This window comes from Streptomyces sp. P9-2B-2, from assembly GCF_030406865.1.
GTDB lineage: Bacteria > Actinomycetota > Actinomycetes > Streptomycetales > Streptomycetaceae > Streptomyces > Streptomyces platensis.
In genome coordinates this window covers 7,546,998-7,776,373 of sequence record NZ_CP129126.1, presented here as the reverse complement: position 1 = coordinate 7,776,373, position 229,376 = coordinate 7,546,998, and the positions used below count along the sequence as shown (strand labels likewise).

General features: G+C 71.8%; 198 protein-coding genes, 2 tRNA genes and 4 pseudogenes (2 of these 204 cut by a window edge). 94 read left to right on the top strand and 110 right to left on the bottom strand.

The window, feature by feature from the left end:
• From QT196_RS34200 to QT196_RS34190, 3 genes are all read right to left on the bottom strand, one after another.
• Nucleotides 1-1,170, bottom strand: the 5' portion of a protein-coding gene (locus tag QT196_RS34200) for a LodA/GoxA family CTQ-dependent oxidase (protein ID WP_168482548.1). The gene continues 852 nt to the left of window position 1, outside the view; the window shows 1,170 of its 2,022 coding nt (coding positions 1-1,170); it begins with the start codon at nt 1,168-1,170; the stop codon falls past the left edge of the window.
• Nucleotides 1,171-1,345: 175 nt separating this feature from the next.
• Entirely contained in the window at nt 1,346-1,813 is a 468-nt protein-coding gene (locus QT196_RS34195; protein WP_266732502.1) for an acyl-CoA thioesterase, read from the bottom strand.
• Between the two features lie 180 nt (nt 1,814-1,993).
• On the bottom strand, nt 1,994-3,223 hold the full coding sequence (locus QT196_RS34190) for a S1 family peptidase (protein ID WP_168482546.1): 1,230 nt from the start codon (nt 3,221-3,223) through the stop codon (nt 1,994-1,996).
• A gap of 103 nt (nt 3,224-3,326) precedes the next feature.
• Here QT196_RS34190 and QT196_RS34185 point away from each other — a divergent pair, with 103 nt between their 5' ends.
• Nucleotides 3,327-3,872 carry a cell wall hydrolase gene (locus QT196_RS34185; RefSeq protein WP_266732499.1) on the top strand — a complete coding sequence of 182 codons (546 nt, stop codon included), beginning with the start codon at nt 3,327-3,329 and terminating at the stop codon, nt 3,870-3,872.
• Nucleotides 3,873-3,960: 88 nt separating this feature from the next.
• On the opposite strand, the gene QT196_RS34180 is transcribed toward QT196_RS34185, so the two are convergent.
• Nucleotides 3,961-5,322: a hypothetical protein gene (locus QT196_RS34180; RefSeq protein ID WP_168482544.1), complete on the bottom strand. Its 1,362-nt coding sequence runs from the start codon at nt 5,320-5,322 to the stop codon at nt 3,961-3,963.
• Nucleotides 5,323-5,524: 202 nt separating this feature from the next.
• On the opposite strand from QT196_RS34180, the gene QT196_RS34175 reads away from it, so the two are divergent.
• Nucleotides 5,525-6,067 (top strand): GPI anchored serine-threonine rich family protein, encoded by a 543-nt coding sequence (locus tag QT196_RS34175; protein WP_248001435.1) that lies wholly within the window; start codon nt 5,525-5,527, stop codon nt 6,065-6,067.
• A gap of 24 nt (nt 6,068-6,091) precedes the next feature.
• Here the strand turns inward: QT196_RS34175 and QT196_RS34170 are convergent, their stop codons facing one another.
• The 6 genes from QT196_RS34170 to QT196_RS34145 all read right to left on the bottom strand — a co-directional run bounded on the left by QT196_RS34170 (nt 6,092) and on the right by QT196_RS34145 (nt 11,952).
• Nucleotides 6,092-7,255: an acyl-CoA dehydrogenase family protein gene (locus QT196_RS34170; RefSeq protein ID WP_266732494.1), complete on the bottom strand. Its 1,164-nt coding sequence runs from the start codon at nt 7,253-7,255 to the stop codon at nt 6,092-6,094.
• Nucleotides 7,252-8,481 (bottom strand): acyl-CoA dehydrogenase family protein, encoded by a 1,230-nt coding sequence (locus QT196_RS34165; RefSeq protein ID WP_266732492.1) that lies wholly within the window; start codon nt 8,479-8,481, stop codon nt 7,252-7,254. Before QT196_RS34165 ends, QT196_RS34170 begins: the two co-directional genes overlap by 4 nt.
• Nucleotides 8,478-9,476, bottom strand: a complete 999-nt coding sequence (locus tag QT196_RS34160) for an NADPH:quinone oxidoreductase family protein (protein WP_168482541.1) — start codon at nt 9,474-9,476, stop codon at nt 8,478-8,480. The genes QT196_RS34165 and QT196_RS34160 overlap by 4 nt, the downstream gene beginning before the upstream one ends.
• A 176-nt stretch (nt 9,477-9,652) precedes the next feature.
• Nucleotides 9,653-10,723: a glycosyl hydrolase family 18 protein gene (locus tag QT196_RS34155; protein WP_266732490.1), complete on the bottom strand. Its 1,071-nt coding sequence runs from the start codon at nt 10,721-10,723 to the stop codon at nt 9,653-9,655.
• Nucleotides 10,724-10,798: 75 nt separating this feature from the next.
• The gene (locus QT196_RS34150; protein WP_168482539.1) at nt 10,799-11,281 is read right to left on the bottom strand and encodes a hypothetical protein; all 483 of its coding nucleotides are present in this window, start codon (nt 11,279-11,281) and stop codon (nt 10,799-10,801) included.
• Entirely contained in the window at nt 11,278-11,952 is a 675-nt protein-coding gene (locus QT196_RS34145) for a helix-turn-helix domain-containing protein (protein ID WP_266732487.1), read from the bottom strand. The genes QT196_RS34150 and QT196_RS34145 overlap by 4 nt, the downstream gene beginning before the upstream one ends.
• A gap of 113 nt (nt 11,953-12,065) precedes the next feature.
• On the opposite strand from QT196_RS34145, the gene QT196_RS34140 reads away from it, so the two are divergent.
• The 7 genes from QT196_RS34140 to QT196_RS34110 all read left to right on the top strand — a co-directional run bounded on the left by QT196_RS34140 (nt 12,066) and on the right by QT196_RS34110 (nt 20,448).
• Entirely contained in the window at nt 12,066-13,277 is a 1,212-nt protein-coding gene (locus tag QT196_RS34140) for a pyridoxal phosphate-dependent aminotransferase (RefSeq protein WP_168482537.1), read from the top strand.
• A gap of 331 nt (nt 13,278-13,608) precedes the next feature.
• Complete coding sequence (gene egtA, locus QT196_RS34135) at nt 13,609-14,886, top strand: ergothioneine biosynthesis glutamate--cysteine ligase EgtA (RefSeq protein ID WP_168482536.1); 1,278 nt, start codon at nt 13,609-13,611, stop codon at nt 14,884-14,886.
• On the top strand, nt 14,883-16,205 hold the full coding sequence (egtB, locus tag QT196_RS34130; protein WP_290356321.1) for an ergothioneine biosynthesis protein EgtB: 1,323 nt from the start codon (nt 14,883-14,885) through the stop codon (nt 16,203-16,205). The genes egtA and egtB overlap by 4 nt, the downstream gene beginning before the upstream one ends.
• Before the next feature lie 37 nt (nt 16,206-16,242).
• Nucleotides 16,243-16,998: an ergothioneine biosynthesis protein EgtC gene (gene egtC / locus QT196_RS34125; protein ID WP_290356320.1), complete on the top strand. Its 756-nt coding sequence runs from the start codon at nt 16,243-16,245 to the stop codon at nt 16,996-16,998.
• Complete coding sequence (gene egtD, locus QT196_RS34120) at nt 16,995-17,957, top strand: L-histidine N(alpha)-methyltransferase (RefSeq protein ID WP_266732480.1); 963 nt, start codon at nt 16,995-16,997, stop codon at nt 17,955-17,957. Before egtC ends, egtD begins: the two co-directional genes overlap by 4 nt.
• Before the next feature lie 146 nt (nt 17,958-18,103).
• Nucleotides 18,104-19,033, top strand: a complete 930-nt coding sequence (locus QT196_RS34115; protein ID WP_266732478.1) for a phosphatidylinositol-specific phospholipase C — start codon at nt 18,104-18,106, stop codon at nt 19,031-19,033.
• Between the two features lie 287 nt (nt 19,034-19,320).
• Nucleotides 19,321-20,448, top strand: a complete 1,128-nt coding sequence (locus QT196_RS34110; RefSeq protein ID WP_290356316.1) for a trypsin-like peptidase domain-containing protein — start codon at nt 19,321-19,323, stop codon at nt 20,446-20,448.
• Here the strand turns inward: QT196_RS34110 and QT196_RS34105 are convergent.
• Nucleotides 20,420-21,454, bottom strand: a complete 1,035-nt coding sequence (locus tag QT196_RS34105; RefSeq protein WP_168482534.1) for a phosphatidylinositol-specific phospholipase C domain-containing protein — start codon at nt 21,452-21,454, stop codon at nt 20,420-20,422. The genes QT196_RS34110 and QT196_RS34105 overlap by 29 nt on opposite strands.
• A gap of 174 nt (nt 21,455-21,628) precedes the next feature.
• Here QT196_RS34105 and QT196_RS34100 point away from each other — a divergent pair, with 174 nt between their 5' ends.
• A complete protein-coding gene (locus QT196_RS34100) occupies nt 21,629-22,183 on the top strand; it encodes a DUF2165 domain-containing protein (RefSeq protein WP_290356314.1) in 555 nt (184 codons plus the stop codon).
• Between the two features lie 32 nt (nt 22,184-22,215).
• Here the strand turns inward: QT196_RS34100 and QT196_RS34095 are convergent, their stop codons facing one another.
• The 3 genes from QT196_RS34095 to QT196_RS34085 all read right to left on the bottom strand — a co-directional run bounded on the left by QT196_RS34095 (nt 22,216) and on the right by QT196_RS34085 (nt 26,398).
• The gene (locus tag QT196_RS34095) at nt 22,216-22,356 is read right to left on the bottom strand and encodes a hypothetical protein (protein ID WP_168482532.1); all 141 of its coding nucleotides are present in this window, start codon (nt 22,354-22,356) and stop codon (nt 22,216-22,218) included.
• On the bottom strand, nt 22,353-23,030 hold the full coding sequence (locus QT196_RS34090) for a DUF6232 family protein (protein WP_290356312.1): 678 nt from the start codon (nt 23,028-23,030) through the stop codon (nt 22,353-22,355). The genes QT196_RS34095 and QT196_RS34090 overlap by 4 nt, the downstream gene beginning before the upstream one ends.
• Nucleotides 23,031-23,209: 179 nt before the next feature.
• Complete coding sequence (locus tag QT196_RS34085; RefSeq protein WP_290356310.1) at nt 23,210-26,398, bottom strand: cytochrome P450; 3,189 nt, start codon at nt 26,396-26,398, stop codon at nt 23,210-23,212.
• Nucleotides 26,399-26,503: 105 nt separating this feature from the next.
• Here QT196_RS34085 and QT196_RS34080 point away from each other — a divergent pair, with 105 nt between their 5' ends.
• From QT196_RS34080 to QT196_RS34065, 4 genes are all read left to right on the top strand, one after another.
• Nucleotides 26,504-27,211 (top strand): PAS domain-containing protein, encoded by a 708-nt coding sequence (locus tag QT196_RS34080; protein ID WP_168482530.1) that lies wholly within the window; start codon nt 26,504-26,506, stop codon nt 27,209-27,211.
• 79 nt (nt 27,212-27,290) lie between these two features.
• Complete coding sequence (locus QT196_RS34075) at nt 27,291-27,752, top strand: universal stress protein (RefSeq protein ID WP_290356308.1); 462 nt, start codon at nt 27,291-27,293, stop codon at nt 27,750-27,752.
• A 99-nt stretch (nt 27,753-27,851) separates the two neighbouring features.
• A complete protein-coding gene (locus QT196_RS34070; protein ID WP_168482528.1) occupies nt 27,852-28,067 on the top strand; it encodes a dodecin in 216 nt (71 codons plus the stop codon).
• 119 nt (nt 28,068-28,186) lie between these two features.
• The gene (locus QT196_RS34065; RefSeq protein WP_290356306.1) at nt 28,187-29,644 is read left to right on the top strand and encodes an amino acid permease; all 1,458 of its coding nucleotides are present in this window, start codon (nt 28,187-28,189) and stop codon (nt 29,642-29,644) included.
• Nucleotides 29,645-29,719: 75 nt separating this feature from the next.
• Here the strand turns inward: QT196_RS34065 and QT196_RS34060 are convergent, their stop codons facing one another.
• Nucleotides 29,720-30,196, bottom strand: coding sequence for a hypothetical protein (locus QT196_RS34060; protein ID WP_168482526.1), 477 nt, complete (start codon nt 30,194-30,196; stop codon nt 29,720-29,722).
• Between the two features lie 252 nt (nt 30,197-30,448).
• Nucleotides 30,449-31,453: a helix-turn-helix domain-containing protein gene (locus QT196_RS34055; RefSeq protein ID WP_168482525.1), complete on the bottom strand. Its 1,005-nt coding sequence runs from the start codon at nt 31,451-31,453 to the stop codon at nt 30,449-30,451.
• A gap of 99 nt (nt 31,454-31,552) precedes the next feature.
• On the opposite strand from QT196_RS34055, the gene QT196_RS34050 reads away from it, so the two are divergent.
• A complete protein-coding gene (locus QT196_RS34050; RefSeq protein WP_290356303.1) occupies nt 31,553-32,827 on the top strand; it encodes an MFS transporter in 1,275 nt (424 codons plus the stop codon).
• 148 nt (nt 32,828-32,975) lie between these two features.
• Entirely contained in the window at nt 32,976-33,713 is a 738-nt protein-coding gene (locus tag QT196_RS34045) for a class I SAM-dependent methyltransferase (protein ID WP_290356302.1), read from the top strand.
• A 46-nt stretch (nt 33,714-33,759) separates the two neighbouring features.
• On the opposite strand, the gene QT196_RS34040 is transcribed toward QT196_RS34045, so the two are convergent.
• Complete coding sequence (locus QT196_RS34040; protein ID WP_290356301.1) at nt 33,760-34,701, bottom strand: LysR family transcriptional regulator; 942 nt, start codon at nt 34,699-34,701, stop codon at nt 33,760-33,762.
• A 119-nt stretch (nt 34,702-34,820) separates the two neighbouring features.
• Here QT196_RS34040 and QT196_RS34035 point away from each other — a divergent pair, with 119 nt between their 5' ends.
• Entirely contained in the window at nt 34,821-35,261 is a 441-nt protein-coding gene (locus QT196_RS34035; protein ID WP_290356300.1) for a hypothetical protein, read from the top strand.
• Between the two features lie 243 nt (nt 35,262-35,504).
• Nucleotides 35,505-37,889: a GH92 family glycosyl hydrolase gene (locus QT196_RS34030; RefSeq protein ID WP_290356299.1), complete on the top strand. Its 2,385-nt coding sequence runs from the start codon at nt 35,505-35,507 to the stop codon at nt 37,887-37,889.
• Here the strand turns inward: QT196_RS34030 and QT196_RS34025 are convergent.
• Nucleotides 37,854-38,492 (bottom strand): LysE family transporter, encoded by a 639-nt coding sequence (locus QT196_RS34025; RefSeq protein ID WP_290356298.1) that lies wholly within the window; start codon nt 38,490-38,492, stop codon nt 37,854-37,856. The genes QT196_RS34030 and QT196_RS34025 overlap by 36 nt on opposite strands.
• A gap of 113 nt (nt 38,493-38,605) precedes the next feature.
• Here QT196_RS34025 and QT196_RS34020 point away from each other — a divergent pair, with 113 nt between their 5' ends.
• A complete protein-coding gene (locus QT196_RS34020) occupies nt 38,606-39,565 on the top strand; it encodes a LysR family transcriptional regulator (RefSeq protein ID WP_168482518.1) in 960 nt (319 codons plus the stop codon).
• 9 nt (nt 39,566-39,574) lie between these two features.
• Here QT196_RS34020 and QT196_RS34015 read toward each other — a convergent pair whose 3' ends face one another.
• From QT196_RS34015 to QT196_RS34000, 4 genes are all read right to left on the bottom strand, one after another.
• Complete coding sequence (locus QT196_RS34015) at nt 39,575-39,787, bottom strand: EF-hand domain-containing protein (protein ID WP_042160858.1); 213 nt, start codon at nt 39,785-39,787, stop codon at nt 39,575-39,577.
• Between the two features lie 82 nt (nt 39,788-39,869).
• Nucleotides 39,870-42,314 (bottom strand): excinuclease ABC subunit UvrA, encoded by a 2,445-nt coding sequence (gene uvrA / locus QT196_RS34010; RefSeq protein WP_266732446.1) that lies wholly within the window; start codon nt 42,312-42,314, stop codon nt 39,870-39,872.
• 57 nt (nt 42,315-42,371) lie between these two features.
• Nucleotides 42,372-43,562 (bottom strand): CapA family protein, encoded by a 1,191-nt coding sequence (locus QT196_RS34005; protein ID WP_290356297.1) that lies wholly within the window; start codon nt 43,560-43,562, stop codon nt 42,372-42,374.
• A gap of 186 nt (nt 43,563-43,748) precedes the next feature.
• Complete coding sequence (locus QT196_RS34000; protein WP_290356296.1) at nt 43,749-44,837, bottom strand: tetratricopeptide repeat protein; 1,089 nt, start codon at nt 44,835-44,837, stop codon at nt 43,749-43,751.
• 671 nt (nt 44,838-45,508) lie between these two features.
• Here QT196_RS34000 and QT196_RS33995 point away from each other — a divergent pair.
• A complete protein-coding gene (locus QT196_RS33995; RefSeq protein WP_290356295.1) occupies nt 45,509-46,795 on the top strand; it encodes an MFS transporter in 1,287 nt (428 codons plus the stop codon).
• A 655-nt stretch (nt 46,796-47,450) separates the two neighbouring features.
• Here the strand turns inward: QT196_RS33995 and QT196_RS33990 are convergent.
• Nucleotides 47,451-49,529 carry a restriction endonuclease gene (locus tag QT196_RS33990; RefSeq protein WP_168482513.1) on the bottom strand — a complete coding sequence of 693 codons (2,079 nt, stop codon included), beginning with the start codon at nt 49,527-49,529 and terminating at the stop codon, nt 47,451-47,453.
• A gap of 246 nt (nt 49,530-49,775) precedes the next feature.
• Nucleotides 49,776-49,931: pseudogene (locus QT196_RS33985) on the bottom strand (DUF1330 domain-containing protein); the annotation flags it as partial.
• 172 nt (nt 49,932-50,103) lie between these two features.
• Between QT196_RS33985 and QT196_RS33980 the strand changes: the two are divergent.
• Together QT196_RS33980 and QT196_RS33975 are read left to right on the top strand one after the other, a co-directional pair.
• A complete protein-coding gene (locus tag QT196_RS33980; protein ID WP_290356294.1) occupies nt 50,104-52,212 on the top strand; it encodes an alpha-galactosidase in 2,109 nt (702 codons plus the stop codon).
• A 578-nt stretch (nt 52,213-52,790) separates the two neighbouring features.
• Nucleotides 52,791-53,633, top strand: coding sequence for a nitroreductase/quinone reductase family protein (locus QT196_RS33975; RefSeq protein ID WP_290356293.1), 843 nt, complete (start codon nt 52,791-52,793; stop codon nt 53,631-53,633).
• 30 nt (nt 53,634-53,663) lie between these two features.
• Here QT196_RS33975 and QT196_RS33970 read toward each other — a convergent pair whose 3' ends face one another.
• Nucleotides 53,664-55,226 (bottom strand): AMP-binding protein, encoded by a 1,563-nt coding sequence (locus QT196_RS33970; RefSeq protein WP_168482510.1) that lies wholly within the window; start codon nt 55,224-55,226, stop codon nt 53,664-53,666.
• Nucleotides 55,227-55,534: 308 nt separating this feature from the next.
• Between QT196_RS33970 and QT196_RS33965 the strand changes: the two genes are divergently transcribed.
• Entirely contained in the window at nt 55,535-57,364 is a 1,830-nt protein-coding gene (locus QT196_RS33965; protein WP_290356292.1) for an alpha-L-fucosidase, read from the top strand.
• A gap of 121 nt (nt 57,365-57,485) precedes the next feature.
• Nucleotides 57,486-57,785 (top strand): maleylpyruvate isomerase N-terminal domain-containing protein, encoded by a 300-nt coding sequence (locus QT196_RS33960; RefSeq protein WP_290356291.1) that lies wholly within the window; start codon nt 57,486-57,488, stop codon nt 57,783-57,785.
• A 55-nt stretch (nt 57,786-57,840) separates the two neighbouring features.
• Here QT196_RS33960 and QT196_RS33955 read toward each other — a convergent pair whose 3' ends face one another.
• Nucleotides 57,841-58,011, bottom strand: coding sequence for a hypothetical protein (locus tag QT196_RS33955; RefSeq protein ID WP_158713181.1), 171 nt, complete (start codon nt 58,009-58,011; stop codon nt 57,841-57,843).
• Between the two features lie 392 nt (nt 58,012-58,403).
• Here QT196_RS33955 and QT196_RS33950 point away from each other — a divergent pair, with 392 nt between their 5' ends.
• Nucleotides 58,404-59,828: a lipase maturation factor family protein gene (locus QT196_RS33950; RefSeq protein ID WP_290356289.1), complete on the top strand. Its 1,425-nt coding sequence runs from the start codon at nt 58,404-58,406 to the stop codon at nt 59,826-59,828.
• Here QT196_RS33950 and QT196_RS33945 read toward each other — a convergent pair.
• Nucleotides 59,722-60,810 (bottom strand): tetratricopeptide repeat protein, encoded by a 1,089-nt coding sequence (locus QT196_RS33945; protein ID WP_168484173.1) that lies wholly within the window; start codon nt 60,808-60,810, stop codon nt 59,722-59,724. The genes QT196_RS33950 and QT196_RS33945 overlap by 107 nt on opposite strands.
• Nucleotides 60,811-61,106: 296 nt before the next feature.
• On the opposite strand from QT196_RS33945, the gene QT196_RS33940 reads away from it, so the two are divergent.
• On the top strand, nt 61,107-62,315 hold the full coding sequence (locus QT196_RS33940) for a lactonase family protein (RefSeq protein WP_290356288.1): 1,209 nt from the start codon (nt 61,107-61,109) through the stop codon (nt 62,313-62,315).
• Nucleotides 62,316-62,478: 163 nt separating this feature from the next.
• Here QT196_RS33940 and QT196_RS33935 read toward each other — a convergent pair whose 3' ends face one another.
• The gene (locus QT196_RS33935; protein WP_290356287.1) at nt 62,479-63,747 is read right to left on the bottom strand and encodes an aminotransferase class I/II-fold pyridoxal phosphate-dependent enzyme; all 1,269 of its coding nucleotides are present in this window, start codon (nt 63,745-63,747) and stop codon (nt 62,479-62,481) included.
• 295 nt (nt 63,748-64,042) lie between these two features.
• Entirely contained in the window at nt 64,043-64,711 is a 669-nt protein-coding gene (locus QT196_RS33930) for a hypothetical protein (RefSeq protein ID WP_290356286.1), read from the bottom strand.
• A gap of 327 nt (nt 64,712-65,038) precedes the next feature.
• Here QT196_RS33930 and QT196_RS33925 point away from each other — a divergent pair, with 327 nt between their 5' ends.
• Nucleotides 65,039-66,445, top strand: a complete 1,407-nt coding sequence (locus QT196_RS33925) for an alpha/beta hydrolase (RefSeq protein ID WP_290356285.1) — start codon at nt 65,039-65,041, stop codon at nt 66,443-66,445.
• A gap of 77 nt (nt 66,446-66,522) precedes the next feature.
• Here QT196_RS33925 and QT196_RS33920 read toward each other — a convergent pair whose 3' ends face one another.
• Nucleotides 66,523-67,296, bottom strand: a complete 774-nt coding sequence (locus QT196_RS33920; protein WP_168482503.1) for a PaaX family transcriptional regulator C-terminal domain-containing protein — start codon at nt 67,294-67,296, stop codon at nt 66,523-66,525.
• An 83-nt stretch (nt 67,297-67,379) separates the two neighbouring features.
• Here QT196_RS33920 and QT196_RS33915 point away from each other — a divergent pair, with 83 nt between their 5' ends.
• From QT196_RS33915 to QT196_RS33895, 5 genes are all read left to right on the top strand, one after another.
• Entirely contained in the window at nt 67,380-69,044 is a 1,665-nt protein-coding gene (locus QT196_RS33915) for an acyl-CoA dehydrogenase family protein (RefSeq protein ID WP_168482502.1), read from the top strand.
• The gene (locus QT196_RS33910) at nt 69,044-69,889 is read left to right on the top strand and encodes a crotonase/enoyl-CoA hydratase family protein (protein WP_248001430.1); all 846 of its coding nucleotides are present in this window, start codon (nt 69,044-69,046) and stop codon (nt 69,887-69,889) included. The genes QT196_RS33915 and QT196_RS33910 overlap by 1 nt, the downstream gene beginning before the upstream one ends.
• Before the next feature lie 113 nt (nt 69,890-70,002).
• Nucleotides 70,003-70,512 carry a DUF1990 domain-containing protein gene (locus tag QT196_RS33905; protein ID WP_266732417.1) on the top strand — a complete coding sequence of 170 codons (510 nt, stop codon included), beginning with the start codon at nt 70,003-70,005 and terminating at the stop codon, nt 70,510-70,512.
• A gap of 237 nt (nt 70,513-70,749) precedes the next feature.
• Entirely contained in the window at nt 70,750-71,973 is a 1,224-nt protein-coding gene (locus tag QT196_RS33900; RefSeq protein WP_266732415.1) for a metallophosphoesterase, read from the top strand.
• A 100-nt stretch (nt 71,974-72,073) separates the two neighbouring features.
• The gene (locus QT196_RS33895) at nt 72,074-72,916 is read left to right on the top strand and encodes an SMI1/KNR4 family protein (protein ID WP_168482500.1); all 843 of its coding nucleotides are present in this window, start codon (nt 72,074-72,076) and stop codon (nt 72,914-72,916) included.
• A 56-nt stretch (nt 72,917-72,972) separates the two neighbouring features.
• Here the strand turns inward: QT196_RS33895 and QT196_RS33890 are convergent, their stop codons facing one another.
• Entirely contained in the window at nt 72,973-73,404 is a 432-nt protein-coding gene (locus tag QT196_RS33890; RefSeq protein ID WP_168482499.1) for a DUF2000 domain-containing protein, read from the bottom strand.
• Nucleotides 73,405-73,737: 333 nt separating this feature from the next.
• On the opposite strand from QT196_RS33890, the gene QT196_RS33885 reads away from it, so the two are divergent.
• Nucleotides 73,738-75,882 (top strand): SpoIIE family protein phosphatase, encoded by a 2,145-nt coding sequence (locus QT196_RS33885; protein WP_290356284.1) that lies wholly within the window; start codon nt 73,738-73,740, stop codon nt 75,880-75,882.
• A 287-nt stretch (nt 75,883-76,169) separates the two neighbouring features.
• On the opposite strand, the gene QT196_RS33880 is transcribed toward QT196_RS33885, so the two are convergent.
• Together QT196_RS33880 and QT196_RS33875 are read right to left on the bottom strand one after the other, a co-directional pair.
• Nucleotides 76,170-77,567: an NADP-dependent succinic semialdehyde dehydrogenase gene (locus QT196_RS33880; RefSeq protein ID WP_168482497.1), complete on the bottom strand. Its 1,398-nt coding sequence runs from the start codon at nt 77,565-77,567 to the stop codon at nt 76,170-76,172.
• A gap of 467 nt (nt 77,568-78,034) precedes the next feature.
• Nucleotides 78,035-78,169 (bottom strand): hypothetical protein, encoded by a 135-nt coding sequence (locus tag QT196_RS33875; RefSeq protein WP_266732406.1) that lies wholly within the window; start codon nt 78,167-78,169, stop codon nt 78,035-78,037.
• Here QT196_RS33875 and QT196_RS33870 point away from each other — a divergent pair.
• On the top strand, nt 78,168-78,950 hold the full coding sequence (locus QT196_RS33870) for a L,D-transpeptidase family protein (protein ID WP_266732404.1): 783 nt from the start codon (nt 78,168-78,170) through the stop codon (nt 78,948-78,950). The two genes, QT196_RS33875 and QT196_RS33870, sit on opposite strands and share 2 nt — an antisense overlap.
• 37 nt (nt 78,951-78,987) lie before the next feature.
• Here QT196_RS33870 and QT196_RS33865 read toward each other — a convergent pair whose 3' ends face one another.
• The 3 genes from QT196_RS33865 to QT196_RS33855 all read right to left on the bottom strand — a co-directional run bounded on the left by QT196_RS33865 (nt 78,988) and on the right by QT196_RS33855 (nt 84,010).
• Nucleotides 78,988-80,277 (bottom strand): MFS transporter, encoded by a 1,290-nt coding sequence (locus QT196_RS33865; RefSeq protein ID WP_266732402.1) that lies wholly within the window; start codon nt 80,275-80,277, stop codon nt 78,988-78,990.
• Between the two features lie 184 nt (nt 80,278-80,461).
• Nucleotides 80,462-81,862 carry a glutamine synthetase family protein gene (locus QT196_RS33860; protein WP_168482495.1) on the bottom strand — a complete coding sequence of 467 codons (1,401 nt, stop codon included), beginning with the start codon at nt 81,860-81,862 and terminating at the stop codon, nt 80,462-80,464.
• An 84-nt stretch (nt 81,863-81,946) separates the two neighbouring features.
• Complete coding sequence (locus QT196_RS33855) at nt 81,947-84,010, bottom strand: SpoIIE family protein phosphatase (protein WP_168482494.1); 2,064 nt, start codon at nt 84,008-84,010, stop codon at nt 81,947-81,949.
• Nucleotides 84,011-84,215: 205 nt separating this feature from the next.
• On the opposite strand from QT196_RS33855, the gene QT196_RS33850 reads away from it, so the two are divergent.
• The 6 genes from QT196_RS33850 to QT196_RS33825 all read left to right on the top strand — a co-directional run bounded on the left by QT196_RS33850 (nt 84,216) and on the right by QT196_RS33825 (nt 88,837).
• A complete protein-coding gene (locus QT196_RS33850) occupies nt 84,216-85,085 on the top strand; it encodes a TetR/AcrR family transcriptional regulator (RefSeq protein WP_168482493.1) in 870 nt (289 codons plus the stop codon).
• Nucleotides 85,086-85,138: 53 nt separating this feature from the next.
• Nucleotides 85,139-86,026 carry a 3-keto-5-aminohexanoate cleavage protein gene (locus tag QT196_RS33845; protein WP_168482492.1) on the top strand — a complete coding sequence of 296 codons (888 nt, stop codon included), beginning with the start codon at nt 85,139-85,141 and terminating at the stop codon, nt 86,024-86,026.
• A 53-nt stretch (nt 86,027-86,079) separates the two neighbouring features.
• Nucleotides 86,080-87,051, top strand: coding sequence for a 3-hydroxyacyl-CoA dehydrogenase NAD-binding domain-containing protein (locus tag QT196_RS33840; RefSeq protein ID WP_266732393.1), 972 nt, complete (start codon nt 86,080-86,082; stop codon nt 87,049-87,051).
• Nucleotides 87,048-87,518: a thioesterase family protein gene (locus QT196_RS33835; protein ID WP_168482490.1), complete on the top strand. Its 471-nt coding sequence runs from the start codon at nt 87,048-87,050 to the stop codon at nt 87,516-87,518. The genes QT196_RS33840 and QT196_RS33835 overlap by 4 nt, the downstream gene beginning before the upstream one ends.
• 166 nt (nt 87,519-87,684) lie before the next feature.
• Entirely contained in the window at nt 87,685-88,017 is a 333-nt protein-coding gene (locus QT196_RS33830; RefSeq protein ID WP_290356283.1) for a DUF427 domain-containing protein, read from the top strand.
• A gap of 244 nt (nt 88,018-88,261) precedes the next feature.
• Nucleotides 88,262-88,837, top strand: a complete 576-nt coding sequence (locus QT196_RS33825; RefSeq protein ID WP_168484169.1) for a DUF309 domain-containing protein — start codon at nt 88,262-88,264, stop codon at nt 88,835-88,837.
• 49 nt (nt 88,838-88,886) lie between these two features.
• Here the strand turns inward: QT196_RS33825 and QT196_RS33820 are convergent, their stop codons facing one another.
• From QT196_RS33820 to QT196_RS33795, 6 genes are all read right to left on the bottom strand, one after another.
• A complete protein-coding gene (locus QT196_RS33820) occupies nt 88,887-90,047 on the bottom strand; it encodes a serine hydrolase (protein WP_266732389.1) in 1,161 nt (386 codons plus the stop codon).
• Nucleotides 90,048-90,256: 209 nt separating this feature from the next.
• Nucleotides 90,257-91,480, bottom strand: a complete 1,224-nt coding sequence (locus QT196_RS33815; RefSeq protein ID WP_290356282.1) for a cytochrome P450 — start codon at nt 91,478-91,480, stop codon at nt 90,257-90,259.
• 155 nt (nt 91,481-91,635) lie between these two features.
• A complete protein-coding gene (locus QT196_RS33810; RefSeq protein WP_168482487.1) occupies nt 91,636-92,856 on the bottom strand; it encodes an MAB_1171c family putative transporter in 1,221 nt (406 codons plus the stop codon).
• Nucleotides 92,849-93,457: a hypothetical protein gene (locus tag QT196_RS33805; protein WP_248001695.1), complete on the bottom strand. Its 609-nt coding sequence runs from the start codon at nt 93,455-93,457 to the stop codon at nt 92,849-92,851. The genes QT196_RS33810 and QT196_RS33805 overlap by 8 nt, the downstream gene beginning before the upstream one ends.
• 79 nt (nt 93,458-93,536) lie before the next feature.
• Nucleotides 93,537-94,025: a helix-turn-helix domain-containing protein gene (locus tag QT196_RS33800; protein WP_266732384.1), complete on the bottom strand. Its 489-nt coding sequence runs from the start codon at nt 94,023-94,025 to the stop codon at nt 93,537-93,539.
• 310 nt (nt 94,026-94,335) lie between these two features.
• Nucleotides 94,336-94,409, bottom strand: a tRNA-Pro gene (locus tag QT196_RS33795).
• Between the two features lie 161 nt (nt 94,410-94,570).
• On the opposite strand from QT196_RS33795, the gene QT196_RS33790 reads away from it, so the two are divergent.
• From QT196_RS33790 to QT196_RS33780, 3 genes are all read left to right on the top strand, one after another.
• Nucleotides 94,571-94,864, top strand: coding sequence for a YiaA/YiaB family inner membrane protein (locus QT196_RS33790; protein WP_085922519.1), 294 nt, complete (start codon nt 94,571-94,573; stop codon nt 94,862-94,864).
• Nucleotides 94,865-95,041: 177 nt separating this feature from the next.
• Entirely contained in the window at nt 95,042-95,692 is a 651-nt protein-coding gene (locus QT196_RS33785) for a thiamine pyrophosphate-dependent enzyme (RefSeq protein WP_168484164.1), read from the top strand.
• A gap of 52 nt (nt 95,693-95,744) precedes the next feature.
• Nucleotides 95,745-96,653, top strand: a complete 909-nt coding sequence (locus QT196_RS33780; protein ID WP_290356281.1) for a transketolase — start codon at nt 95,745-95,747, stop codon at nt 96,651-96,653.
• Nucleotides 96,654-96,702: 49 nt separating this feature from the next.
• On the opposite strand, the gene QT196_RS33775 is transcribed toward QT196_RS33780, so the two are convergent.
• Both QT196_RS33775 and QT196_RS33770 read right to left on the bottom strand, forming a co-directional pair.
• Complete coding sequence (locus QT196_RS33775; RefSeq protein ID WP_290356280.1) at nt 96,703-97,626, bottom strand: alpha/beta hydrolase; 924 nt, start codon at nt 97,624-97,626, stop codon at nt 96,703-96,705.
• A gap of 258 nt (nt 97,627-97,884) precedes the next feature.
• Nucleotides 97,885-98,850: a YafY family protein gene (locus QT196_RS33770; protein WP_168482467.1), complete on the bottom strand. Its 966-nt coding sequence runs from the start codon at nt 98,848-98,850 to the stop codon at nt 97,885-97,887.
• A gap of 63 nt (nt 98,851-98,913) precedes the next feature.
• Here QT196_RS33770 and QT196_RS33765 point away from each other — a divergent pair, with 63 nt between their 5' ends.
• Together QT196_RS33765 and QT196_RS33760 are read left to right on the top strand one after the other, a co-directional pair.
• Nucleotides 98,914-99,300 carry a VOC family protein gene (locus QT196_RS33765; protein WP_168482466.1) on the top strand — a complete coding sequence of 129 codons (387 nt, stop codon included), beginning with the start codon at nt 98,914-98,916 and terminating at the stop codon, nt 99,298-99,300.
• A gap of 353 nt (nt 99,301-99,653) precedes the next feature.
• Nucleotides 99,654-100,988 carry an acyl-CoA dehydrogenase family protein gene (locus QT196_RS33760; protein WP_168482465.1) on the top strand — a complete coding sequence of 445 codons (1,335 nt, stop codon included), beginning with the start codon at nt 99,654-99,656 and terminating at the stop codon, nt 100,986-100,988.
• Nucleotides 100,989-101,105: 117 nt separating this feature from the next.
• On the opposite strand, the gene QT196_RS33755 is transcribed toward QT196_RS33760, so the two are convergent.
• The 6 genes from QT196_RS33755 to QT196_RS33730 all read right to left on the bottom strand — a co-directional run bounded on the left by QT196_RS33755 (nt 101,106) and on the right by QT196_RS33730 (nt 106,545).
• Nucleotides 101,106-101,711 carry a GAF domain-containing protein gene (locus tag QT196_RS33755; protein WP_211117486.1) on the bottom strand — a complete coding sequence of 202 codons (606 nt, stop codon included), beginning with the start codon at nt 101,709-101,711 and terminating at the stop codon, nt 101,106-101,108.
• On the bottom strand, nt 101,708-102,328 hold the full coding sequence (locus QT196_RS33750) for an ATP/GTP-binding protein (protein ID WP_168482464.1): 621 nt from the start codon (nt 102,326-102,328) through the stop codon (nt 101,708-101,710). Before QT196_RS33750 ends, QT196_RS33755 begins: the two co-directional genes overlap by 4 nt.
• Nucleotides 102,306-102,704, bottom strand: a complete 399-nt coding sequence (locus QT196_RS33745) for a DUF742 domain-containing protein (RefSeq protein ID WP_085922525.1) — start codon at nt 102,702-102,704, stop codon at nt 102,306-102,308. The genes QT196_RS33750 and QT196_RS33745 overlap by 23 nt, the downstream gene beginning before the upstream one ends.
• A 2-nt stretch (nt 102,705-102,706) precedes the next feature.
• Complete coding sequence (locus QT196_RS33740) at nt 102,707-103,156, bottom strand: roadblock/LC7 domain-containing protein (protein WP_018088399.1); 450 nt, start codon at nt 103,154-103,156, stop codon at nt 102,707-102,709.
• Nucleotides 103,146-105,302 (bottom strand): ATP-binding protein, encoded by a 2,157-nt coding sequence (locus tag QT196_RS33735; RefSeq protein WP_266732372.1) that lies wholly within the window; start codon nt 105,300-105,302, stop codon nt 103,146-103,148. The genes QT196_RS33740 and QT196_RS33735 overlap by 11 nt, the downstream gene beginning before the upstream one ends.
• A 304-nt stretch (nt 105,303-105,606) precedes the next feature.
• Nucleotides 105,607-106,545, bottom strand: coding sequence for a helix-turn-helix domain-containing protein (locus QT196_RS33730; RefSeq protein ID WP_168482463.1), 939 nt, complete (start codon nt 106,543-106,545; stop codon nt 105,607-105,609).
• 219 nt (nt 106,546-106,764) lie between these two features.
• Here QT196_RS33730 and QT196_RS33725 point away from each other — a divergent pair, with 219 nt between their 5' ends.
• From QT196_RS33725 to QT196_RS33715, 3 genes are all read left to right on the top strand, one after another.
• Nucleotides 106,765-107,448 (top strand): DJ-1/PfpI family protein, encoded by a 684-nt coding sequence (locus QT196_RS33725; RefSeq protein WP_290356279.1) that lies wholly within the window; start codon nt 106,765-106,767, stop codon nt 107,446-107,448.
• A gap of 62 nt (nt 107,449-107,510) precedes the next feature.
• Nucleotides 107,511-107,993 carry a DUF2269 family protein gene (locus QT196_RS33720; RefSeq protein ID WP_168482461.1) on the top strand — a complete coding sequence of 161 codons (483 nt, stop codon included), beginning with the start codon at nt 107,511-107,513 and terminating at the stop codon, nt 107,991-107,993.
• 2 nt (nt 107,994-107,995) lie between these two features.
• Nucleotides 107,996-108,283: a DUF3817 domain-containing protein gene (locus QT196_RS33715; protein WP_290356278.1), complete on the top strand. Its 288-nt coding sequence runs from the start codon at nt 107,996-107,998 to the stop codon at nt 108,281-108,283.
• An 11-nt stretch (nt 108,284-108,294) separates the two neighbouring features.
• Here the strand turns inward: QT196_RS33715 and QT196_RS33710 are convergent, their stop codons facing one another.
• Nucleotides 108,295-109,485: an NAD(P)/FAD-dependent oxidoreductase gene (locus QT196_RS33710; protein WP_168482460.1), complete on the bottom strand. Its 1,191-nt coding sequence runs from the start codon at nt 109,483-109,485 to the stop codon at nt 108,295-108,297.
• Nucleotides 109,486-109,718: 233 nt separating this feature from the next.
• Between QT196_RS33710 and QT196_RS33705 the strand changes: the two genes are divergently transcribed.
• Complete coding sequence (locus QT196_RS33705; protein WP_266732362.1) at nt 109,719-110,339, top strand: TetR/AcrR family transcriptional regulator; 621 nt, start codon at nt 109,719-109,721, stop codon at nt 110,337-110,339.
• 3 nt (nt 110,340-110,342) lie between these two features.
• Here the strand turns inward: QT196_RS33705 and QT196_RS33700 are convergent, their stop codons facing one another.
• From QT196_RS33700 to QT196_RS33685, 4 genes and pseudogenes are all read right to left on the bottom strand, one after another.
• Nucleotides 110,343-111,209: an alpha/beta hydrolase gene (locus QT196_RS33700; protein ID WP_168482458.1), complete on the bottom strand. Its 867-nt coding sequence runs from the start codon at nt 111,207-111,209 to the stop codon at nt 110,343-110,345.
• A gap of 247 nt (nt 111,210-111,456) precedes the next feature.
• Complete coding sequence (locus QT196_RS33695; protein WP_290356277.1) at nt 111,457-112,632, bottom strand: MBL fold metallo-hydrolase; 1,176 nt, start codon at nt 112,630-112,632, stop codon at nt 111,457-111,459.
• Nucleotides 112,633-112,986: 354 nt separating this feature from the next.
• A pseudogene (locus tag QT196_RS33690) lies at nt 112,987-113,465 on the bottom strand (GNAT family N-acetyltransferase).
• A 65-nt stretch (nt 113,466-113,530) separates the two neighbouring features.
• Entirely contained in the window at nt 113,531-114,937 is a 1,407-nt protein-coding gene (locus QT196_RS33685; protein WP_290356276.1) for an FAD-dependent monooxygenase, read from the bottom strand.
• A gap of 406 nt (nt 114,938-115,343) precedes the next feature.
• Here QT196_RS33685 and QT196_RS33680 point away from each other — a divergent pair, with 406 nt between their 5' ends.
• Nucleotides 115,344-116,360: a carbohydrate kinase family protein gene (locus QT196_RS33680; protein WP_290356275.1), complete on the top strand. Its 1,017-nt coding sequence runs from the start codon at nt 115,344-115,346 to the stop codon at nt 116,358-116,360.
• 37 nt (nt 116,361-116,397) lie between these two features.
• Here QT196_RS33680 and QT196_RS33675 read toward each other — a convergent pair whose 3' ends face one another.
• Genes QT196_RS33675 through QT196_RS33665 form a run of 3 tightly spaced genes read right to left on the bottom strand, consistent with a single transcriptional unit; the run spans nt 116,398 to nt 118,448 of the window.
• Complete coding sequence (locus tag QT196_RS33675) at nt 116,398-117,303, bottom strand: SAM-dependent methyltransferase (protein WP_248001423.1); 906 nt, start codon at nt 117,301-117,303, stop codon at nt 116,398-116,400.
• Nucleotides 117,300-117,578 (bottom strand): DUF397 domain-containing protein, encoded by a 279-nt coding sequence (locus QT196_RS33670; RefSeq protein WP_168482455.1) that lies wholly within the window; start codon nt 117,576-117,578, stop codon nt 117,300-117,302. The genes QT196_RS33675 and QT196_RS33670 overlap by 4 nt, the downstream gene beginning before the upstream one ends.
• A 3-nt stretch (nt 117,579-117,581) precedes the next feature.
• Nucleotides 117,582-118,448, bottom strand: a complete 867-nt coding sequence (locus QT196_RS33665) for a helix-turn-helix transcriptional regulator (RefSeq protein ID WP_168482454.1) — start codon at nt 118,446-118,448, stop codon at nt 117,582-117,584.
• A gap of 110 nt (nt 118,449-118,558) precedes the next feature.
• Between QT196_RS33665 and QT196_RS33660 the strand changes: the two genes are divergently transcribed.
• Nucleotides 118,559-119,047, top strand: coding sequence for an ATP-binding protein (locus QT196_RS33660; RefSeq protein ID WP_248001422.1), 489 nt, complete (start codon nt 118,559-118,561; stop codon nt 119,045-119,047).
• Between the two features lie 69 nt (nt 119,048-119,116).
• Here QT196_RS33660 and QT196_RS33655 read toward each other — a convergent pair whose 3' ends face one another.
• Entirely contained in the window at nt 119,117-119,917 is an 801-nt protein-coding gene (locus QT196_RS33655) for an SGNH/GDSL hydrolase family protein (RefSeq protein WP_168482453.1), read from the bottom strand.
• A gap of 255 nt (nt 119,918-120,172) precedes the next feature.
• On the opposite strand from QT196_RS33655, the gene QT196_RS33650 reads away from it, so the two are divergent.
• Nucleotides 120,173-120,982 carry a tyrosine-protein phosphatase gene (locus QT196_RS33650; RefSeq protein WP_168482452.1) on the top strand — a complete coding sequence of 270 codons (810 nt, stop codon included), beginning with the start codon at nt 120,173-120,175 and terminating at the stop codon, nt 120,980-120,982.
• Between the two features lie 15 nt (nt 120,983-120,997).
• Here QT196_RS33650 and QT196_RS33645 read toward each other — a convergent pair whose 3' ends face one another.
• The 16 genes from QT196_RS33645 to QT196_RS33570 form a co-directional block, all read right to left on the bottom strand.
• Nucleotides 120,998-121,414: a hypothetical protein gene (locus QT196_RS33645; RefSeq protein ID WP_323139134.1), complete on the bottom strand. Its 417-nt coding sequence runs from the start codon at nt 121,412-121,414 to the stop codon at nt 120,998-121,000.
• A 173-nt stretch (nt 121,415-121,587) separates the two neighbouring features.
• Complete coding sequence (locus QT196_RS33640; RefSeq protein ID WP_290356274.1) at nt 121,588-122,970, bottom strand: aspartate aminotransferase family protein; 1,383 nt, start codon at nt 122,968-122,970, stop codon at nt 121,588-121,590.
• Between the two features lie 110 nt (nt 122,971-123,080).
• Entirely contained in the window at nt 123,081-124,106 is a 1,026-nt protein-coding gene (gene hpnH, locus QT196_RS33635) for an adenosyl-hopene transferase HpnH (RefSeq protein ID WP_168482450.1), read from the bottom strand.
• A gap of 5 nt (nt 124,107-124,111) precedes the next feature.
• Nucleotides 124,112-124,780, bottom strand: coding sequence for a 1-hydroxy-2-methyl-2-butenyl 4-diphosphate reductase (locus QT196_RS33630; RefSeq protein WP_290356273.1), 669 nt, complete (start codon nt 124,778-124,780; stop codon nt 124,112-124,114).
• Complete coding sequence (gene shc, locus QT196_RS33625) at nt 124,780-126,801, bottom strand: squalene--hopene cyclase (RefSeq protein WP_290356272.1); 2,022 nt, start codon at nt 126,799-126,801, stop codon at nt 124,780-124,782. The genes QT196_RS33630 and shc overlap by 1 nt, the downstream gene beginning before the upstream one ends.
• Before the next feature lie 107 nt (nt 126,802-126,908).
• On the bottom strand, nt 126,909-127,973 hold the full coding sequence (locus tag QT196_RS33620; protein WP_211117485.1) for a polyprenyl synthetase family protein: 1,065 nt from the start codon (nt 127,971-127,973) through the stop codon (nt 126,909-126,911).
• Between the two features lie 53 nt (nt 127,974-128,026).
• Nucleotides 128,027-129,484, bottom strand: a complete 1,458-nt coding sequence (gene hpnE, locus QT196_RS33615) for a hydroxysqualene dehydroxylase HpnE (protein WP_168482447.1) — start codon at nt 129,482-129,484, stop codon at nt 128,027-128,029.
• A 100-nt stretch (nt 129,485-129,584) separates the two neighbouring features.
• Nucleotides 129,585-130,526: a presqualene diphosphate synthase HpnD gene (gene hpnD / locus QT196_RS33610; protein ID WP_168482446.1), complete on the bottom strand. Its 942-nt coding sequence runs from the start codon at nt 130,524-130,526 to the stop codon at nt 129,585-129,587.
• Between the two features lie 8 nt (nt 130,527-130,534).
• Nucleotides 130,535-131,437 carry a squalene synthase HpnC gene (gene hpnC, locus QT196_RS33605; RefSeq protein ID WP_168484160.1) on the bottom strand — a complete coding sequence of 301 codons (903 nt, stop codon included), beginning with the start codon at nt 131,435-131,437 and terminating at the stop codon, nt 130,535-130,537.
• 449 nt (nt 131,438-131,886) lie between these two features.
• Complete coding sequence (locus QT196_RS33600) at nt 131,887-132,690, bottom strand: ABC transporter ATP-binding protein (protein ID WP_085922548.1); 804 nt, start codon at nt 132,688-132,690, stop codon at nt 131,887-131,889.
• A complete protein-coding gene (locus tag QT196_RS33595; protein ID WP_168482445.1) occupies nt 132,683-133,612 on the bottom strand; it encodes an ABC transporter permease in 930 nt (309 codons plus the stop codon). The genes QT196_RS33600 and QT196_RS33595 overlap by 8 nt, the downstream gene beginning before the upstream one ends.
• A 78-nt stretch (nt 133,613-133,690) precedes the next feature.
• Entirely contained in the window at nt 133,691-134,563 is an 873-nt protein-coding gene (locus tag QT196_RS33590; RefSeq protein ID WP_168482444.1) for a glycosyltransferase, read from the bottom strand.
• Between the two features lie 14 nt (nt 134,564-134,577).
• Nucleotides 134,578-135,357: a CDP-alcohol phosphatidyltransferase family protein gene (locus QT196_RS33585; protein ID WP_042161007.1), complete on the bottom strand. Its 780-nt coding sequence runs from the start codon at nt 135,355-135,357 to the stop codon at nt 134,578-134,580.
• Nucleotides 135,335-136,396: an iron-containing alcohol dehydrogenase family protein gene (locus QT196_RS33580; protein WP_085922552.1), complete on the bottom strand. Its 1,062-nt coding sequence runs from the start codon at nt 136,394-136,396 to the stop codon at nt 135,335-135,337. Before QT196_RS33580 ends, QT196_RS33585 begins: the two co-directional genes overlap by 23 nt.
• Nucleotides 136,384-137,121 (bottom strand): phosphocholine cytidylyltransferase family protein, encoded by a 738-nt coding sequence (locus QT196_RS33575; protein ID WP_085922553.1) that lies wholly within the window; start codon nt 137,119-137,121, stop codon nt 136,384-136,386. Before QT196_RS33575 ends, QT196_RS33580 begins: the two co-directional genes overlap by 13 nt.
• On the bottom strand, nt 137,118-138,923 hold the full coding sequence (locus tag QT196_RS33570) for a DUF5941 domain-containing protein (protein WP_168484159.1): 1,806 nt from the start codon (nt 138,921-138,923) through the stop codon (nt 137,118-137,120). Before QT196_RS33570 ends, QT196_RS33575 begins: the two co-directional genes overlap by 4 nt.
• Nucleotides 138,924-139,470: 547 nt before the next feature.
• Between QT196_RS33570 and idi the strand changes: the two genes are divergently transcribed.
• Nucleotides 139,471-140,082 (top strand): isopentenyl-diphosphate Delta-isomerase, encoded by a 612-nt coding sequence (gene idi, locus QT196_RS33565; RefSeq protein ID WP_085922555.1) that lies wholly within the window; start codon nt 139,471-139,473, stop codon nt 140,080-140,082.
• Here idi and QT196_RS33560 read toward each other — a convergent pair.
• The 3 genes from QT196_RS33560 to QT196_RS33550 all read right to left on the bottom strand — a co-directional run bounded on the left by QT196_RS33560 (nt 140,057) and on the right by QT196_RS33550 (nt 142,567).
• Entirely contained in the window at nt 140,057-140,548 is a 492-nt protein-coding gene (locus tag QT196_RS33560) for an ATP-binding protein (protein ID WP_168482443.1), read from the bottom strand. The two genes, idi and QT196_RS33560, sit on opposite strands and share 26 nt — an antisense overlap.
• Before the next feature lie 215 nt (nt 140,549-140,763).
• A tRNA-Met gene (locus QT196_RS33555) sits at nt 140,764-140,837 on the bottom strand.
• 86 nt (nt 140,838-140,923) lie between these two features.
• Nucleotides 140,924-142,567 carry an ABC-F family ATP-binding cassette domain-containing protein gene (locus QT196_RS33550; RefSeq protein WP_168482442.1) on the bottom strand — a complete coding sequence of 548 codons (1,644 nt, stop codon included), beginning with the start codon at nt 142,565-142,567 and terminating at the stop codon, nt 140,924-140,926.
• Nucleotides 142,568-142,621: 54 nt separating this feature from the next.
• Here QT196_RS33550 and QT196_RS33545 point away from each other — a divergent pair, with 54 nt between their 5' ends.
• Complete coding sequence (locus QT196_RS33545) at nt 142,622-143,425, top strand: enoyl-CoA hydratase-related protein (RefSeq protein ID WP_266732335.1); 804 nt, start codon at nt 142,622-142,624, stop codon at nt 143,423-143,425.
• On the opposite strand, the gene QT196_RS33540 is transcribed toward QT196_RS33545, so the two are convergent.
• Together QT196_RS33540 and QT196_RS33535 are read right to left on the bottom strand one after the other, a co-directional pair.
• The gene (locus QT196_RS33540; protein WP_168482440.1) at nt 143,409-144,035 is read right to left on the bottom strand and encodes a DJ-1/PfpI family protein; all 627 of its coding nucleotides are present in this window, start codon (nt 144,033-144,035) and stop codon (nt 143,409-143,411) included. The two genes, QT196_RS33545 and QT196_RS33540, sit on opposite strands and share 17 nt — an antisense overlap.
• 110 nt (nt 144,036-144,145) lie before the next feature.
• The gene (locus QT196_RS33535; protein ID WP_168482439.1) at nt 144,146-145,117 is read right to left on the bottom strand and encodes a GlxA family transcriptional regulator; all 972 of its coding nucleotides are present in this window, start codon (nt 145,115-145,117) and stop codon (nt 144,146-144,148) included.
• Between the two features lie 135 nt (nt 145,118-145,252).
• On the opposite strand from QT196_RS33535, the gene QT196_RS33530 reads away from it, so the two are divergent.
• The 5 genes from QT196_RS33530 to QT196_RS33510 all read left to right on the top strand — a co-directional run bounded on the left by QT196_RS33530 (nt 145,253) and on the right by QT196_RS33510 (nt 153,918).
• Nucleotides 145,253-146,122, top strand: a complete 870-nt coding sequence (locus QT196_RS33530) for a hypothetical protein (protein ID WP_266732333.1) — start codon at nt 145,253-145,255, stop codon at nt 146,120-146,122.
• A 242-nt stretch (nt 146,123-146,364) separates the two neighbouring features.
• Nucleotides 146,365-148,812: a Tex family protein gene (locus QT196_RS33525; protein WP_168482437.1), complete on the top strand. Its 2,448-nt coding sequence runs from the start codon at nt 146,365-146,367 to the stop codon at nt 148,810-148,812.
• 144 nt (nt 148,813-148,956) lie between these two features.
• Nucleotides 148,957-150,363, top strand: coding sequence for a hypothetical protein (locus QT196_RS33520; RefSeq protein WP_290356271.1), 1,407 nt, complete (start codon nt 148,957-148,959; stop codon nt 150,361-150,363).
• Nucleotides 150,360-152,258, top strand: a complete 1,899-nt coding sequence (locus tag QT196_RS33515) for an ATP-binding protein (protein ID WP_290356270.1) — start codon at nt 150,360-150,362, stop codon at nt 152,256-152,258. The genes QT196_RS33520 and QT196_RS33515 overlap by 4 nt, the downstream gene beginning before the upstream one ends.
• Nucleotides 152,259-152,664: 406 nt before the next feature.
• The gene (locus QT196_RS33510; protein WP_290356269.1) at nt 152,665-153,918 is read left to right on the top strand and encodes a Cmx/CmrA family chloramphenicol efflux MFS transporter; all 1,254 of its coding nucleotides are present in this window, start codon (nt 152,665-152,667) and stop codon (nt 153,916-153,918) included.
• 99 nt (nt 153,919-154,017) lie between these two features.
• Here QT196_RS33510 and QT196_RS33505 read toward each other — a convergent pair whose 3' ends face one another.
• Together QT196_RS33505 and QT196_RS33500 are read right to left on the bottom strand one after the other, a co-directional pair.
• Nucleotides 154,018-154,407: a DUF2267 domain-containing protein gene (locus QT196_RS33505; RefSeq protein ID WP_168484158.1), complete on the bottom strand. Its 390-nt coding sequence runs from the start codon at nt 154,405-154,407 to the stop codon at nt 154,018-154,020.
• A gap of 213 nt (nt 154,408-154,620) precedes the next feature.
• Nucleotides 154,621-156,630 carry an FUSC family protein gene (locus QT196_RS33500; protein WP_290356268.1) on the bottom strand — a complete coding sequence of 670 codons (2,010 nt, stop codon included), beginning with the start codon at nt 156,628-156,630 and terminating at the stop codon, nt 154,621-154,623.
• Between the two features lie 197 nt (nt 156,631-156,827).
• On the opposite strand from QT196_RS33500, the gene QT196_RS33495 reads away from it, so the two are divergent.
• Nucleotides 156,828-157,835, top strand: a complete 1,008-nt coding sequence (locus QT196_RS33495) for an FAD-dependent oxidoreductase (protein WP_168482433.1) — start codon at nt 156,828-156,830, stop codon at nt 157,833-157,835.
• Nucleotides 157,836-158,001: 166 nt separating this feature from the next.
• Entirely contained in the window at nt 158,002-158,895 is an 894-nt protein-coding gene (locus tag QT196_RS33490) for a D-alanyl-D-alanine carboxypeptidase (protein ID WP_290356267.1), read from the top strand.
• Nucleotides 158,896-159,005: 110 nt separating this feature from the next.
• Here QT196_RS33490 and QT196_RS33485 read toward each other — a convergent pair whose 3' ends face one another.
• The 3 genes from QT196_RS33485 to QT196_RS33475 form a co-directional block, all read right to left on the bottom strand.
• On the bottom strand, nt 159,006-160,718 hold the full coding sequence (locus QT196_RS33485; protein WP_168482431.1) for a BCCT family transporter: 1,713 nt from the start codon (nt 160,716-160,718) through the stop codon (nt 159,006-159,008).
• Nucleotides 160,719-160,796: 78 nt separating this feature from the next.
• On the bottom strand, nt 160,797-162,089 hold the full coding sequence (locus tag QT196_RS33480) for a M14 family metallocarboxypeptidase (protein WP_248001694.1): 1,293 nt from the start codon (nt 162,087-162,089) through the stop codon (nt 160,797-160,799).
• A 125-nt stretch (nt 162,090-162,214) separates the two neighbouring features.
• Nucleotides 162,215-164,131 (bottom strand): Xaa-Pro dipeptidyl-peptidase, encoded by a 1,917-nt coding sequence (locus QT196_RS33475; RefSeq protein WP_290356783.1) that lies wholly within the window; start codon nt 164,129-164,131, stop codon nt 162,215-162,217.
• A 354-nt stretch (nt 164,132-164,485) separates the two neighbouring features.
• Between QT196_RS33475 and QT196_RS33470 the strand changes: the two genes are divergently transcribed.
• Complete coding sequence (locus tag QT196_RS33470; protein WP_168482429.1) at nt 164,486-165,973, top strand: M1 family metallopeptidase; 1,488 nt, start codon at nt 164,486-164,488, stop codon at nt 165,971-165,973.
• An 86-nt stretch (nt 165,974-166,059) separates the two neighbouring features.
• On the opposite strand, the gene QT196_RS33465 is transcribed toward QT196_RS33470, so the two are convergent.
• Complete coding sequence (locus QT196_RS33465; protein WP_211117483.1) at nt 166,060-166,911, bottom strand: oxygenase MpaB family protein; 852 nt, start codon at nt 166,909-166,911, stop codon at nt 166,060-166,062.
• A gap of 524 nt (nt 166,912-167,435) precedes the next feature.
• Between QT196_RS33465 and QT196_RS33460 the strand changes: the two genes are divergently transcribed.
• The 3 genes from QT196_RS33460 to sph all read left to right on the top strand — a co-directional run bounded on the left by QT196_RS33460 (nt 167,436) and on the right by sph (nt 170,494).
• Nucleotides 167,436-167,654 carry a hypothetical protein gene (locus tag QT196_RS33460; RefSeq protein ID WP_085922571.1) on the top strand — a complete coding sequence of 73 codons (219 nt, stop codon included), beginning with the start codon at nt 167,436-167,438 and terminating at the stop codon, nt 167,652-167,654.
• A gap of 34 nt (nt 167,655-167,688) precedes the next feature.
• Nucleotides 167,689-169,380 (top strand): hypothetical protein, encoded by a 1,692-nt coding sequence (locus QT196_RS33455; RefSeq protein WP_290356265.1) that lies wholly within the window; start codon nt 167,689-167,691, stop codon nt 169,378-169,380.
• A 154-nt stretch (nt 169,381-169,534) separates the two neighbouring features.
• Entirely contained in the window at nt 169,535-170,494 is a 960-nt protein-coding gene (gene sph, locus QT196_RS33450) for a sphingomyelin phosphodiesterase (protein ID WP_266733004.1), read from the top strand.
• A 151-nt stretch (nt 170,495-170,645) separates the two neighbouring features.
• On the opposite strand, the pseudogene QT196_RS33445 reads toward sph, so the two are convergent.
• The 3 genes and pseudogenes from QT196_RS33445 to QT196_RS33435 form a co-directional block, all read right to left on the bottom strand.
• Nucleotides 170,646-170,801: pseudogene (locus QT196_RS33445) on the bottom strand (DNA-binding response regulator); the annotation flags it as partial.
• A gap of 4 nt (nt 170,802-170,805) precedes the next feature.
• A pseudogene (locus QT196_RS33440) lies at nt 170,806-171,210 on the bottom strand (Appr-1-p processing protein); the annotation flags it as partial.
• Between the two features lie 161 nt (nt 171,211-171,371).
• Nucleotides 171,372-172,832: an amino acid permease gene (locus tag QT196_RS33435; protein WP_168482428.1), complete on the bottom strand. Its 1,461-nt coding sequence runs from the start codon at nt 172,830-172,832 to the stop codon at nt 171,372-171,374.
• Nucleotides 172,833-173,232: 400 nt separating this feature from the next.
• On the opposite strand from QT196_RS33435, the gene QT196_RS33430 reads away from it, so the two are divergent.
• Nucleotides 173,233-173,991, top strand: a complete 759-nt coding sequence (locus QT196_RS33430; RefSeq protein ID WP_168482427.1) for a MerR family transcriptional regulator — start codon at nt 173,233-173,235, stop codon at nt 173,989-173,991.
• Nucleotides 173,992-174,027: 36 nt separating this feature from the next.
• Here QT196_RS33430 and QT196_RS33425 read toward each other — a convergent pair whose 3' ends face one another.
• From QT196_RS33425 to QT196_RS33400, 6 genes are all read right to left on the bottom strand, one after another.
• Nucleotides 174,028-176,232, bottom strand: a complete 2,205-nt coding sequence (locus QT196_RS33425) for a 3-hydroxyacyl-CoA dehydrogenase NAD-binding domain-containing protein (protein WP_266732315.1) — start codon at nt 176,230-176,232, stop codon at nt 174,028-174,030.
• Between the two features lie 34 nt (nt 176,233-176,266).
• Entirely contained in the window at nt 176,267-177,481 is a 1,215-nt protein-coding gene (locus QT196_RS33420; RefSeq protein WP_168482425.1) for an acetyl-CoA C-acetyltransferase, read from the bottom strand.
• Nucleotides 177,482-177,547: 66 nt separating this feature from the next.
• A complete protein-coding gene (locus QT196_RS33415; protein ID WP_168484154.1) occupies nt 177,548-178,690 on the bottom strand; it encodes an acyl-CoA dehydrogenase family protein in 1,143 nt (380 codons plus the stop codon).
• A 326-nt stretch (nt 178,691-179,016) separates the two neighbouring features.
• The gene (locus tag QT196_RS33410; protein ID WP_168482424.1) at nt 179,017-180,204 is read right to left on the bottom strand and encodes a CaiB/BaiF CoA-transferase family protein; all 1,188 of its coding nucleotides are present in this window, start codon (nt 180,202-180,204) and stop codon (nt 179,017-179,019) included.
• Nucleotides 180,205-180,382: 178 nt separating this feature from the next.
• Complete coding sequence (locus QT196_RS33405) at nt 180,383-180,772, bottom strand: MmcQ/YjbR family DNA-binding protein (protein ID WP_290356264.1); 390 nt, start codon at nt 180,770-180,772, stop codon at nt 180,383-180,385.
• 225 nt (nt 180,773-180,997) lie between these two features.
• Nucleotides 180,998-182,458, bottom strand: a complete 1,461-nt coding sequence (locus tag QT196_RS33400) for a sialate:H+ symport family MFS transporter (RefSeq protein ID WP_266733001.1) — start codon at nt 182,456-182,458, stop codon at nt 180,998-181,000.
• 306 nt (nt 182,459-182,764) lie between these two features.
• Here QT196_RS33400 and QT196_RS33395 point away from each other — a divergent pair, with 306 nt between their 5' ends.
• Nucleotides 182,765-183,952: a saccharopine dehydrogenase NADP-binding domain-containing protein gene (locus QT196_RS33395; protein WP_266732310.1), complete on the top strand. Its 1,188-nt coding sequence runs from the start codon at nt 182,765-182,767 to the stop codon at nt 183,950-183,952.
• A gap of 25 nt (nt 183,953-183,977) precedes the next feature.
• Here the strand turns inward: QT196_RS33395 and QT196_RS33390 are convergent, their stop codons facing one another.
• Nucleotides 183,978-184,682: an endonuclease V gene (locus QT196_RS33390; protein WP_168482422.1), complete on the bottom strand. Its 705-nt coding sequence runs from the start codon at nt 184,680-184,682 to the stop codon at nt 183,978-183,980.
• A 334-nt stretch (nt 184,683-185,016) separates the two neighbouring features.
• Between QT196_RS33390 and QT196_RS33385 the strand changes: the two genes are divergently transcribed.
• Complete coding sequence (locus tag QT196_RS33385; protein WP_290356263.1) at nt 185,017-186,438, top strand: amidase; 1,422 nt, start codon at nt 185,017-185,019, stop codon at nt 186,436-186,438.
• Between the two features lie 177 nt (nt 186,439-186,615).
• Entirely contained in the window at nt 186,616-186,915 is a 300-nt protein-coding gene (locus QT196_RS33380) for a YciI family protein (protein ID WP_168482420.1), read from the top strand.
• Nucleotides 186,916-187,013: 98 nt separating this feature from the next.
• Here the strand turns inward: QT196_RS33380 and QT196_RS33375 are convergent, their stop codons facing one another.
• Nucleotides 187,014-188,480 (bottom strand): sugar porter family MFS transporter, encoded by a 1,467-nt coding sequence (locus QT196_RS33375; protein WP_290356262.1) that lies wholly within the window; start codon nt 188,478-188,480, stop codon nt 187,014-187,016.
• A gap of 326 nt (nt 188,481-188,806) precedes the next feature.
• Here QT196_RS33375 and QT196_RS33370 point away from each other — a divergent pair, with 326 nt between their 5' ends.
• The 3 genes from QT196_RS33370 (at nt 188,807) to QT196_RS33360 (ending at nt 191,712) form a co-directional block, all read left to right on the top strand.
• Nucleotides 188,807-189,712: an SIS domain-containing protein gene (locus QT196_RS33370; RefSeq protein WP_290356261.1), complete on the top strand. Its 906-nt coding sequence runs from the start codon at nt 188,807-188,809 to the stop codon at nt 189,710-189,712.
• 60 nt (nt 189,713-189,772) lie between these two features.
• On the top strand, nt 189,773-190,654 hold the full coding sequence (locus tag QT196_RS33365; RefSeq protein WP_290356260.1) for a class II fructose-bisphosphate aldolase: 882 nt from the start codon (nt 189,773-189,775) through the stop codon (nt 190,652-190,654).
• Nucleotides 190,655-190,908: 254 nt separating this feature from the next.
• On the top strand, nt 190,909-191,712 hold the full coding sequence (locus tag QT196_RS33360; RefSeq protein ID WP_168482416.1) for a DeoR/GlpR family DNA-binding transcription regulator: 804 nt from the start codon (nt 190,909-190,911) through the stop codon (nt 191,710-191,712).
• Nucleotides 191,713-192,018: 306 nt separating this feature from the next.
• On the opposite strand, the gene QT196_RS33355 is transcribed toward QT196_RS33360, so the two are convergent.
• A complete protein-coding gene (locus tag QT196_RS33355; protein ID WP_323139133.1) occupies nt 192,019-192,813 on the bottom strand; it encodes an SDR family oxidoreductase in 795 nt (264 codons plus the stop codon).
• Nucleotides 192,814-193,660: 847 nt separating this feature from the next.
• Between QT196_RS33355 and QT196_RS33350 the strand changes: the two genes are divergently transcribed.
• Nucleotides 193,661-194,236: a TetR/AcrR family transcriptional regulator gene (locus QT196_RS33350; protein ID WP_168482415.1), complete on the top strand. Its 576-nt coding sequence runs from the start codon at nt 193,661-193,663 to the stop codon at nt 194,234-194,236.
• A 170-nt stretch (nt 194,237-194,406) separates the two neighbouring features.
• The gene (locus tag QT196_RS33345) at nt 194,407-194,718 is read left to right on the top strand and encodes a hypothetical protein (protein ID WP_168482414.1); all 312 of its coding nucleotides are present in this window, start codon (nt 194,407-194,409) and stop codon (nt 194,716-194,718) included.
• Between the two features lie 203 nt (nt 194,719-194,921).
• Here the strand turns inward: QT196_RS33345 and QT196_RS33340 are convergent, their stop codons facing one another.
• Complete coding sequence (locus QT196_RS33340) at nt 194,922-195,539, bottom strand: TetR/AcrR family transcriptional regulator (protein WP_266732299.1); 618 nt, start codon at nt 195,537-195,539, stop codon at nt 194,922-194,924.
• Between the two features lie 169 nt (nt 195,540-195,708).
• Here QT196_RS33340 and QT196_RS33335 point away from each other — a divergent pair, with 169 nt between their 5' ends.
• Together QT196_RS33335 and QT196_RS33330 are read left to right on the top strand one after the other, a co-directional pair.
• Entirely contained in the window at nt 195,709-197,514 is a 1,806-nt protein-coding gene (locus tag QT196_RS33335) for an FUSC family protein (RefSeq protein WP_290356259.1), read from the top strand.
• Between the two features lie 87 nt (nt 197,515-197,601).
• Entirely contained in the window at nt 197,602-198,108 is a 507-nt protein-coding gene (locus tag QT196_RS33330; protein ID WP_168482411.1) for a MarR family transcriptional regulator, read from the top strand.
• A gap of 205 nt (nt 198,109-198,313) precedes the next feature.
• On the opposite strand, the gene QT196_RS33325 is transcribed toward QT196_RS33330, so the two are convergent.
• The gene (locus tag QT196_RS33325; protein ID WP_290356258.1) at nt 198,314-199,429 is read right to left on the bottom strand and encodes an oxidoreductase; all 1,116 of its coding nucleotides are present in this window, start codon (nt 199,427-199,429) and stop codon (nt 198,314-198,316) included.
• A gap of 486 nt (nt 199,430-199,915) precedes the next feature.
• Between QT196_RS33325 and QT196_RS33320 the strand changes: the two genes are divergently transcribed.
• Nucleotides 199,916-200,329 carry an SsgA family sporulation/cell division regulator gene (locus QT196_RS33320; protein ID WP_085922593.1) on the top strand — a complete coding sequence of 138 codons (414 nt, stop codon included), beginning with the start codon at nt 199,916-199,918 and terminating at the stop codon, nt 200,327-200,329.
• 141 nt (nt 200,330-200,470) lie between these two features.
• Here the strand turns inward: QT196_RS33320 and QT196_RS33315 are convergent, their stop codons facing one another.
• Nucleotides 200,471-201,127: a TetR family transcriptional regulator C-terminal domain-containing protein gene (locus QT196_RS33315; protein WP_168482409.1), complete on the bottom strand. Its 657-nt coding sequence runs from the start codon at nt 201,125-201,127 to the stop codon at nt 200,471-200,473.
• 137 nt (nt 201,128-201,264) lie between these two features.
• Here QT196_RS33315 and QT196_RS33310 point away from each other — a divergent pair, with 137 nt between their 5' ends.
• The 3 genes from QT196_RS33310 to QT196_RS33300 all read left to right on the top strand — a co-directional run bounded on the left by QT196_RS33310 (nt 201,265) and on the right by QT196_RS33300 (nt 204,107).
• Nucleotides 201,265-201,783: a PH domain-containing protein gene (locus QT196_RS33310; protein ID WP_168482408.1), complete on the top strand. Its 519-nt coding sequence runs from the start codon at nt 201,265-201,267 to the stop codon at nt 201,781-201,783.
• Nucleotides 201,780-203,423 (top strand): PH domain-containing protein, encoded by a 1,644-nt coding sequence (locus QT196_RS33305; RefSeq protein ID WP_290356257.1) that lies wholly within the window; start codon nt 201,780-201,782, stop codon nt 203,421-203,423. The genes QT196_RS33310 and QT196_RS33305 overlap by 4 nt, the downstream gene beginning before the upstream one ends.
• A gap of 270 nt (nt 203,424-203,693) precedes the next feature.
• Nucleotides 203,694-204,107 carry an SsgA family sporulation/cell division regulator gene (locus QT196_RS33300; protein ID WP_168482406.1) on the top strand — a complete coding sequence of 138 codons (414 nt, stop codon included), beginning with the start codon at nt 203,694-203,696 and terminating at the stop codon, nt 204,105-204,107.
• 84 nt (nt 204,108-204,191) lie between these two features.
• Here QT196_RS33300 and QT196_RS33295 read toward each other — a convergent pair whose 3' ends face one another.
• Entirely contained in the window at nt 204,192-204,956 is a 765-nt protein-coding gene (locus QT196_RS33295; protein ID WP_168482405.1) for a polysaccharide deacetylase family protein, read from the bottom strand.
• Nucleotides 204,957-205,102: 146 nt separating this feature from the next.
• Here QT196_RS33295 and QT196_RS33290 point away from each other — a divergent pair, with 146 nt between their 5' ends.
• From QT196_RS33290 to QT196_RS33275, 4 genes are all read left to right on the top strand, one after another.
• Nucleotides 205,103-205,810, top strand: a complete 708-nt coding sequence (locus QT196_RS33290) for a response regulator transcription factor (RefSeq protein WP_168482404.1) — start codon at nt 205,103-205,105, stop codon at nt 205,808-205,810.
• Entirely contained in the window at nt 205,807-207,405 is a 1,599-nt protein-coding gene (locus tag QT196_RS33285) for a HAMP domain-containing sensor histidine kinase (protein ID WP_168482403.1), read from the top strand. Before QT196_RS33290 ends, QT196_RS33285 begins: the two co-directional genes overlap by 4 nt.
• Nucleotides 207,402-208,076 carry a hypothetical protein gene (locus tag QT196_RS33280; protein WP_248001418.1) on the top strand — a complete coding sequence of 225 codons (675 nt, stop codon included), beginning with the start codon at nt 207,402-207,404 and terminating at the stop codon, nt 208,074-208,076. The genes QT196_RS33285 and QT196_RS33280 overlap by 4 nt, the downstream gene beginning before the upstream one ends.
• Before the next feature lie 123 nt (nt 208,077-208,199).
• Nucleotides 208,200-208,601 carry a DUF1992 domain-containing protein gene (locus QT196_RS33275; protein WP_290356256.1) on the top strand — a complete coding sequence of 134 codons (402 nt, stop codon included), beginning with the start codon at nt 208,200-208,202 and terminating at the stop codon, nt 208,599-208,601.
• 39 nt (nt 208,602-208,640) lie between these two features.
• Here the strand turns inward: QT196_RS33275 and QT196_RS33270 are convergent, their stop codons facing one another.
• Entirely contained in the window at nt 208,641-209,915 is a 1,275-nt protein-coding gene (locus tag QT196_RS33270) for a hypothetical protein (RefSeq protein ID WP_266732289.1), read from the bottom strand.
• A 252-nt stretch (nt 209,916-210,167) separates the two neighbouring features.
• Here QT196_RS33270 and QT196_RS33265 point away from each other — a divergent pair, with 252 nt between their 5' ends.
• The 3 genes from QT196_RS33265 to meaB are packed head-to-tail and all read left to right on the top strand — an operon-like array spanning nt 210,168 to nt 215,367.
• Nucleotides 210,168-212,078, top strand: a complete 1,911-nt coding sequence (locus QT196_RS33265; RefSeq protein ID WP_266732288.1) for a methylmalonyl-CoA mutase subunit beta — start codon at nt 210,168-210,170, stop codon at nt 212,076-212,078.
• Nucleotides 212,078-214,348: a methylmalonyl-CoA mutase gene (gene scpA, locus QT196_RS33260; protein WP_290356255.1), complete on the top strand. Its 2,271-nt coding sequence runs from the start codon at nt 212,078-212,080 to the stop codon at nt 214,346-214,348. The genes QT196_RS33265 and scpA overlap by 1 nt, the downstream gene beginning before the upstream one ends.
• An 11-nt stretch (nt 214,349-214,359) precedes the next feature.
• Complete coding sequence (gene meaB, locus QT196_RS33255; protein ID WP_266732287.1) at nt 214,360-215,367, top strand: methylmalonyl Co-A mutase-associated GTPase MeaB; 1,008 nt, start codon at nt 214,360-214,362, stop codon at nt 215,365-215,367.
• A 146-nt stretch (nt 215,368-215,513) separates the two neighbouring features.
• Here meaB and QT196_RS33250 read toward each other — a convergent pair whose 3' ends face one another.
• Nucleotides 215,514-217,037 (bottom strand): MFS transporter, encoded by a 1,524-nt coding sequence (locus tag QT196_RS33250; RefSeq protein WP_168482399.1) that lies wholly within the window; start codon nt 217,035-217,037, stop codon nt 215,514-215,516.
• Nucleotides 217,038-217,123: 86 nt separating this feature from the next.
• Between QT196_RS33250 and QT196_RS33245 the strand changes: the two genes are divergently transcribed.
• Nucleotides 217,124-217,510: a MarR family transcriptional regulator gene (locus tag QT196_RS33245; RefSeq protein ID WP_168482398.1), complete on the top strand. Its 387-nt coding sequence runs from the start codon at nt 217,124-217,126 to the stop codon at nt 217,508-217,510.
• Nucleotides 217,511-217,543: 33 nt separating this feature from the next.
• Here QT196_RS33245 and QT196_RS33240 read toward each other — a convergent pair whose 3' ends face one another.
• Nucleotides 217,544-218,494, bottom strand: coding sequence for a LysR family transcriptional regulator (locus QT196_RS33240; RefSeq protein WP_248001416.1), 951 nt, complete (start codon nt 218,492-218,494; stop codon nt 217,544-217,546).
• Nucleotides 218,495-218,603: 109 nt separating this feature from the next.
• The gene (locus tag QT196_RS33235) at nt 218,604-219,113 is read right to left on the bottom strand and encodes an ATP-binding protein (RefSeq protein ID WP_168482397.1); all 510 of its coding nucleotides are present in this window, start codon (nt 219,111-219,113) and stop codon (nt 218,604-218,606) included.
• Nucleotides 219,114-219,309: 196 nt separating this feature from the next.
• On the opposite strand from QT196_RS33235, the gene QT196_RS33230 reads away from it, so the two are divergent.
• Nucleotides 219,310-219,546, top strand: a complete 237-nt coding sequence (locus QT196_RS33230; protein WP_290356253.1) for a DUF397 domain-containing protein — start codon at nt 219,310-219,312, stop codon at nt 219,544-219,546.
• Between the two features lie 219 nt (nt 219,547-219,765).
• The gene (locus QT196_RS33225; RefSeq protein ID WP_290356252.1) at nt 219,766-220,674 is read left to right on the top strand and encodes a helix-turn-helix transcriptional regulator; all 909 of its coding nucleotides are present in this window, start codon (nt 219,766-219,768) and stop codon (nt 220,672-220,674) included.
• A gap of 78 nt (nt 220,675-220,752) precedes the next feature.
• Here the strand turns inward: QT196_RS33225 and QT196_RS33220 are convergent, their stop codons facing one another.
• Nucleotides 220,753-221,568 (bottom strand): SAM-dependent methyltransferase, encoded by an 816-nt coding sequence (locus QT196_RS33220; RefSeq protein WP_290356251.1) that lies wholly within the window; start codon nt 221,566-221,568, stop codon nt 220,753-220,755.
• A 505-nt stretch (nt 221,569-222,073) separates the two neighbouring features.
• Between QT196_RS33220 and QT196_RS33215 the strand changes: the two genes are divergently transcribed.
• On the top strand, nt 222,074-222,721 hold the full coding sequence (locus QT196_RS33215; protein WP_168482393.1) for a TetR/AcrR family transcriptional regulator: 648 nt from the start codon (nt 222,074-222,076) through the stop codon (nt 222,719-222,721).
• 83 nt (nt 222,722-222,804) lie between these two features.
• On the top strand, nt 222,805-223,674 hold the full coding sequence (locus QT196_RS33210; protein WP_168482392.1) for a class I SAM-dependent methyltransferase: 870 nt from the start codon (nt 222,805-222,807) through the stop codon (nt 223,672-223,674).
• A 93-nt stretch (nt 223,675-223,767) separates the two neighbouring features.
• On the opposite strand, the gene QT196_RS33205 is transcribed toward QT196_RS33210, so the two are convergent.
• Nucleotides 223,768-224,277: a GNAT family N-acetyltransferase gene (locus tag QT196_RS33205; RefSeq protein WP_168482391.1), complete on the bottom strand. Its 510-nt coding sequence runs from the start codon at nt 224,275-224,277 to the stop codon at nt 223,768-223,770.
• Nucleotides 224,278-224,343: 66 nt separating this feature from the next.
• Nucleotides 224,344-225,660, bottom strand: coding sequence for a PucR family transcriptional regulator (locus QT196_RS33200; RefSeq protein ID WP_266732283.1), 1,317 nt, complete (start codon nt 225,658-225,660; stop codon nt 224,344-224,346).
• A 193-nt stretch (nt 225,661-225,853) separates the two neighbouring features.
• Here QT196_RS33200 and QT196_RS33195 point away from each other — a divergent pair, with 193 nt between their 5' ends.
• On the top strand, nt 225,854-227,365 hold the full coding sequence (locus QT196_RS33195; protein ID WP_168482390.1) for a hypothetical protein: 1,512 nt from the start codon (nt 225,854-225,856) through the stop codon (nt 227,363-227,365).
• A gap of 102 nt (nt 227,366-227,467) precedes the next feature.
• Here QT196_RS33195 and QT196_RS33190 read toward each other — a convergent pair whose 3' ends face one another.
• Nucleotides 227,468-227,965 (bottom strand): DUF6314 family protein, encoded by a 498-nt coding sequence (locus QT196_RS33190; protein ID WP_168482389.1) that lies wholly within the window; start codon nt 227,963-227,965, stop codon nt 227,468-227,470.
• A 226-nt stretch (nt 227,966-228,191) separates the two neighbouring features.
• Here QT196_RS33190 and QT196_RS33185 point away from each other — a divergent pair, with 226 nt between their 5' ends.
• Nucleotides 228,192-229,376: the 5' portion of an aldehyde dehydrogenase family protein gene (locus QT196_RS33185; protein ID WP_266732280.1), read on the top strand. Its footprint extends 285 nt past the window's final position; 1,185 of the gene's 1,470 nt are visible here — the first part of the coding sequence; its start codon is at nt 228,192-228,194; its stop codon lies off the right edge, out of view.

The following is a 229,376-nucleotide window of genomic DNA, read 5'->3' as shown; positions in this document are numbered from 1 at the left end:
GGTGTCCACGTCCGGGTGGCCCGTACGGGGCGGGCCGGTGGTGAAGTGGCCGTCGGCCCATTGGGCCAGCATCCGGTCCTGCTCATTGGAGATCTTGATGTGCTGCCGGACGGAGGTGGGCTTGCCGCTGGACATGGCGTCGCCGTAGAGCCAGGGCCAGGGCAGGGGGGAGGTCCCGTCCCGGGAGTAGTCACGCAGCTGGACATAGATCTGCCGGCGGAGTTCCCGGCTGGCCTCGCCCGGGTCGGCGAGCCGCTTGCGCATCGCCGGGTCGCGGAAGTCGTACGGGCCGGACCGGCCGAACTGGGTGGCGAAGCCGTGGTTGACCCACTGGAGCTGGCAGAACCGGTCCAGCATCGGTTCGATGTGGTCCGGGTACGAGATCTGCGGCACGACGGGCAGGGTGTGCTCGGTGACGAACACGTCGTACAGCACGTCGTAGAGGGTGCGGACGGTCTTCACACCGGGCGCGAAGTGCGGCGGGGCGACCACGGCCCAGGCCGGGTTGGCGCTCTTGGTGACGCCCCCGATGGTGACCTCCGCCGTGACCGGGCCGTCGGACACGTCGTCGTACCAGGTGTCGTTGTTGGCGACACCGGAGATCGGCTTTTCGGGAGTGGCGTAGGAGGCCGACTTGCCGACGCCGCCGACGACCAGCAGCCGGCCGTCGGTCTGGGTGGTGATCGATCCCAGGGGGACCGCCCGGTTCATGATCTTCCCGCCGAGGGCGGCGTTCTCGTGCAGAGAGGCGCGGATCTCCTTGCGGCCGGCGTCGATGACGAGCTTCTTCCGGTCGGCTCCCCGGACGTCGAAGTTCCGGCGGCGCAGCTGGGTCTCCTGGAGACCGCCGGCCTCATCGATGTCGAGCGCGAGATGGAACTGGTACCAGGCGGCCTTCTTGTTGGCCAGGTGCACCGACCACTTGATCTCGGTGACCCCCGCCTCGCCCAGTTTGAGTTCCCGGACGGCTTCCCCGGCCTGGTTGTAGCCGTAGACCCGGAACCGGGCGGCCTGCCGGATGACCTTCCCGGCGCTGTCCTTGTACGAGCCGGCCGGCAGCGGCGGCTGGTCCGGGGATTCCGGGCCGATGAAGGGGGGTTTGTCGCTGTTGCCGACCCGGGCTATGCCGATGGCGGGATGGATTTTGACCTGGACTATCTGGGTGTCCATCGAGGAGCCTTTCGTTGGGCGGGTGTGATGCCCCCCGACGGCTCAAACGTGGATCAGTCCGGTGCCCGCCGTGACCTCCAGGCAGCGCAATGGATGAACGGGTTCACCCTTTCGTGTCGGCGGCCCCGCCCGCTGCCGCCGTACGGCACGGGCGCGGCGCCGCCGGCCACGTTCCTCAGGCGTCGCCGAGACCCAGCAGCGCGGGCCGGTCGGCCAGGTCGCGGAAGGCCGCCCGCGGGTCCTGGAGCAGCTTGCGCTCGGTGAGGTCGAGCAGCCCGCAGACGGCGCTCACCTCGGCGGCCACCGTCCCGTCCGTCGTGCGGACGGTCTGCTCGATCCGGAAGGTCTTGCCCTCGCCCCAGACGAACGCGCAGCTGACCCCGACCTCGTCACCGGCCCGCAGCTCCCGCCGGTAGCGGATGGTGGTCTCGACGGTCACCGGGCCGACGCGGCGGTCCACCATGGTGCTCTGGCGGATGCCGCTCGCCTGGAGCAGCGACCAGCGGGCGTGCTCGGCGTACTGGAGATAGACGCTCTGGTTCAGATGGCCCTGGGTGTCCGTCTCGTAGCCGCGCACCGTGATCCCGACGGCGAACGGCCCCGCCGCGTCCGTACCGGCTGCCTGTTCCGCTGCTTCTGCCATGTGCGCTCTCCCGCTCCCCCATAGACGCCGGTCCGCCACATCGACCCCCGGCGCCTCATTGGCCACTGGCTTCACATCGTAGGCGCGGAGATCAAGGGACCGGGGCCCTTTCCCGGGACCGCTCCCCGGCCCGGGTGCGGCGGCCGGGCAGGCGGTGACGGCCGGGGGCGGCGGGGCGCGTCAGGGGCTGCCCGTCTTCAGCCGCAGATTCCACCTGTCCAGGATCTCGCCCACCGGCTGGAAGATGGTGAGGGTGGCACCGCCGAAGTTGCCGCAGCCGGCGGCGCCGCCGCCCGAGTGCACGCCCAGGGCCTTCGGGGCGCTGGGCTGGGTGACATACGAGCCGCCCGAATCACCGGGCGCAGAGCAGGCGTTGGTGAACGACAGGCCCTCGATGACCGTGTTGCCGTAGTCCACGGTCTGGTCGACCCGGGTGATCTCCCCGCAGTGCCAGCCGCTGCTCTGCCCGGAGTGGCACATCGACATCCCGACCAGGCCCTCCTGCGCACCGGTGACGGTGACCGGCGTACCGCCCTGCCCGGCCACGTCCGCGCTGACCGTCCAGTCCGGCCGGTCGACCTCGACCAGCCCGAAGTCCCCCTCGCGGTCGTTGACGCTGTGCTCGCCGCCCTCGTTCGAGGTCCCCATGCGGCTGCCGTCCTTGCCGAACGCGGCCTGATCGGGGGTCAGCGTGCAGTGACCTGCCGTCAGAAAGCCCTGGAAACTGCCCGGCCCGGTCACCGAGAAGCCGATGGAACAGATCCCCTCGCTGCCGGGCATCCAGCGTTCACCGCCCACCACCGTGCCGCCCTGCTGACGCGGTGTCTGGTCGCTGCGCTCGACCGTGACGGGGATCTTCGACCGGGCCCCCAGCGCGCGGACGGACTGCTCGAAGGCGGCGGTCCGGGCGGTGCGCCGGGTGCGGTCCATGCGGACCACCACACCGTTGGCCCGCTCGTCGACACCCCAGCCGGTGACGCCGGGCACCCCGTCGCCCGCCCGGCCGGTGATCTGCCGCATCAGGGCGGTGAGCGCGGCGCGGCCGTGCGGCACCGTCTTGGGGACCGCCCCGGCGGCCCGCACCCGCTGGGCGTCGGCGGCGCCGGTGACCGCGACGACGAGTTTGCCGGTGGTCCGGTCGAACCACATCCCGGCGGGCGGGCTGCTCAGCGTCCGGCGCACGGCCGCCGCGGCACGGTGCGCATCGGTCTCCTGCGCGAGCCGGGTCCGCACCTGCACCGCGTTCAGCCCGAGGTCCCGGCGCATCGCGTCGAGCATGCCGCGCGGCGAGGGCTTGGGCGAGGGATCGGGCCGGGGCACGCCGTGCGCCGGGCTGAACGGGCCGACCGCCGCCACGACGGTGGCGGCGGCCGCGCCCCAGAGGGCTGCCTTGCGAAAGCGGCGTTCCATCGGGGATCTCCTCGCGGTGTCGAGTGCACGTCGGATCCGATGTGGTGAGCGTGCTCGACACCGCGGCGTGCGGCATGAGGGCGGTCCCCGGCATCATGTCCGGGTGTTCCGTGAACCCGGCCGTCAAGTCCCCACCGTCCACGGCACGGTGGCGTTCCGGCAGCTTCCCGAGGCGCTGCGCGATGTGACCTACTCGGGTGCCCGCCATCCGGGAGCGACGACACCTGAATGCCCGTCATACGGGGCGGGCGGGGCGGCCGGTGTTGCCGTCCGTGGCCCCGCCCCGGGCCCCTTCGACGACCTGACCGGGGGCGCGAACTGCCAGCGCTACGCCTACGCCGTGCTGCGCCACTTCGGCCTGCTGATACCGCCGTTGCGCTCGGCGGAACTCTGGGCCGACGAACGGGCGACCCACCGGGTGGAGCGTCCGCGGCCGCTGGATCTGGTGCTGTTCGACGGCGGTCCGGTCGGCGGCCGGCCACCGGGCTACGGCGCGCACGTGGGCGTTCACCTGGGCCCCGACCAGGTCCTGCATCTGTGCCGGGAGGCCGGGCGGCCCGCCGTATGGCGCTATGCGGACTTCGCGGCGCGGCCGCGCTACGGGCGCTTCCTCGGCGTCAAGCGGGCGGGGCGGGCCGAGGGGGGCTGAGTGCTTCGGGGGCGCCGAGGGGGCGTCGAGCACTCCGGGCGGGCCGAGGGGCGCCGGCCGCTCCGGGCGGTCCAGGAGCCCTCAGCGCTCAGAAACCTCCGCCGCCGTCGAAGCCGCCGCCACCGAAGCCGCCACCGTCTCCAAAGCCACCGCCGTCACCGAAGCCGCCGCCGAAGTCGTCGCTGTTGAAGTCGGATCCGGAGTAGTCCCCGCCGTCGGCGCCCGCACCGCCGAAGTCGGCGCCGTAGGCGGCGGACGACATCATCATGTTGCCGAGCAGGGTGCCCACCAGGAGGCCGGGCAGCAGGCCGCCGCCGAAGTAGCCGCCGGCCCAGGGGCCGTAGGCCGGGCCCGCGTCCCAGTAGGGGCGGTCGCCGTTCGCGGTCCTGACCGTACGGGCCAGCGGCTCCCGCCCGTCGTCCATCCGGCTCTTGTCCGCGGCGCAGACCGGCACGGTGCGCTCGGCACCGCCCTCCGGGGCCCACCGGACGTCCACGACGGACGGACCGTGCCGTGGGTCGAAGAAGCAGGGCAGCCGGCGCTCGGGCAGCGGCCGGTCTTCGCGTCGCGCGTCGAGGGTGGCCAGCGAGAACCGGCCGTCCTCCAGCGCCCGGGTCACCGCCTGGACGTCACCGGGGTGCTGGGCCGACGCCATCGCGGACTTGGCGTTCTCGTAGGAGTCCAGTGCATGGGTGTAGTCCGTGCGCATCGCGTCGTCGGCGCCGGGCTCGCCGGGGGTGAAGTCGAGCCGGTCCAGCTCCTCGCCGAAGGCGGTGATGTCCTCGTCGACGACGACCCGCAGATCCTCTAGCGCGGCCCGCTCCGCCTCGATCCGCCTTCTGCGGTTGCGGCGGGCGATCGCGTAGGCGCCGCCGCCTCCGACGGCCACCAGCACCCCGAGCCCGATCGCCGTACCGGTGTCGAAGCCGCTGCCGCCGGAGCCGCCCCAGGAGGCGGGGGCCTGGCCGTGGGCCGACCGTGCGGCCGTGTCGACGAAGCTGTTCAAGCGCTCGTTGACCGTGGGGTAGTCGGAACTCTTGACCGATCCGACGAGGTTCTGCACCGAGTCGCGCGTCATCACCCGCGGGTCGGCGCCGGCGTTGAAGCCGTTGCCGAGCTCGACGGCGTAGACGCCGCTGATGCCGACCTTGGTGCGCAGGTTCTGGAGCAGGGTGCCGGGCTGGTACTCGGCGGCCCGCGGCAGCACGGCGACGAAGATCGGCTTGTCCGCGTCCTTGATTTTCTTGGCCAGCGCGTCCGCCTGGGCACGGGAGAACTGGTCCGCGGCACGGGGATCGACGTAGACCGGGCCCTTTTCGAGGGCCGCCGCGGCCTCGTCCAGCCCCCCGGCGGCGCGGGCACCCGGTGCCATCGCGGCGACCACCGCCAGCAGCGCGGCCACCAGCAGGAGGACTGGTCCGATCAGCGCACGACGCGTTGCGGTCTTCATGTGTTCGACGCTACCCGAACCGCACTTTCAGGACATCACCGGAGCCTGGATCAATTCCGTCCCGAGCGGTGGATTCTCCCTTGCGTCCGGGGGGCTGTCGCGCCGGAACTGTCCATCCAGGTGATCGCTCAGCGCGTCGTTTTTGATGTCCGAGGTGCCGGGGATGTTCGGCTCGCCCCTCCCCCGAGGAAACGAGGAGACGATGTCTAGGGCCACCTCGATGGCCACCAATCTGGCCGTCGCCGTCGCCACCACCGCCGTCGGCTGCATGCTGGTGATCTCGCTGGCGCCGTCGCGCCCGGACACCGGGAAGAGTGGTCCCGCGGCGGGCCGGGCGATGGCCGCCACGGCCGGCCATGCGGGCTCGGCGGCGCGGGCCGCCACCTCCGCCCTCGGTGCCCCCGCCGCCAGTGCCGACCCCGAGGAGTTCGCCTCGCCCCCGACAGGGCGGATCGAGGTGACCGCGCCGGAGCCCGGCGTCGACTACAAGGCGAACGGCAGTTTCGTGGTGACCTGGAACAACAGCACGGGCGAGGAGGTGGACGTCTGGCTGCGGACGGCGACCGGCGGGGGCGAGTCGGAGCGGGTGGCGCTGGTCGCGACCAAGGCCGGTGCCGGGCGGGCCGGCGAGGCGCTGGTGACGCTGCCCCGGGTGCCGCCGGGCAAGCGCTACTTCCTGGAGGTGGCGACCGCCGGCGACGGCGCGGTCCGCGCCTTCAGCCGGACCTTCACCATCACCAACTGACCGGCGGCACCCGGCCCACAGCCTTTACGGCGCGGCGATCCCGACCAGCCCCGCCAGGGCCTCCCGGTGCCGCCCCGGCGACCCGAGGGCGAGCTCATCGCTCTTGGCCCGCTTGAGGTACAGATGCGCCGGGTGCTCCCAGGTCATGCCGATGCCGCCGTGCAGCTGGACGCACTCCTCGGCGGCACGCACCGCCACCGGCGCGCAGTACGCCTGGGCGACGGCCACCGCCACCGGGGCGTCGGGGCTCTCGGTGGCGAGGGCGTCGGCGGCGTTCCGGGCGGCGGCGCGGGCCGAGGCCACATCCAGCCAGAGGGCGGCCATCCGGTGCTTGAGCGCCTGGAACGAGCCGACGGGGCGGCCGAACTGGGTGCGCTCGGCGGTGTGCCGCACGGTTTCGGCCAGACACCATTCGGCGACGCCCAGCTGCTCCGAGGCGAGCAGTCCGGCACCGGTGAGCAGGGCGCGGTCGACGGTGGCACTGGCGCGGTCCCCGGTGGCCAGGAGGCGGCCGGGGGCACCGTCGAAGGTGAGGTGGCCCAGGGGGCGGGTGAGGTCGAGCGGGGTGACGGTGTCGGTACGCACCCCGCCCGCCGACGGGTCCACCGCGTAGAGCGCCGGGCCGTCGGGTCCCTGGGCCGGGACGAGCAGGAGTTCGGCGGCCGCGGCATCGGCGACCGAGGTCACCCGGCCGGTGAGGGCGCCGCCGGCATCGGCCCGTACGGACGCCGGACCGGACAGCCCGCCGGGGGCGGTGGGCAGCGGGACGGCGAGCACACCGACGGTGCGGCCCTCGGCGAGTGCGGCGAGCGACGCGGCGACGTCCGCACGGTCGTGCTCGCAGCCGAGCAGGGCGGTCACCGCGAGGACCGCGCTGGTCAGATAGGGCACGGGGGCGACGGCGCGGCCGATCTCCTCCAGCACCACGGCGGCCTCGCGGGCGGTGGCGCCCGCACCGCCGAGCTTTTCGGGCACCAGCAGGCCCGCGGTGCCGATCTCCGTGGCGAGGGAGTGCCACAGGCCGGTGTCGTAGGCGACGTCCGACTCCAGGCCGGCGAGCACGGTGGCCGGATCGCTGCGATCCGCGAGCAGCGACCGTACGGCGGCGCGCAGCGCGTCCTCGTCCTCGGAGTAGAGGAGGTCGGGGTCGGGCGCCGCGGAGCCGGGCAGGGTGGTCCCGTCGTTCATCGGGGGAGGTCCTTCCACGCGACGTCCTTGTCGGTGCGCGGCTCGGGCGGCAGCCCCAGCACACGTTCGGCGACGATGTTGAGCAGCACTTCCGAGGTGCCCCCTTCGATGGAGTTCCCCTTGGCGCGCAGATAGCGGTAGCCGGCTTCGCGGCCGGTGAAGTCGACGCCGTCGGGCCGGCGCATCGTCCAGTCGTCGTAGGTCAGCCCGTCCTCGGCGAGGAACTCCACCTCCCAGCCGCTGATTTCCTGGGCGAGCCGGGCGAAGGCCAGCTTCATGCCGCTGCCCTCGGGGCCGGGCTGGCCCTTGGTCATCTGCTGGCGCAGCCGCTCGCCGGTGAGCCGGGCGACCTCGGCCTCCACCCACAGCTTCAGCAGCCGCTGGTGCAGGTCGTGGGTGCGCAGTTCGGGGCGGGCGCGCCAGTCTGCGGCGGCGACGCCGATCATGCTCCCCCTGCCTTCGGCGGGGGTGCCCCCACCCTCGCGGGGCATGCGGGCGCCGCCGATGGCGACCCGCTCGTTCATCAGCGTGGTCTGGGCGACCTTCCAGCCCTCGCCGACCGCACCGAGGCGGTGGGCGTCGGGGATCCGGACGCCGGTGAGGAAGACCTCGTTGAACTCGGCCTCGCCGGTGATCTGCCGCAGCGGACGCACCTCGACACCGGGGTCGGTCATATCGCACACGAAGTAGCTGATGCCGCGGTGCTTGGGGACGCCGGGGTCGGTGCGGGCGATCAGGATCGCCCAGCGGGCCAGATGCGCGCTGGACGTCCAGACCTTCTGGCCGTCGACGATCCAGTCGCCCCCGCTTCCGGCTTCTCCCCCGTCCTCCCGGACCGCGCGGGTCGCCAGCGCCGCCAGGTCGGAGCCGGCCCCGGGCTCGCTGAACAGCTGGCACCACACCTCCTCGCCGGTCCACAGGGGGCGCAGGAACCGCTGCTTCTGCTCGTCGGTGCCGAAGCGCAGGATCGTGGGCGCGGCCATGCCGAGGCCGATACCGATGCGGCCGGGGTCGTTGCCGGGGGCCCCGGCGGCCTCCAGTTCCGCGTCGACGACGGCTTGCAGGGAGCGCGGCGCGTCCAGTCCGCCGAGGCCCTTCGGGAAGTGCACCCAGGCGAGCCCGGCGTCGAAGCGGGCGCGCAGGAACTCCAGGCGCCCGGTCGTGGCGGGAGGGTGTGCGGCGAGCAGCTCGGCGGTGCGCCGGCGCAGGTCATCGGCGTCCGTCATCGGGCCTCCTCCGCTCCGGGGACCACCACGAGCCGGCCGACGGAGGTGCCGTCGGCGACCCGCTGGACGGCGTCGGCGGCCCCTTCCAGCGGGACGCGTCCGCCGATCAGCGGCTTGATGACGCCCTGGGCGGCGAGCTTGGTGAGTTCCTCGTGGCAGGCGTCGATGGCGGCCGGGTCCTTGGTGTTGTACAGGCCCCAGTGGAGGCCCAGGATCGCGTAGTTCTTCACCAGCGCGTGGTTGAGCGCCGGGGTGGGGATGGCGCCGCCCGCGAAGCCGACGACGACGATCCGGCCCTCGAAGGCGATGCACTTGACGGACTTGGCGTACGCCTCGCCGCCCACCGGGTCGTAGACGACATCCGCGCCGCGGCCGCCGGTGGCTTCCTTCACGGCGGCGACGAGGTCGTCGGAGCGCCGGTCGAGGACGACATCACAGCCCAGTTCACGGGCGGTCCGGGCCTTGTCGGCGCCGCCCACCACGCCGATGACGGTCGCGCCCGCGGCCTTGCCGAGCTGGACGGCGGCGCTGCCGACACCGCCCGCCGCGGCGTGTACGAGCAGGGTCTCGCCCGCCTGGAGCCGGGCCCGGCGGTGCAGTCCGAACCAGCCGGTCTGGTAGCCGATGTGCAGCGCGGCGGCCTCGGCGTCGTCCAGGGCCTCGGGCGCCGGGCGTACCGTCGCCGCGTCGACGACGGCGAGTTCGGCGAAGCCGCCGTCCGGCAGCGGCGGCTGGGCCAGCACCCGCGCACCGGGCTCAGCGGTCGCGCCCTCCCCCACGGCGAGCACCTCGCCGCAGATCTCCACGCCCGGGGTGAACGGCAGCGGCGGCCGCACCTGGTACTGGCCGCGGCACAGCAGGGCGTCCGGGAAGTTGACGTTGGCGGCCCGCACCCGCAGCAGCAGCTGCCCCGGCCCCGGCTGCGGGTCCGGCACCTCCTCCAGCCGCATCACTTCACGCGGCTCGCCGTTCGCGTGTACGCGCCATGCCTTCACCTGGTGCCTCCACAGACCTTGGATACGCGGTGGGGCGGAGGGCACGCCGGCCCCCTCGCCAGCGACATACTAAGCGGTCGGTATCCCGTAGGGAACAGTCTCCGCCACTCCGTCGCGCCCCTCGCGCAGGCCCCCGAGCACCGCGGCGGGGCCCGTCGTCCACGGCCGCGCCGCGGCTACCCGTCGCGGAGCGCGGACCAGAAGTCCGGGTCCTCGAACCCGAGCGCCCAGAGGCCGGTGCCGCGCACCCCGTACTTCCTCAGCAGCGGCAGCTGCGCGCGGACCCCGCGGCCGTCCTGGTACCAGACCTCGTGCTCCTCACCGTCCTTGCGGTAGGTGAAGTGCGGGGTGCCGGACACCTCGTCGAAGCGGTAGTCCGCGTCCTCCCGCTCACGCAGCGCCTCCGCCTCTTTCCAGGTCACATGGGCCGCATGGCCGGTGACCCCACGGACCCAGTCCCAGCCGTAGCCCGGGAAGGCCACCTCGATCTTGTGCCGGGGGACGGTGTCGGTGGCGTAGCGCAGGAACTCGTCGTACCAGTCCCTCGCGGAGAGCGGGCCCGCGTCGCCGCCCGACCAGTGCAGGTCGTAGCCCATGATGCGGAACCGGTCGGTGTACCGGCCGAGCCGCTCGTAGTCGAAGGCCTGGCCACTGCCGCGGACCCGGGCCAGCACCGTGACCACACACTGCTTGTCCCTCTCGTGCAGCCGTGCGCACAGCTCCTTGACGAGCGCGTTGTAGCCGGTCCGCACCCGGTCGCGGTCCTCCCGGTCACCGCTGAGGGCCATCGCCTCGTAGTCCAGGTCGAGCCCGTCGTAGGAGCGGCTCTCGACCAGGTCCAGCAGCGTGTCGATATGGTCCCGCCGCCGCTCCGGATCGTGCATCAGCGCGGCCATCTTCGCGGCGCCGAGGGTCTCGGTCACGGTGGGCACGACATCGATCCCGGCGTCGTGCAGCCCGTCGATGATGTCGCGCCGCCCGGCGCCGTGATGCCCCTTGATGGTCATATCGGAGGAGGTCTCGTACCAGAAGGGGCTGACGGTGTGCAGTTGGGCGGCGTGCCGCAGCGCGTCGCGGTAGGCGGCGTCGATATCGCCCCAGTAGGGCAGCCAGGCCGAGCCGGTCCGCCCGCCGCTCCTCGGGTCGTGGGCCGCCGCGGCCGCCGGGGTCCAGAGCCCGGTGAGCAACGCCACGGTCAGCAGTAGCGCAAGCCCGGTGCGCGACTGGGTTCCTGATGCTTGATCCATTTCCCGAGCGCTACCCGATGCGGTTGCTGACGTACCGTCAGTTCAGCCGAACGGACGCGCCCGGGGGCGGTGTCCTCAGGTGCGCCCGGCCCGCTGCTGGGCGTCCCGCAGGGCCTCGGACGGGGTGGCCCAGCGGGCCCGGATCACCCGGAAACCGGCCTCCTCGCAGGCGTCGCAGACGAGTTCGTCGTCATCGACGACATGGCGGATCTCCCGGTCGCGGGCGATCCGGCGCAGGATCTCCAGCTTGGTGTGCCGCGCCGGGCGCCGGTCATGGTTCGGCCGCATCCACAACCTGCCCTCGGGCAGGCCGTGTTGGGCGAGCCAGGCCACGGTGTCCCGGCGGCAGCGCTCCGGGCGGCCCGTCAGGTAGACGACCTCGCAGTCCTCGGTGCTGCGCAGCGCCAGGGCCACCCCCTCGGCCAGGGGAGGGTCCGCGGTGGCCGCCGCGAAGAAGGCCCGCCAGTCACGCGGGGTCTGCCGCAGCAGATGCTGGCGGTGGCCGGTGTCCGCGAGCGTGCCGTCCAGGTCGAAGACCGCCAGGGGGCGCGTCGTCATGCCGTTGTCGTCCTCTTCCGCCGCTGCCGTTCACCGGATCCCGCGGGCAAGGTGACCGCGATCCGGCCGGATTCGATCCCCCGTGCGAGGGAGAGGCGATCGTACGCGATATCAGCACAGGTCGCGGCGTCCATCCGCAGCCGGATATCGGGGTGCGCGGCCGGGCCGTCCGCGTATCCGGGCCCGCCCTCAGGGTGGCCGGATTCCGGCCCGTCGCCGCCCAGGACGACATGGAACTCGCCCTCGTCGAGGGCGATATCGATGACGTCGGTGCCGTCGGTGAAGTGCCGGGCCAGCCTCGCCATGAGAGGGACCGCGAACCAGTGGGCCCGTAGCGCGTCGGTCGGGCGCCGCTCGTCGAGGGCGGGCGCGCCCCAGTCGGCGAGGGCGGTGAGCGCGGGCAGCAGTGCGTGCCCGCGGGTGGTGAGTTCGTAGACGAAGGCGGCGCCGGGCGGGGCGAGCCGGCGGCGGGTGACCAGGCCGTCCCGTTCCATGTCCTTGAGCCGGGAGGCGAGTATGTCGGTGCTGACGCCCGGCAGGTCGGCGTGCAGATCGGTGTAGCGCCGGGGGCCGCCCAGCAGTTCCCGGACGATCAGGAGCGTCCAGCGGTCGCCGACGGCGTCCAGGGCCCGGGCGACGGCGCAGTACTGGTCATAGCTTCGGCGCGGCATGGCTCCAGCATAGACAAAGGTTGGACTTTCCAAGTCCCGGCTTGGTAAAACCAAGTACGTTCTGACGAATGCTGCCGCGCCGCGCGGTGAGCGAGGGACCGGGAGGCCACCGCATGCAGTTCAAGCAATCCAGCAAGATGGCCGACGTCTGCTACGAGATCCGCGGGCCGGTGATCGAGCACGCGGACGCGCTGGAGGAGGCGGGCCACAGCGTGCTGAGGCTCAACACCGGCAATCCGGCGCTGTTCGGCTTCGAGTGCCCCGAGGAGATCCTTCAGGACGTGATGCGCAATCTGTCCCGCGCACACGGCTACACGGAGTCCCGCGGCATCCTCTCGGCCCGCCGCGCGGTCGCCCAGCACTACCAGCAGAACGGACTGCCCGACGTCGGCGTCGATGACATCTACCTCGGCAACGGCGTCTCCGAACTCGTCTCGATGGCGGTGCAGGCCCTCCTCGACGACGGTGACGAGGTCCTCATCCCGGCCCCCGACTTCCCGCTCTGGACGGCGGTCACCTCCCTCGCGGGCGGCAAGCCCGTGCACTATCTCTGCGACGAGTCCGCGGACTGGCTGCCGGACCTCGACGACCTCGCCTCGAAGATCACCGACCGGACCCGGGCGATGGTCATCATCAACCCCAACAACCCGACCGGCGCGGTCTATCCGCGCGAACTGCTCGACGGCATGCTCGACCTCGCCCGGCGCCACGGGCTGATGGTCTTCGCCGACGAGATCTACGACCGGATCCTGTACGACGGCGCGGTCCACCACCACGCCGCGGTCCTCGCTCCCGACCTGGTCTGTCTGACGTTCAGCGGGCTGTCCAAGTCCTCCCTGGTGGCCGGATTCCGCTCCGGCTGGCTGGTGGTCTCCGGCCCCAAGCAGCACGCCGCCGACTATCTGGAGGGCCTGGGCACCCTCGCCTCCATGCGGCTGTGCCCGAACGCCCCCGCCCAGTACGCCATCCAGGCCGCGCTCGGCGGCCGGCAGAGCATCCAGGACCTGGTGCTGCCGGGCGGCCGGCTGCACGAGCAGCGCGACCGGGCCTGGGAGCGGCTGAACGAGATCCCGGGCGTCTCCTGCGTCAAGCCCAAGGGCGCGCTCTACGCCTTCCCCCGCCTCGACCCGGCCGTGCACAAGATCCACGACGACGAGAAGTTCGTCCTCGATCTGCTGCTGCGGGAGAAGATCCAGGTCGTCCAGGGCACCGGCTTCAACTGGCCGCGCCCGGACCACTTCCGCATCCTCACCCTCCCGCACGCCGATGACCTGGACGCGGCGATCAGCCGGATCGGACGCTTCCTGGCGGGCTACCGCCAGTAATGCCGGGCGCCCGGCCACACCGGGCCGCCGCCCGGCCAAGGCGGCAAACCGCACCCCGCCCCGCACTCACTCGAACGGCCGTACGCCTTCCCGGGCCCCGTCCGCCGCCCGCCGATACGGTCCCGGGGCCGCGCGGCGGGCAGGAAGGCCGTCCTGGCGCCGAGGAGGCGCCGCGGCACCTCGGGTGGTCTCCGGGCCCCGGCCCTCCCTCTCGCCCGGTGGACGCCCGTTCCGCCGTCCACCGTCCGAACGCGCTCTTGAGCGCATCGCCCGCAGGAGATTAGGTGGAGGGCGGCAATCCTGCCGTCACCCCACAAGGGAGAGGGATTCGATGCCCGTACGACCTGCGGTATCGGAAGCGGAGCTGGAAGCTCACCTGCACGGAATATGCTTCAAGACGGGCCCGCCGCGCCGTATCGGCGTGGAGATCGAATGGCTGGTCCATGATGCGCGCAACCCCCGATGTCCGGTCGAACCCGCCCGGCTGCAGAGCGCCGCCACCGCCCTGCGCGCGCTCCCCCTCACCTCTCGGCTGACCTTCGAACCCGGCGGCCAGCTGGAGCTCAGCTCGCTGCCCGCCACCTCCCTCACCGACTGCATCGAGGCCGTCACCGCCGACCTCGCGCAGGTCCGGCCCGCCATGCTGGCCATGGGCCTGGGCCTGGCCGGCCACGGCCACAATCCGTGGCACCCCCCGCGGCGGGTGCTGACCGACCCCCGCTACAACGCCATGGAGACGTACTTCGACCGCTGGGGCTCCGCCGGGCGGTCCATGATGTGCGCCACCGCGTCCGTGCAGGTGTGTGTGGACGCCGGCCACGAGGAGCCGGGACCGCTCGGATACAGCCGGCGCTGGCTGCTGGCCCATCTGCTGGGCGCCGTACTGGCCGCGGCGTTCGCCAACTCACCCATCAGCGAGTCCTGCCCGACGGGCTACCGCACCACCCGCCAGGTCATCTGGTCGCAGCTCGACCCGGCCCGTACCCTCGCCCCGCCCCCGGGGCCGGATCCGCGCACCGCCTGGGCGCGCTACGTCCTCGACGCACCGGTCATGTGCGTCCGCTCCGAGGACGGCCACTGGGACGCTCCGGAGGGGCTCACCTTCCGCGAGTGGATCCGTACCGGCGTGCCCAGACCCCCCACCCAGGAGGATCTGGACTACCACGTCACCACGCTCTTCCCGCCGGTACGGCCGCGCGGCCATCTGGAGCTGCGCATGATCGACGCGCAGTCGGGTGATGCCGGATGGATCGTGCCGCTGGCCGTCACGGCCGCGCTGTTCGACGACCCGGAGGCCACCGAGCGGGCGTACCGCATCGTCAAACCCCTGGCGGAGACGGCCGGTTCCCGCCCCGCGCCGCGCAACCCGCTGTGGCGGCACGCCGCCCGCGCCGCGCTGACCGACCCGGAGCTGCACTCCGCCGCGGTGGCCTGTTTCGCCGCCGCGCAGGAGGCCCTGCCGCGCCTCGGTGCCTCGCCCGAGGTGCGCGCGGCGGTCGCGGAGTTCACCGAACGCTATGTGGCACGCGGCCGCTGCCCCGCGGACGACCATCTCGACGCCCTGTACGCCGCGGAGGGCGATCTCATCGTTGGGAAGGACAGCCAGTGACCCCCGATCCCGAGCTCCTCCGTGAGCGCGCGGCCTCGGCGCTGCTCGCCGCCCGCGACCGCACCCGCCTGCTGACCACCTGCGTCGAGCATCCCGACCTCGTCGCCCAGCACTCCCCGCTGATGTCCCCGCTCGTCTGGGACCTCGCCCACATAGGCAACCAGGAGGAGCAGTGGCTGCTGCGCACCGTCGGCGGCCGTGACGCGCTGCGCCCCGACATCGACTCCGTCTACGACGCCTTCGAGCACCCCCGGTCCGAACGCCCCTCGCTGCCGCTGCTGGCCCCCGACGAGGCACACGGCTATGTCGCCGAGGTCCGCGGCCGGGTGCTGGACATCCTGGAGAGCGCCCCGCTGCACGGCGGTCCGCTGCTCGACTCCGGTTTCGCCTTCGGCATGATCGCGCAGCATGAGCAGCAGCACGACGAGACCATGCTCATCACGCACCAGCTGCGCACCGGCCCGGCCGTGCTCACCGCGCCCGAGCCGCCGCCCGCCCCCGACGACCTCCTCCCGGCCGAAGTGCTGGTCCCCGGCGGCCCGTTCACCATGGGCACCTCCACCGAGCCCTGGGCACTGGACAACGAACGACCCGCCCACCGGCGGCTGGTGCCCGCCTTCCTGATCGACACCACACCGGTCAGCAACGGCGCCTACCAGCGGTTCATCGAGGCCGGCGGCTACGAGGAGCGACGCTGGTGGGCCGAGGCCGGCTGGGCGATGGTGCAGGAGCACAAGCTGCGCGCCCCGCTCTTCTGGAAGCGGGACGGCGGCCAGTGGCTGCGGCGGCGGTTCGGGGTGACCGAGCCGGTGCCGCCGGACGAGCCGGTGCTGCATGTGAGCTGGTACGAGGCGGACGCCTACGCACGCTGGGCCGGCCGGCGGCTGCCGTCGGAGTCCGAGTGGGAGAAGGCCGCCCGCCATGACCCGGCGAGCGCGCGGTCCCGGCGCCACCCCTGGGGCGACGAGGACCCCACCCCGGCGCACGCCAACCTCGGCCAGCGGCATCTGCGGCCCGCCCCCGTCGGCAGCTACCCGGACGGCCAGTCGCCGCTCGGCATCCGGCAGTTGATCGGCGATGTGTGGGAGTGGACGGCGAGCGACTTCCTGCCGTACCCGGGCTTCGCCGCCTTCCCCTACCGGGAGTACTCCGAGGTGTTCTTCGGTGACGGCCACAAGGTGCTGCGCGGCGGTTCCTTCGGGGTCGACCCGGTCGCCTGCCGGGGCACCTTCCGCAACTGGGACCTGCCGGTCCGCCGGCAGATCTTCTCCGGGTTCCGGACCGCCCGGGACGCCGACCCGGCGGCGGTGGACGCATGAGGGCCGCGGCCCCGTCCCGTGGGGAGGCCGGTGCCTGATGTGCCGTCACCTTGCCTACCTGGGACCGGAGCGGCCCTTCGGTCAGCTCCTGCTCGCCCCGCCGCACGGCCTCTACCGGCAGTCATGGGCACCCCGCCGCCAGCGCCACGGCACGGTCAACGCCGACGGGTTCGGCGTCGGCTGGTACGCGCCCGGCGACCCGGTGCCCGCGCGCTACCGGCGGGCCGGGCCGATCTGGGGCGATGATCTGCTGCCCGACCTGGCGCGGGTGGTGCGCACCGGCGCGCTGCTGGCCGCCGTACGGGACGCCACCGTGGCCGGGGCGGACGCCGAGGCCGCGGCCGCGCCGTATGCCACCGGCCGCTATCTGTTCAGCCACAACGGCGCGGTGGCCGGCTGGCCGGACGCGCTCGCCCCGCTGGCCGCCGAGCTGCCGCCCGAGGAACTGCTGCGGCTGCCGGCCCGCTGCGACGCGGCGTTCCTCTGGGCGCTGGTCCTGCACCGGCTGGCGCGCGGCGACGAGCTCGGCGACGCGCTGGCCGGTACCGTCACGGCGGTCGCCGGGGCCGCGCCCGGGTCCCGGCTCAATCTGCTGCTCACCGACGGCACCACCATCGCCGCCACCACTTGGGGCGACACGCTCTGCCATCTGGCCCTTCCCGAAGGCGGCACGGTCGTCGCCTCCGAACCGTACGACGACTCCCCCCACTGGACCGAGGTCCCCGACCGCACGCTGCTGCGCGCCACCCGGACCGAGGTCCACCTCACCCCGCTCAAGGAGCCCGCGACGTGAGCCCGCTCAGCATCACCCGCACCCTCCCTGCCGACGCCACCGCGGCCGCGCTGCGCGCCGATGTCGCCCAGGGGCTGTCCCGAACCCCCAAGCAGCTGCCACCGAAGTGGTTCTACGACGCCCGCGGCAGCGAGCTGTTCGAGGACATCACCAAGCTGCCCGACTACTACCCGACCCGGGCCGAGCGGGAGATCCTGCTCACCCGCGCCGATCACATCGCCGCGGCCACCCAGGCCCGCACGCTGATCGAGCTGGGGTCCGGCTCCTCCGACAAGACCCGCCATCTCCTCGGCGCGCTGACCGGACTGCACACCTATCTGCCCATCGACGTCAGCGAATCCGCGCTGGCCGCGGCGGGCGAGGCGCTGCTCACCGAGCACTCCGGGCTGACCGTGCACGCGCTGGTCGCCGACTTCCAGCAGGGCATGGAACTCCCCGGGACGCCCGGCCCGCGGCTGCTCGCGTTCCTCGGCGGCACCATCGGCAATCTGCTCCCCGCGGAGCGGTCGGCGTTCCTGCACTCCGTGCACGCCATGCTGTCCCCGGGCGATGCCCTGCTGCTCGGCACCGACCTGGTCAAGGACGAGGCCACCCTCGTCACCGCCTACGACGATCCGCAGGGCGTCACGGCCGCGTTCAACAAGAACGTCCTGGAGGTCATCAACCGTGAGCTGGGCGGCGACTTCGACCCGGCGGACTTCGACCATGTCGCCCTGTGGAACGCCGGACAGGAGTGGGTCGAGATGCGGCTGCGGGCCCGTAAGGACCTGACCGTCAAGATCCCCGGAGTGGACCTGGCGGTGACCTTCGCGGCGGGCGAGGAGGTGCGCACCGAGGTCTCGGCCAAGTTCCGCCAGGAGGGCGTGCGCGCCGAACTGGCCGCCGCCGGGCTGGAGTTGAAGAACTGGTGGACGGACAGCGCGGACCGTTTCGCGCTCTCCCTGTCCTTCCGGGTCTGACGGCTGCCGCTTCCCGGCCGGCGTGCCCGTCGGGGCCGCCGGCCGGGTGCCGTGTTCGCGCGCGATGTGGTTCGATGCCCCGACCGCGTGTTCGCACCGGACGGCCGGTGCGCACGCACGCAGACTCGACGGGCAGGGGAAGCGGCATGGGACCGGTGCTGGATCGACGGGGATTCCTCAGGGGCGCGGCCGGACTGTCGGCCGCCGGGGTGCTGGCCGGCATCGGCAGCGGGCAGTTCACGGCCGGTGCCGCGGAACGCCGGGCGTCCGCGGTGTCCGTGGCGGACTGGATGGCGGCACTCGGCGACGGCACCCCGGTCCAGCGGCTGACGATCCCCGGCACCCATGACTCCGGTGCCCGGCTGGGCGGCCCCTGGGTGGCCTGCCAGAACACCTCCGTCGACGCCCAACTCGCCTCCGGCATCCGCTTCCTGGACGTCCGCTGCCGGGCCATCGACAACGTCTTCGCCATCCATCACGGTGCCTTCTACCAGGAGCTGATGTTCGGCGATGTACTCAACGCCTGCCGGGCGTTCCTCCGGGCGCACCCCTCCGAGACGGTGCTGATGCGCGTCAAGCAGGAGTACTCGGAGGTCTCCGCCGAGGAGTTCCGCCGGATCTTCGGCAGCTATCTGGACGACAAGGGCTACCGGTCGCTGTTCCGGCTCGATGCCGGTCTGCCGACGCTGGGTGAGGCGCGCGGCAAGGTGGTGCTGCTGGCGGACTCCGAGGGGCTGGGCGGCGTCCGTTACGCCGATCCGCAGCTGTTCGACATCCAGGACGACTACATGGCGGAGCCGTTCGGGAAGTACCCGAAGATCGAGGCCCAGTTCCGCAAGGCCGTCACCCAGCCCGGCAAGCTCTTCGTCAACTACGTCAGCACCTCCGCCTGGCTCCCGCCCCGCTCCAACGCGGACCGCCTCAACCCGCAGGTCAAGAAGCTGCTGACGGGCTCGGAAGAGAGCGGCTGGACCGGGCTGGGCATCGTGCCGATGGACTTCCCGAACGAGAACGGCCTGGCCGAGACGCTGATCGCGCACAACCTCGCGGGGCGGCGGCTGCGGCGCGCAGCCTGACGGCGGCCGACGGGCTCGGCAGCGCCCCTCGGTTCACCCGACCGGCCCAGGGAACGGCGGCCTCACCGCACCTGGTGCGAGCAGCCCGCCGGCCCCGCAAATTCCGGGTCTGTCGGGTGCCCCGGTGCGGGTTTTTCCGGTGCTCTTCGCCGCTCGTACGGAATGAGGCGGCCGGGTGACCCAACCACAGCGGCCACCCCTGCATCAGACTGGGTGAAATGTCTGGATCCGGCGTCGCCCCTGCGTCCAAGGGGGCGTCACCGGCTGATGTGGGGAGGCGGCGGCTGGTGGAGACGAGCGAGCGCGGGACCGTGCCGGCGGACAGCGCCGACGGGGCGGCCGGGGACGCCGGAGTGCCGGCGGCCGGGGCCTGCCCGGTTCCCGGCGGGCCGGACTGCACCGGCCGCGGCCGGGACGGCGTTCCGCTGCGGGTGACCCTGGCGCTCGGGCTGCTGACCGTGGCCGTGGGCAGCACGGTCCTGGCGCTGGACTCCCCGTCCCGCGATCCGTTCCTCGCTCCCGGGGACACCGCCACCGGCTCCTACTCGGCGAACCGGACCGATGGCGACCAGGCCGCCGCCGCGGTGCTCACCGGGCCCTACCAGGAGCGGCCCGGCCCGCCGGTGGCCGCGGCACAGCACGACAGCGTGATGGCGTCCCCGCTGTCCCGGTCCCGGCCGCTGCTGGCCGCCCCGGCGGCCCCCTCGCCGGCGATCGGCGCGCTCTTCTCCCCCGACGACGAGGGCAAGCCCGTCCACCACTGCACGGCCAGCGTGGTGCAGTCCCCGGCGGGCGACCTGATCGCCACCGCGGCGCACTGTGTGCACGACGACGGCTTCCGCACCCGGCTGGTGTTCGCGCCCGGCCTGCACGACGGCATAGCGCCGTACGGCCTGTGGGTACCCACCCGGATCCATGTCGACCCGCGCTGGATCCGGGACCGGGATCCGGACCACGATGTGGCGTTCCTGCGGGTACGCCGGGCGGGCCGGACCGGCGGCCGGATAGCGGACGTCACCGGCGCCGAACACATCCGCTTCGACACACCGGCCGGGCGCCCGGCGCAGCTGACCGGCTATCCCGAGGACCGGGACATACCGGTCAGCTGCCGGCACACGGCGGACGCCCAGGGCCCGGCCCAACTCCGCTTCAGCTGCCCGGGGTTCCCGAACGGGACCAGCGGCGGGCCGATGCTCACCGACCTCGATCCGGCCACCGGGACCGGTGCGCTGATCGGTGTGATCGGCGGTCGCGACGAGGGCGGTGACGACCTCGTCTCGTACAGCAGCCGGTTCGGACCGGACGTGGCCGCGCTCTACCGGCGGGCGACCGCGCAGCCCGGACCGCAGCCCTCGCAGGCCGGATCCCGGGCCGTGGCGTCGGGCGTCAGGCCCCGCGCGGCACCACGGTCTTGAGCACGGACGGCAGCGGATACCAGTCCGCGGTGGCGAAGCTCGCGTGGGCGGCGGCGAGTTGGCCGACCCGGGCCAGGGCCTGGGCCTCGGTGGGGCGGGTGCCGTCGATGGCCGGCGGCACATTGTGGGCGTCGGTCATGATCAGCAGGTAGTGCCGGGTGTCGTACCAGGCGGTGTCGATACTGCCGTTCAGATAGGTCGCGGCGTCCCCGTCGAAGACCACGAACCAGGGGCGCAGCGCGGGGTCCGCGTAGCGCTCGCGGGGGTCGCCGGGGGCGGCGCCGTGCACCGCGGGGAAGGCCGTCGACCGGTCCAGCCGCCCTTGTGCCGCGAGGTTCTTGAGGTGGCCGGCGTACTCCACGTCCGTCCACAGCTTGTCGAACGGGTTCTTCTCCTCGACGGTGCCGGGTATCAGCTCGATCAGGAACTTGCCGGCCAGGTCGGCGCGGGAGGGCCAGCCGTCGGCCCGTACGGCCTCGTCGGGTGTGGCGTGGCCGCCGGTGAGATCGCCGGGGCCGTAGACGGCGTCGCCCAGCTTCTCGCGCACCAGCGCGTCGAACTCGGCGGGCCCGCGACCGCCCTTGGCGTTGAAGCCGTCCTTCATCTCTATCTTGAACAGGATCGGACGGTGGCCGGGGTGCGCGTCATGCCAGGCCCGCACATCGGCGAGGCACCCGGCGAAGTCCTGATTGCGGTCCTTGGTGCGCAGCTCCGAGGGGTTCGCGGCGCCCTCGCAGTTGCTGTTGTTGCCCAGTGGATTGCTGTGCGAGACCCGGAAGGACCGGCCCAGCCCGTTGGTCCAGAGGTCGAGTTCGAGCAGTGCGGCGCCGGAGTCCAGGGCATCCGCGAAGTACGGGTACTTCTCCTTCTCATAGGCGTTGTGAACGCCCACGGACGTGCTGGTGCCGTATGTCGTGCCGGCCGGCTCGGCGCCCGCCGGCACGGTCGCCGCGAGCACCGCCGCCGCCGCGACGGCGACCGTTCCCACACACCGCTTTCCGTTCATGTGCCCCGCTTCCCCTAGGTATCCGGCCGTCCGGGCACCCGCCCAACGGCCGATCGACCGGTCGGTCACCCGGTCGATCGGGGAGCAGCGTACGGGAGTTGGGGGCCATGGGGCGCACGGGGTGGTGGGCGGATAAGCAAAGATCGGACGACATCACCGACTCGGGGAGGACCCATGTCCGACAAAAGCTCCACCAACCGGATACCGCACACCGGACTGCCGCTCGCGGCCGCCACCCTCACGGGCATCGTGGCGCTCTACATCGCCCTCGTGGCCTTCGGAAATATCACGGACTTCGGCACCAATCAGGAATTCGTCCGGCATGTCCTGGCCATGGACACCACTTTCAAGGATCCGGATCTGATGGGCCGGGCCATCACCTCACAGACCTGGCAGGACGCCGCGTACCTGGGCATCATCGCCTGGGAAACGCTCGCCGCCCTGGCCCTGATCGCGGCCACCGCCCTGTGGGCCCAGGGCATGCGCCGCCGGGACCGCCTCGCCCGGGCGCGGCTGGTCAGCACCGTCGGCCTGCTGATGCTCCTCCTCCTCTTCGGTGCGGGCTTCCTCGCCATCGGCGGCGAGTGGTTCTCCATGTGGCAGTCCAAGACCTGGAACGGCCTGGAGGCGGCCACCCGCAATGTCACCCTGGCCGGGATCGCCCTGCTGGTCGTCCATCTCCCGGGGGCGGCCGGGCGGGGGAACGCGGAGGGCGCGGAGGGCGCGTGACGCCCCGGGGGCCCCGCTCGTCGTCGCGTCCGCTACTGCGCGCCCAGGAGCCGGAGGATCCCGTTCAGTTCAGGGTCCATGGCGGCCGGCGCCGCGTTCTTCACCATGCCGATGTTCTTCGTGCCGTTGTTCATGGTGACGCCGTCACCGAGGTAGCAGTTGTCGCCGCTCATGACTTCGCCACCCCCACGTTGCCCGATCCGCCGTACATGTTGACGTTGTCGCCGAAGTGGTAGTTCCTGGGATTGATCAGGAGCGTCTCGACCTTCACCTGGAACTCGATCTCGGGGTTCTCGATCCAGTTCACGACCTGGCCGACGAGCTCATTGAGATGCTGGGTGTTTTTGCTGGTCACCAGGGCCGTCGACGCGCCGGACGTCTCGACGGCCAGCACCCAGTGGGAGGCGGCGGTCAGGACCGCCCCCAAATCCCCGGCACAGTAGACCAGCGACACAACGGCGCCGATCCAGACGAGTTGGGTGATCGTTCGCGAGGCATCCTCGTCGCTGGCGAAGCCGGTGATTCCGTTGAGGATCACCAGGGCGAAGGCCACCGACAGGACGATCCCGACGCGCTTGAGGAAGAGCACGGTTGCCTCACCGCGCCGTGGGGTGAGCAGGAACGTATACACCCGCGTAATGTTCTGCTGTGGGTAGGCGGCGCCGCCTACCCACAGCAGCCGTTTGCTGGTCCGCAGGTCGACGCCGCCCGCCAGGTGCGGGGGTAACGACGGCGGGGGTGGAGGAGCGACTCGGTTGTGCCAGGGTCTGTCGCTACTGGACGCCTTGGACCGTAACGTCGGCGGGGGCTGCTGCCGCGCCATCTCCGGGTTCTCGGGTCTGTCCATGCCCTGTCGATACCCCCCTGAGGCGTGTGATGCCCGTCACTGGGGGATGAACTTTAGCGGGGCGGAAGCGAACACCGCCGCTCCTTTCTGGGCAGAGACAGCGCAACGCAGGCGGAGACTGCCCACTTCATGACCCACCGGGCGGCGGAAGCGCCGCCCCGTGGGTCTCGCGGCACCCCTCAGCCCGCCGCGTACACGTCCTCGATGTAGCGGCCGGAGGCGGTCAGTTCGCGTAGCCAGGCCTCGGATTCCTGCGGGGAGGCGCCGGTGTGGGCTCCGTGCAGCTCGCGGAAGGCGGCCCGTACGCCGGGGGCCATCCGGCTGCCGTCCCCGCAGACGTACACCCGTGCACCGGCCTGGAGCAGTTCCCACACCTTGGCGGCCTCGGCGGCGATCCGGTGCTGGACGAAGCGGTGGCCGTTTTCGGGGCGTTCGCTGAAGACGGGGTGTACGGAGATGACGCCGGCGGCTTCGGCGGCGGCGAACTCCGCGGCGTGCAGGAAGTCGGCGGTGGGGTCGTCACAGCCGAAGTAGAGCCGGGCGGGGGACTGCTGGTTCTCGGCGACACGGTCGGCGACGGCGCCGCGGAAGGGCGCGAGGCCGGTGCCCGCCGCGACCAGGATGACGGGGGTGTCATCGGCCGCGTCGAGGCGGAAGGCCTCGCGGCAGGGCTGGACGCGGGCCAGTACGGTGTCGCCGGGCCGCACACCGTGCAGATAGGTCGAGCCGGTGCCGCCGGGCAGCAGCGAGACCATCAGATCGGCGTGCCGGGCGTCGGTGGCGGGCGAGGACGACAGCGAGTAGTGCCGGGTGCGCAGGGGCGGCAGCAGCTCCAGGACCGTCGGCCAGGGCAGCGCGCCGCGCAGCGCCGGGTGGGCCTCGAGCAGGTCGATCAGGGTGCGCGGGTCGTCCTCGGCGAGGGTCTCCAGGGCGTGGCGCTCGGGCGGGCAGGGGTTGTGGGCGGCCAGCACGGCGACCTGGTCGGGCGTCGGCCGCAGGCCCAGTTCCAGGTGGTGGGTGAGCAGTTGGCGCACCGTCAGGGGTCGGTCGACCGGCAGGGTGTCGCGTCCGGCGCGGCGGCCGGAGTGCAGCGCGAGGACGGTGTCCGGGTCGGCGCCGAGGGCGCGGGCGGCCCGCTCGACGGCGGCGGGGGCGTTGGCGGGCAGCACGGCGAGGTGGTCGGCCGTGCGGTAGGTGACGCCGTCCGGCAGGGCGATCCGCAGGAAGCGCTTGGGCCGCGGCCAGCCCTCGGCGGTGAGGTCGTAGGCCTCGGTGACGGTCATCGGGACGAGGTCATGGCGGGCGGCGAGGGCGTCCAGCCGGCCGCCGGTGATCTCGGTGACGGTGTAGCCGGTGTCCTCCGCCGCCGGTTCGCCGGCGCCGATGCTCGTCGGGTCGCCGTACCGCGTGAGCAGCTGGGTGCGCAGCGCCGCGGTGAACTCTTTGACGGTGCTGCTGAGGTCGCCGGAGGCGTCGGCCTCGGCGCGCGGCAGCAGTCGGTGGGCGCCGAGTGCGTCGAGCCGGTCGTCGATGAGGGTGGGTATGTGCTGGTAGGTGGCGGCCCAGTTGCGGTCGCCGACGCCGAGCACGGCGAACGGCAGGCCGGTGGCGGCGCCGTCCTGCGCGGTGTTCAGCCACTGGACGAAGGCGGCCGCGTCGTCGGTGGGCTGCCCGTTGTAGGAGGCGGCGACGATGACGACCGGGCGGTCGGCGGGCAGCGCACCGGCGTAGGCGTCCAGCGGCGCCACATCGGCGGCGAAGCCGAGTCCGGTGGCCTCGTCGGCGAGCCGCTCGGCGAACTCGCGGCAGGTGCCGTAGTTGCTGCCGTGCAACAGCAGCAGTCCGGTGCCCTGGGGCACGCGGGTCGGCAACCCCTCGTCGGTGGCCGCGTCGTTCCCGGCGGTCTCGGCGCTGCCGGGGAGCACGGCCAGCGCGGCGCGGACCGCGGCCCGGTCGGCGGGCGTCCGGGCGGCCAGGGTGAGGGTGAACCCGTCGGGCTTGAGCGTCAGCGTCTCCTTGATCCGCAGCCGGTAGTCGCGGTGGTCGATCAGGCGGTAGCGGTGGGCGAGGAGGGCGAGCAGCATGGTCGCCTCGTGGAGCGCGAACTGCCGCCCGATGCAGGCGCGTTCACCGGTCCCGAAAGGCTTGTACGCATGCGGCGAACGGGCCGCCTCGGCCTCCGGGCTGAAGCGGGACGGGTCGAACAGCTCGGGGTTGTCGCCCCAGACGGGGTCGCGGTGCAGCATCGGGGTGAGCACCATGACCGGTTCCCCGGCCTTCAGCGGATAGCGGCCGCCGAGCAAGGTGTCCTCGCGGGCCTGACGGAAGAAGGCGCCGGCGGTGGGCCACAGCCGCAGCGTCTCGTTGAGGACCTGGCGGGTGAACGGCAGCCGTCCGATGTCCTCGAACGAGGGGTCGGGGTCGGCCTGGTCGCCCCACAGCTCGTCGGCCTCCCGCTGGACCATGCGCAGCGCGAGCGGGTCCTTGAGCAGGTAGTAGAGGGCGAAGGAGAGCGCGCCCGAGGTGGTCTCGTGACCGGCGATCAGGAACGTGATGACCTGGTTGCGGATGTTGGCGAGGTCCAGGGTGGGGCCGTCGCCCGCCGCGCCGTCCTCCTGCCCCCGGGCGCCGAGCATCAGGCCCAGCAGATCGTCGTCGCCGCTCTCGCCGCTCGCCGTGCGGGCGGCGATGACCTCGTCGACGACCGACGCGAGATAGTCGGCGTCGGTCCGGAAGGCCGCGTCCGCCGCGGAGTGGTCGCCGTCGGGGTCACGGGAAATCTTCGTCAGGCTCCATTCGAGGCAGCGCACCATGGCCTCGACGAACGGATGCTCGGTGTCACCGCGGGAGAAGGACTCGAAGTCGAAGCCGAAGCCGGCCAGTCCGATGGTGTCCAGCGTCATCCGGGTCATGTCCTCGGCGACCTGGACGGGCGTGCCGTCGGCCACCCGCCGGTCCCAGGCGGCCATGACCCGGCGCACGGCCTTGAGCATCGCCGGGTGGTAGGTGCGCATCGAGCCGAGCGCGAACGCCGGCATCAGGACCTCATGTGCCTTGGCCCAGTTCGGCTCGTCGTTGTAGGCGGTGAACAGACCGTCACCGGTGAACTCTCTGACGTTCTCCAGGACGACCGACTTGGCCTTGCTGAAGCGGGACTCGTCGGCGAGCTCGGTGACCAGGTCGAGCGAGGCGAGGAACAGCGTCTCGTGGTCGCCGAACTTGCGCTTGAAGACCGGGCCGTGGATCCGGGCCAGGTCCATGAACTGCTGGATGGGCGTGTGGATGGGCCCGGCGTCCGTGAGGTCGGCCACCGGAATGCCGTCATCGGCGGCGCTTTCGTCGCTGTGGAGCGCGATGGTGTCGGTCATGACTCCAGCGTGAGGGCCCCCACGTGCAGGTCACGCCCGGACAACTGCATGATTGTGCAGTGGTTTTTCGCTGCTCGCTCTTGCGCGCGGACCGGAGAAGAGGCAATGGACAACGGGACTGCCGGCGGTGCACCGGGCACCGACGCCGACGGCGCGGGCAATCCGGCCTGTGACAGCGCGGAAATCGACCCGGCCGGGCCGTACGCGGACGGCCCCTGGCGCAACTACTTCCTGATTCTGCTGGACCGTATCCCCACGCCGATCGCGGTGTGCCGGGCCTACGGCGAGGTGATGATCGCCAATCCGGCGATGGCCGCTCAGTGGGGCGCGGCACCGGGACAGCTGCGCGGCCGCAATCTGCTGGATCTCTTCGAGCCCCGGGCGAAGGCGCAGCTCGACCGGCTGACCGAGGCCCTGCGACGGGGGCGCCGGTCGCGCTATCCGGTGGAGGTGCGCTGGCGGGACGGGTCCGACGGCAGTGAGCGGGAAGGGGAGCTGACGATCGATCCGGTGGGCGATCCGTCGGTGCACCCGCCCGCCCTGCTGGCGCTGCTGCGGGTCGGCGACCCCGCTCCGGCGCCGGCGCCGCGCGCCCCGGCGAGCCCGGTGGAGGCCCGCATCCTGGCGCTGGCCGCGGGCGGCGCGACCACGGCGTCGATCGGTACGGCGCTCGGCCTGACGGTCGACGGGGTGAACTACCACCTCACCCGGCTGGCCCGCCGCTGGCGGGTGCAGGGCCGTACGGCGCTGGTGGCCAGGGCGTATGTGCTGGGCGTGCTGGCGGCGGACAGCTGGCCGCCGGCGCCCGCCTGACCGTGCCGGGCCGCGGACCCGGAGGCAGCGGCGCGACCCGGGGGCCCGGCAGCACGCGTGTGCGGATAACCTCCGTGGTGTGGAGGAGAACACAGCCGCGCAGTTCGAGCGCGGAACGGACGGCCCGAAGGTCATCGTCGTCGGTATCGACGGCTCCGACTCGTCGTGGCGCGCCGCCGCCTATGCGGCGGGACTGGCCAGGCGCCAGGCCTCGAAACTCGCCCTGGTCTACGTCCAGCCGGTGCTGCCGGCCGGTGCGGCGATGGGGGCTCCGGTGGTGGATGCCACGAACGAGGTGGCCGAGGACCTGATGGCCGAGATCCGTAGCGCGACCGAGCGGCTCCAGGGGATATACCAGGTGCGCTGGGAGTTCCACACCCTGCGGGGCGACCCGTACAACGGCATGGTGCAGATGGCCGACGAGCTGAAGGCCGATGCGGTGGTGGTCGGCGCCTCGGAGTCCGCCGGGCACCGCATCATGGGCTCGGTCGCGGTGCGGCTGGTCAAGGCCGGCCGCTGGCCGGTCACCGTCGTGCCGTAGGCCCCCGGGCCCGCCCGCCGCTCCGCTGGTGGGGTGCGGCGCCCTGATGCACGGTGGAAAGTGGACGGGCGGAGCGCCGCCCCGGCGAGGGAGACCACCGTGACCGACCGCACCTATCGTGTGACCGAGATCGTCGGAACGTCCCAGCAGAGCATGGACGCCGCGGTCAGGAATGGCATCAAGCGCGCCTCGGAGACCCTGCGCAATCTCGACTGGTTCGAGATCACCCAGGTCCGCGGGCATATCGTCAACGGCGAGATCGACCATTACCAGGTCGGCCTGAAGGTCGGATTCCGGCTGGAGGACGCCGATTGAACACCTCTCCCGTGTACGTCTCCCGGCGAGTCCCGGCAGTACTAGGGAGTCGCCTTCCTTAGTCGCCCCCGAGGGTCCATGATGATCCGCCGTCGGACCACGACGGAGCGTACGGAGGGATGACGATGGGCCTGCGCGCGGGACAGGGCGTATTGCGCCGTAAACCGATCGAACACATTCAAGAGGCGGAAGGCACCGCGAGCGAGCAGCTCACCCGGGCGCTCGGCCTGTGGCAGCTGACCGCCATCGGCGTCGGCGGCATCATCGGCGCGGGAATCTTCACACTGGCCGGCACCGTCGCGAATGAGAAAGCCGGACCGGCGGTGCTGATCTCCTTTCTCATCGCGGGCATCGCGAGCGCCGCGGCGGCGTTTTCCTACGCCGAATTCGCCGGGCTGATCCCGAAGGCGGGCTCGGCCTACACCTACGGCTACGCGGTCCTCGGTGAGGTGGCGGGCTGGTTCATCGGCTGGGATCTGCTGCTGGAGTACACCGCGATCGTGGCGGTGGTCGCGATCGGCATCTCCGGCTATTTCGGCTTCCTGCTCGGCGAAATGGGCGTCGATGTGCCCGCCTGGATGCTGGGCGCGCCGGGAACGGGGCCGGGGCACCGGGTGGACCTTTTCGCCGCGGTGCTCTGTCTGCTGATCGCCTATCTGCTGACGCTGGGCATCAAGAACGCCGCACGGTTCGAGACGATCGTGGTGGGCCTGAAGGTCCTGGTGGTCATCGTCGTGATCGCGGTCGGCTTCTTCCACATCAACACCTCGAACTACCACCCGTTCTTCCCGTTCGGGGTGACCGGCGCCTTCACCGGCGCGGCCACCGTCTTCTTCGCCGTTTTCGGCTATGACGCGATGAGCACCGCGGCCGAGGAATCCAAGGACGCCCAGCGCCATATGCCGAAGGCGATCATGTATTCGCTGGCGATCTCGATGGTGCTGTATGTCCTCGCCTGCCTGGTGCTGACGGGTATGCAGAACTACAAGGACATCGACCCGGAGAGCGGATTCTCGTCGGCGTTCAAATCGGTGGGGCTGAGCAGCCTCGCGGATGTCATCGCGGTCGGCGCGATCATCGGCATTCTCACCGTCATGTTCACCTTCATGCTCGGGGTGACCCGGGTGTGGTTCTCGATGAGCCGCGACGGTCTGCTGCCGAAATGGTTCGCCAAGACCAGCCCCAAGCACCATGTGCCGACCCGGGTGACCTGGATCGTCGGCTTCGCCTCCGCGGCCATCGCGGGTTTCCTGCCGATCGGTGAGGCCGCCGAGCTGACGAACATCGGCATCCTGCTCGCGTTCGTGGTGGTCTGCATCGCGGTGATCGTGCTCCGCTACAAGCGCCCCGACCTGCCGCGGACGTTCCGTACGCCGGGGATGCCCGTGGTGCCGGCGATCGGGGTGTGCTTCTCGATCTGGCTGATCACGTTCCTGGCGTGGCAGACCTGGGTCCGGTTCGCGGTGTGGTTCCTGATCGGCATGGTCGTCTACTTCACCTACTCCTACCGCCGCTCGAACCTGGCGCGGGCGGAACGGGAGGCTTCCGGCACGGGGGGCGGCCCGGGGAAGCTGTGAGCCGCGCCCGTTGACCGGGCGGCGGCCGTGCGGCGGGGACCGGCGGGCGTGGGTCCGCCGGCCCCCGCCCGTCCGTCAGAAGACGAACGGTCCGGGCGACTGCTTGGACGTGGCGTTGCAGGTGGCCGTGATGCCCAGCACCACGACCTTCAGGGACTTGGCCTCCAGGCGGTCACCCGCGGCGACCGTACCTTTCAGCGGTCCGGTGGAGACCGGACTGCCGGCCGGGATCGCCGGGTTGGCCTTGCCGGTGAACTGCGTGGTCCCGGAGCCGTTCTTGGTGAGCGTGAGGGTCGACGCCACCGAGTTCGCGCCGATGGGTATGGGTGAGGTGATCGCCGAGGTGGACAGGCTGATGGTCGCGGCCGTGCCGTTCTGGGTCGCGGTGAGCGTCCCCGTACCGGAACCGTAGAAGCCGCAGTTGAAGGAGAGGGTGGCGGTGCCGGGGGTCACCGCGGGGGCGGCCGGTGCCATCGCGAGGGTGCCCGCGGTGGCGACGGCGACGACAAGTGCCGTACGGAAGCCGAATCTGCCGGGTCTGAGGTGCTTCATAGGGGGGTTACCGCCTTCATGAGGGGGGGGTGCAGGTCCATGGCACCGGCCGTCGAGGGGTGCGGGAGGAACGACAGGCAGCCACCCGGGGGCCGCGGTCGGACCCCGTGCCGACGCACCGTCCAGATCTGACGGTTGGTCAGCGACCTGAATCGCTGCCCATTGAGGCACGCGCCCCTGAAGAGAGCAAGGCAGAACCCCATGATTTTCGGGGCACCCGGCCGACGGGACGACGCGGCAGGAACACCCTGCTCATGCGTCACACTGCGCTGCCACCAGGGCCTCGCCGACCGCCGTCCGGAAGTAGAGCACGGACCGTCCGGCCCGGCGGCGGCCGACCAGCCGGGCCTCGGACAGCACCTTGAGATGCCGGCCGACCGACCCCAGCCCCTGACCGGTCAGCGCCACCAGCTGAGTGGTGCTCTTGGGCGTGCCGAGGAGGACGAGAACGCCTGCCCGCGCGGGCCCCAGCAAGGCACCCAGCGCCTCGGGCGCCGCCACCCGGCCGGTCCCGGCCAGCGCGCCCGAGCAGGGATACACCACGGCGGACCGGTGTCCGCCCGGGCCTGGGCGGACGTCCCACGAGACCCAGCTCTGACGCGGGGTGACCGGGACGAACAGCAGCTGCGCCCCGTCGAGTTCCCGCGGCGGATGGTCGTCGGCCGCCGTGATCTGTAGCCGGTTCGCGCCGAGCCAGCGCATCCCGGGGCGCATCCCGTCCAGCGCCTCGGTCCAGCCGCCCCGGCTCAACTGCGCGCTGCGGGCGAGGACATCGGCCTCCAGGACCCGCCGGCGCCGTGGCCAGTACGGCAGCACCGCTTCCCGCCACACCCACTCCAGCAGAACAGCGGTGCGCTCGGGCAGATCGCCGGCGCGGCGCAGCGGGCCGGGGAGCGGCCGACCGGCCAGGGACACCGCCAGATCGGCGCGGGCGGTATCGGGCGAGGTCGCACGGACGGCCGCCAACTCGTCGGTGAAGGACGGCGGTTCCGCGGTGCGTTCCATGGCCGGGGTGGGGGTCAGGAAGGTCGCGTTCCAGCGGTGCCCGAGAGCGGCTCGGACCAGCGCCGCGGTGACCGGGTCATCGGCCAGCCGCCCGCGATAGGCGGGCCCATGGCGCGCGAGCCAAACACTCTCCCCCGGATGCGCCGCCGAGCCGCGGTGCAGGGTCTTCAGCGCGGCGATGCTCTCGGCCAGCGGGGAGAGTACGAAGCGGCTGCCGGCGAGGGTGTCCGCGCTGACCTCCCACCAGCCCATCTCCTCCGCCCTCTCCTCTGCCCCGCGCGGCTCGCCGTGGTTTCGCCGACCCGCGAAACAGTAACGCCCCGGCCGCGCGGGCCCCGAGACTCCCGAACCGTGCGTACCTACCGACAGCTCTTCCGTACACCGGAGTTCACCCCGTTCTTCCTCACCACATCCCTTCAGGTGGGGGCGCAGACCATGAGTGGCCTGGCCCTGAGCCACCGGGTCTACGCCGCGACCGGCTCGCCGCTGCTCTCCGCCCTCGCCATGTTCGGCCCGGCCCTCGCCCAGGTGCTCGGTGCGGCGACCCTGCTGTCGGCGGCCGACCGGATGCCGCCGCGCGCCGCGCTGACCGGCCTGGCGCTGCTCCTCGGGCTGGGCACCGCCGTCCAGGCCCTCCCCGGGCTGCCCGTGTGGGCGGCCTTCGCCGTCCTCTTGGTGCTGGGCCCGGTCTCGTCGCTGGGCGGCGGAGTGCGCTACGGGCTGCTCCACGAGATCCTCGCGCGCGAGGGCTATCTGCTGGGCCGCTCGGTGCTCAACATGTCCACCGGGCTGCTACAGATCTGCGGGTTCGCGGTCGGCGGGGTGCTGGTGACCTTCCTGTCGGCGCGCGGCACCCTGCTCGCCGGCGCCGCGCTGTACGCCGCCGCCGCGGTCGTCGCCCGGTGCGGTCTCGGCCGACGGCCCCCGCGCGCCGCGGGCCGGCCGTCGGTGGCCGACACCTGGCAGAACAACGCCCGCCTGTGGTCCGACGGCCCCCGCCGCACCGTCTACCTCGCCCTGTGGGTACCCAACGGGCTGATCGTCGGCTGTGAGTCCCTCTATGTGCCCTACGCGCCCCGGCACGCGGGCCTCCTCTTCGCCTGCGGCGCCCTCGGCATGCTGACCGGGGACGTCCTGATCGGCAGATGCGTCCCCCGGCGGTGGCGACCACGGCTCTGCGTTCCGCTATGTCTGCTGCTCGCCGTGCCCTACCTGCTGTTCGCCGTACACCCGCCGCTCCCCCTCGCGGTGGCCGCGGTCCTGCTCGCCACCGTCGGCTACGCGGCGAACCTCCCGCTTCAGGAGCGTCTGCTGTCCCTGACCCCGGACGAACTGAGCGGCCACGCCCTGGGGTTGCACTCCTCCGGCATGCTGACCCTCCAGGGCGTGGGCGCCGCCCTGGCCGGTGCCGTCGCCGAACGCACCTCGCCCGCGACCGCGATGGCGGCGATGGCGGCCATGTCGGTCGTGGTCACACTTGCCCTGGCACCTGGGCTGCGCCCCGTGGTGCCGGAGCGTCACGCGGTGCAGGACGGCGACGGCACCCGGACCGACCGGAGGCCAACCGGAAAACCCGCCCCGGCGCAGCGGGAATTACCCCCTTCACGACCCTCGGCGGGGGCATGAGCGGCGCCCCACCCCAGGCCGTAAGTGGCACCCTTCGCCCCCTCGCCCCAGCCCCGCACACCGCCGGTGACAGCATCCCGACATCCCCTCTGATCTGGGCTTTTGTACCCGCCGACCCTACGATCGCCGCAACGGAAAGGGGGACCGGATGGACCGGAACATCCGCACCATGGACGACGTACTCAGGCTTCTGGACGACCTGTTCGCGCCAGAGGCCGACCGCTGGACGAGCGAAGGGGCCGCGTGGTGGGACGGCTTCTACGCGGACCGCGACAGGGCGGTGCCGTTCTTCGTGGCGAAGCCGGACGAGCACCTGGTCTCGTACCTCGAACGCGGGCTGATCGCCCCGGGCCGGGCCCTCGACCTGGGCTGCGGGCCGGGCCGCAATGCGCTGCACCTCGCCTCCCTGGGCTTCGAGGTGGACGCCGTCGACCTCTCCCCGGCGGCCGTCGCCTGGGCCGAGGAGCGCGCCCGGGAGGCGGGTGCCCAGGTCGCCTTCCACTGCGGCGACGCCTTCGCACCGGCCGGTGACGCACTCAGCGGCCCGTACGACCTCATTCACGATTCCGGCTGCTTTCACCATCTGCCGCCGCATCGCCGCATCAGCTACCTCGCCCTCCTCGACCGGCTGCTCGCTCCCGGCGGCCATCTCTCGCTCACCTGCTTCGCGGCCGGCGGGATGGGGTCCGAACTCCCCGACGTCGAGTTCTACCGCCAGTCCCGCCTGCACGGCGGCCTCGCCTACAGCCCCGAGTCGCTGCGCCGGATCTTCTCAGACCTGACGGAGGTCGAGCTGCGGCGGATGCATGACGAGCCGCCGGAGTCCCCGTACTTCGGCGAGGCCTTCCTCTGGACGGCACTGTTCCGCCGCGACGCCCGGGCATGACCTCCACGGGCCGTGGGGCCCCCACCCCACCGGCGCCCCTGAGTACTCAGCGGCTGCCGCTGGGCAGGGGATGCCCCTCCTCAGGAAGGGCGGCGGCGTGGGCCAGATGACCGGCGGCCGACTCCGCCAGGGTGCGCAGCGCCGGGTGCCAGGGGCGGGCCTGCGGTCCGGTCAGTACGAGGCGGCGCGAGGTCTGCGGCGTCAGCGGGAGCAGGACCAGGTCGGCGGGGATCAGCGAGCGGGAGACCTCGGACAGGACGGTGACGCCGATACCGGCCTGCACCATGCGGATCAGCGTCGCCAGGTCCCGCACCCGGTGCGTGGGGGAGAAACACAGCCCGGCCCGGCGGTGGAGCGTACGGACCCGGGCCTCGCAGCCGTTGGGTGAGATCAGGAACGGGTCGTCCTCCAGGTCGCGGAGGTCGACACCGGGTTCGTCCGCGAGCGGGTGGTCCCGGGGCAGCAGGGCCCGGTACTCGTCCGTGGCGAGCTGGATCCCGGGGTCGGCGTGGGGTCGCCCTTCGGCGGTGGCCTGGGGAGGATCGATCAGGATGGCGGCATCGGCCGTCCCGTCCTCCAGCCAGGCCGCGACCTCACCGCTGTCGCCCTCGAAGACCCGCACGGTGATCCGGGGCTGATCCTCGCGCCAGTGCCGGAGCAGACCGGGGACCAGCCCCTGGCAGACCGTCGGTGTGGCGGCCAGCCGCACGGTGCCGGTCATGGTCCCGCTGGCATCGGCCGCTGTCTCCTCCACGGACCGGACCGCCGACAGCGCCACACGGGCGTGCGGCAGGACCCGTTCACCGAGCGCGGTCGTCCGCACGGGGTGGGCACGGATCAGCAGCGGTGCGGCCAACTCGCGTTCCAGGGAGGCGACGGCGTGTGACACCGCCGACTGGCTCATGCCCAGGTCGGCGGCGGCCGCGCTGAACCCGCCCGCGTCGACGACGGCGAGAAAGGCCCGCAGCTGGGGCAGGTTCAGGGTCATGCGGGGGCCTCATATCCCTATGACGGCTATGCGTTGGATCAATGATGCCCGGGTCGGTGACGCTGGCTCCGTGCCGCCGGTCTTGGCGGCGACACCCTGAGCACATTCCGAGGAGAGCCATGCCGTACTTCCGGGTCACCGTCCCCGACCCCGACCTCCCCACCGACGTCCAGCGCGCCCTCGCCGAGGGGCTGACGCGGCTGGCGGTCACGGTGCTGCGCAAGTCCGGCGCGCGCACCATCGTCCACCTCAACCTGGTGCCGCCCGGCCGCTATTACATCGACAGCGAACCGCTGACCGACGGCCGTGACGCGCATGTGGAGGCGAGTCTCACCGCGGGCACCAACAGCGCCGCGGAGAAGGCCGCCTTCATCGCCGCGGCCGATGAACTGCTGTCGGACCTCCTCGGCCCGCTCCCCCGGTCCGGGGTCGCGCTGCACGAACTGCACCCGGAGAGCTACGGCTACAACGGGGTGACGCAACTCGACTACTACCGGCGAGCTGCCAACGCACCGGCCGCTCCGGAAGCCTCCGCCACACCCGTCGCCGCCGCCCGCTGAGCCTTTCGTCCGGTGGCGTGCCTGCTGTCCGGCGCGCCCCGTTCGCTCCCGGGACGGTGCGCCCCGGCTCCTCGACGGGTGCCGGGTGCACCGGAGTTACTCCCGCGGGACCTCTTGACGCGCACCGGGCCGCCACCAAGAATGAGCGCGCTCTGACAACGTTGTCGGTCGCGCAGGCCGTGTGTGCTCGTCCGCACGGGGCGGCCGGCAGTCCGGTGACCCAACCCCCGGAGGTCCGGATCCATGCCATGGCTCAGTCGTACCCGGCTGCGTACCGCGGGCGCGGTGCTGGCGGCCGCGCTCATCGGGAGTGCGCTCGCGGTCCCCGCCGCACGGGCCGAGCCGCCCGGCGGCCCGCTCACCGACCTGGTCAACCCGTTCATCGGCAGTCAGAAGGACGGCAACACCTACCCGGGCGCCGCCGTACCGTTCGGCATGGTGCAGCTCTCTCCGGACACCGGGCACACCACCGGCTACGGCTACGACGACGACCACATCCGCGGCTTCAGTTCGGTGCACATCTCGGGTGTGGGCTGCGGGCTCGGCGGTGACCTGCCGGTGCTGCCCACCACGGGCGACATCACCGAGACCGACTATGCGAAGTACGCGGCCGGCTACCGCCACGACGACGAGTCGGCCCAGCCCGGCTATTACCGCGTCGGTCTGACGTCCTACGGCGGGATCACCGCCGAGCTCACCGCGACCGCCCGCACCGGGAAGCAGCGCTACACCTTCCCGGCCACCGACAAGGCCAATGTGCTGCTCAATACGGGCCAGTCGCTGCACAAGACGGTCTCGACCCGGGTCGAGGTGCTGGACTCCCGCACCATCCGCACCGCCATCACCGGCCGCGGCTTCTGCCAGGACACCAAGCCGTACACCGTCTACACGATCACCCGCTTCGACCGGCCGTTCACGTCGTACGGGACCTGGGACGGCGACAAGGTGACGGCGGGGTCCAAGGACTCCACCGCCACCGGCCGGCACGGGGCCTACGCCCGCTTCGACACCCGCGCGGACCGCACCGTCGAGGCGACCACGGCCCTCAGCTATGTGGACGCGGCGGGCGCCGCCCGCAATCTGCGGGCCGAGGGCGGCAGTTCCTTCGACCGTACGAAGGCCGCGGCCGACAGCGCCTGGGAACGGCGACTGGGGCTGGTCAAGGCCCAGGGCGGCGACCGGACACTGCGCCGGACCTTCTACTCCTCGCTCTACCGGTCCTTCCTCGCGCCGAACATCGGCAGCGATGTGGACGGCCGCTATACGGGCTGGGACCAGCGGACCCATCACGCCAAGGGCTTCACCTACTACCAGAACTGGTCGTTGTGGGACACCTATCGCACTCAGGCGCAGCTGCTGGCGCTGCTGGCGCCGGGTGAGTCCCGCGATATGGCGCTGTCGGTGCTGCGGATCGCCAAGGAGAGCGGCTGGCTGCCCAAGTGGGGCTACGGAACGGTCGAGACGAACATCATGACCGGCGATCCGGTCACCCCGTTCCTGACCAACGCCTATCAGCAGGGGCTGTTGCGGGGCCATGAGGAGGAGGCGTACGCGGCGCTGAAGAAGAACGCCGACGGAGTGCCGCCGGCGGATTCGCCGGCCGTGGGCCGGGAGGCCAACGCGCCTTATCTGAAGGACGGCTTCGCCCCGTACGTCAAGGGCCGTCCGCACTCCAAGCCCGGCGACTCCGACTTCGACCACGGTGCGTCGGCGACCCTCGAATACGCCCTGTCGGATGCGATGCTGGCCCAGATGGCGCGCGATCTGGGGCACGGCAAGGACGCCGACCGGTATGCGGCCCGCGCCCAGAACTACCGCAAGATCTTCGACGGTTCGACCGGCTTCTTCCGGGCCCGCGATGTGCAGGGCGCGTTCACCGGTCCGGCCGACCCGGCCAAGAGCGAGGGTTTCCACGAGGGCACGTCCTGGCAGTACCAGTGGCTGGTGCCGCAGGATCTGCCGGGGATGCTGCGGCTGATCGGCGGCAGGGAAAAGGCCGATGAGCGCCTGGACGCGTTCTTCGCCTACGAGAAGCTGCTGCAGGACCCGGAGAAGACGGCCCGCGAGGTGTGGGTCAACGGGCCCTATGACTACTACAACGCCGACAAGTACAACCCGCAGAACGAGCCGGATCTGATCGCGCCGTACACCTATCTCTCCACCGGCCGCCCCTGGAAGACGACGGATGTGGTGCATGCGGCGCTGACCCTGTTCACCGACGCGCCGTCCGGGATGACCGGGAACGACGATCTGGGGACGATGTCGGCGTGGATGGTGCTTTCCTCGATCGGGGTGTTCCCGGTGCAGCCGGGCACCGACAGCTGGGGGCTGAGCACTCCGGTCTTCGACCGGGTGGATCTGACGCTGGACCGGCGCTACTTCCCGTCCGGGCACTTCACGGTCACGGCGCCCGGCACCTCCGCCACCGACCGCTATGTGCAGTCGGTCCATCTGGACGGCGCCGGCCGCGACCGGACCTACCTCACCACCGGGGATCTGCGCTCGGGTCGTGAACTGGCCTTCACCGTGGGGCCGAAGCCGTCCGGCTGGGGTACCGGTGACCAGGCCGCGCCGCCGCCGGTGGGCACCGCCTCAGCCGTGCAGCAGCAGTCCGGCCGCAAGGGCTGAGATGACCACGGCGGAGAGCAGCGCGGTGACGACGCGCCCCCGTGGGCCGGTCAGCGTCCTGCCCAGCACCGTTCCGCCCGCGGCCAGGAGCAGTTGCCAGCTCACGGAGGCGGTGAGCACGGCCGCTACGAAGGCGGCGGGGCCGGCGACGCCGTCACCCAGGGCGCCCGCGCCACCGGCCAGCACCAGCGCGGAGAAGTAGAGAATCGCCCAGGGGTTGATCAACGTCAGCCCCAGGAAGGCGAGATAGGCCCGGCCGGGGCGTCCCAGGACGTTCCGTTCCGGGCCTTCTTCCTTGCCGCGGTGGCGCAGGGCCCGTGCGGCGGTCCGGAGTGCCATGGCGAGCAGGATGACGGCGGCGAGCGCGCGCAGCGGGCCCGCGACGGGGGCGAGCGCACGGGAGAGGGCGGCGCCGCCGGCCACCGCGGCCAGCGCGTAGAGGCCGTCGGCGGTCGCCACCCCGAGCGCGGCCGAGGCGCCGACCCGGAACGAGGTCCGGGCGGTGACGCTCACCAGCAGTACGGCCAGCGCGCCGACGGGAACGGCCAGTGCGTAGCCCGCCCACAGGCCCGGCAGAAAGGCATCGGTCAGGATCTCGGTCATGCCGTCCACCTTCGGGCGGGCGCATGTGGTGGGTCCATCGAAAGTTTCCGCAGGGAACCGTGTGGCATCTCCGCACGGTTGAAGCGGGACCCGGGCGTCTACGCTGTCCCGGCATGATCGATCCCCGGTTACAGACCCTGCGCGTCCTGCATCAGCGGGGCACCGTCACCGCGACCGCCGAGGCGCTGCATCTGACCCCGTCGACGGTCTCCCAGCAGCTGCGGCAGCTGTCGGCCCGGCTCGGGCTGGAGCTTCTGGAGCCGGCCGGCCGCAACGTACGCCTGACTCCGGCGGCGTTGGCGCTGGTCGAGCACGCCGATGCGCTGTTCGCGCGCTGGGAGGAGGCCCGTGCGGATCTCGCGGGATACGGGGACGGGGTGGCCGGGCGGCTGCGGATCACGGGGGTGGCGACGGCGATCGCCGGGGTGATCGCACCGGCGGTGGCGCGGCTGCGCGAGGAGCTGCCGCGGCTGGCGGTGGAGATCGGCGAGGACCCGGGCGAGAACCGCTTCGAGCTGCTGCTGGCCGGCCGGGCGGATATCGCCGTGGTGATTCCGGCGCCGGGCGGCCCTCCCCCGGGCTCCCGGCGTCCGGACAGCGAGCTGCCGCCGTCGGACGATGCGCGCTTCACCCAGCGGCCGGTGCTGGAGGAGCCGCAGGATCTGTTGGTGCCGGCCGGGCACGCGTTCGCGGGGCGGGTGGCGCAGGGGGTGACGCTGGCGGAGGCGGCCGGGGAGAGCTGGATCCGCGCCGGGGATCCGGCCGATCAGCATCAGCTGCTGCTGACCGCGTGTGCCACGGCGGGCTTCACCCCGCGGGTCCGCCATGACGCGGTGGACTGGTATGCGGTCGCCGCCCTGGTCGCGCACGGCTTCGGGATCTGTCTGATACCGAGGCTGGCGCCGGTGCCGGAGCGCTGTCCGGTCGTACGGGTGCCGCTGCGCGGTGAGCCGCTGCCGGTACGGCGGTTCCTGGCGGCCGTGCGGCGCGGCAGTGAGCGCCGGCCCCCGGTCGCCCGCGGGCTGGCGGCGCTGCGCGCGGCCGCGGGCGAACGGGAGGCGAAGGGGGTGTGACCAGGCGGGTCAGGCCTGAAGGGCCTGCCAGAACTCGTCGAAGGACATCCGGCCGTCGCTGTCGGTGTCCTTGGCCTTGATGACCGCCTCGGCGACCGGGCCGGTGACGAACGGGTCGCCCATCTCGGCCATCGCGTGCTTGAACTCCTCCGGCGTGACCTGGCCGTCGCCGTCCGCGTCGAACCGGTCGAACGCCGCCCTGGCCTTCTCCATGTCTGCCATGTGAGGTGCCCCCTTCGTGGTGCTGCGCAGTGCTGCGCGGTGGTGATACCTGGTGATCTGACCTGCGTACATTAGCGGACCGTCAACAGGCGTCCGGCCGCGCCCTCCGCCGGGCCAGGTAGGGGGCGGTCCGGCTCCCGGGCGCGGCCGCGACCTCGGCCGGGGTGCCCGCCGCCACGATCCGGCCGCCGTCCGCGCCGCCGCCGGGTCCGAGGTCGATGACATGGTCGGCGCCGGCCACCACCCCCATGTCGTGCTCGACGACCACCACGGTGTGGCCGGCGTCGACCAGGCCGTGGAGCTGGCGCAGCAGCACCTCGGTGTCGGCGGGGTGGAGGCCGGTGGTGGGCTCGTCGAGGAGGTAGAGGGTGTGGCCGCGGCGGGTCCGCTGGAGTTCGGTGGCGAGCTTGATGCGCTGGGCCTCGCCGCCCGACAGCTCGGTGGCGGGCTGGCCGAGCCGCAGATAGCCCAGGCCCACGTCCTGGAGGGTGCGCAGGCTGCGGGTGGCGGCCGGGATGTCGGCGAGGAAGTCCGCGGCCGTGTCCACGGTCATCGCGAGGACCTCGGCGACGGTGCGGTCCCGGTAGGTGATCTCCAGGGTTTCGGGGTTGTAGCGGGCGCCGTGGCAGGCGGTGCAGGGCGCGTACGTACCGGGCAGGAAGAGCAGTTCGACGGCGACGAAGCCCTCGCCCTGGCAGGTCTCGCAGCGGCCGCCGGTGACGTTGAAGGAGAACCGTCCGGCGGTGTAGCCGCGGGCGCGGGCCGCGTCGGTGGCGGCGAAGACCTTGCGTACGGCGTCGAAGAGGCCGGTGTACGTGGCGAGGTTGGAGCGCGGGGTCCGGCCGATCGGCTTCTGGTCGACGCGCACCAGCCGGTCGATCGCCGCCAGGCCCTCGGCGCCGGTGAGTTGCGCGCGGGCCATCGGCCCGGCCTCGGCCGTCTCCTCGGGCGCCCCGTCGCCGAGGTGCTCCCGCACGGCCTCCGCGAGCACCCGGGTGACCAGCGTCGACTTGCCCGACCCCGAGACGCCGGTGACGGCGGTGAAGACGCCGAGCGGGAAGGTGGCGTCCAGGCCGCGCAGATTGTGCAGGGTGACGCCGCGCAGTGTGAGGGTGCCGGCGGGGCGGCGTACCGTGCGCGCGGCGGGTGGTGCGGTGTCGAAGAGGAAGCGGCGGGTGGCGGAGGCGGTGGCGTCCGCGAGCCCGGCGACCGGCCCGCTGTGCAGCACCTGTCCGCCGTGTTCCCCGGCGCGCGGGCCGATGTCCACGATCCAGTCGGCGCGCCGCACCACGTCCATGTCGTGCTCGACGACGAACAGCGAGTTGCCCGCTTCCTTGAGCCGGCCGAGCACCGTGAGCAGGGACTCCGTATCGGCCGGATGCAGACCGGCGGACGGCTCGTCCAGGACGTAGACGACGCCGAAGAGGCCGGAGCGCAGCTGGGTGGCCAGTCGCAGCCGCTGGAGTTCACCGGCGGACAGGGTGGGCGAGGGCCGGTCCATGCTGAGGTAGCCCAGCCCGAGTTCGGTGAGCACCTCGATGCGTGCCACCAGGTCGCGGGCCAGTGTGGGGGCCACCTCGTCGTCCGCCCGTGCGGCGGTGGGGCGCAGCAACTCGGCGAGGGCGCCGAGCGGCGTCCCGGCGAGGGTGGCGATGTCCTGGCCCTCGAACGTCACGGCCAGCGCCTCGGGGCGCAGCCGCCGCCCGGCGCACACCGGGCAGGGCTCGGCGACCATGAACCCCTGGACGCGTTTGCGCAGGGTCTCGCTCTTGGAGTCGGCGAAGGTGTGCAGCACATAGCGCCGGGCGCTCATGTACTGGCCCTTGTAGGGGCGTTGGATGCGGCCCACGTCGCGTACGGGGTGGACGGTGACGACGGGCTGTTCGTCGGTGAACAGGATCCAGTCCCGGTCGGCCTGCGGCAGCTCGCGCCACGGCCGGTCGATGTCATGGCCGAGGGCCGCGAGGATGTCACGGAGGTTCTTGCCCTGCCAGGCGCCGGGCCAGGCGGCGATGGCGCCCTCCCCGATGGAGAGCGCCGGGTCGGGCACGAGGGACTGCTCCGTGACGCGGTGGACGGTGCCCAGGCCGTGGCACTCCGGGCAGGCCCCGACCGCCGTGTTGGGCGAGAAGGCGTCGGAGTCGAGCCGTTCCGCCGTGCCCTCCGGGTAGTCACCGGCGCGGGAGAAGAGCATCCGCAGGGTGTTGGAGAGGGTGGTGACGGTGCCGACCGAGGAGCGGGAGGTGGGCGCGGAGCGCCGCTGTTCCAGGGCGACCGCGGGCGGCAGTCCGGTGATGTCCTCGACCTTGGGCGCGCCGACCTGGTGGATCAGCCGCCGGGCGTAGGGGGCCACCGACTCGAAGTAGCGGCGCTGCGCCTCGGCGTAGAGGGTGCCGAAGGCGAGCGAGGACTTGCCGGATCCGGACACCCCGGTGAACGCGACGAGCGCGTCCCTCGGGATGTCCACATCGATGGTGCGGAGATTGTGCTCACGGGCGCCGCGCACCCGTACGTACGAGTCGGCCATCCCTCCATGATCGGGCACCACCGGCTGTGATCGGTCACCGCACCCGGAGCCGCGCGGTCACCGCCCCATCGTCAGCCCGTCGGCCCCGGCGCCCCGGCTCAGCACCGCCTTGCCGATCTCCTTACGGATCCGGTTGTGCTCCTTGCGGATCCGGTCGTGCCCGCCGGTCCTGGTGAGATCGCGTACCCGGACCCGCGCCCCCAGCTGGGCGAACTGCGGGAGGTACTCGGCCGCGGTGACCCGCCAGCGCTCACCGGGGTGGTGCGGCGGTGCGAACCGGAAGCGGGCGATGCTGCCCCAGTTGCCGCTCGGCTGCTTCATGACGCCGGAGAGCTGGTCACCGAGGCCGTAGACGACCCAGGTGCCGTTGACCTTCTCGTACGGCTGCGGGGTGTGCGCGCGGGTGCCGACGATCAGATCGATATCGGGCCGGCCGCCGGTCTCGGAGGCGGTGAGCAGCCGGGCCAGCCGGATCTGTCGCGCGTCGGGGGCCGTTCGGTACTCCGTCCCCCAGTAGGGGCTGACGACCACGACATCGGCCCCGGCCCGGCGGGCCGCCCGGGCCTCCTTGATGATCCGCTTGGCGTCGAGCAGATTCACCGTCCACGGCGCGTACGCCGGACGCCGCCCGCTCCCGGTGCCGTAGGTGTACGCGAGCTGGGCCACCCGTGCGCCGCCCGGGGCCCGCAGCAGCGCCGGACGGGCGGCCTCGGCGGCGTCCCGGGCCGAGCCGGCATGGCGCAGCCCGACCGTGTCCAGCGCCTCCAGGGTGCGCCGCACACCCGGCACACCGCGGTCGAGGGCATGGTGGGAGGCGGTGGCACAGGAGTCGTAGCCGGTCGCCTTGAGTGCGGTGGCGATCTGCGGGGGCGCCTGTAGGACGGGGTAGCCGGTGAAGGGCCCGGTCAGCGGTCCGAGTGGCGCGTCCAGATGACACAGCGCCAGATCGGCGGCGGAGATGACCGGCCGCACGCCCTTGAGCATCGGCCGGTAGTCGTACCCGTCGTGCGGTGCGTCCCGCCGGGCCGTGGCGAGCACCTCGCGGTCGGAGGGGTGGACGTCCCCGGCGGCGACCAGCGTGAAGGGCTGCCGGCCGGCGGCCCGGGTGACGGGGGCGCCGCCATGGGCCCGCGGGGTGGGTTCCGGGGAGGGCCGCGGGGCGGGCCGTGGGACGGGGTGCGGGCGGGTGCAGCCCACGGCCAGCGCGGCGAGCAGGGCGACGGCTGCATACCGGGTGTACGCGCTCATCCCCGACAGATATCAGCAGGGACATGACCGGAAATGCCGCAAGACGCCGATGTCCGCGGCTCTCCCCCGTACGGACTCACCACTGCCGCCATCGGGCGGCGGACGGCTCACGGGCCATCCGCTTCCGTCTCCCCCCGTCGAGGGCCGCCGCCTCATCCCGTCCCGCCTGTGCCTCGGCCGGACGGCTCACGGGCTTTCCGCTTCCGTCTCCCCGTCGAGGGCCGTCGCCTCGTCCTGCGTCGCCTGCGCCTCGGCCGGGCGGTCCAGTGCCGCCAGCACGTCACCGAGGGTGCGCAGGGCGCCCGCGAGACGGTGGCGGCCGAGGAGGCCGATGCCCGCGCGGTGGAGGTCGACGGATTCCTCGGCGTACGGCAGCGCCTCGGCAGGACGGTCCAGCTTCGCCAGCAGCTCGCCGAGGGTGTGCAGCGAGACGGCGAGACCGGCCCGGTAGCGGCGGTCACCGGCCTCGGACTCCGCCACCCGCCGCCAGAGACGCACCGCTTCCCGGGCGAACGGCAGCGCCTCGGCCGGACGGTCCAGTTGCAGCAGCAGCCGGCAGTGGGCGCGCAGGAACAGGGCCAGCGCGATGCCGCGGCGCGGGTCCGCGTCGGCCGCGGCCAGGTCACGACGGAGCTCGACGGCCTCCGCCACCAGCGGCAGCCCCTCCGCCGGACGGTCCAACTGCCCCAGCAGCTCACCCAGGAAACACAGGGACCTGGCGAGCGCGATACGGCGGAGCGGGTCCGCGTCGGCCTCCGCCAGACCGCGGCGGAGCGCGATGGCTTCCTCGACGAGCGGCACCGCCTCGTCCGGCCGGTCGTGCTGCTTCAGCCAGGAGGCCCGGTAGTGCAGGGCGGCGGCGAGGGCGGGGCGACGGCGGTCGGGGGCGGCCTCGGCCAGCTCGCGGTAGAAGGCGACGATGTCCGCGGGCTCCCTCTCCAGGGCGGCGGCTTCGTCCTTCGCGGCCTGTGCCGCGGCCGGCCGGACCAGCGCCGTCAGCAGTTCGCCGAGAACGCCCAGGCACAGGGCGAGGACGGCGCGATGACGCGCGAGTTCGGTGTCGGCCAGCGGACGGCAGAGGTCGACGGCCTCCTCGACATGCGGCAGCGCCTCCTCCGGCCGGTCCACCTTCGCCAGCAGCTCACCGAGGGCGCACTGGGACCGCGCGAGCGCGAGTCGGTAACGAGGGTCCGCGTCGGCCTCCGCCTGGGCACGGTGGGCGGCAACGGCCTTCCTGGCCGCCCGAAGCTGCCCGCCCCACCGCAGCCTCGCCACTCTCGCGCCCCACCGGCGCCCTTCTTTCCGCACCATCACGTCACCGTTCCCACCACCGTCGGCCCTCCGGCCAGCCTTGATCAGCCCCACGTCCCACAGCGACCGCCATGCGGGTAGTTCCGCGCAGGGGCCTGGTGTGTCATGTCCCGCCCAACCGCCACAGGCTCGGGCATTCCGCCGCAACACGGTGGAGCGGGCCATCGGAAAACGCACGCGGTGAAGACCCGTCGCCGCCCGAGACGACCAGCGAGGGTACGGCTACCTCGGCACCGTCACCGCCGCCGCTGGTCCTTATCCGGATATCCGGCTCCGTTCGCGAGAGGAGCTCGCGAGAGGAGCTCATGAGAGGAGCTCATGAGAGGAGCTCATGAGAGGAAAGCACCACTTCCGATAACCGGCTGCGCCGTGCGCGGATTCCCGTTTTCGCTGTGACATTCCCCCACCACCAGATGCCTTCTCCTCATGGCTCTCACCTCGGCATACTCCACGCTTGCCACTTCCCAAACCTGCCCACTGCGGCGGCAGTTGGGGAAGAGCGCCTGTGATCGCTCGGTCTCTCAGCGAGCGGCTCGCTTCCTTCTGGTCCGCGCAGCGGAGCCATGCGACACACCGGCTTCCCTTGCGCGCCCCCGATTTCGGCACGGCACGATCGACAGATATTGGAGTACAGGGTGAGTCAGGCCTGCACCAGGTCAACCGACAGCACTCCCAGGGAAATCGGCGACGCGAAACGATCCTGGCTTATTCGGCGGGGACTGCTGCTGGAGTCCGGTCCCCAGCGGAAGCTGGCCCTCGCCGGCTTCGTCAACCAGTTCGGCACTGCGGCTTTCCTGGCGACCGTGCCGCTGTACGCCCTTCGGGTGATTCACCTGTCCATCGGGCAGGTCGGCCTCGGCCTCGGTACCGCGGCGGTGGTTGGTCTGATCGCCGGTATCCCGGTGGGGCATCTCGCGGACCGCCGCGGTCCGCGCGAGATCTTTCTGGTCACGCTGCTGGTCCAGGCCCTTTCCATGACATCGCTGCTGTTCGCCCACTCGTTCTGGGCGTTCGTCCTGGCGGTGACCGTGACCGACCTGGCCGGCTCGTCCGGCGGTGCGGCTCGCGGCCCGATGATCCGCCGGTTCGGCGGTGACGAGGTGCCGAAGTTCCGGTCCTACCTGCGGTCAGTGGCCATGCTCGCCGGCACGTTCGGCGCGATGGCGGCCGGTGCGGCGGTGCAGATCGATACCGATACCGCCTACCGCGTCCTCATCCTCGGCAACGCGCTGACGTTCCTCGGCAGTGCCGCCGTCCTGGTCGGACTGCCCAAGCTCGCACCTCTGCCGTCGCCGCGCGAGGAGGGCCGGTGGATCGCGCTCAAGGACAGGCCGTACGTGATGTTCGTCGTACTCGACGGCATCATGTGGATCCAGAGCGAGGTGCTGTCGTACGCCCTGCCGCTCTGGATCGTCCTGCACACGGATGCGCCACGGTGGTTCGTCGGTCTGGCAATCGCCGTCAACACCGTGATGGTGGTCCTCCTGCAAATACGTACGAGTCGCGGCATCAAGGGCGGCACGGTCGCCGGCCGGGCCATCCGCCGCGCCGGGCTCGCGTTCCTGATCGGCATGGCCGTCATCGCGATGGCCTCCGGAGTCCCCGGCTGGGTCGCCGTGACGATCATGATCGTCGGCGTCGCCATCCATACGGTGGGCTCGCTCTGGCATGCGGCCGGATCACTGGAGCTTCGGTTCCGCCTGGCTCCCGCACATGCCCAGGGCCAGTACTCCGGGGTGTTCGGCATGGGTATGGGCTTGTGCTACGTCGTCTCACCGAGTCTGCTCGGCCTGCTCTGCGTGACCTGGGGTACTCCGGGCTGGCTCCTCATGGGCGGCATCTTCGTCGCCTCCGGTGTCGCCATGCCGTACGTGATCCAGTGGGCAGGCCGCAGCCGGGAGCTGGCGGATAGCGCCGGCTGAACTGCCGTCCAGGGCCCGGGCACACCTCGATCCCCTCGACGCCCGCGCGCCGACACCGGCTGCCTCACATCACGAGGGACCAGAAACAGAAAATGACTCTCGACCGGGGAGACCAGCTCTAACCTCGGCCCCATGAATCGCCAACCCCATCGCGACCCTGAGCCGCTTCATGTGACGGTGTGGGACGAGGCCGCGCCCGGTGCGCCGCGGGCGGTGCTGGTGCACGGGACGATGAGCTGGGGCACGGAGTGCTTCGCGGCGCAGCGGTCGCTGGGCGGGCGGTTCCGGCTGGAAGTCGTCGACCGGCGCGGGTTCGGTGACAGCCCGGACATCGAGCGGAGTGACTACGCGGTCGATGCCGTGGATCTCGGTCAACTCCTGTTCCAGGAGGCGCACTTGGTGGGCTTTCTACGGCAGTCCACCGAGCCGTACGGGCTGCCGATGCCGGAGCCGACTCCGCGGCGGCTGCGCCCGTCATGTGCGGGTGTCCCGCGCCGGCCACGCGCCGCACCAGGACCGGCCGGACGTGGTGAACGCCGTTCTCGCCCGGATGTGGGAGAGCTGACCCGGGCGACCGCGATCGGGGCCGGGTCCGAGGCCGGGCGTGCCGGGAGCCGGACCGCCGCGGCCACGGCCACAGCCACGGCCACGGCCGTCAGGCGACGTCGATGCCGTACTCCTGGACGAGCGCCTCCAGGCCGCCGGGGAAACCCTTGCCGCCTCCGACGAAGTCCCAGTCGCCGCCCGCCCGTTGGCGGAAGGAGCCGAGGACGAGGGCGGTCTCGCCGCGGCGTCCCTCGGAGACCTCCAGCTGTCCCAGCTCCTCCCCCGACGCGTCCAGCAGCCGGATCCGGGCGTCGGTGAAGCCGGAGAGGTCGGCGTCGGGGTTGACCTGGGGGTCGATCGCGGCGACCAGGACCAGCCGGTCGGCGTCCGGCGGCAGCGCCTCGAAACGCACCTGTATCGCGGCCCGGTCGGGTGCGAAGCCGGGCAGCATCCGCACCGAACCGTCCGGGTTGCGCGGGTTGTTGTAGAAGACGAAGTGGTCGTCGCTCAGGACACTGGTCCCCTTGCACACCAGGGCGCAGACATCGAGGGCTACCTCGCCGGACCAGTTCATGCCGAGGATGTTGTGGTCCGGCGCCTCATCGGCGTCCGCGGAACCGGCCGGAGCGTCCGTGCCGAGCCGTCCGCGCAGCCCGTACCGGCCGAGCAGATCGACGAGTTCGGAGCCGGCGATCAGGCTGAGGGGTTTGCCGTTGGCGAAGGTGTGGGAGCCGGGGCCGAAGCGGGAGGTCGTCACCAGCACGCCCTTGTTGGCGCCTTCGGCCTGGACCGTGCCGTAGAGGTCCCGCACGGCGGTCGGCGGGACGGTGTGGCGGTAGCGCTTGACCTGCACCACGATCTTGCCGCCGCGGATCGGGTCGGGGTCCAGCGCGTCCACATCGACCCCGCCGTCGCCGGAGCGCTGGGTGGTCACGGCCTGCATGCCCATGGCGCGGAACAGCTCGGCGATCAGGTTCTCGAAGGCGAGCGGGTCCATCTCGTACAGATCCGGTTCGCTGTCGGTGCCGTGGGCGACGACCTCGCCCCCGACCTCGCCCGGCAGGCGTCCGGGGCGTACGGCGGTCCGCTGGTCGGGGCGCGCGGCGAGCTGCCCGCGCAGCCCCTCGGTGAGGCACTCCACGGCGCTGACCTGCGCGAGGTGGAACGCGTCGAAGGCGCCGCGGGCCGCCATGACGGTCGCCAGATACACCTGGGCGGGGCGGCCGGTCACCGGGTCCACATCGTCCACGAACCCGTTGAGGGCCACCGAGTCCAGCGTGCCGTAGGTGTCCGCGGCGAAGAGGTCACGCAGCACCAGCAGCACGCTCTGGGCCAGGACATCGCGGTAGAGCGCCCGGCGCTGCGCGGCCGGCCGGGCGGTCTCCTTCTCCTGGTCGGCGGTGGGCATGTACCGGACGGATTTGGTCTCCGGCACGATGTCGTAGCCGGGGAGCTCCCAGTCGAGGACGAGCTGGCGGGCCGCCGGGTCGTAGGCGGCGGCGACCTGCCGGGGGAAGCCCTCCGGCCAGGCGGTGGAGGAGTACAGCGCGGCGGAGAAGTATTCGACGGCGGCGTCCGGGTCGCCGTCGCGCAGGCCGGACAGCAGCTCCGCCATCCCGGCGTTGTGCTGCCGGATCCCGGCGAGGGTGCCCGTGGCCCACTGGTCGTACTGCTGCCGGTAGGCCGCGAGTTGGGCCTGCCGCCGGCTCTCCGCGGCCTGCGCGGCATACCAGTCCTGCTCGTAGCGAGCGCGGGCCTCGCCCTGGGCGCGGTCCCGGCGGACGCCGACCTGCCAGCCGCCCGGCGGGGCCTGATAGCGCGCCGGATCGGGCATCGGTACCGGGGTGGCGAGGGCGCCGGGCGCGAACTCCTCGATGCGCTCGCGGCGCAGCAGCGCGTCCGGCGAGAACGCGGGGGCGCGGCAGCCCTCGGCGAGCAGACCGGTCAGTGCGGCGACCCGGCTGTCCAGCTCCTCGGTGCGGCGGCGGGCGTCGGCCTCGCGCTGCTGCCGGTAGGCCGTCTGCCGCTCGCGGTGCATCCGCGCCATGGCCCGTTCCGCGTCCCTGGCCTGCCGTTCCTGGTCGCGCTGCTGCTGTGCCCGCGCGCGGCGCTGGGCTTCCTGCTGGCGCTGCTGCTGCCGCTGCGCCTCGGCCCAGATGGCCATTAACCCGTGGGAACGGCGGCTCATGTCGCTCTGTGTCCTCCCCCCGGGGCGGCTGCCCCCGGACCCTGTGGAAGCGGTTTCACCTGCGCTGTTGGTGAGACTTTAGCGGGGGAGGAAGCGGCCGGTCACGGTCGGGTAGGAAGAATCGGCCCCCTTTGCGGAGGCTTTGGGAGGGGCCTTCGGGGGCCTTCGGGGGTGCCTGCGCCGGGTGTGTGTCGGCCGCCGCTACGGGTGTCGCCCGGCCGCCGTTCCGGGCCACCCGGCCGGGCCTCATCCGGCCGCCACCGCCCGCAGCTTCGCCGCCGTGACGGCCGGGTCGTAACCGTCGGGCACGCCCGGCACCAGCACCACATCGCCATCGACATGGCGGGTGCGCAGCGGCAGGATCTCCAGGTACGCAGGCGAGGCGTACCAGTCGCGGGCCTGTGGGCGGCCCGAGGCCCTCTGGTGCGCCGGGCGGTGCGTCCGGTACCTCTCACAGCGGGGCCGCGCCGTTCCGTCCCACCGCCCGCGCCGTTCCGTCCGTCCCACCGCCCGCGCTCCACCCCCCGTCCCCCGGTACGCCCCGCCCTCCCGGCCGTCACGAAGGGATCCCGCCATGGACGACCTCCTGCACTTCCGGGCCGCCGGCACCAGCCTGGTGCTGGATGTGTCCGGTACCGGTCTGCCGCGCGTCGTGCACTGGGGCGCCGACCTCGGTCCGATCGCGCCCGACCGGCTCGCCGGGCTGCGCGCCGCCGACGTCCCCCAGACCGTCCCCAACGCGCTGGACGAGCCGGTCCCGGTGAGCGTGCTGCCCCAGCAGTCCGCGGGCTGGCCCGGCACCCCGGGGCTGAGCGGGCATCGTGCGGGCCGCACCGCCGCGCCCGCCTTCACGGTGCGCGCCAGGTCCGTGGAGAACGAGAACCGGCGGCTGACCGTCGAGGCGGTGGACCCGGACGGCGGTCTGGCGCTCACGCTGGAGCTCGGACTGACCGATGCCGGGCTGGTGCGGCTGCGCGCGGCGGTCACCAACACCGGCGACGGGCCGTACCACATCAACGGGCTGACGCCCGCGCTGCCGGTCCCCGCGCAGGCCACCGAGCTTTTCGATCTCACCGGCCGCCATCTGCGCGAACGCGCCCCGCAGCGGCATGCGTTCACGCTGGGCACGCATCTGCGGGAGGGCCGGCGCGGGCGCACCGGCAGCGATGCGACGCTGCTGCTGACCGCCGGGGAGGCGGGTTTCGGCTTCCGGTCCGGTGAGGTGTGGGGGCTGCATGTGGCCTGGAGCGGCAACCATCGCACGCTCGCCGAACGCACCCCGGCGGGGCAGGCGGTGCTGGCCGGGGGCGAACTGCTGCTACCGGGCGAGCTACGGCTGGCCCCGGGCGCGACGTATCGCTCCCCCTGGCTCCACGCCTCCTACGGACGGCACGGTCTGGACGAGCTGGCCGGGCGCTTCCACCGCGAGCTGCGGGCCCGCGACGGACACCCGGCCTCGCCCCGCCCGGTCACCCTCAACACCTGGGAGGCGGTCTACTTCGACCAGGACCTGGCCACGCTGGAGCGGCTGGCGCGGGCCGCGGCCGAGGTCGGCGCGGAGCGGTTCGTGCTGGATGACGGCTGGTTCCGGGGGCGGCGGGACGATCGCGCCGGGCTCGGCGACTGGTATGTGGACCCCGCGGTCTGGCCGGACGGGCTGCGGCCGCTGATCGACACCGTGCGGGGGCTGGGGATGCAATTCGGGCTGTGGGTCGAGCCGGAGATGATCAACCCGGAATCCGATCTGGCCCGTGCGCATCCGGACTGGATCCTGGCCGACTCCCCCTCGCGGCTGCCACCGGCCTCCCGCCATCAGCAGGTCCTCGATCTGGCGCGCCCCGAGGCGTACGCCTATGTCCGCGAACGGCTGGACACCCTGCTGCGCGCGCACCCCATCGAGTATCTGAAGTGGGACCACAACCGGGACCTCGTGGACGCCGCCGCGCACCACCAGACGACGGCCACCTACCGGCTGATGGACGAACTTCGGGCGCTGCACACGCGGTTGGAGATCGAGTCCTGTGCGTCCGGTGGCGCCCGGGTGGATCTGGGCGTGCTGGAGCGCACCGACCGGGTGTGGACCAGCGACTGCATCGATGCGCTGGAGCGGCAGCACATCCAGCGCTGGACGGGGCTGTTGCTGCCGCCGGAGCTGCTCGGTGCGCATGTGGGGGCGCCGGTCGCGCATACGACGGGGCGGCGGCACACCCTCGATTTCCGGGCGGGGACCGCGCTGTTCTGTCACTTCGGGATCGAGTGGGACCTGACGGCGGCGAGCGCGGCGGAACGGGCGCGGCTGGCCGAGTGGGTGGCGCTGTACCGGGCGCTGCGGCCGTTGCTGCACAGCGGGACGGTGGTGCGCGGCGACCATCCCGACCCGGCGCTCTGGGTGCACGGCGTGGTGGCCGGGGACGCCGGGCGGGCGGTGTTCGCGCTGGTGCAGATGGCCACGAGTGTGCAGGCACCGGCCGGGCGGGTGCGGCTGCCGGGGCTGGAACCGGACGCGGACTACCGGCTGTCGCCGCTGGCGCCGGGGGACCGCCCGGAGGGGCCGGTCACTTCCCCGCTGCCCTGGTGGGAGCGGGGCGTGACACTGCCGGGGCGGGTACTGGCCGAGGTGGGCGTGCAGGCACCGACGCTCTTCCCGGAGCGGCTGGTGCTGCTGGAGGCCGTACGGCAGTGAGCTGCTGACGGGAACGTAATCCGTCGTCCGTGGCGGGGACGCAACCGGCCGTGCGTGGGGGGGGCGCAACCAGCCGTCCGTGGCGGCGAGTTCGACTCCTGGTCGGCGCGCCGCCCGCTCCGGCACCGGGAGCTACGGGCCCCCGGCCCCGATTTCGCCTGCGCGTTGCCTTCTTTCCTTTATGGCATTACCTTTACCTCGTGACTACCGGGTCGGCCATGTGCCATGAGCGAGTGAGGTTCCCGGTCACCACGTGACCGCCAGGCGGGCGCCAAGAGGCCCGCCCCCTCCGCTCTTTCAGCTTTCGCGCGCTGCGCGCTCTCCTTTTCCTGCGGGTTCGGCTCGCGTACGGGTTTCACCCTGCCCGCGCCCCGCTTCCGCACGCATCTTTCGCGTAACCGCGCGCCCTTTTCCTCTTCGCCTTTACGGCGCCCGCACCCCGGACGAACGCTTTTCGCCCGAGGTCAATTCGCCCTGCCCAATGAGCGGTTCTCCGTCTCCTCTGCAGGGTTTCTTCGCCCTGCCCGCATATCTCAGCGGGCTCATCGCGCTCCCTCATCCTGGAGAAAACACCGAATATGCCGATCGATTTCAACCGACAGATCATCGAGGAGTTCCGCGCCAACGGCGGCCGCGTCGGCGGCCCCTTCGAAGGCGGCCGACTGCTGCTGCTGACCACTACGGGGGCGCGGTCCGGCGCCCCGCACACCACCCCGCTCGGCTACCTTCCCGACGGCGACGGACGGGCGCTGGTCATCGCCTCGGCCGCCGGCGCGCCCAAGCATCCGGCCTGGTACCACAACCTGGTGGCCCATCCCCGAGTCACCGTCGAGGCCGGGGTCTTCACCTATGAGGCGCAAGCCGTTGTCCTGGAGGGCGCCGAACGCGACCAGGCCTTCGCCCGTGCGGTCGCGACCGATCCCGGTTGGTCCGACTACCAGGAGAAGACGGAGCGCATCCTTCCGGTGGTGGCCCTGGAGGAAATTCCGGCCGGGCCGCCGCGGATCAACGCGTCCTCGGCGGGCGCGGCACTCAAGGCCGTACACGACGGATTCCGCCAGGAACTCGCCCTGATCCGCAAGGAAATCGCCGCATCGGGTCCCGGCCTCGGCGCCCAGCTCCGGGTGAACTGTCTGACCCTCTGCCAGGGGCTGAACAATCACCACACCGGTGAGGGCGCCGGAATGTTTCCGATGCTCGGCCGGAACCATCCCGAGCTCGCACCGGCACTGGAGCGACTTCAGGAGGAACACCGGAAACTCGCGGTCCTCCTCGCCGCCCTCCAGAAAGTCATTTCCACCCAGGACGCGGATCCGCAGCAAGTGCTCGCCGAAGTCGAACGCCTCACAAAGGAGGTGGAAGACCATCTCACCTATGAGGAGGAGCAGTTGATTCCGGTGCTCGACGGCGGAATGTGCTGAACCGCGGGAACCGCCGGGCGGTCACGACGGTCAGATGACGCCGTCGTGTCCCGCCCAGTACGGGTCCCGCAGCAGCCGCTTGAAGAGTTTTCCCGACTCATCGCGCGGCAGCCGCTCCTCGAAGACCACGGCCCGGGGGACCTTGTACCCGGCGAGCCGCGCCGCGACATGGGCCCGTACCGTCTCGGCGCTCAGCAGCACGCCGGGTTCGGTCTCCAGATGCACGGCGAGGACCTCGCCGAACTCCTCGTCGGGGATACCGAAGACCGCCACGTCCCGGACGCCGTCGAGGGCCAGCAGACAGCCCTCGATCTCCGCGGGGTAGATGTTGACGCCGCCGGAGATGACCATGTCGTTGCGGCGGTCGCTGAGGTAGAGATATCCGTCGGCGTCGAGATGGCCGATGTCGCCGATGGTGACGTATCCGGGCAGGCCCGCCGCTTCCATGGCGGCGCGCTTGTCCGGGTCGCCGAGGTAGGTGAACCGGGGCCAGTCCTCGGCGGGTTTGAGGTAGATGTCGCCGGTGGCGCCGGTCGGCAGTGGCTCCCCGTCGGGGCCGAGGACCGCGACCCCGCAGGTGCCGGTGGCGCGTCCGACGGTGCCGGGGTGGGCCAGCCACTCCGCGCTGTCGCACCAGGTCACGGCGCCGGTCTCACTGCCGCCGTAGTACTCCCGGAGCACCGGTCCCAGCCAGTCGATCATGGCGTGTTTGATATGCGGCGGGCAGGGCGCCGCGGCATGCACGACCGAGGTGAGCGAGGACAGGTCGTAGCGCTCACGGACCTCCTTGGGCAGTCGCAGCAGCCGGACGAACATCGTGGGCACCACCTGCACCTGCTCGATGCGGTGGTGGGCGATCAGCCGGAGGAACTCCTGGGCGTCGAAGCGCGGCATCAGCGTGATGTCCAGACCGGCCGCGAGCGCGAGGACGGCGTGCTGGCTGGGCGACGCGTGGTAGAGCGGGGCGGGGATGAGCGTACGGCCGCCGGGTGCGACGGCGAAGTACTCCAGGAACCGCAGCACCGCCTCCTCCAGCCGGTCCGCGGCGACGGGTTCGCGCAGCACTCCCTTGGGGCGGCCGGTGGTTCCGGAGCTGTAGATGATGGTGGGCGGGCGTTCCGCGGCGGCCTCGGGCAGCGGTGCGCGGTCCTCCAGCCAGTCGTCGAGCAGCGGGTGTGCGCCGGTGGGCGGCGGCAGGGCGATCCCGCAGGCGGCCGCGACACCGGCCGGGACGGCCACCTCGACGATCCGTACGCCGTCGGGCAGCACGGCGGACACCTCGGCGAGCAGATCGGTGTGTACGAAGACGACCTTGCTGCCGCTGTCGGTGAGCACATGCCGCAGCTCGTGGTGCCGGAAGTGCCAGTTGACGGGTACCGCCGAGGCCCCGAGGAGCGCGGCGGCGGCGGTGATCTCCAGATGGGCGGGCTCGTTGCGCAGCACCACGGCGATCCGGTCGCCGGGCTCGACTCCCCACTCCACCAGGCCGTTCGCTATCCGGGCCGCACGGTCGAGGAAGGCCGGATAGTCGCGTTCATGGCCCGCGCAGCGGATGGCCGGGGCCCCGGCGGCTGATCGGACGACGGCTTCCATGGTGCCTCCAGTGAGTGCGACCGGCTCGCTCATTGAACCGGCAAGGGGCGCTACCCGCCAGGGCACTGACCATGCGTCAGCACCGCTTCCGGCCATCGGACGCCCCCTTCTCGGCCACTCCCCCGCACCCCTCTTAGATCCGAGGTCTCCCGGCTCACCAGCGGCCAACTCCCCCAACTCTGCGCCTCTTTCCCCAAGATGCTCCGATGTTTGTGACGCCCGGGGTCTTCCGGTCCGGGTGCGGGAGCTGCACCATGCGGGATGGCACAGGAGGCACGTACGTGACCAACTGACCCGAGGAGCGAGCGATGCACAGCCGCACAAGACGGTTCGGGCTGCTGGGTCTGACGGGGGCGCTGGGCGCCCTGCTGCTGACCGCCGGCGGACCCGGGGCCGCCGCGCAGCCCCCGCCCCGGCCCACCGCCGGCCCCGGCACCAACCACGCCACCGACGATCCCTTCACCTCGGCGCGCACCTCGTGGTGGCGGCAGAGCCGCTTCGGGATGTTCATCCACTTCGGCGCGTACTCGAATCTGGAGGGCGAGTACACCCGGCCCGACGGCACGGTCTGCCGCAACGCGGAGTGGATCAAGCGCGAGTGCCGCATCCCGGACGAGGAGTACGAGCGGCAGGCGGCCACCTTCGATCCGTCCGCCTTCGACGCCCGCGCGATCGTCCGGGCGGCCCAGGACGCCGGTCAGCGATACGTCGTCATCACCGCCAAACACCATGACGGCTATGCGATGTGGCCGACGCGGCAGAACACCTGGAATCTGCGCGACCACTCCGCCTTCGACAAGCGGCGCGACCTCCTCGCCGAACTGAAGAAGGCCGCCGACGCCGCCGGGATCAAGCTCGGCTTCTACTACTCGATCTGGGACTGGCACGACCCGGACTTCGCCGGTCCGGGCACCTTCCCGCGCTACAAGAAGCGGATGTACGCCCAGCTCAAGGAGCTGATCGACAACTATGACCCGGCGCTGCTGTGGTTCGACGGCGAGTGGGACACGGACAACCCCACCAACCCCTGGTCCCGCCGGGACGGTGCGGACCTCCAGGCGTATCTGCACACCCTGAACCCGCGTCTGATCGTCAACAACCGCGTCGGCAAGCGTGAGGTGGTCGACGGCGACTTCGGCACGCCGGAGCAGGAGATCCCGGCGGAACCGGTGGACGGGCAGCTGTGGGAGAGCTGTATGACGCTCAACGACCACTGGGGCTTCGCCAAGTACGACACCCACTGGAAGTCGTCGGAGACCGTGCTGCGCAATCTGCTGGACGTGGCGAGCCGCGGCGGCAACTATCTGCTCAACGTAGGGCCGGACCGGCTCGGGCGCATCCCGCAGCCGTCCGTCGACCGGCTGCGCGAGACCGGCCGCTGGCTGGCCGCGCACGGTCAGGGCGACGCGGTGTACGGGGCCGGGTACACCGGGCTGGTGGCGGACCCGCCCTGGGGCGCGGTCTCCCGCCGGGGCAACGAGCTGTATGCCGCCGTCACCTCCTGGCCGGCCGCCGGCACTCCCCTCCACCTCACGGCCAGGGCGCCGTTCGACCTCACCGCCGCCCGGGTGCTGGGCAGTTCCCAGCAGGTGAAGATCACCCGCTCCGGGGACGGCTTCGACCTCACTCCGTCCGGCGCTGCCACCGATCCGCGGGCAAGCGTCATCCGGCTCACCCTCCGGCCGCCGGCCGCGGCGCCCGCCGGTAAGGGCACCGGGCTGACGGCACAGAGCTGGGCCAATGACTCCTTCTCCGGCCCGCCCGCGGCGACCGCCGTCGACCCGACGGTGAACAAGTCCTACCGCTTCGACGGCTCACCGGCCCCGGAGATCCCCGCCGATCACTTCAGCACCCGCTGGACCGGCAGCATCGAGCCGCGCTACGACGAGACGTACACCTTCACCACGGTCTCGGACGACACCGTGCGGCTGTGGATCGACGGCAAGCCGGTGATCGACAGCACCACCCCGCACGGCCCGAAGGTCGACGAGGGGACGGTCACCCTGAAGGCCGGTCACCGGCACCGTATCCGGATCGACTACACGGAGCAGACCGGCGAGGCCCATATGAAGCTGCTGTGGTCCAGCCCGAGCCAGGACCGGCAGATCGTGCCGCGGGGCCGGCTCTACCCCGACTGAACCGCGGCCGGGGCGGGAAATCGACCGCCCCCGTTGGGCCGTTCGGGTCACCGCGGGCCCTGAGGTGTCCGGCCCCGCGTCGGGGCGCCGTTGTCGGTGCCCGCTCCTATGCTCGGGGAGCATGGACGACGACGAGATCCTGCGAAGCCATGGCGAGGCTCTCGCGCTCTTCGGGACCCGGGTGCAGGCCGTCCGCGACGACCAATGGGACGGGCCCACGCCGTGCACGGACTGGTCGGTGCGCGCACTGGTAGGCGCCGAGGAGCGGCTGCCCGACCGCTTGGCGTCGGCGGCGATGCGCGAGGTGGAGCCGTATGCCCGCGGGCTCTCCGCTTCCGGGCTGTTCGCCGCCGCGGTCGAGCCGCCACCGGACGCCGACGCGCTCACCCGGCTGCTGTGCCTGCTCGGGCGCCGGCCATGACCCGGGAGGAGGAGGCCCACGGGTCAGGGCCGGCGCCACACCTGAGATCAGCCGATCAGTCGATGCCGCGGAAGATATTCGGCTCGGCGGGATCGTCGTCACAGCCGGCCAGGCGCACCGGGGCACAGCGGTCCCAGGCTTCCAGATTGCGGACTTCCTTGATCCGGCCGGGCCGCTCGCCCTGCTTCAAACGGGGCTGCTTGTGTTGAGCCTTGTGCAAAGCCACCACGCACTCCTTCATCGAGGTATTGGTTCCGACGCGGTGGCGCCTCTTTCACAAACCGGGAGGTCAGCCAAGGTTTGTGGCGTTCCCGCGACGGGCCAATGGTGTTGGCGTCTCCCAGAAAGGTCGTCCGTCGCCCCTCAGAGTAACGACGCCGCACGCGGCGCGCTCGACGTTTTCCGTTGCGAAAGTCAAGTCCTCGGAAAGCGCGAATAACGCCCCCCTCAATGACAGGGGAAAAGGGTGAGTTTTGTGATGCACATCACTCACTCCAATGGCCCTGCGGTTGCTGCATTCGCCTCGCTCCTCAACGCTGGGGAAGGAGCGAAGGATCCAGCCACCGAGGCCGCGCGCCATGTCGCAGAGCGCGCGGTCGCGGTGCTACCCATGGGCGGGTGGCATGGTTCTCCGATTCCGGTTACTGGCTCGGGCGGCTGGTCTTCCAGCGCACGCTGGCCGTTCTCTATGTGGTCGCGTTCCTCGCGGCGGTGCGGCAGTTCCGGGCACTGATCGGCGCGCGCGGCATGCTGCCGGTGCCCGCCTACGTGGACATGGTGCCGTTCCGTGCGGCGCCCTCGGTCTTCCACTGGCACTACTCGGACCGCTTCTTCGCCCTGTGGTCGTGGAGCGGGGTGCTGCTCGCCGCGGCGGTGGCGGCGGGGGCCGCGGACGCCGTGCCGCTGTGGGCGTCGATGCTGATGTGGGCCGCGCTGTGGGCGATGTATCTGTCCATCGTGAACGTCGGGCAGACCTGGTACGCCTTCGGCTGGGAGTCGCTGCTGCTGGAGGCGGGCTCGCTGGCGGTGTTCCTCGGCAACGCCGCAACCGCTCCCCCGGTGACGGTCATGTGGCTGCTGCGATGGCTGCTGTTCCGGGTGGAGTTCGGGGCCGGGCTGATCAAGATGCGCGGTGACACCTGCTGGCGGGATCTGACCTGCCTCTACTACCACCATGAGACCCAGCCGATGCCGGGGCCGCTGAGCTGGTTCTTCCACCATCTGCCCAAGCCCCTGCACCGAGTCGAGGTGGCCGCCAACCATGTCGCCCAACTCGCCGTGCCGGTCCTGCTGTTCACCCCGCAGCCGATCGTCGGATGGGCGGCGCTCGTGATGGTGGTCACCCAGCTGTGGCTGGTGCTGTCCGGCAACTTCGCCTGGCTGAACTGGGTGACCATCGTGCTCGCCCTGTCGGCGGCCGCCCCGCTGTGGGCGCAGCCCGCCGCGCCGCTGCCGGCGCCGCCCGTCTGGTTCGAGGTCCTGGTCCTCCTCGCCACCGCCGGGGTCCTCGCGCTCAGCTACCGCCCGGCCCGCAATCTGCTGGCCCGGCAGCAGCTGATGAACACGTCCTACGAGTCGCTGCATCTGGTCAACTCGTACGGGGCGTTCGGCAGTATCACCCGGGTCCGCCGGGAGATCGTGGTCGAGGGGACGGCGGACGCGGTGACCGGGCCGGACACCACCTGGCTCGCGTACGAGTTCCACGGCAAGCCGGGTGCGGTGCGCCGGCTGCCGCGGCAGTTCGCGCCGTATCACCTGCGGCTGGACTGGCTGATGTGGTTCGCCGCGCTGTCACCGGCCTACGCACAGGCGTGGTTCGTGCCGTTCGTGGCCCGGCTGCTGGAGAACGACCGGGATACGCTGCGGCTGCTGCGCGGCAATCCGTTCCCCGATCTGCCGCCGGCCCGGATCCGGGCCCGGGTCTTCCGCTACCGCTTCACGACCTGGCGGGAACTGCGGGATACCGGGGCGTGGTGGCATCGCACCGAGGAGCGGGAATTTCTGCCGCCTCTGGCCCGGTCAGCTCTGCGCGGAAGGCGATGACCATATCGCGGGCATGGCGCAGTCCGATGCGTGTGAAGTCCTTTTCCAGCGCGGCGAGTTCGGCAAGCGTCTCCTGCTCGTCGCGGCCGAGGCGGGCGCGGGACTTGGCGAGGCCGAGCCGGGAGAGCGCCACGCCGCGGGGCTCCTGCATCTCGCTGAACTCCGCCAGCGAGAGGGTGTAGGTCTCCCGCGCGAACTCGTAACGGCCCGCCCGGTAGAAGACGTTGGCGCGCATCTTGTGGTTGTACGCGAGCGCGCTCGCCAGGTCCATCGTGCGGCAGATGGTCTCCGCCTCGGACAGCAGCGCCAGCGCCCGGTCCGTCTCGCCCTGGACGGACAGGACATCGGCGACGCCACGCAGCGACCAGGCGCGGCCGCGGGCGTCATCGGCGTCGGCGGCGATCCGGGCGGACTCCTCGAACAGCTCCAGGGCCTTGTCGTAGCCGCCGGTGTTGCGGTGCATCTGGGCTATGCCGGACATCGCCCAGACCATGTGGCGGGCCTCGCCGTGCGCCCGGCCCTGTTCGAGCAGTTGCTCATGGAGCTCGGCGACCGCGGCGTAGTCGCCCTGTATGCGGCCGGTTTCGGCGAGGCCGGCGAGCGAGTAGCCATGGGCGAGGCGGTCGCCGCTGCCGTCGGCCAGCGCGACGGCGTGAGTGAGCAGCCGGCGGGCGAGCGACAGCCTCCCGCACTGGCGGGCCAGGGTGCCGCCGCTCCACAACGCCCAGGCCATGGCGCCCGGTTCGCCGGCGGTGCGGGCGCTGCGGTAGCTCTCCCGCCAGGCGTCCCCCGCCTCGGTCACCCGGCCGAGCCGGCGGTTGGCCTCGGCGACCGCGAGCGCGGCCCGGGACCGCTCCAGTGGTGTGCCCGCGTCGGCCTGTGCCCGGCTCGCCGTCGCCAACACCTCCTCGTAGGAGGAGTTCACACCCAGGGCCGCGCCCAACTCGCCCTGATATTCAGGGGCGAATGCCTTGCCGTACATAGATCCGTGGCCCTCTCGACTCATCTCCGTGCCTTGATCAACAACCTATGGCCGGTGGAGGGTCCGGCGAATCCGCCCGCGTATGGGTTGTGCCGTACGACTCGAGTGCTACGGATGAGGACCATGGTCATCTTGAGGATGTACGGGTCCGTCAGGGTCATCCCACCTAAGGGAGACCCGCGGGGCCCGGCGCGCCGCGCCCCGCGGGGGGTCTGCTTGCCCGAGCGGGCCGGGACGGGACACCCTGTTGACAACCACCCGATCACGGACCACCGACCGCGAGCACGAGGTGTGGCATGGAAGCAGAAGACACCGGAACACCGGCCGGGACCGGTACCGGGACCGGACGGCGGCGGTTCCTCGGCACCGTCGCGGGGCTCACCGCGGCGGCCGGGACGGGGCTGCTGTCGATCCGGGACCCCGGACCGGCCCGGGCCACCCACCGCCCGGAACCCCGCCCGCCGCGCATCCGTCCGCTCTTCCTCGGGACCTACACCTCGGTCCCGGGCGGCGGCACCGGCGTCGGGTTCGGGACGTACGACACCGTGACCGGGCAGATCACCGCCGGCGGGGTGGTGGCGGGGGTCGCCGATCCCTCATACCTCGCCCTGGCGCCGTCCGGCCGGACGCTCTACGCGGTCAATGAGCGGGAGCAGGGCGGGGTGACCGCCATGGCCCTGCGGCCGGACGGCCCGCCCGCGGTACTGGGCACCCGGTCCACCGGCGGCGCGGGCCCCTGCCATCTGTCGGTGCATCCCGGCGGGCGCTGGCTGCTCAGCGCCAACTACCTCTCCGGCAGCGTTGCCGTGCATCCCGTCGACCTGGCCACCGGCGCCCTGGGCGAGCGCACCGATCTGGTCACCCACTCCAGCCCGCCGCCCGGCCCCGGCCAGGACGGGCCGCACGCCCACCAGATCCTCACCGCCCCGGACGGCCGCCATGTGCTCGCGGTGGACCTCGGCAACGACACCGTCTACACCTACCGGCTCGACACCACGGCCGGAAAGCTGACCCAGGTGTCGTCCGCGTCGCTGCGGCCCGGGGCCGGCCCCCGGCACCTGACCTTCCATCCCTCCGGCGGCTTCGCGTACCTGGCGAACGAGGTCGACAACACGGTCGTGGTCTGCCGCTACGACCGCCGCAGCGGACGGCTCACCCCCGGAGCGCCGCAGTCCACCGGCACCGGTCCGGGCACCAGCTATCCGGCACAGCTCCTGGTCCCCCAGCGCGGCGACTTCGCCTATCTCGCCAATCGCGGCCACAACAGCCTGACCCGCTATGCCGTGGAGGCGGCGGGGGCCCGGCTGCGGCTGCTGGACACCGTGCCCGTGGGCGGGGACTTCCCCCGGCACATCGCCTTCTCGCCGGATCAGCGCTTGCTGTTCGCGGCGAACCAGAAGTCGGGGTCAGTGACGGTGTTCTCGGTAGACGCCGGGACCGGGGAGCTGCGGCGCGCGGGTGCGCCGTTCACGGCTCCGGTACCGGTGTGCGTGCTGCCTCGGTGAGCACGGCACGCGGGTCGCTCCCCCCTGCGACGTCCGCAGACGGGAGCACTGCGGCAACAGCGCCGCAGGACCGGCTCAAGGCGGTCTGCGGCTTCCGGCCGAGCTGCGGCGGCGGAAGGCGCCGGCCGACGCGGTCTGAGCCGCATCGGCCGGCGGAGATTTCCTAGGCGGCCTGCTGCTCGTAGCCCACGAGCCGGACGCAGACGGCGAGGCCCTCGATGGCCTGCTCCAGCTCCGCGAGGCCCGGGTAGCTGGGCGCGATCCGTATGGTGGTGTCGCGCGGGTCGTCGCCGTACGGGTGGGTGGCGCCGGCCGGGGTCAGCACGATGCCCGCCTCGGCGGCCCGGCGTACGACCTCCTTGGCGCAGCCGTCCGGCACTTCGAGGGTGACGAAGTAGCCGCCCTTGGGGTCGGTCCACCGGGCGAGGCCGGTGCCGCCGAGCTCCGTCTCCAGGATCCGGGCCACCATCTCGAACTTCGGCTGGAGCAGGGCGCGCTGGCGCTCCATGTGGGCCCGCACCCCGTCGGCGTCCCGCAGGAACATCGCGTGCCGCAGCTGGTTGACCTTGTCCGGGCCGATCGACCGCTTGGCGTTGTTGCCCAGCAGCCACTGCACATTCGCGGGCGAGGAGCCGAAGAAGGCGACTCCGGCACCCGCCGCGGTGATCTTCGAGGTGGAGCCGAAGACGAACGCGCGGTCCGGGTTCCCGGCCTCCGCGCAGGCGGCGAGCAGGTCGGCTATCTCGGCCGGCTCGTCGGTGAGGTGGTGGGCGGCGTACGCGTTGTCCCAGAAGATCCGGAAATCGGGCGCGGCCGTGCTCATCGCGGCCAGTCGCGCCACCGTCGCGTCGCTGTAGCAGACCCCGTCCGGGTTGCTGTACTTCGGGACGCACCAGATGCCCTTGACGGCCGGGTCCTCGGCGACCAGCCGCTCCACGACCGCCATGTCCGGCCCCTCGGCCGTCATCGGCACCGGGATCATCTCGATCCCGAACCGCTCACAGAGCGCGAAGTGCCGGTCGTAGCCCGGGACGGGGCACAGGAACGCGATCCGCTCCTGGTCCACCCAGCGCGACTCGGCGCCCGGCAGCACGCTCAGCAGGGCGTGCACCAGGCAGTCGTGCATCAGCTCAAGGCTGGAGTTGCCCGCCGCGAGAAGCTGCCCGACCGGGACCTGGAGCACCTCGGCGAAGATCTCCCGGATCTCCGGCAGCCCCTGAAGACCGCCGTAGTTGCGCACGTCCGTGCCGTCGGCGGCGGTGTGCCGCCCGGCCGGCAGGCTCAGCAGATCCTCGGAAAGGTCGAGCTGCTCGGGCGCCGGCTTGCCCCGGGTGAGGTTCAGCGAGAGCCCGCGCCCCGCGAGATCCTGATAGTCCTTGCGGGCCTGCTCAAGGAGCCCGCTCGGGGCGTCGGCGCTCAGCTCGGTGGTCATGGTGTTTCCTCTCAGGCCGGTGGCGCCGCGGGGACGGCGCCCGGGGCTTCGGTACTGCCTGCCGAGGATACAAACCGCCGTTCGAACGCCCCGGCCAGCCCCGGGTGGATCTTGCTCAGGCCCGGCATAACGGGATTCCCGGCCTCTCCGCTGTGCCCGTTCGGGGCTTTACGCCCGCTATGCGCGCCGGTGGGCTCTTTCTGAGGTATGCGCAGATAGTCGCCGATCCCGGCCACGAGGCACCGGCCCGCCGCCGGGCGGCCAGGAGCGGTGACCACAGAACGCGCCGGGCGGGTCAGCCGGAGTGGGTGATCACCCCGGTGGCGACCCACACCGCCCACGCCAGCGGAATGAGCGCCACATAGGCCGGCGGCCGCCGCAGCACGGGCACGCCCTCGTCCATCGGCCGGCGGCCCGGGGCGGGCGTGGACGGGGGCAGCTTGCTGAACTTCAGGTGCGCCACCAGGTTCCAGATCAGGGTGAACGGCGTGAACGCCACGAGGGAGATCGGGCTCCACCAGCCCAGGCAGAGGGTCCTGGTCGTCATCTGCCGCACCACCGAGCGGCCGCAGCTCCGGCAGAACGGGCCGTCCAGCTTCTGGAATCGCATCATGATGAGCAGGCCCTGATGGGCACGGACGGCGAAATTCACGGCGGCCGCTGACCCGCAGCCCCGGCACTGCGTGGGGGCCGGGGGCGCCGGGTATCCGGGCATCGGTCCGTGGCCGGGATGCGCGTAGGCGTGGGGCTGACCTACCGGGTAGCCGGGCGCCGGGGCCTGGCCGGGCTGGGCGTAGGTCTGGGGCTGCCCCGCCGGGTAGCCGGGCGCCGGGGCCTGACCGGGCTGGGCGTAACCCTGCGGCTGCCCCGCCGGGTAGCCCGCCAGGTACCCCGCCACCGGCGCCTGGCCGGGCTGCCCGTAAGCCTGCGGCTGCCCCGCCGGGTACCCCGCAGGCTGCCCCACAGGCCCCGCCGGGTACGTCGGGGCAGGGCCATACGGCTGCCCGTGGGGCGGCGGAGTGGTCATGAGTGGGTCTCCAAGGTGGGCGGTCCGGAGGGACGGAGCGGGGCTGAGGGCCGCCCACACTCCGCTGCCGATGGCGTGCGTCCCGCTGGGCGCCAACTCAGGCCGGTCGGGCCGATGATCGTACGTGACGGGGCTCCAGGGCCGGGCGGGGGCCGGTGCGCCCCGGCCCGGTGGTGACAACCGGGGCCGCGGGGCGTGGCGTTCGGGGGAAGGGCGGGTGTCGCAGAGGGGGGCCGGGGGGCGCGGCTCGTACGTTCGGGCGGCATGACGAACGCATCGGCTGATCGCGCTTCCGGCCCCACCCGCCGCACCACGCTGACCGGGCTCGTCGGCGGCGCCGGGGTCCTCCTGGCCGCCGGGTGCAGCGCGTCGCCCGCGACGGCGCCCACGCCCCGTCGCACGGCCCGGGCCTACGCCTCGGCGAGCGATCCGACGCCCGGCGTGATGACGCTCTTCAAGGATCCCGCCTTCAACTTCAACGGGCTCCTCGCGCTCGGCGGATCCGGGTACGGCTCCGCCGAGGTGGGCGAGGTCCTCACCGCCGTGAACACGATCAACAAGGCCGGGCTGTCCGCGCAGTCGTACACCGAGACCTTCAAGACGCTCGGCGATCAGCTGCGGAAGCCGCCCAGCAGCGGAAAGCCCGACACCCAGACCACCCGTTTCCGTGCCCTGCGGGCCTCGCAGTACTACGCACAGGCGCTGTTCTTTGTCCTCGGCTCCAACACTCCCGGCAGCGAGGAGGCGCTCTACAAGGCGGGACGCGGCGCCTGGGACGCGTTCTGCGAGCGGTGTGACCCGGTTCCGGTGACGGCGCGCGTCCCGTACGGGAAGACCCCGTTGCCGGTGTGGTTCTTCCGGCCGGACAGCTCCGGCGAGCGGCGCCCGACCGTGATCCTCACGAACGGCAGCGACGGGCAGAACGTCGACATGTGGACCTACGGCGTGGCGGCCGCTCTTCAGCGCGGCTGGAACGCCCTGGTCTACGACGGGCCCGGCCAGGGCCAGTTGCTCTTCGTCGACCAGGTGGTCTTCACCCCGCGCTGGGAGAATGTCGTCACCCCGCTCGTCGACTGGCTGTCCGCCCGCCCGGACGTGGACACCGGCAAGATCGCCCTGACCGGGCTGAGCATGGCCGGGGATCTGGCGCCCCGGGCGGCGGCCTTCGAGCACCGGATCGCCGCTCTGGCGGCGATGCCCGGTGTGCTCTCCCCCTGGCTGGGCTTCCCGCCGGAGATCCGGGAGATCCTCATTCCGGGCAACAAGGCGAAGACCAACGCCATCTGGAACAAGGAGGCCGTCCCGGGGCTGTCACCGGCCGAGGCCGCGACGCTGAAGAAGCGCTTCGAGCCCTTCTCGGCGCCCGCGATGCTCGCGGCCCGTGCGGGCAAGATGTTCACCGACTTCTACACCCCGGCCACCCTCATCAAGTCGCTGGACATCACGGACGTCGTGAGCCGCATCAAGATGCCCACGCTGGTGCTCGACTACGAGTTCGAGCAGTTCTATCCGGGGCAGCCGCGCCAGATGTTCGAGAAGCTGACGGCTCCCAAGGACTATGTGAAGCTCACCGCCGCCACCGGCGCACAGCTGCACTGCTCCCCGATGGCTCCGCAGCAGCACTGCGAGGTCGTCTTCGACTGGCTGGACGAGAAGCTGTCCGGCAGCTGAGCGCCGCCGCGGGCTGCGCGCCGGGGGCCTGTCGGTGCCCGGGCGCCGCAGCCCGTAGGGGGCTCCGCACGAGAGCCCTAACCGGCCAGGTACTGCCGTAGCAGATCGCGCAGCTCGGTCTCGAACTCGGCGTAGTCGCGGCGCAGTTGTTCGCCCGGCCAGTTCTCCGGCAGGAGTTCGGCGGGCAGCAGCGGGTCGGCGAGGAGATGGCGGAGGGCGGCCGCCGCGACCGTGAAGCGGTCGGCGTGGGTGCCGGCCCGGTCCAGTGCGGCCGACAGGGCGCGGGCCCGCCCGGCCCAGCCGGTCAGGTCCCACAGCCGGCCGGCGAGGGCGGCCGGGTCGTCGTCCGGAGTGCCGGTGAACCAGGTGCACTGGTCGGTGACGACGGCGGGGCGGGGCCGGTCGAGGTTGGCGGGGCGCAGCCAGCTGCCCTCGCGGAGCTCGGCCAGCCGTAGCGCGGCCATGGCCTGGCGCAGCGCGGTGCGCTCGGCCGCCGGGCGGCGTTCCGGGGTGGCGACGACGGCGATCTCCCAGCCGCCGTTCCAGGGGACGGTCCGCGGGGCGCGGCTCTCGTCCTGCCGGGTCTGGCGGGCCAGCAGCCGGGTGGTGAGGGCGTACGAGCCATCGGTCTGCCGCAGGTCACCGGCGGCCACCATCCGGGAGAGCGCGACCCGGACGGTGCCCTCGGCGATGCCGAAGAGTTCACCGACCCGCACCAGGGCGCGTGCGGGCAGCCGCGGCGGGTGGTGCCCGAGGAGGGTGCTCAGCACGATGGAGCGGGCGGTGAGCGGGCGCAGCGCGAGCGCGGCGGCCCCGGTGTCGTCGATCGTGCGCATGCGGTCGTCGTTCATATGTGCCGGAAATTCTAGCGAGGGCGGCCCCGGTCGTCATTACAGTCTTCCCACGACTGTTCGGTTTCTGTAACGTCAACGGTATGACCGTCACCCATGAAGTCGTGAATCAGGCCCCGCCGCTGACCGGGTTCAGCACGGCGGACGAGCCTGCCCTGCTGGAGGCGCTGCGCCGGGACGGCGCCGAGTGGGGCGTGCGGGAGGTGACCGAGCTCGGCGCCCTGGCCGGTTCCGCTGCGGTGCAGGACCAGGCCCGCTGGGCGGAGGAGCAGCCGCCGCGGCTGCACACCCACGACCGCTTCGGGCACCGGATCGACGAGGTCGCCTTCCATCCGGCCTGGCATCAGCTGATGACCGTCGCGGTGGAGCACGGGCTGCACGCCGCGCCCTGGGCCGACGGCCGCTCCGGGGCGCATCTGGTGCGCGCCGCGAAGTTCTACGTCTGGTCGCAGGCCGAGGCGGGGCACGGGTGCCCGATCTCGATGACGTACGCCGCCGTGCCCGCGCTGCGGTCCGCGCCGGAGCTGGCCGCGCAGTACGAGCCGCTGCTCGCCGCGCGCAGCTACGACTTCGGGCTGCGCGCGCCGCTGACCAAGTCGGGCCTGATCGCCGGGATGTCGATGACGGAGAAGCAGGGCGGCTCCGACGTACGGGCCAACACCACGCGCGCGGTGCCGGCCGGCGACGGCACCTACCGCCTCACCGGCCACAAGTGGTTCACCTCGGCGCCGATGAGCGATGTCTTCCTGGCGCTGGCGCAGACCGAGGAGGGGCTGAGCTGCTTCCTGGTGCCCCGGGTGCTGCCGGACGGCATGCTCAACGGGATGCGGCTGATGCGGCTCAAGGACAAGCTGGGCAACCGCTCCAACGCCTCCTCCGAGATCGAGTACGACGAGGCGGTGGCCTGGCCGGTGGGCGAGCCGGGCCGTGGGGTGCGGACCATCGTCGAGATGGTGAACATGACGCGGCTGGACTGTGTGCTGGGGTCGGCGGCCGGGATGCGGGCCGGGCTGCGGCAGGCGCTGCACCACACCGCGCACCGCCGGGCGTTCGGGCGGGAGCTGGACCGCCAGCCGCTGATGCGTTCGGTGCTGGCCGATCTGGCGGTCGAGTCGGAGGCGGCGACCCTGCTGGGGATGCGGCTGGCGACGGCGGTGGACCGCTCGCAGGCCGGGGACGCCGGGGAGAGCGCGCTGCGGCGGCTGGCGCTGGCGGCCGGCAAGTACTGGGTGTGCAAGCGGGGCAGCACCCATGCGGCGGAGGCGCTGGAGTGCCTGGGCGGCAACGGCTATGTCGAGGATTCCGGTATGCCGCGGCTCTATCGGGAGGCGCCGCTGCTGTCCATCTGGGAGGGCTCGGGGAATGTCGCCGCGCTCGATGTGCTGCGCGCGCTGGGCAAGGAGCCGGCCGCGCTGGACGCGTTCCTCGCCGAGGTGGACACCGCGGCGGGCGCCGACCGGCGGCTGGACGCGGCGGTGGCCGGGGTCCGCAAGATGCTCGGCGGGCTCGCCGATCCGGAGCGGGCGCAGCTGATGGCGCGGTCGCTGGCGGAGCGGATGGCGCTGGTGCTCCAGGGTTCGCTGCTGGTGCGGCACAGCCACCCGGCGGTCGCCGACGCGTTCTGCGCCTCGCGGCTCGGCGGGGAGTGGGGCCATGCCTTCGGCACCCTGCCGCCCGGCGCGGATCTGACCTCGGTCCTGGAGCGGGCCCGGCCGGGTGCGGCGGACGCGGCCGGGAACGCGTCCTGATGGCCGTACGGGTGGAGCGCGCCGGGCCGGTGACGACGGTGGTGCTGTCCCGGCCCGCCGCCCGCAATGCCGTGGACGGTGTGATCGCCCAACAACTCGCCGACGCCTTCCGGGAGTTCGATGCCGATGACGAGGCCCGGGTCGCGGTGTTGTGGGGCGAGGGCGGGACGTTCTGCTCCGGTGCCGATCTGAAGGCGATCGGCACCGAGCGCGGCAACCGCGTGGCCCCGGACGGCGACGGGCCGATGGGCCCGACCCGGATGCGGCTCGGCAAGCCGGTGATCGCGGCGGTCGCGGGGCATGCGGTGGCCGGGGGGCTGGAACTGGCGCTCTGGTGCGACCTCCGGGTGGCGGAGGAGGACGCGGTGTTCGGGGTGTTCTGCCGGCGCTGGGGCGTACCGCTGATCGACGGCGGCACGGTGCGGCTGCCGCGGCTGATCGGCGCGAGCCGGGCGATGGACCTGGTGCTGACGGGGCGACCGGTCCCGGCGGCGGAGGCGCTGGACATCGGGCTGGTCCACCGGGTGGTGCCGGCCGGTTCGGCGCGGGCGGAGGCGGAGTTGCTGGCGGCGGAGCTCGCCCGCTTGCCGCAGGCGTGTCTGCGCAGCGACCGGGCCTCCCTGCTGGACCAGGAGGGCCGGGACGAGGAGTCGGCGATGGCCGCGGAACTCCGTTACGGGCAGTCGGTGCTGTCCGAGGCGGCCCAGGGTGCGGCGCGGTTCGCCGCGGGGGCGGGGCGGCACGGTGCGCCGGACGGCAGCCGGGGTCCGGGCGCCCTCGCACCCATGGAGCAGGCCCGCCCCACGCCCGACTCCTCCCGCTCCGGCCCAGGTCACAGCAGCTGACGGCGGCCGCGGGGCCCGCCACCCCGCGGACGGCCGGTGTCGTTGAACGCCCACGGCTCTCCGCGTACCGTCGCCCTGCCCCGCCGTCGCCGCCCGCCCTCCAGGAGCCCGCCATGCGCGATCTGAACTACCCCGAGGAGGGCGGCACCCGTCGTACCCCGCTGCCGCCCGGCTACCACCACCTCCGCGAGGAGCTGCCGCTGGGCCACGGCCACGCGGTGCTGACCGCGGCGGGCGAGGCGATCACCACCTTCCGGATGCATCGCGCGGCGGGCACCGGAATCCGCGCGGACGCCCCGCGGGCCGCGCCGGGCGTGCACGTCGAGGTGTCGCTGGGGTTCGGCCCGCTGAGGCTGCGGGCGCCGTGCACCGTGGTGTGGACGGTGGCCGAGGAGAACCGCATCGGGTTCGGATACGGGGCCCGGCGCGGGCATCCGGAGTGCGGCGAGGAGGCGTTCGTCGCCGAGCTGCGCGCGGACGGCTCGGTCTGGTTCACGGTGACCGCCTTCAGCCGCCCCGCCCGGACGATCACCCGCCTCGGGGGCCCGCTGGTCCCGGTCTTCCAGCGCCAGTACGTCCGCCATCTCGGCCGGACCCTCCGCCGCCTCGCGAACCGTCGGTGAATTCCGCGTGACGGGAACCGGCCACCGCCGCCCGCCGCGCCGCCCACCGTGGTAGCCCTTCAGCCGGGCCGGCTCCGGAAGCAGCGCGCTCACCACGGCCCCCGATCACACCCTGACAGCGCCCGGAATACGGGTAGTTACCGACGCGTAGCTTTGCGGCTGCCGATCGCCATACGTCCACCTCTGCTTCATCTTTTCGTCACCATCACCTCTGGCGACCATGAAAGAAATCCAGACATGTGTGATGACGAACTGATCCCGCCGCAGGCGGATATGACCGAGCGGGAGTGGCTGCGGGCCGGGTCGGAGGCGACGGCCGGGGGGCCGTCGATGCGGACGACGGGGCGCGTTCCGCAGTGGGTGAACCGGCGGACCCTGCTGGGCGGCGCGATGGCCGGTGCGGCGCTCACGATGCTGCCGTCGCCGGCCCAGTCGCCCGCGTCCGCCGCACCCCGCCTCGGCGGGCCGGGAGCCTTTCCGTTCCCCGAACACCCCAATGGGAAGGGCGAGTTCGCCATCCTGGTGACCGGCGACGCGGGAACGGGGGACGAGGCCCAGTACGCGGTGGCGGCCGCCGCCCGGGACCTCTGCCGGGCCGAGGGGATCGGCCTCGCGGTCGGCCTCGGCGACAACATTTACGAGAACGGGCCGGAGTCCGACGACGACTCGGAGTTCCAGGACAAGTTCGAGAAGCCCAACAGCGGTATCGATGTGCCCTGGCTGATGGTGCTGGGCAACCACGACTGCTCGGGGCTGATCCCCGGCAGCGGCGGCGACCCGTCCCGCGGTGACCGCGAGGTCGCCTATGCCGCCACCTCACGGCGCTGGTACATGCCGAGCCGCTACTACAGCGTGCCGCTGCCCGCCGCCGATCCGCTGGTGGAGTTCTTCGCCATCGACACCATTCCCTGGTCGTCGTATGTGGCCCAGCTCGACCCGCACTACCGCTGGGACGGGCCGTACATGCGCGAGCAGCGGAGCTGGCTGGACGGTGCGCTGCGCGCCTCGCGGGCCCGCTGGAAGGTGGTGATCGGCCACCACCCGTACCTCAACAACGGCAAGCACGGCAGCGCCGGTTCCTACGACGGTTTCGAGATCGGCAACTACACCAGCGGTGTCCACCTCAAGGACATGTACGAGAACGTGGTCTGTGGACGGGCCGATCTGATCCTGTCCGGCCATGACCACACCCTGCAGATCCTGGAGCCGACGGCCCGTACGGGCGGCACCCGGCAGGTGGTGTGCGGCGCCTCGGCCAAGACGGAGGACGGCAAGGCACACTTCACGCACCCGGCGGCCTGGCAGAACTTCTCCGACCACGGGTTCATGCTGCTGAAGGTGTCCGGCGCCCGGCTGACCATCGAGGCGTACACGGTGGACGTGGCAACCCGGAAGGCCACCCTGGCCCACCGCACCCGCCAGACCCGTCCGGTGACGGCCCCCGCCGGGGCACACGCCTGACGACCACAGCCGTCCCGGGGGCGCACTCCCGGGACGGCTGACTCGTACGGCGACCAGGGGCAGTTGCGGCTGTCCCGCCCACCGCTTCTAGGGTGTGCCCATGATCGACTCACCTGATCCGCTCGCCCGCATCAGGGAACGGGTACCGCCGCCGGCCGAAGCGGTGAACGGCTCCGGCGACTGGGGCGCCGCCGAGCGAATGCTGGGGACCCCGCTGCCGGACGACTTCAAGCGGGTGGTGGAGGCGTACGGGCGCGGCGACTTCTGGGGCGCGCTCTGCCTGTGCACGCCGTTCGGTGACGACAATCCCGTACCGCTCACGGCGGATCTCCTGGAGGACTTCGGCCCGTTGCGGGATCACTGGCCCGAGCAGTACCCCTACCCGCTCTTCCCGGAGCCGGGCGGGCTGCTCGCCTGGGCGGTGACCGACATCGGAACGCACCTGTGCTGGCTGACCGTTGGGCCGCCCGCCTCCTGGCCGGTGGTCATCTGGTCCCGCGACGACGACTACGAACGCTTCGACCACGGGGTCGCCGCCTTCCTCGACGAGTGGCTCAGCGGCCGCCTCACCTCGGAACTCCTGCACGCCGACCCGGACATCGCCCCCTGGTTCGACACGGCCGTCGACCGCGACCACATCTACCTCCAGCTCGACGAAGGGCCCCTCCCCTACCCCGAACGGCTGCGGATCCTGCGCGAGGCGCTCGGCCCCACCGCGGACCGCGGCTCGTACGAGCACCAGGGCAGCCGGCAGGACCACTTCGTCGTCACGGGGACCGAATGGCAACTGACCTATGAGACGGCCTACGGGCACCAGCTCCGCGTCGCCTTCCCGCCCGCGGACAGCGCCCGGGCCCGCGACGCGGTGCGCACCGCCCTCGATCGCATGGGATGCGCCGTCCAGTCCGCCTCCACGATCCACGGCACCTCCTCCTGGACCTGAGCCCGCCGGCCACGTGCTGATGGGCGCGGCCGGCGTGCGCAGGCGTCCGGCGGCGCTCAGGGGTGCATACGGGCGCCCTTGAGCGCCTTGTCGACCGCGTTGCGCGGTCCGTACACGGCGAGACCCACCAGGTCCAAGCCGTCCTTCGGCACCGCCCGCACCGCAGCGCGGTTGTCCCGGTCGTTGCCGGTGGCGAAGAGGTCGGAGGTGAACACCGACCGGGGCAGCGCACGGGACAGGGCGCGGCCGTGTGCGGCGGTCAGGGTCTCCTTCGTGCCCTGGAAGACCAGGACGGGCTGGCGGAACATGGGCAGATACGGGGTGCCGTCGGCATCGGCGTACGGGTCCCCGATGACTTCGGGGAGTTCGGAGCCGAGGCCGCTGACCAGGAACGCGGTCACATTCAGCCGCTGCCAGGGCTCCAGGTCCTCGCGCAGCAGCACGGCGATCTTGGTCTCGAAACGTACGGCGGTGTTCTCGTTCGTCATGCCTCCGAGACTGCCGCCCGCCCCGTCCCACCTTCTTGTACGTTCTTGGCATCCTTGCTGGTCAGGGCGAGAGCGGGGCGGGCGGCCCGGTGCCGGTCGGCGCCTCTCACCGGCCCGGCCCTCCCTGCGTACCGGAAATGCGGGGCCTGCGGCCCGCGCCTAGGGTGTTCGCATGGCCGCGTTCCGGTGGATATCGGCCCCGGTCAACGGCCCGCGACCGAGGGCACGAGGGGTGCTCGGCGCGGTGTCGCGGGCGGCCGTACCGATGCGCCGCCGCCCGCGAGAAGCGGGCCCCCACGTCGCGCGCGGCGGGGTCACGAAGCACGGCACACCATGAGCGGCCCGCCCCAGGAACCGTCCGACACGGACTACGACCCCCGGACCGACCGGGCGTGGCGGCATGTCGCGGAGGACGCCCCCGGGGTGTCGCACCGGGAGCCCATCGGGCTGCGCGAGCGGCTCTCCCTCAACCGGATGGGCACCTTCGACTGGGATCTGGACAGCGGCTTCATGGACCTGGACGCCGGTGCCATGGAGGTCTTCGACCTCCGCCCGGAGGAATACGACGGCGCGCCGATGTCCCTGGTCACGCGGGTGCCGCCGGAGGAGGGGCTGCGGCTCGACGAGGCACTCTCCCAGGCCCTCCAGGACAGCCACTCGTCGTACGGCTCCTACTTCCGGCTCCAGTGCCGCGACGGGACCCAGCGCTGGACGCATTCGCAGGGGCGGATTCTGCACGACGCGGATGGGAAGCCGTACCGGATCATCGGCATCGTCCGGGAGGCGACCAGCGAGCTGGCGGACTCCGCGCTGCTGCGTTCGCTCCAGCAGGAGCGGCAGCGGCAGACCCTGATGGTGCAGCAGACCACCGCCGCGCTGGCCCGTGCGCTGTCCGTCAGGGATGTGACCCGAGTGCTCACCGGGGCCGGCGGTGCCCGGCGGTTCGGCGCGGACGGGCTGGTCCTGGGGCTGGTCGAGAACGAGGAGTTCGAGGTCATCGCCACCGCCGGGCTGGAGGGCGAGGTGCCCGACGACATGATGACCTCACGGCTGGACGACACCCTGCCGCTGGCCGACGCGGCACGCTCCCGCCAGTCCATCTTCCTCAGCAGCCGCGGCGAGCTGATCGCCCGCTATCCGCGGCTGCGCCCGTCCACCGAGGTGCTCCCGGCGGGCAGCGCGGCGTTCCTGCCGCTGGTCGCGCAGGACACCGTGATCGGTGCGCTGGGGCTGTTCAACGCCGAACCGGCGGTGCAGTCGCCGGAGGCCAGGAATCTGGCGCTGGCGCTGGCCGGTGTCGTCGCGCAGTCGGTGCAGCGGGCGACCCTCTTCGATCAGGAGCGGGAGTTCGCGACGGGCCTTCAGGCGACGATGCTGCCGCGCCGACTGCCGCCCCTCACGGGCGGTGCGGTCACCGTGCGCTACCACCCGGCGAGCGTCGGGCGGGACATCGGCGGCGACTGGTACGACGTGATCGCGCTGCCCCAGGGGCGGACCGGGCTGGTGGTGGGCGATGTGCAGGGCCACGACACCCACGCGGCCGCCGTGATGGGCCAGCTGCGTATCGCGCTGCGCGCCTACGCCAGCGAGGGGCATTCCCCGGAGACCGTGCTGGTGCGGGCCTCCCGCTTTCTGGCCGAGCTGGACACCGAGCGCTTCGCCACGTGTACGTACATCCAGGCCGATCTGGAATCCGGCGCGCTACACCTCGCGCGGGCCGGCCATCTCGGCCCGCTGATCAGCAACAGCTCCCGGCACATCGACTGGCCCGAGGTCCGCGGCGGGCTGCCGCTGGGCCTGGCCACGCACTTCGGGCACGACCACTTCCCGGAGACCCAGCTGTTCCTGGAGCCGGGGTCGACACTCCTGCTGTGCACCGACGGCCTGGTGGAACAGCCCGGCCGGGACATCTCCGCCGGTATCGACGCGCTGTCCGCGGCGGTCCGCGCCGGGCCCACGGACCTGGAGGCGCTCGCCGACCGGCTCGCGGACCATCTGTGGGCCGATCCCGGCTCGGAGGACGATATGGCCCTCCTGCTGCTGCACCGGCTGCCCGGGCCCGGGGGCGCCACCACCCCGCGGCTGCGGCTGCATGTCCACCAGGCCGATCCGTCGGGCACCGCGGAGGTCCGCTCGGCGCTGCGCCGCACGCTGGACCAGTGGCGGGCGGGCGCCGTGATGCACAACATCGAGGTCGCCGCCTCCGAGCTGATCGCCAACGCGCTGACGCACACCGAGAGCGGCGCCCTGGTCTCCGTGGAGCTGCTGCCCGGCACCCCGCGCCGGATCCGGCTGGAGGTCGAGGACCGCTCCAGCCGGTGGCCACGGCGGCGCAGCCCCGGCGAGACCGCGACCTCCGGCCGGGGCCTGATGCTGGTCGAGGCGCTCGCCGACGAATGGGGCGCGGAGCCGCGGGGCGCGGGCAAGGCCCTGTGGTGCGAGTTCGCGGTGCCGGACACGGCGGATCTGACGCACTGAATCACCGTGCCGGGAAAGGTGATGGGGGGGCGGCCGCGCGCTCTCCCGCGGCTCTGCCGAAGGCCGTCCACCGGCTCTCGGGCCGCCAGCCGACCGGACCGACGCGTCGGGCGACGGCAGCTGCGCCGCGGTCGCTGCGGCCCGCCCCGGACCGCAAGGGGCCGAGCCGACCAACCTGGCCGTTGGCCGACTCGGCCTAACCGGAACGTACCCGCTCACGTCCCCGGCGAAAACTGCTCCGGCAGGCGCACCCGTAGGGGCCAACTCCGGTGCGGCGCCCGGATTTCTCAGTCCTCCGGCCCGTACCACAGCGTCGTCATATTGCAGAACTCCCGCATGCCGTGCCCGGAGAGCTCCCGTCCGTAGCCGGAGCGCTTGGCGCCGCCGAACGGGAGGCCCGGGTGGGAGGCGGTCATCCCGTTGAAGAAGACCCCGCCGGCCTGAAGATCGCGGGCCAGCCGGTCCTGTTCGTCGGGATCCCGGGTCCAGGCATTGGAACTGAGCCCGAACGGTGTGTCGTTGGCGACCCGCACCGCCTCGTCCAGGTCGGCGACGCGGTAGAGCGTGGCGACCGGCCCGAACGCCTCCTCCTGGTCGATGCGCATCTCGGAGGTGATGCCGGACAGCACCGTCGGCTCATAGAACCAGCCCGCGCGGTGCTGCGGTGGCCGCCGTCCGCCGCACAGGGCGGTGGCACCCTTGTGGACCGCGTCATCGACGAGTTCCTCCAGGTCGGAGCGGCCCTGTTCACTGGAGAGCGGCCCGACATCGGTGCTCTCGTCCATCGGGTCGCCGACGGTCAGCGCGGCCATACGGCCGGTGAACCGCTCGGCGAACGCGTCGTAGACGTCCTCGTGCACGATGAACCGCTTGGCCGCGATACACGACTGCCCGTTGTTCTGGACGCGCGCGGTGACGCCGACCCGGGCCGCCTTGTCGAGGTCGGCGGAGGGCAGCACGAGGAACGGGTCGCTGCCGCCGAGTTCGAGGACGGTCTTCTTGACCTCGTCTCCGGAGACGGCTGCCACCGCGCGGCCGGCCGGTTCGCTGCCCGTAAGGGTCGCGGCGGCGACCCGCGGGTCGCGCAGGATGTCCTCGACGGCGCCGGACCCGATCAGCAGGGTCTGGAAACAGCCCTCGGGGTAGCCGGCGCGGCGGAAGAGTTCCTCGAGATAGAGGGCGGTCTGCGGGACGTTCGAGGCGTGCTTGAGCAGCCCGGTGTTGCCCGCCATCAGGGCGGGCGCGGCGAACCGTACGACCTGCCAGAGCGGGAAGTTCCAGGGCATCACCGCGAGCACGGTGCCGAGGGGGCGGTAGCGCACCACGGCACGCCGCGCGCCGGAGTCGCTGACGTCCGCGGGGTCGGGGTGCTCGTCGGCGAGCAGCGCCTCGGCGTGGGTGGCGTACCAGCGCATGGTCTTGGCGCACTTCGCGGCCTCCGCGCGCGCCTGGGCCAGCGGTTTGCCCATCTCCGTGGTCATGGTGCGGGCGATGCCGTCCTGGTCGGCGTCGAGCAGCTCGGCGGCCGCGAGGAGCAGTTCCCTGCGGCGTGCGAAGCTCGTGGTCCGGTGCTCCTGGAAGGCCTGCTCCGCCCGGACCAGATGATCTTCGATCTCGCCCGCGTTGAGCGCGTCGAAGGTCTTCAGGGTCTCGCCGGTGGCCGGGTTGACCGTGGCGATGGCCATGATCAGCACCTCCTTGGTGGTGCGGGGACGTGGTACCCGCGGTATACGGGGCGAAAGTCCGGGCGGCTCCTAGGAGAGCGGCGAAGGAGCCGGGGACGGCTCCGGGACCGGGTCGGGATCGGGTCCGGGCGGACGGGGTATCGGCGACGGTTCCGGCGGGATGGGTTCGGGCGGCGCGGGCGGGACCGGCGGGCCGGGGAGCGGGTCCGGGACGGGGTTCGGCGGTGGTCCCCCCGGATCCGGCGTGGGCTGCGGATCTCTGTCGAGCGTGCGCTCACTGCACGTAAATGGTTGCCGCTGCACTGCGGGCCTCCAGAATGAGACGGCTAGTGGCACATCAACCCCCGTACCCGAGTTTCGCCCGTCCATGGCCCCGGCGCACGGCGGCTTGCCGCGGACGGGTTGCGCACGGGCGGGGCACGGCGTATATGACCCGATCGGGCGTCGCCGGGCACACCGGTCACGCTCTACGGTGCGGTCATGCCCATGACGTGGACCGGGACGCTGCTGAGGATGTGGACGAGGACGAGGGCGAGGACGCGCCTGGCGGGGGCCGGGGGCGAGGTAGTGGCGCTGCGGGCGAGGGGCCGGAGCGGGGGCATGAGTGGGGTCGGGAGCGGGGCGCCGCCGGGGAACGCCCGGCGCAGGCGCGGCGTCGGGATCGTCGCGCTGCTGTCGGCGGCCGGTGTGGCGCTGGGTGCGCCCGCCGCCCCCGGTGTGGCTGCCGCGCGGCCCGCCGTCGCCCCCGGCCCCGGTGTCCCCCTCCCCGCCGCCATGGCCGACACCGGCGGTGGCACCCAGCTCATCACCGCCCGTGCGCGCACCCTCAGCTCCACCACGGGGACCGTGCAATGGTGGCAGCGGCACAACGGCCGCTGGCAGCTGAGGGGTTCGGCACCGGCCCGCTTCGGATCCGGCGGACTGGCCGAGGGCGGCAGCCGCGTGCAGGGCACCTCGACCACCCCGACCGGCCTGTACGACCTGCCGTTCGGCTTCGGGACCGCCCCGGCACCGCCCGGCACCACGGTCCCGTACCGCCGCGTCGGCGCGCACTCCTGGTGGTGCGAGGACAACGCCTCCGCCTCCTACAACCGCTGGGTGGACCCGCTGCCCCCGGACTGCGCGGCCGCCGAGTCCGAGCGGCTGGCCGGCTACCCGACGCAGTACAGCCGGGCCCTGGTCATCGGCTTCAACTACCACCGGCCGGTCCGCGGCCGCGGTGCCGGGATCTTCCTCCACGTCAACGGGAAGGGCGCCACGGCCGGCTGTGTCTCCGTACCGGCCGGGGCGATGGCGCGGATCCTGTCCTGGGTACGGCCGTCCGCGCATCCGCATATGGCCATCGGCACGGCGTCCGGGGCGACGGCGCTGACTCGCTACTGACCGGAGTGCGCCGCAGGTCCACCCCGGCCAAGCCCCGTCACGGCTGTGGGTCGCGGGCGTCGTACCGGGCGAAGGCGCGGCGGCCGAGGCCGAGGGCCGTTACGGTCAGGATGCAGGCCAGGCCGCCGCCGATGATCGCGGTGGCCGGGGAGGTCAGGTCGGCCGCCGAGCCGGCGAGGAAGTCGCCGAGGCGGGGGCCGCCGGCGACCACGACGATGAAGACGCCCTGGAGCCGGCCGCGCATCGCGTCCGGCGTGGCCGCCTGAAGCATGGTGCTGCGGAAGACCATCGAGACGGTGTCCGCGCAGCCGGCCACGGCCAGGAAGAACAGTCCCAGCCACAACTGCCGGGAGAGCCCGAAGCAGGCGATGGCCGCGCCCCAGGAAGCCACCGCGATCAGGATGGCCAGGCCGTGCCGGCGGATCCCGCCGAGCCAGCCGGAGAACAGCCCGCCCAATACGGCGCCCGCCGCGGGCGCCGCGACCAGCAGGCCGACGGTCTTGGCGTCCCCGCCGAACCAGAGCGCCGCGACCGCCGGGAACAGGGCGCGCGGCTGGGCGAGCACCATCGCCGCCAGGTCGGAGAAGAACGTCATCCGCAGATTCGGACGGGTGGCGAGAAAGCGCAGGCCGTCCAGTACGGAGGCCCGGCGCCGCGGCCCCTCCCCCTGGTCGGGGCGCATGGACGGCAGCCGCCACATCGCGTAGAGCGAGCCGCTGAAGGCCACCACGTCGATCAGATACGCGGTCTGATAGCCCCACAGCCCCACGATGGCCCCGCCCAGCATCGGCCCGCCCATCAGACCGAGGTTGCCGGTCAGGGAGTTGAGGGCGTTGGCGGCCGGCAGCTGCTCGGCGGGCAGCAGCCGCGGGATCATCGAGCTGCGGGCCGGTGAGTTCATCGCGAAGCAGACGGCCTGGCAGGCGACGACGGTGTAGAGCAGCCAGACCCGGTGGTATCCGGCCAGCGCGGCGGCGGCCAGGGCCACGGACAGCACCGTCGCGCCCAGGGCGCTGTAGAGGCCCAGTTTGCGGCGGTCGACGGTGTCGGCGATGGCGCCGCCGTACAGCCCGAAGATCACCAGCGGCACCAGGGAGCACAGCCCCACCAGGCCGACCGAGAAGGTGGAGTGGGTGATCGCATAGACCTGGAGGGAGACCGCGAGCGCGGTCATCTGCTGGCCCATCCAGGAGATGGTGTTGCCACACCAGAGACGGCGGTAGTCGGGGGAGGTGCGCAGCGGGGTCAGATCGGCGAATATCCGGGAGCGCAGCGGTATTTCGCTCTTTTCGGAGGTCGTTGTAGGGGGCACGCGGCAGTAAAGCATGTGACGGGGGCGCGGGGGGCTCCGGGGCGGGAAGAGGTGCTCCGGCGGCTTACCCCTTACGTCGGGGTGGGGAGGGCAAGGGGCAGCAGCCCCGGTGAGGCCAGGGCACGGCCCCCGTCCGACGAGAGGGCGGGATCGGTCCGCCCCCCACCAGCGAGCACTCCCCCACCCGCAAGAACTCCCGTCACCACCGCCAGCGAGTAGCCGCGGCGATCTCCTCCGGCTCGCAGTCGGCGAAGCGGGCCTCCTCGGCGCGCCGGACCGCGAGGACGGCGCCGTGCAGGACCTCGCCCATCGCCTCGTACAGCGGGGCGGACTTCTCCAGCCGGTCGGCCGCCTCGGTGAGGGTGGCGGGGAGCCGTACGATGCCGCGCCGGGCGCGTTCGCGGACGCCGAGGGTGCCGGGGTCGCCGACGTGCGGGGCCGGCAGTTGGGCTGCGGTCTCGATGCCGTGCAGTCCCGCGGCGAGCACCGCGCCGACCGCGAGATATGGATTGGCGGCGGCGTCGAAGGTCTTGACCTCGGCATGGCCGCCGTCCGGGTCGTCGGGGGCACCGGTGATCAGGCGCAGCGCCGCCTCCCGGTTCTCCACGCCCCAGCACTGGTAGACACCGGCCCAGTGGGAGGGCTGAAGCCGCAGATAGCTGGCGGGCGAGGGGCAGCCGATGGCGAGCAGGGCGGGCAGCGCGGTCAGGACGCCGCCGAGGAAGGCCACCGCGTCCGGTGCCAGGCCCCATGAGGCGTCCGGCGTGCGGTGCAGGCTGCTGCCGTCGCGGTACAGACCGAGGTGGAGGTGGCAGCCATTGCCGACCTGTCCGGCGACGAACGACGGGGCGAAGGAGGCGCGCAGGCCGTGCCGGACGGAGACGGCGCGGATGGTCTCGCGGACCAGCACCACATCGTCGGCGGCGCGGACGGGGTCGGCCGCGGCGGTGGTGACCTCGAACTGGCCGGGCGCGTACTCGGGGTGGAGCTGGAGGACGTCGAGGCCCTGGACGGCCAGCGCCTCGGTGACATCCCGGAGGTAGTCGGAGAGTTCCACGACCCGGGTCATGCCGTACGCGGGGCCCGCGCAGGGGTAGTCGAAGGTCTCGTCCGGGCCGGCGGCGGCCGGGTGGGTGCCGTCCGGGGCGCGGGTGACGACCCATTCCGTTTCGAAGCCCATCCGCAGCTCCAGCCCGGCCGCGGCGGCCCGTTCCACCATCCGCCGGGCGAACTGCCGCTGGCAGGCGGGGTGCGGCCGGCCGAGCTGGTCGTAGCGGTCCGCCGGCGCCCAGGCCCAGCCGGGCTGTGCGGCGAGTACGGTGACCCGGTCCAGGTCGGGGATGAGCCGCAGGTCGCCGTCCGGCCCGCCGAGGTGCTCGGATTCGGTGATGGCGTCGTCAGAGGTGAAAACGTCGAAGACGGGCGACATCCCGACGCCGCGCGCCGCGGCCGCCGCGAGCCGCTGCGCCGGAATGGTCTTGACGCGGGTGATGCCTGCGTTGTCCACCCAGGTCAGCGCCACGTTCCGGACGCCTTCCGCCTCCAGCCGCGCCGCCAACTGGCGGGCCTCCTCGTGCTGTTCCGCAGCCCGCGTTCCCATAGCGCCGTCCTCACTCGACCGTGCCGAAGCCCCGGCACCCGTGCCCGCTGATCGCCCTGTCCGGTGCGCCTCGACGCCGACCGGTCAGGAGCAGTTGAACTCGCACCATACGCACTTTCCGCTGCCGCGCGGTTCCACACCCCAGACGTCCGCCAGGCGGTCCACAAGGAGCAGACCGCGGCCGGAGACACCGGCCTCGCCCGGCTCGCGGCGGCGCGGCAGGCTGCTGGAGTGGTCCTCGACCTCCAGCCGCAGCAGCCGCCCGACGCTGTGCGGCATACGGATGTTGACCACGGCCTCGCCGTCGGTGTGCAGCAGCGCGTTGGTGATCAGCTCGTCGGCGACCAGCTCGATCTCCTCGGCACGGTCCGCCGCGCCCCAGGCGCGTACCGCGGCCCGGATCATGTGCCGGGCGGCGGAGAGGCCCTCGGGGTCGGCGGGCGCGATGTGCTGGCGGAACCGTCCGACGATGTCGTGCTCCGGGGCGCCCAGCCGGCGTAGCAACAGCAGCGCCATATCGTCCTCTCCGGTCCGGTCGCCCGCCGATTCGCAGAGCCGGTCGGCGAGTTGCTGGACGTCCTGCGGGCCGTCGCGGACCTCGCGGGCCAGCTCCCGCATCCCGATGTCGAGGTCGGTGCCGGGCTGTTCGACTATGCCGTCGGTGCACAGCAGCAGGGTGTCGCCGGGGGCGAGCTGGACGGTGGTGACCGGGTAGTCGAGCCGCCGGAATTCGGAGGAGATCCCGAGCGGCAGCCCGCCGGCCACCGGCAGCCGGCGGCAGATGCCCTCGGCGTGCCGCAGCAGCGGGTCGATATGACCGGCCCGGACGATCCGGGCCGAGCCGGTGCTCAGGTCGGCGTCGACGTAGGTGCAGGTGGCGAAGCGGTCGGTGTCCAGTTCGTTGAGGAAGGCGGAGGCCCGGCCCATGACGGTGGCGGGGGCGTGCCCCTCGGCGGCGTAGGCACGCAGCACGATCCGCAGCTGGCCCATGAGGGCCGCGGCCCGGGTGTCATGGCCCTGGACGTCGCCGATGACGGCGGCGACCCGGCCGTCGGGCAGCGGGATCACGTCGTACCAGTCGCCGCCGATGTCCCGGCCCATCCGGGCGGAGCGATAGCGGACGGCGATCTGCGCGCCGGGGATACCGGGGATCCGGCGCGGCAGCATGGCCTGCTGGAGGCCGGCGGCGAGATCGTGCTCCTGGTCGTAGAGCATGGCGCGGGCCAGACTCTGCGCGATGCTGCTGCCGAGCGCCACCAGGACGTTGCGCTCCTGGTCGCGGAAGTCGCTCTCCCGCTCGAAGAACAGGCCGATCACCCCGATGGGGCGGCCCTGTGCGATCAGCGGCAGATAGGCGGCAGAGTTGACGTTCAGCGGTTCGATGGCCGGCCACAGCCGGGGGTACTTGCGCCGGAATTCCGCCCGGCTGCCCACATAGCGCGGGGTGAGGGTGCGGACGACCTCACTCATCGGGAATTCGTCGCCCACCCGCGTGTATTCGAGGTCGGGTACGAAGCTGCCCGCCTTGCCCTCGGAGATCAGCCGGATGCGTCCCGCCTCGACCAGGCCCAGAATCACGTTCTCCGCGCCCAGCCGGCTCAGCCCCTGCTCATCGGCGAGCACCGCGATCACTTCACCGACCGTCCTGGCGTGGGCCAGGGCGGCGGTGGTGCGCTCGACGACGCTGGTGTGCCGCCTGCGCTCCTCATCTCCGGCGAGCCGCTCCGCCGCGTGGGTGTATTCGTGGCTGGCGTCGCGGACCACCCCGATGATCCGGCGCGGCCGGCCGGTGCTGTCCCGGCGGATGCTGCCCTGGCTGTGCGTCCAGCGCAGCTCGCCGTCGCGCAGCCGGACCCGGAAGTAGGCGCCGTAGGAGTCGCTGCCGTCCTTGAGCGCCCGGGCGACCAAGGCGTCCAGACGGGCCGCCTCATGGGCCGGGACGCGCGTGTTGAGGGTGGCCGGGTGGTCGTCGTACTCCGCCGGAAGCATGTCGAAGACCTCGAGGGCGGGCGGGTCCATATGCATCAGCCCGCTGTCGAGGTCCCAGTCGAAGCCGCCCATGCCGTTGAGGGCCAGGGTCAGGTCCGGGTGGGCGGGCCAGTCGTCCGGCACCGACACGGCGGGCCGCTTCGCTCCCCGGTCAGCCATGTCGTCACTTTGCCACATTCACCCGGATTGCGGCGCTCCAGTCCATTTATCCCCGGCCGCCGTGGCAGCGGTCGCCACCTCACTGACTCCTCTCTCAGGTTGCCCACACCCGCACGCCCTGAACCCAGTAACACCAGGCCCATACGTCCGCACCAGCTCCCCGGACCGTTGCGATGTTCTCAACACGCTGTTACGGTCCCGGACCATGGAGGACACCCCCGGAGACCGGGTCACCGACGAAGGCGGAGAAGTCACGGACCGTGTCCGGCAGGTGATCGGCCGGCTCGGATGCAGCCAGCGCGAGTTCGCCCGCCGGATCGTGATGGACCCCTCGAAACTGTCCAGGTCACTGGGTGGCACCCGGCGTTTCACGCTGGCTGAGATCGTGCGGATCGCGGATATCGGGGCGGTCGACACCGGCTGGCTGCTCGGCGCCCCGGAGCGGCCCGCGGAGCCGGCCGGCCGCGAGCCGGCCGCCGTGCCCGAGGGCGGCCGGCCTCTCCAGCTCGTGCGGGAGACCGTCCGGCTGATCGCCGAGCACGGCTTCCACGGCGTACGGGTCGCCGATATCGCCGCCGCGTGCGGCACCAGCCCGGCCGCCGTCCACTACCACTTCCCCGGCCGCGACGAGCTGCTGGAAGCGGCGGTGCGCTGGTGCATGGACGAGGACACCGCGCGCCGCGCCGCCGAGTCGGCCGCGGCCCCCGACGCCCGTGCCGAGCTGCTTCAGCTGATCGCGCTACAGATCCCGCGCACCGGGCAGCAGCGCCGCCAGTGGCTGGTCTGGCTCGATCTGTGGGCCCAGGCCGCCCGCTCCACCGCCGTGGGGCGGCTGCACGAGCACTACTACCGGCAATGGCGCACCACCGTCGCCGAGGTCGTACGCCGCGGCGTCGACCAAGGCGTCTTCCGCACCGTCGATCCGGAGTTCACCGCGCTCCGGCTGACCGCGCTGATCGACGGCCTGGCCACCCAGGTGCTCGCCACCGCTCCGGACAGCACCGGCCCCGACACCATGCACACCGCGCTGCTGGCCTTCGTGGAGAGCGAACTCACCCCGGCCGCCGCGGTCTGACGCCGCAGTTCCCCGCCGAGCCCGAGGCACCCACCCCCGTAGAAGGGACCCCCGTGAACCACGAGGTCATCATCACCTGCGCGCTCACCGGCGCCGGCGACACCGTCCGCCGCTCCCCGCACGTCCCCGTGACGCCCGAGCAGATCGCCGCGTCGGCCGTCGAGGCGGCGGGCGCGGGCGCCGCGGTGGTGCACATCCATGTCCGTGACCCGGAGACCGGCGAGCCGTCGCGCGACCCCCGCCTGTACGCCGAGGTGGTCGAGCGGATCAAGGAGACCGGCACCGACGTCGTCATCAACCTCACCGCCGGTATGGGCGGCGACCTGGTGATCGACCCCGACCGGCCGCTCCGGCAGCTGCCCGGTACGGACCTGGTGAGCGGCCTGGAGCGGCTGCCGCACGTCGAGGAACTGCTGCCCGACATCTGCACCCTGGACTGCGGCTCGCTCAACTTCGGCGACGGCTCCAACCTCTATGTCTCCACCCCCGACATGCTGCGGGCGGGCGCGAAGCGCATCCAGGAGCTCGGCGTACGGCCCGAGTTGGAGATCTTCGACACCGGTCAGCTCTGGTTCGCCAAGCAGCTGCTCGCCGAGGGGCTGCTGGACGACCCGACCGTCTTCCAGCTGTGCATGGGCATCCCGTGGGGCGCACCGGCCGACCCGGGGGTACTTCAGTCGATGGTGCACATGCTGCCCGAGGGCGCCCGGTGGGCGAGCTTCGCGCTCGGCCGGATGCAGATGCCGTGGGTCGCCCAGTCGATCCTGCTCGGCGGGCATGTGCGGGTGGGTCTGGAGGACAACCTGTACCTCAGCAAGGGCGTCCAGGCCACGAACGGGCAGCTCGTCGAACGCGCCGTCCAGATCACCGAGTTGCTCGGCGCCACGGTCGCCACCCCCGACCGGGCCCGCACCCTCCTGGGCCTGAAGCCCCGCACCTGACCCACGGCCCGGTTTTCCCTCCCTCTCCGCCCACCATCTGGAGCCGCTGCCCCATGCCGGAAACCACCCCTGCCCCTTGCGCCCCCGAGGACGTACGCCGCGTCGCCTGTATCGGCGCCGGAGTGATCGGAGGCGGCTGGGTCGCGTACTTCCTCGCCCGCGGCTACGACGTCACCGCCTGGGACCCGGCCGCGGACGCCGAAGAGCGGCTGCGCCGCCTGGTGGCCGCCGCCTGGCCCGCGCTGCAACAGATAGGCCTGGCCGACGGCGCCGCGCAGGACCGGCTGACGCTCGCCCCCACCCTCGCCGAGGCGGTCGCCGACGCCGACTTCGTCCAGGAAAGCGCCCCCGAGAAGCTGGAGTTGAAGCGCTCCCTGCTCGCCGAACTGGCCGCCGCCACCCGGCCGGGCGTGGTCATCGCCTCCTCCACCTCGGGCTACCCGATGACCGATATGCAGACGGAAGCGGAGAACGCCGGCCGCCTCGTCGTCGGCCACCCCTTCAATCCGCCGTACCTCATCCCGCTGGTGGAGGTCGTCGGTGGCGAGCAGACGGACCCCGGGGCCGTCGACTGGGCCTCCCGCTTCTACGGCGTGGCGGGCAAGTCCGTGATCACCATGGACCGCGAACTGCCCGGCTTCATCGCCAACCGCCTCCAGGAGGCGCTCTGGCGCGAGGCGCTCCACATGGTCGCCAACGGCGAGGCCACGGTCGAGGACATCGACGCCTCGATCACCGAAGGACCCGGCCTGCGCTGGGCGTTCATGGGCCCCTGCCTGACCTTCGCACTGGCCGGCGGCGAGGGCGGGATGGCCCATATGCTCGACCACTTCGGCCCGTCCCTGAAGTCGCCGTGGACCCGTCTGGAGGCGCCCGAGCTGGACCGTGCGCTGCGCGACGCCATGGTCGACGGCTGCCGGGAGGCCGCGGGCGACCGTACGTACGCGGATCTGGTCGCCGCGCGCGACCAGGGCGTCATCGACGTCCTCCGCGCCACGGGCCGGCTGGGGAGCACCCACCGATGACCGACCACACCACGGGCGGCCTGCCCCTCTTCCGCCAAACGGTCCGGGACGAGTGGATCGACTACAACGGCCATCTCAGCGAGGCCTACTACGTCCTGATCTTCGGCTTCGCAACCGACGCCCTGATGGACGCGGCCGGCCTCGACGCCGCCTACCGGGAGCGCACCGGCTGCTCCCTGTACACGGTCGAGGCCCATGTCCGCTATCTCCGCGAGGTCGCGCGCGACAGCCAACTCACCGTCCGTACGACCGTGTTGGGCGTGGACGGCAAGAAGCTCCGCTTCCTCCACGAGATGTTCACCGGGGACCCGTCCGGCGACCCGGTGGCCACGGAGGAACTGTTCACCCTGCACATCGACCAGGCCACCGGCCGCTCGGCCCCGCTGCCCGCTACGGCCGGCGAGCGCCTCGCCGGCCTCATCGCGCCGGGGCCGGAGTGGGCGGGGCGGGGTATTCGCGAGGTGTGAGGCGGCGGAGGCCGCGGAGGGGCGGGCCGGCGCGACGACGCGACACCCCGCCCGTAGCCTCGTGACGCCCCGCTAGCCCCGTGGCGCCCCGCCCGCCCCGCTCCCTCCCGGTGCGATGCTGGACCGGGAGGGAGCCACCTCCCTCGCCCACCGAAGGGACGTGACCATGAGCACCACCCGAGGCCACCGCATCGACGTCGAAGAAGGCACCGACCACGTACGCGTCGAGATCGACGGACAGCTGATCGCCGAGAGCCGCCGCCCGCTGCTGCTCTCCGAGACCGGCTACCCGGTGCGCTATTACCTCCCTCCCGAGGACGTACGCACCGAGCTGCTCACCCCGTCCGGGACGCATACCGTCTGCCCCTTCAAGGGCACCGCCTCCTACTGGTCGCTCACCGACGGCCCGGAGGACATCGTCTGGTCCTACCCCGAGCCGCACCCCGAGGTCGCCCGGATCAAGGACCATTTCTGCTTCTACGCGGCCGAGTTGGCCTGAGTGGCGGCAGCCCCGTGGGGAATAGGAAAGAAACCCAACAATGGCCGGGCGCTCGCCGGTACGGCAACGCGCCCGCCCCCGGCGACGCCGACCCGCCCGCACGGCGCACAATCGAAGCGTGAACGACGCGGACAGCCCGGACGACCGGCCCCTCACGTCCCGCCCATCCGTCCCGCACCGGGCGGTCGACGAGGGCGGCGATCCGGCCTGCTGGCTGGACCAGGTGTGTGACGCCTGCGGCCGGATCAGAGAACGGCCCGGCAGTGCGGTCTGCGAGCACTGTGGCGCCCCGACCCCGCCCCCAACCGGGAATCCCGGCGGCCCCGCCCCCTCCGCACCGCGCCGCCGGGACCGTGACGAGGAAGGGCGGGCCCGTAACGCCCGCCCGCGTGACGGGCTCGGACGGCCGCTGCCGTACGGCTCCCCCGGCGTGGCGCGGCAGCCCGAGGGCGTGCCCCGGACGCCCGCGGAGTCGCTGACCGAGGCGCAGCGGCTGCTCGACGACGGGATGCCGTTCCACGCCCATGAGGTCCTGGAGGACGCCTGGAAGGCGGCGCCGGAGACGGAGCGCGAGCTGTGGCGGGGACTCGCCCAGCTCGCGGTGGGACTCACCCATGCGGCACGCGGCAACACGGCGGGCGGAACGACGCTGCTCGACCGGGGCGCGACGGCCATCGCGCCGTACGCGGAGACCGCCCCCTACGGGATCGACGTCACGGGACTCATGGCCTGGGCCCAGGAACTGACCGGGCGTCTGACCGACGGCGGGACCGTCCCGGCGGCAGAGACCGCGCCCCGCCTGCGGCGACAGGAGACCTGACCGAAAAACGCCCACCGGGGATCAGGGTCGGGCCATGACCCCGATGGGCCTACGCCGCCCCTCCCCGCCGTCCACCGCGGCCGCGGGCCTGTCGCCACCTGGCGAGCAGAGGACCCAGGCCCAGCGCCGCGACACCGGCGACGCCCGCCCCGAGGACGAGGGTGGTGCGCCAGGGGGAGCCGCCGCGCGCTTCCGCCTCGGTGACCTCGGCGGCCACCGGGCGCATCGGGCCGGCGCCGTCATCGGTGGCGCGCACGGCGTGCAGGGTGCCCACCGGCTGGGCCGTGCCGGCGGTGCGGAAGCCCCAGTCCAGCAGGGCAGCGGCTTCCTTGTAGACGCCGTTGTACGCCTGCGACTGGGGATTCAGGACGGTGACCAGGAGGGTGCGGCCGTTGCGGCGCGCGGCGGCGATCAGGGTGTTGCCGGCCTTGCTGGTGTAGCCGTTCTTGACGCCGATGATGCCGGGGTAGCGGGACATCCCGTGCGAGCCCGCCAGCAGGCGGTTGGTGTTCTCGATCTGCGTGGCGCCGCCCGCGCCGGGGAACGTGGCGCGGGTGGTGGCGCAGTAGCGGGCGAAGTCCTCGTTGGCGAGCCCGGCGCGGGCGAAGACGGTCAGGTCGTGGGCGGAGGACACCTGACCGGGCGCGTCATAACCATCCGGGGACTTGACGGTGGTGTCGCGTGCGCCGAGTTTCCGGGCGGTCTCCTGCATCTCCTCCGCCGTGGTCCGCCAGCCACCGTTCATCGCGGCCAGCACATGCACCGCGTCGTTGCCGGAGCGCAGGAAGACCCCGCGCCACAGGTCGCCGACGGAGTAGCGGCGGCCCTGCCGTACGCCGACGACACTGCTGCCGGCCCCGACCCCCGCGAGGTCGGCGGAGCTGACCCGGCGCACCGTGCCGGCCGAGAACTTCGGCAGGACGGTGACCGCGAACAGCGTCTTGAGGGTGCTGGCCGGGGCGAGCTTGCGGTGCGGGCTCTTCGCGGCCAGCACGTTGCCGGTGTCCGCGTCGGCCACCATCCAGGACAGCGCGCTGAGGCCGCTGGGCAGCCTCGCCGTGCCGGGGTCGGTGGGCGCCTGTACTCCGGCGGCGGGCTGACGGGCCGTCGCCCCGTTGGCTGCGGCCGGTATGGACGTCAGCGACACACCGGCAGCAGCGATCAGCGCCACCGCACCGGCCTTCCTGGACACACGCGCGTCAATTGCCATGCCGCCACGCTAAGAAGGGGTGCCGCGGACCGCAGCGTGGTTGAGCCAGACGGCTCAGGGCCGCGCCGGACCACCGGGCGTGTCGCAATTGCAACAGGTGCAAAGAAGGACCCGCCCGGTGCGACGGGGGATGCACACCGGGCGGGTCTCAGGAACCTTTCTACCGCATGAGCGAACGGTTATGCCTCAAAAACTTGTTCGTTTGCCGATTACCAGGCGACGGGCAGCGAAATCAGGCCACGCGCCCGCAGCGCCCGACGATGCCGCAAATCACCACGCGGGACGGCCAGTCGCAGCTCCGGGAAGCGGCCGAGAAGCGCTTCGAGCGCGGTGACGGCCTCCAGCCGGGCCAGCGGGGCGCCGAGGCAGTGATGGATGCCGTGCCCCATCCCGAGGTGCCCGGAGAGGTCCCGGCCGCGGTCCAGCGCGTCCGGTTCGGGGAAGCGCGCGGGGTCGCGGTTCGCGGACGCGATCGACAGCAGCACACTCTCCCCGGCCGGGATCCGTACGCCGCCGATCTCCATGTCCTCCATGGGGAAGCGGCGGATCGCCACCGGATACGGGTTGTCGAAGCGGAGGAACTCCTCGACGGCCGTGGGCAGTTCGGCCGGATTGCGCTGCAACTCCCGCTGCTGGTCCGGGTGGTCGAGCAGGGCGAGCACCGCGTTGCCGATGAGATGGGCCGTGCTCTCGTATCCGGCGAAGAGGATGAGAAAGGCGAGCGAGGTCAGTTCGTCCTCGGTGAGCCGGTCGCCCTCCTCGCCGGGGGCCGCCTCGTCGCGCACCGCGATCAGATCCGAGAGCAGATCGTCGCCCGGCTCGGCGCGCTTGGCGACGATCAGTCCGGTGTAGAACGTCAGCATCGCCCCGATCGCCTCCTTCATCAGCTCCGGCCGGCTCGGGTCCGGGGTGATGAGGGCGTCCGACCAGGCCAGGAAATCGGGGCGGTCACGGTGCGGGATGCCCAGCAGATCGCAGATCACGGCGATCGACAGCGGCGCGGCGTAGTCGGCGATCAGCTCCGCGCGGCCGCGCTCCGCCATCGCGTCCAGCAGCGCGTCGGCGATCCGCCGTGCGGGCGCGCGCAGCGCCTCGACCCGGCCCGTGGTGAAGGCCTTGACCACCAGGCGGCGCACTCTGGTGTGGTCCGGCGGGTCCATGTTCAGCAGATTCGCGTCCAGCGCGGGCGGCAGCGCGAAACCGCGGTAACCATTGGGCGTGGCATGCCGCTTGTCCAGGGAGAGCCGGGGGTCGGCGAGGGCGCCGCGGACGTCGTCGTAGCGGGTCACCAGCCAGGCGGGGTGCCCGTCGGCGCCGGTGATCCGGTGCACCGGCCCGGCGTCCCGCAGCGCGGCGTAGGCGGCGTACGGGTCGTCGAGCAGGGGCGTCATATCGATGGGGGCGTCAGAGCCGGTCTCGGCGGTGTTCTGCATGGGCCCGACCCTAGGGCGTCTCCCTCACCCTGCCGTCCGGCGCGCGCCACACGATGGCCGCCCCGAAGGCGGCACCGGTCTCATGGGCCGGTGCCGCCCGGGTGGTTCGGGCGGCCCGGACCCCCGTGCCGGGCCACCCCGTCTGTGGTGCTTCCTCAGCCGTGCGCCACCGAGCTCCGCTGGCGCAGTTCGGTGAGCACGGTGTCGATCAGCGGCGAGTGGTAGACATCCGCGACCAGCGCCAAGTGCTCGTATTCGGCGGCGAGTTCGGCCGGGTCCGTGCCGTTGGCGACCACCACGCTGTCGGCGCCATGGTCGGGGACATGGCCCACCGCACGGTTCTCCAGGCCACGGCGGAGCGCGGCGGCCTCCGCGACGGCGGCCAGTTGCCGGTCGTCGAGGGCGACCGCGCGGGCCCGCTCACGGGCGATGTCGACGGCGTCGGACTCCACATGGCGGCGGATACCGCGCTGTACGTCCCGGATCTCGGCCATCTGCCGGTTGGCCCGCCACTCCAGGTCGGCGAACGGCCAGCGTATGGACCACGCCGGGGAGCCCATCGTGACCTCGGGGGTCTGTGCGGTGACGGTCCGCCAGAGCGGGGAGAGCCGGCGCAGTCGGCGCCAGGCGGCGACCCGGGGGCCGGCCGCGGGCAGCGCGAATCCGGCGAGGACCATCAGCGCCGCGACGGAGGCGCTCAACGGGGCCACGCCGTTGGAGAGCCACAGCGCCGGGTGGCCCGTCCAGGACAGGGCGAAGCCGATGACCTTGCAGGCGCAGTAGACCAGGCCGAGCCAGCAGCCCGCGGCCAGCACCCGCAGACCGCGCGCCAGGTGGGTGCCGCCGAGTTGCGCGGCGTAGCGGGGGCAGAGGGTTCCCAGGGCCGCCGAGCTCAGTCCGAAAATGGCCAGATATAGCACCAGGAAGAGCATGACTCCCGGGGAGTCGGTGTAGGCGGTGCTGAAGTCGCGCGGATGCTCGACGGCGTCCGGGCGGCCGACCACGAAGCCGGTGATCGCCACGGCCCACAGCGCGGCCACACTCCCGACGGCGACGCGCGCCCTGCGTCGTACCCGGGCCCGCGCGTGCGCGCCCTCGCCCCCCGTCCAGCGCAGCAGCAGCACCAGCGCACCGGCGGCGAACACCACGACGGAGGAGTAGAGGAACACCATGGCGAGGTTGGCCACGCCGGTCAGCCGGTCGAAGGCGCGGTAGACGCTGGGCGCGGAGAGGAGGAAGACCGTCGCCACCCCGCCGGTCATCACACAGGCCAGTCCCAGGTCCGCGTTGCTGCGGTCCCGGAACCACGCGACGGACTTGTACCCGACGATCGCCCAGGCGGCGACGCCGAACGACAGATAGATGACGTCAAACACGCGGGCCCCCGTCCTGCACCGCGCCCGCACCCGCGCCGTCGGCCCGCTCGTCCCCAGCCGGGGTCTCCTGCCGCCGGATGTGCTGGAGCGCGGGCCCGAGCGCCGCGGCCAGCTCGGCCGCCTGGCCCTCCAGGGGCAGGGCACGTTCGGCCGCGGACGGCGCCACCCGCTCCATCAGGAGCGTGCCGAGCACCTCGGTCTCCCGCTCGGCGAGGTTGTCATAGCCGTGATGCCGGGCGAAGCCCATGGTCAGGCCCATCCGCCGCATGGCGGTGGCGACATCGACGGACGGCGTCCACAGCTTCAGCGCGTCCTCGGTGACCGCCGGATCCTGGCCGTGTCCCAACAGGAGGTGGCTCAGCTCATGCAGCACGATGTGCGCCTGGTGCCACGGTGAGGTCTTGAGCTCGTAGAAGACCCAGTAGTCGTCGTCGGTGACGGCCGTCATCCCCGAGACCACCCCGCCCAGGCTCATCGGCACCAGATGGACGGGCCGCGCCACCCGCGCGGCGACGATGTCGCACATCCCGCGCAGATCGGTTGTGGCCGGCAGCGCCAGCTCCTTGATGAGCCGCTTGCACCGCCTGCGCATCTGCCCCACTCGCATGCTCGTCCCGTCCTCGTCTCCGACCCGCTGCCAGGAAGAGAAGATCTGGCCGCGCTCAGCGGTCCCCGTCGGTTCACTCACCGCGTCGGTCACCGCCCTGCTCCGGCGGATCGGCCGGCAGGTTCATCTGCTGCCGGAACTGGGAGATGATCGTCGTCAGACTGTCCTGCACCTCCGGCGGCAGCCCGACGGAGCGCAGCGCGATCGCGCGCACCCGCTGGTCCCGCATCGCGGCCAGGAAACGGACCTCTTCCTCCACCCGCGCGGCCTGCGGCTGCGAGAGGTCCCCCAGGAGATAACCGACCGGCACGGCAAAGAACTTGGCCAGCGCGCGCAGCAGCTCCGGGCTCGGGTTCGTACGCCTGCCGTTGCGCAGCATCGACAGATACTGCTCGGTGACCTTGACCCCGCCGTACTCCTCCGCGCCCTCGCTGATCTCCTCGGCCACAAAGGCGTTGGTGTACGGGGCCCCCGGCGGATGCATGTTGGCGAAGAGATGGTTCAGCCGCTCCGCGAGCACACTGCCCGCCCCCTTGGACCGGCCGTCTCCCCCCACATTCATGTCTACCGTCCCCCGTCGATTGAGCCCAACGAACAGTTAAGGCTCCGTCATCTCCCGCTCATCCTGACACGCCAGGAACGCGGTGCACCAGTCCACTTACGGACAGTAGGGATCGCCGGACTTAACCGGGAGTTGAGCGACGAAGGGCGCAGGTCGTACGGAGCGTCACCGGAGACCTGCCACACGGGGGCTCCACGGAGCGTGGCTGCCCGGCGCCCGGGATTACCCCCGGAAACCGTAAGGAAGTGGCGGCACAGCAAAAGGCCCGCCGACTCGGGATTTCTCCCGGCCGACGGGCCTTTTCGCACCGTCGGGACGACAGGATTTGAACCTGCGACCCCTTGACCCCCAGTCAAGTGCGCTACCAAGCTGCGCCACGTCCCGGTGCCCGATCCGGCCGGGATGTCCCGGCTGACCGCGCACGAGAACAATACCGCATGTCAGAGGGTGGGGGCTGCCACTTTCCCGCCTCGCGGCGGGGCGGCGGGTGCGAGATGAGTAGCTGTACTCATGCGCCGGTGTCACTGTGCCGCCACGCTACGCGCATGACTACTCCATCGATTCAGCGGCCGACGACCACGGCCTTCTTCGTGCAGGCCGCGATCTCCTTCGGGCTGTCGCTGGTGGCGCTGGTGATCGGGATCATCAAGCTGCCGGTGGGGCCGTGGGAGCGCGGTTTTCTCGCCCTCGGCCTGATTTTCGTGGTGTCCTCGGCGTTCACGCTGGCGAAGTGCGTGCGCGACCGCCAGGAGGTCGAGGAGGTGACGAACCGGGTGGACAAGGCCCGGATCGACAAGCTCCTCATCGAGCAGGACGTCTTCAAGCCGGGGCAGGTCTGACCCCGGCGGCCGCGGGCCGTGGATCTCCCGGCCCGCGGCCCCACGCTTGACCTCAAGCGCGCTTGAGGTTGCAGGCTCTGCCGTATGACGCATCTGACGACACCCCCCACGGCGGGCACCCCGGCGGAGCCCGCTCCGCACGGCGACCGCATCGGTTTCGCCGAACTGCCGGACCTGATGAGCCTGATGACGGGCGATGAGAAGCACGGTCCGGCCGCCACCTCCACGCTCGACGCGCTCTGGGTCCTCTACGACCGGGTGCTGCGGGTCTCCCCCGGCACCGTCACGGACCCGGACCGGGACCGTTTTCTGCTCTCCAAGGGCCACGGCCCGATGGCCTACTACGCGGTGCTGACCGCCAAGGGCTTCTTCCCCACCGAGTGGCTGCCGGGCTTCGGCTCGTACGACTCGCCGCTCGGCCACCACCCCGACCGGATGTTGGTGCCCGGTGCCGAGATCGGCAGCGGATCGCTGGGTCACGGGCTGCCGCTGGCCGTCGGCACCGCCCTCGGTCTGCGGGCGCAGGACCGGCCCGGACCGGCCGTATGGGTGCTGATCGGCGACGCCGAACTGGACGAGGGCAGCAATCACGAGGCCCTGGCCTACGCGGCTGCCGCGGGCCTGGACCGGCTGCACACCCTGGTCATCGACAACGCCTCCGCCACTCATGGGTGGCGCGGCGGGATCGCCTCCCGTTTCGAGGCCGCGGGGTGGTCCGCGGCCACCGTGGACGGCCGCGACCACGAGGCGCTGTACGCGGCCTTCAGCGCACCGCATCCGGGCCGTCCGCATGCGGTGATCGCCCGTGTCGAGCCCAAGGGCGCCTGAGCGGCCGCCCCGTCTTCCCGTATACGACCAAGACTTCGAGAGGGTTTCAGTGATGGACACCATGCGTGAGCGCTTCGCCTCGGTCACCTCGCGGATGCTGGCGGAGGACCCGCGGCTGGCACTCGTGCTCGCCGACATCGGGGCGGCCGGCTTCGCCGAGGCGGAACAACGGCATCCGGACCGGGTGGTGAACGTCGGCATCCGGGAGCAGTTGCTGATCGGTGTGGGCGGCGGGATGGCGCTCACCGGGCTCCGCCCGATCATGCACACCTTCGCCAGCTTCCTGGTGGAGCGCCCCTTCGAGCAGCTGAAGCTGGACCTCGGCCACCAGGGCGTGGGCGGCGTGCTGGTGAGCGCCGGGGCCTCCTACGACTGGCCGAGCGGCGGCTTCACCCATATGGCGCCCGGCGATGTGGCGCTGCTGGACACGCTCGACGGCTGGACCGTGCATGTTCCCGGGCACCCCGACGAGGCCGAGACGCTGCTGCGGCACGCCGCGGCGGCCGGTGACGACAAGGTCTATGTCCGGCTGTCCCTGCAGAGCAACGCCGCACCCCGGCCGGTGGACGGGGCCCGCTTCCGGACCGTACGGGAGGGGCGCGGCGGGGTGGTGATCGCCGTCGGTCCGATGCTGGACAGCGTGCTCGCCGCCACCGAGGGGCTGCCGCTGACCGTGCTCTACGCGACGACCGTGCGGCCCTTCGACGCCACCACGCTGCGTGCCGCGGCCGACGCCGCCGGTACCTCGGACGTGGTGATCGTGGAGCCGTATCTCGCGGGGACCTCGACGCGGCCGGCGGCCGAGGCGCTGGAGGACCGGCCGCACCGGCTGCTGGGGCTCGGCGTCGATCGCCAGGAGCTGCGCCGCTACGGGCAGCTCGACGAGCACCTGGCGGCACACGGCCTCGATCCGCGCGGCCTGCGCGAGCGGATCACCGGGTTCCTTACGGGACGTGTCTGACCGGGCCGAGAGGTACCGGGGCGCTGGCCCTGGCGGTGGCCCTACCGGCTCAGATGTGCTTGTCGAGCCAGGCCAGCAGGTCGTCCTGGACCTCCTCGCGGTTGGTCTCGTTGAGGATCTCGTGGCGGGCGTCCGGATAGGCCTTCCACGTCAGATCGCGGGTGCCCACATAGCGGAAGTCCTCCAGGAGTTCATGGACCAGGGTCATCCCCTGGTGGCAGGGGTCCAGCTCACCCACGGCGACATGGACGGGCAGGCCGCGCGGCACCCGGGCGAGGTTCTCCGGGTCGTTGATCTTGCGGATGGCGCCTACCCAGTCGGCGGCGAGACCGGCGGAAAAGGCGAAGCCGCAGTCCTCGTCGGCGACATAGGCGTCCACCTCGGCGGCGTCGCGGGAGAGCCATTCGTAGCCGGTGCGGTGGGTGAAGGCGTCGTTGAAGGAGCTGAACGTGCGCGGGATGAAGGCGGAGAGCGCGCCGCGGCCGCGCTCGGCGATCTCCTCCTCCAACACAGCCACGGCACCGTCGATGTCCAGGCCGGGCAGGGTGCGGAAGGCGCCGGTGAGGATCAGCCCGGCGAGGTCGGCGCCGTACTCCTGGGCGTAGTCGCGGGCCAGCATCGCGCCCATGCTGTGGCCGAGCAGCACCAGCGGGAGGCCGGGGTGGGCGGCGGCCGCGTGATCGCCGATGCCCTTGAGGTCGCTGACGATCGCCCGCCAGGCGTCCTCGCCGACCACCCCGCGGCCGCCGGTGGCGGCGGCGGTGGCGCCGTGGCCGCGGTGGTCGGAGGCGATGACGGCATAGCCGTGGCCGGCCAGAAAACGGGCGAAGCGGTCGTAGCGCCGGCCGTGTTCCGCGGCGCCGTGGGCGATCTGGACGAGGGCACGCGGGTGGCCGGACTCCGGAAGCCAGGTGTAGGTGGCGATCCGGGCGCCGTCCGGAGCCTGGTGGAAGTCCTGCTGCATGGCCTGCATGGCGTCGTCTCCTGACTGCCGGGGCGGTGGCTGACGAGTCGTCGCCGCCCACTCTTCCGCGCCGGGCGGCGGTGCGCCATGGGGCGCGCGTGGCGGAGAAGGCCCCGTCCGCAGGGCACTGGGGCTCGCGAGCGGGGCGCCGGGACGCCGCGCTATTCGGGCCGCCGCTGCCGCAACGACCGCCTCGAACGGCCGCGCCACCGCCTGGCTGGACGCCGCGAGTCGTGCTGCGGGGCGGCGGACTGACGGAGGGCTGCCCTACGGTTCCGCTGGGGCCGCGTTGGTCTGGAAGAGATCCTGGGCACGGCGCACCAGGGCTTGCCGTACAGAATCCGGGGAGAGGACTCGCAGGGGTGTGGCGAGGCCGAGGAGGTACCTGGCGAGCCCGTCCGCGTCGGGACCGCCGATGTCGACGATCGTGACGCCGGGGCCTTCGGGGCGGTGGGCACCGACAGTCGCCGGGATCAGCAGCAGTGCTTGGTCCATGGGCACCGGGAGGCGGATCGTCGCGGAGAGCGGGTAGGGGCCGGTCGCGACGGAGCGGGACACCAGCAGCGCCGGGTCGGGCGGGTCGATGAGTTCCACCGGGTGTCCGGTTGGCCGTAGTCGGTCGACCCTGTCGGCCCGGAAGGTCCGCCATTGGCCCCGCGTCACGTCCCGGGCGACGAAGTACCACCGGCGTCCGGTGTGGACGAGGCGGTACGGATCGACCTCCCGGACCGTGACGCTTCCTTGCCAGTCGCGATACGACAGGCGGGCGCGTTCGCCCCGGCGGCAGGCGGCGGCCAGTTCCAGCAGCATGCCGGGCGTGATCTGCGGTTGGTCGGATCTGGGGGTGTGCACGAAGGCGGCGTCCATCTCGCTCAGCCGGTCCGCGATCCGCTGCGGCAGCACCTGTCGCAGTTTCAGCAGTGCCGACAATGCGGCCTGGTCGCCGCCGAGAGCGCCGCTCAGCGCGGCCTCGCGCAGCCCGACTGCCACGGCGAGGGCTTCTTCGTCGTCAAGGATCAGCGGTGGCACCCGGGATCCGGCACGGAGGCGGTAGCCGCCCCATGGTCCGGGGTCGGATTCGACGGCGTAGCCGAGTTCCCGGAGCTTGGCGATGTCCCGCCGCACCGTGCGCTCGGTGACGTCGATCCGGTCGGCCAGTTCAGCGCAGGTCCACGAGGGCCGGGCGGCCAGCAAGGAGACCAAGCGGAGCAGGCGGGCGGATGCGGTGATCACGTGCTGGAGTGTTCCAGATGACCAGGACCGAAGCTGTCCTGGACCTGCCATATCGTCCTCTCCATGAGCACCGGAAACATCACCAGACCCACGTTCCGCTATGCGGCGGTCACCTTCGACTGCCCGGACCCCGCTGAACTGGCCCGCTTCTACGGCGAGATCCTCGGTCTGCCCGTCGTCTTCTCCACCGACCACTTCGTCCTGCTCGGCCAGGAGGGCTCGGCCGGACTGGGATTCAACAGGCTGGCCGACTACCGCCGTCCCACCTGGCCGGACCCTTGCCAGGAGAAGCAAGCCCATATCGAACTGGGCGTCGATGACTTGGATGCCGCCCAGGCCCGACTGCTCACCCTGGGGGCCGTGAAACCTGAATTCCAGCCGGACCCCGACCGGTGGCGGGTCCTGCTGGACCCCGCAGGCCACCCCTTCTGCATTTCCACCCTGGTCTGAGCGCGCCCGCGGCACCCTGACTCCGGTCGCGCAGCGAGACAGAGTCGGCGAACCAGCGCTCCCCCGCCGCAGCACCTCCGGGGAGGCGTGGGGTGGCGCGGTTCCGGGAGCCTCCGGACCGCGCCACAGTCGTTGTGGCGCGGGGGGTGGTGCGCGTGTGCTTCGTGCTTCAACTCCGTATCCGAACACACCCAGTTGATGTTTCATGCGCCCCGCAGTAGGTATGCCAACGGGTATTGCACGGGGTAAGTGAAGGATCACTTTCCGGAACGTTCGCTGGAGACGACACCGCCGGTGCCGTCCCAAGGCGGGGTGCGACCAGCGCGGGGAAGATCGCGAAGGAGGGACTCGTCTTGCATCGCTATTTCACGGACCAGAGACATGAGGCACTCCGGCACCGGGTGCGGGACTTCGCCGAGAGCGAGGTCCGCCCCCGGATTGCCGAGATGGAGGCGAGCCGTTCCGTCTGCCATGAGTTGTCTCGCCTGATCGCCCGTCAGGGGTGGATAGGCGCGACCGTGCACCGCGCCTACGGAGGGATGGGCGCCGGGCATGTCGCCAAGACTCTGATCATCGAGGAGCTCTCGCGGGTGAGTGCCGCGATGGGCGCCATGGTGCAGGCGTCCCAGCTGGGCGTCGCGAAGATCGTCCATTTCGGCAGCGAGGAGCAGAAGAAGACCTGGCTGCCGGCCATAGCCTCCGGCGACTGCCTGCCGACCATCGCGGTCACCGAACCGCAGTCCGGCGGCCATGTGCTGGGCATGTCCTCCACCGCGGTGCGCGACGGCGACGACTATGTCCTCAACGGCCGGAAGATCTACGTCGGCAACAGCCATGTCGGCGATCTGCACGGCGTCGTGGTCCGCACCGGTGAGGGCTCCAAGGGCCTCTCGGCGTTCCTCGTGGAGTCCGACACCCCCGGCTTCCGGGTCGGGCCGCAGCAGCCCGCGATGGGCCTGCACGGCTTCAGCTTCGGTGAGCTGTTCTTCGACAACTGCCGGGTCCCGGCGGCGAATCTGCTGGGCCGGGAGGGCGACGGGCTGTCGGTCGCCTACTCCTCCAGCGTGCTCTACGGACGCCCCAATCTGACCGCCGTGTCGCTGGGCATCCACCAGGCGGTGCTGGACGAGACGACGAGGTTCTGCACCGAACGGCAGCGCTATGGCAAACCGCTGTCCGACCTGGGCAACATCAAGCTGAAGCTCGGGCGCATCCAGTCCCGGCTGCTGCTGGGCCGGCTGTCCGCGTACCACGCGGTGCATCTGCTGGACCAGGGGCTGCCGTGCGACGCGGAGCTGATGAACGCCAAGCTGGTCAATGTGGAATCGGCGCTGGAGTCGGCGCGCGACGCGATGGACATCCACGCCGCGTGCGGGCTGTTCACCGACCGCCCGGTGGAACGTTTTTTGCGCGACGCCCACCACATCTTCGCGCCGGCGGGCACCTCCGACATCCAGCTGCTGCGCCTGGGCGAACTCGCTCTGGGCCGGACGCAGGGCGACTGGTCCAGCCGGCTCGCGGATCTGCTGCGGCTGGAGCCCTCGGAGTGGCCCGACGAGGACGAGCCCGCCGACGAGGCCCCCGCGGACCCGCCCGTCACGGTGCGGCCCGAGGACCCCACGCCCACGGTGCCGGGCCAGCGCACCGGACCGACGTGCCGGCCCGCCTGGTTCGCCCGGCCGAGGTGAGCGGCCGGCCCTGACCCGAGCCGCGACGCCCGGGTCGGGGCCCATGCCGCGGCCCCGGGCCCGCCGTCCGGCACAAAGGCCGTCCGCCGGGCACCGGGGCCGCGAGTCGGGGCCGCGTCAGGGCGCGTCGCTCTGCTGCTTCTCCATCCGGTGGATCTGCTCGACGAGTTCGGCGGCCATCGCCTTGATGGTCTCCAGCCCCTCCCGCCCCCAGGGCCGCGGTTCGAGGTCCACGACACAGACGGTGCCCAGCGCCGTCCCCGTACGGTCGATCAGCGGCGCGCCGAGGTAGGAGCGGATGCCGATCTCATCGACGACGGGGTTGCCGGCGAACCGCGGATAGTCGCAGACGTCCTCCAGCACCAGGGCCTTGCGGCGGACGATGACATGCGGGCAGTAGCCGTGGTCCCGGTCCATCACCCGGCCCGGCTGGGCGCTGGCGGGCGCCGGGCCCAGCTCGACGGCCTGGTCCTGGGAGGGCGTGTAGAGACCGGCGAAGTACTGCCGCCGCTCGTCGATGAAGTTGACCATCGAATAGGGCGCCCGGGTGGTCCGGGCGAGCTTGCGCGCGAACTCGTCGAACGCGGGCAGCGGGGACTCGCCGATCCCCAGGGCCCGCAGCCGGGCGACGCGCGCCGGGGCCTCGTCGTCCTGCGGGGTGAGCAGCAGATGGCGCGTCGGGTCGTAGGAGATGTACGGGACGCGGGAGGCGGGGTGGTTCATGGCAGCTCCGGGGTCGCGGCGAGGGCGGGGGTGAGCAGATGCTGGACGAGCGAAACCAGGACTTGGGTGGCCGAGCCGCCCCGGCGGGCGTCGCAGAGCACGATGGGAATGTCCGGGGAGACGTCTATGGCACTGCGGACCTCGTCCGGGTCGTAGCGGTAGGAGCCCTCGAACTCGTTGACGGCGACGATGAACTGGATGCCGCGCCGCTCGAAGAAGTCGACGGCGGCGAAGCACTGGTCCAGGCGGCGGGTGTCGGCGAGGATGACCGCGCCGAGCGCGCCGTTGGACAACTCGTCCCACATGAACCAGAAGCGCTGCTGCCCCGGCGTCCCGAAGAGGTAGAGGACATGCGCCGCATCGAGGGTGATCCGGCCGAAGTCCATGGCGACGGTGGTGGTGCTCTTCTCCTCGACGCCGGCCAGATCGTCCGTCCCCACGCTGATCTGAGTGAGGAGTTCCTCCGTACTGAGCGGCTCGATCTCGCTCACCGCTCCGACGAAGGTCGTCTTGCCGACCCCGAAGCCGCCGGCGACCAGGATCTTGAGCGCGGTGGGGAAGAGGTCGGCCGCGGGCTCCCCCTGGGAGCGGGGGTCACAGTCGTTTGCGAAGTCCATTCAGCACCGCCTCCAGCAGGGCTCGGTCGGTACGGGACGCGGGCCCTGCCGAAACGGCTGCGGGGGCCCGCGCAGTGATCGCCCCGCAGTCGACGAGGTCGGCGAGGAGCACTTTGGTGACCACGGCGGGCAGCCGTATATGGGCGGCGATCTCGGCGACCGAGACCGGCCCGCCGCACAGCCCCAGCACCTGGGCGTAGTCGGGGCCCTGGCAGGAGACGGGCGGCCGGCCGGTGGCCATCACCATGGTCAGCAGGTCCAAGTGCGCCGTCGGACGGGTCCGGCCGTTGCTGATGGTGTACGGACGGACCAGCCGGCCGGCCGCGTCGTCGTACCACGGCTCCCCGCCCTGCCGCCGTAGGCGACGCACGGTCATGGTCAACGACCGCCCGCGGGCGCCTGCTGGCGTGCGGGGGTGGACAGATACGGCCGGACGCTCTTGACCAGCATCGACATTTCGTAGCCCAGCACCGCCACATCGGCCTCCCGGCCGGCGAGCACGGCCAGGCAGGCCCCCGATCCGGCGGTGGAGACGAACAGGAAGGTGGACTCCAGCTCGACGACGACCTGGAGGACGTCGTCGCCCTCACCGAAGCGCACACCGGCGCTGCGGGCGAGGGAGTAGAGGCCGGAGGACAGGGCGGCCATGTGGTCGGCGCTGTCCGGGTCGAACCCATGGGCGGCCTTGACCAGGCCGTCCGACGACAACAGGAGCGCGCTCCGGGCGTGCGGCACCCGCTGTACGAGCCCGGTCAACAGCCAGGACAGGTCGGTGTGCTGGCCGCCCTGCGGCTGCAAATGCGCCTGCGCACGCACATCACTCACCATGGTTACGGTCGTCTCCTCGGGGGCGGGCCATCGGGGCGTCGTGGTCACGGTCGTAGAGCAGGTCGTTGCCGGCCGGGCTGCTGGGGTCGCCGCCCTGGGCCGGGATGATGCCGTGGCCGCCTGCGGTGTCCTCGGCGTAGCTGTCATCACCGAGGCTGAAACCGCGTCGGAAGGCGGCCATCAGGCCGGGGTCGTGCTCGGGTTCCGGGCCCGTACGGGGTGTGGCGGACGGCAGGATCGGGTCGCCGCGCAGCTCGGGAACGAGATGCGTCTGCTTGCGCCGCCGGGGCAGCCGCGGACGGGCGGCGTTGTCCACGGCGGGCGGGGCGGGCGGCAGCACGACCGGGCCGGAACGGTCGGCGGGCGCGGGGTCGGGCGTCTCGTGGGGGTGCGCGTCGGGCAGGTGCGCGTCAGGCAGGCGGACCTCGGGAGTGTGGACGCCGGACGCGCGGACCAGTCGGCGCCGGGTGGCGCCGAAGTCGGGATCGGGGTCCGCGGGGGCCGGGTCCGGAGCCGGGCGGCCGTCGTAGCCGCGCGGTGACATGTCGAGCGCGTGGTCGGGAGCCGGCGCGGGGGCGGGAATGGCGAGCGTGCGCGGGACCGCGGGACCGGGGTCATGGCGGTCGTGCCGCTCCTGCCCGGCGTCGGCGGCGACGGCGTGGTCTCCAGGGAATCCACTGTGGTCGCCGGGGTATCCGCTGTGGTCCTCGGAGAATCCGCTGTCGTCGCCGGGGTATCCGCTGTGGTCGCCGGGGAATCCGCTCTCGTACGTCCCCTCGTCAAGTACGTCGTGCGCGGGTGCCGGTCCGGTGTCCGGCGATCCGGTGGGGGCCGGTGCGGCCGCCGCGTTCGCGTCGCCCTTGACCGACTCCGCACCGAGCAGCCCCTGAGGCACGATCAGCACGGCCTGCACACCGCCGTAGATATTGCTCTGGAGCCGGACCACGATGCCGTGCCGCCGGGCGAGCGAGGAGACCACGAAGAGCCCGATCCGGCCGTCGCTCAACAGCTCGGCGACATCGATGTGTTCGGGGTCGGCCAGCAGCCCGTTCATCCGCGACTGCTCTTCCGCTGACATCCCCAGGCCGCGGTCCTCGACCTCGACCGCGAGTCCGGCGGTGACGAGTTGGGCACGCAGCAGGACCGGGGTCTGCGGGGCGGAGTAGATCGTGGCGTTCTCGACGAGTTCGGCGAGCAGGTGGATCACGTCGGCGACGGCATGGCCGCGCAGGGTGCCCTCGATCGGCGGCACCAGCTTGATCCTCGGGTACTGCTCGACCTCGGCGATCGAGGAGCGCAGCACCTCGGTCAGGGACACCGGGCGGCTCCACTGGCGGCGCGAGATGGCGCCGCCGAGGACGGCGAGGTTCTCGGCGTGCCGGCGGATGCGGGTGGCCAGGTGGTCGACGTGGAACAGGCCCTTGAGCAGGTCCGGGTCCTCGACCTGGTTCTCCAGCTCGTCCAGCAGCTCGATCTCGCGGTGCACCAGGGATTGCAGCCGGCGGGCGAGGTTCACGAAGACCTCGACCTTCTGTTCGCTGCCGCTGGCGTTGCTGCGGGCGATGGCGACCGCGTCGATGACGGCGGACTCGGCGGCCCGGCCGGCGGCGGCCACCTCGTGGGCGAGCAGGTCGAGGGTGTCGCCGGTGGGCGCCGGCCCCGGGTCGGGCTCGCGGCGCTGGATCCACTCACCCTGCCGTACGCGGTCCAGGAGGTCGTACAGGTCGGACTGGCTGCGGGCGCAGACCTGGCGCAGCCGGGCGTAGCGGGCGACGGTGGCCCGGGCCTCGGAGCCGGCGGCGGCGCCCGCGGTCAGCACGATGACGCAGACCAGGGCGAGCCCGCCGCACAGCACCACCCACTCGCGGCCGGTGATCCGGGCGCCCCCGGCCTGCACGACGAAGGCGGCGACGGCCGTGCAGAGGACGGCGACCAGCAGACAGGGGACGGCGGCGAGCCTGACCAGACGGGACCGTATCGCCGAGTCGGCGGCCGACTCGGGGAAGGCGGCACGGCCGTGTCGTCCGCCCTCACGCTCCCGCCGCCGGGCGGCGGGTACAGGGGCGGCCCCCGGGGAGCCCTGGGACCCGGGGGATCTCTGAGCCTCCTGGGACAGCTGGGTCCCCTGGGGGATTGCGGTAGGCATCGGCGCCCTCCGGATCGGCCGTGGCAGTTCGCGGAGCACGCACGCTAGTTGTTGCCGGGGTGGGGTCCGGAGCCACTTCGGGGTTTCGCTACCCCTCGCCACCTCCCTGAGTGAGCGCTACACGCACATCAGTGCGACGTGATCCGAACCTCCGTTCCTCCAGGGAGAGTTGAGCCATCCGACGAGGTTCCTTCCGGTGGCTCGTGAACGGCGCTCACCAAACCGACGCGCGCCGGGGAACATCGGTCCGGACACGCTGCGTCAGGGCACCGGAGGCCGCCCGGCGCCGGTCGGTGTCGGGCGCTCAGCGGAAGGTGCGCCGGTAGGTCTGGGGGCTGACGCCGGTGGTGCGTTTGAAGCGGTCGCGGAAGGCCGTCGGTGAACCGAAACCGACTTGCGCGCCGATGCGTTCGACGGAGTGCGTGGTGGTTTCCAGCAGATGCTGGGCCTGGCGCACCCGGGCGCGGTGCAGCCACTGGAGCGGAGTGGTACCGGTCTGTTCGCGGAAGCGGCGTATCAGGGTGCGGGTGCTCATACCGGCCCGGGCGGCGATATCGGCCAGCGCGAGATCGCGGCCCACGTTGTCCTGAAGCCAGCCGAGCAGCGGTTCAAGGGCGGAGCCACGGGGGGTGGACGGATAGGGCTGGACGATGAACTGCGCCTGGCCGCCCTCCCGTTCGAGCGGCATGACGGACATCCGGGCGGCGTCGGCGGCGACCGCGGAGCCGTAGTCGCGGCGGATCAGGTGCAGACACAGGTCCAGTCCGGCGGCGGCTCCGGCGGAGGTGAGGAGCTGCCCGTTGTCGACGTAGAGGACGTCCGGGTCGACCTCGATGGCCGGGTGGGCCGCGGCCAGCTCACCGGCCGCGATCCAGTGGGTGGTGGCGCGCAGCCCGTCGAGCAGGCCGGCGGCGGCCAGCGCGAAAGTGCCCGTACAGATGGAGGCGATGCGGGTGCCGTTGGCGGCTGCCGCGTTCAGCGCGTCGTGGACGGCGGGCGGGAGAGGCGCGGCCGGGTCGGCGGTCCCCGGGACAATGACGGTGTCCGCGTCCGCCAGCCCGTCCAGTCCCCATGGCGCCCGCAGCAGGAACGAGCCGGCGTCGACCTCTGGCCGCTCGGCGCAGACGCGGACCTGATAGCCGGCGCGGCCATCCGGAAGGCGGGTGCGGGTGAAGGCCTCGATCGGCGTGGACAGATCGAACGGGATCACCTTGTCGAGAGCGAGGACGGCGACGGTGTGCATGGCCATAAATTACCTGGCCGTCGCGATCCTGCCAGGGGGCTGAGGGTGGCTATCTCAGACGGACTCCGGACGATTTTGCCTGGTCAGCAGCTCTGGGAGCACTTGGCATTATTCCGTTGGGAGTTGTCGATAGTGCCACTGGGGCAGGAGGGCGCGGCGGGCTAGCTTCGCTGGTGAGCCCGGCACGGGGCCGGGCCGAACCCTCACGAAGGACTGCCCATGCATGCTCAGATCGTCCTGTTCGACGGCTTCGATCTGCTCGATGTCATCGCGCCTTACGAGGTGCTGTACGCCGGAGGTGCCGCCTCGGACGGGGCGGTGGACGTGGAGCTGGTGTCCGCCGAGGGGCGGCGCGAAGTGGTCAGCGGCACCGGCGGCGTGACGCTGCGGGCCACGGCCGCCCTCGACCCGGAACGGGCCGGCCTCGTCGTGGTGCCCGGTGCGGCCGGCCGCGTCGGCACACCCGGTGAAGCGTCTGACGAGTACGCCGGTGCCCGGACGCCGGACGAGTTCATTTCCGTACTACTGGGCCGCGCCGCGCAGACCGGTCTGCCGTCCCTGCTGAAGGCGGCCATGGACCGCCCCGGGCTGACGGTCGCCACGGTGTGCGGCGGCTCGCTCCTCCTCGGCCTCGCCGGTCTGCTGAAGGGACGCCATGCCACGACCCATCACCTGGCGCTGGAGACGCTGGCGGAGACCGGTGCGCAGGTGGTGCCGGCCCGGATGGTCGACGACGGCGACCTGGTCACCGGGGGCGGCGTCACCTCCGGCCTGGACCTGGGGCTGTATCTGCTGGAGCGGGAGGTGGGGCCCAAAATCGCCCGTGCCGTCGAGGAGTTGTTCGCCTACGAGCGGCGGGGCGTCGTCTGGCGCGACCGGGGACCGGCACCGTCGGCTCCGTGAACCACTCCCCCACACCCCACCTCCGCACCCGCCACCGCATTCAACCTTGAGGCCCCACCTCCGTGACCAAGCTCTTTCTCGCCCTGCATGTCCTGGCCGCCATCCTGGCCGTGGGACCGGTGACCGTCGCCGCCGGGATGTTCCCCAGGGCGCTGCGCCGCGCCCAGGCCGATCCGCCGGACCCCGCCGCCCGCGCGTCCCTGCGCACCCTGCACCGCATCTGCCGTGTCTACGCCGCCGTCGGCCTCGCCGTACCCGTCCTGGGGTTCGCCACCGCCGGCAGTCTCGGTGTGCTGGGGAGCGGCTGGCTGATCACGTCGATCGTCCTCACCGCGGGCGCCGCCGCGATCCTGGCGCTGCTGTTGCTGCCCGGTCAGGAGGCCGCGGTCGGCGCGGTCGAGGCGGCGGCGGACGGCCCCCGGGCTCCGGTGCCCGATGACGGGACCGCCCGTCGGCTGACGATGCTCACCGGCCTCTTCAACCTGCTGTGGGCGACCGTCACCGTCCTGATGATCATCAGGCCCGGCTCCACCACAGGAGCCTGACCATGCGCGGAAGGTATCTACGGGTGGCCGCGCACGGGGAACTCGTCTCGCTGATCGTGCTGCTGGTCAACCTCGCCACCGCCCACCTCAAGCCGCTCAGTTCCCTGATGGGCCCCCTCCACGGCTGCGCCTACCTGTTCGTCGTGATCGCGGTGTGGCGGCTGGACCGTGTCGACACGACTGCCAGGGCGATCGCCGTCCTTCCCGGCGTCGGCGGGATCCTCGCCCTGCGCCGGATCGGCCGCCTGGGTGTGCGCGGCCGCCCGGTGCCGCAGGACAGTGGCGGCTGACCCACGCCCGGTCACCGGCTGCGATACGCGGCGGCGCCCTGCCGGTACTGCTCCTTGGCCTCGGCGAAGTCGGGGACATCGGAGCGGTCGCGGTCCCCCGGCCCGAAGACGCCCGCCAGGGCCTCGGCGCCGTCACCGACCGCGGCGGCGCGCGACATCATGGTCCGTTCGTAGACGGTGACGGCCTCGTCATGGGTGGCATGGCGGGCGAGGGCCAGCGCGAGTTCACAGCCGTCGAGCATGGCGAAGTTGGCGCCGTAACCACCCAGGGGAGCCATCAGGTGGGCGGCGTCCCCTAGCAGGGTGACGCCCGGGGTGTGCGGCCAGGTGTGCGGGGCCGGGAGGACGAACAGCGGCCGGTTGACGTACGGGCCGTCGTTGTCGGTGATCAGGACGAGCAGCCGCTCGTCCCAGTCGGCGAAGGCCCGGAGCAGCGCGGCGCGTACGGCGTCGGTGTCATCGAGGTCGATACCGGCGGCGCGGTACCAGTCCGCGTCGTCCGTGAGGGCGATGTAGGCGCGGACGTGCTGGTTGCTGTTGCGCTGGCCGATCAGGCCCTTGTGGTCGCCGGTGGCGAAGACGTTGCCGTCGCCGACGAGTTCGGCGACGGCGGGGTGCGCGGTGTCGACCTCGTCGTAGCGGGCCTCCAGGAAGGTGACGCCGGTGTAGACGGGCCTGGCGTCGCTGACCAGTGGCCGTACCCGGGACCAGGCGCCGTCCGCGCCGATGACGAGGTCGACGTCCCTGGTGACGCCGTGGTCGAAGGTAAGGCGGTGGGTGCCGGCCGGGCCCGGGGCGGCGGAGGTGAGGGTGTGGCCCCACTGGAGGGTGCCGGGTGCGAGGGAGTCCGCCAGCAGGGTGCGGAGTTGCCCGCGGTCGATCTCGGGGGCGGCGTCCTCGTCGCTGGTGGGGCGGTAGTCGACGAGGACCTCGCCATGGCGGGTGAGCATCCGCTGGGCCTGCCCCTCGGGACGGGCCAGGGCGTGGAAGTCGTCGAGAAGTCCGGCTTCCCGCAGGGCGATCTGTCCGGAGTCCGCGTGCAGGTCCAGGGTGCCGCCCTGGTTGCGGGCGTCGGCGGAGGCGTCCCGGTCGTAGACGGTGACGTCGATGCCGTGGCGCTGGAGGACGCGGGCGCAGGTCAGACCGCCGGGGCCGGCGCCGACGACGGCGATCCGCGGGGCGTGGGTGTGGGTGGTGGGCATGGGTGATTCCTCCGCTGGGTGCGGTCGGGTGGGATGAGCGGGTGCAGGCCCGGCCGTCGGACCGGTGTCGGGCGTCAACGGGCCGGTGGCAGCGCTCGGTTCACCGGTGCGGTGACTCCGGAGCCCGGTCGGGACCCGGCCTGCGCTCCCGGCTCACCCAGAAGAGCACACCGATTGAAAAAGTGCAACGAGTCAACTTTTTCACTCGGGCAACCAGAGGGTAGGGTGAAGCCGTGAGTGAGACGACACCGCCCCCCGGCCGCCGCGAGCGCAAGAAGGCCGCCACCCGCCAGGCGCTGGCCGACGCGGCACTGCGGCTGTTCCTCGAACGCGGCTATGACCAGGTCAGCATCAAGGACATCGCCGAAGCCGCCGATGTCTCCACCACGACGCTCTTCAAGCACTTCCCCGGCAAGGAGGCCCTGGTCTTCGACGCGGACAGCGACCACGAGGCCGCCCTGGTCGCCGCCGTCCGCGAACGCCCCGACGGCAGGACCGTTCCCGCCGCGCTGCGGGACCACCTCCTGCGCTGCCATCTCGGGACCGCGACCGACCCCGCGTTCGCCCGGTTCCGACAGCTCGTCACGAGCACCCCGGCACTCCGCGACTACGGCCACCGCATGTGGATGCGGCACGAAACCGCCCTCGCGCAGGCCATCGCCGCCGACGCCGGCGCCCCCACGGACGACCCGGCCTGCGCCGCCCTCGCGCACTTCACCCTCGAAGCGCTCGCCCTCGCCCGCGGCCAGGACGACCCCCGCGCGGCCCTCAACGCCGCCTTCGACCTGCTGGAACGCGGCTGGCAGCCACCCGCCCGGCGCGCCGCCCGCGCCTCGGAGCAGCGCGCCGAATAAGCGTCAGACGGCGAACTCGGCAGGCTCCTGGCCGAGGAATGTCATGACGGTACGGGTGAAGCGGCCGGGATCGTCGAGCCAGGGGTAGTGGCCGGCGCCCGGCTGAACGACCAGTTCGGCCCGGGGGATCAGCTGCGCGATGTCCGCCGCGATACGGGGAAGCGGGCCGCTGTCCACTTCACCGACGAGCAGCAGGACCCGTGCGTCCATGCCCGCGACGGCGGCGCGGGCTTCGTCGGAGGCGGCGAAGGCGCCACCGGACGCGTAGATCTCCGCGGCCTCCTCATGGGTCTGCGCCACATCGGACGCGGCATGCGCCTGCGCGGCCGCGTCCCAACGGCCGTAGAAGAACGGGATGATGGCGTCCCAGTCAGCGTCGGCCACGGAGCCGGCCCAGACCCGTTCATAGGCGTCGTACGCGGCTCCGAACCAGGGCTCGGCGGTACGCAGGGCGGCCGCCTCCCGGCGGTGCGCCTCGGTGAAGTCGACACCGAGGGCGCGGGCGCGCGCGGTGATCAGGGTGAGGGTACGGACGCGCTGCGGATGCCGGGCCGCGTACAGGAGCGCGAGGTCGCCGGCCGCCGAGTGCGCGAGGAGGTCGACCCGGTCCAGCCCGAGATGCACCCGGAGGGCTTCGACATCGGCGACCTGCCGGTCGCAGCGGTAGGTGGCCGGGTCGGCAGGGAGGGCGGAGTCGCCGGTGCCGCGCAGATCGAGCTTGATCAGCCGGCGGCGCTCGGACAGTCCACCGAGATCACCGAGGTAGGCGGAGGCCCGCATGGGCCCACCGGGCAGACAGAGCAGCGGCTCGCCCTCGCCCACTACGTGATAGGCGAGTTGGGTCCCGTCCGAAGCGGCGAAGGCAGGCATGACGTCATCCTCATCGCCGTGTGGGGGGGGCAGGGCAAGGGGGTTGTCTTGGGGCGGGGCAGGGCGAGCGGGTTGCCTCCGGGGCCGTGGACGGCGAGCGGGGTGTTCTGGGGCCGGGCACGGCAAGCGAATTGCCTCCGGGCCGGTCAAGCCCCCCGGGGTCCATGTCCGTGAGGGGGGCCGCTCTCACACCTGCGCCGGGCCACGTGCCCGGAGTTCGCGGTCGCGTCCAACCACAGGTGCGGACTCAACGGTCCGCGGCGAGGCCCACGTCGGTAGGGGACACCGCCGACGGCCAGGCGGGCCAGCCATGGACGGGCGGGACCGCGATCGCCCGCCACCACGGGTAGACGGCCGCCGGGGCGGCGGGCTCGAAGGGCTCGCCGGGTCTGGGGTGGGCCGTGTCGACCCCAGACTTACGGCCGGCGGCCAGTGTGCGTTCGGCAGGCTCCGCCCAGGGGTGCGGGGCGAGGTTGAACGTGCCCCAGTGGATCGGCAGCAGCGCCCCGCGCGGCTCGCCGCCCTGGAGGTCGAGGTGGGCCCGGACGCCCTCTTCGGGGGTCATATGGATGTCCGGCCAGAAGTCGCTGTACGCGCCGATCTGGATCATCGTGGCGTCGAACGGGCCGTGCGCCGCGCTGATCTCCGCGAAGCCGGAGAAGTAGCCGGTGTCGCCACTGTGGAAGATCCGGTGCTCAGGGCCCGCGACCACCCATGAGGCCCACAGGGTGTGCTGCGGTCCGCGCAGCCCGCGGCCGCAGAAGTGCTGGGCGGGGGTGGCCGTGAGGGTCAGGCTGCCGACGCGCGCGGACTCGTGCCAGTCGAGCTCGGTGATCCGCTCCGCCGGCACTCCCCAGAATTCCAGGTCGGCGCCGATGCCGAGCGGTACGACGAAGGCCGCGCCGGTGCCGGCCAGGACCTGGACGGTCGACATGTCGAGATGGTCGTAGTGGTCGTGCGAGATCACCACGGCATCGACCGGGTCCAGCTCGTCCAGTGCGAGGGGCACCGGGTGCAGCCGCTGGGGACCGGCCCAGGTGAACGGCGAACAGCGCTCGCCCCAGACCGGGTCGAAGAGCACCCGCTGCCCGTCTATCTCGGCCAGCACGCTCGAATGGCCCATCCAGGTGAGCCGCAGGCCGGAAGCGGGCGGCAGGCCCCAGTCGGCGGCGGTCGGACGGTACACCGGGATTTGGCCGACCGGCGCCCGGCGCAGCCGCCCCTCCCGGCTCAGCTGGGTACGCGCCATCGGCAGCGCGGAGCCGTGCAGCAGCTGCCTGGTCGGCACGGGGTTGCGGAACTGGCCGTCCACGAACTGGGGCGACCTGCGCATCCTGGCCAGCCGCTCCCCGGTGGGTGCGATTCCGAAGCTCGCGGGCCGCAGCGCGGTAAGTCGACTGCGGCGGGGTCGGGAACCGGTCACGGCACCTCCATGGTCAGGGCGGTCGCGAAGTGAACGGGCCGCATGGGCGGTGGGTTCCGGCACACCGCGCCACTCGGCACCGTCGTACGGTTTCCGCACCACGACGCCCGGACTCAACACCATCACCCGCAGACACAAACCGCGCGACCGGCCGTCGCATTCCTGGCGAACGGTGTGACCTTTCCCGGGCCTGCCGGTGGTGTCTTTCGCCGCGTCCACCGGGAGACGTCCATTGCGGTGACGGGGTGGGGGGCGGGGCGCTGGCCGGCCCACTCCCCACCCCCGAACCCACCCCCGAAGGGGGAGGAGGGGGAGGGCCGGGTGAGAGCCCGCGCCCGAGGTCGGCGCCCCAGGTCAGCGCCCCGTTCCGAACTCCATCACGAGATGGTCCTCGACCGGCCGGTAGCCCAGCCGCTGATAGAGGGCGTTGCTGGTGGGGTTGGTGAGGTCCGTGAAGAGCAGCAGCTCCGGTCCGCCGGAGTCCCGTGCGGCGCGGGAGACCGCGGCGGTCACCGCCCCCGCGTAACCGCGTCCGCGCAGCTCGGGCGGGGTGTAGACGGGGGCGATACCAGCGGGCCCGCGGCCTCGTCCGGCATCGGCGAGAGCAGCACCGGACGCGGCGGCGTCCACACGAACGCGGCGCCGACCGCGGCCCGCCCGTCCGGCCGCCACCATCCGAACAGCGGCGCGTCGTCCCCGTACGCATCGGCGCCGAGCGCCCGCAGGCTGGACGCCACCGACAGCAGCACCGTGTGCGCGGTCGGCCGGCTGCGCAGGAACGCCCCCGCGGCCGCGTCACATACCGCCGGATCCCGGGTTGTTGTCCATGTCATGCCGCAGCACCCTCCTACAGTCCGTCCAGCGGCCGCACCCCGTTTCCCCGGGACCCCGAGGCGAATCAGAGCGCTTCGATGGCCTCGGGTGGGCCGGGCAGCCCGGGGCGGCGGGGCAGGAAGACGGTGCGCAGGAAGATCTGCGGGGCGACCAGACGGGTGGGGGGCGCGGTGAGGCAGAAGACGTCCCGGAAGGCCGCGCCGACGACCGGGTCGATGGCGGCGCGGGCGAACAGCCTGTTGATGTACCAGGTGGACAGCCGCTCCCCGACGCCCGCCTTGACGTCGTCGGGGCTCGCGTACGGACGGTCCGCGCCGACCGCGGCCAGCCAGGCGGGCTCCACGGCGCGGGCCACCGCCCGCTGCGCCTCGGCGGTGCCGCCGGGGCGCAGTCCGCCGCCGTTCGCGAGCGTGCCGCGCACGGCCAGCGCGCCGAGGGCGGCGACCGACATGCCCTGCCCGTACACGGGGTTGAAGGTGCAGGCGGCGTCCCCCAGGACGAGGAGCCCTTCGGGGAGGGCGCCGGGCCGTTCGAAGTGCCGGCGGCGGTTGCAGGTGTCGCGGAAGCCGTGCACCGGCGACAGCGGCTCGGCCTTGGCGAGCAGTTCATGGACGTACGGGTCGCCGATGGTGGCGCTGAAGGCGGTGAACTCCGCCGCGTCCGTGGGCGGGTGGTGCCCGCGCACCCCGGACAGCGTGAGCAGCCATTTGCCGTCCTCGACGGGCACGTACGCCGCGCCCCGCGGGCACTCGGGCCAGCCCGGGACGTTCACGCCCGCGTCCGGTGCCGTGGCCGGGTCCTTGGGGCGGTACATCCGGGTGGCGTAGGCGAGCCCCGCGTCCACGGTCTCCTCCTGCGGCGCGGACCGGCCCAGCTCGGCGAACCACTGCGGGGTACGGGAGCCGCGGCCGGAGGCGTCCACGACGAGCCCGGCCGGCAGCTCCCGCTCGGCGCGCGCGCCCGGTGCCCCGTCCCGGGACCGCACCCGGACCCCGGTCACCCGGCTCGCGTCCCCGGTCAGCCCGGTGGCCTCGGTCGCCTCCAGGACCTCGACCCGGGTGGCCGAGCCGGCCGCCGTCCGCAGCACCCGCTCCCGTACGACCGCGTCCAGCACCGGGCGGGTGACGCTCAGGGTGCGATGCCGGCGTTCGTCGAAGCGGCGCTGCCAGCCGGTGGCGCTACGGGTGAGCAGATCGCGGGGCAGATCCAGGCTGCGGGCGCCCGCTTCACCGAGCGCGGCGACGGTGCCGGGCAGCAGTTCCTCCAGCGCGAGGCTGCCGCCGCTGAGGAGGATGTGCAGATGGCGGGCCTGTGGGACGCCCTTGCGGAAGCCGCGCCCCGCCGGATAGCGGTCGCGCTCGATGACGGTGACCGTCTCGACCTGTCCGAGCAGTGCGGTGACGGCCAGCATCCCGGCGAGCCCGCCGCCGATCACGATCGCGGTGCGCCCGCCATTGGAGTGCTCTGTCACCGTTGCCTCGCTCCCCCGACGGCGTGGTCCGGCCGCCGTACGGACGGCTCGTTCCTGTCCCCGGCCTCATTCGCCTGACCGGCAGCTGCGCACCGTCCGCGGAAACTGATCACCATCTGCCTCACACTTCAGTGCGCTCGGCGGCGGTGTCAACGGCCCTTTCCGCCCGCCGATTCACGGTGTCCCGGCCGCTCCCGCGGTCCTCCGCCGTCGCCCGTTCACCCTTGGCCACAGATCACCGACTCGGCTTCTTGTGCGTCCCGTCCTCCCTCGTGTCACCGGATTCTCTGACATCCCGTCATGGGACGAGCCTGCGTCTAGACTCCCGGCAGCGGATGCACCTCGTCCGCTAAACGGTCTCACCAGCAGGGGATTCGTCTCACCAGCAAGGGATTCAGGGACGCTTGTGACATTCCAGCAGGTTTCTGAGCCGTATGACGCCTATGACGTCCTCGTCGTCGGCGGGTCGGGCGTGGACACCGTCGTGTCGGTCGGCGCGCTGCCGGTGCCGCTCGCCGATTCGTACGCGGTCCCGCCGCTGTACGAAGGGGCGGGGCACACCGGTACCGGTGTCGCGCTCGGCTGCGCGGCGCTCGGGCTCACCACCGCGTTCGTGGACTTCATCGGCGACGACCATCCGGGCACTCTGGTCCGCGAGCGGATGGCCGGCAGCGGCGTCGACTTCCGGCCGCTGATCTCTCCGCACGGCACCCGGCGTGCGGTCAACCTCGTCGCCCCGGACGGCCGTCGGATGTCGTTCTACGACGCCCGGGACCCGGCCGACCTGCGGATGCCGCCGGAGCACTATCTGCCCCCGCTGCGCCGCGCCCGGCACGTCCATCTGTCGATCATGAACTTCGCCCGTTTCCTGTACGACGACATCGAGGCGCTGGGCCTCCCCGTCTCCACGGATCTGCAGGACTGGGACGGGCTGACGGACCATCACCGGGAGTTCGCACTCCGCTCCGACCTGGTGTTCCTCAGTACGGCCGGGGCGAGTGAGCGGATCGCTTCCGTGATGCGGGAGATCCTGCACGAGGGGCGCGCCCAGGCCGTGATCGCCACGGCCGGAGCGGGCGGCGCCTACCTCCTCAGCGCCGACGACCGCACCCCGCGTCTGGTGCCGGCCGTGGTCCCGCCCGGCCCCGTCGTGGACAGCAACGGCGCGGGCGACGCCTTCACCAGCGGCTTCCTCTACGGCAGGCTGGCGGGCCGGGACCTGGAGGAGTGTGCGCGCCTGGGCGCCGTCGCGGGGGCGTATGCCTGTACCTCGCGCGGCACCCACACCGCCCTCGTCGGGCCGGAGGAGCTGCACGCGGCCCTCCGCGCCAAGGCGACGGCCCCGGTCACGGCGCCACCGGGCGGTGACGGGCACCGGATCCCGGGCCCGCCGGATGCCCAGGTGTCCCCGACGGGGGCCTAGGGGCGACGGAACGCTGACCGGCCGGGCGCCCGGCCGGTCAGCTCTTGCGGCCCACGCCGCCGTAGAAAATGGTGTCGTTGAGTTCCTTCGCGCCGGGCACCGGGCCGTCCGGCCGCCACAGCGGCACCCGTACGACACCCGGGTCCAGCAGGGCGAACGGCCCGAAGAGCGGCTCCACCTCGGCCTTCGACCGCAGGTTGAGGGTGGCGGTGGCGCTCTTGTAGACGTTCACCACGCCGTCGCGCGCCCGCTCGTCCGTGCGGCCCGCGGCGTAGTCCTCGTAGGGCTCACCGGTCGCATGGGTCAGGACGAGATGGCTGCCGGCGGGGAGCGCCTCGGCGAGGGTGGCGATGAGCGCGGCGGGGTCCTCGTCGTCGCGGATGAAGTGCAGTACGGCCACCAGCAGCAGCGCCACCGGCCGGTCGAAGTCGATCAGTTCCCGGACGGTGGGGTGGTCCAGCAGCGCCTTGGGGTCGCGGACATCGCCGAGCACGAATCCGGTGCGCTCGGTGTTGGTCAGCCGGGCCCCGGCGTGGGTGGCGACGATGGGGTCGTTGTCGACGTACACGACCCGGGTGTCGGGAGCGGTCTCCCGGGCCACCTCATGGGTGTTGGGCGAGGTGGGGATGCCGGTGCCGATGTCGATGATCTGGCGGATGCCGCCGGCGACCAGCTCGCGCACCGCCCGCCGCAGGAACGCGCGGTTGGCGCGGGCGCTGAGCCGTACCTGGGGGTGGACCTCGATGACCCGCTCGGCGGCCACCCGGTCGACCTCGTAGTTGTCCCAGCCGCCGAGGTAGTAGTCGTACATCCGGGCGGGGTGCGGCCGGCTGGTGTCGATCTCCGCGGCCGAGAAGCCCGAGTGCTCCGGGCCCTGGACGTACGGTCCCATCTCCGGGAGCTCACCGTCCGGTGCCCCCTGAGGTATGCCCTGCTCGGTCATGCCGTCCTCCGTTCGGTGCACCGGCCCGGTGCCGCCGTGAGCAGGAAGTCGGCGTGGCCGGCCTTCGCCCCCTCGATGAAGCTCACCATTTCGTGGTGGGTGTAGATCAGGGCCGGGCCGTCCGGGTCGGTCGACTGCCGCAGCGCTATCCGGCCGTCCCCCAGCCGCATGGCCTCGACGCACTCGCCCCCGTTGCCGCCGCTCCACGGCTTGTGCCAGCCCTCGGTGCCCAGTTCTTTGGCGGGCATGCCGTTGTAGATGCGTATGCGATCCATGGTTCAGATCTCCTTGCGAAAGCCACCCAGAATGGCCTCGGTGGTGTGTGCCGGCGCGGCCTGTGCACACATCCGGTCCAGGGCCTCCAGGAACTGCGAGACGTCGTTGCGCTGGTCGAAGTACACGGCTCCGACGAGGCTTTCCGCGTACGCGATGTCCGGGAGTTCCGGGATCGGGAAGCGGAAGATGTGAAAGGGGCCGTACATGGCGGGGTGCGGGCCCGCGGCGAAGGGCATGAGCTGGAGCCGGACATTCGGCAGCGCGGTGGCTTCCATGAGCCGGGTGACCTGGTCGCGCATCACCTTCGGCCCGCCGATCGGGCGCCGCAGCACGGTCTCGTCCATGACCACCCACAGCATCGGGGCGTTGTCACGGGTCAGCAGGGACTGGCGCTCCATGCGCAGCGCGACGATACGGTCGATATCCATCGCGGAGGCATGCGGCATCCCGGCCTTCAGGACGGCGGCGGCATAGTCCTCGGTCTGCAACAGCCCGGGGACGTAGTGCGGTTGGTAGGCCCGGATGAGGTTGGCTTCGCTCTCCAGACTGACGAAGGCGCTGAACCACTCGGGCAGGACATCGCGGAAACGGTGCCACCAGCCGGGCTTGTTGGCCTCTCGGGCGAGGGAGACAAAGCCCTCGATCTCCTTCTCGTCGGTGACGCCGTAGGTCGCCAGCAGCTTCTCGACGTAGGGGAGTTTGAGTCCGACCTCGGCCTTTTCCATCCGCCGTATGGTGGCGTGGGTCACATCGAGGGCCGCGGCGGCCTGCTCGAAGGAGAGGCCCGCTTTCTCACGCAGGTCCTGTAGCCGCTTGCCGAGCACCACCCGCAGGACGGTGGGTGCCCCTGCCGACCGTGGGTCCGCCACGTTCGATCGCCTCCAACTGACTTCAACGGTCAGCAGTGTGTCATGCCGTCAGCAACAACGAACAGACTGCACTTCCGATTCTGCAAATTACAGACTGATCCTTGCCATTGGTGACCGACATCGCACATAGTTACGACGTGGCTTCCTCCAACAACGCTCCTTCGTTAGGGCGCTGTGGCGGCTTTGTCGCCCAGTACCCGCAGGACGCGTTCCACTTGCCGGCGCGACGCACCTCCGTTCCCGAGGCGCGCAGACGCGTCAGTGCGCTGCTGTGCGAGTGGGGCGCGGATCAACAAGTCCGCGACGACGTGGAGTTGGTGGTCTCCGAACTGTTCACCAACGCGGTACGGCACACCGACAGCGAGAAGGTCGGCTGCGAGCTCGCGCTCTTCGGTGCGCACATACGCATAGAGATCACGGACCAGGGCGGCCCGCAGGACTCGGCGCCGCACATCCAGCCCGGCAGCGTGGACCAGGAGTGCGGACGAGGGCTGTTCCTCGTCGGCGCACTGTCCGAGAGCTGGGGCTCGCGGCCCACCGACAGCGGTCAGGGCCGGGTCGTCTGGGCCGACCTGCCGTACTCCTCCCTCGCCCGCTGAGGCCCCGCTCCGCATCCGCGGAATCGGGGCCTCAGTCATGCCAGGGGCCCTTCCCGGCCCGCGGCCGCCCTACAGCGGCAGCAGATCGGGCCGCTTGGGCTCGACATGATCACCGGAGGACTCCCCGCGCAGCCGGCGTCCGATCCACGGCACGAGATGCTCCCGCGCCCAGTGGATGTTGTCCCGCCGCGCGTCGGCGGCCGAGCGCTCCGCCTCCGGGGGCCAGGGCTGGTCCGGATCGGCCGGCACCCGCAGTCCGAGCACCTGCGCCGCGCGCAGCGCCACCCGGGTGTGCCCGTCGGCGGACAGATGCAGCCGGTCATCGCTCCACGCCCGCCGGTCCTGCACCGACTTGAGCGACCACAGGTCCAGGACCGGGCAGTCGTGCCGGTCCGCGATGGCCCGGACATGCGCCGTATACGTCGCGATCTTGCCGCGCAGATGCTTGAGGACGGGGATTCCGCGGGTGTCGAAGCCGGTGCAGAGCAGGACCGCGCCGACCTCCTTCCGCAGATCGGCGACCGCCGCCTCATAGCGCTCGGCGACCGTGTCCGGGTCCGAGCCCGGCCGCAGGATGTCATTGCCGCCGGCACAGAACGTCACCAGTGCGGGGGCGAGAGCTTTCGCCCGGGGCACCTGCTCCTCCACGATCTGGTCCAGGAGCCGGCCCCTGACCGCGAGATTCGCATAGCGGAAGTCTCCCTCCGCCTGTTGGTCCGAAAGCAGGACCGCGAGCCGGTCCGCCCAACCGATGTACGCCCCGTCAGGGCCGGGATCCCCGACCCCCTCTGTAAAGCTGTCCCCGACGGCTGCGTACGACCCGATGGCGCCGAGGGCGCCGTTGCTGAAGTATTTCGAATCGTCTGCCACGTCAGGACATACTTCACCTCGTGAAGTGACTTACGCCACCGTAACCAGGGGTTGACGAGGGGTGATTAATGCCACCAGGTCAAATTCTGCTCAAGTCGGAATAACGATCGCTCACACCTTGCTCCCCGGGCGCTCCATGGCGCGTCAGAACATCACCGCAATGACCTGATTGCCTATTGCATCAATGTCGTATCGTCGGAGGTGCCCCGCCTCGTCGACGAGCAGCGTCGGCGGCCGAACCCGAGGAGCGCGCCCGTGACGCAGCAGACGCCGCAGGTCCCACAGGCCCAGCCCGAGCTCACGGAGGTCCGCAACTTCCGCGATGTGGGCGGTCTGCCGACCGTGGACGGGCGTCGTGTACGGGAGGGCAGGCTGTTCCGCAGTGGCCACCTCGCCCATGCGACCGACACCGACGCCGCATTTCTGGCCGGGCTCGGGCTGCACACCATCTTCGATTTCCGCAATTCCTCGGACATCAAGATGGAAGGCCCCGATGTCGCGCTGCCCGGCGTGCGCAATGTGAACATTCCGCTCACCGATCCGGCCGACGGCGCGGAATTCTGGGCGATGGTGCGCGACGGTGAAGTGGAGCAGCTGCGCTCCGCACTCGGCGACGGCAAGGCCGCGGCCCGTATGGCGGCGACGTACCGCCACATCATCACCACCCGCACCGAAGACCACAGCAAGGTGCTGCACGCGCTCGCCGAGGACAGCGTTCCGGCGCTGATGCACTGTGCGGCCGGCAAGGACCGGGCGGGGCTGTCCGTCGCCGTGACCCTGCTCGCGGTCGGGGTCGAGCGGGACGCGATCGAGGCGGACTACCTCAAGTCCAACGATCCGCACCGCCGCTACAAGATCCGCCGCTCGGACAACTCCGCGGTCGGGATGTCGCAGGAGGTCATGGAGCTGCTCTCGCCGCTGTTCGGTGCGCACACCGACTACCTCACGGCCGCCTACGACGCGATCCACCAGACCTGGGGCTCGACGGAGAAGTACCTCACCGACGGTCTGAAACTGACGCCCGCCGTCCGCGAGCGGCTGCGCGCCCAGCTCCTGACGGACTGACGGGGCGGGGCCCGCTCACGGCGTGGCCACCCAGCCCGCGGCCAGCACCAGCCCCGAGGCCCGGTGCACCGCGAGGAAGCCGAAGGGCCGGTCGTACAGGGCCGCGATCCGCTGGGCCCGGTACGGCGGGGGCGGTGGCACGGAGCCGGCGGCGTACGGCATGACCGTGACCGCGGCCGCCCGGAAACCCAGCGGGCCGAAGGTCGCGGTCGCCGACTGCCGGGCGGCCGACACCGCGAGCGGCTGGTCGCTGATGCCGGGGAAGTGTCCACGGGAGGTGTCGGCGGCGGTGGCGAGCCCGAAGAGGTCCGCCCGCTCCAGCAGATGGACATCGAGTCCGTTGTCGCCCGCGACCCGCACCTCCGTCAGCGGACCGGCCGGTGTGCCGTGCACCCGTGCCTGCTCCACATCCGGCCCGGAACGGCTGAGCACCCGCACCTCCCGCCCCGCCCACGACCCTTCGGACGGGCCGGGCGGGGCCAGACGCCGGCCGCGGTCAGTGCGGCGTCCCGCTCCCCCACTGCCGCGCGCGCCCAGCGCGCCGTCATGTCGTTGACGGTCCGCGCCGTAGCCTCGGCCACCATGTGCCCGCCCCCTCGGCTTGGTCAGCGGTTGGCCACCGCCTGTTTGACCAGCGTCCGCCCGAAGTCCCACATCAGGCCGCCGCCCCCGTGGGCGTCGTCCATGACGGCCGTGAACGCCTCGACGAAGCGGTCCACTTCCCGCTCGCCGATGATCAGCGGCGGAATCAGCTTAATGACCTCCAGATGGTCCCCGGAGACCTGGGTGAGAATGCGGTGCCGCTGGAGCAGCGGCACCACGACCATCTGCGCGAACAGCCCCTTGCGGGCCGTCTGGAGCATCGTCCAGCGGCTGCGCAGACCGAGGGACTTGGGGCGGCCGAACTCGATGCCGATCATCAGGCCGCGGCCCCGTACGTCGTGCAGCAGCTCGTAGCGGGGGATCAGCTCCGCCAGCCGGGAGCGCAGCAGTTCGCCGGTGCGCCGGGCGCCGGCCACCAGCTGCTCGTCCTCCAGCACCGAGAGCACCGCCAGACCGGCGGCCATCGCCTGGGCGTTGGCGCCGAAGCTGGCGGAGTGCACCAGCACCCGGTCCATGGACGAGTAGACCTTCTTGAAGATCCAGTCCTTGCCGAGCGTCGCCCCGACCGGCACATATCCGCCGGACAGCGCCTTGGCCACACACACCAGATCCGGCTCGACACCGTCCTCGTGCTGATAGGCGAAGAAGTCACCGGTGCGGCCCAGGCCGGTCTGCACCTCATCGGCGATCAGCAGGGCCTTGTGCCGGTGCAGCAGTTCCTGGGCGGCGCGCAGGAAACCCGGCGGGGTCGGGTGGACGCCCTTGCCCTGGATGGGCTCGATCACGAATCCCGCCACGTCGCCGCGCTTCAACTCCCGTTCCAGCGCGGCCAGATCACCCAGCGCGATGGCGGTGTCCGGCAGCAGCGGGGCGAAGCCGTCCCGGAAGCCGTCCTCACCGTTGACGGAGAGCGCGCCGGTGGTCAGGCCGTGAAAGGCATGGGTGCAGTAGAGGACACGGGGGCGGCCGGTGGCGTAGCGGGCGAACTTCAGCGCGGTCTCGACGGCTTCGGTGCCGCTGTTGCCGAAGAAGACCCGGTCGAGATGGGGCGCGTGGGTCAGCAGCTTCTCGGCGAGCAGGCCGGGCAGCGGCTGGCAGTCGAAGCGGGTGAGATCGGCCAGTTGGGCGTCCAGGACGTCGTGCAGCGCCTGCCGGACGACGGGGTGGTGCCGGCCGAGGCCCATCACCCCGAAGCCCGCGAGCATGTCCAGGTAGTCCTGGCCGTCGGCGTCCCAGAAGTAGGCGCCCTCGGCCCGCTCGTAGACCTTGTCGAAGCCGATGGTGTGCAGCATCCGCGGCAGCTGGTGGTTGAGATGGCGGGTGTGCAGGTCGTAGCGCTCGCCGCCGCGCTCGGCGAGCAGCTTGGTCAGGTCGAATCCGGTCACGGCTGCTTCTCCTCACGGGACCGGCCCGGCTCACCCCGCAGGAGGCGGATGAGCCGGGCCGGACCGGTACGCCGGGGAGCCGTGGCGACGGGCTCCCCCCGCTCGACGGGTCAACTGCGGTTTCCCGCGACGGCGTCCCGGGCCGCCCGGAGGGATTCCTTCAGCGAGCCCATGGTGGCGAGGACGGCGGTCGGCTCGTAGCCGCAGTGCGCCATGCAGTTGGCGCAGCGCGGGTCCTTGCCGCGGCCGTACTTGTCCCAGTCGGTCTCGTCGATGAGCTCCCGGTACGTCGGGACGTAGCCGTCGCTCATGAGGTAGCAGGGGCGCTGCCAGCCGAACAGCGAGTAGTTGGGGATCGCCCAGGCCGTGCACGGGAAGTCCGCCTTGCCCTCCAGGAAGTCCAGGAAGAGCGGACTGTGGTTGAGCCGCCAGCGGCGCCGGTTGCCGCCGGCGAAGGCCTTCTTGAACAGCTCCCGGGTCTGTTCGACGCCGAGGAAGTGCTCCTGGTCGGGGGCCTTCTCGTAGGCGTAGGCGGGCGACAGCATCATCTCGTCGACCTGGAGGTCGTCATTGAGAAAGTTGAGGACCTCGATGATGGTCTGCGGGGTGTCGGTGTTGAAGAAGGTGGAGTTGGTGGTGACCCGGAAGCCGCGCCGCTTGGCTTCCTTGATTGCTTCCACCGCCTCGTCGAAAACGCCTTCCTTGGCGACGGATTCATCGTGGCGTTCCCGCATGCCGTCGATGTGCACCGCGAACGCGAAATACGGCGAGGGGGTGAACTTCTCCAGCTTCTTGCGCAACAGCATCGCGTTGGTGCACAGGAACACATATTTCCGCTTGGCCACCAACTGCCGCACGATCTCGTCGATCTGCGGGTGCATCAAGGGCTCGCCACCGGCGATGGAGACCATCGGCGCGCCCGACTCCAGCACCGCCCCGACCGCCTGGGCCACCGGCATCCGCTGCTTGAGCACGCCCGCCGGATGCTGGATCTTCCCGCAGCCCTCGCATTTGAGATTGCAGGCGAAGAGCGGTTCCAGCTCGACAATGAGCGGGAACTTCTCCCGCCGCCGGATCACCTTCTGTTCAAAGAGATAGGTACCGACCCGGATGGACTGACGGAGCGGCATGGCCATCTGGCTCACCTCCAGGGGAGCAGCAAAGAACGGTGCCATTCGTGGAAAACGGGAAGTACGGAGCGCAGCACTCGGAAGGCCGATATTCCACCGCGCACGGTGCCGATTCGTACGAGTTCATGTTCTGGAGCGTCCACGACCACCCGGACGGCCGCAACCGGACGGCGGCCGGCGGCCCGGGCGGCACCGAGGGTCGCGGCGGACTCCATGTCCACCGCGACCGCACCGGCGGCATGCAGCTCGGCCCGCTCCGCGCCCCGTACGACGTGGTCGGAGCCGCACAGCAGCCCGCTGTGCACGGTCAGACCGCGCTCCCGCAGGGCCCGGAGCAGCGGGCCGTTGTCACGGCAGGGCGTCTCCGGAGCGGCGGCGTGGTGCCCGCGGGTGGCCTCGGCGACGACCACGTCCCCGGGGCGCATCCCGGGGGCGAGGCCGGCGCAGAAGCCGCTGGCGATCACGGGGGAACGTTCGGTGACCGAGCCTTTACACAGCGCTTCGGCGAGGGCGCGTTCGGCCGCCTGGGGGCCCATCCCGGTGCGGAGCGTGACCACCCGCGGGCCGGCTTCCCCCGCCGCTCCCCCGCGGCCCCCGCGGCGCAGCGCGAACCGCTCGATGCCGAGCGCACAGGCGATCAGCAGCGGCGGCTCCGCGTCCGTCGGGGGCCGGCCCGTCATCAGGACTCCACCGGTACGCCGCCCGGTCCCCCGCCGAGGTAGCGGCCCAGGGCCGTCAGCGGGAAGACCTGGCGGTACAGGTGATAGTTGATGGAGAAGTCCCAGGGGAAGCCGGTGCCGGTGAAGTGCGGCTCGTCCCAGGACCCGTCCTCGCGCTGGGTCGCGGCCAGCCAGCGCACCCCGCGCCGTACCGGCTGGCTGTCCCGCTCCCCGGCCGCGAGCAGCGCCATCAGCGCCCAGGCGGTCTGCGAGGCGGTCGAGGCACCGCGCCCGGCCCACCGCTCTTTGTCCTGGTAGGAGCGCTGGTCCTCGCCCCAGCCGCCGTCGTCGTTCTGCACCCGCTCCAGCCAGCGCACGGCCCGGCGGACCGCGGGGTGCGAGCCGGGGACGCCGACCGCGGCCAGGGCGGGGAGCACCGATCCGGTGCCGTAGAGGTAGTTGGTGCCCCAGCGGCCGAACCACGAGCCGTCAGGTTCCTGTTCGGCCAGCAGCCAGGCGATCCCGCGGCGGGTGCGCGGGTCGTGGGTACGGCCGACATCGGCGAGCATCTCGACGACATGGGCGGTGACATCGGCCGACGGCGGGTCGATGACCTCCCCGAAGTCGCAGAACGGCAGCCGGTTGGGGAACGGGCTGGTGTTGTCGACGTCGAAGGCGCCCCAGGCCCCGTTCTTCGACTGCATCCCGAGGTTCCAGCGCACCGCGCGCCGGACCGCGGCGTCGACCCGCAGCGGATCGGGGTGCCGGACCCGGCGCAGCGCGAGCACCACCTCCGCGGTGTCGTCGATGTCCGGGTAGTTATCGTTCTCGAACTCGAAACCCCAGCCCCCGGAGGGGAGTTGGGGCCGTTTGACGCTCCAGTCGCCGGGCCGGTCGATCTGCTCGGCGAGCATCCACTCGGCGGCCTTGAGCAGCTGCGGGTGGTCGGCGGGCACTCCGGCGTCGGCCAGCGCGATGGTCGCCAGGCAGGTGTCCCAGACCGGGGACTGGCAGGCCTCGATCATCCGGGTACCGTCCTCGCGCCAGACGGCGAACCGGTCGAGGGAGTCCAGACCGGCGCGCAGCACGGGGTGGTCGAGGTCGTAGCCGCAGAGGTGCAGGGCGATGACGGAGTAGACGGCGGGGGGCTGGATACCGCCCCAGCAGCCGTCGTTCTCCTGCCGTTCGACGATCCAGCGTGCGGCGGAGCGCATCGCGGCCCGGCGCAGACCGGGCAGGGCGACCTTGTGGTAGACGTGCAGCGCCTTGTCGAGGCGCTGGAACACGCCGTCCCAGGTGGTGGCGGGGGCGAGCGGCCGCGGCGGGTTGGGGTGACGCGGATCGGTGTGCAGCTCGTCGAGGGCGAACGGGGCCGGGCGGACCGGGCGCTTGGCCGAGACGATGGTCAGCGGCACGATGGTCTGCCGCGCCCAGCACCCGAAGTCATAGATGTTGAGCGGGAACCACTTGGGGAAGTAGAGGAGTTCCGGCGGCAGTTGGGGCAGGTCGTCCCACTTCCACCAGCCGAAGAGCGCCAGCCAGATGCGGGTGAAGACCCGGGCCGCGGCGATCCCGCCCTCCGCGCGGACCCAGGCGGCGGCCCGGGCCATGTGCGGCGCGTCGGGGGCGTCCCCGGCGAGCCGCAGGGCGACATAGGCCTCGATGGTGGCGGAGAGTTCACCGGGCCCGCCGTAGAAGGTGGCCCAGGTGCCGTCCGCGCCCTGTTGCCCACGGATGTGGCGGGCGGCGGCTTCGGTGAGCTTCGGGTCCTGGATTCCCAGGAACTGACGGAGCAGCAGGTCTTCGGCGTCCATCGTGACGTTGGTCTCGAGGTCGCCCTTCCACCATCCGGCGGGGTCCTGGACGGACAGCAGATAGTCGGTGGCGCGTGCGGTCGCGCGCCGGGCGGCGTCCACCGTGTCCTGCCGTACGGCGGTGCGCGCGGGCGCTGGTGTGGCGGTCTTCTCAGCGGTGGTGGCATCGCTGGCCGAGGGGGCCCGGGGCGGCAGTGCCCCGGTGCTTCCGTCGGTCGTCGCTGTCATGGCTTCCCCTTCGGCAGTGAACTGTGAAAAGCGTGCTCAGGGATTCCGTCGGCCGGCGCCCGGCTGGCACCGGCCGGCGACTGCGAACTATTCGGTGTCGATACTGCTCATCTCTGTCGTACGACGACGAAGTCCGCGAGCGCGACGAGCTGTGCGCGGACCTGCTCCGGCATGGCGATCTCGTCCAGGGCGGCGATGGCGGTGGCGTGCTGGCGGCGGGCCTCCTGGGAGGTCCACTCGCGGCCGCCGGCCTCCTCGATGAGGGCCGCGCGGGAGGCGAACTCTTCCTCGGTGAAGTCGGCAATCTCCGTCTCGCTCTTCTTCGCGTCGGCCGCCAGGATCTCGGCGAGACGCTCGGAGGCCGGGCCACCGGCCGCCAGCGCGGCGACGACCGGCAGCGACTTCTTGCGCTGCCGCAGATCGCTCCAGGTCTTCTTGCCGGTGGCGTCCGGGTCGCCCCAGATACCGAGCAGGTCGTCGATGGCCTGGAAGGCGAGGCCGAGGTGGTAGCCGTACTTCTCCAGGGTGTCGGCGGTGCGGTCGTCGGCGCCGCCCAGGACCGCACCGATGGAGACGGCACAGGCCAGCAGCGCGCCGGTCTTGTTGCCCTCCATCTCCAGGCACTCCTCGACGGTGACCCGCTCGCGGTGCTCGTAGGAGATGTCCTGGGCCTGACCATCGATCAGCTTACGGGTGGCCAGGGTGAGCCGGCGGGTGGCGCGGCCGGCGTCGACCGTGCCGAGCTCCAGCAGTATTTCGTTGGCGAGCGCGAACAGCGCGTCACCGACGAGGATGGCCTGCGCGGGGCCGTGCACCTTCCAGACCGTGTCGCGGTGCCGGCGCTGCTCGTCGCCGTCCATGAGGTCGTCGTGCAGCAGCGAGAAGTTGTGCACCAGCTCGACGGCGACCGCCCCGGGGACACCGACCTCGGGGGCCGCACCGGCGGCCTCGGCCGACAGCAGCGCGAGCGCCGGCCGCACCGCCTTGCCGCTGTCACCCGCGGTGGGGTGGCCCTCGGCGTCGATCCAGCCGAAGTGGTAGGCGGCGACGGTGTCCATGGGAGGAGCGAGCCGGTCCACGGCCGCGCGCAGCACGGGGGTGGCGAGTGTCCGCCCGCGCTCCAGCAGAGCGGTGACGCTCTCGGTGTCGATAGCTGGGGAAGCCGGGTTCACGGTTTCTCCTCTGTTTCCGACGCTCGTGCTCGTGCGAGCGCTCGTACTCGTAGTCATGCCGCCTCCTGAGGCAACTGGCCCTGGGGGAAGCCGAGTTCGTTGAGTGCCTCGCGAGCGGCGGCAGTGCCGCTGCGAACAGCGCTTTCCATGGTCGCGGGCCACCCGGTGGCGGTCCACGCACCGGCCAGGAACAGGCCGGGGGCTTGAGTGCGGGCGGCGGGGCGGAGCCTGCCGACGCCCGGGGCGGGCGCGAAGGTCGCGGTGCGCTCGCGGGTGACGAAGAAGTCGCGGATCCTGGCGCCCCGGGCGGCGGGCAGCAGCCGCTCCAGCTCGGGCAGATAGCGTGCGCGGAGCTTGGCGACCGGCTCGTCGATCTCCTCCTGCGCGGCGGACTGCGAGACCGCCAGATACTGGCAGCGCTCGTTCCCGGCGATCCGCGTCAGCCCCGAGGCGTCGGTGCGGTCGAAGACCCACTGGACCGGGGAGCCGACCGCGGCGAAGAAGGGGCGGCGCAGCACCTTGCGGTCGTAGACGACATGGAGGTTGAGGATCGGGGCGGTGCCGATGTCCAGCAGCCGGTCCTTGCCGTCCAGCGCCCCGTCGGGCAGCAGGCCGTGCGCCTCGCGCTGGGGTACGGCGAGGACGACGGTGTCGGCGGTGAGCTGCTCGGTGCCGTGCGGGCCGTTCTCCACCGACACCTGCCAGCCGCCGTCCCGGCGGGTGACGGCACCGGCGCGGGTGCGCAGGGCGATACGGACACCTGCCTTCTCCAGGGCCGTACGGGCGAGGGTGTCGTGGACGTCGCCGAGCGGGACGCGGGACCAGCCGATGTCGGCGGCGCCGGGGGCGGACAGCAGCCCGGTCTTGAAGACCTTGGCGGCCAGGCCCAGCGAGGCGTCACCGGCCCGGGCGTTGAGGGTCGCGATGCCGACCAGGTCCCACAGCGCCTCGATTGCACGGGCCGACTGGCCGTACCGGCGCAGCCAGCTGCCGAAGTCCAGACCGTCCAGCGCGGGGTCGGCCGGGTCGAGGCCCTTGAGCGCGAGGGTGGCCCGTACGACCCCGGCGCGCTCGGCGGGGGACAGATGCGGGTAGCCGGCGAGGCTTTGGGCGAGGTGCAGCGGGACGGGCAGCGCAGTGCGGCGCAGCCGGCCGAGCCGCATCCGGTCGGCGTCCAGGACCGGGACGTCCATCCGCTCCTGGACGGGCACCAGATGTGCGGCGCCGGTCCGCTCCAGCAGCCGGCTGTAGGCGGTGCAGCAGCGCAGATAGACATGCTGGCCGTTGTCGACGGACAGTTCGCCGGCGGCGGAGTCGCGGCGGAAGGAGAAGACCAGTCCGCCGAGGCGGGGCCGGCCCTCGATCAGGGTGACCCGCAGCCCGGCGTCGGCCAGTGCGAGCGCCGCGGTGGTGCCGGCGAGACCGCCCCCGATGACCACCGCAGCCGCCCCTTCGGGACGGCCGGGCGGCAGCTCACGGTGCCGGTCGGTTCGGGTCGCTCCCGATGTCATGTGATCTCCCCCTGTACTGCTGTCTCGGACGCAGCCGGCCCGGGGAGGGTTGCCTGCCGCGCTGACGCGGGATCACCGCTGTCGTTCGCCGCCCCGCACCTCATCCGCGCCTCCGGACGGCCTGCCGCCGGCCGATCGCCCGTGCGTCGAGCCCGGACAGCCCGCGCACCGCGACGAAGGCCTTCTCCCGGCCGGGCAGGGAGACCCGGCCGCGCAGCACCGCCTCGGGGTCGGCGGCGATCCGCGTCAGCAGACGGTGGTAGATACCGGCCATCGCGGCCACACAGGCGCCGCTGCGCCGGTCGAGCATCGGCAGCAGCCGGAAGCCGTCGGCGAACAGCGCGCGGGCCCGCTTCACCTCGAAGTGCACCAGCCCGGTGAAGTCGGAGCCGGGCGGCGGCACGGAACGGTCGAATCCGGCCGCGCAGCCGAACTTGGCGAGGTCCTCGGCGGGCAGGTAGGTGCGCCCGTTTCCGGCGTCCTCGCGAACATCCCGGAGAATGTTGGTCAGTTGGAGGGCCAGGCCGAGGGTGTCGGCGTACTCGGCGGCGCGCTCGGCGTCCTGCGCGCCCGGCACCGTGCCGAACACGCCCAGCGAGAGCCGGCCGATGGCACCGGCGACGCAGCGGCAGTAGACCTTCAGCTCGTCCCAGGTCTCATAGGTCGCGCCGCGCACATCCATCAGCACGCCGTCGATCAGCTCGTCGAGCCCCTCCAGCGGCAGCGGGAAGCGGCGGGCGGCGTCGGCGAGCGCGACGGCCACCGGATCGGTGTCGTCCTCGTCGATCCGGCCGTCCTTGATACGGGCCAGCAGCGCCCGGGTGTCCTCCAGGCGCCCCTTCTTGGCGGCGGGCTCCAGGGTGCCGTCACCGATGTCGTCGATCCGGCGGGAGAAGGCGTAGAGCGCCGACATGGCCTGCCGCTTGTCGGTCGGCAGCAGCCGGATGCCATAGGCGAAGTTGCGTGCCTGCTGCCCGGTGATGGCCTCGCAGTAGCGATACGCAGCGAGCACCGGCGCGGACGCGTGTGCAGATGCCTCCACGGTCCGACTCACCCCTTCCTTCGCAATGTCGCCCTTACCTCGCGCAGCAGGCTGAGCTTGGTCGGCTTGGGCGGTCCAGGGAGTACGTCGTGATCGGCGGCCGCGACCGCCTGGAGTGCAGCGCGTCCGCCGGCCACGAATCCGGCCAGCAGCAGCTTGAGTCTGCCGTGGACGCTACCCACCAGCGGGGTGCCTTCATTCAGCAGGTCACGGGCGCGTTCCGCCTCGTAGGCGATCAGCGCACGCACCGATGCGCCCCCGCTGGGCGCGGCCAGATCCGCCTCGGTGACACCAAAGCGTTTCATGTCCTCGGCGGGGAGGTAGATACGGTCGCGCCCGAGGTCCTCGGCCACGTCCTGGACGTGTTCGACGATCTGCAGGGCGGTGCAGACCGCGTCCGAGCGGCGGATGCGTTCGGGGCTCGCGGTGCCGGTGATGCCGAGGACGAGGCGGCCGACGGGGTTGGCGGACAGCTCGCAGTAGGCGACGAGGTCGTCATAGGTGCCGTAGCGGCTCACCCGCTGGTCCTGCCGGTTGGCCTCGATCAGCCCGAGGAACGGCTCGGGGGTCAGCGCGCAGCGGCGGACGGTCGGGCCGAGCCGGCGCAGCAGCGGATGCCGGGGGCCGGGGGCCCGGTCGCTGAAGACGCGGTGAAGGTCGGCCTCCAGCGCGTCCAGCAAGGCCAGCCTGTCTCCCCCACTCTCGGCTGCGCTCGAGCGGGAGGTGCCCCCAGCTTGCGCGCGTTCCAGTCCGAGGAGTACGGCATCGCCGCCGCCGGGTGCGAGATCGCCGTCACCGATGTCGTCGACGAGCCGGGCGAAGCCGTAGACGGCCATCAGATCGGTCCGCCAGGCGCGGGGCAGGAAGAACGGTGCGACCGGGAAATTCTCGTGTGCGGCCTGATCGAGCACGGTGCGCGTCTGCTCCCGCCCGTCACCCGCCGCCCCCCTTCGGAGGATGGCGCGACGCGCCTGCTCGTTGTCTCGGCTCACCGGGGGCTGCCCGGCGCATTTCGGTGCCGGAGCGAACCAGTAGCCATTGCCGTCACGTCTCCCGTTCTACACCGCCAAGCTAAAACATCCTATTTCGGACACGCCGCAGCAGGCGACGCGCCTCGATCGAGCCCACATCGCCCGCTTGGGTGAGCATTGCCCGACATATACCACTTGTGCTGTTCGGTACCCGTACAGCTTACGTCGTACGTCTCACCCACGTCCGAGTGGGTCCCGAAGCGTGAGACGAAGATCAAGCCGGCGCCCCTTATGCCCGAACTTCTCCCGAGGCCGCCGGAGTTGACCGGTCCGCACGCTGGAAGGCCCCCGCGAGGCGGACTCGCGGAGGCCTTCGAGTACGGAGCGGACTACTTGCCCGTCTCCTTTTCGTACGCCTTGATGACCTCGTCCGTCGGACCGTCCATCAGCAGCTCGCCGCGCTCCAGCCACAGCACGCGGTCGCAGGTGTCGCGGATGGACTTGTTGTTGTGGCTGACGAGGAAGACCGTGCCGGCCTCCTTGCGCAGCTCGCGGATGCGGGCCTCGGAGCGCTTCTGGAAGCTGCGGTCACCCGTGGCCAGCGCCTCATCGATCATCAGCACATCGTGGTCCTTGGCCGCGGCGATGGAGAACCGCAGCCGGGCCGCCATACCCGACGAGTAGGTGCGCATCGGCAGCGAGATGAAGTCGCCCTTCTCGTTGATCCCGGAGAAGTCGACGATGCCCTCGTAGCGGTCCCGGACCTGCTCGCGGCTCATGCCCATCGCCAGCCCGCCGAGAAGGACGTTCTTCTCGCCGGTCAGATCGTTCATCAGGGCCGCGTTGACGCCCAGCAGCGAGGGCTGGCCGTGCGTGTAGACCTTGCCGCGCTCCGCGGGCAGCAGCCCGGCGACCGCCTTGAGCAGCGTCGACTTGCCCGAGCCGTTGGAACCGATCAGCCCGATCGACTCACCCCGGTACGCGGTGAAGGAGACACCCTTGACCGCGTGCACCTCACGCACACCCGAAGACGGCTTGCGGCGCACGATGCGGTTGAGCGCCGCGGTGGCGCTGCCCCGGCCCGCGCCGGTGCCGTAGACGCGGTAGACGATGTGCAGATCGTCCGCGATCACCGTCGGGATGCGCTCGGCGGCCGCCTCGGTCGGCTGAACGCCGTTCTTCTGCTCAGCCACGTCCGTACCGCTCCTCAGCCTTCCAGAAGTACACAAAGCCCACGACACCCATCACCAGCGCCCAGCCCCCGGCGAACGCCCACACATGCGGCGGCAGCTGACTCGCGTGGAAGCTGTCGATCAGCGCGAACCGCATCAGGTCGATGTAGATCGCGGCCGGGTTGGCGTTGAGGATGACTTCCACAAACGCCGGGACGTGCTTGCCCTTGAGGATCAGGTCGATGCTGAACATCACGCCGGAGGCATACATCCACGTCCGCATGATGAACGGCATCAGCTGCGCCAGGTCCGGGGTCTTGGAACCCAGCCGCGCCATCACCATCGCCAGGCCCGTGTTGAACACGAACTGAAGCGCCAGCGCCGGCACGACCAGCAGCCACGACCACGTCGGCAACTGCCCGAAGCCGAGCAGAATGAGGACCAGCACACCCATGGAGAAGAACAGCTGCTGGAGCTGCATCAGGCAGAACGAGATCGGCAGACAGGCCCGCGGGAAGTGCAGCGCCCGCACCAGACCGAGGTTGCCGGAGATCGCCCGAGTACCGGCCATCACCGAGCTCTGCGTGAAGGTGAAGATGAAGACACCGGTCACCAGGAACGGAACGAAGTCGGGGACGCCCTTCCTCGTACCGATCAGCAGGCCGAAGATCAAGTAGTACACGAGCGCGTTCAGCAGCGGCGTCGCCACCTGCCAGACCTGTCCCAGCTTGGCCTGGCTGTACTGCGCCGTCAGCTTGGCACTGGCGAAGGCGGAGATGAAATGCCGCCGGTCCCACAGCTGCCGGACGTACTCCGGAAGGCCGGGACGGGCCCCGCTCTGCGAGAGCCCGTACTTCTGGGCCCGCTGGGCGGGCGTGAGCCCTTCGTCGGAAGATGGCGGGGCACTCATGGCGACCGCACTGTCGTGCGTGGTCTCGCTCACAGTTGACACTTTCGTCCTCAAGGTGCGCTGCCGGGGCCACGCCCCGGTTCGCGCCTGATGCTCTCAGATACGAGCTTGTCAGATGACGGGAGGGCGGCCCAGTCGGGTCAGTCGCCAAACGGTAGCCCACTTCATGGGGCGCCTGGGACCGCACGGCCTGACGCAGCCCTCCTTGAAGCCGCCCAGCCAGGCCCGCAGCGCCGGTCGCGACGGCCGCCGGGCGAGGGTGAGCAGGAACCAGACACCGAGATAGACCGGAACCAGCAGCGCGGGGAGGTTGCGGCGGGCCAGCCACACACGGTTACGGGCCACCATCCGGTGGTAGACCGCGTGCCGGGCCGGTGCCGTCGTCGGGTGGAAGAGGACCATGTCCGACCGGTAGTCGATCTGCCAGCCGGCGTCCAGCGCCCGCCAGGCCAGATCGGTTTCCTCATGGGCGTAGAAGAAGTCGTCGGGCAGCCCGCCGACCTCCTCGAAGACATGCGTCCGGACCGCGTTCGCACCGCCGAGGAAGGTGGTGACCCGCGACGACCGCATCGGGTCCGAGGCGCGCAGCCGCGGGACGTGCCGGCGCTGGGTCTCGCCGGTGTCCGGGTCGGCGATCCGGAAGCTGATGATGCCGAGCTCCCGGTCGGCGGCGAACGCCTCGCGGCACAGTTCGGCGGTGTCCTCCCTGGCCAGCAGCCCGTCGTCGTCGAGGAAGAGCAGCACATCGACGTCGCCGCCGCCGGGGCCGAAGGCCTCGATGCCGACGTTGCGGCCGGCCGGGATGCCGACGTTCTCCGGCAGCTCGACGGTCCGTACGCCCTCGGGGAGCTCGGGCAGCGGCGAACCGTTGCCCACGACGACGGTCTCGATCGGGTCGCCGTGCTGCTTGGCGACCGAGTCCAGCAGCGCGCGCAGCTCCTCGGGGCGGTTGCCCATCGTCAGGACAACCGCACCGATCCGCATTCGGGACGCCCCCGTCACTTGAGCCTGCTGGAGGCGAGGATGGACACGAGGTGGAGCAGCGTCTGGAGGAGCGCGATGCCGGCGAGCACGGCGACGCCGAGACGGGAGAAGAACAGGTCGCCCCTGATCGAGTCCACGATCGCCAGGACCAGGATCAGCAGGGACGCCTCGATACCGAGGATGAGCCGGTGGAACTTCAGCGCCCCGGCGGCCTTGCGGGCCAGCGCCATACCGGACGAGCGCGGCTCGGAAGCCGCCTCCTTGACCGGCGGCAGCCCGCCCTGGTGCCGGGCGACACCGACGAGGTCGGTCTCGGCCTTGATCAGGATCGCGCCGAGGGCGGCGAGGGTGCCGAGGAAGGCCCACAGCCAGTCGATCCGGCCGGAGCCCCACAGGTCGGCGGCGCGCAGGCCGAAGCCGACCAGGACCGCGGCGTCGCACAGGTAGGCGCCGACCCGGTCCAGGTACACCCCGCCCAGCGAGAACTGCTTCTTCCAGCGGGCGACCTCGCCGTCGACACAGTCGAGCAGCAGGTACAGCTGGACCATCAGCACACCGAGCACGGCGCCCGCGATCCCCGGCACGAGCAGTGCCGGGGCGGCGAGGACGCCGAAAACGGTCATCAGGTAGGTCAGCTGGTTGGGCGTGACCTTCGTGTTCACCAGGTGCCGGTCGATGCGCAAGGAGATCTCACGCATATAGAGGCGACCGCCCCAGTGCTCACCGCTGCGCCGGTCCTTGACACCCTCGGGGTGCACGACCGGGCGGAGTTCAGCTACTGACGGCTTCTGCATAGTCGGCGTATGCGTCCCTGATCTGGTCGGCGGACAGGTCGAGGTGCTCAAGGATGGTGTAGCGCCCGGGGCGGGTCTTGGGCGCGTACGCGACGGCCTCGACGAACTCCTCGTCGGTGAAGCCGATCTCGCCGGGGGTGACCGGCAGACCGTGCCGGCGCAGCACCTCGACCATCAGGTCCCGGGTCTCCTTGTCCCCGCGCAGATGCGTGGCGAAGGCGGCACCGAGGCCGCACTGCTCGCCATGGCTCGCCGCGCGCTTGGGGAAGAGGATGTCCAGGGCGTGGTTGATCTCGTGGCAGGCGCCGGACGCCGGGCGGCTGTCGCCCGCCACCGACATCGAGATGCCGGTGAGGACCAGGCCCTCGGCCAACACCTGGAGGAAGTTGTCGTCGCCGACACCACCGGGGTGGCGCAGCACGGCCTCGCCGGCCTGGCGCGCCATGGCGGCCGCCAGTCCGTCGATGTCCTCACCGGTCTCCCGGTGCGAGAGCTCCCAGTCCGCGACCGCGGAGATGTTGGAGATCGCGTCGCCGATGCCGGAGCGGACGAACCGGACCGGGGCCTCACGGATGATGTCGAGGTCGATCACCACGGCGATCGGGTTCGGCACCCCGTAGGAGCCGCGGCCCGCATCGTTGTCCAGGGTGGCGACCGGCGAGCACAGACCGTCGTGCGACAGGTTCGTCGCGACGGCGACCAGCGGCAGACCGATCCGCGCCGCGGCGAACTTGGCGCAGTCGATGATCTTGCCGCCGCCCAGGCCCACGACGGCGTCGTAGTGCCCCTTCTTCATGGCGTCGGCGAGCTTGATCGCGTCGTCCAGGGTGCCGCCGCCGACCTCGTACCACTCGGCGCCCGGCAGCGCGGGGGACAGCCGCTCGCGCAGCCGCGCACCCGAGCCGCCGCTGATCGCGATGGCGAGCTTGCCGGACGCGGAGATGCGCTGATCGGCCAGCAGGCCCGCCAGGTCGTCCAGGGCGCCGGCGTTGATGTCAACAACGACCGGGGACGGGATGAGGCGGGTCAGTACTGGCATGCGATGTCACGGCCCTTCGCCAGGTCGTCGTGGTTGTCGATCTCGACCCACTTGACGTCGCCGATGGGGGCCACGTCCACCTTGAAGCCGCGGTTGACGAGCTCCTGGTAGCCGTCCTCGTAGTAGAGGTCGGGGTCCCGCTCGAAGGTGGTCTTCAGGGCGTCGGCCAGCTCCTCGGCGGCCTCGCCCTCGATGAGGGTGACACCGATGTACTCACCGGTCGCCTCGGCCGGGTCCATCAGCTTGGTGATCTTCTGGACACCCTTGGCGGGGTCCACGATGACCTTCATCTCCTCGTCGGCCAGCTGCTTGACCGTGTCGAGGGCGAGGATGATCTTCTGGCCGTTGCCGCGGGCGGCGAGCAGGGTCTTCTCGACGGAGACCGGGTGCACGGTGTCGCCGTTGGCGAGGATCACGGTGTGCTTGATGGAGTCACGGCCGCACCACAGGGAGTAGGCGTTGTTCCACTCCTCGGCCTTGTCGTTGTCGATGAGGGTGAGCTTGAGGCCGTACTTCTGCTCCAGGGCCTCCTTGCGCTCGTAGACGGCTTCCTTGCGGTAGCCGACGATGATCGCGACCTCGGTCAGGCCGATCTCGGCGAAGTTCCCGAGGGTCAGGTCGAGGATGGTCGTGTCCCCGTCGACCGGCACCAGAGCCTTGGGCAGGGTGTCGGTGTAGGGGCGCAGACGCCGTCCGGCGCCGGCAGCCAGCACGAGGCCGATCATGCGGGTTCTCCTTCATCGTGTACGGCGGGTGCTTGGGAGGACACCCAGAAACGGATGCTCTCGATGAGCACCAGCAGCGCCAGGGCCACAGCAAGGGCCGTCAGCGCGATTGTGAAACCTGAGGGGGACAGCGCGGCGGCGAGGACGGTGATCACGAGGATCCGTCCCTCATGTCCGCCGGTCGCCCGGACCAGCCACCGCGGCGGGGCTCCGGTGCCACCACGGATGCGGTAGACCGTGTCGTAGTGATGGTAGGCGACCGCCGCGACCAGCCCGTACGCCGCCGGAAGCGCTCCGGGGACGTCCGCCCGGGCGGCCAGCACCAGGATGGTGACGTACTCACCGGCCCGGAAGAAGGGCGGCACGAGCCAGTCGAGGGCACCCTTGAGCGGCCGGGCCACGGCCGCACCGGCCAGCAGCGCGGAGCAGACGGCGACGCCGACGGTCAGCCAGGACGCGGGGTCGTTCTCGAAGATCACCCAGACCAGCAGCACGGCGGCTGAGAGAAATGCCATGACGGGGGCCAGGAAGGAACCGGTCCGGCCGCGGCCCCGGGCGCTGCGGGCGATCAGCTCGGCGAGCGGCCCGGAGTCGGCGAGGTCGGCCAGCGCCTGGGCGGCACGGTCGGTACGCCGGGCCCGGCGGGTCAGCGAGCGCAGCACCCGGCCGGCCGTGGTGTAGCAGGCGGCCAGCGCACAGCCGATGAGCAGGGCGTAGAAGACGATGCGCGGGGTGGTCAGCGCGGTGAGCACCGCGATCATGGCCCAGCGTTCGCCGATCGGCAGCACGATCATCCGGCGCACCCAGACCGTCCAGCCGACGCTGTCGAGCTTGCCGGAGAGGGCGGCGGTGGGGCTGGTGTTGGCGGCGGCGTCGTGGTTCGCCTCGTTGAAGGAGAAGTCGACGACGTGGCGGCAGGTCATCAGGACCATCGCGCCGAGCGCCAGCGCCCAGACATCGTCCCCGCCGCGGGCCGCCCCGAGGGCGAGGCCCGCGTAGTACGCGTACTCCTTGGCCCGGTCGAAGGTGGCGTCCAGCCAGGCGCCCATCGTCGAGTACTGGAGGGAGTAGCGGGCGAGCTGCCCGTCCGTGCAGTCCAGGACGAAGGAGAACAGCAGCAGGAAACCGGCCGCGACGAAGCCGCCACGGGTTCCGGTCGCCGCGCAGCCGGCCGCGATCAGCGCGGTGAGCAGCGAGGCGGTGGTGACCTGGTTGGGGGTGAGCCCGCGCCGCGCGCACCAGCGGGCGAGATAGCGGGAGTACGGGCTGATGCAGTACGTGGTGAAGAACCCGTCGCGGGACTTCACGGCGGTGCGCAGCCGGACGGCCTCGTCGTCGACGGCCGCGACGGCCTCCCGGGCGTCCTCGCGCTGCGCCGGGGTGAGCGCGACGGTGGCGACCAGGCTGCCCAGCTCGACGCGGTGCAGACCGATCTCGTCGCGGTCGAGGGACTCGGTGAGGGTGTCGGTGAGGACATCCGTGAGGTGGGCGGTGCCGGCGCCGACCGGGATCCTGCCGACCGCGCGGGTCAGCGCGGCGCGGGCCGCGGGCTGCGCGGTGAGCGCGCCGGGCACGGCCGCGGCCGGGAAGCGGGGGTCGGTCAGCGCCAGCCGCAGGGCGTGCGGATGGCCCACGAAGCGGGGGTCGACCACGGCGACCCGCTCCTGGGCGGGCACCGCGTTGATCAGCTCGGCGGCGGCCGTGGCATCGTCCGCCGTACGGACGTCAAAGCCCAGCGCGCGCAGGTCGGCTTCGAGCGGCGACCCGGCGACCGGCGGACCGGTGAGGATGGCGGTCGACAGACGAACTCACTCCTTGGATGCTGACAAGGCAGCGCCGGTCGGTCCGCATTCGATACGAACTACCCGGGCAGCGGGCGTGGCACACCTCGCCCCTGGGAGGGCCGGGTGGCACGTCGGCAGAGGCTATCGGATCGCCGGATGCGGCCGTTCACCGCGCATTCACCGCACGATCGAGTGACCGACGGCTGCGCCTGCCGCGATCATCATGGTGGATCGGGTGGCCCATGAACAACTGGCCCGCAGGTCCGGGGCCCGATCCGGTGCCGGTTATGAGAGGGCTGGTCACAGGGCGGGCGGGTTGTGCCGGGGCCGGTGTGGTGAGATCCATCCCAGGTCCGGGGCGCGTGCCGTCCGCCGGTGGCGCCACGGCCGCCGGCCGGTATCCGCCGGGCCGGGGGCGGCGGGCCCGGTGGCGGGTGTGGACCATCTCACGGCAGGCGCGCCGGGTGACCGGTGCGCGGGCTTGTTGCGCCGCGCACCCGCTGTGCCGGTGATGCGGACCCGGCTAGGGCAGACTTGGCGTCGAAGACCGACGACAAGGATGGGCATGCCGATCACACCTGCCAACGGACAGACCGCCGGGGACCCGGCGGTGAGCACACCGGGCGGCACCGCCGAACCGATCATGCTGGAGCTGGTCGACGAGGACGGTACGACGATCGGCACCGCGGAGAAGCTCGCCGCCCACCAGCCCCCCGGGCAACTGCACCGGGCCTTCTCGGTCTTCCTCTTCGACGAGAAGGGCCGGCTGCTGCTCCAGCGCCGGGCGCTGGGGAAGTACCACTCCCCCGGCGTGTGGTCCAACACCTGCTGCGGCCATCCGTACCCGGGCGAGGCGCCGTTCGCGGCCGCCGCCCGCCGGACCGCGGAGGAACTGGGCCTGGCGCCCTCCCTGCTGGCCGAGGCCGGCACGGTCCGTTACAACCATCCCGACCCGGACTCCGGCCTCGTGGAGCAGGAGTACAACCACCTGTTCGTCGGGCTGGTGCGGGCCGAGCCGGCGCCCGACCCCGAGGAGATCGGCGAGATCGCCTTCGTGACGCCGGAGGAGCTGGCCGAGCGGCATGCCGAGGCGCCGTTCTCCGCCTGGTTCATGACCGTGCTGGACGCGGCGAGGCCGGCGGTGCGCGAGCTCACAGGAGGAGCGGCGGGCTGGTAACGGGCGGGGTGAGCGGCAGCTCGGCCCAGATGGCCTTGCCGCCGTTCCTCGTGTGTTCCACACCGCATTTGCCGCCCACCTCCGCGGTGAGCGTCTTGACCAGCCACAATCCGCGGCCGCCGACATCACCCTGATCCGCCTCCAGTGCCTTGGGACGGTAGGGGTGATCGTCCTCGACCGCGACCCGTAGCCAGTTCGCCCCGAGGGTGACCTGTACGGCGATCTGGGGCGAGAGCAGGGCGGCGTGCCGGACGGCGTTGGTGACGAGTTCGGAGACGATGAGCAGCAGGCCGTCCATGATCGCGGCGGCGACGGGTACACACTGTTCGGCGAGCAGATCCCGGACCGCGTGCCGGGCCTGCGGCACCGAGGCCTCCAGTGCCGGGGCGGTGAACCGCCAGACACCTTCGTACGCGAGCGGGGAGGTCAGCTCTTCGGGGGGTTCTGCGGGGGGTCCGGAAGGCATCCTCACAGGAAGAGTGTTGGGAATGCATTGGTCCGGACCGGCCTGCTGACCACAAGTCAGCATCTATCGACGGCTTCTGGCCGATTCCGAGTGGTTGGCCCGGCCCGGGGACCGGACCTGTTCCCTTTGTGCCGCGTTCCCGGACCGCCGCGCCCTGGACCACCAAGAACAGCAGGCCCGGTGCCTGAGCACCGGACCTGCTGTTCTGTCTTCAGTAGCGGGGACAGGATTTGAACCTGCGACCTCTGGGTTATGAGCCCAGCGAGCTACCGAGCTGCTCCACCCCGCGTCGGTGAACACCACAGTACGGGTCGGCGGCCCCAGGGCCAAATCGATAATCACCACGGGTGCCGCGGGCCGCCGCTCCCGGGGTTCTCACACCGTCCGGTCGGTGATCCGTCCCCCGTCGACCTCGATGCGGCGGGTGGTGTGCACCGCTTCGAGCATCCGGCGGTCGTGCGTGACCAGCAGCAGGGTGCCCGGGTAGGAGGCGAGCGCGGACTCCAGCTGTTCGATGGCCGGCAGGTCGAGGTGGTTGGTCGGCTCGTCCAGGACGAGGAGGTTGACCCCGCGGCCCTGGAGGAGGGCCAGCGCGGCCCGGGTCCGCTCCCCCGGCGAGAGGGTGCGCGCCGGGCGCAGCACATGTGCCGCCTTCAGCCCGAACTTCGCGAGCAGGGTGCGCACATCGGCGGGCGACAGATCGGGGACGGAGAGCCGGAAGGCGTCCATCAGCGGATCGTCGCCGAAGAACAGCCCGCGCGCCTGGTCGACCTCGCCGACCACCACGCCGGGTCCGAGCGACGCCTGCCCGGCGTCCAGCGGGAGCCGACCGAGGAGGGCGGCGAGCAGGGTGGACTTGCCGGAGCCGTTGGGGCCGGTGATGGCGACCCGGTCCGCCCAGTCGATCTGGAGGTCCACCGGGCCGAGGCGGAAGTCGCCGCGCCGGGCCGCGGCACCGCGGAGGGTGGCCACGACCGCGCCGGCCCGGGGTGCGGCGGCGATCTCCATCCGCAGCTCCCACTCCTTGCGCGGCTCCTCGACGACGTCGAGCCGCTCGATCAGGCGCTGGGTCTGCTTGGCCTTGGCGGCCTGCTTCTCGGTGGCCTCCACCCGGCCCTTGCGGGCGATCTTGTCGTTGTCGGTGGCCTTGCGGCGGGCGTTCTTGACGCCCTTCTCCATCCAGTTGCGCTGGGTGTGCGCGCGGGTCTCCAGAGCGGCCTTGGTGTCGGCGTACTCGTCGTACTGCTCCCGCGCATGGCGCCGGGCCCGCTCGCGCTCCTCCAGGTAGGAGGTGTAGCCGCCGCCGTAGGTGTTGACCTGCTGCTGGGCCAGGTCGAGTTCGACGACGCGGTTGACCGTACGGGTCAGGAACTCGCGGTCGTGGCTGACCAGGACGGTGCCGGCGCGCAGCCCGGTGACGAAGTCCTCCAGCTGTCCGAGGCCGTCCAGGTCGAGGTCGTTGGTCGGCTCGTCGAGCAGGAAGATGTCGTAGCGGGAGAGCAGCAGGGAGGCGAGCGAGGCGCGGGCGGCCTGGCCGCCGGAGAGCGTGGTCATCGGCTGGTCGAGGCCGATGGTCAGGCCGAGCCGGCCGGCGATCTCCTCGGCGCGCTCGTCGAGGTCGGCGGCGCCCAGGGCCAGCCAGCGCTCCAGCGCGGTGGCGTAGGCGTCGTCCGCGCCGGGGCGTTCCTCGACCAGCGCCTGGGTGGCGGTGTCCAGCGCGAGCTGGGCGCCGGCGACGCCGGTGCGGCGGGTGAGGAAGGCCCGTACGGTCTCTCCCGGGCGGCGGTCGGGCTCCTGCGGGAGGTGGCCGACGGTGGCGGTGGGCGGGCCGAGCGCGAGGGTGCCCTCCTCCGGGGTGTCCAGGCCGGCCAGCAGGCGCAGCAGGGTGGATTTGCCCGCCCCGTTGGCACCGACGAGGCCGATCACATCCCCGGGGGCGACGACCAGATCGAGACCGGAGAACAGGACGCGCTCGCCGTGGCCGGCGGCGAGGTCTTTGGCGACGAGAGTTGCTGACATCAGGCCGCCGATCGTAGCGGGCCGGGAACTGGCCGGCGTTCTAATATCCGGGGCATGGAACCCGGTCTGAAGACGCATGTCAGCGACGGCACCGCGACCGTCACCATCAGCAACACCGGCAAGCGGAATGCGATGACGGTGCAGATGTGGCGGGAGCTGCCGCCGCTGCTGGAGCGGCTGGCGGGTGATCGTGCCGTCCGGTCGCTGGTGCTGACCGGCGAGGGCGGGACGTTCTGCGCGGGGGCGGACATCGGCGCGCTGCGGGACGGGGCGGGTGAGTCGCAGGGCCTGGCGGTGGCGGCCGAGGAGGCGCTGGCGGCGTTTCCCGGGCCGACGCTGGCGGCGATACGTGGCTACTGCGTGGGGGGCGGCGCGCAGTTGGCGGCCGCGTGTGATCTGCGGTTCGCGGAGGAGGGCGCGCTGTTCGGGGTGACGCCGGCCAAGCTCGGGGTGGCCTATCCGGCGTCCGCCACCCGGCGGCTGGTCCGGCTGGTCGGGCTCTCCGCCGCCAAGTACCTGTTGTTCTCCGGGGAGTTGATCGACTGTGCACGGGCGCTGCGTACCGGCCTGGTGGACGAGGCACTGGCCGAGGGTGAGCTGGGCAAGCGGGTGGCGGAGTTCTCGGCCGTCCTCGCGAGCCGGTCGCTGCTGACCCAGACCGCGGCGAAGGAGCTGGCCAACGGGACCTGGGACGTACCGCCCGCCGAGGCCGAGGAGCGCGGCGCGTACTGGGCCGCGCAGGCGCACGCGAGCGGCGACACCGCGGAGGGTGCCGCCGCCTTCCTGGAGCGCCGGGCGCCGCGGTTCGCATGGACCGCCGGCCCCGGCGAGGCGGGCAGCGCTACGCGCCGTTCCTGAACTTGGCGACCAGCTCGGCCGGCGCCTTCTCGGGTGAGCCCGCGTCGTAGGGCGGCTGCGGGTCGTACTCCGTCATCAGCTGGATGCCCTGCGCGTACGTGTCACCGGCGATCCGCCCGGCCAGGGTCAGGCCCATGTCGATGCCGGACGAGACACCGGCGGCGGTGACGTACTTGCCGTCGAAGACGACCCGTTCGCCGGTGGGCTCGGCGCCGAACTCCTTGACCGACTCCAGCGAGAGCCAGTGCGAGGTGGCGCGGCGCCCCGTGAGCAGCCCGGCCGCGGCCAGGATCAGGGAGCCGGTGCACACCGAGGTCGTCCAGGTCGATGTGGCGTCGGCGGCGCGCAGCCAGCCGAGCAGCGCCTCGTTGCGCATCTGCCGCTCGACGCTCTCCGGCGGGCCGCCGGGGACCACGACGAGGTCCGGGCGCGGTACCTCGGTGAGTGCCTTCTTCGCCACGACGGTCAGGGTTCCGCTGTCGTCGTCGACCGGGCCGGGGTTCTCGGCGACGAAGACGGTCTCGGCATCCGGGAGCGGGCTCAGGGTCTGGTAGGGGCCGATGGCGTCGAGGGCGGTGAAGCCTTCGTAGAGGACGATCGCGATCTGCACGGCGGTTCCTGTCGGTAGGGGTTGCTGGACATCGATGGGGCTGAGAGGGCGCAGGGGACTCAAGGGGCGGTCGGGAAGGCCGGGCGGCGGTGGCTGTGGACGCGGGCCGGTCATCCGGCCGGCGGGCAGGACACGGAGGGCTGGAAACGGCGGCGGTATTCGGCCGGTGAGGCGCCCAGGACGCGGAGGAAGGCGCGGCGCATCGCCTCGGGGGTGCCGTAGCCGCAGCGGCGCGCCACCTGCCCGATGCCGTCGGTGGTGTCCTCCAGGCACCGCCGGGCGGCCTCCAGCCGTACCCGGTCGACATAGCGGCCCGGTGTCATGCCGGTCTCCTCGCGGAACGCCCGCGCGAAGTGCCGCGGGGAGAGGCTGGCGCGCTGCGCGAGGGCGTCGACGGAGAGGTCCGCCTCCGGGTTCTCGGTGATCCACTGCTGGACGTCACGCAGTGGCCGGCGCTGTGCGGTCTGGGCGGCGAGCTGGGCGCTGAACTGCGTCTGGTTGCCCGGACGCCGCAGGAAGACGACCAGATGGCGGGCGATGGTCAGCGCGAGGTCCCGGCCCAGGTCCTCCTCGACCAGAGCCAGCGCGAGATCGATACCGGCCGTGACGCCCGCCGAGGTGGCCAGGTCCCCGTCCCGTACGTAGATCGGCTCCGGGGCGACCCGGACGGCGGGATAGCGCTCGGCGAACTCGTCGCACAGCGCCCAGTGGGTCGTCGCCCGGCGGCCGTCCAGCAGCCCGGCCTCGGCCAGCAGGAGCGCGCCGCTGCACACCGAGACCTTCCGGCGGGCGCGCGGGGCGTGCGTCCGCAGCCAGTCGATCAGCCGCGGGTCGGGGTGGCCGGTGCCTTCGCCGCCGGGTACCAGGAGGGTGTGCGGCGGTGCGGTGTCGGCGAGCGCGAGGTCCGGGGTGAGCGTCAGACCGCTGGAGGTACGGACCGGGCCGCCGTCCAGGCTCGCGGTGCGGATCCGGTAGGCGCCCGGGGCGCCGTGGTTCGCACCGTCGAAGACTTCGACCGGTCCGGTCAGATCGAGGCTCTGGAGGCCGTCGAAGAGGACGACCAGCACATCGCGCGGTTCCATGCCGTCCATCCTGGACAGTCGGGCGGATGGCGGCAATGACGGATTTCCCACCTTTACTGCCATCGCGAGCCTCACCCGACCCACCGGAGGCACCCTCCCCCTAGCCTCATACCGAGCGGTCGGTAACCTGCTGGCATGACTGCTACGAGTGCACTGCCCGAGAAGGCCGGCCGCACCTGCCACAACGTCGTCAACCCGTTCCACTCCACGCACTACTTCGCGCCGGAGCTGTCCGAGGAGATGGCGAAGCTCGGCCTCGACAACCGCAGCGCCGCCTACTTCGCCTGTCGTGGCGCGGCCATGGGCGCCGTGGGCCCCGGCACGATCACGGCGACCTTCTACAACTTCAAGCACGAGCTCATCGCCCGGCACGTCCCGCACATCTGGTCCGTCACCACGCCGCAGCAGGTGCTCGACGCCCGGCTGCGCGCCGTGGACGCCACGCTGCGCCGGCTGCTCGGCACCGAGGCCGTCGAGTCGCCGGAGATGGCGGAGGCGGCGAAGCTGGCGCTGCACGCCGCCGAGGCCTGCACCCGCCGGGCCCGGCCGCTGTACGCCGCGCACGCCGATCTGCCGGTGCCCGAGGCCCCGCACCTGGCCTACTGGCACGCCGCGACGCTACTGCGCGAACACCGCGGCGACGGCCACCTGATAGCGCTGCTGGACACCGAACTCGACGGCCTGGAAGCACTGGTCACCCACACGGCCACCGGCCGGGGCATGAGCCACCAGGGCATCATGGCAACTCGTGGCTGGGCTGAGGAGGACTGGCAGGCCGCGCAGGAGCGGCTGCGGTCGCGCGGCCTCCTGGACGGCGGGGACGAGCTGACCGAGGCCGGAGTCGTGCTGCGCAAGGAGCTGGAGCGGACCACCGACCGGCTGGACCGGGCCCCGTACGAGCACCTGGGCGCCGAGGGCGTGGCCCGGCTCACCGAGCTGGCGACCGGCTTCACCACCACGGCCATGAACGCCGGGGCCTTCCCCGCGGTGCTGTTCGGCAAGTGATCCGTAACGTATCGGTGCGTTCCGGTACGTAACGCGCCCTCAGAAGCGGTGCCCCGCGGTCGCCGGGGTGTGCGAGGTCGTCGCGCACCCCGGCGCCGGGGGTATCGGCGCGTCCGTCCCGGTTTCCGGGCGGACGAGGTGAGGTCACGGACACCCCCGGCGGCTGGGCGGCGCGACAGTCCGGCCCGCCACCCGGCACAATGCAGGCTCAAGCAAGCGCTGGAAGGCGGGTCTGGATCAACGTGACGGCATCCACTGAGCCCATCGGGGCCCTCGGGTCCATCGAAGCGAGGATCGCCGGGGAGCTCGGCGTCAAGGAGCGGCAGGTGAAGGCCGCGGTCGAACTGCTCGACGGCGGCTCGACCGTCCCGTTCATCGCGCGCTATCGCAAGGAAGCCACCGAGATGCTCGACGACGCGCAGCTGCGCTCGCTCGAGGAACGGCTGCGCTATCTGCGGGAGCTGGAGGAGCGGCGGACCTCGATCCTGGAGTCCGTACGGTCCCAGGGCAAGCTGGACGCCGCCCTGGAGGCGCAGATCCGCGGCGCCGACTCCAAGGCACGGCTGGAGGACATCTACCTCCCGTTCAAGCCCAAGCGGCGCACCAAGGCACAGATCGCGCGGGAGGCGGGGCTGGAGCCGCTCGCCGACGGGCTGCTGAGCGATCCGTCGGTGGAACCGGCCGCGGCGGCCGCGGCGTTCGTGGACGCCGACAAGGGTGTCGCCGAGCCGGCCGCCGCCCTGGAGGGCGCGCGGGCCATCCTGACCGAGCGGTTCGGCGAGGACGCGGACCTGATCGGTGAGCTGCGCGAACGGATGTGGTCGCGCGGGCGGGTCGCGGCGAAGGTACGCGAGGGCAAGGAGGAGGCCGGCGCGAAGTTCGCCGACTACTTCGACTTCGCCGAGCCGTTCACCGAACTGCCCTCCCACCGGGTGCTGGCGATGTTCCGCGGCGAGAAGGAGGAGATCCTCGATCTCAGCCTGGAGCCGGAGGACCCGTCGGCGGTCACCGAGGGGCCGAGCGCCTACGAGCAGTCCATCGCGCACCGCTTCGGCATCACCGACCGGGGCCGTCCGGGCGACAAGTGGCTCCAGGACACCGTCCGCTGGGCCTGGCGCACCCGGGTGCAGGTGCACCTCGGGATCGATCTGCGGCTGCGCCTGCGGCAGGCGGCCGAGGACGAGGCGGTCCGGGTCTTCGCCTCGAATCTGCGCGATCTGCTGCTGGCGGCGCCCGCCGGTACGCGCGCCACGATGGGCCTGGACCCCGGTTTCCGTACGGGCGTGAAGGTGGCCGTCGTGGACGCGACCGGCAAGGTGGCCGCCACGGAGACCATCTACCCCCATGTACCGCAGCAGAAGTGGGATGCCTCACTGGCCACGCTGGCGAAGCTGGCCCGTGAGCACGACGTCGAGCTGATCGCGATCGGCAACGGCACCGCCTCCCGCGAGACCGACAAGCTGGCGACCGATCTGATCGCCGCGCAGCCGGAACTGAAGCTGACGAAGGTGATGGTGTCCGAGGCCGGTGCCTCGGTGTACTCCGCCTCCGCGTTCGCCTCGCAGGAGCTGCCCGAGCTGGATGTCTCGCTGCGCGGTGCGGTGTCCATCGCCCGGCGCCTCCAGGACCCGCTGGCCGAGCTGGTCAAGATCGACCCGAAGTCGATCGGCGTCGGGCAGTACCAGCACGATCTGTCCGAGGTGAAGCTCTCGCGTTCGCTGGACGCGGTGGTCGAGGACTGCGTGAACGGCGTCGGCGTGGACGTCAACACCGCCTCGGCGCCCCTGCTTTCGCGGGTCTCGGGCATCGGCTCCGGGCTCGCCGAGAACATCGTCACCCACCGGGACAACAACGGCCCCTTCCGCTCCCGCAAGGCGCTCAAGGACGTGGCGCGGCTCGGCCCGAAGGCGTACGAGCAGTGCGCGGGCTTCCTGCGGATCCGGGGCGGCGACGACCCGCTGGACGCCTCCAGCGTGCACCCCGAGGCGTACCCGGTGGTGCGGCGGATGGTGAAGTCGGCCGATACCGCGGTCGGTTCGCTGATCGGCAACACGGCGGTGCTGCGCACCCTGAAGGCCGCGGACTTCGTCGATGACTCCTTCGGGCTGCCGACGGTGAGCGACATCCTCCAGGAGCTGGAGAAGCCGGGCCGCGACCCGCGCCCCGGCTTCAAGACCGCGACCTTCAAGGAAGGCGTGGAGAAGATCGGCGACCTGGAGCCGGGGATGCTCCTGGAAGGCGTGGTGACCAATGTCGCCGCCTTCGGGGCGTTCGTGGACGTGGGCGTCCACCAGGACGGTCTGGTGCATGTCTCGGCGATGTCGAAGACCTTCGTCAAGGACCCGCGGGACGTGGTGAAGCCGGGCGACATCGTGCGGGTGAAGGTGCTCGACGTCGACATTCCGCGGAAGCGGATCTCGCTGACGCTGCGGCTGGACGACGAGCACGGCAAGGGCGCGTCGGCCGGCGGTGGCGGCGGCGAGCGGCGCGGTGGCGGCGAGCGCCGGGGCGGCAACGGCGGCGCAGCGCGCGAGGGCGGCCGGGGCGGTGCGCCGCGGCAGCGGCAGGGCGGCGGCGGACCGCGCGGCGGTGACCGCCGGGGCGGCCGCGACGCCGGACCGGCCAACGACGCGATGGCGGACGCCCTGCGGCGGGCCGGGCTCCTGGGCAAGGACCGCGGCGGCCGCTGAGGCAGCGTCCGGTGTCCGGCGGCAGCGGGCCGGTCCCGCTGCCGCCGGTCCACCGGCTCTCGCTCCCCTCGTGGCACCTCCCGCCGTGCTCCGTTGTCAGTGCCTCCTGATACGAAAGGAGGCAGCTGAGAACGGGGGCGGGGCATGGCGTACGACACGACAACGGTGGGGCACCGGCCGGTGGTTGATCCGACCGACCGGCGGGCCCTGGAGCGCTGGCACCCGGCGGCACCGGACGTCGTCGCGGAGGCGCGGCGGCTGAAGGAAGCCGCGCTGCTGGATTTCGGGCTGACGGAATCCGTGGTGGCGTCCTGGATCTACGCCAAGTGCCACCACCAGATCCCGACGACGGCCGTGCCGACCGCGGCCGTGGTGGCCTCCGGGGACGGCAGCTGTCCGCTGCTCTACAACCCCGACTTCTTCGTCCGGCTGGGCCTGGAGGGCGTGAAGTTCGTCCTCTTCCACGAGGCGCGCCATCTCGTGCACCGCCATCTGTTCGCCGACCCCGAGCTGCGCGCGGACCCGGTCTTCACCCTCGCCGCCGAGGTCGCCATCAACCATGTCGCCCTGGTCCGGCTCGGCCGCAAGGAACTGCCGCAGCTCGACGGCCGGCCCACGGGGGTCGACCCGCGCGAGATCCACCGGGACTACGTCGGCGATCTGGCGGCCCAGGGCCTCGAACCGCTCGGCTACGACGCCTTCGTCGAGACCGACATGACCGTGTTCTCCGAGCTCAAGCGCATGCGGCAGCCGCCCGTCCCCACGGTGTCCTGTGTGCATCTCACGGACCCGGAGTTGGCAGACGGCGATCAGCCGACCCTCGCCGAGACGGTGTCCTCCGCACTGGTCAACGCCCTGCTGGCGGCGCGGCGCGGACACCCGGGCGCGGAGCGGGAACTGCTCGATCTGATGGACCGCACGGACGGCGCCTCGGAGCACGCGACCCGGGTGTGGGGGCGGCTGGGCGCGGGGGCGCTGCGCGGCAGAACCCCGCGGACCGGGAAGGTCGACTGGTGGCAGCGCTGGCTGGTCGATGTCCTCGCGTCCAAGCTGCGGGAGGGCGAGCGGCTGGTCTATCCGAAGAAGCGCGGCGCCCTGCTGGCCGCGCTGGGCCACGATCCGATGCTGTCGCGGCGCGGCCCGGTGCGGGAGAAGAACCTGGTGATCGCGTACGACACCTCGGGGTCGATGCCCGGTGCGGTGGTCGACTGGCTGACGGAGCTGGTGGGCTCGATCGACGGGGTGGCCGCCCACTGGCTGTCGTTCGACGGTGCGGTGATGCCGTTCCGCCCCGGCGAGAAGGTGTACGGCGGCGGGGGCACGAGCTTCCAGGCGGTGGCCGACTACGTCGAGGGCCGCACGACGGTCGACGGCCGCGGCTTCGAGGAGATACCGGACGCCGTGGTGATGCTCACCGACGGCTACGCCCCGCACATCACCCCCGCCGAGCCGGACAAATGGATCTGGCTGATCACGCCGGGCGGCAACGACTGGCCCGACCACCACACCCCGCCGATGGCCTGCCACCGTGTGACGACAGGAGACCGATGAGCACGACCACGCCGACCGCGGCACCTCCGGGGACCGCGGCCACCGCGCAGACCCCGCCGCCCCGGCCCGCGGGATGGCGGCCCAGCGCCACCTATCCCGAGCCCCCGGAGGGCCGGCCGGGGGTGTCCCGGCTGGAGTCGTTCATCGACGCGATGATCGACATGGGTCAGACCGGCCAGATCTTCGGCGAGCACGGCATCGGCAAGACGGCCACCTTCTTCTCCCATCTGCCCGCGGCGTACCCGGATGCCGAGCTGGTCTTCGTGCCGGCCGCCAATCTCACCCCGGACGATCTGCTCGCCAACGCGCCGGTGCGCGACGCCACGACGGGCGAACTGGTGCTGCGGCAGCTGGTGATGAGCCAGCTGCGGCCCGGCAAGCCGTTCGTGCTGCTGATCGATGACTCGCTCCAGGCGGGTGCGACGATCCAGTCACAGCTGATGCAGATCGCCTGCAACTGGACGCTGGGCGAGTACGACCTGCGGGAGCTGGGCTGCATCGGGGTCTTCCTGACGGACAACGAATCGCTGGCGGAGACGGCGGCCCGGCGCAGCGATCTGGCCGTCCTGGACCGCATGGTGACGATCCGGATCACCGCCAACGACACGTCCTGGCGGCAGCAGCTCGCGGCGAAGTACCGCGACTGGAATCTGCGCGAGGTCTTCACCCTCTGGGCCACCCTCGCCCCGGCCCTGCGCGAGCTGCTCTCCCCGCGTACCCTCGACCACATCCTGGCCAACGCCCGGGAGGGCTTCCCGCTGCGCTGGGGGCTGCCGCTGGTCAATGGCGAGCGGCTGCGGCTGGCCGAGCAGAAGGACAACGGCAGGCCGGGCAAGGACCGTACGACCGAGGTACTGGACCGGATCGCGGCGGCGGTGGGCGCCGCCAACCCCGCCGCCCTCCCCGATCCGGTACGGGCCGTGGTGCGCGCGGCGCTGCGCAACCGCTGGTCGGTGCTGTTGCAGGGGCCGCCCGGGTGCGGCAAGACGGAGCTGGTCCGCGAGACGGTCCGGGAGGGCCTCGACGGGCGCGAGCCGCTGTATTTCTCGATGCCGGTGACCAATGTCGAAGACCTCTGCGCACCGATCCCGACCACCGACGGCTCCCTGGACAACCTCCTGGCCGGGTCGTTCCTGGGGCCGGAGCCGAAGGCGATCGTGTGGGACGAGTACAACCGCCCCAAGGACAAGGCGGCGTTCGCCAAGCTGATGGAGATCACTCAGGAGTGGTCCCTGGCGGGGCGCCGGGTCGAGAACCTGCGGGCGCAGATCGCGGTGCAGAACCCTCCGTACCACCTCGGCCGCAAGCTCCTGGTCGCCCGGAACAACATCGCGCAGGCGACCCGTTTCACCGTCTCGCTGACCGTCGAGCCGGGCGACATCCCGGCCAACGAGTGGCTGATCGCGAAGTACGGTGCCGTCGCCGAGACGGTCCTGGAGTGGTGGAAGCACGACATCGACGAGGACGGCCGGGCCTGGATCACCAAGCGCACCCTGGAGCGGCTGATCAAACTCCACCAGCGCGGGCTGCCGTTGGAGATGGGCACGGTCTATCTCGGTGACGGTGAATACGCCCCGGTGTCGCTGACCGCCCTCCTCGACCGGCTCAGCAACCGCCCGGTCACCGGCCTGCGCGAGCTGGCCCAGGACGTCGACGCCTGGGAATCGCGGCTGCGGACGGCGGCTCATGCGTCGAGCGAGGGCTCGAACGACAGCGATCTGGTCCACCAGGTCCTGGCCAACGCCGAGTTGACGCAGCTGAAGCAGCATCAGGCGGCGGTGGCCCGGCTGGTGGCCCTGCTCCCGCCGAAGCTGCGTTCCACCTACCTGGTGGGGGCGTCGAGCGAGGTCCAGCGCTTCTGGATCGAGGTCTTCGCACTGATACCCCGCGGCTGAGCGGCAGGGCGAGGCGGTCGGCGGAGTCGCCGCCGACCGCCGTCGCCCCGACCGCCGCCGAATTGCGTGGACGGGGCCGAACGGCTCGGTTAGTCTGCGCGCATGTCCAGCCCCGAGGCATCAAGACGCTAGCCACCGGCCGTCCGGTGGCTCCTTGCACTGTCTCGCGGTCGCGCCGTTCGGATCCTCGTCGCGCGCACCACCCGGCACGTTTCCCGCCACCGGATCGCCGTAGTACGGGGCTTTCTCACCTGATGCTGCGTCATGTCCCTGACGCCCCAGGTCCTTTCGCGAGGTAGCCACGCGTGCCCTGCGCCGGACGGTTCGTTCCCTTCACCTCCGCACGGGCACCGCTGCGTCTGCCGTCGCGCCGTGTCGATCCACCCTGTGGTTGCGGAGTGTTGCTGTGCCCTTCGTTCTCTTTCTGCTCGGCCTTGCGGTGTTCGCCCAAGGCACCTCCGAGTTCATGCTCTCCGGCCTGCTGCCGGACATCGCCCGTGAGCTGGATATCTCACTCTCCGCCGCCGGAGCGCTGACCTCGGCCTTCGCCGTGGGGATGGTGATCGGCGCGCCCCTGCTGGCGCTGCTGAGCCTGCGTTGGCCGCGGCGTCGCGCACTGCTGGCCTTCCTGGTCACGTTCCTGCTGGTCCATGTCCTCGGAGCGGTCACCACCGGCTACGGAGTCCTGCTGGCCACCCGGTTCGTCGCGGCGCTGGCCAACGCCGGGTTCCTGGCGGTGGCCCTGGCGACCGCGACCTCGATGGTCGCCCCCGACGCCAAGGGCCGCGCCACCTCCGTCCTGCTCGGCGGCACCACCATGGCGTGTGTCGCTGGCGTGCCCGCCGGGGCGCTGCTCGGTGAGCTGTGGGGCTGGCGCTCGGCGTTCTGGGCGGTGGCTCTGGTCTCGGTACCCGCCGTCCTCGCGATCCTGTGGTCGGTACCGGCCGACCCCGCCCCGCGGTCCGTAGCAGACGGCCCCCGCGCCGGCGCCGAACTGCGTGCCCTGCGCAGCCCCCGGCTCGTGGTGCTGCTGCTTCTCGGCGCCCTGGTGAACGGCGCGACCTTCTGCACCTTCACCTATCTCGCGCCGCTGGTCACCGAGGTCACCGGACTCGGCACCGGCTGGGTGCCCGCCGTGCTGGCGCTCTTCGGCCTGGGTTCCTTCGTCGGCGTCAGCATGGCCGGGCGCCTGGCCGACGCCCGTCCCCTCCGTCTCCTGGCGCTCGGCGGACCGGCCCTGCTCGCCGGCTGGCTCGTGACGGCGCTCACCGCCGGGAACCCCGTGGCCGTGCTCGTGCTCCTCTTCGTCCAGGGGGCGCTGTCCTTCGCGGTCGGCTCCACCCTCGTCTCGCAGGCCCTCTACGCGGCGACCGGGGCGCCGACCCTGGGCGGCGGGTTCGCCACGGCGGCGCTCAACGTGGGCGCGGCGCTCGGCCCCTGGTGCGGCGGCACCGCGCTCACCGCTGGGCTCGGCTACCGCTCGCCGCTATGGGTGAGCGCGCTCCTGACGGCACTCGCCCTCGTCGTCGGGGGCTTGGCCCGCGTGACCTGGCGCGGGCCGGCCACCACCCCGCGCCGGGCGGCCCGGCCGTCCCGTACGGATGACTCCGCAGCCACCTCCCCGACGGGCGAACCCGCGGACGGCCGCTGGGTGCGGTGAGCCACCGGCCGCCCCTTCTGTGACAGCGCGGAGCGGAGGGGGCGGCTCATGACACGGGGCCCCCGCCCCGCCAGCGGGGAGGGGGCCCGCACGACGTGGTCATACCAACCGGGGGTGACCGAAGAGGAGGTCGAAGTCCGGCGGCAGTTGCAGCAGGACACGCTGCATGAGGTCCTCGTCGGCGGCATCGGCGACGACGCTGAGCACGGCGCCGACATCCCACTTGGCGGTCTCCTCGGTGGCCCCCTCGATCCAGGCCGCCGTGGCGCGGACGAACCGTGCGGGGTCCAGCGGCTCGGCGGCCCGGAGCGGGTTGAGCAGGATCAGGGCGAAGGTCTCCGGCAGGTCGGCGGCCAGTTCGGCCCGTTCCTCACCGACCAGATGCGCGCCCAGCAGGGCCAGGACGACGCGGGCCGCCCGTTCCGCTTCCTGCGGTGACTCGTACTCGCCGCGCTCCTGGACCTGTGCCAGAAACGCCTCCCATCTCATGGGCGCCACAGCTGCCTCCTTCTCCTCGGAGCGCGGAGGACCGGACCGGACGGAGACTTTCCCGTCCCCGCCGATGCGGGCGCGGTCCCGCTCAGCCACGGCTCTGCTTCTGCCCAGTGTCCCCACCCATAGCGATCTTGCGGAGCCCGGCGCGCTCGGCGATCGGGATCCGCAGGGTCACGTCCCGGCCCCGCACACCCCGCAGCCCCCGCCTCACCCCGTCCCCGCGTACCCCCGGATCCGCTCCAGTTCCACGGCCACATCCGTGAGCGTGGCGCAGTCCGGGACCGGCGGGAGGTCTGGGGCGGACGGGCCGGGCTCGGGCCGGCGCCGTGGGTCCTCCAGGGCGTCGGCCATCGCCGCCAGCGCCTGGCACAGCCCCTCGGCCTCGGCCCGGCTCGGGCGGTGCGCGCCATGGTCGAGGCGTACCGCGCAGGCGGTCGCGGCGTCCACGATGCGTTCGGCCGCGGTGACGACGGTCAGCCAGTCGGGGTTGCGGTCGCGGGCGGCGAGGAGTTCGGCCGCGGCGGTCTCCGCCGCCGCCCTGGCCTCCCCCAGCGCCCGGTAGGCGGCGCGGCGCAGTGCCAGCCGCCGGGTGGGGTCCGCGCCCGGTTCCGCCTCCAGGACGTGCCGCAGGAACTGCTCGGTGCTGCGCAGCGCCGAGGTGACGCGGTGCCCGACCCGGCGCCGCGGGTCGGCGAGCCGGGGCAGATGTCCGACGACGAGCACGATGCCGCAGGCGATGGAGGTGTCCACGATCCGCTCGGCGGCCGCCTGCGGATCGCCGCTGACATACACGAACGACAGCACCATGAGGGTGATCGCGACGGTCTGCAGTGCGAAGTGGCGGGTGGCGAACGGCAGCAGCGCCCCGCCCGCGCCCGCCACCAGCGCGGGCCACCACGTACCGGTCAGCAGCAGGCCCGCCCCGGCGAAGACCAGCACGCCCGCGACGGTCCCGGCGAAGCGGTTGACCGTACGGGAGAAGAGCGGGCCCAGGTCCGGCTTCACCAGGAAGGTGACGGTCGCCGGGAGCCAGTACCAGTGGTCGGCGCGGAGCAGCAGCGCCACGGCGACACTCGCGGCGATGCAGACGGCGACCCGCAGGCCGTAGTCCCGCCCGGCCGGGCCGAACAGGCCGCGCCCGCGCCGCGTCCGTCCGCCGACGGCACCCAGCGCCCCGCGGACCGCGGCCTCGGGCCGGGCCATCCAGGCGGGACGGCCCGACGCGGACGGTGCGGGCTCCGCTCCGGGCCGCGGCTCCGGCTCCCGCCTGGCGAAGGCGACCGCGGCGTCCAGCAGGGCCTGGTCGAAGGCGCCGCGCGCGGCCGTGCTGGTCTCCGGGGCGGACAGCCGGCCCGGCGACCGTCCGGTGCGCAGGGCCTCGGCGAACCTGCGGGGGCTCTCCGCCACCCGGGACGGCAACGGCCGGGCCTCCCACAGCAGCGCCACGCTGGCCTCGCAGAGCGCGGTGGCGGCGGCGAACCGCTCGGTGAGCAGCAGCTCTTCCGTACGGGCGGACCGGCGCAGCAGCCGGCTGGTGAGGAGGCGCAGCCGTACGGCCTCGTCGGCGCGGTCCAGGGCGGCGGTGAGCCGGCGCCTGGCGGGCTCGGCACCGGGCCCGCCGACCGCGCTCAGGGCGTCGGCGAGCGCGTCGAAGACCGTGGCGACCGCGGCCCGTTCGCCGCTGAGCGCGCCGCCCGCGGGACGGGGCGGGCGCAGGACGAGCCGCAGCAGAAGCAGCCACAGACAGCCGGCGAGGACATAGAGGGCCTTCGCCCAGGGCGCGCCGGGCAGCGGCATCCCGGCGCCCAGGACGGTGGTCGCCAGCATCTGCATCCCGGCGTTGGAGCGCACCGGCCCGGCCACGCTGCCCGCACCGGAGACGAAGCCGACGGCGAACAGCGCCGGCAGGAGCCACCAGCCCGCGTCGGCCGCCTGGAGCGAGGCGCCGATCAGCATGCCGAGCGCCGAGGCGAGGGCGGGCAGGCCGATGTGCACGATGCCGGTGCGCCGGGTGCCGGGGCGGTCGTTGACCCCGGCCAGCATCGAGCCGAGGCCGGCCAGGACGCCGGGCGCCGGATGGCCGGTCGCGATGCCCGCGCCCAGCAGCGGCCCCGCACACAGCGCACCGCGGGCAACGGCCGCCCAGGGGACGGGCAGCCGCTGCCAGCGGAAGGGGTGGGCGAGCCAGGCGGGCACGGCGCGCGGCGCGCGGAGCATGGGCCTCCTCAGACGACGGCGGACGGACGGCGGTAAGTGGTTCCGAGGGGCGTCATCGGCCGACGGTGCTGCTACCAGCCTACGGTCCGGGAGGGTCCACTCCGCTGCCGCGGGGTTACCACAAGATCACGAACGAATGGCGGGCAGGACCGCCACCTCCCCTTTTCCCCGCCCGCGCCAGCGGTTAGCGTCCCGGCATGACGAGCAATACGCAGGGCCTGGACATCCGGGTGGTCGGCGGCGGGGTGATCGGACTGACGTCGGCGATCGCGCTGGCCGAGGACGGGCACCGGGTACGGGTACTGAGCCGGGACGCGGCCGGCGGGACGACCTCGGCGGTGGCGGGCGGGCTGTGCTGGCCGTACCGCATCCAGCCGTACGAGCGGGCGGTGGCGTGGTCCGTACGCTCCTTCCAGGTGCTCACGGCGCTCGCCGAACGGCCGGCGGAGACGGGCGCCCGGATGGTGACGGGCACGATGACGGCCACGACGGACCGCGCCGAAGACGGCCTGGCCGCCTGGTACGACGCGGTGCCCGGATTGCGGCGGGCGCGGGCGGAGGAGCTCCCCGAGGGCTGCGCGTCGGGGTGGCGGGCCCGTACTCCCCTGGTGGACATGCCCACCCATCTCCACTACCTGGAACAGCGGTTGGCGGCGGCGGGCGGGACCGTGGAGCGGCGTGAGGTCACCTCGCTGGAGGAGGCCGGAGCGACGGCGGATGTAGTCGTGAACTGCTCGGGGCTCGGCGCCCGCGCTCTCGTACCCGACCCGGACGTCCATCCGGTCCAGGGGCAGTTGGTGGTCGTGGAGAACCCCGGCATCGAGGAGTGGTCCGTCTCGGCCGACGCGGGGGCATCGGACACCACGTATCTGCTGCCCCAGCCGTACGGCCTGGTGCTGGGAGGTACGGCGCGGGAGAACGCCTGGTCCCGGGAGCCCGATCCGGCGGTGGCGGCGGCCATCGTGGCGCGCGCCGCACGGCGCTTCCCGGAGCTGGCGCGGGCCCGGGTCCTGGCCCACAAGGTGGGGTTGCGCCCGGCCCGCCCGGCGGTGCGGCTGACGGCGGAGCGGCTGTCCGGCGGCATGCCGTGCGTGCACAACTACGGGCACGGCGGTGGGGGCGTGACCGTGGCCTGGGGTTGCGCGGACGAGGTGCTGCGGATGGTGCGGGAGGTCCGGGAGGGCCGCGGGCCGGTACGCGGGTAGGTGCGGCGCGGTCTTCCCGGGCCGGAATGCGTCTTTTCGGTCCCGCGGCAGGCGGACGCGCGGAATTCACCGGCCGGAGGGCGCATCCAATCGCCCGTCTCATGCGTCCTATGTGCAAGCGCCATTTCTATATGGCCGCACATCAGGGATATTTGGAGTATCCATTTTGAGAAACGGCATTAAGGGCATTCGTCGCGTATCCGCGGTCGCTGTCACCGCGGGGGCCGTTCTGACGGCCGGGGCGTTCACCGCTCCCGCGCAGGCCGCTGCGCCCAAGACTCCCGCGATCGCCGCCAAGGGCGGCTTCGTGATGAACAACGGCACGGGGAAGACCCTCTTCACCAAGGCCGCGGACACCCGTCGCTCCACCGGCTCCACCACCAAGATCATGACGGCTCGGGTGGTGCTGGCGCAGTCGAACCTCAACCTTGATTCCAAGGTGACGGTCCAGAAGGCGTACAGCGACTACATCGTCGACAACAACTGGGCCTCCTCGGCCAAGCTGATCGTCGGCGACAAGGTCACCGTCCGCCAGCTGCTGTACGGGCTGATGCTCCCGTCCGGCTGCGACGCGGCGTACGCGCTGGCCGACAAGTTCGGCAGCGGCTCCACCCGGGCCGCGCGGGTCACGTCGTTCATCGGCAAGATGAACTCCACGGCCAAGTCGCTCGGCATGACGAACACGCACTTCGACTCGTTCGACGGCATCGGCAGGGGCGCGAACTACTCGACTCCGCGCGACCTGACGAAGCTCGCCTCCAACGCGATGAAGTACTCCACGTTCCGTACGGTCGTGAAGACGAAGTCGACCACGCAGAAGGTCTCGACGAAGAGCGGTGGCTACCGCAACATGTCGTGGACCAACACCAACGCGCTGCTCGGCACCTACTCGGGCACTCTCGGCGTCAAGACGGGCTCCGGCCCGGAGGCCAAGTACTGCCTGGTCTTCGCCGCGACCCGCGGTGGCAAGACGGTCATCGGCGCAGTTCTCGCCTCCTCTTCGGTGACGAACCGCACCGCTGACGCGAAGAAGCTGATGGACTACAGCTTCAAGAAGTAACCCGGCACAGACGTGGGGCCTGCACACGACCGGAAGGTCGTGCGCAGGCCCCTTCGTCATCCGGCCGCCGGCACCACACCGGGGCCGTACGACGCCGCTCAGGAGTCGGCCTAACCGCCGCTCTTCACTTCGACGCCGCTGTCCTCGCCGGTGCCGGTGCCGTCACCCGCGTCGTCCCCGTTTCCGTTGCCGGGTCCGATCTGGATCTCGAAGTCGCCGTCGTACTGCTCATGGCCCGCGATCACGGCCAGTTCGACGACCTCGGCGCCCTTCTGACCGCGCACGATCAGCGGATCGCTGCGCAGATCACGCATCAGCGCCCAGCACATGGCGATCATCACGACCATGAACGGCACCGCGACCAGAATCGTCAGATTCTGGAGGCCGGTCAGGGCATCGCCCGAGCCACCGCCGATCAGCAGCATGACCGCCGCGACCGCACCGGTCACCACTCCCCAGAAGATCACCACGAGCCGGGTCGGCTCGAAGGTCCCCTTCTGCGAGAGGGTGCCCATGACGATGGACGCGGCATCGGCACCGGACACGAAGAAGATGCCGACCAGGATCATGACGAGAATGCTCATGACCGTGGCGAGCGGGTACTGGTGCAGCACATCGAAGAGCTGTCCTTCGGGTGTGCTCGACCCGCTGAGCTGCTTGGACGACTGGAGCTTCATGGCCGAGCCGCCGAACACCGCGAACCACGCCAGGCTGACCACGCTCGGGACGAGGATGACCCCGCCGATGAACTGGCGGATGGTCCGGCCCCGGCTGATCCGGGCGATGAACATGCCCACGAACGGCGTCCAGGAGATCCACCACGCCCAGTAGAAGACGGTCCAGCTGCGCAGCCAGCCGCCCACATCGTCACCGCTGCTGGCCTCCGTACGGCCCGCGAGCTGCGGCAGTTCGCCGATGAACGAGCCGAGAGAGGTCGGCAGCAGGTTGAGGATGAGGATGGTCGGTCCGACCACGAACACGAAGACCGCCAGGATGACCGCCAGCACCATATTGATGTTGGACAGCATCTGGACGCCCTTGGCGATACCGGAGACCGCGGACAGGATGAAGGCGATGGTCAGCACGGTGATGATGCCGACCAGCAGGGTGGTGCTGACGCTGTCCATCCAGCCGAGGACCTTGATGCCGCTGCCGATCTGGAGCGCACCGAGACCCAGCGAGGCCGCCGAACCGAAGAGGGTGGCGAAGATGGCCAGGATGTCGATGACCCGGCCGCCCCAGCCGTTCGCCCGCCGGGTGCCGATCAGTGGGGTGAACACCGCGCTTATCGTCTGCCGCCTCCCCCGCCGGAAGCAGCTGTAAGCGATGGCCAGACCAACGACCGCGTAGATCGCCCAGGGGTGCAGCGTCCAGTGGAACATCGTGGTGGCCATCGCGGTGTCCATCGCCTGGGCGGCGTCCTGCGGATCGGTGCCCGGCGGTGGGGTGCTGAAGTGCCCCAGCGGCTCGCTGACGCCGTAGAACATCAAACCGATGCCCATGCCCGCGCTGAACATCATCGCGATCCAGGACACGGTGCGGAATTCCGGATCCTCGCCCTCCTTGCCGAGCGTGATCCGGCCGTACTTGCTGACCGCCAGCCAAATCGCAAAGATCACAAATCCGGAGGCGGAGAGCACGAAGGCCCAGCCGCCGTTGTCGATCACCCAGTTCAGCATCGAGGTCGATGCGCTCTTGAGGGATTCGGTGGACGACGCTCCCCACGCGATGAAGGCGAGGGTGAGCAACGAGGTCACACCGAAGACCACACGGTCGGTCTGTGGGGGCCCGTGGTGCTGCGGCTCATCGGGGACGTCCGTCACGGATGGCGTGCCACCCCCGTCTCCGGCTTCTCTGACTGTGTCCGACACGTGTCAACCTTTCAATGGGCCATATTTTCCTTACCCGTTACCACCTACCACACGACGGCAGACGTTGAGGGGCGTCGCGACCGTAAGGTGATAACCGGCCCTCCGGTCCAACAGCAGCGGAACGAGCTTCCGCAGCGGTTGGCGCAGCGGCACGACGACGCCGTCACGGTCCCGGCGCCACACCACTCCGTGCCTCACCAATTCTTCCCTGACCTGCGCAAACTGTCCCTCTTCGAGACGATAGGCGCAAGGCGGGTCGGACAGGATCTGCTCTTCGGTAGCCGGTTCGTTATCCGCGCCGCCGAGATACACCGGACCGTGATCGGTATAGCCCGCGAGCCGGGCGGCGGCGGTGGCCGCCTCGATCCGTGACCGGTGCCGGTCGAGGAAGGTGAAGGCACCGTCCAGCGCGGCCAGCTGGGAGTCCACCCGGCGGCGGTTGTTGAGCGCGGGGTCGGCCTTCTCGGCCTCGGTGAGCGCGTCGACCCGGGTCTCGACGAGCAGTCCGACCGAACCCTTCACACCCGCGGTGTTGCGCAGGATCCGCTCCTGCCCGTCGCCCGCGACCTGCTTGACGGGATCACCGGTCTCCGGGTCGGTCCAGATGCCGTAGACGCCGGTGGAGAAGCCCGCCCGGTGGACGGCGGGCCGCACGAAGTCCTGGGAAAGCGCGGCCGCTTCCCGGTGCACCCCGTCCGCGGTGTTGAGGTTGCGCGGCCACAGCGACAGCACGTCCTTCATGTAGTACGGGACCGTGGGGCCGTACTCGTGCAGGTCGTAGATGGTGTCCGGGCGGTAGTCGCGGATGACCTCGGCCATCGCCCGGCCCTCGGCGGTCCGCAGGGCGATGTGATCGCGGTTGATGTCCGTGCCGTCGGCGTTGCCTCGGGTGTCCGCGGCCCGGCCGTCGGGGTTGGCGGTCGGGACGACCAGCACGCTGGTGTGTTGCAGGAAGCGCCGGGTCGCCGGGTCCTTGGCGTAGGCGAGATTGCGGACGGTGGTCAGACAGGCCTCGCGCCCGGAGGGCTCGTCACCGTGCTGGGAGCAGATCAGCAGCACGGAGTTTCCGCGCCGGACCCGCGCCGGGCCCTCGGGGGCGGGGGCGCCGATCCGGACGAGCTGCAGCGGGCGGCCCTGCCCGGTGGTGCCGATCCGGTCGATCCGTACGCGCACCGAGCCCCGGTCGACGGCCTTGAGGAAGTCCTGTTCCTCGGCCTGGCCCGTCCAGCGGGCGCCATGGCTGATCTCGAATCCCGTACGGGGTGCGGGGGTTGCGGTCGCGGCCGGGGCGGGCGGCGGGGTCGCGCCGAGGGTGGCCGTCAGCCCGATGGCCAGCGGCCCGGCGGCGAGGCGGTGGGGGCGGGGTATCACGAGGAGGAGCCTCCCTTGGGTGAGCGGTGGAGAGGGGGACCGGGTGGGGCCGCCCGTAGTGGGGCGGCCCCGGGTGGTCATCCCACGGCCGGCAGCCGGCTGACCGAGCGCGGCGGGGCGATACCGTCCAGCGGTGCCGCGGCGTCCGGATGCCTCGGCGCGCCCGCGGTGGCCCGTGCGAAGGCCGCCGCGCCGCCGGTCAGCGGGAGTTGGGCGGAGGTGCGGGACAGGTCGAGGGTGAGCTTCCCGGTGGCCGCGGGCGGGTCGATCAGACCGGCGTCGGTACCGGCCACGATGAGCGCGAGCCGGTGCCCGGCGGGCACGACGTGATCGCTCGCGGCCAGGTCCAGGGTGAGCTTGTACGGCTTGCCGGGGGTGAGCGGGCGGCCCTTGTGGGCGTCGGCGTAGTTGCCGAGGTCGGCCCAGCCGCGGCTGAAGACGGTGTGGGCGACCTTTTGGGTGTCGGCGGCGGTCTCCTTGAAGCAGCCGGTGTCGCCCGTGGTTCCGGCGCCCCAGCAGGTGCGCCGGTCCAGGGTGGTGATGCCCTCGCCCTCGGCGGCGTAGTTGCGGATGGTGTCCGGGCCGAGGTCGACCAGGACGGCGGAGAGATGGGCGGTCGAGGTGCTCGGAGTGACGGTCACGGTCACCCTGCCGGAGCCGGACAACCGCAGCGGTGTGCGCAGCGGTCCGGTGCGGAACCCGGCCTTGGCGGCGGTCGGGGCATCGATCCGGGCCGCCCAGTCGGCCTCGCTCAGCTTCGGGTCGTCGGTGAAGGTCTCGGTCGCGCCGTGCGGTGCCTTACGGGTTCCCAGCAGGGCCACGCCGGGCGCGGTGCCGCCGCGCGGCCGCAGTGTGGTGGGCGCGGTGCCTGGCGCGGGCCACTGCGGGTCGGTGGACCAGGTGCCGGGCGAGCGCTCGATATCGGCCATCGGGGTGCGCTCGATGCCGTTGTCGTAGCCCAGCAAATAGTGGTCGAACCAGTGGTGCAGGGTCTTGACCCAGGCGCTGCGCCGGTAGTCGAAGGGGTCGACATGCCCGGTCTGGGAGAGCCAGATCTTGCGCTCGACACCGTGCCGGGCGAGCGCGTCCCACCACTGCCCGGCGTGCCGGGTCCGGACGTTGAGGTCCTGCATGCCGTGCACCAGGAGCACGCTGGCCCGGACCCGGTCCGCGTGGCGGACGTAGTCGCGCTCACTCCACAGACCGGTCCAGTCGCCGGTACGGGGCGCCCCGTCGGCGAGCTTCTTCTGCACGGCGGCGCAGTGCTTGCGCGCATCAGGGCTGTCGACCACCTCGGCGAGGGAGTCCGGCCCCGAGTCATAGAGCGGGGCGCCCTTGGCGAAGTAGTAGTCGTACCAGGAGGAGATGCCGGCGATCGGGACGATGGTCTTCAGCCCTTTGACGCCGGTGGCCGCGACGCCGTTGGCGATGGTGGCGTCCCAGCTCTTGCCGATCATTCCGGTGCTGCCGTTGGACCAGCCGGCCGTGACGGGTTTCCCTCCCGTACGGGCGGTGTAGGCACGGCCTCTGCCGCCGAGCCAGTCGACGACGGCCCGGGCGGAACCGATGTCGGAGCGGCCGCCGACGTCGGAGCAGCCGTCCGAGCGGTTGGTGCCCGCGAGGTCGACCAGGACCGTCGCATAGCCGCGCGGCACGAAGTAGTTGTCGTAGAAGAGCGGGAACCCGACCGGCCGGCCCCGGTCGTCATAGGTCTTCTTCTGGCTCTCGTTACCGCGCCCGCAGCAGGAGTAGTACGGACTGGCGTCCATGATCACGGGGATCCGCCGGCCCTGTCGCGCCGGTTCGGCGGGCCGCACGATGTCGACGGCGACGCGGTCGGTTCTCCCGTCCGCGTCGCCGTCCAGCCGTGTGTCCACCCAGACCGATTCGCGTATCGCGCGGTCGTAGGAGTAGACGGGTCTGCTCTCGGCGGGCGCCGCCTGCGCGGCGGCCGGCCCGATCAGGGCGGACAGCAGGGCGGCGACGGCTGCCAGCACGAGCGCTGTGAAGGGGATGCGGGGGATCCGCGCAGGATTCGTCACGGGCGGACGGTAGCGCGGCGCAACTCCCCTGCGTAAGGGCATGTCCGGGCACCGCGGGCGGCCGGCGGCCGAAAACAGGTCCATGGGTAGCTTTTTCGTCCCGCGGACGGTCCGGCATCCCGTGCCGTGACCGCGGCGGCGCCCGCTGCCCACCATGGTGGAGGGGGACGGCGGAGCGTGGCAGACGGGAGGGACGAAAGAGGGTTCATGTCGGTCATGTGTCAGATCAGGCCATGTACATGACGCTGACCGGGCGCAGTACATAGGGTCTGAACAGAGCCATCCCCCCTACGAGTTGGAGGACTCGTGCGTCACAGACTCCTCGTCCCCGGCGCGGTCGCACTCAGCCTGCTGCTGGCCATCCCGGCCTCGGCTGCCGACTTCACACCGGGCGCTCCGGGTGTGGGCGACACCTACTACCCCGAGAGCGGAAACGGCGGATACGACGTTTCCCACTACGACCTGCGGCTCAAGTACCAGCCGAAGACGGATCTGCTGGAGGGCACGGCCACCCTGCTGGCCACCACCACTCAGGATCTCTCCCGCTTCAACCTGGACTTCGGCCTCAAGGTCAGTGAGATCCGGATCAACGGCAAGAAGGCCGCCTTCGCCACCTCCGGCAAGCACGAACTGGAGGTCACTCCGGCCACACCGCTGGAGAAGGGCAAGCAGATCAGCGTCGTGGTGCGCTACGCGGGCAAGCCCTCCGAGCTCAAGATGGACGGCTACAGCGCCTGGGCCCGTACCCCCGACGGCGGGGTGATCGCACAGGAGCCGGACGCTGCCGTGTGGTGGTTCCCGAGCAATGACCACCCCACCGACAAGGCGACGTACGACATCTCGGTGGCGGTCCCGGACGGCACCCAGGCGCTGAGCAACGGCGTACTGGCCTCGCAGTCCTCCAAGCTGGGCTGGACGCGCTACAACTGGCGCTCGGACAAGCCGCAGGCGACGTATCTGACGACGCTGGCCGTCGGCAAGTTCGACATCACCACCGACAAGACCGCGAACGGCCTGCCGGTGGTCAACGCGGTCAGCAAGGACCTCGGCGCGAACGAGGGCTCGGCGAAGGCGAGCATCGAGCGCACCACCGAGATCACCGAGTGGCTGGAGAGCGTCTTCGGCGCCTACCCGTTCAACGCGGTGGGCGGCTATGTGCCGAACGTGCCGGCCGGATACGCGCTGGAGACCCAGACCCGCCCGTTCTACGGGAAGAAGGCCTTCGACCGCGGCACGAACGTCTCCGTCGTGGTGCACGAGCTGGCGCACCAGTGGTACGGCGACAGCGTCTCGCTGAAGGACTGGAAGGACATCTGGATCAACGAGGGCTTCGCCGCCTACAGCCAGTGGCTGTGGTCGGAGAAGGAGGGCGAGGGCACCGCCCAGGAGCTGGCGGACTACGTCTACGCCCAGCACCCGGCCGACGACCCGTTCTGGACGGTCAAGCCGGGCAACCCGGGCGCGGAGAACCAGTTCGACGGCGCGGTCTACGACCGTGGCGCGCTGACCCTCCAGGCGCTCCGCAACAAGGTCGGCGACAAGGCCTTCTTCGGCCTCCTCAAGTCCTGGCCGACGGAGAACCGGTACGGCAACGCCTCGGTCGCCGACTTCGTGAAGTTCGCCGAGAAGAAGACCGGCAAGCAGCTGGCCGGCTTCTTCGACACCTGGCTCTTCCAGCCGACCCGGCCCTCGGTGGGCGCGGCCAAGCAGGCCCTCGGCGCTTCGCAGGGACGAGTCGCCGAGCCCAATTCGTGGAAGCAGATCGCGGCCACGCACGACGTGCACGGGCACTGAGCCGGTGCATGGGCGCTGAGCCAGTGGACGAGCGCTGAACACGTACGGAGCCGGGCCTCCCCCGGCTCCGTACGCGCACCGCGTCGTTACCGGCGCGCCGCCTGCCTGGCCCGGCGCGCGATCGGCATGAACCGCAGGCGCTCCGGAAGCACCGGCACCACGGCGCGCACGACCCGGCCGAGCCGGCGCAGAGTGCGCTCCTGGGCGTCCGTCCACTCCAGCCCGATGGCCTGCCGGGCGTCCGGCGGCATCAGCCCGATCGTGAGAAAGCGCCGGGTGCGGGCGAACCGCGGGCACAGCCAGGGCCAGGTCAGCCGCAGCAGCAGCCGCAGCCAGCGCGGGCCGCGGTCGGGAACCGGCAGTTGCGGATCGGTCGCCAGCAACTCCTTGACCACGGCGGTCTCTTCGAGTTCGTTGTCGAGGACCTTCTGGTAATACGGCCAGAACTCCTCGATCGTCTGCGGCATATCGCGGTCATGGATCCCCAGGATCCGGCCGACCTGGAGCCACTCCGCGTACAGCGCCCGTTCCTGCGCCTCGGTGAAGGGGCGGCCCAGATACTGCTGCGCGTGCCGGAAGACGGGGTAGCCGGTGGCGTGCACCCAGGCGTAGTAGGCGGGGGTGAGCGCGTGGTAGGCGCGGCCGTGTGCGTCGGTCCCCTGGATGGTCTTGTGCAGCGCGCGCAGCCGGCGCCCCTCCGCGGCCGCCTTCTCCCCTCCGTACACCCACAGCTGGAGCGAGGTCAGGGACCGCTCGCCGCGTCCCCAGGGGTCCGTACGGAACACGGAGTGGTCGTCCACCCCGGCGCCCACCGCCGGGTGGGCGACCTGCATGGCCAGCGCGGCCGGCAGCGTCAGCAGCATGCGGATGTCCCCGGCCAGCGACCAGAGCACACCTCCGACCGGCGGGGGATTCGGGCCATTTTTTACCGTAATCATGGTATTAATCATCATACGGTGACGCTCCGCGATCGGCGGACGCGGGGGCCCTTTCCCGCCGCCACACACCCGCGCACCGCCGGAACCGGCCCGCAGCACTCCACCGCGACGACACCGCCCGGCACACCCACCCCGGCACGCCGCCCCCTGCGCACCACCGCGCCCACCCATGGGGCGTGCGACTCGTCAACGGCGCTGCGGCATGACCCCACTCGGACCGGAGAATACCGAAGGCACCTGTGCGGGCACGCGAGTTGGGCACTGACGGGAGCCAATGGCCCCACGCCCCGGGCGAGCGGCGCAGTGTGCAGCGTCACTCACCACCCGGCCGTATGACGCCACCCCACCGAAATCACCTGACCCCACAACGGAGATTCACCTCCAAGAGTGGTTTCGCCGCGAGATAAACCCCTGAACTGGGGCGATCAAATCACCACTTTTCCCACTAGCCGCGGATAGTGACAAGAGGGTTACGGAACGCGACACTCGCCATGTTCATCCGAACCACCCGAAAGGAGCAACTCATGTCCTGTCCTCCACCCTGCCCCCCGCCGGTTGATGCCCGTAAGGCACTCGACTTCCTGCGGACGAGCGGACTCGTCGACCTCACCGTTCCGCTGCAGCGAGTCGTCGACCAGGTCAGCCAACTCGACGATGTGGCCGGCTATGTACTCGCCTGGGAGCGGTACGTCCTCGTAGTCGCCAACCAGGTCGCGGAAGACGACTCGGCTGCGGGCAGCTGAGCCATTGACCACGCCGATCGCCGGGAGGCATTCAGTGAACACGACGCAGCCCGGTGACGGTTCGTCACAAAGGCGCGCGGTGGAGACCCGGGCGGTCGCCTGGCTCGCTGCGCGCCGCACTCTGATCGATCCGGCCGAAGCCCCCACCGACCGGGTGCTGTTCGCCCGTAAGGCGCTCATCGAGACGGCGTTCCTGGTGGGACTGCGGGCCCGCCTCGACCCCGAACCACTCGACGGCGACTACGCGGCCCTCCTCGACCAGGTCGAGCAGATCGCGGCCCGCCCGTCCTACCGGGAACTGATCGCCCGGGACGAAGCCGCGCTCCTGCTCTACGCGGGAACCTATGCGGCCCTCCGGCTCTGCGGTCGCGAGGACCCGGAGTTCCGGCGGCTGATCACTCAGGCCGCGGCCGGCGGATATGCGGCGGTCTTCGAGCGGATCCCCTACCGGCAGCTCGATCTGCTGCACACCCTGGAGCTGTGCGGCGTCCCGCACACGCTGCCCGCCATGGACGAGGTCCTGCCGTTCACCCTGCTCTGCAACGGCCCGAACGTCCTCAAGCTCACCGATCGCGATATCTACGCGATCACCCACACGATCTTCTACGCCACGGACTTCGGCCTCCGCGAGCCCCGCTGGCCGCGGGACTTCGATCCGGCCGCGGCGGTGGAACTGCTCGAAGCGCTCCTCGTCCTCACCCTCGGCCAGGAGAACGCCGACCTGGTGGGTGAGCTTCTGTGCTGCCTCCTCTGCCTCGGGGTCCGGGACTCCGAGGAAGCCCGCCGGGCCTGGGAGTTCCTCACGGCGGTACAAGAGGCCGACGGACGGGTCAACGGGCCGCCGGGGGTGGTCCACCCCGGACTCGCCGACGACGATGAGGCCTACCGCCACTGGGCCACCGGCTACCACACCACCATCGTCGCGGCCCTGGCCGCGCTCCTGGACCGCAGCCCCCGGGTGGCGCGGCGGCCCCGGCCGTCCGTACCGACGCCCGGTTCGACCGTGGAGCAGCCGCTCCGGCGGGCCGTGGTGTGGCTGGCGGACACGGTCCGGCGCCACGACCCGGCCGGCTGCCTGCCCGCCGCCGCGGCCGTCGCGCATGCCGCCGAGGCACTGGACGAACCCGGGCTCGCCCGCCCCCTGCTCCTCGATTTCTCCGCGCGTCTCGCGGACTCGGACGCGGAGGTGTGGCAGCGGCACGGGATGGAGGTCGTCGGTGCGTTCGCGTCCGGTCTTCGGGCGCACGGGATCTCCTGTGCCTCGCTCGACCTGTTCCTCAAGTCCACCGTCGCCGCCGTCGAAGTCCTGGACCGGGTGCCGCCACAGGCGGTGCACAACGTCCGGCGTCTGGTCGGTCTGGGACTGCTCTCCCCGCAGCGCGCGGACGCACTGACCGGCGGGGCCGACGCGCCGCACCCGGCACCGGAGACGACCGTCACCGACTTGCCCGGCGCCTGGAAGGACTATCACCTGGGGCGTATCGCCGGCTTCATCCGGGACTCGGCTCGCACGGGACAGGCGCGGCACCGCATCACCCGCGACGCCGTCTCCTTCCTCCTCGCCCAGCAGAGCTCGTGCGGCGCGTTCGGCCACCCGGCCTGCGACGAACCGTCGAGCCGCGAACGCGCTCTGCTGTCCTGGACGCAGAGCGCCGTCACCGCGCTGGCCGCCGTACACACGACTGTCGGTGGGACGGTGCCCATGAGCCCGCAGCCCTGCCCCTGACCCGGAGGATCGGACTCGTCGGCAAGAGCTTCGGTCTGTCCATCTCGTGCCCGCCAGATGGCTACCTGGAAGTAACCTCAGCTGCTTGGATAAGCGTCGCTGGTTCAAGTCCCCACCCCCACAGGGAGATTCAGTGACGCACTCCGCGCTGCGCATGCCCCGGATCGCCGCCCTCGCCACGGCCCTCGCCGCGGTCACGGTGGCGGCCGCGGCCCCCTCCGCGTCGGCCGCCGCCCCGCCCCGTCTGAAGGTGCTCAGCTACAACGTCTTCCTCATGAGCAAGAACCTCTATCCCAACTGGGGGCAGGACCACCGCGCCCAGGCGATCGCGGCCGCGGACTTCTTCCAGGGCCAGGACGTCGTGGTGCTCCAGGAGGCGTTCGACAACTCCTCGTCCGAGACGCTGAAGTCCCGGGCCGCGGCGCAGTACCCGCACCAGACCCCGGTGGTGGGCCGGAGCCGCAGCGGCTGGGACGCCACCGGCGGTGCCTACTCCGCCGTGACCCCGGAAGACGGCGGGGTGACGCTGCTGAGTAAGTGGCCGATCCTGCGCAAGGAGCAGTACGTCTACAAGGACGCCTGCGGTGCAGACAGCCTCTCCAACAAGGGCTTCGTCTATGCGGTGTTGGACGTCAACGGCACCAGGGTGCATGTGGTCGGCACCCACGCCCAGTCCACCGACTCGGGCTGCAAGGCGGGCGAGGCGGCCGCCGACCGCGCCGAGCAGCTCAAGGAGATGGACGCCTTCCTGGACGCCAAGAACATCCCGGCGGACGAAGAGGTACTGGTCGCGGGCGATCTGAACATCGACTCCCACAGCGCCGAGTACGACGCGCTGCTCGGCAACGCCGACCTGGCGCCCGCCGACAGCCGCACGGGCCACCCCTACTCCTTCGACACCCAGGACAACTCCATCGCGAAGTACCGCTACCCGGACGACCCCCGCGAGGACCTGGACTACGTCCTGTTCCGCAACGGCCACGCCCGTCCCACCGGATGGCGGAACACCGTGGTCAAGGAGGAGTCGGCGCCCTGGACCGTCTCCAGCTGGGGCAAGGACTACACGTACACCAATCTCTCGGATCATTACCCGGTCGTGGGTACCGTCGGCTAGTTGACCTTGCGGCGGCACGGGGCCGGGCGGCGGCCGTGCGTGGTCCGGCGGCGCGTCGAGTCCTTCTGCGGCTCGGCGCGCTGTCCCGTGCAGGTGCCCCGGCGAGGGCTCGCCGCTGACGAGGGCCCGCCGGGCTCCGCGCCGGAGCGGTTCAGCGCTTGAGGTAGGCCAGGACGGCCAGCACCCTGCGATTGTCGTCCGCCGACGGGCCGATCCGGAGCTTGGTGAAAATGCTCGCGGTGTGCTTGGCGACAGCGCTCTCGCTGATGTGCAGGCCCTTGGCGACGGCGGCGTGGGACCTGCCCTCGGTTCCCGCCCGCCAGCCCACAGCCGATACGCGGCATATGAACGGACGCTTCGAGCTCTCGCGCCTTGACCGCGACCCGTTCGAGCCCGGCGTCGATGGCCTCGTGGCGGACCGGGGCGCCCTTGCTGCCCGTCCGCATTCCCCGCTGTCCGACGACATTGGCCACCCACAGCCGGTCGCCGACCTGGACGAACTGGGCGCCACCCAGCCCGAAGTCGTTCCGCGCCCGCTCGCGGTGCCACCGCCGGTAGGCGGCCTCCGGCTCCGGCCAGCGCCGGGAGACCGCGAGCACGAAGCCCTTGCCCCAGCCACCCAGGTCATTACAGATGTGCGCGATCACCTTGACGCCCTTGCCCTGCGGCGCCGTGGCGTCCCCCTTGATGTAGGAGATCCCCGTTTTCTCCGTCATGCGTCCACAGTAGGGGCGCCCACTGACAATCGGCCGCGGCCGTCTGGCCGGGGCCGCCGGGCCGTCGCATCCGCCGGAAGTGAGAGAGCGAAAGGGCGGTCGCGGAAGCCTTCCGGCCTCCGCGACCGCCCTTGCTGACGCAGGCGTCCGCTGGTGCGTGACTACTTCGAGAGTTCGCGCTCCGCGGCGATCCGGCTGACCCGGCCGCGTACCGCGAACCAGCCGCCGACCAGTGCGATGGCGAGGACCGGGATCAGCATCACGGTCTGCCGGCCGACGCCGTCGTCGAACCACATCAGGACGATGACGCCGAGCAGGAAGACGATGGTGGCGATATCGGTGACCGGCGTGCCGGGGAGCCGGAAGCGCGGCCGCTCGACCACGCCCTCCTTGGACCGGCGCACGAACACCATGTGGCAGACCATGATCGTGCACCAGGTGCTGATGATGCCCAGCGCCGCGATGTTCAGCACGATCTCGAACGCCTCGCCCGGCATGACGTAGTTGAGGCCGACACCCAGCACACACACCGCGGAGGTGAGCATGATGCCGCCGTACGGCACCTGGTTGCGGTTCATCAGGCCGGCGAACTTGGGCGCCGAGCCCGCCATCGACATGGAGCGCAGGATGCGGCCGGTCGAGTAGAGCCCGGAGTTCAGGCTGGACATCGCCGCGGTCAGCACCACGAGGTTCATCACATCGCCCGCCGCCGGCACACCGACGTTGGACAGCACCGTCACGAAGGGGCTCTCGCCGCCGACGTACTTGTTCCACGGCAGCAGCATCGCGAGCAGGATCACCGAGCCGACGTAGAAGACGCCCACCCGCCACATGATGGAGTTGACGGCCTTCGGCACGACCTTCTCCGGCTGGTCGGTCTCGCCGGCGGTCACACCGACCAGCTCCACCGCGGAGTAGGCGAAGACCACGCCCTGGAGCACGATCACCACGGGCAGCAGACCGGTCGGGAAGAGCCCACCGTGGTCGGTGAGCAGGTCCAGCCCTGGCGTGTGCCCGCCGACCGGGTGCTGGGTGGCCAGCAGGAAGATGCCGATGAACATGAAGATGACCAGCGCCGCGACCTTGATGATCGCGAACCAGAACTCCAGCTCACCGAAGATCTTCACCGAGATCAGGTTCACCGTCAGCACGACCGCCAGCGCGATCATTGCCATCACCCACTGCGGGATGTCGGTGAACAGGCTCCAGTAGTGGGTATAGAGCGCGATCGCGGTGATGTCGGCGATACCGGTCGTCGACCAGTTGACGACGTACATCCAGCCGGCGACGTAGGCGCCCTTCTCCCCGAGGAACTCACGGGCGTACGAGACGAAGGAGCCGGACGAGGGGCGGTGCAGCACCAGCTCGCCCAGGGCCCGTACGACGAAGAAGGCGAAGAGGCCGCAGACCGCGTAGGCGATGGCCAGCGCCGGGCCGGCGGAATGCAGTCGACCACCGGCGCCCAGGAAGAGGCCGGTACCGATCGCCCCACCGATGGCGATCATGTTCACATGCCGGCCCTTGAGGCCCTTGCTGTAGCCCGCGTCGCCCGCATCCTGCTGCGCGCCGCTCCCCCCGTCAGGTGACCCGTGGGCTGTCTCGGTGACGGTTTCTGTGCTCACTGCTGGTGTATCTCGCTTTCGGGCAGGCGCTGAAGCCATGGCCTAGAAGTCCCGCAGATCGCGTGGACGGCCGACGGCACACCTTCCCTGAAGAGCCCTTCTCCGTCTGTGGGCAAGATCACAGCGTGTATTGGCCATCCAAGATTTGTCCGTATTTGAAGTGAATTTCCCGGCGCATCAATTTCAAGAGGGGCGTCAGTTCACCCGATTCCGGACTCCGCAGCCTGGCCGGTAAGGAGGATTTCTTGACCTGTTCGGCTCAATTGAGACGTGCATTTTGCTTTCGTGACAACTCGCTCCGTCCCGATTCGCCAGCGGGCTGTCCGCGCGGCCCGGCGCGCTCCGGCCCGGTCCGCGCGGCAGGTTTCACAAGAGTGGTGAGACAGCAATACTGTTGAACATGATGGAGCCCGCCACCGACCTGACGGTCGACGAACTGGCCGCCCGCGCCGGCGTCACGGTCCGTACGATCCGCTTCTACAGCACGCGCGGTCTGCTGCCCCCGCCGGAGATCGGCCCCCGCCGGGTCGGCCGCTACGGTCCGGACCACCTCTCGCGGCTCGCCCTCATCGAAGAGCTCCAGCACCAGGGCCTGACGCTGTCCGCGATCGAACGCTATCTGGAGCAGCTGCCGCCCGACCTGAGCGCCCAGGATCTGGCCATCCACCGGGCGCTGGTGGCGAGTTGGATTCCGGACAAGGCCGAGGACGCCACCCGGGAACAGCTGGAGCGGCGGGTCGGCCGGGCGCTGACCGAGGAGGATCTGGACCGGCTGGCAGCCATGAGTGTGCTCGTCCGCACCGATGATCCGCTGGTCTTCCGCGTCGACCCGGGGCTGCTGCACCTGGGCACCCGGCTGCTGGACGTCCCGATCTCCCTGGAGACCATCCTCACGGCGCGCAGTGTGGTCATCGAGCACACCCGCTCGGCGGCCCGGGAGCTCAGCCGGCTCTTCAAGGACGAGGTGTGGGAGCCGAACCGGGGCGGCGGGCCGGACGAGGACGAGATGGCGCGGATGAAATCGCTCTCGGCCCATATGCAGCCGATGGTGGTGCAGGCACTGGTGACCGCCTTCCAGCGGTCGATGAAGCAGGAGCTGCGGGAGTCGTTCGGCATGGAGGGCGACCGGGACCAGGGCGGCCACACCCCCGAGGAATGACGGGGACGGGCCGCCGTGGCCCGCCCCCGTGACCGGTCAGTCGCTGAACTTCTCGCCCTTCTCGGCCTTCTCCACCAGCAGCGCGGACGGCGCGAACCGGTCTCCGTAGGCTTCCTGAAGCTCACGGGCGCGGGCCACGAAGCCGGGCAGACCGACCAGCTCCTCCCGCCCCGGGCCGCCCTGGTAGCCGTTGATGTACTGGATCACACCGCCGGTCCAGCCCGGGAAGCCGATGCCGAGGATGGAGCCGATGTTGGCGTCCGCGACGGAGGTGAGCACGCCCTCCTCGAAGCAGCGGACGGTGTCCAGCGCCTCGGAGAAGAGCATCCGCTCCTGCATGTCGATGAACGGAACCGTGGCGTCCTTCTTGGTGAAGTGCTCGCGCAGCCCCGGCCACAGACCGGTGCGCTTGCCGTCCTCGCCGTACTCGTAGAAGCCCCCGCCACCGCTGCGGCCGGGGCGGCCGAACTCGTCGACCATCCGGTCGATGACCGCGTCGGCCGGGTGCGGCTGCCAGCTGCCGCCGGACTCCACGACCGCCCTCTTGGTCTCTTCGCGGATCTTGCGCGGCAGGGTCAGGGTCAGCTCGTCCATCAGGGACAGCACCTTGGCCGGGTAGCCGGCCTGGGCGGCGGCCTGCTCGACGGAGACCGGGTCGAGGCCCTCGCCGATCATCGCCACGCCTTCGTTGATGAAGTGGCCGATGACGCGGGAGGTGAAGAAGCCGCGCGAGTCATTGACGACGATCGGGGTCTTCTTGATCTGTCGGACCAGGTCGAAGGCGCGGGCCAGCGCCTCGTCGCCGGTCCGCTCGCCCTTGATGATCTCCACCAGCGGCATCTTGTCGACCGGCGAGAAGAAGTGCAGACCGATGAAGTCCTGGTCCCGCTCGACGCCCTCGGCCAGCGACGTGATGGGCAGCGTGGAGGTGTTGGAGCACAGCAGCGCGTCGGGCGCGACGAGGTGCTGGATCTCCTTGAAGACCTTGTGCTTGAGGCCCACGTCCTCGAAGACCGCCTCGATGACGGCGTCGCAGCCCGCCAGATCCGCCGGCTCGGCGGTGGGCGTGATGCGGGCCAGCAGCTCGTCGCGCTTCGCCTCGGTCGTACGGCCCCGGGAGAGCGCCTTGGCGAGCAGCCCTTCCGCATACGCCTTGCCCTTCTGCGCCGCCTCCAGGGAGACGTCCTTGAGGACGACCTGCATCCCGGCCCTGGCGCAGGAGTAGGCGATGCCCGCGCCCATCATGCCGGCGCCGAGCACCGCGACCTTCTCGACCTTGCGGGGCGCGATGTCCTTGGGACGGTTGGCGCCCGAGTTGACGGCCTGGAGGTCGAAGAAGAACGCCTGGATCATGTTCTTGGAGATCTGGCCGGTCACCAGCTCGACGAAGTAGCGCGCCTCGATGGTCTGCGCGGTCTCGAAGTCGACCTGGGAGCCCTCGACGGCCGCGGCGAGGATGTTGCGGGGGGCCGGGTAGGGCGCGCCGCTGAGCTGCTTCTTGAGGTTGGCGGGGAACGCCGGGAGGTTGGCCGCGAACTTCGGCTGGGCCGGGGTGCCGCCGGGGATGCGGTAGCCCTTGACGTCCCAGGGCTGCTGGGACTCCGGATGCTCCTCGATGAAGGCGCGGGCCTTACTGAGCATCTCTTCGGGGGTGGCCGCGACCTCGTGGATCAGCCCGGCCTCCTGGGCGCGGGTGGCGTTGTACTGGGTGCCCTGGAGCAGCACCTTCAGCAGCGCGTCGGCGATGCCGAGCAGCCGCACCGTACGGGTCACCCCGCCGCCGGCCGGCAGCAGGCCGAGGGTGACCTCGGGCAGGCCGATCTTGGTGCCGGGGGTGTCGAGGGCGATGCGGTGGTGGCAGGCCAGCGCGATCTCGTAACCGCCGCCCAGCGCCGCGCCGTTGATCGCGGCGACGACGGGCTTGCCGAGGGTCTCGATACGGCGCAGATCGCGCTTGATGCCGTTACCCGCCGCGAAGGCCTGCTCGGCCTTGTCGGGAGTGACGGCGATCAGGTCGCGCAGGTCGCCGCCGGCGAAGAAGGTCTTCTTGGCGGAAGTGAAGATGATGCCGCGGACGCTGTCCTTCTCGGCCTCCAGGCGGTCGGCGACCGCGGTCAGGGAGGCCTTGAAGGCGTTGTTCATGGTGTTGGCGGACTGGTCGGGGTCGTCCAGCACCAGGGTGACGATGCCGGTCTCGTCCTGTTCCCAGCGGATGGTCGACGACGCAGGGGACTCGCTCACTGTGGCTTCTCCGTAAGGGGGGTGGGACGGGCGGTCAGAGGCGCTCGATGACGGTGGCGATGCCCATACCGCCGCCGACGCAGAGGGTGGCCAGGCCGTAGCGCTTGTCCTGCCGCTCCAGCTCGTCGATCAGGGTGCCGAGGATCATCGCGCCGGTGGCGCCGAGGGGGTGGCCCAGCGCGATGGCGCCGCCGTTGACATTGACCTTGTCCAGGCTCAGGCCCATGTCCTTGACGAAGCGCAGCACGACGGCAGCGAAGGCTTCGTTGATCTCGACGAGGTCGATGTCGTCGATGGTCAGCCCGGCCTTGGCCAGGGCCTTGCGGCTGGCGGGCGCGGGGCCGGTGAGCATGATCGTGGGCTCGGAGCCGGAGACCGCGGCGGAGAGGATGCGGGCCCGCGGGGTCAGCCCATAGCGGTCACCGACCTCCTTGGAGCCGATGGCGACGAGCGCCGCGCCGTCCACGATGCCGGAGGAGTTACCGGCGTGGTGGACGTGGTCGATCTTCTCGACCCAGTGGTACTTCTGGAGGGCGACCGCGTCAAAGCCGCCCGCGTCGCCGATGGTGGCGAAGGACGGCTTCAGGCCGCCCAGGGAGTCGGCGGTGGTGCCGGGGCGCATGTGCTCGTCGTGGTCCAGGACGACGAGGCCGTTGCGGTCGCGTACCGGCACGACGGAGCGGTCGAAGCGGCCGTCCTTCCATGCCTCGGCGGCGCGCTCCTGGGAGAGCGCGGCGAATTCGTCGACATCGCGCCGGGTGTAGCCCTCGATGGTGGCGATCAGGTCGGCGCCGATGCCCTGCGGGACGAAGCCGGTGTCGAAGTTGGTCATCGGATCGGCGAACCAGGCGCCGCCGTCCGAGGCCATCGGAACCCGCGACATGGATTCGACGCCGCCCGCCAGGACCAGGTCCTCCCAGCCCGAACGCACCTTGGCGGCGGCCATGTTGACGGCCTCCAGGCCCGAGGCACAGAAGCGGTTCTCCTGTACGCCGGCGACGGTGTCGGGCAGCCCGGCGGCGATCGCCGCGATCCGGGCGATGTCGGAACCCTGGTCGCCGACCGGTCCGACGACGCCGAGCACGATGTCGTCGACGGCCGCCGGGTCGAGGCCGGGGAATCGGCGGCGCACCTCGTGGATCAGGCCGACGACCAGGTCGATCGGCTTGGTGCCGTGCAGTGCGCCATTGGCCTTGCCGCGGCCGCGCGGGGTGCGGATCGCGTCGTATACGTACGCTTCGGAACTCAAGTCAACAAGCCTTTCGCATGAGGGTGGAGGCGGGAGCAGCGGGTGGGGACCGAGGGCGGTCCGGGGTCAGTCGAGCAGGGAGCGTCCGATGATCTCCTTCATGATCTCGGTGGTCCCTCCGTAGATCGTCTGGATACGGCCATCGGTAAAGGCCCTGGCCACGCGGTATTCCGCCATATAGCCGTAGCCGCCATGGAGTTGCAGACAGCGGTCGGCGACCCGCTTGTGCAGCTCGGTGGCCCACCACTTGGCCATCGAGGCGTGCACCGCGTCCAGTGCACCGGCGGAGTGGTCGGCGATGCAGCGGTCGAGGAAGGCACGGGTGACGGCGCATTCGGTGGCCATCTCGGCTATCTCGAAGCGGATGTGCTGGAGCTTGGCCAGCGGCCGTCCGAACGCCTCGCGCTCCTTGACGTAGCTGCTGGTGATCTCCAGCAGGTGTTCCGCACCGGCGATCCCGGCGACCGCGATGCCCATCCGCTCCTGGGCGAGGTGGGTCATCAGATGGACGAAGGCACCGTTCAGCTCGCCGAGCAGATTCTCCTTGGGGACACGTACGTCGTGGAAGAACAGCTCGGCGGTGTCCTGGGACTTCTGGCCGATCTTGTCGAGGTTGCGCCCCCGCTCGAAGCCCGCCGTCCCGCGCTCGACGACCAGCAGGCTCAGACCGTGTGCCCCGCCCTCCGGCGTCGTCCTGGCCACGACGATGACCAGGTCGGCGAGGATGCCGTTGGAGATGAAGGTCTTGGAACCGTTGAGGACCCAGTGGTCGCCCGCGTCCTCGGCGTGGGTCCGGATGCCCTGGAGGTCGGAGCCCGCGCCGGGCTCGGTCATGGCGATGGCGGTGATGATCTCGCCGCTGCAGAAGCCGGGCAGCCAGCGGCGCTTCTGCTCCTCGGTGCCGAGGTTCGTCAGATACGGGCCGATGATGTCGTTGTGCAGACCCACGGCGAGCCCGGCGGCCCCGGCCCGGGTGAACTCCTCTGCCAGCACCGCGCTGTAGCGGAAGTCCTGCTGCCCGCCCCCGCCGTACTCTTCCGGCACCGCCAGCCCCAGCAGCCCCTGTTTGCCGGCGGCCCGCCAGGCGTCCCGGCTGACGATGCCGTCCTTCTCCCACTGCTCGTAATAGGGCGTCACTTCCTTGGCGAGGAAGGTCCGCACCATCTCGCGGAAGGCCTCGTGGTCCTCGGTGAAGATCTGGCGCTTCATCTGCGCGGTCATCTCTGCGGGCCCTCCCATGAGCCAGTTCTTGACGGTCTCGGTGAACTCTGCGGGCTGCGGCCCTACGGGGCGGGCATGGAGCCTTGTCCCACCCACGGCCCGGAATCCCCTGATCCGGTCGCGGCCGCACCTTCGGCCCCGCACTCGGCCTCGGCCCCGCCCCGGGCCGCGCGGGGCGACTTCCGCTCGCGGAACGCGTCCGGGCCCGTCACTACGGGCCGGGACGGCGTCGAGGCCGGCCGCCTCCCTGGCGGCGGCCTCGTCGGCGACCGGGCGCGGGCCGGCCCCGTACCGGAGTGTGCGGGCGGGTGCCATCAGCCGGCGGTGTCCTTCTGGGCGGTACGGCTCGGGCCGGCGGACGGGGCGGGGGTGGCCGACGACGGGGCGAGGAGACCGGGAACCTGCCAGTCGCGGGCGATCTCCTCGGTGTCCGCACCGGGTTGCGCGGGTGGTCTGCGGACCCCGCCGGGGGTGCGCGAGAAGCGCGGCGCGGGCGCGGGCTGCGTCATCCCGCCGTGCTCGACGAAGGTGCCGCGGGCGGCGAGATGCGGATGCCGCGGGGCCTCACGCAGGGAGAGCACGGGCGCCACACAGGCGTCGGACTCCTCAAAGACGGCCGTCCACTCCTCGCGGGTACGGGTCCTGAAGCGGGCGGCGATGGCGCTGCGCAGCTCACCCCATGCGGCGAGGTCGTCGCGGCCGGGGGCCTCCTCCTCGATGCCCAGCAGGCGGATGAATTCGCCGTAGAACCGCTTCTCCAGCGCGCCGACCGCCATATGGCCGCCGTCGGCGGTCTCGTAGGTCCCGTAGAACGGCGTCCCGCCGTCGAGCAGGTTGGCCCCGCGCCGGTCCTGCCAGCCACCCGCCGCCAGCATGCCGTGGATCATCGCCGTCAGATGCGCCGTGCCGTCGACGATGGCGGCATCCACGACCTGGCCCTTTCCGCCGTCGGCACGGGCGTGCTGGAGGGCGGCGAGGACGCCGATGACGAGGTAGAGGGACCCGCCGGCGTAGTCACCGAGGAGGTTGGCGGGGATGGCGGGCGGGCCGTCGGGCGGGCCGATCATGCCGAGCGCGCCCGTGATGGCGATATAGCCGATGTCGTGTCCGGCGGTATCGGCGAGCGGGCCCTGCTGCCCCCAGCCGGTCATCCGCCCGTAGACCAGCCGGGGGTTGCGTGCGAGGCACTCCTCGGGACCCACGCCCAGCCGCTCGGCCACACCGGGCCGGTACCCCTCCACCAGCACATCGGCGCGCTCGACCAGCTCGAGCACCTGCGCCACCCCGTCGGGGCACTTCAGATCCACCAGTACGGAGCGCTTGTTGCGGTTGGTGACGTCATAGGCCGGATCGATGCCCAGGCCCGCGCCTCCGGGCCGGTCCACCCGGACGACATCGGCGCCGAGGTCGGCCAGGAGCATGGCCGCGAAGGGGCCGGGACCGATGCCCGCGAGTTCGACCACCCGCACCCCGCTCAGTGGGCCGTTGCCTGGCTCTGCCATCGCGCCCCATGCCTTTCCGCACTGTGACACTTCTGATGTAACACTCGTGATGTTAAGAACGTGTTCCACTTTCCACAAGACCCCCTTGCCAAGTGGCGACCACGGAAAAGGCCCGCGCCGACGAGGCTCCATCGCCATCGCCGTCACGGGCCGTTGCGCGCCTGCCGCCGCTGCGCCGCTACGCCCCGTCGAGCTCGGCGATGAGCTTCTTGGGGGCTATGACGCGATACGACTCCTCCGCCCAGTCGCAGAGCAACTCGGCGGGCGGAGCGTCCGGCTCCCCCAGGGGGACCTGCACCCAACCGGACCTGCCCAGGCCATAGCCCGCGGGCTTGGCGCCGGGCGAGGTCAGTGCATGGGCATGGGCCTCCGGGTCCGTGAGCTTCAGCGTGACCCCGAGCGGATGGCTGCCGTCGCCGACGCCGAGAAAGATGAAGACCTTCTTGTTGACCTTGATGACGCTCTCGCCCCAGGGAAACTCCTCCACCGCCCCGGGAAGCCCGAGCGCGAACGCACGCACCCGCTCCCGCACCGCCGGCCCGGCCGCCTTCGCCATGCGCTCCTCCATGTCCGTTCCCCCCAAGGCACCGCCTGCGATGCCGCTGAGCCGCACGCACGTCCCGCGCGGGCCGACCCACGCATTCCACGCTAACGGCGACCACTGACAACGGCCCGCGGAGCGCCCGACGGCGGGCCGCCCGGGGGACATCTGACGTTGCGTCCGCCGGGCAACTCGCTGCCCAGCGGCACGGCCCCGGCCCCGGCCCCGACCGCTTCAGCCACCCGGGCACCGCTATGCCGAGTCGGGCGAGACCTCCCCGGAAGTGGAAGCGGAGGCCGAGGCGGAGTGGGAGGTCGCGGGCAGGTTCCCCGCTCCCCCGGCCGCCGGCACCAGATGATCGTCGGGTGCCTGACGGTCCACCAGTCGCCCCAGCCGCTGGGGGACGTTGCCGCCCACCAGGAGAATGACGACGAGCGTCAGCCCGAAGGTGAGCACGGCGAGGGCCCGCCCCAGGGACATGCCTTCCGCCAGATGGGCGCCGAGGACGGGTGCCGCCGCCCCGCCCAGCGCTCCGACGTTGTAGACGAAGCCCACCGAGGCGGCCCGGGTGGCGGTCGGGAAGTGGCCGGCGAGGTACTTCGGCAGGATGCCGGAGATGCCCTGGCTGAGCGCGAGCAGCACGAAGACCAGCACGCCGAGCGCCGGCAGGCTGTCCCGCACCGCGAAGACCGGGAAGACGAAGACGAGCGAGGCGAGCAGTGTGTACGCGTAGGCCCGCCGGGTACCGAGCCGGTCGCCCACGAAACCCGCCAACCAGCAGCCCGCCATCGTGCCGAAGCCCGCGTAGAACATCACGTCCGTGACCTGCCCGGGAGCGTATCCGAGCCCGGTCTTGAGATAGGTGGGCAACAGGGCCTGGATCGGCCAGCTGTAGAGGAACGCACAGAACACCGTCGCCATCAGGGACACGTACAACAGCCATCCGCGGCGCCCGCCGAGCTGGACGGCGAAGGCGGTCAGACACAGCGCCGCGACGGCGGACAGCCATGGGACATATCCCGTGCCAAGAGGTGTGAAGACGCAGAACAGCGCCACCGAGGCGGCCACCGCCAGGACCGCGTTGCCCCCGGAGCGGAGCCGTCCCGTGAACAACGGCCGGAAGGGGTTCGGGCGCCCCTCTGCCGAACGGGTGGCGGCCGCACCGATCTCCTTCTGCCAGTCCCCCGCTTCCGGAAGTGCCCTGCGCACCCAGAGGGCTACCAGGACGGGCAGGACGCCGATCCAGAACATCCAGCGCCAGCCCCAGTGGGGCACCACCCATTTGTAGAGCTCGGCGGCGAGGACGGTACCGCCCGCGTAACCGGAGATCAGGAATCCGGAAGCCCGGTTGCGCCATCGGGTGGGCCAGCTCTCCAGCACATACGTCACGCTTGCGCTGTACTCCCCCGCCATACCGAGGCCGATCACCAGCCGGGCGGCGAACAGGCTGGTGTAGTCCCAGGCGAATCCGCAGGCGAAGGTGCCGAGCGAGTAGAGCAGGATGCTGCTGATCATGGCGGCCTTGCGGCCGTAGCGGTCGCCCATCGCGCCCAGGACGGCGCCGCCCAGCCACCGGGTGATGAAGGCGCCGGAGATCAGCGAGGCGGCGGTGGCGGTGCTCAGCTGGAAGTCCGCCGCGATTTCGGTCAGCACCAGCGTGATCAGGACGAAGTCGAAACCGTCGAGGAGGTAGCCGATCCAGGCGGCGAACATCGCCTTCCACTGGGGCGGGGTGACCTCCTGCCACCATCGCCGCCCCCGGTCAGGGGTGTCCGTGGGGAGCGTCGCCACAGCAACCGGGCCTCCTCCAACAATCGACGGAATCGGACATTGGACGTCCTATGTCATCGGTGTCATCCGTGAATCTGGCCCTGCTTCCGCACCCTGTCAAGGCGTCATGCCAGACTCCGTACCACCCACAGGGCGGTCAAGAGGGCCGCCAGGAGCGGACCTTGACGGGGCGACGCCGACTGCCGGGGTCCGGGCTCCAGGGCCGGTGGGCGGTCGAGAGGATGCGCGATGCCACGGCAGGACACCTCCGGACGGGCCTATGACCTCGTCCTCTATGGCGCGACCGGTTTCACCGGCGCCCTCACTGCCGCCTACCTGGCCGCCCACGTCCCCAAGGGCTGCCGCTGGGCACTGGCCGGGCGCAGCACCGCCAAACTGGAGCAGCTGCGCGACCGGTTGGCGAAGTCCGACCCGGCCTGCGCCGACCTGCCGCTGCTGCGGGCCGACAGCAGCGACCCCGGCTCACTGCGCGACCTCGCCGCCGGCACCCGGGTGCTGGTGACGACCGTCGGTCCGTATCTGATCCACGGCGAGCCGCTGGTGGCGGCCTGCGCCGCGGCGGGCACCGACTATGTCGATCTGTGCGGTGAGTCGGAGTTCATCGACCGGATGTACGTGCGGCACGATGCGGCGGCCCGCGCGTCCGGCGCACGCCTCGTGCACGCCAGCGGGTTCGACTCCGTCCCGTACGACCTGGGGGTCCACTACACCGTGGGGTTCCTCCCCGAAGGTGTGCCCGTACGCATCGATGGCTTCGTACGGACCAACGCGACGTTCTCCGGCGGCACGCTGAACTCGGCGCTGACCGCCGCCTCACGGCCGGTCGCCATGGCGCGGGCCGCCCGCGAACGTCAGCGGGCCGAAGCGCAGCCGGCCGGCCGTACGGTCCGCGCACCATTCGGCCCGCCGGTACGAAGCAGCGAAACGCGTACCTGGGGCGTGCCGTTGCCGACCCTCGATCCGCAGATCGTCGCCCGCTCGGCCGCGGCGCTGGACCGCTACGGGCCGGACTTCCGCTATCGCCACTACGCAGGGGTGCGGCGGCTGCCGGTCGCCGTCGGCGGCGCCTTGGGGGCGGGGGCGCTGTGTGCGCTCGCCCAGGTGCCGCCCGCGCGGCGCTGGCTGTCGGGGCGTCTGGAGCCGGGCGACGGCCCGAGCCCCGAGCGGCGGGCGCGTAGCTGGTTCAAGGTGCGCTTCGTCGCCGCCGCCGGCGATACCCGCCTGATCACCGAGGTCTCGGGCGGCGACCCCGGCTACGAGGAGACCGCGAAGATGCTCGCCCAGTCGGCGCTCAGCCTGGCCTTCGACGACCTGCCGGAGACCGCGGGTCAAGTGACGACGGCGGTCGCCATGGGGGACGCGTTGACGGCGCGCCTCCAGGAAGCGGGCATCAAATTCGGCGTCGTCCAGGAGTAGCCCGGGCCATACCCCGGGCCCGCTGTTACGCCTCGGCGAGCGCCTTCCGGCACAGTGCGTCGGCGGCCCGGGTCGTCTCCGGAAGGCGGTATGCGGCCGCCAGGTGGAGGGTGTGCGCACAGGCCCGGTCGAGGCCGGTGCGGTGCCCCACGGAGACAAAGACCGGCTTGACGCCCGTTTGGGTACGCAGCGCTCGTCCCACCTCCTCGGTCCCGTCCAGGAGCGGCGAGATGGCGCCGCGCTCCGGGCCAGGAGGGGCGTACCGGAAGGTGAAGGGATTCTTGGCGACGCCGATGGTGGGCAGTCCGGTCAGTACGCCCAGATGGCTGGCGAGCCCGAAGCGGCGCGGGTGCGCCAGCCCGTAGCCGTCGCAGACCACCAGGTCAGGAGTGCGGGCGAGGCGGCCGAGAGCTTCGAGCACGGTGGGGATCTCACGGAAGGCGAGCAGGCCGGGGACGTACGGGAAGGAAATCTGCCCGACGGCGGTGGCCCGGTCGACGACGGCGCGGGTGCGGGCATCCAGGGCGACGGCAGCCGCCGCGACCACGTCTCGTTCATCGTCGTAGGCGACATCCACCCCCACCACAGTGCCCTCGAACCCCGGTACCGGACCCGCTTCATCGAGGCGTACATGGGACCGCAACCGGTCCTGGACCGCACGCGCCTGGGCTTCGTCGGCCGGCCAGTGCCGCAGTTCGTCGCCGCAGGAGATCATTCCGGGAGTGTCCATGATGACCACAACGCTACCGAACCGGTGATCGAGCCCAAGAGCGGGCGGCTCGGCTCAAGGTTCAGGACTCGGCCTTTCAGAGGCCGGGCTTTCAGGGTTCAGGGCTCAGACCGCGGAGTTCAGGCCATGGATTTCCGAGCTCATTGTCAGTGCTGCTCGGTACCGTGCTGAGCATGCACCCGCCCGGTGTTGACGTGGAGGCCCGGCGGCCCGGCGGCGGGCCGGTGCCAGGCACGGGACAGCCGGTCCACGGCGCCACGGTGTCGCCCGCCGGGAAGAGTCCTCCTGCCCGCTCCCCCAACGCCTGCCGCCCCTTCAGCCCCGGAGGTCCTAGATGTCCGACGCGCTTCACGAGCTCGACGCCACCGACCTCGCCGCCCGGCTGCGGCGCCGCGAGGTCTCCGCCCGAGAGGTCGTCCAGGCCCATCTGGACCGCATCGAGCAGATCAATCCGGCCGTCAACGCGATCGTCACCCTCGACCCGGAGGGCGCCCTCGCCGCGGCCGCACGGGCCGATGAGCGACTCGTCCGGGGCGCCGCCGTCCCGCCCCTGCACGGGCTGCCGATCGCCTTCAAGGACACCCGTCTCACCCGCGGTATGCGCACCACACACGGCTCACCGCTCTTCGCCGATCACATCCCGGACGACGACGATCTACTGGTCGACCGGCTCCAGCAGGCGGGCGCCATCCGCCTCGGCAAGACCAACGTCCCCGAATTCGCCGCCGGTTCGCACACCTTCAACGCCGTCTTCGGCACCACCCGCAATCCGTACGACCTCACACGCTCGGCGGGCGGCAGCAGTGGGGGCGCCGCCGCGGCGCTGGCGGCCGGGCTACAGCCGCTCGCCGACGGCAGTGACATGGGCGGCTCACTCCGCAACCCCGCTTCCTTCTGCAACGTGGTCGGGCTGCGGCCGACGCCGGGCCGCGTCCCTTCACCTCCCGGCAGCGACCTCTGGGACACCCTGTCGGTCCCGGGCCCCATGGGGCGGACCGTCGCCGACGCCGCGCTGCTGCTGTCGGCGATGGCCGGCCCGGACCCGCGCTGTCCCCTCAGCCTGGAGACCCCGGGGGCGGCGTTCCGTGTGCCGCTCGACCGCGACCTGCGCGGGCTGCGGATCGCCTGGGCACCCGACCTGGGCGGATACGCACCGGCCGACCCGGAGGTGCTCGCCGTTCTGGAGCCCCAGTTGAGGGTCCTGGAAGAGCTGGGCTGCCGTGTCGACACCGCCTGCCCGGACCTCGCCGGCGCCGACGAGACCTTCCGTACGCTGCGGGCGCACGGCTTCGACCTCGCGCTCGGTGGCCTGCTCGACTCCGACCCGCAGGCCCTCAAACCCAGCATCGTCTGGAACATCGAACAGGGCCGCCGGCTGACCGTGGCCGACCTCCACACCGCCACCACGACCCACAGCCGCCTCTACCTCGGCACGCTGGAATTCTTCTCCGGGTATGACCTTCTCCTCGCCCCGGTCAGCCAAGTCGCGCCCTTCGATGCGGAGTTGGAGTATCCGCGCGAGGTAGCGGGCCGTCCCACGGACAGCTATCTGGACTGGATGCGATCCGCCTACCTCATCTCGGTCCTGGGCGTACCCGCCCTCTCGGTCCCCGCGGGCTTCACCCCGGGCGGCCTGCCCGTGGGGCTCCAGTTCATCGGTCCACCGCGCGCCGATCTCGCCGTCCTCCAGGCCGGTCATGCCTACGAGCGCGCGACACGGCACGGGCGCCGACGCCCGGACCTGCCGACAGCCTGAACCCGACGCCCGCCCCGATCGGTGGTGGGAGCGGCCCGCCCTGCGGGGGGGGAGGGAAGCCGCCGCACCTCGCCCCATTCAACTGCCGAGGCCTTCCCTCCTACCCGCCCTGGCCTGCGCCTTCCCTGCGCGGAGAGATGGCAGAGCGCCGCCCGACACCTCCTCTATATTGCAGTCATGTTCGTACTGGAACTGACCTATACCGCGCCCCTCGAACGCGTCGACGCAGCCCTCGATCAGCATGTGGAGTGGCTTCGGAAGGAGTACGCCGCCGGGCATTTCCTCGCCGCCGGCCGCAAGGTCCCACGGGACGGAGGCGTGATTCTCGCCGCCGGGATGGACCGCGCGACCGTCGAGCGGATCGTTTCCGAGGACCCGTTCACTCTCGCCGGGGTGTGTGAGTACCGGATCACGGAGTTCGTGGCGACGACGACCGCGCCGGCAATGGAGCAGTACCGGGAGCAGCTGCCCTCCTGAGGCGCCTCGCCCGGAGGCTCGGACCGCCGGCCATCCGGCAGTCCGAGCATCGTGCTCACGCCCCGTTCGCGGCATACCGCTCCCGCCAGCCCCGATAGCTACGACGTCGTAGTCGGGGGAACCGCCGAGTCGCCGAGCGAGCGGGGGCTTGCGGTACCAGCCGCAGTCGGCTCGGGCCAACGCCCCCCATTGCGCCAGTAGTCCTGGATCTCCTCCAACTGACGCCCCTTGGTCTCAGGCGCGGTGACGGAGGCGAAGACCAGGGCGGCGAGGGCGAGGACTCCGAGGCCCGCGAAGGTCCGGGCCGCGCCCGCCCAGGCCATCAGTGACGGGAAGAACTGGGCGATCAGAAGATTGGCGACCAGGTCCGCGGTGAGCATCACCGAGGCTCCGGTCGAGCGCAGCTGGGCGGGGAACGCCTCACTCGCATAGACCCAGATCAGCGAGCCGAAGCCGAAGTTGAAGGCCGCGGTGAACAGCAGGATGGCGGCGAACCCCACCCAGGTCGTCGCCCCCTGGAGCTCGCCGGTGCCGAAGACGGCCGTCAGGACGGCGAGCATGACAGCCATCGTGCCGATGCCGGAGAGCAGCACCACCCGGCGGCCGAGCCGGTCGATGATGAGGATGGCGAGCACCGTCGCGGCCAGCGAGGCGAGTTGGACGAACGACGGCAGCAGGAAGTTCTGGCCGTTGCCGGTGAACCCCATCTCCTCGAAGATCTGCGGGCTGTAGTACGTCACGGCGTTGATGCCGGTGATCTGGCAGAAGAACCCGAGGCCGACGACGAAGACCGCGGCGCGGGCGTAGGGCTTGCGCAGCAACGAGCGCGCCGACCCACCGCTCTCCTCGGCGAGCGCGGCTTCCACAGCGGCGACCTCCGCATGCGGATCGACATCGGGGTCGGTCATGGCCATGACCTCGACGGCGCGTTCCGTCCGCCCCTTGAGGACGTACCAGCGCGGGGTGTCCGGCAGCCGGAGCAGCGGAATCAGGACGAGCGCGGCGGGGACCGCGGAGAGGCCGAGCATCCAGCGCCAGTGCCCACCCCCGGACAGACCCCAGTTGACGAAGTACGTGAGCACGATGCCCGCGACCGTGGCCACTTGGTAGGCGGCGACGGAGGCTCCGCGAATACGTGCCGGGGTCGATTCGGCGATATAGAGCGGGGCGGCGACGATCGAGATGCCGATGGCGGCGCCGAGCAGGAAGCGAACGATGTCCAGCACGACGACATTGGGTGCGACCGCGGAGAGAGCCACGAAGACGGCGTACGAGCCGGCCACGATCAGCATCGCGACCTTACGGCCCAGGGCGTCGGCGAGCTTGCCGCCGATCAGCGCGCCGACGATGGAGCCGAACACCAAAATGCTGTTGACCAGGCCCTTTTCGGTCTCGGTGAGATGGAAGTCCTTGCTCAGGAACACCAGGGCGCCGGAGATGCTGCCGGTGTCGTAGCCATAGATGACGCCGACGACCGCGCCGGTGAGCGCGAACAGTCTGCCGGTGCGGTGGGTGGTCTTGGAGGACGGCGGCGGAGGCGTCGCCGAGAGCGTGGCAATGGACATGGGAAGTCCTCTGTGCGGCGGAGCGGGCCTTGCTGCATGCCGAATCGCGCATGACTGATCATGCGAGTATTCGGCGCTTTTCACGCAGCTGTCAACAGCTTCTTGCATCCCTCTCCGCCAACCGCCCACCCCACATCAACCCCGCCTCTGCCTTGCCCAAGCGGACCATTCGAGTCCCCACTCCCGCGCTCCCCTCTGGCGCATCCACTCGTACGAGGGATGGATCGCGATCGGATTCCTGCGTACAGTCGATTGCAACAAAGCCAAAGATTGCAGTTTCACGCAACATCTCTTCATTCCATTGCCACATCACGGGAGGGTGGGCCATGAGCGAGACCTCGTACATGGAGCAGGAGCTGGGCAGCCAGCCGGAGACCTGGCGGCAGGCCGCACGGATCGGAGCAGCGGCGGGGCCCCTGCCGAAGCCCGGTCAGCGGGTGGCCGTCGTCGGCTGCGGCACCTCATGGTTCATGGCCCAGTCGTATGCGGCGCTCCGCGAGGCGGCCGGACAGGGTGTGACGGATCCGTTCGCCGCCTCCGAGGCCTTCCTCGGCAGCGACCGCGGCTATGACGCGGTGGTGGCGATCACCCGCTCCGGCACCACGACCGAGGTGCTGCGGGTACTCGACGCCGTCAAGGGGCGCATCCCGACGGTGACGATCATCGGTGACCCCGAGACGCCGGCGGTGGCGCTCTCCGACGAGACGGTCGCGCTGCCGTTCGCCGACGAGAAGTCGGTGGTGCAGACACGGTTCGCGACGACGGCGCTGACTCTGCTGCGCGCGCACCTCGGCGAGGACATCTCCCGTGCGGTGGCCGACGCGGAGGAGGCGCTTGCCGCGCGGGTGGACAAGGAGTGGGTGTACGCCGAGCAGTTCTCCTTCCTCGGCTCGGGATGGACGTTCGGCCTGGCCAATGAGGCGGCGCTCAAGATGCGGGAGGCAGCGCAGAGTTGGACGGAGTCCTACCCCGCGATGGAGTACCGCCACGGTCCGATCGCGATAGCGGCACCCGGCCGGGTGACCTGGCTGTTCGGGCAGGCACCGGAGGGGCTGGAGGCCGATGTGGCGCGGACGGGTGCGCGGTTTGTGCACCATGCGCGCGATCCGTTGGCGGATCTGGTGCTGGTCCAGCGGGTGGCGCTGGAGCGAGCCCGCGCCCGCGGCCTGGACCCGGACAACCCGCGCAGCCTGACCCGTTCGGTGATGCTCGAGACGCCGGCCGCCTCGTAGCCGCCCACCTCACCCCTCTCAACCAGCCCTGCCCGCAAGGGAGAAGGGAGCCGGCATCCCATGCCACTCGTTCCGACCTCATCGATCGTCGACGCCGCGCGTGAGGCGCGGGTCGGTGCCGCGGCCTTCAACGTCATCCACCTGGAAACCGCCGAGGCGCTCGTCACCGCCGCCGAGCACACCGGTATCCCACTGATCCTTCAGATCAGCGAGAACTGCATCCGTTACCACGGCAGTCTGCTGCCCATCACCCGCGCCACGCTCGCCCTCGCCGAGGGCTCCACGGCCCGGATCGCGGTCCACCTCGACCACATCACCGATGCGGACCTCGTCCGTCAGGGCATCACCGCCGGGGTGGGGTCCGTCATGGTGGACGCCTCCGCTCTTCCCTACGAGGAGAACGTCGCCACCACCGCCGACCTCGCCGCCTGGTGCCATGAACGCGACGCCTACGTCGAGGCCGAACTCGGCGAGGTCGGCGGCAAGGACGGGGTCCACGCGCCCGGGGTGCGTACGGACCCGGACGAGGCCCTGGCCTTCGTCCGCGCGACGGGCGTGGATGCCCTCGCCGTGGCCGTCGGCTCCTCCCATGCGATGCATGAACGCACGGCCGTACTGGACAAGGACCTCATCACGGCCCTGCACACCGCCCTGCCGGTGCCGCTGGTCCTGCACGGCTCTTCGGGTGTGCCGGATGAGGAGCTGCGCCGTGCCATCTCTGCCGGAATGACGAAGATCAATATCTCCACGCATCTGGTCTCCGTCTTCACCCACTCAATACGGCGGACGCTGGGCGCCGATCCCTCGCTCGTCGACTCCCGCAAGTACGTCAAGCCGGCCCGGGAGGCGGTGACCGAGGAAGCGGCGAGGCTACTGGGTGTGCTGGGCACTCCGGCGACGGTCCCGGGCCGGTACGCGGTCCAGGCATCGGCTCGGGGGTGAGCCCGTGGACTCGATGATCGCCCTGGGCATACTCCGTGACGAGCCCATGGCGAGACCGTGACGGCAGAACCTCCGCGACGGATCCCGGCATGGCGCCCCACCGCCCGGGGCCGCCGCCCCGGCATCGGCGGTGTCCGTCGGTGCCCGGCGGGACCTCTGCTGTGTCCGGCGGTGTCCGGCGGGGCCTCTTCGGTGTTCGGCGGGGGCTCTACCGCGCGTCACCGTGGTGTGCCGAAACGAATTAGGCTCGCGTCATGAAGCGCCATGAACGGATGAACGCACTGCTTGAGCTGCTCGGAGACCGAGGCCGGGTGGACGTCGAGGAGGCGGCGACCGCGCTGGAGGTTTCGGCCGCCACGATGCGACGCGACATGGACGCCCTCGCCGAACAGCAACTGCTGACCCGCACCCGGGGCGGGGCGGTGCTCAGTTCCGTGGCGTACGACCTGCCGATCCGCTACAAGCACGCTCACCGGTCGGAGGAGAAGGAGGCGGTGGCGAAAGCCGCGGCGAAGCTGGTCGAGCGGGGTGACGTGGTCGGGCTGAGCGGTGGCACGACGACCACGGCGATCGCCCGGGTGCTCGCCACCCGTCCGGACTTTTCGGAGGCCGGACCGCAACCGCACCTGACGATTGTCACCAACTCCCTCAACATCGCCAATGAGCTGGCCGTCCGGCCGCAGATCAAGATCGTGCTCACCGGCGGGGTTGCGCACTCGCGTTCGTTCGAACTCGTGGGTCCGTTCAGCGAGTTGGTGCTTCAGCAGATCTCCATCGACATCGCCTTCATCGGGGCCAATGGCATGGACCCGATGATGGGGGCGACGGTGCACGACGAAGCGGAGGCCCGGGTCAACCGCCTCATGGCCGAGCGCGCCCGGCGTGCCGTGGTCGTCGCGGACTCGTCGAAAATCGGTGAGCGCTGCTTCGCCCGGGTCGGCGACGCGGATGTCTTTGACACGTTCATCACGGACAACGGAGCGAAGGAGCCAACCCGCCGCGAATTCGCGGACCGGGGCCTGAAGGTGGTGACGGCCCGCCCGTCCACCGGCGAGTGACGCACCGGCCGGGCCCGCGGGTGGCAGGGCAGGCACGGCGTTGCCTGGGAAGTACATGGCGTGTGGGGCTGCCGGGGTGCGCCTTTTGACGGGGCTTCCCCGGTGCATGGTGCGGCAGGACGGCCCCGGCGCAGAGCGTGACGAGGCTGCCCCAGTCCGCGGCATGACCGAGCTTCCCCGGGCCCGCTGTACGACAAAGGTCCCCCAAGGTGCGTCGCGGGGAGGGGCCTTTCCGTCCGCCGCGTAGCCGGGCTTCGCCGGATGCGCCGCGTAGCCCGGGGTATAGCCAGGGCTCCTGGTTGGTGGTTACCAGGTGTTGTCTCCGCGGAGAACGGCGTCGGCGCCGCCGTCGAGGAAGATGACCTGGCCGGTGACGTGGGTGTTCTCGGGGGAGGTCAGCCAGGCGAGCAGTGGGGCGACCTGTTCGGGGCGGGCGTGGCCGTGCAGGGGCATGGGGATGCCGGCGTCGATGGCCTTACGTGTTTCGGCGTCGGCGAGCATGGGCTCGGTCATGGGGGTCACGGTCGTGCCGGGGGCGACGGCGTTGAGGGGGATGCCGGCGGCGGCCCAGTCGTCGGAGATGGCCGTACGGCGGAGCCAGCGGGCGATCGCCTGCTTGGAAGCGCCGTAGATCGCATATCCCTCGCCCCGGTCGACGGCGGCCTGGGCGGCGGCCACGGCTGCCTCTTCGTCGCCTGCGAGCGCCGCGTCGACGATGGCCTGGTCGGCCGGGTGGATCGAGGCGACGGACGAGAGCAGTACGGCGCGCGGGTCGGTACCGGCGGCGAGCAGCGGGCGCAGCCCTTCGAGGGTGGCGACGACACCGAAGTAGTTGACCTGGACGGTGCGCGGGACGAAGTGGGCGAGGCCGGCGCAGGCGATCACGGCGTCGAGTCGGCCGTCAGTCAACTCGTGGGCACGGTCGACCAGTTGGATACGTCCGTCGGGCGTGGCGAGGTCTGCGGAGATGTCGGTGTCCTTGAGGTCGGCACCGATCACGGTGTGGCCGTGTTCGCGGAGGTGGGCGACGGTGGCCTTGCCTATGCCGGACGCGGCTCCGGTGACTAGGTAGGTACGGGGCATGGGCACCGGCGTGGACATGGTCGGCTCCTTCGCTGACACGTTCTGGTTCTGGCTACGGCCATGGCTATGGCCGGGCTGGGGCTGGGCTGGGCTGGGGCTGGGGATTTGGCTCGGGTTCTGGTTTTGGCTCCGGTTTCCGGTTCGGTTCTGACCCGTTGTGCAGGGCGAATCGGTCGAACCGTCCTTGCGGGTCGGGTGGTTGGGCGGACTGAGTGGGCTGGGTGGACCTCATGGTTGGCGCGGAATGCATCGTCGATACAGAACGCATGGTTGGCGCGAGCGGGTGTCGGTGCGGATGCATGGTCGGCGCAGACACGTGGTCGGTGCGGATGCGTGGTCGGTGCGGATGCGTGGTCGGTGCCGAACGCAGGGCATTTGCTGGGCGGATCGGTGCGCCGGCCGTGCCGTGTGCCGATTCACGGGCTCGTACCAGTCCATGCGGTGGGCCGTTCTAGTCGGTGGTCGGTCCGTGCGGCGTGCCTGTGCATGCAGTGGGCCGGTCCGTATGGCGTGCCGGTCCGTGCGTTGGATCGGTCCGCGCCGTGGGCCGTTCTGGTCGGTGGGCCGTTGCCGTCGGGGGCGGTGCGCCGTTCGCCCGCCCATCGGTGGGGTGAGTGCCGTGGGTGTTCGGGGTCGAGATGGGCGGGGCGGGGTCGGGGCGAAAGCGGACAGCAGTCGAGCGCCGGCGACGGGCAGACGGGGGTCGGGGGCAGGTAGGGGCCGGGTGGTCCAGGGGGCGGTGCCAACATAGCGGGTTTTTGGCATGATGTGCCAGGGAGCTGGTTTGTGACAGAAAATGCCCTGGTAGACATGACGGCCGGACGATCTGGAGGGGTGGATGACGGCAGCGCGAGGTAGGCCATCGTTGACCGAGCGGCGGCGGCAGGAGACCCGGCTGGAGATTGCCGAGACCGCGGCGGCGCTGTTTTCGGACCAGGGGTATGAGGCGACGACGGTCGAGGACATCGCGTCGGGGGCCGGCATTTCGCTGCGGACCTTCTACCGCTACTGCGCGGCGAAGGAGGACGCGCTGACACCCGTCATGACGTCCAGCGTCGGTGTGCTCGTCGAGGAGCTGGCCAGGCGCCCCGTCGATGAGCCGCTGAGCAGCGCCGTGCAGGCGTCGTTCACCTCGTCTGCCGCGGCCCGGCAGCTCGCGGACCGCGAACAGGCCCGCCGGCTGGTGCGGGTCATGGGCACCGTCCCAGCCATTCGGATGCGGTGGCTCGCTGCGGGGCGGGAGATGCAGGACCAGTTGGTGCCGGTGCTCGCGGCGCGCAAGGGCGCATCGGAGGACAGCATGGAGGTACGGCTCCTGGCCTGCGCCTTGCTCGACGCGATCAGCGTCGCCATGGAGCACTGGGCCTGGCAGGACGAACCGGAGGACGTCGCGGAGCTGACCCGCCGCGCAGTGCACTACCTGCGTATCGACGAGTTGTAGCCCGGCCGGCCCGGCCTTGTTCCGAAAGGGTTGCCGCTATGTAGCGCTTGTGTCCCTGTGTGGCCCCCGGGGCTGATTTCCATTGGGCGGGTATGGACAATGGGGAATGAACGTGCGAACACGGTAGGGGTTCGCGAGGGAATTCCAAGGCTTTCAACGGGGGAGATCACGTGCGGAAGATCATCGCCATAGCACTGGCAACCGTGGCGTGCAGCGCCTCGCTGACCCTGGTCACCGCCTCGGAAGCGTCCGCCACGGGCCGGGCGCCGCAGTGCGTCAAGGTGCGGAAGTACTTCAACAAGGGCCACCAGCGTTATGTCCGCCTGTCGAATCTGTGCACTCAGCGGACCTCGTGCTTCACCATCGTCGTCCCGTATCACCGCGACCCCCATGGCAGGCTCCTCAAGGGCACGACCAAGGACATCCACTACGGCACGACCGGGACGCCGCGGGCCCTGTTCGTGAAGAACACTCCCTGCTGAGCAGGCACGGCCGAGGGGTCGGAGTACGGCCTCAGGGCCGGGCGCGGCGGTAGCCCGGGACCATGCCCGCCGCCGGGATGGCGCCCGCCGCCAGGACCGCGCAGGCCGCCGGGACCACGCTCGCCACCAGGGCCATGACCGCCGCCACGCCCCCGCCAGGGCCGCTAGCACCGACGGGACCTCGCCCGTTGCCGAAGAGCGCGTCAGGCGCGTACGGCGATGCCGTCCAGCACCATCGAGAGGTACTGGCGGGCGATCTCCTCGGGGCTGTGCTGCCCGCCCGGCCGGTACCAGCTCGCCGCGACCCAGACAGTGTCGCGGACGAAGCGGTAGGTGAGCCGGATGTCGAGGTCCGCACGGAACGCCCCGTCGGCCACGCCGCGTTCCAGGGTGCCGAGCCAGGCCGTTTTGAACTTCTGCTGGGAGTCGGTGAGGTAGCCGAAGCGGGGCTGGGCGGCGAGGTGCTTGGACTCCTTCTGGTAGATGGCGACGGCCGCGCGGTGCCGGTCGATCTCCCGGAAGGACTCGGTGACCAGGGCTTCGATGGTCTCCCTGGGACCGAGACCGGCGGCGAGTACGGCGTCGTAGCCGTCCCACAGCTCGGTCAGGAAGCTGGACAGGATCTCGTCCAGCATCGATTCCTTCGAGTCGAAGTGGTAGTAGAGGCTGCCCGCGAGCATGCCGGCTTCGTCCGCGATGCGGCGGACGGTGGTGGCGTTGTAGCCCTGTGCGGCGAAGACGTCCGCCGCGATGGTGAGCAGTTCGCGGCGCCGCTCGGGCGAGGCACTCGCGGTCGTCGACTTCTTCTTGGCGGCTGGCACCCGGCCATTGTCACCCTCCGCGCCACCCGGCTTGTCGCCCGCTCGTCGATCGCCTTTCTCCCGCCGGTCGCCGGGGCCTCCTCCTGCCGGACGCGCCTCCGGCTCGTCGGATGCGTGCGCGGCCCGGCGTCACATATTTCACGAGTAAAACACCTGCTAACATTCCCCTATGGGAAAGCACGGCAAGCCGTCCGGTACCAGTGCGCACGATGCTCCGGGGAGCGTGGTGCGCGCCCGGCCGTTGCCGGTCAGGAGTGCGGTGCGGCTGCGGCGGCCCGTCGATATCTGGCACAAGCCGGCGCTCAGTGCGCTGGTGGCGCTGGCGATACCCGATTTCACGCTGTACGCACTGGGGCGGCTGGATCTGATCCTGTACACCTCGGCGGGGGCGATGTGCGCGCTGTATGCGCACGGTCTGCCGTATGCGGCGCGTGCCCGCACGCTGCCGTGGGTGGTGCTCGGCATGGTCGCGAGCCTCGGCGTCGCGCTGACCGCCGCATCGCTGATCGCCTCGACCGCGCTGCTGGTCGTGTGCGCCTCGCTGGTCGCCGCGGCCCACAAGGTGGTCTGTGACGCGACGCGTATCGGCCCGCCGGGCAACGTCATCCTGACCTTCATCACCGCCACGGCGTTCTTCGTGCCGCAGCACCTCGGGCAGGTGCCCCTGCACCTGGCCCTGGCGCTCGGCACCGGGGTACTCGCCTGGCTGGTCTGTATGGCTCCGGCGCTGATACGGCCGCAGGGGCCCGAGCGGATCGTGGTCGCCCGCGCGCTGGTGGCCGCCGCGGGGCTGCTGCGTACGGAGGCGGGCACCGGCGGCGGGGTACCGGCCGGGGTGGCGCACGCCCGTCATGCCGCCGCGGCCGCGGTGAACGCCGCCTGGCACACGCTGTTCCTGGTCCCGGTGCGTACCCCGGACCAGGCCACGGCGCGGGCCGGGCTCGAACGGCTGCTGGTGCGCGCCGAGTCGGCGTTGGGGCGTACGGGGCACGCCGGGGACGTGGCCGCCCAGGGCGCACCGTATGAAGCGGGGTTCGCGGGGGCCGAGGCCGAGCGGCTCGGGGGCTGGGCGCGTGAGCTGCGCGGCGGGCGGCCGTTGCCCGAGGTGGCGTTGTCCGCGGCGCAGGCCGAGGAGTTGGCGGGTGTCGCCGTGGAGGCGTGGGGGCCGCGGCGGCCCGGGCCCGGTCATCCGCGCGGGGTGCGGGCGGTGCTCGCCCGGTTGGCGCCCGGGTCACCGCTGCTGCCCATCGGCGCGCGGGTCGCCGTGGGGTGTGTACTGGCGGGCTGGGCGTCGATGGCCGTCGGGGTCGGGCATCCGTATTGGGCCGTGGTCACGGCGGCCTCCATCTATCAGGCCAACACCACGCTCTCCTGGCAGCGGGCCCTTCAGCGCACTCTCGGCAATCTGCTCGGGCTGCTCCTCTACACCGCACTGCTGCCGCTGCTGCACCTCGGACCGCTCGCGATGATCGCGCTCGCGCTGGCCTGTCAGCTCGGCGCGGAGGCCACGATCACCCGTAACTACTGGCTCGGTTCGGTGTGGGTGACCCCGATGGCGCTGCTGCTGACCGAATTCGGCAGTCAGGTGCCGGCGACGACGCTGATCGCCGACCGCTGGCTCGACACCGTGGTGGGGGCGGCATTGGGGCTGGCCTGCTGCGTCCTCGTCGCCAACCGGCGTGCCGCGGACCGTATCGAGGTGGCGCTGGAGCGGGTCGCGGCCGCGGAGGCCGTCGCGTCCCGGCTGCTCCGGGAGGGAGCCGGGACCGGCGTGGACGAGGCCAGGGAAGTCGGCTGGGCCCGTGACCGGCTGGCGGGATGTCTGGTCGAGCTCCGGGAGGCGGTGGAGGTCGCGGCCGGTGAGTGGTGGCAGCGGGCCGTTCCGGAGGAGCGCATCGTCCACGCCGAACAGCGAGGCCACCGGGCGCTGGCCGGTCTTGTCCGGCGGCTCACGGCGCCGACACTTGCCGCCTGACCCGTGCGCCCGATCGGCACCGTACGGCAGGCACAATTAGGGCGCCGCGCCCTGGGGGCGTACGGCACGGCCGAGAGGAGAGTGCGGGTGACCGAGGACATCGTCGCGGGGGTGCTGCGCCAGTGGCAGCAGGTGCACCCCGGGCTGGACACCGGCCCGATGGCGGTGATCGGGCGGCTCAACCGCTGTTCCGCGCTGCTTCAGCAGGCGGCCGACGCGCCGCTGCGGAGGGCCGGACTCACCCGGCCCGAGTTCGACATCCTCGGCACCTTGCGCCGGATGGACCGCGAGCTGACCCCCGGGCGGGTGGCACGCGAGACCTTCGCCTCCGGTGCCGCGGTCACCAAACGGGTACGGCAGTTGGAGGAGCGCGGGCTGATCGTCCGCCGCCCCGACGGCCGGGACCGCCGCGTCAGCCATCTCTCGCTCTCCGACGAGGGACGCGACACCATCGACCGGCTGCTGCCCGAACAGCTGCGGTACGAGGCGTCGCTGCTCGCCGGCATCGGCACCGAGCGGCAGGAGGAACTCTCCACGTCGCTGGGCGAGTTGCTGGTGGTCCTGGAGGGACGGCTCGGCAGCCTGCTGGACTGAGGCCTACGGGCGGCGGGCGGGCGGGTAGCCCGGGACAGGCGGCGGGCAGCGGGCCACGGGGCGCCGCTTGGGCGGGAGGGCAGCCCGGAGGGCAGCCCCGGCCGACGGGCGCGTGGGCGCGCGACGGGAACGGCGAGCGACCGGCCGGAGTATCGGGCGCGCCAAGGCCAGCACGCCCTGGCCGAGCCGGCCTGCCACCCCACCCTCACCACCCCAGCCGGGCAATCCTCCCCTTCTCCCCCGCGGCCCAGCAGCCCAGGTCGGGGGCGCAGTCGACGGTGTCGTACGAGCCGGTGTCGAAGGTGTGCCAGGTGTGGCCGCCGTCGAGGGTCAGATCGCTGCCGGTGGGGCCGACCGCCAGGGCGAGGTGGCGGGAGTGCGGGAGCCAGGCGGCGCCGGAGCGGTACGCCTTCGGGGGTGCGGCGGCCGGTGTCCAGGTGGCGCCGGCGTCGTCGCTGACCGCGGCGGCGTGTGGTGAGGGCTGGTCGGCGCGGTAGTCGCCGCCGACCGCGAGGGCGTGGCCGCGGTCGCGGACGGCGAGGGCGAAGATGCCGCGCGCCGGGTCGCCAGCGGGCAGCGGGGTGTCGGTGACGGTCCAGGTGCGGCCGCGGTCGGCGGTGCGCAGGACGCGGGCGGTGGCCGCGCCGCCGGTCGCGATCCAGGCGTCACGGCTGCCGGCGGAGACCAGGCACTGGCCGCTGGCGGCGAATGCGGCCTCGCCCTGCTGGGCCGGTGGCATCCCGTCCGACGGCAGGACCCGCCAACTGCGGCCGCCGTCCCCGGTGGACAGGATGCGGTACTTGCCATCCACGGGGTCGCTGAGCGCGATGCCGTGCCGCCGGTCGAAGAAGGTCAGGCAGTCGTAGAAGGCACGGGGGTCGGGGTTGCGGAAGCTTTCGGTCCAGGTGGCGCCCGCGTCATCGGTGCGGAAGACGCGGGAGGCCGCACCCTCGCCGATCGCGAGGACGACCGCGCGGCGCGCATCGAGCGCCTCGATGTCGCGGAACTCCAAGGCGTCGGCACCGGGTGGGGAGACGTTGCGCCAGTGCTTGCCGCCGTCCTGGGTGCGCAGCACGGCACCGCCGGTGCCCGCGACCCAGGCGGTCGTACGGCTGACGGCGGCCAGACCGCGGAAGCGGGCGGTGCTGCCACTGTCCTTGAGCCGCCAGCCGCCGTGCGGGGTGGTGAACGAACCCGCCGTCAGCAGATCACGGGCCGGGGCGGGCGTCGTCGCATGCGAGGCCGCGGCGGACGTCATCCCGTAGGAGGCCGGGGAAGAGGTCGCGCCCACGGGGGCGTTCGCCGGCCGGGCCACGGCCACGGAGCCGGCCGCGAGTGTGGCGAGGGCCGCCGCACCGGCCGTGAGCGCCGCCCGGCGTCCGACACCGCGTGGACGCGTCCCCCGCCCCTTCCTCTGATCTGAGCCCAGATACAACAAACGTCCCGTGCGCCGCATTTCGCCCCACCCCGCTCTGGTTTTGGGCTGGAAGCTAACCCAGGCCGACCGCCCCGTCCAGACCGCCGCCCGGCGCCGCCGGCGACAGCCCCCGTCACTGCCCGCACCCGCCGGTGAGCCCTCGGTGTCCGTGGGGTCGCGGCCGAGGCGCGCCCGTACGCCTGACGGCTCGTCAAGTTGAGCCCCGGGAGGCCCATCGTGAGCGCCAGCCGGCCAACAAAGAGGGCAAATACGTACATTCAAAGGTCCGTGACGCAGGTCACGTAGGAATCCAATGCACCTGGCGCGATGGCCCGCGCGTCTTAGTGGTCGAAGACTCAATGAACCGCACCGAACACAAGGGAGCCGGCGATGTCCAGCGTCATCGACCAAGCCGTTCAGGCCCGTCTCATCGCGACCGCTCCACGGTCGCAGGTGATCCCGGCGAGCCTGCGTTACGACCGCGCCGACCCCTTCGCGGTGCGGCTGGTCTTTCCGCCGGCCGCTTCGCTGGACGGGGCGGAGGTGACCTGGACGTTCGGGCGCGAACTGCTGGAGGAGGGCCTGTGCGGTCCCGCCGGGGCGGGCGACGTACAGATCTGGCCGTACGACGCCGATGCCGTGGTGGTGGAGTTCCACGCCGCCGGCGGTATGGCGGTGGTGCAGTTCGAGACGCAGGAGCTGAGAGCGTTTCTGACGCTGTCGTACGAGCTGGTCGCGCAGGGCGATGAGGCGCGGCACCTGGACGTCGAGGGCGATCTCGCCGCCCTGTTGCGCGAGGCGTAAACCACACCCCGTCGGCGCCGGAGCCCGACCGGAGTTCCGGCACACCACCGCGCCGCACCGCCCCTCGCGAACCGGCCCTTCACTTGCGGCATGTCCCGGCCTGCGGCATGCCCACCCGCCGCAAGGCACCCCGTCCCGCCGTCACCCCACACTCCCCCCGGCCTTCACCACCCACCCCGCCCCGGTTTCCGCCGACCGCTCCGTGCCGAAGAGATTCGCCAGCTGCAGGTCCACCAGCCGTAGTGCGGTCTCGGGGGTGTGCACCTCCAGCAGGACGTAGGTGGCGAGCCCGTCGGCCGCGCTGATCAGCAGCATCGCCTCGTCCTCGTTGGCGCGCTCCGGTGGCAGTTCGCCGCGGTCCGCGGCCAGCCGCAGCTGGTCGGCGAAGAAGGCGCGGAGCCGGGGGATGCCGTCCTCGGCCTCGGCACGCAGGGCCTCGTCATGGACGGCGCGGGCGTAGTACGCGGCGCCGACCAGCAGCCCGATGCGGCTCCTGTCGTCCAGCGGCAGCATGCCCGACAGACAGGCGCGCAGCACCTCACGGGGCGTCGGCTCCTCGGTCAGCGCCTCGATGCGCTCCCTGATCCGGTCCCCGGCAAGCCGGTTGATGTACCGGAGGGCGAAGAGCAGCATCTCGTCCCTGGTGCGGAAGTAGTGCTGGAGCCGGCCCAGCGAGATACCGGCCTCCGCGGCGACATCGCGCAGACTCGCCCCGTCCAGACCACGGGTGCCGGCGATCCGGCACAGCGCCTCGGAGATCTCCTGGCGTCTGGCTTCGTGGTCCACCTTCTTGGGCACGGATGACCTCCCTCGTACGGTGCGCGGTTCCTCGCGCGCGGGGTCGCTTCCGGATACCGGGCCCGCTTTTACAAGTCGCTTGTACCGTTATAACGTATCGCTACTCAATACGCTTGACTTGGAAACCGGTGACCCTGATGCCCGAGCACGCCGCCCCGCTGCTTCGACCACCCCGCCACCGCGTCGATCCCCGGGCCCGCCGCTGGTGGACGCTCCAGGCGCTGCTGACGCTCAGCGGCCCGATGCTGCTCACCGCGCTCACCATGGCGGTCCTGTCCCTGCTCTTCTTCCCGGGCGCACTGCCCTGGCTCGGCCCGTTGCTGCTGGTCGTGCTGGTGCTGCCGGCCCTCGGCTATCTCCTGGTGATGCCGCGGTGGCGGTATGCGGTGCACGCCTGGGAGCTGGGCGGCCAGGCGGTCTACGCGGCGGGCGGCTGGTTCTGGCAGAAGCGGCGGATCGCGCCGCTGAGCCGGGTGCAGACGGTGGACACCATGCGCGGACCGCTCCAGCGGCGGTACGGACTGGCGACGGTGACCGTCACCACCGCCTCGACCGCCGGCGACATCAAGATCGCCGGACTGTCCGACGCGGACGCCGAGGAGCTGTCCCGGCGGATCAGTGAGGCGGCGCAGGACGTGCCGGGTGATGCCGCATGAGCACGCCATGCGAGCCCGGCGCGCCCGGCACGGACCCCGGCACGTCCGCCGGGTCCGGGCCCGCCGCCCCGCCCGGCGCCCCCTTCGAGGAGACGCCGTGGCGGCGGCTGGACCCGCGCACCCTTCTGGTGCACTGCGGCTGGATGGCGGCCCCGCTCGGTTCGCTGGCGCTGACGGCGCTGGCCACCGGCGGCCGGATCAACACCGAAGCCTGGATCACGCTCGCCGCGATCTCGGCCTCGTTCGCCGTGCTCACCACGCTCGGCCTGATCCGGTGGGCGCGTACCGAGTTCCGTATCACCATTCCCCGTCGCGGTGAGGGAGCGGGCGGCGCCTCCCCGACCTTCGATGTGCGCAGCGGGCTGCTGACCCGGCGGCTGCGCAGTGTGCCGCTGCACCGGATACGCACCGTCGATCTGACCGCGACGCCGGTGCACCGGGTGCTGGGCGTCACCGTGCTGCGGGCCGGTACGGCCGGCTCGGGGGACGGCAGCAGCGAGTTGTCGCTGGAGGCGCTCGCGGTGCCCGAAGCGGAGCGGCTGCGCACCGAGCTGCTCGCCTACGCCGACGCCGAGGCGATCGCGAACGACCCGGTGGTGGCCCGGATCAACTGGCGCTGGCTGCGCTATGCGCCGCTCACCTTCTGGGTCATCGGCGGGGTCTTCGTGGCGGCCGGAGGCGCCTACCGCGCCCTGGACGGCATCGGCATCGAGGCCTGGAAACTCGGCTTCGTCCAGCGGGCGTTCACGGAATTCGGTGCCAGTGCGCTCTGGCTGACGATCCCGGCGGCGCTGGTGGTCATCCTCGCCCTCGGTTCGGTCGGCGCGGTCGTCCTCTACGTCGAGAACTGGTGGAGCTACTGCCTGGAGTGGACCGACTCGCGCACGCTCCGGGTGCGCCGCGGGCTGCTCACCACCCGTGCGGTCACCATCGAACGGGCCCGGCTGCGCGGGGTGGTGCTGCGCGAACCGCTGCTGCTGCGGGCCGGCGGCGGTGCGCTGGTGCGCGCGGTCGCGGGCGGTCTGGGCAACCGCGAGGAGAACCGCAAGCGCAGCGGGCTGCTGCCGCCGGCGCCCCGCGCGGAGGCACTGCGGGTGGCCGGTGGCACCCTGCGCTCGCCCTTCCCCGGAAGCGCGGCGCCCGCGGCGCTGACACCGCATCCCCGGGTCGCGCTGCGCCGGCGGCGGGTGCGCGGTCTGCTGTTCGTGGTCCTGCCGGGCACCGCCGTGCTCGCCGGTCTCGGTGCGGCGTTCACTCCCGTCCTGCTGCACTGCGCCTGGATCTACGCACTGCTCACCACGGCGCTGTCGCTGTGGCTGGCCCGGGACGCGTACCGCAATCTGGGGCACGGGCTGGACGGCCCGTATATGGTCGCCCGCTCGGGCACCTTCAGCCGTGACACCGTCGCCCTCCAGCGCGACGCCATCGCCGCCTGGACGTTCTCGACCTCGCCGTTCACCCGCCGGGCCGGGCTCGTCACGCTCACCGCGGCGGTCGCGGCGGGCGACGACGGCTACCGCATCCCGGACCTCCCGGCGGCCGACGCCCCCGGCTTCGCCACGACGGCGGCCCCGGGAATCCTGGAAGAGTTCCTGGTGCACCCCGGGCCGGCCCCCGTTCCGGGACAGCAGTCGCGGTAGCGGCAGGGCGGTCGCCACAGGAACGCCCGGCACCTTCCGGGCAGTTGGACCGCCGGGGCGACCACCACCTCCGGGCGGCAGTCAGGGCATCCGCCCCACTCCCGCCCGGAGGCGGCGTGACCTGCACACACGCCTCGACGCGGCATGAAAACCGCCGGCACCGCAACATGAGATACCTCACACCTGTGTCGCGTGCACTACGAGGGTGGGCACACCGTCCTACTGGACGAGCCTTTGCCCATGATCCGACAGCCGTGAGGGAGCAGCGCGATGGACCCCGTCATCGACCAAGCCGTCCAGGTCCGCCTCATCGCCACCACCCCCGGCCCGCACGCGGTACCCGCGGTGCTGCACTATCAGCCCGCCGACCCGCTGGCCGTACGGATGTCCTTCCCGCCGGAGATCTCGCTGGACGGCTCGGCGGTGGACTGGGCGTTCGCCCGCGAACTGCTCGACGAGGGGCTGCGGGTGCCGGCCGGGCGGGGCGATGTGCGGGTACGGCCGTCCGGTCCGGACCGCACGGTGATGGAGTTCCACGCGGACGAGGGCATCGCCATGGTCCAGTTGAGGACCGAGGACGTCCGGCAGTTCCTCGCCCGCTCCTACACGGCCGTGCCCGCCGGTGCCGAGCCGGCCTACCTCGGTCTGGAGCGCGGCCTCGCGGAGTTGTTCGGCGCGGCATAAGGCGGTGCGAGGGGGCGATGACACCGTCGCCCCCCAACGTCAATCAGGGCGGCCCGAAGGCCGCCCTGATCCCTCCGCCACGCATCAGCGCTTCGGGAACCCGAATCCGTAGCCCTGCTGCTTCATCCACGGCAGCAGCCGCTCCAGCGATTCGACGGTCCGGGAGCGGTCGCCGCCGCCGTCGTGGAACAGGACCGTCGGGCCATTGGAGAGTTCGGCGCGCACCGTGGCGTCGATCATGTCGACGGTGCCGCCCTCGAAGTCCTTGCTGTCGACGTTCCAGCCCAGCGGTCGCATGCCGCGGTCCGCGGCCAGCTTGCGGCTGTAGGGCGTGAAGGCGCCGCCGGGGGCGCGGTAGTACTCGACCTGTGCGCCGCCCGCCGCGTTCTCGATCATCTGCTGTGCGTCGAGTATCTGCCGCGACTGGAAGCTCTCGGACTTGTGGTTCATCCCGGTGTCGTGGTCGAGGGTGTGGTCGCAGAGCTTGTGGCCCGCGGCCACCACCTGCTTGACCAGGTCCGGGTGCGCCTTGGCCTGCGGGCCGATCATGCAGAAGACCGCTTTGACGTTCTCCTTCTTGAGGACCTCCAGCACCTTCGGGGTCCAGGTCGGGTCCGGGCCGTCGTCGATGGTGATGTTCAGGCTGCGGCCGGGGCGGTCCGAGGCGTGCACGATCGAGGGATCGACCGGTGCGGCCCGGGACGCCTTCTTGGGTTGTTTGGCGGCGTCGGCCGCGCTGGAGTCCGTACCGGCTCCGGAGAAGACGAGCGTTCCCGCGGCCGCGAGCGCCACGACGGCCGCCGCGGCCACCCCGATGATGCCGCTCTCTTTACCGAAGCCCCGTGCCATCCCGATCCCGTCCCCTTTTACCGTGCGCGTGTGCGTTCCGACGGCGGTGGGTGCTACGCACCGCCTTGCACCACGGAAGATGCGTCAGAGATCGAGGAGGCTGCTCCTGTTACGGATCCATCATGAAACTTATTGATACTGGTCCCATGCCACGTGTACTTCTGATCGAGGACGACGCCGCAGTACGGGACGGAGTGACCCTCGCGCTACGGCGGCGCGGTCATGAAGTGGCCGCCGCGGCCAGCGGCGAGGAGGGCCTGGACGTCCTGCCGGGCTTCCGACCGGACATCGTGCTGCTGGATCTGATGCTCCCCGGCAAGGACGGCTTCGAGGTCTGCCGGCTGATCCGCGCCGAGCGGCAGCTCCCGATCATCATGCTCACCGCCCGCGGCGACGACCTCGATGTGGTGCTCGGACTGGAGGCCGGGGCCGACGACTACATCGTCAAGCCGGCCCGCGGTGAGGTCCTCGAAGCCCGCATCCGTGCGGTGCTGCGCCGTACCGCGCTGCCGACCGAGGGCACACCGGCCGCCGCCGAGCCGGGCCCCGCCCCGGTGGAGACGTACGGCGAACTGGCCATAGACCGCGCCGGCCTGGTGGTCGGCAAGGGCGGCCAGGACCTGGCGCTGGCCCCCTCGGAGATGAAGCTGCTGCTGTTCCTGTCCGCCACCCCGGGGCAGGTCTTCAGCCGCCAGCAGCTGCTGGAGCAGGTGTGGGAGCACAGCTACCACGGCGATGCGCGGCTGGTCGACGCCTGTGTCATGCGGCTGCGGACGAAGATAGAGGACACCCCGCGCAGCCCCCGTTACGTCCAGACCGTGCGCGGTTTCGGCTACCGTTTCGGGCCCCTGTGAAGCGCCCCCGCCGCTGGGCGGACCTCCCCCGCCTCGGGCGCGGGAACCCCCAGCTGCTGCGTGGGCTGCGGGCCCGGCTCGTGGTGGGATTCCTGGTGGTGGCCGCCGTCAGTGCGCTGACCACCGCGCTGCTGACCTACCAGGAGGCGCGTAACGCGATCCTCCAGCGCTCCCAGGACATCGCCGTCAACGATCTGCGGGCGCAGGTCAATTCGCTGGCTCCCGAGCTCCCGGTGCCGCCGTCGCAGGCCGATCTGGATTCCTTCCGGATCCAGCTGGAGCGTTCCGGGAAGTCCCGGGACTGGGACATTTCGGTGTATTACCGCGGGGTGCGGGACAGCGGCGACGGGAGTCTGCGCGGCGATGTCGTGATACCGGACGGCCTCAAGAGCTCGGTGGAGAAGCGCCATGTGCCGGTCTTCCAGCGGGTGGACCGCGGCGGCGACCCCTGGCTGCTGATCGGGATGCCGGTGCGGCAGACCGACGGCAAGGCCTCCGCGCTGTCCGTCTATGCCCAGCTGCCGCTGTACGCCGAGGAGGACAATGTCGAGGCGCTGGTGAGCGCCGCCCAGCGGGGTGCGCTGCCGGTGCTGGTGCTGACCGTGATCCCGGCGCTGCTGGCCGCGCGCGGGGTGCTCCGGCCCGTACGGGGACTGCGGCAGGCCGCCGGGCGGATCGCCGAGGGCAAGCTGGACACCCGGCTGGAGGTCAAGGGCGCCGATGAACTCGCCGATCTGTCCCGGACGTTCAACGACATGGCGGCCCGGCTGGAGGAGAGCATGGCCGAGCTGCGCAGGCTGGAGTCCAACGCCCGGCGGTTCGCCGCCGATGTCTCACACGAGCTGCGGACGCCGCTCGCGGCGATGACCGCGGTCACCGACGTGCTCGACGAGGACGCCGACTCCCTCGACCCCGACACCGCCTCCGCGGTCCGGCTGATCAGCCAGGAGACCGGGAAGCTGGCGCGGATGGTGGAGGATCTGATGGAGGTCTCGCGGTTCGACGCGGGGGCCGCGGCGCTCCATCTCGACGAGGTGGACGTCGCCGAGACCATCCGTAAGACCCTTCAGGCCAGGGCCTGGCAGAAGCGGGTGACGGCGGAGCTGCCGGCCGGCGTACGGGCCCGGCTCGATCCGCGGCGGCTCGATGTGGTGGTCGCCAACCTGGTCGGCAATGCCCTGCACCACGGCGGCGAGCCGGTCCGGGTGCGGCTGCACACCCCGGAGCCGGGCGCGGACCGGCTGCTGATCGAGATCTCCGACAGCGGGCCCGGTATCGACCCCGAGGTCCTGCCGCATGTCTTCGACCGCTTCTACAAGGCGGACTCCGCCCGCGCCCGTTCGGAGGGCAGTGGCCTGGGCCTGGCCATCGCGATGGAGAACGTACGGCTGCACGGCGGCGTCATGCGCGCGGCCAACTCCCCCGAGGCCGGTGCGGTGTTCACGGTGGATCTGCCGCTGCGCCAGGGCGAGACCGCCGGGGCGGCGGCCGGGGAGGCGGACGGCCCGCCGGACGACGCCTGGGCGGCCGGGGAGACCGCGGACGACAACCCGGACGGCGCACGTCCCGAAGCCGGAAAAGAGAACCTCGTATGAGCGCCATGAAGGCCCTGAAGGCCCTGCGTACGGTGCGGGCCCGGCGGCTCGTCCTGGGCGGTGCCCTCACCGGGGCACTGGCGGCCGCCCTGTCCGGGGCGCTGGCCGGCTGCGGAATCGCGCCCACCGATGTCATCGACGCCGGTGAACCCGCCAGCGGCATGAAGTCGCCGGGCCAGCCCGAGGCCGATGTCCAGCTGTTCTTCTACGGGCCGTCCGGGCTGCGCTCCGCGACCCGGCCGGCGAAGACACCGGTCGACCCGGCGACGGCCCTCCAGCTGCTCATGAAGGGCCCGAACCACGCGGAGCGGATGCGCGGCCTGACCAGTGCACTGCCGAAGTTCCTCGCCTCGCCGACCGTCGAGACGCACGAGGGCACCGTGGTGATCACCGTGCGGGCGGGCGTCGAGCTGCTGGACTCCGCCTCGCTGAACCAGCTGGTGTGCACCGCGGCCAACGCGCGGGTGCCGGGGAACAAGCCGGCGGGGCAGGTCGCCGTGATGATCGTGAGCAAGGGCGGCCGGGTCGGCCCGATGGTGTGCGGCGGCAACAACGCCTTCCCCGTGGTCGAGCCGAGCCCGACCCCCACCGCGCCGTCCGCCACGGAGCGGCCGGACACGGGTGAGCCCGGCACCGGCGGATCCGTCACGGAGCCCGGCCCGACCGGCTGAACCGCCACGGACCGCCCCTCGCACCCCGGCGCCGCGCTACCGTGAAAGCAGGCAGCCACCTGCCCGCACCCCGTCCGGAGAAGACCGGCCGACCGGCCGCTGAATCCTCGGGAGACACACGCGATGACCGAGCGCAAACCCCCCGGTGTCACCTTCGAGAGCTGGATCGACCGGCAGATCCGCGAGGCGACGGAGCGCGGCGACTTCGCCGGCCTCCCGGGCGCCGGGAAGCCCCTCCCCCACCTCGATCAGCCGTATGACGAGATGTGGTGGATCAAGGACAAGATGAGCCGGGAGCACCTCTCCTACCTGCCGCCGACCCTCGCCCTGCGCAAGGAGGCGGAGGACGCCCTGGAGGCCGCGGCCGCCGCTCCCACCGAGGCGGCCCTGCGCCGCATCCTGACGCCGGTCAATGAGCGCATCCGCGCGGCGCTGCGCACCCCGCTCGAAGGCCCTCCGCTGAACCTCGTACCGTTCGATATCGACGAGGTGACCCGTAAGTGGCGGGAGCAGCAAGGGAGTTGACGAGGAAGGGCACCGGACGCGCCGGACCCGGTGCCCGGCTCACGGCCCGACGGGGCCCAGCCGTACCCGCAGGAACCGCGGCCGGTACAGGTCCACATCGCCGTTGAGGCGGGCGTCGGCCGGGACGCCTGGCGGGCCGAGCCAGTTGATGTCGTAGCTGAGCAGCAATGCGCCGTCGGCGGTGAATTCGGGGTGCGCCTGCGGGTTGTAGACCGCGACGTGCCGGGGGTCGGCGGCCGGTGGGCGGGGCGGGGTGAGCCGGCCGTTCGGCCCGTGCCAGGGGCCGTGGGGTGAGCAGGACCAGTAGCTGGTGAGGGCCCGCATCCCGGCCGCGCCGCCGCCCCCGGTGTCCATGGTGATCAGCACCCAGGCGGGGCCGTCGCGGACGACGGTGAAGGCGGTGCCGACGCCGCGCGGGCCGCCGTCCCGCAGCACCGGACGGGCCCGCCCGGCCCGCCGCTGCCAGTGGGCGCCGTCCCAGAACCGCCAGCTTCCGCTGTCCCCGAGCCGCCCGGCCGGAACCCGTGCGAGATAGGCGCTGGAGGCGGGCGCCGACGGTGGGTCGTCGCTGCCGAAGACATAGGTCCAGCCGCCGTCGCGGACCGTCGCCGCCCCGTAGAGGACGCGCCGCCCCGGGTCCGCGGAGGTCGGGGCGACGGCCTGGGTGATGCCTTCCAGGCGCAGGCCGGGGAGGGAGAGCGTGGCGACCTCGGTGCTGTGCGGCATGCCGAAGATCCACGGTCCGGCGCCGGGGGTGCGGTTCCACAGCAGGACACGGACCACTTTCCGGTCCGATCCGGGCCCGCGGGGCTCCACGCTCGCGCGGACCGGCCAGCGCCAGCCGCCGCCGGGCGGGTCGGGGAAGAACGGTCCGGGGGCGGCCGCGGTGCCGCCGGTCAGGGTGCGCTCCAGCCGGCCCGAACGGGACATCACCACGGCGGAGTTGTGCCGCAGGAACGGGGTGCCGCCGGTGTCGGCGGTGCGCCAACGGCGGTGCTCCCCTTGCGGATTGGGCGGTTCCTGGATCCGGTCGAGGAAGGTGTCGGAGAAGAACCAGAGCGTCCGGCCGTCGGGGAGGCGTACCGAGTGGGTGCCGTCGCCGCCGGTCCAGTCGTCGACCCGGGTGTTGTCATCACCGTAACGGGCGAATTCCCCGGTATGCCGGGAATCGGGGGTCCAGGCGGCGATCCGGCGTCCCGCGCAGGTGGCGGCGTGGCCGGGGGCGGCGGTCCGCGGCAGCGCCCAGACGAGCACGGCGACGGCCAGCAGCAACGTGGCGACGGTCACGGTGCGGGTCAACGGAGCCTTGGGCATCGCGCTCCTCTGGGGGTACCCCCTGCTCCTTAAGAGCTTGGGGGAGGGTGCCGCGCCCACCGTACTGAACCTGCGCCGACGCCCCGGGCGGACACGTCCCGGAGGTCACCGGATGACTTCGCGCGATAGGGGCGACCCGTCCCACCTGCCCCATCCGGCCCATGGATATCAACATTTCTGCATGGTCAACGAGTGCAACGTCACAGCTGGAGCCCCTGCTCCAGCTAACGGTCGTTCGCCTAGCCTGCTGCCATGACCGCCGAGTCCCCCGAACTCCCCCTGGCCGCAGCCTTCCCGGATGCCGACCGCGCGCAGTGGCAGCGCCTCGTCGAAGGTGTGCTGCGCAAATCGGGCGTCGCAGAAGCAACGGGCGCCGCCGCCGAGGACGTGCTCGCCACCGATCTCCAGGACGGCATCCGCGTCCGCCCGCTCTACACCGCCGAGGACGGTACGGCCGCCCTGGGCCACCCGGGCTTTCCGCCCTTCGTACGGGCCGGCCGGCCCGAGGGCACGACCGTCGCCGGGTGGGACGTACGCCAGCGCCATGTCCACACCGATCCCGAGCGGGCCAATGAATCGGTGCTGGCCGACCTGGAGAACGGCGTCACCTCGGTCTGGCTGACCGTCGGCGACGGCGGGGTGCCGGTGGCCGGTCTGGAGCAGGCGCTGCGCGGGGTCTATCTGGACCTGGCCGCGGTGGTGCTGGACGCGGGGGCCGATTTCGCGGCGGCCGCAGAGGAGTTGCTGCGGCTGTACACCGCGTCCGGTGCGCCGCTGCGTGAGGCGGCCGGCTGCCTGGGCGCCGACCCGCTCGGCCTGCTGGCCCGTACGGGTGATGACGCCAAGCTGCGCCTCCAGTTGGAGTCGGCCGCCCGGATGGCCGCGCGCTGCGCCGCCGACGCACCCGGTGTGCGCGCGCTCGCCGTCGACGCGCTGCCGTACCACGAGGCGGGCGGCTCGGCCGCCGAGGAGCTGGGGACCTCGCTGGCCACCGGCGTCGCCTATCTGCGGCAGCTGACCGGATCCGGCCTCGGCATCGACGACGCCTGCCGGCAGCTGGAGTTCCGCTATGCCGCCACCGCCGACCAGTTCCTGACGATCGCCAAGCTGCGGGCGGCCCGCCGGCTGTGGGCGCGGGTCGCCGAGGTGTGCGGGGCCTCCCCCGCCGCGTCCGCGCAGCGCCAGCACGCGGTCACCTCCACGGTGATGATGACCCGTCGGGACCCGTGGGTGAACATGCTGCGCACCACGGTCGCCGGGCTGTCCGCTGGCGTGGGCGGCGCCGACGCGGTGACGGTGCTGCCGTTCGACGCCGCGCTGGGCCTGCCCGACGCGTTCGCGCGGCGGATCGCCCGCAACACCCAGTCGGTGCTGCTGGAGGAGTCTCATCTGTCGAAGGTGATCGACCCGGCGGGCGGCTCCTGGTACGTGGAGAGCCTCACCGATGAGCTGGCCCGGGCGGCCTGGGCGTGGTTCCAGGAGATCGAGGGGGCCGGCGGCCAGGCCGCGGCGCTGCGCTCCGGGATGATCGCCGGCCGGCTGGCCGACACCTGGGAGCGCCGTTCCGCGGACCTCGCGCACCGGCGCGAACCGGTCACCGGTGTCAGCGAGTTCCCGCATCTCGCCGAGCCGCCGGTGCACCGCGAGCCGGCGCCCGCGCCGATCGGCTGGGGGTCCCCCCGGACAGGGTCTGGGGGAGGGCTGCCGCGGGTGCGCAGGGACGACGCCTTCGAGCAGCTGCGGGCGCGCTCCGATGCGCAGCTCGCGGCGAGCGGCGCCCGCCCCAAGGTCTTCCTCGCCGGGCTGGGCCCGGTCGCGACGCACACCGCGCGGGTGGCGTTCGCCGCCAATCTGTTCCAGGCGGGCGGTATCGAGACGGTGGCCGAGCCCGCTCCGGTGGATGCCGAGTCGGTGGCGGAGGCGTTCGCCGCCAGCGGCGCGCGGATCGCCTGCCTGTGTGCGAGCGACGCGGTGTACGGCGAGCAGGCGGCGGCCGTGGCGGCCGCGCTGAAGTCGGCGGGTGCGCTGCGGGTGCATCTGGCCGGCAAGCCGGGCGAGCGGCGGGACGAATTCGCAGCGGCCGGTGTGGACTCCTACGTCTTCACGGGCTGCGACGCGGTCGAGGTGCTGTCCTCGGCCCTGGATGTCATGGAGGTGGCGTGATGGAGGAGACGACGCAGCAGACAGGCGCCGTCGGCGAAGCGCCGCACGGTTCCCCGGCGGCCACGGGCGCCATCCCGGACTTCAGCACGGTCGAGCTCGGCGGCCCGGTCACCGCGGACGGCGGCGAGGCCGGGGAGTGGGCCGCGGCCGTACAGCAGGCCACCGGCAAGGGTGTGGCGGATCTGACGTGGGAGACGCCGGAGGGCATCGACGTCAAGCCGCTGTACACCGACGCGGACCTCGACGGGCTGGACTTCCTGGGCACCTACCCGGGCATCACGCCGTATCTGCGCGGCCCCTACCCGACGATGTACGTCAACCAGCCCTGGACGATCCGGCAGTACGCCGGTTTCTCCACGGCCGAGGAGTCCAACGCCTTCTACCGCCGCAACCTCGCGGCCGGCCAGAAGGGCCTGTCGGTCGCCTTCGACCTGCCCACCCACCGCGGCTACGACAGCGACCACCCCCGGGTGACCGGCGATGTCGGCATGGCGGGCGTGGCGATCGACTCGATCTATGACATGCGGCAGCTCTTCGAGGGCATCCCGCTGGACAAGATGACGGTGTCGATGACGATGAACGGCGCGGTGCTGCCCGTTCTCGCCCTCTACATCGTGGCCGCCGAGGAACAGGGCGTACCGCCCGAGAAGCTGGCCGGGACCATTCAGAACGACATCCTCAAGGAGTTCATGGTCCGCAACACCTACATCTATCCGCCGCAGCCCTCGATGCGGATCATCTCCGACATCTTCGCGTACACCTCGCAGAAGATGCCGCGCTACAACTCCATCTCGATCTCCGGCTATCACATCCAGGAAGCGGGCGCGACAGCCGACCTGGAGCTGGCGTACACCCTGGCCGACGGGGTGGAGTATCTGCGCGCGGGCATCGAGGCGGGCATGGATGTGGACTCCTTCGCCCCGCGGCTGTCGTTCTTCTGGGCGATCGGCATGAACTTCTTCATGGAGATCGCCAAGCTGCGCGCGGCCCGGCTGCTGTGGGCGCGCCTGGTGCAGCGCTTCGAGCCGAAGAACCCCAAGTCCCTTTCGCTGCGCACCCATTCGCAGACGTCGGGCTGGTCGCTGACCGCGCAGGACGTGTTCAACAACGTCACGCGTACGTGTGTGGAGGCGATGGCCGCCACCCAGGGGCACACCCAGTCCCTGCACACCAACGCCCTGGACGAGGCGCTGGCACTGCCCACCGACTTCTCCGCCCGTATCGCCCGCAACACCCAGCTGTTCCTCCAGCAGGAGTCGGGCACCTGCCGGGTCATCGACCCGTGGGGCGGCAGCGCGTACATCGAGAAGCTCACCCACGATCTGGCGCACCGGGCCTGGCAGCACATCGAGGAGGTCGAGGCGGCCGGCGGGATGGCCAAGGCCATCGACGCGGGCATCCCCAAGCTGCGCGTCGAGGAGGCCGCGGCGCGGACGCAGGCGCGGATCGACTCGGGGCGGCAGGCGCTGATCGGCGTCAACAAGTACCGGGTGGAGACCGACGAGGAGATCGAGGTCCTCAAGGTCGACAACTCCTCGGTGCGCGCCCAGCAGATCGACAAGCTCAAGCGGCTGCGCGCCGAACGCGACGAGGACGCCTGCCAGAAGGCGCTGCGTGCGCTGACCGCGGCGGCCGAGTCCGGTCCCGGCAAGGGGCTGGAGGGCAATCTGCTGGCGCTGGCGGTGGACGCGGCCCGTGCGATGGCGACGGTCGGTGAGATCTCGGACGCACTGGAGTCGGTCTACGGGCGGCACTCCGGCCAGATCCGTACGATCTCCGGTGTGTACCGAGACGAAGCAGGCCCCTCCTCCGGTGTGGAGCGCACCCGGTCGCTGGTGGCCGAGTTCGAGCGCGCCGAGGGCCGCCGGCCGCGCATCCTGGTGGCCAAGATGGGCCAGGACGGCCATGACCGCGGCCAGAAGGTGATCGCCACGGCCTTCGCCGACCTGGGCTTCGACGTCGATGTCGGCCCGCTGTTCCAGACCCCGGCCGAGGTGGCCCGCCAGGCCGTGGAGGCGGACGTCCATATCGTCGGGGTGTCGTCGCTGGCGGCCGGGCATCTGACGCTGGTGCCCGCGCTGAAGGAAGCGCTCGCCGCCGAGGACCGCGAGGACATCACGATCGTGGTGGGCGGGGTGATCCCGCCGGCGGACGTACAGCCGCTGCGGGAGATGGGCGCCGCCGCGGTGTTCCTGCCCGGCACGGTCATCCCCGAGGCCGCGCACGATCTGGTGCGGGAACTGGCGTCCGTCCTCGGCCACGAGCTCTGAGCGGGGGGGTCATGCCTGCGACGATCGATGTCGAACGGTACGCCGAGGGCGTCCGGGCGGGTTCCCGCGCCTGGATCGCCCGCGCCGTCACCCTGGTCGAGTCGACCCGCCCGGACCACCGGGCGGCGGCCCAGCGGCTGCTGATCGAGCTGCTGCCGTACTCCGGTTCGGCCCGCCGAGTGGGCATCAGCGGGGTGCCGGGCGTCGGCAAGTCGACCTTCATCGACGCGCTCGGCACGCTGCTGACCGGGATGGGACACCGGGTCGCGGTGCTCGCCGTCGACCCGTCCTCCAGCCGTACCGGCGGCTCCATCCTGGGCGACAAGACCAGGATGGAGCGGCTGGCGACCGACCCGGCGGCGTTCGTCCGGCCCTCCCCGACGTCCGGCACGCTGGGCGGGGTGGCCCGGGCCACCCGGGAGTCCATCGTGGTGATGGAGGCGGCGGGCTACGACGTGATCCTGGTGGAGACGGTCGGCGTCGGCCAGTCCGAGACCACCGTCGCCAACATGGTCGACACCTTTCTCCTGCTGACCCTGGCGCGCACCGGCGACCAGCTCCAGGGCATCAAGAAGGGCGTGCTGGAACTGGCGGACCTGGTCTCCGTCAACAAGGCCGACGGTCCGCACGAGCGCGATGCCCGCTCCGCGGCCCGTGAACTGGCCGGTGCGCTGCGGCTGCTGCAGCCCGCCGACGCGGCCTGGACCCCGCCCGTCCTGACCTGTAGTGCCCGCGAGGGCACCGGCCTGAAGGGCGTCTGGGAGCGGATCGAGCAGCATCGCACCCTGCTGGAGTCCACCGGGGCGCTGGCCGAGCGGCGCCGGGTCCAGCAGGTCGACTGGACCTGGTCGATGGTACGCGAGCGGCTGATCGACCGCCTCCAGGAACACCCCGAGGTACGCCGACTGGGCCCGGAGGTCGAACGCGCGGTACGCGACGGCGAACTCACCGCGACGCTGGCCGCCGAACGCCTGCTGGCCGCCTTCGGCCTGGGGGACGGCGCGCCGGGCGAGGCCTAGGAGAGTCCGCAGAGTCGGACACCCGGGCGCATGCACGACTTATCCGGCAGCGCGTCACGCTGATGCGGATGCGGATGCGGATGCACCACGGCACCTCCCGGTGCGCGGCTCGTGCCGCACACCGGGAGGTGCCGTGACCGGACCCGTCAGTCGACGAGTACAAGATCCCGCTCGTCCGATGACTCCTCCGCCGACTTCACGGAGGACTTCACGGCCGACTTCTCCGCAGGCTCTTCCACCGACGCGCCCGCCGACCGGTCGGCCTTGCGTCGTCCGAGCACTCCCGACAGCCCGATGAGCAGGCCGATCGCCGAGAGCACGGTGATCGTGAGCAGCGCCGGGGTGAAGCCGGCGAGCAGCGCCTCGGGGCCGGTCTTGCCTTCGCCTCCGGCGGTGAGCACCGCGGTGACGATGGCGAGCCCGATCGCGCCGCCGACCTGCGTCGAGGTGTTCAACAGACCGCCGGCCAGGCCCTGTTCGTGGTCCGGGATCCCGGCGGTGGCCTGGATGTTGAAGGACGCGAAGGCCAGGGTGAACCCGATACCCAGCAGGATCATGCTGGGCAGCACACCGACGGCGTACGGGGCGTCCCGGTCGATGACGAGGAAGAGCACGTAGCCGACGAGGTGCGCGAGGACGCCGCCCGCGATGGTGCGCGCGGTGCCGACCCGTTCGATCAGGGGATCCATCCGCGGCGAGCCGAAGGCGACGATCACCGCGGCCGGAAGGAAGCCCAGCGCGGTCTGGAGCGCCGACCACTGCAACACCGACTGGAAGTAGAGCATGACCACGAACTGGAAGCCGATGTAGCCGCCGAAGAACACGGATATGCCCAGGTTGGCCCGCGCCAGCGAGCCCGAGCGGAGGATGCCGAGCCGGACCAGCGGATGCGCGCTGCGGCGCTCGATCACGAGGAAGGCGGCCAGCAGCACCGCGGCGATCGCGAACTGGATCAGCGTGCTCGGCGCGGCCCAGCCGGCCTCCGGCGCCTCCACGACGGTGTAGACGAGCAGCAGCATCGCGCCGACCGAGGTGATCGCCCCGGGGATGTCATAGCCGCCGGAGGCTCGGGGGCCGTCCTTGGGGAGCAGGCGGTTGGCCGCGATCCATGCGATGACCGCGACCGGCACCGGCAGGAAGAACGTCCACCGCCAGCCCACCTGGGTCAGCAGACCGGAGAGCACCAGGCCGGCCGAGTAGCCGCTGGCCCCGAAGACGGAGAAGACGCCCAGCGCCTTGTTGCGCGCCGGCCCTTCGGCGAACGTGGTCGTGATGATGGACAGCGCGGCCGGCGCGGTGAACGCCGCCGCCATGCCCTTGAGGATGCGGGTGGCGATGAGCAGTGCTCCGTCGTCGACCAGCCCGCCGAGCACGGAGGCCGCGGCGAACACGGCCACCGCGGTCAGGAACACCCGGCGGCGGCCGAGCAGGTCGGCGGCGCGGCCACCGAGCAGCAGCAGCCCGCCGTAGCTGAGGACATAGCCGCTGACGATCCACTGAAGCGCGCTGGTGGACAGCCCCAGGTCCGCCTGGATGGAGGGGAGTGCGACACCCACCATCGAGACGTCGAGTGCGTCGAGGCCGATGACCAGGGAGACCGTGAGCAGAACTCCCCAGAGTCTGGCGTTCCACGTGGGTGTGGAGGCGGACAGGGGTGCGGAGGAAGTCATACCAGGACTCTTGCATGCACGTACATCGAATGCAACCGCATTTAATTTCTGTGCATCAAATGCTGGCGCATGTTAACCTGGGCCCCATGAAGGGTCGCCCGGAGCAGGAACTGGTCGAGGAGTGGCACGGGCTTCTCGCCCGCCATGCCGCCGTGCACAGTGCCCTGGAGCAGGAGTTGCAGGCGCAGCACGGCCTCAGCGTCAGCGAGTTCGAGGCACTCGAACGCCTCGCGTCCTCCGACCACGGCAAGTGCCGCGGCCAGGACCTCACCAACGTGGTGCATCTGAGCCAGAGCGCCTCCTCCCGGCTGGTCGCCAGGCTGGAGCGGGGCGGCCTCGTCGAGCGCGTCATGTGCGAGCTCGACCGCCGCGGCATCTTCGTCGTCATCACCGACGAAGGCCACCGGCGCTACGACGACGCCAAGCCGACCCACCGCTCCGTTCTCGCCCGGACCCTCCACGGAGAAGACTGACCGTCCCCGCGGCCGGCCGATGGCGGGTCGCGGTCAGAGGTCTTCGTACGTGACGCCCGCCGGCCCCTCGGACTGTCGCAGCTCCTGTGCCGGTACGCCATGTTGCAGCCGTCCGGCGAAGTGGGTGACGGCCAGATCCCGGAAGCGCGCGGCAGCCGTGGTGAGGTAGCTGTCCTCCCGCCGGACCAGGCTCAGCGTCCGTACGCAGTCGGGGGTGTCGAGATGCAGCCAGGCGAGCGGCACGGACGCGAGGTCGGCGCGGGCCAGCGTGGGCATCAGGCCGATACCGAGACCGGCCGCGACCAGGAAGTGGGTGGCGCCCGGTTCGTCGCCCTCGCAGGAGATCACCGGACGGCGTCCGATCGCGCTGAACAGCCGCTCCAGCAGGGCCCGTTGCCAGTGGCCCGGCCGGGTGGTGATGAAGGGTTCCTCGGCGATCTCGGCGACCGTGACCCGCTCGCGGGCGGCCAGCGGATGCCCGGCCGGGACCACGAGCAGCACCTCTTCGTGCAGCAGCCGCACCGCGCCCAGACCGGGCCCGGACAGCGGCTGCGAGGCGATGCAGAAGTCCACCTCCCGGGCCCGCAGCTGCTCCCGCATCACGTCGGGGGTGGACTGGAAGCAGCGGAGGGTGACCCCGGGGTGGGCGGCGCGGTATCCCGCCAGCAGCTCGGTGAGCGGCAGCAGCGTCTCGGCGGCGACGGCCACCCCGCCGTCGTCGAGTCCGGCCGCATCGGCCATCTCCCGGCGGGCGTCGTCGAGTTCGTCCAGCGCCCGCTCGACCCGGGTCAGGAACGCGGCGCCGTAGCGGTTGAGCCGGATGGCGCGGCCGTGCCGGTCGAAGAGCGGCACACCCAGTTCGGCCTCCAGCCGGGCGATGGTCCGGCTCACCGAGGGCTGGGCCACCCGTAGTTCCTCGGCGGCCCGGCTGATGTGCTCCCGGCGCGCGACCGCACGGAAGTAGCGCAGGGACAGCAGATCCATCGGCTTCTCGGGCCTTCCGCTCGGGCGACGGCGACCCGGGAATCGTCACACACGGCAGACCATGGCCCGCTCCGTGCGCGGACCGCCGCGGGGTCCCGTACGAGCGGCCTCAGCCGCGTACCGACATCGTCGCCCAGACCGTCTTCCCCGACCGGTCGGGGGGCGTCCAGCCCCAGGACTCGCTGAGCCGGTCGACGATATAGAGGCCGCGCCCGGATTCCGCCAGGGCGTCCGGGGTCCTGATGACGGGTGCGCCGGGGCCGGCGTCCGAAACCGCGCACAGCACGGTGGTCTCCTGCCGGGTCAGCGCCAGCCAGGCGTTGCAGAAGGGGGTGGGCGCCGCGGTGTCCTCGTCCTCCGCTCCGGGGTTCCGGAAGCCGTGCCGCAGGGCGTTGCTGACGAGTTCGGAGACGACCAGGACCGCGTCATCGGCGAGTCCGGCGCACACCTGCCAGCCTTCGAGGGTCGCCCGGGTGAACCGGCGGGCTTCCGGCACGGTCCGTGCGGTGGCGCTGAGGGCGCAGGCGGCGAAGCCGTCGGGGGTGGGCATCCACCAGGCGTCCTCACACGGTTCCTCCCGAGGGGCGTGGTGCACGGTCTCTGCCGGATGTGTGGTCATCAACATCTCCGCGAAAGGGATTTCGGGGCTGGGCCGGACTGCCTCGGAGGGTTAATATCCTCGGCAGCCGTCACCCGGTGCAAGTGCATCTGCAATTACATCGGTAAGGACGGCGCCCCAGGGGCTCGTTCACGCCAAGGTGATCGAAGGCTCGGCATCGGTCGGAGGAATGACCTCCAGTAAGGGAGCAGCTGTCATGGAGTCGGTGAGCAACGGCATACAGGCCACCAGCATCGAAGGCGCCGTCTGGCGCAAGAGCCGCCGCAGCAACCCCAGTGGCAACTGTGTTGAACTGGCGGTTCTTTCGGACGGCGGGGTGGCGGTACGGAACTCCCGGTTCACCTCGGGGCCGGCACTCGTCTACACGCGTGACGAGATGGTGGCTTTCGTCCAGGGCGCCAAGGACGGCGACTTCGACGATCTCATCGCCTAGGACCGACGCGGACGCCGCCACGAATGGCGCATATGTCGACTGGATAGTCACCCCGGCTGTACGCACGTCGGAGGCGATGGGACACTGGGCGTTCGCCCGACCACTCAGGGGAGTCAGCATGAGCGAGCGCCGGATGGGGGTTCGCCCGGCCGGAGGTCGGGGGACCGTTGAAGGGTGCGAGCCGCGCGCAGGCGAGGCCGAGCGAAGTGAGGATTCGGCATGAACGCCGCGCAGCCGAGCAGCGGCCCGTCCCTGCGCCGCTATCTCGACCACCCGCGGGGCGGCCCGACCGTCCTGCGCATCGTGCTGGGCACCCAGCTGCGCCGGCTGCGGGAAGCGGCGGGCATCACCCGGGAGGCCGCCGGGGACGCCATCCGCGGCTCACACGCCAAGATCAGCCGCCTGGAACTCGGCCGGGTGAGCTGCAAGGAGCGCGATGTCGCCGATCTGCTGACGCTCTACAGCGTCACGGATGAGGCGATCCGTGACGACTTCCTCAACCTGGCCCGCCGGACCAGCAGCCCCGGTTGGTGGCATCAGTACGGCGATGTGCTGCCCGGCTGGTTCGAGACGCATATCGGCCTCGAAGAGGCCGCCTCGGTGATCCGCACCTACGAAGTCCAGTTCGTACCGGGCCTGTTGCAGACCGCCGACTATGCCCGCGCGGTGGCACAGCTCGGTCATCCGCGGTCTACGCCCGAGGAGATCGAGCGCCGGGGGCAGCTGCGGGTTCAGCGTCAGGAACTGCTGACCGTCCCGGACGCGCCGCGCGTGTGGGCGGTGATCGACGAGGCGTCCCTGCGCCGCCCGCTCGGCGGGCCGGAGGTGATGGCGGGCCAGCTCAGACATCTGCTGAAGATGACCGAACTGCCGAATGTGACGCTACAGATCGCGCCGTTCAGCCTCGGTGGACTCGCGGCGGCCGGTGGTCCGATCACGATCCTGCGGTTCCTGGAGCCGGATCTGCCGGACATCGTCTATCTGGAACAGCTCACCAGCGCGCTCTATCTGGACAAGCGCGATGATGTGGACCACTACCTCGCGGTGATGGACCGGCTCAGCGCCCAGTCCGAGTCGCCGCGCGAGTCCGTGGCGATCCTGGAGCGGCTGCTCAAGCAGGAGAGCTGATCCGCACGGTTCCGGCGGAGCGGGGCGGGGCACCCACCGGGGTGCACCGTCCCGCTTCCGCGTCGCGGGGTGCCCGCGCTACGGCTTGCGGGCGACGCCGCCGTACTCGATCCACTCCTGAGTGAGCTGCCTGGGGCCGATGTCCGCGTCCGGCTTCCAGGTGGAGACCTCCACCAGGCCCGGCTCCCGGACCTCCAGCCCTTCCAGGAATCCGGCCAGTTCATGCGCCTGACGCACCCGGCCCCACTGGCCATGGGTGCTGACCCGCATGAACTCGGTGACGAAGTCGCGGGTCGCGGCGTCCTCGCTGACCAACTGGCACACCACCAGGAAGCTGCCGGGTGCCAGACGGTCGGCGACCCGCTTGATCAGACCCGCCGGGTCGTCGGCGTCCGGTATGCAGTGGAGCACGGAAACGAACAGCGCGGCGACGGGCTGGTCGAAGTCGATCAGCCGCTCGACCTCGGGGCTGCTGAAGATGCCGTCGGTGTCCCGCATATCCGCCTGGATGACCGCGGTGTTGGCGTTCTCCTCCAGCAGGGCGCGGCCGTGCGCCAGCACGATGGGGTCGTTGTCGACGTAGACCACACGGGACTGCGGGTCGACCTGCTGGGCGACCTGGTGGACGTTGTCCTGGGTCGGCAGACCTGATCCGTGGTCGATGAACTGCCGGATGCCGTGTTCACGCGCCAGCCAGCGGACCACCCGCTGGAGAAAACGCCGGTTGTTGATCGCCAGCACCTGGGTGCTCGGGACGACCTTGCTCAGCTCGTCGCAGGCCTCGCGGTCGACGGCGTAGTTGTCCTTGCCACCGAGGTAGTAGTCGTACATCCGCGCCACACTCGGGATGCTGACGTCGACGGCGCTGGACTGCGGTCGCGTCTCTTGGCTCATTGCACACTTTCCCGTCGCTTCGACAGCCATCAGCCAGGGGGCAGCGGCCGATCGCTGCGTGATTGTACGACCACGCCCCGCAGTCCCCAACATACCTAGCGGAGGGCGGTTGTTGCAGACGAGCGACCGTGTTCCTTGTGTCCCGTGGTGACATGACGGGGCGTCATGACCTGCGGCCGAATGACCGTTCGAGGTGGGGGTACGGGCCGCCACCACGCCACTCACAGGCGGCGGCCCGTTATCCCCGGCGACACCCAACGCCGGGCACGCCCCCCGCGCGGTCCGGGCCCGGCCCAGGAACAACACCCGGGCCCCACCGCGTCCGCTCCGCCTCGGCCGGCACCCGAGCAACAGCCGTTGCGGAATGGGGCGTTGCTTGAGATCGCCTACCACCGTCACCCCGGTTTACACCTGTCGATCATGACGCCGATCAGCGACGCCCTCCCCCGCAAGCTGACACCCAGGTAAACTTACTCGCCAGTAAGGTCAGGGTAGGGTGGCACGAATGAGCGACATACGCAGGCGACGCCTCCCCCGGCCGGTCCGGGAGCAGCTGATCATCGACGCGGCGATCGGGGTCTTCGCCAAGCGCGGCTACCACGCCTCCTCGGTCGACGAGATCGCTGAACTCGCGGGAATCTCCAAGCCGATGGTCTATCTGTATCTCGACTCCAAGGAAGGACTGTTCCTCGCCTGTCTGCGCCGCGAGACCGAGCGCCTGGTGACCGCGTTCCGGGCCACCGCGGGCCCGGCACCCTCCCCCGAGCTGCGGCTGCGGGCGGGCCTGCTGGCGTTCTTCACCTTTGTCACCGAACACCCGGACAGCTGGGTGGTGCTGCACCGCCAGGCATCGGAGCTGAGCCCGGCGATCGCTGCGGAGCTGGCGCAGAGCCGGCAGGCGGTGCTGACCGAGGTCTCCGGGGTCGTCCGGACCTGTAGCGCGGAGGCCGCCGGGCCCGCCTGTGCCGAGGACGAGGCCGACTTCGTGGCGTACACCCTGGTCGGGGCGGCGGACTCGCTCACCGACTGGATGGTGCTGCACCCCGACGAACCCCCGGAGCGGATCACCGTGCGGCTGATGAACATGGTGTGGGTGGGGATGCGCAATGTCCTCGACGGGGAGGTGTGGACGACGCCGGCCGGGGAGGGATAGGCCCTGGACAGGGCCCAGGGGCGCGCCCGCCGCCTCGCCGTCCGTACTGGTGGGCACCCCGGCCCGGTGGGTAGAACGGACGGATGACCATGAACAAGAGTGAACTGACGCCCCGTCCGGGAATCCCGTCCACCGCCGAGGAGATGGTGCTGGCCAACCAGGCCAACTGGGACGCCCGCACCCCGATCCATGTGGCCAGCGAGTTCTACGGGCTGGACGGCTCCCGAACCGCCGACGACTGGTTCGCGCCCTTCGAGTGGACGGATCTCGGCGAGCTGGCCGGGCGGGACGTACTGCATCTTCAGTGCCATCTCGGCACCGAGACGGCCGCCTTCGCGGAGCGCGGCGCACGCACGGTGGGGCTCGACTTCTCGGCGGCGGCGGTCACGGAGGCGCGGCGGCTCGCCGCGGAGGCCGGCCGCAACATGGAGTTCGTCCAGGCGGATGTGCACCGGGCCCCGGAGGCGCTCGGTGCACGGCGCTTCGATGTGATCTACACCGGCAAGGGGGCGCTGTGCTACCTGCCGGATCTGACCGCCTGGGCGGGGATCGTCAGCTCACTGCTCCGGCCCGGGGGGACGTTCTATCTGGTCGAGTTCCATCCGATGCTGGACTCCCTGGGGCCGGCCGGCGGCCCGGACCAGCAGGAACTCCGGCTCCGGAACGACTACTTAGGGGGCCGGGGTCCCCTCAGGAGCGATACGCCGTGCACCTACACCGATGGCCCGCCGGTGCAGGGAGCCACCACGAGCTATGAGTGGCGGCACGGCCTCGGGGAGGTCATCTCCGCCGTGGTCGGCGCGGGGCTGACCGTCCAACTCGTACGGGAGACCGAGCTGCTGCCCTGGAAGCGGTTCGACTCGATGGTGCCGGGTGAGAACGGCTGGTGGCGTCTTCCGCCGTCGGAGCCGATCGTTCCGCTGCTGTACGCCCTGCGGGCGGTCAAGAACTGAGGCCGTACGGCGGCCGGTGGCGGGAGTTGTGCCGTGCTCATCCGGTGGTGCGAAGGCTTCGGGCCACCGGATGAGCACGGCCCGGGGCAGGCCCTAACCGGCGGTCGGCGGAGCGCCGGCCTTCGCAAGGCTCCGGCGATACGACAGCCCGGGGCGACCACAGGACTGGCTCTCCCCGACGACGGTGAACCCCGAGCGGGCCAGCACGGCCCGCGAGGCCGCGTTGTCGAGCGTGGTCGCGGCACGCAGGGTGGTCAGCCCATAGTCGGTGGCGGCCAGGTCGCACAGCTTCCGTACGGCCCGGGTGGCCAGCCCCCGGCCGGTGGCGCGCTCGGCGATCCGGTACCCGAGTTCGGCACCGCCCTCCGCGACATCCACGAGGTTGACCCGCCCCAGCACCTCGTCGTCGGCGCCGACCAGGACGTGGAAGTAACAGACACCGGCCGCCTGTTCGGCGAGCAGGGCGCGGTGCCGTTCGTCGAACCGGACGAAGTAGTCATCGCCCCGGTCGGGGACGGACGCGGCGAAGTAGGCCCGGTTCTCCTGCTCGAAGGCGAGCAGCGCGGGGGCGTGGCCTGGGCGGAGCAGCTGTATCTCGGGCATGAACAGGAATATAGGCAACCCGGCCGTCGCCCGGTTCCTGTTTCGTGGCAGCTTGCGGCAGACGCCTCAGTCCGGCGGCGCATGGAACCGGCGGTGGGTCAGCGCCCACCAGACCTCGGCGAGATCGGCCGGGTCGCGGAGGTTGGTGCCGGTGATCTCCTCGAAGCGCCGCAGGCGGTTGCGCAGGGTGTTGGGGTGGACGTAGAGGGTCCGCGCGGCAGCGTCCAGGCGCAGGCCCTGTCGTAGATAGGCGGCCGCGGCCTCCGCCAACTGGACGCCGTCCTCGCCCCGTTCGTCCAGCGGGGCCAGGCGGAGCCGTACCAGCTGCTCCCCGACGGCCGGCAGCGCCACGACCGCGGCCCGCAGCCCCAGCTCCTCGCGGGTGTACGCGCCGACGAGCCCGAATCCGGCGGCGGCCCGCAACGCCTGGGTGGCCCGGGTGAATTCGGTGGCGACGCCGGAGGCGGGGGCCGGGGCGCCGAGTCCCAGGATCAGGCTGCGGCACAGCCCGGCCGGGCGCCCGACCAGCAGTCCCGCCACCTCCCCGTCCACGGTCGTGACCAGCGGGCGCCCCGCCTCGTCCAGGGCGAGCCAGGGTCGCAGCAGAGCGACGGTCCGGTGGAACGCGCGGTCACCGGGGCCGGCGTGGCCCGCGGCGGCCGGGGCGCCGTCCGGTTCGCCGGGCGGGGAGACGTCGGGCAGTCGCGCACGGAAGGGGAGGCGGAGGGCGCTGTGCTCGTAGGAGCCGTCCACGGCCTCCGCGTCCTCGGCGTGGCCCTCGGGCCTGTACCCGTCGGCCGGGCCGTCACCGGCGCCCCAGGCACCGAGGGACTTGTCCCACCGCGCCTCGCCGAGCAGCAGGGCGCGGACCATGGCCGCAAGCCGGCCCTCCGCCGTCGGGTCGTCGCCCTGGAGGCCGACCCGGCAGCTGCGCACGATCCGCAGGGTGTTGGCGTCGACCCAGGCGCGCAGGGTCTCGGCGATCGGCAGCAGGTCCTCGGCGGTCCCGCCCCGGGCCGTCATCTCCTCGCTGAACCGCCGCCAGACGATGTCCGTGCCGATCCGGTAGGCCGAGATGACGTCCTCGACGGGCAAGGAGCGGGCCAGGGACGTCACCTCGTCGAGATGCGTCTCCGCGATGCCGTACGCGGGGCCGTCGCCGCGGCCGGCGCCGCGCGCGCTCCGCCGCTCCTCGGCCCACCGCTCCACCAGGGAGAGGCCGTTGCGCAGCGACGCCAGCACCCTCGGCCGGAGCCGGTCCGGCGACACCGCGGCGTAGGACGGGAGTTGGGACCGCAGGCCGTCGATGACCTCGTCGGTGAGCGCGTCGATTCCGGCGTGCAGCGCGGCGGCGGACTCCGGCACCGTTGTGGATGTCTCCACCCGTCCCCTCCCGACTCGGTGTCTTTCCCCATGGCGAAAGCGATCATTCGTCGCCATGCTACGAGGAAGCCGCCCGAACCCCTACAGATGTTCGAACTTGGACGACTTTCCCCAGCCGTCCGGACTCGTCCCGGCGTTCGGCGCCCGGCCTTGCTGTTCCTCCCCGTCACCCCCCGCATCATCAAGGAATCCCATGGCTGTTTCCTGGCGTCGTATCGCGGTGCCCGCCGCCGCGGTCGGCGTACTCGTCCCCGCCGCCCTCGGCACCCACGCGCTGCTCTCGGGTCCCGACAAGCCGCGCACGTCCTCGGCCGGGATACCGGCCGCCGGGCCGACGGCGCCCGGTGCCGTGCCGGACGATGCCCAGGCCACCGGTCCGGAAGGCGGTGCCGCGGTCGCCAGGCCGTCCGACGCGCCCAGCCCGTCCGGCAATTCGGTCTCCGTACAGCTCTCGTCGTACGACGCGCACCGCAAGCAGGCGGAGCTCAAGCCGTCCGTCGGCAAGACCGTACGGTCCGGGGATGTGGTCGCCGCCGCGCCCAACCGGCACGCCCCTTCGGGTGCGCTGTTCAAGGTCCGCAAGGTCACCGGCACCCACGACGGCAAGGTCCGGGTGACCACCGCCCCCGCCACGCTCTCGGAGCTGCTCGGCGATCAGAACGTGGACCAGCGCACGGCGTTGCGGCCCGGCGAGATCTCGGTCAAGCCGCTCTCCTCGGGCGTCACCGTCCAGAAGCGCCCCGGTGCGGACAGCGGCGGCACGGCCGCTCCGTCCGGCGAGCCGGGCACGCCGTCCGGCAGCCCGGACGCCACCGCCTCCGGCTCCCCGAGCCCCTCGGCCTCCGACTCCGCCGGGGTCCGCACCCAACTCGTGCCCTCCGGTACCCGCCCGTCCCCCGCCTCCTCCGACGGCACGCTGCCGCCCGAGGCGCGGAAGGCGCTCACCACCCTGCGGCTGGGGCTCAATGTGCCGCTGCCCAAGGGCGTGCAGGCGACCCCGAAGTCTCCTGCCCGGCTGTCCGGCGAGGTGTCGTTCCGGCCCGAGCTGATCTTCCAGTACGAGAAGCGCGGCGGGCTGAACCTGCTGCCGCAGCGGGCCGCCATCGGCCTCGGCGGCTCCTACGGCTATGGCTGGCAGGTGCACGGCAAGGTGCGCGGCGCCGCGGACACCGGACAGGTCGCGGTGCCGATCGCGGCGGTCACCGGACGGCACGTCTTCTGGGTGGGCCCGGTTCCCGTCGTGGTCAGCACCGAGGTCACCTTCACCTACCGCTTCAACGCGGACGGCCGCATCGTGCTCGACGCCGACCAGCGCACCTCCGGTTCGTTCGCGGTCGGTGCCAAGTACGACCGCGGCAACGGATGGCAGCCGCTGCACGAAGCGCGGCAGCAGACGAAGGGCGCGACGCCGCGGGTCGAGGGCGCGGCCTCCGCGACGGCCCGTATCGGGGCGCGTGCCGAGGTGTTCCTGTACGACACGGCGGGTGTCGGCGGTGATCTGTCCGTCCACCTCACCGGGCGGGCCGCGGGCGCGACCGATGGCGGCGCCCCGGCGTGGGCGCTCAGCGCGGGCTACGACCTGAAGACCGAGCTGATGCTGCAACTGAAGATCTTCGGTATTCAGATCGCCGATCTGCGGACCACGCCGTTCGCCCTGCACGACGAGCGGAAGCTCTTCGGACGGGGGAAGCTGCCCGCCGCCTGATCCCGCAGCGAAACGACTACCGGCGCCCCCGGGGACACCTGTCCTCGGGGGCGCCGTGCGTGGTGTACAGCGGCCGACCCGGCCACGGTCACCCTGCCGCCGTCACCCCAGCCGCCGGTACACCGAACACAGCAGCTGGTCCTTGGCCGGGCCGCCGACCCGCCACTCCAGCTGCCATTCGTCCGGCCCGACGGCGGTGAAGGTCCCCTCGTACCGGTCCGCGGCACAGGGGTGGACGGCGGTCCACCGGCCGGTTCTGAGGTCGAGGTCGTGGAAGGGCCGGCCGTCGGCGAAGTCGACCGCGGCGGTGCCGTCCGGGCGGGGCCGCAGCCGCAGTGTGCGGCTCACGGGACGCACCGTCCCGCCCCACGTCAGCTGCCCCTCCTCGTGGTGCAGCAGCGCCTCACCCGTCGCGTCGGGCCGGAACTCGGCGGTGCCGCGGAAACTGCCCCGGGGGCCGTTCCGCAGGTCGTCCACGGTGCGCTCGATGCTCCAGCGGCCGGAGAGGTAGGCCGCGGCATCGGGCACGGGGTGCGGCCCCGTGGCCGTCCCTTCCCGCTCCCGCCCCGGCTTCCGCTCCCGGCTCAGCTCGCTGCCCATCCCTCCATTGTCCCGTCCGCCGCACCGGTCACTCCGTCGGCCCCACCCGGTGCCGCTCCCCCGGCCCCTCGTACCGTGCGGAGCCGCACCGCCCGTCTTACTCTCGGTTCAGTGATCGTCACCGAGGTCCGCACGGCGGGCCGACCGGCGGCCTGACGCCGTCGGCGAGGGCGGCCGGGCCCTGCCACGGCCGCCCCGTACGAGCCCGGAGACCGGAGGCACCAGCATGCCCGAGCTGTTCATCGGCGGTCAGTGGACCGCAGCGGCCGACGGGCAGGTGCGCGAGATCCGCTGCCCCGCGGACGGCACGCTGGTCGCGACCGTGGACGAGGGCGGGCCGAAGGACGCGGCGGCTGCCGTCTCCGCCGCCCGCACGGCCTTCGACGACGGGTCCTGGCCGCGCACCCCGGCGGCCGAGCGCGGCCGGCTGGTGCTGCGCGTCGCCGAGCTGCTGGAGCGCGACCGGGACGTGCTGGCGAAGGCCGAGTCGCTGGACACCGGCAAGCGGCTCATCGAGAGCGGCTACGACATGGACGACATCGCCAACTGCTTCCGCCACTTCGGCAACCTCGGCGCGGCCGGGGGCACCGACCGGGTGGTGGACGCCGGTGCCGCGGAGATCTCCAGCACGGTGTGCCACGAGCCGGTCGGTGTCTGCGCGCTGATCACCCCGTGGAACTACCCGCTGCTCCAGACCGCGTGGAAGGTCGCCCCCTGTCTGGTCGCGGGCAACACCTTCGTCCTGAAGCCCAGCGAGCTGACCCCGCACACCGCCGTCCACCTCATGCGGCTGCTGGCCGAGGCCGGGCTGCCCGACGGCGCCGCCAATCTGGTGCTGGGCACCGGCCCGGCCGTGGGCGCGCTGCTGACCGAGGACCCGCGGGTGGACATGGTCTCGTTCACCGGCGGGCTGCTCACCGGCCGGCGGATCATGGCCGCCGCGGCCCCGACGGTGAAGAAGATCGCCCTGGAGCTGGGCGGCAAGAACCCGAACATCGTCTTCGCGGACGCCGATTTCGACACCGCCGTCGACTACGCCCTGATGGCCGTCTTCCTGCACTCCGGGCAGGTCTGCTCGGCGGGCGCCCGGCTGCTCGTCCAGGAGGAGCTGCACGATGCCTTCGTCGACGAACTGGTCTCCCGCGCCCAGCGGATCCGGCTCGGCGGACCGTTCGACGAGCATGCCCGTACCGGCCCGCTGATCTCGGCCGCGCACCGCGCGAAGGTCGAGGCGTATGTGGCGGCCGGGCTGGAAGAGGGCGCCGTACTGCTCTGTGGCGGCTCCCCGCCGGACGATCCTTCGCTGTCGCACGGCTTCTACTATCTGCCGACCGTGCTGGACGAGTGCACCCCGGACATGTCCGTCGTCCGGGACGAGAGCTTCGGCCCGGTGCTGACCGTCGAGCGGTTC

Bases quoted from the DNA above. Each gene is read 5' to 3' on its own strand.
- QT196_RS34195 (WP_266732502.1), bottom strand. From the start codon at position 1,813: ATGGCAGAAGCAGCGGAACAGGCAGCCGGTACGGACGCGGCGGGGCCG.
- QT196_RS34190 (WP_168482546.1), bottom strand. From the start codon at position 3,223: ATGGAACGCCGCTTTCGCAAGGCAGCCCTCTGGGGCGCGGCCGCCGCC.
- QT196_RS34180 (WP_168482544.1), bottom strand. From the start codon at position 5,322: ATGAAGACCGCAACGCGTCGTGCGCTGATCGGACCAGTCCTCCTGCTG.
- QT196_RS34175 (WP_248001435.1), top strand. From the start codon at position 5,525: ATGTCTAGGGCCACCTCGATGGCCACCAATCTGGCCGTCGCCGTCGCC.
- QT196_RS34170 (WP_266732494.1), bottom strand. From the start codon at position 7,255: ATGAACGACGGGACCACCCTGCCCGGCTCCGCGGCGCCCGACCCCGAC.
- QT196_RS34165 (WP_266732492.1), bottom strand. From the start codon at position 8,481: ATGACGGACGCCGATGACCTGCGCCGGCGCACCGCCGAGCTGCTCGCC.
- QT196_RS34155 (WP_266732490.1), bottom strand. From the start codon at position 10,723: ATGGATCAAGCATCAGGAACCCAGTCGCGCACCGGGCTTGCGCTACTG.
- QT196_RS34150 (WP_168482539.1), bottom strand. From the start codon at position 11,281: ATGACGACGCGCCCCCTGGCGGTCTTCGACCTGGACGGCACGCTCGCG.
- QT196_RS34145 (WP_266732487.1), bottom strand. From the start codon at position 11,952: ATGCCGCGCCGAAGCTATGACCAGTACTGCGCCGTCGCCCGGGCCCTG.
- QT196_RS34140 (WP_168482537.1), top strand. From the start codon at position 12,066: ATGCAGTTCAAGCAATCCAGCAAGATGGCCGACGTCTGCTACGAGATC.
- egtA (WP_168482536.1), top strand. From the start codon at position 13,609: ATGCCCGTACGACCTGCGGTATCGGAAGCGGAGCTGGAAGCTCACCTG.
- egtC (WP_290356320.1), top strand. From the start codon at position 16,243: ATGTGCCGTCACCTTGCCTACCTGGGACCGGAGCGGCCCTTCGGTCAG.
- QT196_RS34115 (WP_266732478.1), top strand. From the start codon at position 18,104: ATGGGACCGGTGCTGGATCGACGGGGATTCCTCAGGGGCGCGGCCGGA.
- QT196_RS34105 (WP_168482534.1), bottom strand. From the start codon at position 21,454: ATGAACGGAAAGCGGTGTGTGGGAACGGTCGCCGTCGCGGCGGCGGCG.
- QT196_RS34100 (WP_290356314.1), top strand. From the start codon at position 21,629: ATGTCCGACAAAAGCTCCACCAACCGGATACCGCACACCGGACTGCCG.
- QT196_RS34095 (WP_168482532.1), bottom strand. From the start codon at position 22,356: ATGAGCGGCGACAACTGCTACCTCGGTGACGGCGTCACCATGAACAAC.
- QT196_RS34090 (WP_290356312.1), bottom strand. From the start codon at position 23,030: ATGGACAGACCCGAGAACCCGGAGATGGCGCGGCAGCAGCCCCCGCCG.
- QT196_RS34085 (WP_290356310.1), bottom strand. From the start codon at position 26,398: ATGACCGACACCATCGCGCTCCACAGCGACGAAAGCGCCGCCGATGAC.
- QT196_RS34080 (WP_168482530.1), top strand. From the start codon at position 26,504: ATGGACAACGGGACTGCCGGCGGTGCACCGGGCACCGACGCCGACGGC.
- QT196_RS34065 (WP_290356306.1), top strand. From the start codon at position 28,187: ATGACGATGGGCCTGCGCGCGGGACAGGGCGTATTGCGCCGTAAACCG.
- QT196_RS34060 (WP_168482526.1), bottom strand. From the start codon at position 30,196: ATGAAGCACCTCAGACCCGGCAGATTCGGCTTCCGTACGGCACTTGTC.
- QT196_RS34055 (WP_168482525.1), bottom strand. From the start codon at position 31,453: ATGGGCTGGTGGGAGGTCAGCGCGGACACCCTCGCCGGCAGCCGCTTC.
- QT196_RS34045 (WP_290356302.1), top strand. From the start codon at position 32,976: ATGGACCGGAACATCCGCACCATGGACGACGTACTCAGGCTTCTGGAC.
- QT196_RS34040 (WP_290356301.1), bottom strand. From the start codon at position 34,701: ATGACCCTGAACCTGCCCCAGCTGCGGGCCTTTCTCGCCGTCGTCGAC.
- QT196_RS34035 (WP_290356300.1), top strand. From the start codon at position 34,821: ATGCCGTACTTCCGGGTCACCGTCCCCGACCCCGACCTCCCCACCGAC.
- QT196_RS34030 (WP_290356299.1), top strand. From the start codon at position 35,505: ATGCCATGGCTCAGTCGTACCCGGCTGCGTACCGCGGGCGCGGTGCTG.
- QT196_RS34025 (WP_290356298.1), bottom strand. From the start codon at position 38,492: ATGACCGAGATCCTGACCGATGCCTTTCTGCCGGGCCTGTGGGCGGGC.
- QT196_RS34020 (WP_168482518.1), top strand. From the start codon at position 38,606: ATGATCGATCCCCGGTTACAGACCCTGCGCGTCCTGCATCAGCGGGGC.
- QT196_RS34015 (WP_042160858.1), bottom strand. From the start codon at position 39,787: ATGGCAGACATGGAGAAGGCCAGGGCGGCGTTCGACCGGTTCGACGCG.
- uvrA (WP_266732446.1), bottom strand. From the start codon at position 42,314: ATGGCCGACTCGTACGTACGGGTGCGCGGCGCCCGTGAGCACAATCTC.
- QT196_RS34005 (WP_290356297.1), bottom strand. From the start codon at position 43,562: ATGAGCGCGTACACCCGGTATGCAGCCGTCGCCCTGCTCGCCGCGCTG.
- QT196_RS33990 (WP_168482513.1), bottom strand. From the start codon at position 49,529: ATGAGCCGCCGTTCCCACGGGTTAATGGCCATCTGGGCCGAGGCGCAG.
- QT196_RS33980 (WP_290356294.1), top strand. From the start codon at position 50,104: ATGGACGACCTCCTGCACTTCCGGGCCGCCGGCACCAGCCTGGTGCTG.
- QT196_RS33975 (WP_290356293.1), top strand. From the start codon at position 52,791: ATGCCGATCGATTTCAACCGACAGATCATCGAGGAGTTCCGCGCCAAC.
- QT196_RS33970 (WP_168482510.1), bottom strand. From the start codon at position 55,226: ATGGAAGCCGTCGTCCGATCAGCCGCCGGGGCCCCGGCCATCCGCTGC.
- QT196_RS33965 (WP_290356292.1), top strand. From the start codon at position 55,535: ATGCACAGCCGCACAAGACGGTTCGGGCTGCTGGGTCTGACGGGGGCG.
- QT196_RS33960 (WP_290356291.1), top strand. From the start codon at position 57,486: ATGGACGACGACGAGATCCTGCGAAGCCATGGCGAGGCTCTCGCGCTC.
- QT196_RS33945 (WP_168484173.1), bottom strand. From the start codon at position 60,810: ATGTACGGCAAGGCATTCGCCCCTGAATATCAGGGCGAGTTGGGCGCG.
- QT196_RS33940 (WP_290356288.1), top strand. From the start codon at position 61,107: ATGGAAGCAGAAGACACCGGAACACCGGCCGGGACCGGTACCGGGACC.
- QT196_RS33935 (WP_290356287.1), bottom strand. From the start codon at position 63,747: ATGACCACCGAGCTGAGCGCCGACGCCCCGAGCGGGCTCCTTGAGCAG.
- QT196_RS33925 (WP_290356285.1), top strand. From the start codon at position 65,039: ATGACGAACGCATCGGCTGATCGCGCTTCCGGCCCCACCCGCCGCACC.
- QT196_RS33920 (WP_168482503.1), bottom strand. From the start codon at position 67,296: ATGAACGACGACCGCATGCGCACGATCGACGACACCGGGGCCGCCGCG.
- QT196_RS33915 (WP_168482502.1), top strand. From the start codon at position 67,380: ATGACCGTCACCCATGAAGTCGTGAATCAGGCCCCGCCGCTGACCGGG.
- QT196_RS33910 (WP_248001430.1), top strand. From the start codon at position 69,044: ATGGCCGTACGGGTGGAGCGCGCCGGGCCGGTGACGACGGTGGTGCTG.
- QT196_RS33905 (WP_266732417.1), top strand. From the start codon at position 70,003: ATGCGCGATCTGAACTACCCCGAGGAGGGCGGCACCCGTCGTACCCCG.
- QT196_RS33900 (WP_266732415.1), top strand. From the start codon at position 70,750: ATGTGTGATGACGAACTGATCCCGCCGCAGGCGGATATGACCGAGCGG.
- QT196_RS33895 (WP_168482500.1), top strand. From the start codon at position 72,074: ATGATCGACTCACCTGATCCGCTCGCCCGCATCAGGGAACGGGTACCG.
- QT196_RS33890 (WP_168482499.1), bottom strand. From the start codon at position 73,404: ATGACGAACGAGAACACCGCCGTACGTTTCGAGACCAAGATCGCCGTG.
- QT196_RS33885 (WP_290356284.1), top strand. From the start codon at position 73,738: ATGAGCGGCCCGCCCCAGGAACCGTCCGACACGGACTACGACCCCCGG.
- QT196_RS33880 (WP_168482497.1), bottom strand. From the start codon at position 77,567: ATGGCCATCGCCACGGTCAACCCGGCCACCGGCGAGACCCTGAAGACC.
- QT196_RS33870 (WP_266732404.1), top strand. From the start codon at position 78,168: ATGAGTGGGGTCGGGAGCGGGGCGCCGCCGGGGAACGCCCGGCGCAGG.
- QT196_RS33875 (WP_266732406.1), bottom strand. From the start codon at position 78,169: ATGCCCCCGCTCCGGCCCCTCGCCCGCAGCGCCACTACCTCGCCCCCG.
- QT196_RS33865 (WP_266732402.1), bottom strand. From the start codon at position 80,277: ATGCTTTACTGCCGCGTGCCCCCTACAACGACCTCCGAAAAGAGCGAA.
- QT196_RS33860 (WP_168482495.1), bottom strand. From the start codon at position 81,862: ATGGGAACGCGGGCTGCGGAACAGCACGAGGAGGCCCGCCAGTTGGCG.
- QT196_RS33855 (WP_168482494.1), bottom strand. From the start codon at position 84,010: ATGGCTGACCGGGGAGCGAAGCGGCCCGCCGTGTCGGTGCCGGACGAC.
- QT196_RS33850 (WP_168482493.1), top strand. From the start codon at position 84,216: ATGGAGGACACCCCCGGAGACCGGGTCACCGACGAAGGCGGAGAAGTC.
- QT196_RS33840 (WP_266732393.1), top strand. From the start codon at position 86,080: ATGCCGGAAACCACCCCTGCCCCTTGCGCCCCCGAGGACGTACGCCGC.
- QT196_RS33835 (WP_168482490.1), top strand. From the start codon at position 87,048: ATGACCGACCACACCACGGGCGGCCTGCCCCTCTTCCGCCAAACGGTC.
- QT196_RS33830 (WP_290356283.1), top strand. From the start codon at position 87,685: ATGAGCACCACCCGAGGCCACCGCATCGACGTCGAAGAAGGCACCGAC.
- QT196_RS33820 (WP_266732389.1), bottom strand. From the start codon at position 90,047: ATGGCAATTGACGCGCGTGTGTCCAGGAAGGCCGGTGCGGTGGCGCTG.
- QT196_RS33815 (WP_290356282.1), bottom strand. From the start codon at position 91,480: ATGCAGAACACCGCCGAGACCGGCTCTGACGCCCCCATCGATATGACG.
- QT196_RS33800 (WP_266732384.1), bottom strand. From the start codon at position 94,025: ATGAATGTGGGGGGAGACGGCCGGTCCAAGGGGGCGGGCAGTGTGCTC.
- QT196_RS33790 (WP_085922519.1), top strand. From the start codon at position 94,571: ATGACTACTCCATCGATTCAGCGGCCGACGACCACGGCCTTCTTCGTG.
- QT196_RS33785 (WP_168484164.1), top strand. From the start codon at position 95,042: ATGAGCCTGATGACGGGCGATGAGAAGCACGGTCCGGCCGCCACCTCC.
- QT196_RS33780 (WP_290356281.1), top strand. From the start codon at position 95,745: ATGGACACCATGCGTGAGCGCTTCGCCTCGGTCACCTCGCGGATGCTG.
- QT196_RS33775 (WP_290356280.1), bottom strand. From the start codon at position 97,626: ATGCAGGCCATGCAGCAGGACTTCCACCAGGCTCCGGACGGCGCCCGG.
- QT196_RS33765 (WP_168482466.1), top strand. From the start codon at position 98,914: ATGAGCACCGGAAACATCACCAGACCCACGTTCCGCTATGCGGCGGTC.
- QT196_RS33755 (WP_211117486.1), bottom strand. From the start codon at position 101,711: ATGAACCACCCCGCCTCCCGCGTCCCGTACATCTCCTACGACCCGACG.
- QT196_RS33750 (WP_168482464.1), bottom strand. From the start codon at position 102,328: ATGGACTTCGCAAACGACTGTGACCCCCGCTCCCAGGGGGAGCCCGCG.
- QT196_RS33745 (WP_085922525.1), bottom strand. From the start codon at position 102,704: ATGACCGTGCGTCGCCTACGGCGGCAGGGCGGGGAGCCGTGGTACGAC.
- QT196_RS33740 (WP_018088399.1), bottom strand. From the start codon at position 103,156: ATGGTGAGTGATGTGCGTGCGCAGGCGCATTTGCAGCCGCAGGGCGGC.
- QT196_RS33735 (WP_266732372.1), bottom strand. From the start codon at position 105,302: ATGCCTACCGCAATCCCCCAGGGGACCCAGCTGTCCCAGGAGGCTCAG.
- QT196_RS33730 (WP_168482463.1), bottom strand. From the start codon at position 106,545: ATGCACACCGTCGCCGTCCTCGCTCTCGACAAGGTGATCCCGTTCGAT.
- QT196_RS33725 (WP_290356279.1), top strand. From the start codon at position 106,765: ATGCATGCTCAGATCGTCCTGTTCGACGGCTTCGATCTGCTCGATGTC.
- QT196_RS33715 (WP_290356278.1), top strand. From the start codon at position 107,996: ATGCGCGGAAGGTATCTACGGGTGGCCGCGCACGGGGAACTCGTCTCG.
- QT196_RS33710 (WP_168482460.1), bottom strand. From the start codon at position 109,485: ATGCCCACCACCCACACCCACGCCCCGCGGATCGCCGTCGTCGGCGCC.
- QT196_RS33700 (WP_168482458.1), bottom strand. From the start codon at position 111,209: ATGCCTGCCTTCGCCGCTTCGGACGGGACCCAACTCGCCTATCACGTA.
- QT196_RS33675 (WP_248001423.1), bottom strand. From the start codon at position 117,303: ATGACCGAGCAGGGCATACCTCAGGGGGCACCGGACGGTGAGCTCCCG.
- QT196_RS33670 (WP_168482455.1), bottom strand. From the start codon at position 117,578: ATGGATCGCATACGCATCTACAACGGCATGCCCGCCAAAGAACTGGGC.
- hpnH (WP_168482450.1), bottom strand. From the start codon at position 124,106: ATGGCCATGCCGCTCCGTCAGTCCATCCGGGTCGGTACCTATCTCTTT.
- QT196_RS33630 (WP_290356273.1), bottom strand. From the start codon at position 124,780: ATGACGGGCCGGCCCCCGACGGACGCGGAGCCGCCGCTGCTGATCGCC.
- shc (WP_290356272.1), bottom strand. From the start codon at position 126,801: ATGACAGCGACGACCGACGGAAGCACCGGGGCACTGCCGCCCCGGGCC.
- hpnE (WP_168482447.1), bottom strand. From the start codon at position 129,484: ATGACATCGGGAGCGACCCGAACCGACCGGCACCGTGAGCTGCCGCCC.
- QT196_RS33590 (WP_168482444.1), bottom strand. From the start codon at position 134,563: ATGCGGATCGGTGCGGTTGTCCTGACGATGGGCAACCGCCCCGAGGAG.
- QT196_RS33585 (WP_042161007.1), bottom strand. From the start codon at position 135,357: ATGCAGAAGCCGTCAGTAGCTGAACTCCGCCCGGTCGTGCACCCCGAG.
- QT196_RS33580 (WP_085922552.1), bottom strand. From the start codon at position 136,396: ATGCCAGTACTGACCCGCCTCATCCCGTCCCCGGTCGTTGTTGACATC.
- QT196_RS33575 (WP_085922553.1), bottom strand. From the start codon at position 137,121: ATGATCGGCCTCGTGCTGGCTGCCGGCGCCGGACGGCGTCTGCGCCCC.
- idi (WP_085922555.1), top strand. From the start codon at position 139,471: ATGCCGATCACACCTGCCAACGGACAGACCGCCGGGGACCCGGCGGTG.
- QT196_RS33560 (WP_168482443.1), bottom strand. From the start codon at position 140,548: ATGCCTTCCGGACCCCCCGCAGAACCCCCCGAAGAGCTGACCTCCCCG.
- QT196_RS33550 (WP_168482442.1), bottom strand. From the start codon at position 142,567: ATGTCAGCAACTCTCGTCGCCAAAGACCTCGCCGCCGGCCACGGCGAG.
- QT196_RS33545 (WP_266732335.1), top strand. From the start codon at position 142,622: ATGGAACCCGGTCTGAAGACGCATGTCAGCGACGGCACCGCGACCGTC.
- QT196_RS33535 (WP_168482439.1), bottom strand. From the start codon at position 145,117: ATGGAACCGCGCGATGTGCTGGTCGTCCTCTTCGACGGCCTCCAGAGC.
- QT196_RS33530 (WP_266732333.1), top strand. From the start codon at position 145,253: ATGACTGCTACGAGTGCACTGCCCGAGAAGGCCGGCCGCACCTGCCAC.
- QT196_RS33520 (WP_290356271.1), top strand. From the start codon at position 148,957: ATGGCGTACGACACGACAACGGTGGGGCACCGGCCGGTGGTTGATCCG.
- QT196_RS33515 (WP_290356270.1), top strand. From the start codon at position 150,360: ATGAGCACGACCACGCCGACCGCGGCACCTCCGGGGACCGCGGCCACC.
- QT196_RS33505 (WP_168484158.1), bottom strand. From the start codon at position 154,407: ATGAGATGGGAGGCGTTTCTGGCACAGGTCCAGGAGCGCGGCGAGTAC.
- QT196_RS33500 (WP_290356268.1), bottom strand. From the start codon at position 156,630: ATGCTCCGCGCGCCGCGCGCCGTGCCCGCCTGGCTCGCCCACCCCTTC.
- QT196_RS33495 (WP_168482433.1), top strand. From the start codon at position 156,828: ATGACGAGCAATACGCAGGGCCTGGACATCCGGGTGGTCGGCGGCGGG.
- QT196_RS33465 (WP_211117483.1), bottom strand. From the start codon at position 166,911: ATGATTACGGTAAAAAATGGCCCGAATCCCCCGCCGGTCGGAGGTGTG.
- QT196_RS33460 (WP_085922571.1), top strand. From the start codon at position 167,436: ATGTCCTGTCCTCCACCCTGCCCCCCGCCGGTTGATGCCCGTAAGGCA.
- sph (WP_266733004.1), top strand. From the start codon at position 169,535: ATGCCCCGGATCGCCGCCCTCGCCACGGCCCTCGCCGCGGTCACGGTG.
- QT196_RS33430 (WP_168482427.1), top strand. From the start codon at position 173,233: ATGATGGAGCCCGCCACCGACCTGACGGTCGACGAACTGGCCGCCCGC.
- QT196_RS33415 (WP_168484154.1), bottom strand. From the start codon at position 178,690: ATGAAGCGCCAGATCTTCACCGAGGACCACGAGGCCTTCCGCGAGATG.
- QT196_RS33410 (WP_168482424.1), bottom strand. From the start codon at position 180,204: ATGGCAGAGCCAGGCAACGGCCCACTGAGCGGGGTGCGGGTGGTCGAA.
- QT196_RS33405 (WP_290356264.1), bottom strand. From the start codon at position 180,772: ATGGAGGAGCGCATGGCGAAGGCGGCCGGGCCGGCGGTGCGGGAGCGG.
- QT196_RS33400 (WP_266733001.1), bottom strand. From the start codon at position 182,458: ATGTTCGCCGCCTGGATCGGCTACCTCCTCGACGGTTTCGACTTCGTC.
- QT196_RS33395 (WP_266732310.1), top strand. From the start codon at position 182,765: ATGCCACGGCAGGACACCTCCGGACGGGCCTATGACCTCGTCCTCTAT.
- QT196_RS33390 (WP_168482422.1), bottom strand. From the start codon at position 184,682: ATGGACACTCCCGGAATGATCTCCTGCGGCGACGAACTGCGGCACTGG.
- QT196_RS33385 (WP_290356263.1), top strand. From the start codon at position 185,017: ATGTCCGACGCGCTTCACGAGCTCGACGCCACCGACCTCGCCGCCCGG.
- QT196_RS33380 (WP_168482420.1), top strand. From the start codon at position 186,616: ATGTTCGTACTGGAACTGACCTATACCGCGCCCCTCGAACGCGTCGAC.
- QT196_RS33375 (WP_290356262.1), bottom strand. From the start codon at position 188,480: ATGTCCATTGCCACGCTCTCGGCGACGCCTCCGCCGCCGTCCTCCAAG.
- QT196_RS33370 (WP_290356261.1), top strand. From the start codon at position 188,807: ATGAGCGAGACCTCGTACATGGAGCAGGAGCTGGGCAGCCAGCCGGAG.
- QT196_RS33365 (WP_290356260.1), top strand. From the start codon at position 189,773: ATGCCACTCGTTCCGACCTCATCGATCGTCGACGCCGCGCGTGAGGCG.
- QT196_RS33360 (WP_168482416.1), top strand. From the start codon at position 190,909: ATGAAGCGCCATGAACGGATGAACGCACTGCTTGAGCTGCTCGGAGAC.
- QT196_RS33355 (WP_323139133.1), bottom strand. From the start codon at position 192,813: ATGTCCACGCCGGTGCCCATGCCCCGTACCTACCTAGTCACCGGAGCC.
- QT196_RS33335 (WP_290356259.1), top strand. From the start codon at position 195,709: ATGGGAAAGCACGGCAAGCCGTCCGGTACCAGTGCGCACGATGCTCCG.
- QT196_RS33320 (WP_085922593.1), top strand. From the start codon at position 199,916: ATGTCCAGCGTCATCGACCAAGCCGTTCAGGCCCGTCTCATCGCGACC.
- QT196_RS33310 (WP_168482408.1), top strand. From the start codon at position 201,265: ATGCCCGAGCACGCCGCCCCGCTGCTTCGACCACCCCGCCACCGCGTC.
- QT196_RS33305 (WP_290356257.1), top strand. From the start codon at position 201,780: ATGAGCACGCCATGCGAGCCCGGCGCGCCCGGCACGGACCCCGGCACG.
- QT196_RS33300 (WP_168482406.1), top strand. From the start codon at position 203,694: ATGGACCCCGTCATCGACCAAGCCGTCCAGGTCCGCCTCATCGCCACC.
- QT196_RS33295 (WP_168482405.1), bottom strand. From the start codon at position 204,956: ATGGCACGGGGCTTCGGTAAAGAGAGCGGCATCATCGGGGTGGCCGCG.
- QT196_RS33290 (WP_168482404.1), top strand. From the start codon at position 205,103: ATGCCACGTGTACTTCTGATCGAGGACGACGCCGCAGTACGGGACGGA.
- QT196_RS33280 (WP_248001418.1), top strand. From the start codon at position 207,402: ATGAGCGCCATGAAGGCCCTGAAGGCCCTGCGTACGGTGCGGGCCCGG.
- QT196_RS33275 (WP_290356256.1), top strand. From the start codon at position 208,200: ATGACCGAGCGCAAACCCCCCGGTGTCACCTTCGAGAGCTGGATCGAC.
- QT196_RS33270 (WP_266732289.1), bottom strand. From the start codon at position 209,915: ATGCCCAAGGCTCCGTTGACCCGCACCGTGACCGTCGCCACGTTGCTG.
- QT196_RS33265 (WP_266732288.1), top strand. From the start codon at position 210,168: ATGACCGCCGAGTCCCCCGAACTCCCCCTGGCCGCAGCCTTCCCGGAT.
- scpA (WP_290356255.1), top strand. From the start codon at position 212,078: ATGGAGGAGACGACGCAGCAGACAGGCGCCGTCGGCGAAGCGCCGCAC.
- meaB (WP_266732287.1), top strand. From the start codon at position 214,360: ATGCCTGCGACGATCGATGTCGAACGGTACGCCGAGGGCGTCCGGGCG.
- QT196_RS33250 (WP_168482399.1), bottom strand. From the start codon at position 217,037: ATGACTTCCTCCGCACCCCTGTCCGCCTCCACACCCACGTGGAACGCC.
- QT196_RS33245 (WP_168482398.1), top strand. From the start codon at position 217,124: ATGAAGGGTCGCCCGGAGCAGGAACTGGTCGAGGAGTGGCACGGGCTT.
- QT196_RS33240 (WP_248001416.1), bottom strand. From the start codon at position 218,494: ATGGATCTGCTGTCCCTGCGCTACTTCCGTGCGGTCGCGCGCCGGGAG.
- QT196_RS33235 (WP_168482397.1), bottom strand. From the start codon at position 219,113: ATGACCACACATCCGGCAGAGACCGTGCACCACGCCCCTCGGGAGGAA.
- QT196_RS33230 (WP_290356253.1), top strand. From the start codon at position 219,310: ATGGAGTCGGTGAGCAACGGCATACAGGCCACCAGCATCGAAGGCGCC.
- QT196_RS33225 (WP_290356252.1), top strand. From the start codon at position 219,766: ATGAACGCCGCGCAGCCGAGCAGCGGCCCGTCCCTGCGCCGCTATCTC.
- QT196_RS33220 (WP_290356251.1), bottom strand. From the start codon at position 221,568: ATGAGCCAAGAGACGCGACCGCAGTCCAGCGCCGTCGACGTCAGCATC.
- QT196_RS33215 (WP_168482393.1), top strand. From the start codon at position 222,074: ATGAGCGACATACGCAGGCGACGCCTCCCCCGGCCGGTCCGGGAGCAG.
- QT196_RS33210 (WP_168482392.1), top strand. From the start codon at position 222,805: ATGACCATGAACAAGAGTGAACTGACGCCCCGTCCGGGAATCCCGTCC.
- QT196_RS33205 (WP_168482391.1), bottom strand. From the start codon at position 224,277: ATGCCCGAGATACAGCTGCTCCGCCCAGGCCACGCCCCCGCGCTGCTC.
- QT196_RS33195 (WP_168482390.1), top strand. From the start codon at position 225,854: ATGGCTGTTTCCTGGCGTCGTATCGCGGTGCCCGCCGCCGCGGTCGGC.
- QT196_RS33190 (WP_168482389.1), bottom strand. From the start codon at position 227,965: ATGGGCAGCGAGCTGAGCCGGGAGCGGAAGCCGGGGCGGGAGCGGGAA.